201 protein-coding genes, 7 tRNA genes, 1 pseudogene and 2 riboswitches (1 of these 211 running past the window's edge) are annotated in these 228,365 nt (G+C 60.5%); of the genes and pseudogenes, 89 read left to right on the top strand and 120 right to left on the bottom strand.

Annotated features, from left to right (window positions below):
• Positions 1-457, top strand: the 3' end of a protein-coding gene (locus tag BLP10_RS12040; RefSeq protein ID WP_342026113.1) for an alpha/beta hydrolase. Its footprint begins 644 nt before the window's first position; 457 of the gene's 1,101 nt are visible here — the last part of the coding sequence; the start codon falls outside the window, past its left edge; it ends in the stop codon at positions 455-457.
• 51 nt (positions 458-508) lie between these two features.
• Here BLP10_RS12040 and BLP10_RS12035 read toward each other — a convergent pair whose 3' ends face one another.
• A complete protein-coding gene (locus tag BLP10_RS12035; RefSeq protein ID WP_175493895.1) occupies positions 509-2,323 on the bottom strand; it encodes an ABC transporter ATP-binding protein in 1,815 nt (604 codons plus the stop codon).
• Positions 2,324-2,775: 452 nt separating this feature from the next.
• Between BLP10_RS12035 and BLP10_RS23950 the strand changes: the two genes are divergently transcribed.
• On the top strand, positions 2,776-3,789 hold the full coding sequence (locus BLP10_RS23950) for a sensor domain-containing diguanylate cyclase (protein WP_091135074.1): 1,014 nt from the start codon (positions 2,776-2,778) through the stop codon (positions 3,787-3,789).
• 145 nt (positions 3,790-3,934) lie between these two features.
• On the opposite strand, the gene BLP10_RS12025 is transcribed toward BLP10_RS23950, so the two are convergent.
• From BLP10_RS12025 to ytfQ, 12 genes are all read right to left on the bottom strand, one after another.
• Complete coding sequence (locus tag BLP10_RS12025) at positions 3,935-4,783, bottom strand: cytochrome c oxidase assembly protein (protein ID WP_139165487.1); 849 nt, start codon at positions 4,781-4,783, stop codon at positions 3,935-3,937.
• 143 nt (positions 4,784-4,926) lie between these two features.
• A complete protein-coding gene (locus BLP10_RS12020) occupies positions 4,927-5,370 on the bottom strand; it encodes a transglycosylase SLT domain-containing protein (RefSeq protein WP_425286953.1) in 444 nt (147 codons plus the stop codon).
• A 195-nt stretch (positions 5,371-5,565) separates the two neighbouring features.
• Positions 5,566-6,318, bottom strand: coding sequence for an SDR family NAD(P)-dependent oxidoreductase (locus BLP10_RS12015; protein ID WP_091134689.1), 753 nt, complete (start codon positions 6,316-6,318; stop codon positions 5,566-5,568).
• Between the two features lie 71 nt (positions 6,319-6,389).
• Entirely contained in the window at positions 6,390-7,871 is a 1,482-nt protein-coding gene (locus BLP10_RS12010) for an aldehyde dehydrogenase family protein (RefSeq protein WP_425286951.1), read from the bottom strand.
• A 102-nt stretch (positions 7,872-7,973) separates the two neighbouring features.
• Positions 7,974-9,173, bottom strand: a complete 1,200-nt coding sequence (gene mmsB / locus BLP10_RS12005; protein ID WP_091134684.1) for a multiple monosaccharide ABC transporter permease — start codon at positions 9,171-9,173, stop codon at positions 7,974-7,976.
• 1 nt (position 9,174) lies between these two features.
• Complete coding sequence (gene mmsA / locus BLP10_RS12000) at positions 9,175-10,704, bottom strand: multiple monosaccharide ABC transporter ATP-binding protein (RefSeq protein WP_091135072.1); 1,530 nt, start codon at positions 10,702-10,704, stop codon at positions 9,175-9,177.
• A gap of 93 nt (positions 10,705-10,797) precedes the next feature.
• Positions 10,798-11,862: a multiple monosaccharide ABC transporter substrate-binding protein gene (gene chvE / locus BLP10_RS11995; protein ID WP_091134682.1), complete on the bottom strand. Its 1,065-nt coding sequence runs from the start codon at positions 11,860-11,862 to the stop codon at positions 10,798-10,800.
• A gap of 287 nt (positions 11,863-12,149) precedes the next feature.
• On the bottom strand, positions 12,150-12,923 hold the full coding sequence (locus BLP10_RS11990) for a FadR/GntR family transcriptional regulator (protein WP_091134680.1): 774 nt from the start codon (positions 12,921-12,923) through the stop codon (positions 12,150-12,152).
• Positions 12,924-12,941: 18 nt separating this feature from the next.
• Entirely contained in the window at positions 12,942-13,898 is a 957-nt protein-coding gene (gene yjfF / locus BLP10_RS11985) for a galactofuranose ABC transporter, permease protein YjfF (protein WP_091134678.1), read from the bottom strand.
• Entirely contained in the window at positions 13,898-14,905 is a 1,008-nt protein-coding gene (gene ytfT / locus BLP10_RS11980; protein ID WP_091134676.1) for a galactofuranose ABC transporter, ATP-binding protein YtfT, read from the bottom strand. The genes yjfF and ytfT overlap by 1 nt, the downstream gene beginning before the upstream one ends.
• Complete coding sequence (gene ytfR / locus BLP10_RS11975) at positions 14,902-16,413, bottom strand: galactofuranose ABC transporter, ATP-binding protein YtfR (RefSeq protein ID WP_091134674.1); 1,512 nt, start codon at positions 16,411-16,413, stop codon at positions 14,902-14,904. The genes ytfT and ytfR overlap by 4 nt, the downstream gene beginning before the upstream one ends.
• A 92-nt stretch (positions 16,414-16,505) precedes the next feature.
• Positions 16,506-17,468, bottom strand: coding sequence for a galactofuranose ABC transporter, galactofuranose-binding protein YtfQ (gene ytfQ, locus BLP10_RS11970; protein WP_139165486.1), 963 nt, complete (start codon positions 17,466-17,468; stop codon positions 16,506-16,508).
• 155 nt (positions 17,469-17,623) lie between these two features.
• Between ytfQ and BLP10_RS11965 the strand changes: the two genes are divergently transcribed.
• From BLP10_RS11965 to rimO, 3 genes are all read left to right on the top strand, one after another.
• The gene (locus BLP10_RS11965; protein WP_091134672.1) at positions 17,624-19,357 is read left to right on the top strand and encodes an IlvD/Edd family dehydratase; all 1,734 of its coding nucleotides are present in this window, start codon (positions 17,624-17,626) and stop codon (positions 19,355-19,357) included.
• A gap of 37 nt (positions 19,358-19,394) precedes the next feature.
• Entirely contained in the window at positions 19,395-20,333 is a 939-nt protein-coding gene (locus tag BLP10_RS11960; protein ID WP_091134670.1) for a dihydrodipicolinate synthase family protein, read from the top strand.
• Positions 20,334-20,828: 495 nt separating this feature from the next.
• On the top strand, positions 20,829-22,145 hold the full coding sequence (gene rimO / locus BLP10_RS11955) for a 30S ribosomal protein S12 methylthiotransferase RimO (protein ID WP_091134668.1): 1,317 nt from the start codon (positions 20,829-20,831) through the stop codon (positions 22,143-22,145).
• Between the two features lie 534 nt (positions 22,146-22,679).
• Here rimO and BLP10_RS11950 read toward each other — a convergent pair.
• From BLP10_RS11950 to BLP10_RS11930, 5 genes are all read right to left on the bottom strand, one after another.
• Entirely contained in the window at positions 22,680-23,315 is a 636-nt protein-coding gene (locus tag BLP10_RS11950) for a nicotinamidase (RefSeq protein ID WP_244510501.1), read from the bottom strand.
• A 111-nt stretch (positions 23,316-23,426) separates the two neighbouring features.
• A complete protein-coding gene (locus tag BLP10_RS11945) occupies positions 23,427-24,509 on the bottom strand; it encodes a BMP family ABC transporter substrate-binding protein (protein ID WP_091134665.1) in 1,083 nt (360 codons plus the stop codon).
• A gap of 92 nt (positions 24,510-24,601) precedes the next feature.
• The gene (locus tag BLP10_RS11940) at positions 24,602-25,519 is read right to left on the bottom strand and encodes an ABC transporter permease (RefSeq protein ID WP_091134663.1); all 918 of its coding nucleotides are present in this window, start codon (positions 25,517-25,519) and stop codon (positions 24,602-24,604) included.
• Positions 25,516-26,592 carry an ABC transporter permease gene (locus tag BLP10_RS11935; protein ID WP_091134661.1) on the bottom strand — a complete coding sequence of 359 codons (1,077 nt, stop codon included), beginning with the start codon at positions 26,590-26,592 and terminating at the stop codon, positions 25,516-25,518. The genes BLP10_RS11940 and BLP10_RS11935 overlap by 4 nt, the downstream gene beginning before the upstream one ends.
• Positions 26,582-28,126 (bottom strand): ABC transporter ATP-binding protein, encoded by a 1,545-nt coding sequence (locus BLP10_RS11930; protein WP_091134659.1) that lies wholly within the window; start codon positions 28,124-28,126, stop codon positions 26,582-26,584. Before BLP10_RS11930 ends, BLP10_RS11935 begins: the two co-directional genes overlap by 11 nt.
• A 148-nt stretch (positions 28,127-28,274) precedes the next feature.
• Here BLP10_RS11930 and BLP10_RS11925 point away from each other — a divergent pair, with 148 nt between their 5' ends.
• On the top strand, positions 28,275-29,480 hold the full coding sequence (locus BLP10_RS11925) for a UbiH/UbiF family hydroxylase (RefSeq protein ID WP_091134657.1): 1,206 nt from the start codon (positions 28,275-28,277) through the stop codon (positions 29,478-29,480).
• Here BLP10_RS11925 and BLP10_RS11920 read toward each other — a convergent pair.
• Positions 29,477-30,448 (bottom strand): AEC family transporter, encoded by a 972-nt coding sequence (locus BLP10_RS11920; protein ID WP_091134655.1) that lies wholly within the window; start codon positions 30,446-30,448, stop codon positions 29,477-29,479. The genes BLP10_RS11925 and BLP10_RS11920 overlap by 4 nt on opposite strands.
• A gap of 266 nt (positions 30,449-30,714) precedes the next feature.
• On the opposite strand from BLP10_RS11920, the gene hspQ reads away from it, so the two are divergent.
• Complete coding sequence (gene hspQ, locus BLP10_RS11915) at positions 30,715-31,044, top strand: heat shock protein HspQ (RefSeq protein WP_091135065.1); 330 nt, start codon at positions 30,715-30,717, stop codon at positions 31,042-31,044.
• Positions 31,045-31,107: 63 nt separating this feature from the next.
• On the opposite strand, the gene BLP10_RS11910 is transcribed toward hspQ, so the two are convergent.
• Positions 31,108-31,872, bottom strand: a complete 765-nt coding sequence (locus tag BLP10_RS11910) for an invasion associated locus B family protein (RefSeq protein ID WP_091134652.1) — start codon at positions 31,870-31,872, stop codon at positions 31,108-31,110.
• Positions 31,873-32,089: 217 nt separating this feature from the next.
• On the opposite strand from BLP10_RS11910, the gene BLP10_RS11905 reads away from it, so the two are divergent.
• Together BLP10_RS11905 and BLP10_RS11900 are read left to right on the top strand one after the other, a co-directional pair.
• Positions 32,090-33,901 carry an extracellular solute-binding protein gene (locus BLP10_RS11905; protein ID WP_091134650.1) on the top strand — a complete coding sequence of 604 codons (1,812 nt, stop codon included), beginning with the start codon at positions 32,090-32,092 and terminating at the stop codon, positions 33,899-33,901.
• Positions 33,902-34,033: 132 nt separating this feature from the next.
• Positions 34,034-34,378: a hypothetical protein gene (locus BLP10_RS11900; protein WP_091134648.1), complete on the top strand. Its 345-nt coding sequence runs from the start codon at positions 34,034-34,036 to the stop codon at positions 34,376-34,378.
• 12 nt (positions 34,379-34,390) lie between these two features.
• Here the strand turns inward: BLP10_RS11900 and mfd are convergent, their stop codons facing one another.
• Together mfd and BLP10_RS11890 are read right to left on the bottom strand one after the other, a co-directional pair.
• Positions 34,391-37,915 (bottom strand): transcription-repair coupling factor, encoded by a 3,525-nt coding sequence (mfd, locus tag BLP10_RS11895; RefSeq protein ID WP_091134646.1) that lies wholly within the window; start codon positions 37,913-37,915, stop codon positions 34,391-34,393.
• Between the two features lie 76 nt (positions 37,916-37,991).
• Positions 37,992-38,288, bottom strand: a complete 297-nt coding sequence (locus tag BLP10_RS11890) for an FAD assembly factor SdhE (RefSeq protein WP_091134645.1) — start codon at positions 38,286-38,288, stop codon at positions 37,992-37,994.
• Between the two features lie 88 nt (positions 38,289-38,376).
• On the opposite strand from BLP10_RS11890, the gene recG reads away from it, so the two are divergent.
• Both recG and BLP10_RS11880 read left to right on the top strand, forming a co-directional pair.
• Positions 38,377-40,494, top strand: a complete 2,118-nt coding sequence (recG, locus tag BLP10_RS11885) for an ATP-dependent DNA helicase RecG (protein ID WP_091134643.1) — start codon at positions 38,377-38,379, stop codon at positions 40,492-40,494.
• A gap of 65 nt (positions 40,495-40,559) precedes the next feature.
• Positions 40,560-41,192, top strand: coding sequence for a class I SAM-dependent methyltransferase (locus tag BLP10_RS11880; protein ID WP_091134641.1), 633 nt, complete (start codon positions 40,560-40,562; stop codon positions 41,190-41,192).
• A 43-nt stretch (positions 41,193-41,235) separates the two neighbouring features.
• On the opposite strand, the gene glmS is transcribed toward BLP10_RS11880, so the two are convergent.
• Together glmS and glmU are read right to left on the bottom strand one after the other, a co-directional pair.
• The gene (gene glmS / locus BLP10_RS11875; RefSeq protein ID WP_091134639.1) at positions 41,236-43,062 is read right to left on the bottom strand and encodes a glutamine--fructose-6-phosphate transaminase (isomerizing); all 1,827 of its coding nucleotides are present in this window, start codon (positions 43,060-43,062) and stop codon (positions 41,236-41,238) included.
• 104 nt (positions 43,063-43,166) lie between these two features.
• Entirely contained in the window at positions 43,167-44,543 is a 1,377-nt protein-coding gene (gene glmU, locus BLP10_RS11870; RefSeq protein ID WP_175493893.1) for a bifunctional UDP-N-acetylglucosamine diphosphorylase/glucosamine-1-phosphate N-acetyltransferase GlmU, read from the bottom strand.
• Positions 44,544-44,777: 234 nt separating this feature from the next.
• On the opposite strand from glmU, the gene BLP10_RS11865 reads away from it, so the two are divergent.
• Both BLP10_RS11865 and mdoH read left to right on the top strand, forming a co-directional pair.
• Positions 44,778-46,298: an OpgD/OpgG family glucan biosynthesis protein gene (locus tag BLP10_RS11865; protein ID WP_244510500.1), complete on the top strand. Its 1,521-nt coding sequence runs from the start codon at positions 44,778-44,780 to the stop codon at positions 46,296-46,298.
• Entirely contained in the window at positions 46,274-48,466 is a 2,193-nt protein-coding gene (gene mdoH / locus BLP10_RS11860; protein ID WP_091134637.1) for a glucans biosynthesis glucosyltransferase MdoH, read from the top strand. Before BLP10_RS11865 ends, mdoH begins: the two co-directional genes overlap by 25 nt.
• Before the next feature lie 18 nt (positions 48,467-48,484).
• Here the strand turns inward: mdoH and BLP10_RS11855 are convergent, their stop codons facing one another.
• On the bottom strand, positions 48,485-49,423 hold the full coding sequence (locus tag BLP10_RS11855; RefSeq protein WP_091134635.1) for a LysR substrate-binding domain-containing protein: 939 nt from the start codon (positions 49,421-49,423) through the stop codon (positions 48,485-48,487).
• A 1,601-nt stretch (positions 49,424-51,024) separates the two neighbouring features.
• Here BLP10_RS11855 and BLP10_RS23175 point away from each other — a divergent pair.
• Entirely contained in the window at positions 51,025-51,366 is a 342-nt protein-coding gene (locus tag BLP10_RS23175) for a hypothetical protein (protein ID WP_091134628.1), read from the top strand.
• A 157-nt stretch (positions 51,367-51,523) separates the two neighbouring features.
• Here the strand turns inward: BLP10_RS23175 and BLP10_RS11835 are convergent, their stop codons facing one another.
• Genes BLP10_RS11835 through BLP10_RS11825 form a run of 3 tightly spaced genes read right to left on the bottom strand, consistent with a single transcriptional unit; the run spans position 51,524 to position 55,492 of the window.
• A complete protein-coding gene (locus BLP10_RS11835) occupies positions 51,524-52,564 on the bottom strand; it encodes a sensor histidine kinase (RefSeq protein ID WP_091134626.1) in 1,041 nt (346 codons plus the stop codon).
• The gene (locus BLP10_RS11830; RefSeq protein ID WP_091134624.1) at positions 52,561-52,992 is read right to left on the bottom strand and encodes a response regulator; all 432 of its coding nucleotides are present in this window, start codon (positions 52,990-52,992) and stop codon (positions 52,561-52,563) included. The genes BLP10_RS11835 and BLP10_RS11830 overlap by 4 nt, the downstream gene beginning before the upstream one ends.
• 1 nt (position 52,993) lies before the next feature.
• Entirely contained in the window at positions 52,994-55,492 is a 2,499-nt protein-coding gene (locus BLP10_RS11825) for a PAS domain-containing sensor histidine kinase (RefSeq protein ID WP_091134623.1), read from the bottom strand.
• A 220-nt stretch (positions 55,493-55,712) separates the two neighbouring features.
• Between BLP10_RS11825 and BLP10_RS11820 the strand changes: the two genes are divergently transcribed.
• Positions 55,713-57,230, top strand: a complete 1,518-nt coding sequence (locus BLP10_RS11820) for a peptide ligase PGM1-related protein (protein WP_091135059.1) — start codon at positions 55,713-55,715, stop codon at positions 57,228-57,230.
• A 6-nt stretch (positions 57,231-57,236) separates the two neighbouring features.
• On the opposite strand, the gene purT is transcribed toward BLP10_RS11820, so the two are convergent.
• On the bottom strand, positions 57,237-58,415 hold the full coding sequence (gene purT / locus BLP10_RS11815) for a formate-dependent phosphoribosylglycinamide formyltransferase (protein WP_091135057.1): 1,179 nt from the start codon (positions 58,413-58,415) through the stop codon (positions 57,237-57,239).
• Positions 58,416-58,606: 191 nt separating this feature from the next.
• Here purT and BLP10_RS11810 point away from each other — a divergent pair, with 191 nt between their 5' ends.
• Together BLP10_RS11810 and BLP10_RS11805 are read left to right on the top strand one after the other, a co-directional pair.
• Complete coding sequence (locus tag BLP10_RS11810; protein WP_091134621.1) at positions 58,607-58,909, top strand: hypothetical protein; 303 nt, start codon at positions 58,607-58,609, stop codon at positions 58,907-58,909.
• A 72-nt stretch (positions 58,910-58,981) separates the two neighbouring features.
• Positions 58,982-59,905, top strand: coding sequence for a DMT family transporter (locus BLP10_RS11805; RefSeq protein ID WP_091134619.1), 924 nt, complete (start codon positions 58,982-58,984; stop codon positions 59,903-59,905).
• 9 nt (positions 59,906-59,914) lie between these two features.
• Here the strand turns inward: BLP10_RS11805 and BLP10_RS11800 are convergent, their stop codons facing one another.
• The 3 genes from BLP10_RS11800 to BLP10_RS11790 form a co-directional block, all read right to left on the bottom strand.
• Positions 59,915-61,021 (bottom strand): cache domain-containing protein, encoded by a 1,107-nt coding sequence (locus tag BLP10_RS11800; RefSeq protein WP_091134616.1) that lies wholly within the window; start codon positions 61,019-61,021, stop codon positions 59,915-59,917.
• Positions 61,022-61,053: 32 nt separating this feature from the next.
• Positions 61,054-62,880 (bottom strand): glycosyltransferase family 2 protein, encoded by a 1,827-nt coding sequence (locus tag BLP10_RS11795; protein WP_244510499.1) that lies wholly within the window; start codon positions 62,878-62,880, stop codon positions 61,054-61,056.
• Between the two features lie 149 nt (positions 62,881-63,029).
• A complete protein-coding gene (locus tag BLP10_RS11790) occupies positions 63,030-64,235 on the bottom strand; it encodes an HlyD family secretion protein (protein WP_091134612.1) in 1,206 nt (401 codons plus the stop codon).
• 563 nt (positions 64,236-64,798) lie between these two features.
• Between BLP10_RS11790 and BLP10_RS11785 the strand changes: the two genes are divergently transcribed.
• Entirely contained in the window at positions 64,799-65,830 is a 1,032-nt protein-coding gene (locus BLP10_RS11785; protein ID WP_091134611.1) for a 2-hydroxyacid dehydrogenase, read from the top strand.
• 85 nt (positions 65,831-65,915) lie between these two features.
• On the opposite strand, the gene BLP10_RS11780 is transcribed toward BLP10_RS11785, so the two are convergent.
• The gene (locus tag BLP10_RS11780) at positions 65,916-66,848 is read right to left on the bottom strand and encodes a 1-phosphofructokinase family hexose kinase (RefSeq protein ID WP_091134609.1); all 933 of its coding nucleotides are present in this window, start codon (positions 66,846-66,848) and stop codon (positions 65,916-65,918) included.
• Positions 66,849-67,183: 335 nt separating this feature from the next.
• On the opposite strand from BLP10_RS11780, the gene BLP10_RS11775 reads away from it, so the two are divergent.
• Positions 67,184-68,068, top strand: a complete 885-nt coding sequence (locus BLP10_RS11775; RefSeq protein WP_091134606.1) for a universal stress protein — start codon at positions 67,184-67,186, stop codon at positions 68,066-68,068.
• Between the two features lie 98 nt (positions 68,069-68,166).
• On the opposite strand, the gene BLP10_RS11770 is transcribed toward BLP10_RS11775, so the two are convergent.
• The 8 genes and pseudogenes from BLP10_RS11770 to BLP10_RS11740 all read right to left on the bottom strand — a co-directional run bounded on the left by BLP10_RS11770 (position 68,167) and on the right by BLP10_RS11740 (position 76,780).
• Positions 68,167-70,848, bottom strand: a complete 2,682-nt coding sequence (locus BLP10_RS11770) for an HAD-IC family P-type ATPase (protein ID WP_091134605.1) — start codon at positions 70,846-70,848, stop codon at positions 68,167-68,169.
• Between the two features lie 365 nt (positions 70,849-71,213).
• Positions 71,214-71,312: pseudogene (locus tag BLP10_RS23530) on the bottom strand (MBL fold metallo-hydrolase); the annotation flags it as partial.
• Between the two features lie 166 nt (positions 71,313-71,478).
• Positions 71,479-73,716, bottom strand: coding sequence for a xanthine dehydrogenase family protein molybdopterin-binding subunit (locus BLP10_RS11765; RefSeq protein WP_091134603.1), 2,238 nt, complete (start codon positions 73,714-73,716; stop codon positions 71,479-71,481).
• 9 nt (positions 73,717-73,725) lie between these two features.
• Entirely contained in the window at positions 73,726-74,742 is a 1,017-nt protein-coding gene (locus tag BLP10_RS11760) for an FAD binding domain-containing protein (protein WP_091134601.1), read from the bottom strand.
• Positions 74,739-75,251: a (2Fe-2S)-binding protein gene (locus BLP10_RS11755; RefSeq protein ID WP_091134599.1), complete on the bottom strand. Its 513-nt coding sequence runs from the start codon at positions 75,249-75,251 to the stop codon at positions 74,739-74,741. Before BLP10_RS11755 ends, BLP10_RS11760 begins: the two co-directional genes overlap by 4 nt.
• Before the next feature lie 327 nt (positions 75,252-75,578).
• Complete coding sequence (locus BLP10_RS11750; RefSeq protein ID WP_139165485.1) at positions 75,579-75,851, bottom strand: hypothetical protein; 273 nt, start codon at positions 75,849-75,851, stop codon at positions 75,579-75,581.
• Between the two features lie 182 nt (positions 75,852-76,033).
• Positions 76,034-76,110 (bottom strand) — tRNA-Arg (locus BLP10_RS11745).
• A gap of 460 nt (positions 76,111-76,570) precedes the next feature.
• Positions 76,571-76,780, bottom strand: coding sequence for a hypothetical protein (locus tag BLP10_RS11740; protein ID WP_091134595.1), 210 nt, complete (start codon positions 76,778-76,780; stop codon positions 76,571-76,573).
• Positions 76,781-76,855: 75 nt separating this feature from the next.
• On the opposite strand from BLP10_RS11740, the gene BLP10_RS11735 reads away from it, so the two are divergent.
• A complete protein-coding gene (locus tag BLP10_RS11735) occupies positions 76,856-77,950 on the top strand; it encodes a replication protein RepA (RefSeq protein ID WP_091134593.1) in 1,095 nt (364 codons plus the stop codon).
• Positions 77,951-78,196: 246 nt separating this feature from the next.
• Here the strand turns inward: BLP10_RS11735 and BLP10_RS11730 are convergent.
• The 6 genes from BLP10_RS11730 to BLP10_RS11705 form a co-directional block, all read right to left on the bottom strand.
• Positions 78,197-78,273 (bottom strand) — tRNA-Arg (locus tag BLP10_RS11730).
• A gap of 21 nt (positions 78,274-78,294) precedes the next feature.
• Positions 78,295-78,600 carry an ETC complex I subunit gene (locus BLP10_RS11725; protein ID WP_091134591.1) on the bottom strand — a complete coding sequence of 102 codons (306 nt, stop codon included), beginning with the start codon at positions 78,598-78,600 and terminating at the stop codon, positions 78,295-78,297.
• A gap of 40 nt (positions 78,601-78,640) precedes the next feature.
• A tRNA-Pro gene (locus tag BLP10_RS11720) sits at positions 78,641-78,717 on the bottom strand.
• A 64-nt stretch (positions 78,718-78,781) separates the two neighbouring features.
• Positions 78,782-79,237, bottom strand: a complete 456-nt coding sequence (locus BLP10_RS11715; RefSeq protein ID WP_425286950.1) for a DUF192 domain-containing protein — start codon at positions 79,235-79,237, stop codon at positions 78,782-78,784.
• 12 nt (positions 79,238-79,249) lie between these two features.
• The gene (locus tag BLP10_RS11710; RefSeq protein WP_244510497.1) at positions 79,250-79,870 is read right to left on the bottom strand and encodes a cold-shock protein; all 621 of its coding nucleotides are present in this window, start codon (positions 79,868-79,870) and stop codon (positions 79,250-79,252) included.
• A gap of 128 nt (positions 79,871-79,998) precedes the next feature.
• Positions 79,999-80,754: an SIR2 family NAD-dependent protein deacylase gene (locus BLP10_RS11705; protein WP_244510496.1), complete on the bottom strand. Its 756-nt coding sequence runs from the start codon at positions 80,752-80,754 to the stop codon at positions 79,999-80,001.
• Positions 80,755-80,805: 51 nt separating this feature from the next.
• On the opposite strand from BLP10_RS11705, the gene BLP10_RS11700 reads away from it, so the two are divergent.
• The 6 genes from BLP10_RS11700 to BLP10_RS11675 all read left to right on the top strand — a co-directional run bounded on the left by BLP10_RS11700 (position 80,806) and on the right by BLP10_RS11675 (position 86,222).
• Entirely contained in the window at positions 80,806-81,819 is a 1,014-nt protein-coding gene (locus tag BLP10_RS11700; protein WP_139165483.1) for an acetyltransferase domain-containing protein, read from the top strand.
• Between the two features lie 249 nt (positions 81,820-82,068).
• On the top strand, positions 82,069-82,350 hold the full coding sequence (locus BLP10_RS11695; protein WP_091134587.1) for an acyl carrier protein: 282 nt from the start codon (positions 82,069-82,071) through the stop codon (positions 82,348-82,350).
• Between the two features lie 4 nt (positions 82,351-82,354).
• Complete coding sequence (locus BLP10_RS11690) at positions 82,355-83,416, top strand: type III polyketide synthase (RefSeq protein WP_091134585.1); 1,062 nt, start codon at positions 82,355-82,357, stop codon at positions 83,414-83,416.
• Positions 83,417-83,437: 21 nt separating this feature from the next.
• On the top strand, positions 83,438-85,174 hold the full coding sequence (locus tag BLP10_RS11685) for an AMP-binding protein (protein WP_091134583.1): 1,737 nt from the start codon (positions 83,438-83,440) through the stop codon (positions 85,172-85,174).
• A gap of 90 nt (positions 85,175-85,264) precedes the next feature.
• Positions 85,265-85,891, top strand: a complete 627-nt coding sequence (locus BLP10_RS11680) for a 2-dehydro-3-deoxy-6-phosphogalactonate aldolase (RefSeq protein WP_091134581.1) — start codon at positions 85,265-85,267, stop codon at positions 85,889-85,891.
• A 76-nt stretch (positions 85,892-85,967) separates the two neighbouring features.
• Positions 85,968-86,222 (top strand): hypothetical protein, encoded by a 255-nt coding sequence (locus BLP10_RS11675; RefSeq protein WP_091134579.1) that lies wholly within the window; start codon positions 85,968-85,970, stop codon positions 86,220-86,222.
• Between the two features lie 60 nt (positions 86,223-86,282).
• Here the strand turns inward: BLP10_RS11675 and BLP10_RS22835 are convergent, their stop codons facing one another.
• A complete protein-coding gene (locus tag BLP10_RS22835) occupies positions 86,283-86,516 on the bottom strand; it encodes a DUF6894 family protein (RefSeq protein WP_139165482.1) in 234 nt (77 codons plus the stop codon).
• Between the two features lie 218 nt (positions 86,517-86,734).
• Between BLP10_RS22835 and BLP10_RS11665 the strand changes: the two genes are divergently transcribed.
• Entirely contained in the window at positions 86,735-87,037 is a 303-nt protein-coding gene (locus BLP10_RS11665; protein WP_091134575.1) for a hypothetical protein, read from the top strand.
• 54 nt (positions 87,038-87,091) lie between these two features.
• Here BLP10_RS11665 and BLP10_RS11660 read toward each other — a convergent pair.
• From BLP10_RS11660 to BLP10_RS22830, 7 genes are all read right to left on the bottom strand, one after another.
• Positions 87,092-87,166 (bottom strand) — tRNA-Glu (locus BLP10_RS11660).
• 79 nt (positions 87,167-87,245) lie between these two features.
• Positions 87,246-89,057, bottom strand: coding sequence for a single-stranded-DNA-specific exonuclease RecJ (gene recJ, locus BLP10_RS11655; RefSeq protein ID WP_091134573.1), 1,812 nt, complete (start codon positions 89,055-89,057; stop codon positions 87,246-87,248).
• A gap of 27 nt (positions 89,058-89,084) precedes the next feature.
• Positions 89,085-89,525 (bottom strand): GNAT family N-acetyltransferase, encoded by a 441-nt coding sequence (locus BLP10_RS11650; RefSeq protein WP_091134571.1) that lies wholly within the window; start codon positions 89,523-89,525, stop codon positions 89,085-89,087.
• A 105-nt stretch (positions 89,526-89,630) separates the two neighbouring features.
• On the bottom strand, positions 89,631-90,629 hold the full coding sequence (gene glpX / locus BLP10_RS11645) for a class II fructose-bisphosphatase (protein ID WP_091134569.1): 999 nt from the start codon (positions 90,627-90,629) through the stop codon (positions 89,631-89,633).
• Between the two features lie 57 nt (positions 90,630-90,686).
• Positions 90,687-92,009 carry a homoserine dehydrogenase gene (locus tag BLP10_RS11640; protein ID WP_091135048.1) on the bottom strand — a complete coding sequence of 441 codons (1,323 nt, stop codon included), beginning with the start codon at positions 92,007-92,009 and terminating at the stop codon, positions 90,687-90,689.
• Between the two features lie 112 nt (positions 92,010-92,121).
• Entirely contained in the window at positions 92,122-93,342 is a 1,221-nt protein-coding gene (locus BLP10_RS11635) for an LL-diaminopimelate aminotransferase (protein ID WP_091134567.1), read from the bottom strand.
• A gap of 42 nt (positions 93,343-93,384) precedes the next feature.
• Complete coding sequence (locus BLP10_RS22830) at positions 93,385-93,798, bottom strand: hypothetical protein (protein WP_139165481.1); 414 nt, start codon at positions 93,796-93,798, stop codon at positions 93,385-93,387.
• Between the two features lie 103 nt (positions 93,799-93,901).
• On the opposite strand from BLP10_RS22830, the gene BLP10_RS11625 reads away from it, so the two are divergent.
• Entirely contained in the window at positions 93,902-95,707 is a 1,806-nt protein-coding gene (locus tag BLP10_RS11625) for a PHA/PHB synthase family protein (RefSeq protein ID WP_091134563.1), read from the top strand.
• A gap of 72 nt (positions 95,708-95,779) precedes the next feature.
• Here BLP10_RS11625 and BLP10_RS11620 read toward each other — a convergent pair whose 3' ends face one another.
• The gene (locus tag BLP10_RS11620; RefSeq protein ID WP_091134561.1) at positions 95,780-97,120 is read right to left on the bottom strand and encodes an OmpP1/FadL family transporter; all 1,341 of its coding nucleotides are present in this window, start codon (positions 97,118-97,120) and stop codon (positions 95,780-95,782) included.
• A gap of 382 nt (positions 97,121-97,502) precedes the next feature.
• Between BLP10_RS11620 and BLP10_RS11615 the strand changes: the two genes are divergently transcribed.
• Positions 97,503-98,387 carry a fumarylacetoacetate hydrolase family protein gene (locus tag BLP10_RS11615; protein WP_091134559.1) on the top strand — a complete coding sequence of 295 codons (885 nt, stop codon included), beginning with the start codon at positions 97,503-97,505 and terminating at the stop codon, positions 98,385-98,387.
• Between the two features lie 32 nt (positions 98,388-98,419).
• Here the strand turns inward: BLP10_RS11615 and argC are convergent, their stop codons facing one another.
• From argC to BLP10_RS11590, 5 genes are all read right to left on the bottom strand, one after another.
• Positions 98,420-99,388: an N-acetyl-gamma-glutamyl-phosphate reductase gene (argC, locus tag BLP10_RS11610; RefSeq protein WP_425286949.1), complete on the bottom strand. Its 969-nt coding sequence runs from the start codon at positions 99,386-99,388 to the stop codon at positions 98,420-98,422.
• A 158-nt stretch (positions 99,389-99,546) separates the two neighbouring features.
• Positions 99,547-100,023 carry a 30S ribosomal protein S9 gene (rpsI, locus tag BLP10_RS11605; protein WP_091134558.1) on the bottom strand — a complete coding sequence of 159 codons (477 nt, stop codon included), beginning with the start codon at positions 100,021-100,023 and terminating at the stop codon, positions 99,547-99,549.
• A 3-nt stretch (positions 100,024-100,026) separates the two neighbouring features.
• Positions 100,027-100,491 carry a 50S ribosomal protein L13 gene (rplM, locus tag BLP10_RS11600; RefSeq protein WP_091134555.1) on the bottom strand — a complete coding sequence of 155 codons (465 nt, stop codon included), beginning with the start codon at positions 100,489-100,491 and terminating at the stop codon, positions 100,027-100,029.
• Between the two features lie 223 nt (positions 100,492-100,714).
• A complete protein-coding gene (locus BLP10_RS11595; RefSeq protein ID WP_139165480.1) occupies positions 100,715-101,011 on the bottom strand; it encodes a hypothetical protein in 297 nt (98 codons plus the stop codon).
• Positions 101,008-101,439, bottom strand: a complete 432-nt coding sequence (locus BLP10_RS11590) for a PaaI family thioesterase (RefSeq protein WP_091134551.1) — start codon at positions 101,437-101,439, stop codon at positions 101,008-101,010. Before BLP10_RS11590 ends, BLP10_RS11595 begins: the two co-directional genes overlap by 4 nt.
• Positions 101,440-101,488: 49 nt before the next feature.
• Here BLP10_RS11590 and BLP10_RS11585 point away from each other — a divergent pair, with 49 nt between their 5' ends.
• Both BLP10_RS11585 and BLP10_RS11580 read left to right on the top strand, forming a co-directional pair.
• Positions 101,489-102,013: a CoA-binding protein gene (locus BLP10_RS11585; protein ID WP_244510510.1), complete on the top strand. Its 525-nt coding sequence runs from the start codon at positions 101,489-101,491 to the stop codon at positions 102,011-102,013.
• 95 nt (positions 102,014-102,108) lie between these two features.
• Positions 102,109-103,392: an O-acetylhomoserine aminocarboxypropyltransferase gene (locus tag BLP10_RS11580; protein ID WP_091134549.1), complete on the top strand. Its 1,284-nt coding sequence runs from the start codon at positions 102,109-102,111 to the stop codon at positions 103,390-103,392.
• A 247-nt stretch (positions 103,393-103,639) separates the two neighbouring features.
• Here BLP10_RS11580 and BLP10_RS11575 read toward each other — a convergent pair whose 3' ends face one another.
• Entirely contained in the window at positions 103,640-104,317 is a 678-nt protein-coding gene (locus BLP10_RS11575) for a ParA family protein (RefSeq protein ID WP_091134547.1), read from the bottom strand.
• 429 nt (positions 104,318-104,746) lie between these two features.
• Here BLP10_RS11575 and BLP10_RS11570 point away from each other — a divergent pair, with 429 nt between their 5' ends.
• Positions 104,747-105,163 (top strand): DUF1236 domain-containing protein, encoded by a 417-nt coding sequence (locus BLP10_RS11570; RefSeq protein WP_091134545.1) that lies wholly within the window; start codon positions 104,747-104,749, stop codon positions 105,161-105,163.
• Between the two features lie 54 nt (positions 105,164-105,217).
• Here BLP10_RS11570 and BLP10_RS11565 read toward each other — a convergent pair whose 3' ends face one another.
• Entirely contained in the window at positions 105,218-106,291 is a 1,074-nt protein-coding gene (locus BLP10_RS11565; protein ID WP_091134543.1) for a COX15/CtaA family protein, read from the bottom strand.
• 130 nt (positions 106,292-106,421) lie between these two features.
• Between BLP10_RS11565 and BLP10_RS11560 the strand changes: the two genes are divergently transcribed.
• Positions 106,422-106,634 carry a DUF2842 domain-containing protein gene (locus BLP10_RS11560; RefSeq protein ID WP_091134541.1) on the top strand — a complete coding sequence of 71 codons (213 nt, stop codon included), beginning with the start codon at positions 106,422-106,424 and terminating at the stop codon, positions 106,632-106,634.
• Here the strand turns inward: BLP10_RS11560 and BLP10_RS11555 are convergent.
• From BLP10_RS11555 to BLP10_RS11535, 5 genes are all read right to left on the bottom strand, one after another.
• On the bottom strand, positions 106,631-106,825 hold the full coding sequence (locus BLP10_RS11555; protein ID WP_091134539.1) for a hypothetical protein: 195 nt from the start codon (positions 106,823-106,825) through the stop codon (positions 106,631-106,633). The two genes, BLP10_RS11560 and BLP10_RS11555, sit on opposite strands and share 4 nt — an antisense overlap.
• 118 nt (positions 106,826-106,943) lie before the next feature.
• Positions 106,944-107,324 carry a hypothetical protein gene (locus tag BLP10_RS11550; protein ID WP_091134538.1) on the bottom strand — a complete coding sequence of 127 codons (381 nt, stop codon included), beginning with the start codon at positions 107,322-107,324 and terminating at the stop codon, positions 106,944-106,946.
• A gap of 172 nt (positions 107,325-107,496) precedes the next feature.
• Positions 107,497-108,540, bottom strand: coding sequence for a response regulator (locus tag BLP10_RS11545; protein ID WP_175493890.1), 1,044 nt, complete (start codon positions 108,538-108,540; stop codon positions 107,497-107,499).
• A gap of 12 nt (positions 108,541-108,552) precedes the next feature.
• Positions 108,553-110,685 (bottom strand): sensor histidine kinase, encoded by a 2,133-nt coding sequence (locus BLP10_RS11540; protein WP_175493889.1) that lies wholly within the window; start codon positions 110,683-110,685, stop codon positions 108,553-108,555.
• Positions 110,686-110,699: 14 nt separating this feature from the next.
• Positions 110,700-111,206, bottom strand: a complete 507-nt coding sequence (locus BLP10_RS11535; RefSeq protein ID WP_091134532.1) for a putative pterin-binding protein — start codon at positions 111,204-111,206, stop codon at positions 110,700-110,702.
• A gap of 329 nt (positions 111,207-111,535) precedes the next feature.
• Between BLP10_RS11535 and BLP10_RS11530 the strand changes: the two genes are divergently transcribed.
• Both BLP10_RS11530 and BLP10_RS11525 read left to right on the top strand, forming a co-directional pair.
• Positions 111,536-111,955 (top strand): BA14K family protein, encoded by a 420-nt coding sequence (locus tag BLP10_RS11530; RefSeq protein ID WP_091134530.1) that lies wholly within the window; start codon positions 111,536-111,538, stop codon positions 111,953-111,955.
• Positions 111,956-112,106: 151 nt separating this feature from the next.
• Positions 112,107-112,382, top strand: coding sequence for a hypothetical protein (locus BLP10_RS11525; protein ID WP_139165477.1), 276 nt, complete (start codon positions 112,107-112,109; stop codon positions 112,380-112,382).
• 19 nt (positions 112,383-112,401) lie between these two features.
• On the opposite strand, the gene BLP10_RS11520 is transcribed toward BLP10_RS11525, so the two are convergent.
• Together BLP10_RS11520 and BLP10_RS11515 are read right to left on the bottom strand one after the other, a co-directional pair.
• On the bottom strand, positions 112,402-113,382 hold the full coding sequence (locus BLP10_RS11520) for a L,D-transpeptidase family protein (RefSeq protein WP_091134526.1): 981 nt from the start codon (positions 113,380-113,382) through the stop codon (positions 112,402-112,404).
• A gap of 79 nt (positions 113,383-113,461) precedes the next feature.
• Positions 113,462-114,043, bottom strand: a complete 582-nt coding sequence (locus BLP10_RS11515; RefSeq protein WP_244510495.1) for an extensin-like domain-containing protein — start codon at positions 114,041-114,043, stop codon at positions 113,462-113,464.
• 342 nt (positions 114,044-114,385) lie between these two features.
• Between BLP10_RS11515 and BLP10_RS11510 the strand changes: the two genes are divergently transcribed.
• Positions 114,386-114,772, top strand: a complete 387-nt coding sequence (locus BLP10_RS11510) for a hypothetical protein (protein WP_091134523.1) — start codon at positions 114,386-114,388, stop codon at positions 114,770-114,772.
• A 73-nt stretch (positions 114,773-114,845) separates the two neighbouring features.
• Here the strand turns inward: BLP10_RS11510 and BLP10_RS11505 are convergent, their stop codons facing one another.
• The 5 genes from BLP10_RS11505 to BLP10_RS11485 form a co-directional block, all read right to left on the bottom strand.
• Positions 114,846-115,160 carry a hypothetical protein gene (locus BLP10_RS11505; protein ID WP_091134521.1) on the bottom strand — a complete coding sequence of 105 codons (315 nt, stop codon included), beginning with the start codon at positions 115,158-115,160 and terminating at the stop codon, positions 114,846-114,848.
• Positions 115,161-115,274: 114 nt separating this feature from the next.
• The gene (locus tag BLP10_RS11500) at positions 115,275-115,652 is read right to left on the bottom strand and encodes a RidA family protein (protein ID WP_091134519.1); all 378 of its coding nucleotides are present in this window, start codon (positions 115,650-115,652) and stop codon (positions 115,275-115,277) included.
• Between the two features lie 20 nt (positions 115,653-115,672).
• Positions 115,673-116,500 (bottom strand): carbohydrate ABC transporter permease, encoded by an 828-nt coding sequence (locus BLP10_RS11495; protein WP_091134517.1) that lies wholly within the window; start codon positions 116,498-116,500, stop codon positions 115,673-115,675.
• Positions 116,497-117,375, bottom strand: coding sequence for a carbohydrate ABC transporter permease (locus BLP10_RS11490; RefSeq protein ID WP_091134515.1), 879 nt, complete (start codon positions 117,373-117,375; stop codon positions 116,497-116,499). Before BLP10_RS11490 ends, BLP10_RS11495 begins: the two co-directional genes overlap by 4 nt.
• 69 nt (positions 117,376-117,444) lie before the next feature.
• Entirely contained in the window at positions 117,445-118,650 is a 1,206-nt protein-coding gene (locus BLP10_RS11485) for an ABC transporter substrate-binding protein (RefSeq protein ID WP_091134513.1), read from the bottom strand.
• Between the two features lie 234 nt (positions 118,651-118,884).
• Here BLP10_RS11485 and BLP10_RS11480 point away from each other — a divergent pair, with 234 nt between their 5' ends.
• From BLP10_RS11480 to BLP10_RS11450, 7 genes are all read left to right on the top strand, one after another.
• Complete coding sequence (locus BLP10_RS11480; protein WP_091134511.1) at positions 118,885-119,640, top strand: SDR family oxidoreductase; 756 nt, start codon at positions 118,885-118,887, stop codon at positions 119,638-119,640.
• Positions 119,641-119,652: 12 nt separating this feature from the next.
• Complete coding sequence (locus BLP10_RS11475; RefSeq protein WP_091134509.1) at positions 119,653-120,726, top strand: ABC transporter ATP-binding protein; 1,074 nt, start codon at positions 119,653-119,655, stop codon at positions 120,724-120,726.
• Between the two features lie 2 nt (positions 120,727-120,728).
• Entirely contained in the window at positions 120,729-121,610 is an 882-nt protein-coding gene (locus BLP10_RS11470) for a MurR/RpiR family transcriptional regulator (RefSeq protein ID WP_244510493.1), read from the top strand.
• Positions 121,611-121,628: 18 nt separating this feature from the next.
• Complete coding sequence (locus BLP10_RS11465) at positions 121,629-122,690, top strand: D-TA family PLP-dependent enzyme (RefSeq protein ID WP_091134506.1); 1,062 nt, start codon at positions 121,629-121,631, stop codon at positions 122,688-122,690.
• Positions 122,691-122,726: 36 nt separating this feature from the next.
• A complete protein-coding gene (locus tag BLP10_RS11460; protein WP_091135043.1) occupies positions 122,727-123,221 on the top strand; it encodes a hypothetical protein in 495 nt (164 codons plus the stop codon).
• 10 nt (positions 123,222-123,231) lie between these two features.
• A complete protein-coding gene (locus BLP10_RS11455) occupies positions 123,232-124,836 on the top strand; it encodes an N-acyl-D-amino-acid deacylase family protein (protein WP_210183619.1) in 1,605 nt (534 codons plus the stop codon).
• A 130-nt stretch (positions 124,837-124,966) separates the two neighbouring features.
• Positions 124,967-125,230, top strand: coding sequence for a hypothetical protein (locus BLP10_RS11450; RefSeq protein ID WP_091134504.1), 264 nt, complete (start codon positions 124,967-124,969; stop codon positions 125,228-125,230).
• Positions 125,231-125,232: 2 nt separating this feature from the next.
• Here the strand turns inward: BLP10_RS11450 and rnk are convergent, their stop codons facing one another.
• Both rnk and BLP10_RS11435 read right to left on the bottom strand, forming a co-directional pair.
• Positions 125,233-125,652 (bottom strand): nucleoside diphosphate kinase regulator, encoded by a 420-nt coding sequence (gene rnk / locus BLP10_RS11445; RefSeq protein ID WP_091134503.1) that lies wholly within the window; start codon positions 125,650-125,652, stop codon positions 125,233-125,235.
• Between the two features lie 677 nt (positions 125,653-126,329).
• A complete protein-coding gene (locus BLP10_RS11435) occupies positions 126,330-127,703 on the bottom strand; it encodes an aminotransferase-like domain-containing protein (protein ID WP_091134499.1) in 1,374 nt (457 codons plus the stop codon).
• A 207-nt stretch (positions 127,704-127,910) separates the two neighbouring features.
• Here BLP10_RS11435 and BLP10_RS11430 point away from each other — a divergent pair, with 207 nt between their 5' ends.
• The 3 genes from BLP10_RS11430 (at position 127,911) to BLP10_RS11420 (ending at position 129,438) form a co-directional block, all read left to right on the top strand.
• Positions 127,911-128,318 (top strand): DUF983 domain-containing protein, encoded by a 408-nt coding sequence (locus BLP10_RS11430; protein ID WP_091134497.1) that lies wholly within the window; start codon positions 127,911-127,913, stop codon positions 128,316-128,318.
• 80 nt (positions 128,319-128,398) lie between these two features.
• Positions 128,399-128,887 (top strand): YbaK/EbsC family protein, encoded by a 489-nt coding sequence (locus BLP10_RS11425; protein ID WP_091134495.1) that lies wholly within the window; start codon positions 128,399-128,401, stop codon positions 128,885-128,887.
• Between the two features lie 317 nt (positions 128,888-129,204).
• Positions 129,205-129,438, top strand: coding sequence for a hypothetical protein (locus BLP10_RS11420; RefSeq protein WP_091134493.1), 234 nt, complete (start codon positions 129,205-129,207; stop codon positions 129,436-129,438).
• Positions 129,439-129,484: 46 nt separating this feature from the next.
• Here the strand turns inward: BLP10_RS11420 and BLP10_RS23170 are convergent, their stop codons facing one another.
• Positions 129,485-129,622 carry a hypothetical protein gene (locus tag BLP10_RS23170; RefSeq protein ID WP_175493888.1) on the bottom strand — a complete coding sequence of 46 codons (138 nt, stop codon included), beginning with the start codon at positions 129,620-129,622 and terminating at the stop codon, positions 129,485-129,487.
• A 242-nt stretch (positions 129,623-129,864) separates the two neighbouring features.
• Between BLP10_RS23170 and BLP10_RS11415 the strand changes: the two genes are divergently transcribed.
• Positions 129,865-129,942 (top strand) — tRNA-Pro (locus tag BLP10_RS11415).
• 341 nt (positions 129,943-130,283) lie between these two features.
• On the opposite strand, the gene BLP10_RS11410 is transcribed toward BLP10_RS11415, so the two are convergent.
• The 9 genes from BLP10_RS11410 to BLP10_RS11370 all read right to left on the bottom strand — a co-directional run bounded on the left by BLP10_RS11410 (position 130,284) and on the right by BLP10_RS11370 (position 140,059).
• Positions 130,284-131,309 carry a hypothetical protein gene (locus BLP10_RS11410; RefSeq protein ID WP_091134491.1) on the bottom strand — a complete coding sequence of 342 codons (1,026 nt, stop codon included), beginning with the start codon at positions 131,307-131,309 and terminating at the stop codon, positions 130,284-130,286.
• A 12-nt stretch (positions 131,310-131,321) separates the two neighbouring features.
• Entirely contained in the window at positions 131,322-132,695 is a 1,374-nt protein-coding gene (locus tag BLP10_RS11405; protein ID WP_091134489.1) for an MBOAT family O-acyltransferase, read from the bottom strand.
• Between the two features lie 237 nt (positions 132,696-132,932).
• Positions 132,933-133,008 (bottom strand) — tRNA-Val (locus BLP10_RS11400).
• A 157-nt stretch (positions 133,009-133,165) separates the two neighbouring features.
• Positions 133,166-133,444, bottom strand: coding sequence for an HU family DNA-binding protein (locus BLP10_RS11395; RefSeq protein WP_091134487.1), 279 nt, complete (start codon positions 133,442-133,444; stop codon positions 133,166-133,168).
• A gap of 197 nt (positions 133,445-133,641) precedes the next feature.
• Positions 133,642-136,068, bottom strand: a complete 2,427-nt coding sequence (gene lon / locus BLP10_RS11390; protein ID WP_091134485.1) for an endopeptidase La — start codon at positions 136,066-136,068, stop codon at positions 133,642-133,644.
• A 227-nt stretch (positions 136,069-136,295) separates the two neighbouring features.
• Positions 136,296-137,564 carry an ATP-dependent Clp protease ATP-binding subunit ClpX gene (gene clpX / locus BLP10_RS11385; RefSeq protein WP_091134484.1) on the bottom strand — a complete coding sequence of 423 codons (1,269 nt, stop codon included), beginning with the start codon at positions 137,562-137,564 and terminating at the stop codon, positions 136,296-136,298.
• A gap of 226 nt (positions 137,565-137,790) precedes the next feature.
• Positions 137,791-138,423 carry an ATP-dependent Clp protease proteolytic subunit gene (locus tag BLP10_RS11380; RefSeq protein ID WP_091134482.1) on the bottom strand — a complete coding sequence of 211 codons (633 nt, stop codon included), beginning with the start codon at positions 138,421-138,423 and terminating at the stop codon, positions 137,791-137,793.
• A gap of 78 nt (positions 138,424-138,501) precedes the next feature.
• Positions 138,502-139,863 (bottom strand): trigger factor, encoded by a 1,362-nt coding sequence (gene tig, locus BLP10_RS11375; RefSeq protein WP_091134479.1) that lies wholly within the window; start codon positions 139,861-139,863, stop codon positions 138,502-138,504.
• A gap of 111 nt (positions 139,864-139,974) precedes the next feature.
• A tRNA-Leu gene (locus tag BLP10_RS11370) sits at positions 139,975-140,059 on the bottom strand.
• A 241-nt stretch (positions 140,060-140,300) separates the two neighbouring features.
• Between BLP10_RS11370 and BLP10_RS11365 the strand changes: the two genes are divergently transcribed.
• Positions 140,301-140,789, top strand: coding sequence for a DUF421 domain-containing protein (locus BLP10_RS11365; RefSeq protein WP_091135039.1), 489 nt, complete (start codon positions 140,301-140,303; stop codon positions 140,787-140,789).
• 83 nt (positions 140,790-140,872) lie between these two features.
• On the top strand, positions 140,873-142,219 hold the full coding sequence (locus BLP10_RS11360) for a multicopper oxidase family protein (protein ID WP_091134478.1): 1,347 nt from the start codon (positions 140,873-140,875) through the stop codon (positions 142,217-142,219).
• On the opposite strand, the gene BLP10_RS11355 is transcribed toward BLP10_RS11360, so the two are convergent.
• Positions 142,212-143,696 (bottom strand): NAD(P)H-hydrate dehydratase, encoded by a 1,485-nt coding sequence (locus tag BLP10_RS11355; RefSeq protein WP_091134476.1) that lies wholly within the window; start codon positions 143,694-143,696, stop codon positions 142,212-142,214. The two genes, BLP10_RS11360 and BLP10_RS11355, sit on opposite strands and share 8 nt — an antisense overlap.
• A 180-nt stretch (positions 143,697-143,876) precedes the next feature.
• On the opposite strand from BLP10_RS11355, the gene BLP10_RS11350 reads away from it, so the two are divergent.
• Both BLP10_RS11350 and glnA read left to right on the top strand, forming a co-directional pair.
• Positions 143,877-144,215, top strand: a complete 339-nt coding sequence (locus BLP10_RS11350; protein WP_091134474.1) for a P-II family nitrogen regulator — start codon at positions 143,877-143,879, stop codon at positions 144,213-144,215.
• A 66-nt stretch (positions 144,216-144,281) separates the two neighbouring features.
• Positions 144,282-145,691 (top strand): type I glutamate--ammonia ligase, encoded by a 1,410-nt coding sequence (glnA, locus tag BLP10_RS11345; RefSeq protein WP_091134472.1) that lies wholly within the window; start codon positions 144,282-144,284, stop codon positions 145,689-145,691.
• Between the two features lie 517 nt (positions 145,692-146,208).
• On the opposite strand, the gene BLP10_RS11335 is transcribed toward glnA, so the two are convergent.
• Positions 146,209-146,859, bottom strand: coding sequence for an outer membrane protein (locus tag BLP10_RS11335; RefSeq protein WP_091134468.1), 651 nt, complete (start codon positions 146,857-146,859; stop codon positions 146,209-146,211).
• Positions 146,860-147,168: 309 nt separating this feature from the next.
• Positions 147,169-147,867 carry an alpha/beta fold hydrolase gene (locus BLP10_RS11330; RefSeq protein WP_091134467.1) on the bottom strand — a complete coding sequence of 233 codons (699 nt, stop codon included), beginning with the start codon at positions 147,865-147,867 and terminating at the stop codon, positions 147,169-147,171.
• A gap of 176 nt (positions 147,868-148,043) precedes the next feature.
• On the opposite strand from BLP10_RS11330, the gene BLP10_RS11325 reads away from it, so the two are divergent.
• Positions 148,044-149,516, top strand: coding sequence for a DEAD/DEAH box helicase (locus BLP10_RS11325; protein WP_091134465.1), 1,473 nt, complete (start codon positions 148,044-148,046; stop codon positions 149,514-149,516).
• 85 nt (positions 149,517-149,601) lie between these two features.
• Here BLP10_RS11325 and BLP10_RS11320 read toward each other — a convergent pair whose 3' ends face one another.
• Together BLP10_RS11320 and sufA are read right to left on the bottom strand one after the other, a co-directional pair.
• Positions 149,602-149,994: a TfoX/Sxy family protein gene (locus tag BLP10_RS11320; RefSeq protein ID WP_091134464.1), complete on the bottom strand. Its 393-nt coding sequence runs from the start codon at positions 149,992-149,994 to the stop codon at positions 149,602-149,604.
• 5 nt (positions 149,995-149,999) lie between these two features.
• Entirely contained in the window at positions 150,000-150,380 is a 381-nt protein-coding gene (gene sufA, locus BLP10_RS11315; RefSeq protein WP_091134463.1) for a Fe-S cluster assembly scaffold SufA, read from the bottom strand.
• 175 nt (positions 150,381-150,555) lie between these two features.
• Between sufA and ybaL the strand changes: the two genes are divergently transcribed.
• The gene (gene ybaL / locus BLP10_RS11310; RefSeq protein ID WP_091134461.1) at positions 150,556-152,415 is read left to right on the top strand and encodes a YbaL family putative K(+) efflux transporter; all 1,860 of its coding nucleotides are present in this window, start codon (positions 150,556-150,558) and stop codon (positions 152,413-152,415) included.
• A gap of 144 nt (positions 152,416-152,559) precedes the next feature.
• On the opposite strand, the gene BLP10_RS11305 is transcribed toward ybaL, so the two are convergent.
• From BLP10_RS11305 to BLP10_RS11280, 6 genes are all read right to left on the bottom strand, one after another.
• Positions 152,560-152,856 (bottom strand): SUF system Fe-S cluster assembly protein, encoded by a 297-nt coding sequence (locus tag BLP10_RS11305; RefSeq protein WP_091135037.1) that lies wholly within the window; start codon positions 152,854-152,856, stop codon positions 152,560-152,562.
• A 98-nt stretch (positions 152,857-152,954) separates the two neighbouring features.
• Positions 152,955-154,190: a cysteine desulfurase gene (locus BLP10_RS11300; protein ID WP_091134459.1), complete on the bottom strand. Its 1,236-nt coding sequence runs from the start codon at positions 154,188-154,190 to the stop codon at positions 152,955-152,957.
• Between the two features lie 108 nt (positions 154,191-154,298).
• Complete coding sequence (gene sufD / locus BLP10_RS11295; protein ID WP_091134457.1) at positions 154,299-155,612, bottom strand: Fe-S cluster assembly protein SufD; 1,314 nt, start codon at positions 155,610-155,612, stop codon at positions 154,299-154,301.
• 3 nt (positions 155,613-155,615) lie between these two features.
• Positions 155,616-156,368 carry a Fe-S cluster assembly ATPase SufC gene (sufC, locus tag BLP10_RS11290; protein ID WP_091134455.1) on the bottom strand — a complete coding sequence of 251 codons (753 nt, stop codon included), beginning with the start codon at positions 156,366-156,368 and terminating at the stop codon, positions 155,616-155,618.
• 121 nt (positions 156,369-156,489) lie between these two features.
• A complete protein-coding gene (gene sufB / locus BLP10_RS11285; protein WP_091134453.1) occupies positions 156,490-157,962 on the bottom strand; it encodes a Fe-S cluster assembly protein SufB in 1,473 nt (490 codons plus the stop codon).
• A gap of 68 nt (positions 157,963-158,030) precedes the next feature.
• The gene (locus BLP10_RS11280; RefSeq protein WP_091134451.1) at positions 158,031-159,203 is read right to left on the bottom strand and encodes a cysteine desulfurase family protein; all 1,173 of its coding nucleotides are present in this window, start codon (positions 159,201-159,203) and stop codon (positions 158,031-158,033) included.
• 240 nt (positions 159,204-159,443) lie between these two features.
• On the opposite strand from BLP10_RS11280, the gene BLP10_RS11275 reads away from it, so the two are divergent.
• The gene (locus tag BLP10_RS11275; RefSeq protein WP_091134449.1) at positions 159,444-160,100 is read left to right on the top strand and encodes an alpha/beta hydrolase; all 657 of its coding nucleotides are present in this window, start codon (positions 159,444-159,446) and stop codon (positions 160,098-160,100) included.
• A gap of 74 nt (positions 160,101-160,174) precedes the next feature.
• On the opposite strand, the gene BLP10_RS11270 is transcribed toward BLP10_RS11275, so the two are convergent.
• Entirely contained in the window at positions 160,175-162,619 is a 2,445-nt protein-coding gene (locus BLP10_RS11270) for a M10 family metallopeptidase (RefSeq protein WP_091134447.1), read from the bottom strand.
• Between the two features lie 152 nt (positions 162,620-162,771).
• Between BLP10_RS11270 and tyrS the strand changes: the two genes are divergently transcribed.
• Positions 162,772-164,034 (top strand): tyrosine--tRNA ligase, encoded by a 1,263-nt coding sequence (tyrS, locus tag BLP10_RS11265; protein WP_091134445.1) that lies wholly within the window; start codon positions 162,772-162,774, stop codon positions 164,032-164,034.
• Positions 164,035-164,037: 3 nt separating this feature from the next.
• Here the strand turns inward: tyrS and BLP10_RS11260 are convergent, their stop codons facing one another.
• Entirely contained in the window at positions 164,038-167,433 is a 3,396-nt protein-coding gene (locus BLP10_RS11260) for a YhdP family protein (protein ID WP_139165476.1), read from the bottom strand.
• 216 nt (positions 167,434-167,649) lie between these two features.
• On the opposite strand from BLP10_RS11260, the gene BLP10_RS11255 reads away from it, so the two are divergent.
• Both BLP10_RS11255 and BLP10_RS11250 read left to right on the top strand, forming a co-directional pair.
• Positions 167,650-168,117 carry a peroxiredoxin gene (locus BLP10_RS11255; protein WP_091134440.1) on the top strand — a complete coding sequence of 156 codons (468 nt, stop codon included), beginning with the start codon at positions 167,650-167,652 and terminating at the stop codon, positions 168,115-168,117.
• 87 nt (positions 168,118-168,204) lie between these two features.
• On the top strand, positions 168,205-169,680 hold the full coding sequence (locus BLP10_RS11250; RefSeq protein WP_091134438.1) for a matrixin family metalloprotease: 1,476 nt from the start codon (positions 168,205-168,207) through the stop codon (positions 169,678-169,680).
• Between the two features lie 49 nt (positions 169,681-169,729).
• Here BLP10_RS11250 and prfB read toward each other — a convergent pair.
• The 3 genes from prfB to BLP10_RS11235 all read right to left on the bottom strand — a co-directional run bounded on the left by prfB (position 169,730) and on the right by BLP10_RS11235 (position 174,857).
• Positions 169,730-170,858 (bottom strand): peptide chain release factor 2 gene (gene prfB, locus BLP10_RS11245; protein ID WP_139165474.1). Its coding sequence is split into 2 segments (ribosomal slippage): positions 169,730-170,788 and positions 170,790-170,858, totalling 1,128 coding nucleotides; the frame shifts between segments, so codons are not numbered across the junction.
• Positions 170,859-171,029: 171 nt separating this feature from the next.
• Positions 171,030-173,465, bottom strand: coding sequence for a penicillin-binding protein 1A (locus tag BLP10_RS11240; protein ID WP_091135035.1), 2,436 nt, complete (start codon positions 173,463-173,465; stop codon positions 171,030-171,032).
• 147 nt (positions 173,466-173,612) lie between these two features.
• On the bottom strand, positions 173,613-174,857 hold the full coding sequence (locus BLP10_RS11235; RefSeq protein ID WP_091134436.1) for an N-acetylmuramoyl-L-alanine amidase: 1,245 nt from the start codon (positions 174,855-174,857) through the stop codon (positions 173,613-173,615).
• Positions 174,858-175,466: 609 nt separating this feature from the next.
• Between BLP10_RS11235 and BLP10_RS11230 the strand changes: the two genes are divergently transcribed.
• Positions 175,467-178,154 carry an Rne/Rng family ribonuclease gene (locus tag BLP10_RS11230; RefSeq protein WP_091134434.1) on the top strand — a complete coding sequence of 896 codons (2,688 nt, stop codon included), beginning with the start codon at positions 175,467-175,469 and terminating at the stop codon, positions 178,152-178,154.
• Between the two features lie 111 nt (positions 178,155-178,265).
• Here the strand turns inward: BLP10_RS11230 and BLP10_RS11225 are convergent, their stop codons facing one another.
• The gene (locus BLP10_RS11225) at positions 178,266-179,447 is read right to left on the bottom strand and encodes a pyridoxal phosphate-dependent aminotransferase (protein ID WP_175493886.1); all 1,182 of its coding nucleotides are present in this window, start codon (positions 179,445-179,447) and stop codon (positions 178,266-178,268) included.
• A 154-nt stretch (positions 179,448-179,601) separates the two neighbouring features.
• On the opposite strand from BLP10_RS11225, the gene BLP10_RS11220 reads away from it, so the two are divergent.
• The 6 genes from BLP10_RS11220 to aat all read left to right on the top strand — a co-directional run bounded on the left by BLP10_RS11220 (position 179,602) and on the right by aat (position 184,328).
• Entirely contained in the window at positions 179,602-180,381 is a 780-nt protein-coding gene (locus tag BLP10_RS11220; RefSeq protein ID WP_091134432.1) for a DsbA family protein, read from the top strand.
• 217 nt (positions 180,382-180,598) lie between these two features.
• Positions 180,599-181,066: a type II 3-dehydroquinate dehydratase gene (gene aroQ, locus BLP10_RS11215; RefSeq protein WP_091134430.1), complete on the top strand. Its 468-nt coding sequence runs from the start codon at positions 180,599-180,601 to the stop codon at positions 181,064-181,066.
• Positions 181,067-181,091: 25 nt separating this feature from the next.
• Positions 181,092-181,556 carry an acetyl-CoA carboxylase biotin carboxyl carrier protein gene (gene accB, locus BLP10_RS11210; protein ID WP_091134427.1) on the top strand — a complete coding sequence of 155 codons (465 nt, stop codon included), beginning with the start codon at positions 181,092-181,094 and terminating at the stop codon, positions 181,554-181,556.
• 8 nt (positions 181,557-181,564) lie between these two features.
• A complete protein-coding gene (gene accC / locus BLP10_RS11205) occupies positions 181,565-182,923 on the top strand; it encodes an acetyl-CoA carboxylase biotin carboxylase subunit (protein WP_091134425.1) in 1,359 nt (452 codons plus the stop codon).
• An 81-nt stretch (positions 182,924-183,004) separates the two neighbouring features.
• The gene (locus BLP10_RS11200) at positions 183,005-183,607 is read left to right on the top strand and encodes a class I SAM-dependent methyltransferase (RefSeq protein ID WP_091135031.1); all 603 of its coding nucleotides are present in this window, start codon (positions 183,005-183,007) and stop codon (positions 183,605-183,607) included.
• 55 nt (positions 183,608-183,662) lie between these two features.
• On the top strand, positions 183,663-184,328 hold the full coding sequence (gene aat / locus BLP10_RS11195) for a leucyl/phenylalanyl-tRNA--protein transferase (protein WP_091134423.1): 666 nt from the start codon (positions 183,663-183,665) through the stop codon (positions 184,326-184,328).
• Positions 184,329-184,366: 38 nt separating this feature from the next.
• Here the strand turns inward: aat and BLP10_RS11190 are convergent, their stop codons facing one another.
• The 3 genes from BLP10_RS11190 to BLP10_RS11180 form a co-directional block, all read right to left on the bottom strand.
• Positions 184,367-184,984, bottom strand: coding sequence for a DUF2155 domain-containing protein (locus tag BLP10_RS11190; RefSeq protein WP_091134421.1), 618 nt, complete (start codon positions 184,982-184,984; stop codon positions 184,367-184,369).
• Positions 184,985-185,210: 226 nt separating this feature from the next.
• The gene (locus BLP10_RS11185) at positions 185,211-185,432 is read right to left on the bottom strand and encodes a hypothetical protein (protein ID WP_091134418.1); all 222 of its coding nucleotides are present in this window, start codon (positions 185,430-185,432) and stop codon (positions 185,211-185,213) included.
• 30 nt (positions 185,433-185,462) lie between these two features.
• Positions 185,463-185,876, bottom strand: a complete 414-nt coding sequence (locus tag BLP10_RS11180) for an NADH:ubiquinone oxidoreductase subunit NDUFA12 (protein ID WP_091134416.1) — start codon at positions 185,874-185,876, stop codon at positions 185,463-185,465.
• 673 nt (positions 185,877-186,549) lie between these two features.
• On the opposite strand from BLP10_RS11180, the gene BLP10_RS11175 reads away from it, so the two are divergent.
• The 4 genes from BLP10_RS11175 to BLP10_RS11160 all read left to right on the top strand — a co-directional run bounded on the left by BLP10_RS11175 (position 186,550) and on the right by BLP10_RS11160 (position 192,559).
• On the top strand, positions 186,550-190,254 hold the full coding sequence (locus BLP10_RS11175; RefSeq protein ID WP_091134414.1) for a vitamin B12-dependent ribonucleotide reductase: 3,705 nt from the start codon (positions 186,550-186,552) through the stop codon (positions 190,252-190,254).
• A gap of 89 nt (positions 190,255-190,343) precedes the next feature.
• The gene (locus BLP10_RS11170; RefSeq protein ID WP_091134412.1) at positions 190,344-191,483 is read left to right on the top strand and encodes a toll/interleukin-1 receptor domain-containing protein; all 1,140 of its coding nucleotides are present in this window, start codon (positions 190,344-190,346) and stop codon (positions 191,481-191,483) included.
• 136 nt (positions 191,484-191,619) lie between these two features.
• Positions 191,620-192,093: a DUF1801 domain-containing protein gene (locus BLP10_RS11165; protein WP_244510490.1), complete on the top strand. Its 474-nt coding sequence runs from the start codon at positions 191,620-191,622 to the stop codon at positions 192,091-192,093.
• Between the two features lie 118 nt (positions 192,094-192,211).
• A complete protein-coding gene (locus tag BLP10_RS11160) occupies positions 192,212-192,559 on the top strand; it encodes a hypothetical protein (RefSeq protein ID WP_091134410.1) in 348 nt (115 codons plus the stop codon).
• Between the two features lie 71 nt (positions 192,560-192,630).
• Here the strand turns inward: BLP10_RS11160 and BLP10_RS11155 are convergent, their stop codons facing one another.
• Together BLP10_RS11155 and BLP10_RS22825 are read right to left on the bottom strand one after the other, a co-directional pair.
• Positions 192,631-194,313 (bottom strand): methyl-accepting chemotaxis protein, encoded by a 1,683-nt coding sequence (locus BLP10_RS11155; protein ID WP_091134409.1) that lies wholly within the window; start codon positions 194,311-194,313, stop codon positions 192,631-192,633.
• Positions 194,314-194,607: 294 nt separating this feature from the next.
• Positions 194,608-194,695: riboswitch (glycine riboswitch) on the top strand.
• A gap of 247 nt (positions 194,696-194,942) precedes the next feature.
• The gene (locus tag BLP10_RS22825) at positions 194,943-195,170 is read right to left on the bottom strand and encodes a hypothetical protein (RefSeq protein WP_139165472.1); all 228 of its coding nucleotides are present in this window, start codon (positions 195,168-195,170) and stop codon (positions 194,943-194,945) included.
• On the opposite strand from BLP10_RS22825, the gene BLP10_RS11150 reads away from it, so the two are divergent.
• The 8 genes from BLP10_RS11150 to BLP10_RS11115 all read left to right on the top strand — a co-directional run bounded on the left by BLP10_RS11150 (position 195,160) and on the right by BLP10_RS11115 (position 204,774).
• Complete coding sequence (locus tag BLP10_RS11150) at positions 195,160-197,577, top strand: penicillin-binding protein 1A (protein WP_091134407.1); 2,418 nt, start codon at positions 195,160-195,162, stop codon at positions 197,575-197,577. The two genes, BLP10_RS22825 and BLP10_RS11150, sit on opposite strands and share 11 nt — an antisense overlap.
• A 16-nt stretch (positions 197,578-197,593) precedes the next feature.
• Positions 197,594-199,222: a peptidoglycan D,D-transpeptidase FtsI family protein gene (locus tag BLP10_RS11145; protein ID WP_091134405.1), complete on the top strand. Its 1,629-nt coding sequence runs from the start codon at positions 197,594-197,596 to the stop codon at positions 199,220-199,222.
• 30 nt (positions 199,223-199,252) lie between these two features.
• Positions 199,253-199,897 (top strand): trimeric intracellular cation channel family protein, encoded by a 645-nt coding sequence (locus BLP10_RS11140; RefSeq protein ID WP_091134404.1) that lies wholly within the window; start codon positions 199,253-199,255, stop codon positions 199,895-199,897.
• Between the two features lie 126 nt (positions 199,898-200,023).
• A riboswitch (glycine riboswitch) is annotated at positions 200,024-200,112 on the top strand.
• 367 nt (positions 200,113-200,479) lie between these two features.
• Entirely contained in the window at positions 200,480-201,202 is a 723-nt protein-coding gene (locus BLP10_RS11135) for a L,D-transpeptidase (protein WP_091134401.1), read from the top strand.
• A 195-nt stretch (positions 201,203-201,397) separates the two neighbouring features.
• Positions 201,398-201,823 (top strand): DoxX family protein, encoded by a 426-nt coding sequence (locus BLP10_RS11130; protein WP_091134399.1) that lies wholly within the window; start codon positions 201,398-201,400, stop codon positions 201,821-201,823.
• Positions 201,824-201,856: 33 nt separating this feature from the next.
• Positions 201,857-202,771 carry a VOC family protein gene (locus BLP10_RS11125; RefSeq protein WP_091135027.1) on the top strand — a complete coding sequence of 305 codons (915 nt, stop codon included), beginning with the start codon at positions 201,857-201,859 and terminating at the stop codon, positions 202,769-202,771.
• Positions 202,772-202,815: 44 nt separating this feature from the next.
• The gene (locus BLP10_RS11120; protein ID WP_091134397.1) at positions 202,816-203,799 is read left to right on the top strand and encodes a glutathione S-transferase family protein; all 984 of its coding nucleotides are present in this window, start codon (positions 202,816-202,818) and stop codon (positions 203,797-203,799) included.
• Positions 203,800-203,898: 99 nt separating this feature from the next.
• A complete protein-coding gene (locus BLP10_RS11115) occupies positions 203,899-204,774 on the top strand; it encodes a YihY/virulence factor BrkB family protein (protein ID WP_091134395.1) in 876 nt (291 codons plus the stop codon).
• Positions 204,775-204,786: 12 nt separating this feature from the next.
• Here the strand turns inward: BLP10_RS11115 and cls are convergent, their stop codons facing one another.
• Genes cls through BLP10_RS11100 form a run of 3 tightly spaced genes read right to left on the bottom strand, consistent with a single transcriptional unit; the run spans position 204,787 to position 210,656 of the window.
• Positions 204,787-206,268 carry a cardiolipin synthase gene (cls, locus tag BLP10_RS11110; RefSeq protein WP_091134393.1) on the bottom strand — a complete coding sequence of 494 codons (1,482 nt, stop codon included), beginning with the start codon at positions 206,266-206,268 and terminating at the stop codon, positions 204,787-204,789.
• A 37-nt stretch (positions 206,269-206,305) separates the two neighbouring features.
• Complete coding sequence (locus BLP10_RS11105; protein ID WP_091134391.1) at positions 206,306-209,446, bottom strand: efflux RND transporter permease subunit; 3,141 nt, start codon at positions 209,444-209,446, stop codon at positions 206,306-206,308.
• Between the two features lie 25 nt (positions 209,447-209,471).
• Positions 209,472-210,656, bottom strand: coding sequence for an efflux RND transporter periplasmic adaptor subunit (locus BLP10_RS11100; protein WP_244510489.1), 1,185 nt, complete (start codon positions 210,654-210,656; stop codon positions 209,472-209,474).
• A 226-nt stretch (positions 210,657-210,882) separates the two neighbouring features.
• Between BLP10_RS11100 and BLP10_RS11095 the strand changes: the two genes are divergently transcribed.
• The 3 genes from BLP10_RS11095 to BLP10_RS11085 all read left to right on the top strand — a co-directional run bounded on the left by BLP10_RS11095 (position 210,883) and on the right by BLP10_RS11085 (position 212,274).
• Positions 210,883-211,455 carry an NADPH-dependent FMN reductase gene (locus BLP10_RS11095; RefSeq protein ID WP_091134389.1) on the top strand — a complete coding sequence of 191 codons (573 nt, stop codon included), beginning with the start codon at positions 210,883-210,885 and terminating at the stop codon, positions 211,453-211,455.
• Between the two features lie 50 nt (positions 211,456-211,505).
• Positions 211,506-211,946, top strand: a complete 441-nt coding sequence (locus tag BLP10_RS11090; RefSeq protein WP_091134387.1) for a protein tyrosine phosphatase family protein — start codon at positions 211,506-211,508, stop codon at positions 211,944-211,946.
• Positions 211,947-212,010: 64 nt separating this feature from the next.
• Positions 212,011-212,274, top strand: a complete 264-nt coding sequence (locus BLP10_RS11085) for a hypothetical protein (protein ID WP_091134385.1) — start codon at positions 212,011-212,013, stop codon at positions 212,272-212,274.
• A 147-nt stretch (positions 212,275-212,421) separates the two neighbouring features.
• Here the strand turns inward: BLP10_RS11085 and BLP10_RS11080 are convergent, their stop codons facing one another.
• Both BLP10_RS11080 and BLP10_RS11075 read right to left on the bottom strand, forming a co-directional pair.
• A complete protein-coding gene (locus tag BLP10_RS11080; protein ID WP_091134383.1) occupies positions 212,422-213,777 on the bottom strand; it encodes a PQQ-dependent sugar dehydrogenase in 1,356 nt (451 codons plus the stop codon).
• A 502-nt stretch (positions 213,778-214,279) separates the two neighbouring features.
• Positions 214,280-215,176 carry a DMT family transporter gene (locus BLP10_RS11075; RefSeq protein ID WP_091134381.1) on the bottom strand — a complete coding sequence of 299 codons (897 nt, stop codon included), beginning with the start codon at positions 215,174-215,176 and terminating at the stop codon, positions 214,280-214,282.
• A 327-nt stretch (positions 215,177-215,503) separates the two neighbouring features.
• Between BLP10_RS11075 and BLP10_RS23165 the strand changes: the two genes are divergently transcribed.
• Together BLP10_RS23165 and BLP10_RS11065 are read left to right on the top strand one after the other, a co-directional pair.
• Entirely contained in the window at positions 215,504-215,674 is a 171-nt protein-coding gene (locus tag BLP10_RS23165) for a hypothetical protein (RefSeq protein ID WP_175493885.1), read from the top strand.
• A 241-nt stretch (positions 215,675-215,915) separates the two neighbouring features.
• Positions 215,916-216,947, top strand: a complete 1,032-nt coding sequence (locus BLP10_RS11065; RefSeq protein WP_244510488.1) for a DUF2778 domain-containing protein — start codon at positions 215,916-215,918, stop codon at positions 216,945-216,947.
• A 5-nt stretch (positions 216,948-216,952) separates the two neighbouring features.
• Here the strand turns inward: BLP10_RS11065 and BLP10_RS11060 are convergent, their stop codons facing one another.
• Positions 216,953-217,876: an SDR family oxidoreductase gene (locus BLP10_RS11060; RefSeq protein ID WP_425286952.1), complete on the bottom strand. Its 924-nt coding sequence runs from the start codon at positions 217,874-217,876 to the stop codon at positions 216,953-216,955.
• 160 nt (positions 217,877-218,036) lie between these two features.
• Here BLP10_RS11060 and BLP10_RS11055 point away from each other — a divergent pair, with 160 nt between their 5' ends.
• Positions 218,037-218,741: a glutathione S-transferase N-terminal domain-containing protein gene (locus BLP10_RS11055; protein WP_091134373.1), complete on the top strand. Its 705-nt coding sequence runs from the start codon at positions 218,037-218,039 to the stop codon at positions 218,739-218,741.
• A 365-nt stretch (positions 218,742-219,106) separates the two neighbouring features.
• Positions 219,107-220,111, top strand: a complete 1,005-nt coding sequence (locus tag BLP10_RS11050) for a phasin family protein (protein ID WP_091134370.1) — start codon at positions 219,107-219,109, stop codon at positions 220,109-220,111.
• Between the two features lie 65 nt (positions 220,112-220,176).
• Here BLP10_RS11050 and BLP10_RS11045 read toward each other — a convergent pair whose 3' ends face one another.
• Together BLP10_RS11045 and BLP10_RS11040 are read right to left on the bottom strand one after the other, a co-directional pair.
• Entirely contained in the window at positions 220,177-221,325 is a 1,149-nt protein-coding gene (locus BLP10_RS11045; RefSeq protein ID WP_091134369.1) for an amidohydrolase, read from the bottom strand.
• Between the two features lie 49 nt (positions 221,326-221,374).
• Positions 221,375-222,280, bottom strand: coding sequence for an MYG1 family protein (locus tag BLP10_RS11040; RefSeq protein ID WP_091134367.1), 906 nt, complete (start codon positions 222,278-222,280; stop codon positions 221,375-221,377).
• Positions 222,281-222,514: 234 nt separating this feature from the next.
• On the opposite strand from BLP10_RS11040, the gene BLP10_RS11035 reads away from it, so the two are divergent.
• The 4 genes from BLP10_RS11035 to BLP10_RS11020 all read left to right on the top strand — a co-directional run bounded on the left by BLP10_RS11035 (position 222,515) and on the right by BLP10_RS11020 (position 224,731).
• Entirely contained in the window at positions 222,515-222,724 is a 210-nt protein-coding gene (locus BLP10_RS11035) for a heavy-metal-associated domain-containing protein (protein ID WP_091135022.1), read from the top strand.
• A gap of 56 nt (positions 222,725-222,780) precedes the next feature.
• Positions 222,781-223,158, top strand: a complete 378-nt coding sequence (copM, locus tag BLP10_RS11030; RefSeq protein WP_091134365.1) for a CopM family metallochaperone — start codon at positions 222,781-222,783, stop codon at positions 223,156-223,158.
• 150 nt (positions 223,159-223,308) lie between these two features.
• Positions 223,309-223,608, top strand: coding sequence for a hypothetical protein (locus tag BLP10_RS11025; RefSeq protein WP_091134362.1), 300 nt, complete (start codon positions 223,309-223,311; stop codon positions 223,606-223,608).
• A 112-nt stretch (positions 223,609-223,720) separates the two neighbouring features.
• Positions 223,721-224,731 carry an MBL fold metallo-hydrolase gene (locus BLP10_RS11020; RefSeq protein ID WP_091134360.1) on the top strand — a complete coding sequence of 337 codons (1,011 nt, stop codon included), beginning with the start codon at positions 223,721-223,723 and terminating at the stop codon, positions 224,729-224,731.
• 6 nt (positions 224,732-224,737) lie between these two features.
• On the opposite strand, the gene BLP10_RS11015 is transcribed toward BLP10_RS11020, so the two are convergent.
• A complete protein-coding gene (locus BLP10_RS11015; protein WP_175493884.1) occupies positions 224,738-225,187 on the bottom strand; it encodes a DUF2726 domain-containing protein in 450 nt (149 codons plus the stop codon).
• A gap of 147 nt (positions 225,188-225,334) precedes the next feature.
• On the opposite strand from BLP10_RS11015, the gene BLP10_RS11010 reads away from it, so the two are divergent.
• Together BLP10_RS11010 and BLP10_RS23945 are read left to right on the top strand one after the other, a co-directional pair.
• Complete coding sequence (locus BLP10_RS11010) at positions 225,335-226,039, top strand: L,D-transpeptidase (protein ID WP_091134355.1); 705 nt, start codon at positions 225,335-225,337, stop codon at positions 226,037-226,039.
• A gap of 80 nt (positions 226,040-226,119) precedes the next feature.
• Positions 226,120-227,337 (top strand): peptidoglycan L,D-endopeptidase MepK, encoded by a 1,218-nt coding sequence (locus BLP10_RS23945; RefSeq protein ID WP_342026091.1) that lies wholly within the window; start codon positions 226,120-226,122, stop codon positions 227,335-227,337.
• 16 nt (positions 227,338-227,353) lie between these two features.
• On the opposite strand, the gene BLP10_RS11000 is transcribed toward BLP10_RS23945, so the two are convergent.
• Both BLP10_RS11000 and BLP10_RS10995 read right to left on the bottom strand, forming a co-directional pair.
• Positions 227,354-227,779, bottom strand: coding sequence for an RNA polymerase sigma factor region1.1 domain-containing protein (locus tag BLP10_RS11000; RefSeq protein WP_091134352.1), 426 nt, complete (start codon positions 227,777-227,779; stop codon positions 227,354-227,356).
• Positions 227,780-227,888: 109 nt separating this feature from the next.
• The gene (locus tag BLP10_RS10995) at positions 227,889-228,146 is read right to left on the bottom strand and encodes a hypothetical protein (protein ID WP_139165470.1); all 258 of its coding nucleotides are present in this window, start codon (positions 228,144-228,146) and stop codon (positions 227,889-227,891) included.
• Positions 228,147-228,365: the final 219 nt, after the last annotated feature.

The following is a 228,365-nucleotide window of genomic DNA, read 5'->3' as shown; positions in this document are numbered from 1 at the left end:
GGGAAAAAACCGACCTGGCTTCACGCTTTTCGTGTCGCAGGACGATCGGGCGTTGGCGATCTCTCGCCGAATATGGGGGGATTCCATCCGGCTCGGCGCAATCGATCCGGAACAGGAGCCATATCGCAGCCAGATGGAGCAGGCAGGCATCACGGTGCTTAACCTGTCCAAACTTCAATCGGGCGATCCGCTGAACCACAGCAAATACGCCGAAAGCCCCGAAGTTGTGCGCATCATCGGGCGGGAATTGGCAGAGGGCCAGATATTGACCGATTCCCGCGTCGGCGTGGGCGACCGTATCATCCAAGTCACGACAGGAGCCGCCGCAGCGGTCGGGACAGCTGCTGGGCTTGCCGTCTCCGCCCCGGTTGCGGTTGTCGATCCGCAGACTCGAGCGAACTTCAGAGGGCATGTCGATAGTCTGGGACAGTCCGTCTCGGGGGCTGTCTCTCCCTGACTTGATCCTCTCCGGCAATGGCTGCCAGAGACGCAGGCTTATGGCCGAGCTTTACTCCGCCATAAGCCTCATCGGCTTGACACCTGCAAAATCCAGCCCTTGGTGCGCGCAAAGACGGCGATAGAGTCCGCCTCTATGATAGAGGCTGTCGTGGTCGCCCTCTTCCACGATCCGCCCTTTCTCGAATACAAGAATTCTGTCGAGACTACGCACGGTGGAAAGTCGGTGAGCAATGACGATGGAGGTACGTCCCACCATCAGCCGCTCCATTGCCTGCTGGATCTGGACCTCCAGCTCCGAGTCGAGGGCCGAGGTTGCCTCATCCAAGATGAGGACCGGCGCGTCGGCGAGAAACGCCCGCGCGATGGCCACGCGCTGGCGCTCGCCACCGGAGAGCTTCACGCCGCGTTCGCCGACGAGGGTTGCATAGCCCTTCGGCAGATTGCAGATGAAATCATGCGCATTGGCAAGACGAGCGGCTCGCTCGATCTCATCCATGCTCGCACAGGGCTTGGCGTAGGCAATGTTTTCTGCGAGCGAACGGTGAAACAGGATCGGCTCCTGCTGCACAATCGCGATTTGCGAACGCAGGGACGACTGGCGCACATTGGCAATGTTCTGCCCATCGATGCGGATCTCACCGCCATTCACGTCGTAAAGGCGTTGGATCAGCTTGACGAGCGTGGTCTTGCCGGAACCGGATGGCCCGACTAGGCCCACGCGCTCGCCGGCGTGGATGGTAAGCGACAGGTCCTCATAGAGCGGCGTGTCGTGGCCCGCATAATGAAAGGTCACGCGGTCGAACTCCACCTCCCCGCGTTCGATCCGGATCGCACCTGCGCCAGGACGATCGAAAACACCAATCTTCTCACCTGTGATGGCGACCAACTCCTCCATATCGTTCACGGAGCGACGCAGATTGTTGATGTGCATGCCGACGTCACGCAGGTAGCCGTGGATCACGAAGTAAGTGGTGAGTACATACGCCAGATCGCCCGGTGTCGCACGGTTGTTCCACCATAGCCAAATGGCCGTGCCGATAATGGCGACACGGATGCCGAGCAGCGCGATGAACTGGACCGTGCCGCTGTTGGTGCCCCGTTGCCAGACGCGACGGGTACGGCTCTGCCACTTGCCGATGACCCGAGTGAGGCGGGCATCCTCCCGGCTCTCCGCTCCGAAGGCCTTGACCACGGGATTACAGCTCAGCGCATCCGCCAAGGTGCCGCCCATACGGGTATCCCAGTCGTTTGCGAGCCGGGCTGCCGGAGCTACATAACGGGTGGCCAGTAAACCCGTCATCACGATGTAAGCCAGTGAACTCAGCCCAATGACGAGCCCCATGATGGGCCAGCGCAGGCCAAGCACAACCATGGAGCCTGCAAGCACCGTGAGCGAAGGCAACAAAGCAAGAAGGAGCGTATCGTGCATAAGATCGAGCGCCCACATACCGCGCGTGATCTTGCGTACGGTGGAACCCGCGAAACTGTTGGCATGCCAATCCGTGGAGAAACGCTGCACACGTGCGAAAGCATCCTGCGCGACGCGTCCCATGATGCGTAAGGTCAGCTCCACGATGCCGTAGAAGGCGAAATGGCGCATCACGATCGTGACAAAGCCGAGACCTGTCATGATCGCGAAGGCAACGAGAGCTGCGTTCAGGGCATCCTGGCGGCCTCCGCCAGCGGCGATGGCATCCACCAGACGGCCCGCGAAGACAGGCATGAAGACATCCGCAAGTGTGGATGTCATGATCGTGGCGATAACGAGCGTTACATAGCGGGGCTCGTCACGCCAGTGTCGGAAAGTGAATCTCAATACGTCGCGGGTAGCATCACCGCGCTTGGTTTGTTTCATCATAGGCATGAACAGGCTGCGCCTGGGCGCGCCTCTCCTGAAAACGTGTGCAAGCAGCGCAGAGGCCATGCCAAAAGGCCAACAGCTGCTCGATCAACGAAAATGATAAGAAGACTTATGCATGCGGGACCGGGTGTCCCGCGAAACCGGATCTAGCGCCCGGGCGCGGGAGGTATGTTCAGCAAGCGTTTCACAGCCATGCAGCCCTCCCTCTCTCAAACTAAGCCTACCGGAAGATAATTCAGTTGCTTCAACTTGGCAATCGCATGATTGTTTCACCAGGCTCAAAGACTTTTCCAGAACCCGCTTATGCAGGCGGATTAAGGCCAAGGCGCTTTAAAGCAGGATTTTCGGGTTCTGCCCCAGCCCCTGAATAACGATCGAGCAGCCTTTGAAAGCCTGGATAAACTCGCTAAGGATGGCGAGAAACCAGTGTTTTGCTGCCTGACAGGACGCCTAACGTGTTTGCCGTGCCCCAGCCGCCATCCAATGAAAACGAGCGGCTCGATTTCATTTTCTCCTGCGGAATCCTCGACACGCCACGTGACGAGCGGTTTGATCGGATCACACGACTTGCTTCTCATTTTTACGAAGCCGATGCGGCTTTCCTTGGCTTCATCGACGACAGATACCAATGGATGAAATCCATTCATGGCGAAGGTATAGCCCCATGGATAGAGCGCGACCGGTCCATTTGCCAGATCGTGATCTCGTCCGGGGAGCCCCTTGTCGTAAGCGATATGAAGACTGACTCTAGGCTCAGAGGGCACCCTGTCGTACCCCTTCTCCCCTTCCATTTCTACGCCGGCGTCCCGCTTCTGACAGAGAATGGGGCCGCGGTTGCCTCGCTATGCATCCTAAAGCGTGAACCACAACCCTTGGACAGGTTCAATCTGTCTCCCTTGAAGGATCTTGGCGAGATCGCAATGGATGAACTCGAGCTATGGCGCCACAATCGGGATTTAAAGCGCGCAGCCGAGAGAGATGGATTGACCGACTTGGCTAACCGCCGGGCCTTCGATGCTGCCCTCGATGAAGCCTGGCAGAACTTTCAACGTACGCAGCAGCCGCTGTCCCTGCTGATGCTGGACCTCGATCATTTCAAGGCCCTCAACGATCACGCAGGCCACCAAGCCGGCGATGAAGCTCTCCGACAGTTTGCACGCATTCTGTCGGATGCGGCGCATCGGCCCATTGATCTGGCGGCCCGCTATGGTGGCGAAGAATTCGCCCTGATCCTCCCGAATATGGACCACGCAGGCGCCTTGGAGATTGCCTGGAGGATCAAGACGTCTCTTGAAGAGGCAGGCATCCCACACCCCGTTGGCATTGCTGGACGCCTCACGGTGAGCGTTGGGTTGGCCACCCTCCCGCCTGGTAGTACAGACCGCATTGAGATGCTGGTTGCTCGCGCAGACAGCGCTCTCTATCGGGCCAAGCGTCAAGGCCGTGATCGGATTATTGTCGAGAAATAATACGGTTCTTGTGATGAAGGTCTGGTCGAGATGTATATGCCCTATCGCAAAACCCGAGAGCTGATTCCGAACCAGCTCTCAGGCTTTTCGGCATTGATGAAGAGCCAGCACGCGACCGGATTCGGACAGTGTAGTGCTGGATCGGCTATGGTTTATACAGCTTCGTGCCATCTGCTTGCACAGACAATGCCCGAAGCCATGCTCCAAAAGCGACCACGCCTATCACCGTGAACAGCGTCCCTCCGGGCACCCACATGATGAGCCCGCCGAGCTGCTGATCCTCCACAGGTGAAAGCCCCCAGGGCCAAGTCGTCCCAAAATGTGAGCTGAAGAGCGGACGAGGCGCTGACGTCAGAAGGGCACTCAGGAGGCTCATCTGCACCGTAGTCCCGAAACCCACCAGCAGTGCAATGGAGATGCAACCCAAGCGCTCGAACAAGGCATACCATAGAAGCAGCGCCGTTCCGAAGATAGTGAGGTGCATTGCCCAGTAAGCGAGATCGCTCTGAAGCGTGAGATCATATGGTCCGGGCAGATGCCAAACCCAGAGAGAGATTGCGAAACTGACTGTCGCAATGGCCGGAAGAGCACCACTTTGTAGAGAAATGTTGGCCGGCGCGCGATTGGGGAGCAGCCGCAAGAGAACTTCCCCGGGACGCCCAAGAACGACCAATGGAGCTGCAATCAGCGTCAGGACCATATGCTGGGTGACCCGGGCTGAAAACAAGGCAACGCTGAGGTTACACAGGGGCGAGATCAACGCAGCCGCGACAAGGATCCAACCGACATAGAAGCATGACTGCCGGTATCTGTCTGGCCTCTCCTGTTTGCGGCGCCCCAGGGCATATAAGGCGATAACGCCGCTCATGATTGCGATGAGCGCAGGGTCCGTGTTCCAGGTCAGCTGACCGGGAACGGGGGGAGAGCCGCAATAAGGTATGTATGGGGTGGCTGACATGCGGGGCTCGGCGCTGAGAAAGATGGCATCGACCAACGTGCCGCCTAAGACCAATGTTCCCGCGAGTGAGTTATCGAAGCACGGTCTGAGCTAAGAGAAAGAACGGCGACTCCACCAGCCCGACGGTTAGGGCATGGGCGCCTCGTTCCGCAGATCAATCAGCGTCAGTATGCGCAACCTCAACGTGCTGCTTCAGCGGAGGCAGACGAGATTGATCCGGTAGCGATAGGATCGCTCATCGCCGTCCGGAGCTGTCCCAGAAGGCCCTTCCGCTTGGCCACATAATAATAGCCACCCGCATAAAGGGCGACAGCTCGATCATGATTCCCGCCAGCCACCCGGTAAGCGTTGGCAAGATAGGCGACCGCATAGGTGAGATTGGTATTGGCGTCGAGCAAGCCTGATGCGGAGCCCCTATAGCCCATGCCGCGTGCCGTGGCATGGCTGATCTGCATGAGGCCATAATAAATGCGGTTCGTCGCACGGGGATTGTAACCGCTCTCCCGCCTGATGACTCGATGTATCAAAGCCTCGGGCACACCATAGGCCTTGGCGTGCTGGGAAACGAGAGTATCGATGGTGGCGCGGTCTGAAGCGGCTGCGGGCAAGGTAAAGGCGACCATTGCGCAGCCGAGGGCGAGACGAGCGATCATGGCATCCCCTTTGTTTGAAGGGTATTTTCAGATCAAACGTGGCGATAACGCGTCAGCTTGGCTGTAAGGCCGGATGGATTTTCCTGGGTTTCGGCTGAAAGCTCTTGTAGGCAACAAAAAAGCCGGCGTCTGGCACCGGCTTTTTATTTCGCTATAGGTCCGGCATTACACCCAACCACCATCCACCATGTATGTTTGGGCCGACATGGCACTGGAATCGTCCGAGCCCAGGAAAAGCGCCATATTCGCAATGTCCTGGGGCACGAGCTTGCGTTTCACGCATTGACGCTTGAGCAGCTCCTTCTCGCTTTCAGGAGTGAGCCAGAGGTCTATCTGGCGCTGGGTCATAATCCAGCCCGGCACGAGGCAATTCACACGGATGTTCTTGGGGCCGAGTTCGCGAGCGAGTGCGCGTGTGAGCCCAACGACTGCCGATTTTGCCGTCTTGTAGGCAGCGAAGGAATCGTCGCTCACCATGTAACTGGTCGAGCCCATGTTGATGATGGAACCGCCTCCGGCCTTCTCCATATCAGGCAGAACAGCCTGAGCTGCGAAAAATTGGTGATCGAGGTTCGTCGCGAAGCGCTCACGCCAATATTCCGGCGTCACCTGATCGATGGTGTGACGGTCGTCTCGCGCAGCATTGTTGACGAGGATAGTGATGGGGCCAAGCCTCTCGCTCGCTCGACGGATTGCAGCTTGCAGAGCTGGCACATCACGCACGTCGTTGTGCTCAAAATGCACACGCTCACCAAGCTCCTTCACCAGGGCCTCACCGGCCTCGGCATTGTAGTCGAGGATAGCGACCCTGCTTCCTTGCGCATGGAACGACCGTGCGATGCTCTCACCGATGCCGCTCGCACCTCCGGTGATGAGAACCACTTTGTCTTTCAAGGAACCGTAAATCGTCTGAGACATGGAACTCTCGTTTCTGCAGAGACAGTGCTGGCGTTGCAGCGTGCTAACACTGCAACGCCTCTCATAAAGGCTTATTCGCTGCCTTTGGTCTTCGGTACGTAGGGACCATTGCCGTCGAAGACATATGCCGTCTTCACGGTGGTGTAGAACTCCTGAGCGTAGCGGCCTTGCTCACGCGGGCCGTAGGATGATCCCTTCCGCCCGCCAAACGGCACGTGATAATCCACGCCTGCCGTCGGCAGGTTCACCATCACCATGCCAGCCTCCGCATTGCGCTTGAAGTGGCTGGCATATTTAAGGCTCGTCGTGCAGATGCCGGACGACAAGCCGAACGGCGTATCGTTGGCGAGCTCCAGTGCCTCGTCGTAATTCTTCGCGCGGATTACGGTCGCCACAGGCCCGAAGATTTCCTCACGCGCAACGCGCATTTGATTGTCCACTTCCGTGAACAGAGCCGGTGATAGATAGAAGCCCGGGGCATCGCGCTTCAGGAGTTCGCCACCGGCGATCAGCTTGGCGCCCTCTTCCTGACCGATCTTGATGTATTTGAGATCCTGGTCGAGCTGACCTTGATCCACTACGGGACCGATATGGGTTCCGCTTTTCAGCGCATCATCGATCACCAAGCCCTGCATACGCTCCTGCATGGCAGCCACGAAGCGGTCATGGATGCCTTCCGTCACGATCAGGCGAGAAGACGCCGTGCAGCGCTGACCTGTTGAGAAGAAAGCGGAATTGATAGCGCATTCGACAGCCACTTTGAGGTCGGCATCGTCAAGCACCACCATTGGGTTCTTGCCGCCCATCTCGAGCTGAACCTTCTTCATCGGATCGGCGGTGATGCAAGTCTGGGCCACGCGACGCCCCGTCGGCACCGAACCGGTGAAGGAAATTGCGGAAACCTTCGGGCTCTGCAGCATGGCTTCGCCCACCACCGAGCCCTTGCCCATCACAAGGTTGAACACGCCCGCGGGCACACCGGCGCGGATGATGATCTCCGAGAGAGCATGCGCGGAGCCCGGCACGAGTTCGGCTGGCTTGAACACAACTGTGTTGCCATAGGCCAGCGCCGGGGCGATTTTCCAGGCCGGGATGGCAATGGGGAAGTTCCAAGGGGTGATGAGGCCAACGACACCCACCGGCTCGCGGGTAATCTCGACATCGATGGCCGGGCGTACGGACGGCACCTTCTCGCCCGCCATCCGCAAGCATTCGCCCGCGAAGAATTGGAATATCTGGCCTGCGCGGGTGACCTCGCCTATGCCTTCCGGAAGCGTCTTGCCCTCCTCACGGGAGAGCAGGCGTCCCAACTCATCCTTGCGGGCCATGATTTCATCGCCGACCGCTTTGAGAATGTCATGGCGCTGCTGGATGGTGGAGCGGGACCAGGCAGGAAACGCGGCATAGGCCGCGTCGATGGCGGCCTGAGCCTCTGCGGCGGAAGCGCGAGCGAACTCTCCGATCACGTCATTGGTGTTGGACGGGTTGAGGTTCGGCGACGCTTCGGACGCTCCAACCCATTCACCTGCAATATAGTTCTTCGTCATCGGCATTTCTCCATTCCGTGTACAGGCTCGAAAGCACCCTGCCCGCTTGCAAACAAAGCGAGCCGCACTCAGCGCCCCAGTCTCCCGCCATAAAGCGAGGGCTCTGTGTTACTTCTTCCGGTTATAGACGTCGAGGGATACGGCCGCGAGCAGCACGAGACCCTTGATCACTTGTTGATAGTCGATTCCGATGCCAAGGATCGACATACCATTATTCATGACCCCCATGACGAAGGCGCCGATCACCGCCCCGGTCACCTTGCCGACGCCACCGGTGGCCGAGGCCCCGCCGATGAAGACAGCCGCAATCACGTCGAGCTCGAAGCCGAGGCCCGCCTTCGGCGTCGCCGTGTTGAGTCGGGCCGCGAAAATCAGCCCTGCAAGGCCTGCCAGCACGCCCATGTTCACGAAGGTCAGGAAGGTGAGACGTTCCGTCTTGATGCCTGAGAGCTTTGCCGCCTTCTCGTTGCCGCCGAGAGCATAGATCCGGCGACCGATAGTCGTGCGATTGGTCGCGAAGGCATAGAGGATGATCAGGACAGCCATGATGACCAGCACATTCGGCAGGCCACGATATGTGGCCATGAGATAGCAGAAAGTGATCACAAGCAGGGCTAGAAGAACGTTCTTTGCCCAAAAAAGGCCGAACGGGGCCGTCTCCACATCATGCTTGAGCTGATTGGCTCGGCTTCTAACGCTGAAATAGACGATGGCGATGACACTCGCGATGCCGATAAAAAGCGCTGTGTAGTTGAACCCCTGCCCTCCAAAGATGTCGGGAATGAAGCCGGAGCTCAGGCGTTGGAATCCCACGGGGAAGGGCCCGACCGACATGCCGCCAAGGAGCGCAAGCGTAAGTCCTTTGAAGACGAGCATGCCCGCAAGAGTCACGATAAAGGACGGTACCTTGAAGTATGCGACCCAATACCCTTGCGCCGCGCCGATAAGGCCGCCGACAGCCAAGCAGGCGATGGTCGTGGTGACCGGATCAAAGCCCCATTTCACCATCATCATGGCTGCCAGACCACCAACGAAGCCGACAATCGAGCCAACCGACAGATCGATATGCCCAGCTACAATGACCAGCAGCATGCCCAATGCCATGATGACGATGTAGCTGTTTTGCAGAACGAGGTTCGTAAGGTTGAGCGGTCGCAGCAGGGTTCCGTCCGTCGCGACCTGGAAAAACAGCATGATGACCAGGAGTGCGAGCAACATGCCATAGTCCCGGAAATGAGCCTTGATGAACTCCAGCCACGACGTCTTTTGCTGAGGAACGTGAATATCGTCCACGGTTCTCGTATCCATCTCAGCGCCTCCCCGACTTGACGATCGCGTGCATGATTTTTTCCTGTGAGGCCTCGGCAACATCGAGTTCGGCAATCATGGCCCCCTCGTTCATGACGTAGATCCTGTCGCACATGCCTAGAAGCTCAGGCATTTCAGACGAGATCATGAGGACCCCCTTGCCGGCATCCGCCAGCCCGTTGATGATCGTATAGATTTCGTATTTCGCGCCCACATCAATGCCGCGGGTCGGCTCGTCCAGGATCAGGATCTCCGGATTGGAGAAGAGCCACTTGCTCAGAACAACCTTCTGCTGATTGCCGCCAGAGAGGTTCACAGCCTCCTGGAACACGTTGGACGAGCGGATCCGCATCTTGCCGCGATAATCGTTGGCTACGGCCAATTCGCGAATATCGTCGATGACTAGATTTTTCGACACGCCCTCCAGATTGGCCAAGGTAATATTCTTGCGAATGTCTTCTTCGAGAATGAGGCCGTAAGTTTTCCGATCCTCAGTGGCATAGGCGATGCCGTTAGCGACGGCTTTCTCCACCGAACTGACGTCAATCTCCTTACCGTGAAGACGGACCTGCCCTGAAATGTTCTGGCCGTAGCTGCGGCCGAAGAGGCTCATGGCGAATTCGGTCCGCCCTGCTCCCATCAATCCCGCGATGCCGACGATCTCGCCACGTCGGATGTTCAGGTTGACGTTCTTGACGACCTGCACATGTGAATGAAGCGGATGGTGGGCCGACCAGTTCTCAACTTGGAAAATCGTCTCCCCGATGCGCGTCTGTCGCTTTGGATAGCGGTCCTCCATGGTGCGGCCGACCATCCCACGAATGATCCTGTCTTCGCTGATTTCCCCAACATGACAGTCGAGCGTCTCAACAGTGCCGCCATCCCGAAGAACTGTAATGGAGTCGGCAACTTTGGTGATCTCATTGAGCTTATGGGAAATCAGGATCGAAGAGATGCCCTGAGCCTTGAACTGCAGAAGAAGGTTCAGGAGCGCATTGCTGTCCTTCTCATTTAGGCTCGCTGTCGGCTCGTCCAGGATCAGCAGCTTGACCTTCTTGGAAAGTGCTTTGGCGATTTCCACCAATTGCTGCTTGCCGACACCAATATTGGTGACCAGCGTTTCCGGCGACTCGCTCAAGCCCACGATCTTGAGCAACTCCTTCGTGCGGGAAAAAACCGCTGACCAGTCAATAACGCCAAACCTCGCTTGTTCATTGCCGAGGAAGATATTTTCCGCAATCGACAGGAGCGGCACCAAGGCTAGTTCCTGGTGAATGATGATGATACCGAGTTCTTCACTGTCCGAGATGCTCTTGAAGCGTCGCTCCTGCCCCTCATAGATGATCTCCCCGGAATAGGAGCCATGCGGGTATACACCACTCAGAACCTTCATGAGTGTCGACTTTCCTGCGCCGTTTTCGCCCACAAGCGCATGAATCTCACCCGCCTTCACGGTGATATTGACGTTGTCGAGCGCCTTCACGCCCGGAAACGTCTTAGTGATCCCTCGCATCTCAAGGATCGCGTTCATGCTCAAACCCCAAGCAGTTCGAAAAGGACCAAAGGCCCTTCCAAAAAGAAGCGGAGACCCTTTGCTTTTGCGCAGGGTCCCCGTGTTCAGGTCTTATTTGAGCTGGTCTTCCTTGTAATAGCCGCTGCCGACCAGGACTTCCTTCCAATTGGAGGCATCGACGCTTACCGGCTTCAGCAGGTATGCCGGAACAACCTTGACACCGTTCTCGTAGGCTTTCGTATCGTTGACCTCAGGCTGCTTGCCCGACAAAACGGCGTCCACCATATTCGCCGTCACCTTGGCGAGCTCACGAGTGTCCTTGAACACTGTGGAGGTCTGTTCCTTGGCAAGGATCGACTTGATTGAGGGTATCTCGGCATCCTGGCCGGTGATGACGGGCATAGGCTGCTGCTGCGAGCCATAGCCAACACCTTTCAGCGAGGAAATGATGCCGATGCTCAGGCCATCGTAGGGCGAGAGAACCGCATCCACACGTTTGTCTGTGTAGTAGGCGGAGAGCAAGTTATCCATACGGGCCTGAGCAACCGCGCCATCCCAGCGAAGGGTCGAGACCTTGTCCATGCCCATCTGTCCACTCTGCACCTTAAGCTTGCCGCTCTTGATGTAGGGGTCGAGTACCGACATGGCGCCGTTGTAAAAGAAGTAGGCGTTGTTGTCGTCCGGGGAGCCGCCGAAGAGCTCGATGTTGAAGGGGCCCTTGCCCTCTTTCAAGCCAAGCGCTTTCTCGATATAGCCGCCCTGGAGAACGCCCACCTGGAAGTTGTCGAAAGTGGCGTAGTAGTCGACATTCTTAGAATTGCGGATCAGGCGATCATAGGCGATGACCTTGATGCCCTTGTCCGCAGCTTGCTGGAGAGCATCCGACAAGGTTGTGCCGTCGATTGAAGCGATCACGAGCACCTTCGCACCTTTGGTGATCATGTTTTCGATCTGGGCGAGCTGGTTTGGAATGTCGTCTTCAGCATACTGAAGGTCGATATTGTAGCCTTTCTCCTTCAGCACCTTGACCATGTTGTTGCCATCGTCGATCCAACGCGCGGACGACTTGGTGGGCATGGCGACGCCGACGGTGCCCTTATCCTGCGCGAGAGCTGGGTTCAGCAGGCTTGTCGCTCCGAGAGCAAGTGCTGCGAAAGCGGTCGTGAAAGTCCTCAAGGTCGTTCTCCCTTTTCGTTTCTGCGTCCGAGCCGAACCGTGCAGGCTGTTTCGGCTCATATCTAGAGTTCGGATACGACGGGCCTAGGCGGCTGAGGGCTGTTGCTCGAAATGAAGACTGTCGCCCTGGCGCCGGCGTCCTGGGAGGGCCCTTCTGCGGGAGCCCTTGCAGATCGCATATCAGGCGATCTGCCTGCGTATGTCACGCACTCAATCGCCCAATAATACTATAATACTATTTTGAGGCAGAGAACAGCCATGTGGCTCATGCGGAGGTCGTCGAGGGTTCACTCGCTAGAAAAAGCGTGTGTCTGAATGGCAGTCAGAGCGCTTTCGCCGTGCTTGATGCGGATACGTTCGGCCGCCTGCATGATCAGGAACGACATGGCCTCGCTGGCAGCAACGGGATTCTGTTGTTCGATGGCGTCGAACACCGCCTGATGCTGCTTCATGACCGTCTCAAAGCGATCGTCACTCGAAACTGGGGAGCTGATCGTGAAGGACGTCGCGAGCGCAGCGCCGATGACCGAGCCGATGGACTGGAGGAAGGGGTTGCCCGAAGCCTCGAGTATAGCCTGATGAAAGGCCAAGTCGGCCTTGGTGAAGCCTTGCCGGTTAGTGGCGCAACCATACATGGCTTGAAGGGCCACTCTCATGCTTTCGAGCTGTTTCGCACTCCGGCGCAGGGCGGCGGTTGCACAGGCAAAGGGCTCTAGCGTTTGCCTGATCTCGAAAAGCCAGCCCAGGAACTTCGCATCGACCCCCATCTCGAGATGCCATTCGAGGATATCGGCATCGAACATATTCCAGTTATGACGATCGAGAACCTTGGTGCCGACCTTGGTCTTGGACTCGATAAGGCCTTTCGCAGCAAGGGTCTTCAAGGCTTCGCGCAAGGCGGTACGGGAAACGCCGAACAGCTCCATCAGCTCGGCATCGCCGGGAAGGATGCTGCCAACAGGGAACCGGCCCCTCATGATATTCTGGCCGATGCCGTGGGCCACGAGATCGTGGGCAGATCGCGTCCTTGCTGGCTTCTGTAGATCGTTTGCCAAAACCATGGTGATGCTCACGAAACCCTACCGTGTTCGGACCGATGCTGCCGACAGCCCCCTTTGAAGAACGATGAAGGCGAAGAGCAATGCGCCGATCGCGATCTTTGTCCACCAGGAACTCAACGTTCCCTCGAAGGTGATGTATGTCTGGATCAACCCCTGAATAAGCACGCCGACCAGCGTGCCGATGATCGTCCCGGAACCACCTGTCAGAAGAGTACCACCGATGACGACAGCGGCAATCGTGTCCAACTCGACCCCAGTTGCTGCAAGGGAATAACCCGCAGAGGTATAAAAAGAAAAGACGATTCCGGCCAAAGCAGCCAGAAAGCTCGACAGCATGTAGATCCTGATGGTTGTCTTACCTACCGGAACGCCCATCAACTGCGCCGAGGTTCGATTGCCGCCGAGCGCGTAGACATTCGCCCCGAAGCGGGTGAAGTGAGCGAGAACGACGCCCGCTGCGAATACCAGAAGCATGGTAAGCGCAATGAAGGTTAAGCGCCCTCCTCCCGGAAGTGGGAAAGCAATATCGGTAATGTCGCTATAAGCCGACGCGTTGATGGGTATCGAGTCCGTGGTGAGGACGAAGCACATGCCGCGCGCCAGGAACATACCTGCCAAGGTGACGATGAAGGCCGGTATCTGGAAAGCATGGATCAGAAGCCCCATGCCGGCTCCAAAGAGAGCTGCGATCACAAGGATCAGCACAAAGGCAAGATAAGGATTGAGCCCGTATCGCTCGATGGCAAGTGCCAGGAAGACGCCAGTAAAGGCGATGACAGATCCGACCGAGAGATCGATCCCGCCCGAAAGGATGACGAAGGTCATTCCTACGGCAACGATGCCGAGGAAGGCGTTATCGGTGAGAAGATTACCGATAACGCGCGTGGAGGCGAAGCTCGGGAACTGCGCCAGGCAGATCAGGTAGCCGGCGATGAAGACAGCAAGAGTCATCAGGACTGGGAGGTGGCGGCGCATCAGGTTTTGGTCCTCTTCCAGACGGCCACGAGTCCCGACAAGATGGGCGCCTGTGCCAGAAGCACGGCCAACACGACGATGGCCTTCACAATCAGGTTGTACTCGGGTGGATATCCGCTGAGCAGGATACCGGTATTCATGGCTTGGATAATGAGCGCGCCAACGACCGAAAGTCCCAGGCTGAAGCGCCCGCCGAAGAGCGAGGTGCCGCCGATAACCACTGCCAGAATGGCATCGAGCTCAAGCCAAAGGCCCGCATTATTGGCGTCCGCGCCGCGAATATCAGCTGTAACGATAAGGCCCGCGATGGCAGCACACAGGCTGCACCACATGTAGACTGCAATGGTGACCGCTTTCGTGCCGATACCTGCATATGCGCTGGAGCGCACGTTGGCGCCGATTGCTTCGATGAAAAGGCCCAACGCGGTGTAGCGAACCACGATATGGGTGACGACCAGCATTACGAGGGCGATCACAACCGGCATCGGCAACATCAAAAATGAACCGCTACCGATGGCAGCAAAGCCATCGCTGACGAAGGTAATGATCTGCCCTTCCGTTATGAGCTGGGCAAAGCCGCGTCCCGCCACCATGAGAATAAGTGTTGCGACGAAAGGTTGAATCTCAAGAACAGCAACGAGAATGCCATTCCATAAGCCGCAGGCGAGCCCAATTCCCGCCGCCGCAGCCAGAGCGACTGGAAGCGGATAGCCTTGCGCCGTCATGCTGGCGGCCATGGCACCGGCAATGGCCATCACGGCGCCGACGGAAAGATCGATACCGCGAGTGGCGATGACGAGAGTCATTCCAAGCGCCAGGATCGCTACAGGAGCGCCGCGGTTGAGAACATCGATCAGGCTGCCAAAGAGGCGCCCGTCCTGGAGACGAATGGCGAAGAAATCGCGAAATACCAGCCAATTGATGAGAAGGACGACCAGAAGCGCCGCTACCTGTGGAAGGCCCTTGGGAAGCATACGAGGAACATTGGCCTGCACGACACTGCTCATTGATGGCTCGCGATTGTCGTCATGATGGTGTCCGCATTGACTTCGGCTCCGGATAGTTCACGCACATGCTTTCTGTCGCGAAGCACCACGACTCGGTCGCTGTAGGAGGCGATTTCTTCGAGTTCAGAGGAGATGACGAGCAGGGCGAGGCCATCCTCACAGAGGCGCTCGATCAGCCGGATGATCTCCGCATGCGCTCCCACATCGATGCCACGTGTCGGCTCGTCTAGAATAAGGAACCGCGGCTCCGTAGCGAGCCACCGGGCCAGCAGTGCCTTTTGCTGATTGCCGCCGGAGAGAAGGCCAATGGGCTTTTCCGCGTCGGGCGTGCGAATGTCGAGGAGCTTGATGAAGCGATTGGCGATTTCATCCTGCTTGCGCCGGGGGATCTGATGCAGCCATCCGCGCTGCGCCTGCAGGGCAAGAATGATGTTCTCGCGGATCGACAGCTCGGCGACGATCCCTTCTGTCTTGCGGTCCTCCGGCGTGAATCCGAACCGCAACCGGGCGGCATCCCGTGGAGAGGCTATGCGCACAGGTTTGCCATCCACGAAGGCCTGACCGCTCTCAGCTTTCTCAATGCCGAAAATCAGTTTGGCGGTTTCCGTGCGACCAGAGCCGAGAAGCCCGGCAAGCCCGACCACTTCCCCGGGTCGAACGGCCAGATCGAACGGCTCCATGAGGCGGCGCTTGCCGTAATCCTTGAAGGCAACAAGAGGCTCTTCGGTAACGGCTGGACGTTGGTTGCGATGGAGCGCTTCGGCTGCCAATTCACGCCCGAGCATCATCGAGACCAGCTCGATGCGGGGCAGAGAGGATGTCGGGCGAGACCCGACCAGGCGCCCGTTGCGCAGAACCGTGATGCGGTCGCACACAGCGTAAACCTGATCGAGGAAATGCGTAACGAAGATGATGCCGATACCGCGCTCTTTGAGGTCCCGCAGGATGCGGAAGAGAGTCTCTACTTCCTGCGCATCGAGGCTCGCAGTCGGCTCGTCCAGGATCAACACCTTGGCGGAAAGATCGACGGCTCGCGCGATGGCTACGATCTGCTGAATCGCAACGGAAAAGCTGCCTAACGGATCGGTGACATTGATATCGAGACCGTAGGCGGACAGGATTTCTGCGGAACGGCGGCGCATCTCGCCTGTACGGACGATACCGAAACGGTGCGGCTGACGACCAATGAACAGGTTTTCGGCGACAGACAGGTTGGGCAGGAGATTGACCTCCTGATAGACGGTACCGATCCCCAAGGAGAGAGCATCCGCCGGATCGCGCGCCTCAATGTCCAAACCGTCGAGACGAATGGTTCCGCCATCGCGCCTGAATACGCCGGTCAGCACCTTGATCAGCGTGGACTTGCCGGCGCCATTCTCACCAAGGAGACCATGTATCTCACCTGCATAGAGCGTGAAATCCACATGATCCAAGGCCTGAACGCCAGGAAATCCTTTTGTGAGCTCCTTGATCTCCAGAAGATCGGAACGCTCGTTCAGCAGCGGCATGGCTTCCCCAAATCTAATGATGAACCGCCAGCGGCAGCGGCACATGAGAAGCGGCAGGCTTGGTTGCGCCTGCCGCTATCGGGTTGAAGCAATTAGTAGAGTTCCTTGCGCTTCTCGTACTCAGCTGAGGCCGTCTCGGGAGTGAAGACTTTGGATTCAGTTTGAATCCACTTCTTCGGCATCGTGCCGTCCTTCTTGAAGGCCGCGAGCGCATCGAGAGCCGGACCAGCCATATTGGGCGTCAGCTCCACGGTGACGTTCGCCTCACCATCGGCCATCGCCTTGAAGATATCCGGCACACCGTCGATGGATACGATCTTGATGTCCTTACCTGGCTTCAGGCCAGCTTCCTTGATGGCTTGGATGGCGCCGATGGCCATGTCGTCATTATGGGCGTAGACGGCGCAGATGTTCTTGCCGCCGCCTTCCGCCTTGATGAAGCTCTCCATGACCTCTTTGCCCTTGGTGCGGGTGAAGTCGCCGGATTGGGTACGGATGATCTTCATGCCTGGATTGGCTGCTACAACCTGATCGAAACCTTTCTTGCGGTTGATCGCTGGGCTTGATCCGACCGTGCCCTGCAGCTCGACCACATTGCATTTGCCGCCGGTTTCCTTGGCGAGCCACTCACCGGCCACCTTGCCCTCATAGACCGTATCGGAGGTCACTGCGGTGAGATATAAAGACTCGTCCTTTGTCTCGATGGATCGGTCGAGTAGAACGACCGGGATTTTTGCTTCCTTGGCTTCTTTGAGCACCGCATCCCAGCCGGTTGCTACGACCGGAGCAAGAAGGATGGCATCGACCCCTTGTGCAATGAAAGAGCGAACGGCACGGATCTGGTTTTCTTGTTTCTGCTGGGCGTCTGAGATCTTCAGGTCGATGCCGCGCTTGTCCGCTTCGATCTTGGAGACCTTCGTCTCTGCTGCACGCCAGCCGGATTCCGAACCGACCTGCGAGAAGCCCACGGTCATTTTGCTCTGAGCGTAAGCCACGCCGGACGACAGCATCAGCGCAGCCATACCGATTGTCGTCAGAAGATGACGAGCCTTCATGCGTTTTCTCCCTCTGCATTCTTTGATTTTAGACTTTAGCAGCCTTAACAGCCACCTATTTATCATATTATATACAGCGAGAATGACAACCATCCGACGTTAGTCGTAGCCGCAAATTTTCTTTTGAGCCCTGACGCAATTTTAAGGCGATAGGAATGACCGAAGACAAGAAACGCCAACTACGAAGCCAAGCCTGGTTCGGCCGTCAGGATAAGATGGGCTTTTATTATCGCTCCTTCCTGAAGAACAGCGGCTTCCCTCAGGACCAGTTCGAAGGCCGTCCGGTTATCGGCATCTGTAACACTTGGTCGGAGCTGACACCCTGCAACGCCCATTTCAGAACCATCGCGGAGCATGTCAAATACGGCGTTCTCGATGCTGGCGGGTTCCCATTGGAGTTTCCCGTATCCTCGCTCGGCGAGGTCACCATGCGTCCCACTGCCATGCTCTTTCGCAACCTGGCGGCCATGGACGTGGAGGAAGCCATTCGCGCCCATCCGCTCGATGGCGTCGTGCTGCTCATGGGCTGCGATAAGACCACCCCTGCCCTGTTAATGGGTGCAGCCTCAGCCGACTTGCCGACGATCGGTGTCTCCGGGGGGCCGCAGCTACGTGGCGTGTATCGCGGCAAGTATATCGGATCCGGCACGAACATCATTTCCATGAGCGAGCAGTTGCGCGCCGGGGAAGTAACTCTTCAGGAGTTCCATGAAGCCGAGGGCGCTATGAACCGCTCCGCAGGTCACTGCATGACCATGGGTACCGGCTCGACCATGGCTTCAATGGTGGAAGCGCTCGGAGTGGGGCTTCCTGAGAATGCTGCCATTCCCGCAGCTGACGCCCGCCGCAACCACTTGGCCCGAATGGCTGGGCGGCGCATTGTCGAAATGGTCAACGAAGATCTTGTTCTCTCGAAGATCCTGACACGTCAGGCTTTCGAAAACGCGATCCGCACACTCGCAGCCATTGGCGGATCCACGAATGCCGTCGTCCACCTGCTTGCCATGGCAGGCCGGTCCGGCATCGAACTGACCCTGGACGATTTCGACCGGCTCGGCCGCGACGTTCATTGTCTCGTCGACCTCATGCCGTCCGGGCGCTTCCTGATGGAAGACTTCTATTATGCCGGCGGCCTGCCCGTTGTTTTGCGAACGCTTGGGGAGAAGGGTCTTCTGCATAAGGACGCACTCACTGTGAACGGCAGGTCTCTCTGGGAAAACGTGAAGGATGCGCCCTGCTGGAATCGCGAGGTCATCACAACCTTCGAAGATCCTTTCAAGCCTGAAGCCGGAATAGCAATCCTGCGAGGCAACCTTGCGCCTAACGGTGCGGTCATAAAGCCCTCAGCGGCCTCGCCTGAACTCATGAAGCACACTGGCCGTGCGGTGGTGTTCGAGACGATCGAGGATTTGCATCATCGTATCGACGACGCCACGCTCGACATAGACGCGACCTGTATCATGGTGCTGAAAAATTGCGGCCCGAAGGGCTACCCCGGCATGGCTGAGGTCGGCAACATGCCATTGCCGCAGAAGCTTCTTAAGAAGGGCGTGCGCGATATGATCCGCATATCGGATGCGCGCATGTCAGGCACGGCTTACGGCACTGTCGTTCTGCATGTCGCCCCGGAAGCTACAGCAGGCGGCCCACTGGCATTCGTCCAGAACGGAGACCTCATCACGCTGGACGTGGCGGCTCGCAGCCTGCACCTTCATGTGGACGCAGAAGAGCTGGAGCGCCGACGCGCGGCTTGGACGCCTCCGGCACCGCACGCAACACGCGGCTACCTGAAAATGTACCTCGATCACGTGATGCAGGCAGATAAAGGCGCGGATCTCGACTTCCTCGTCGGGAAATCCGGCGCGCCCGTCGCACGGGACAACCACTAACCTCTTTCTTCAACAGGCAAGCTTTCAGGGAGAAATCATGTCTTTGCTCGGCAGGTCTTCGGTCCGCCCTTACCGTGGCGTCTATCCGGTCGCCCCGACCATTTTCAGCGAGGAGGGCCAACTCGATGTCGAAGGCCAGAAGCGTGCCGTCGACTTCATGATCGATGCCGGCTCAGATGGCGTCTGCATCCTTGCAAACTACTCTGAGCAGTTCCTTCTCACCGATGCCGAACGCGACATGGTGATGCACACTGTGCTCGAGCACGTTGCCGGACGGGTTCCGGTGATTGTCACCACAAGCCATTTCTCGACTGGTATCTGCGTCGACCGTTCCAAGCGCGCTGAGGCAGCCGGCGCGGCGATGGTGATGATTATGCCGCCCTTCTTCGGCGCAACGCTTCGCGTATCGGAGCCGGGTATCTACGAGTTCTTCCGCCGCGTGTCCGATGCCATCAGCATCCCGATCATGATCCAGGACGCGCCCATGGCGGGCACCTCCCTGTCTCCATCGTTCCTGGCGCGGATGGCCAAAGAGATCGTCAATGTCTCCTATTTCAAGATCGAGGTGGCAGGCACGGCCAACAAGCTGCGCGAGATTATCGCGCTCGGCGGCGATTCCATTGAAGGTCCATGGGATGGTGAAGAGGCGATCACTCTCATGGCCGATCTCGATGCCGGCGCGACAGGCGCCATGACAGGTGGCGGATATCCGGATGGCATCCGCAAGATCATCGATCCCTATTTCGCAGGAAACCGCGAGGAAGCCGCTACAGCCTATGAGCGGTGGCTACCCCTCATCAACTACGAGAACCGCCAATGCGGACTCTCGGCAGCCAAGGCCCTCATGAAGGAAGGTGGCGTGATCAAATCTGAAGCCGTTCGCCACCCGCTTCAGCCGCTGCATCCAGAAACCCGCAAAGGCCTTATCGAAATCGCCCGACGCCTTGATCCGATGGTACTTCGCTGGGGTCGATAGATCTAAACAGATACGACTGACAGAGCGGTGCGGCGGGTCCCTGCCGGGCCGCTCGGGTTTGGAAGCATCAACGCCCCTGAGAGCAGCATGACCGTGGTCTGAACGAGCCCGAAGAACGGCCTCGGCAAGGCAGGCTTTCATACCGGAGGGGAGCTTGTGCCCGGAATGGCCAAGGCGCAACAACCTAAGCCGTTCAAGAGCTTAGCCGCCTTGAGAGATTAGGCCGCCTGGGCACCCCGGTGTTGTAAAAACGGGTGCTCTGTTGTAAGGCATTCGCGCGTTTCAGTCGCGTGCTCCTTTTGAGCGCCTGCGCGAAGCGTGGCATCGACTTGAGAAGGCAGCCTTGAAAAGGCTGCGAAGTCACGGTTTCGCAGCGCGCATAACAGCTTGCGCAGCGCTTCCGAGCACAGGCTCCCCTGCCCTGATTTCGCACCAAGCCGCACTTAAGTGGGCGCTTTCCGATGTCTGTACGGTCTCTAGATTGGAATTTCGCGGATGAATGCTCCCGCACCCAAAGTCTCGTTCGTATCCCTGGGCTGCCCGAAGGCCCTGGTCGATTCCGAGCGCATCATCACGCAGCTTCGCGCTCAAGGTTACCAGCTGACCAGGGAGCATGATGGGGCTGACGTGGTCATCGTCAACACTTGCGGCTTTCTTGACAGCGCCAAGGCGGAGTCCTTGGAGGCTATCGGCGAGGCCATGGCCGAGAATGGCAAGGTCATCGTCACCGGCTGCATGGGCGCCGAGCCAGAGCAGATCCGTGAGCATTTCCCGAACGTTCTCGCGATTACTGGTCCGCAGGCCTACGAATCCGTCGTGTCTGCCGTTCATCAGGCTGCCCCTCCTGCGCACGATCCCTTCATCGATCTCGTACCGCCCCAGGGCGTAAAGCTGACACCACGCCACTATGCCTATCTGAAGATTTCAGAGGGCTGCAACAATCGCTGCACCTTCTGCATCATCCCGAAGCTCCGCGGCGATCTCGTCAGCCGCCCCATCGGCGATGTGCTGCGCGAAGCCGAGAAGCTCGCCAGAGCGGGCGTGAAGGAAGTCCTGGTGATCTCGCAGGACACCAGCGCTTACGGTCTCGACATCAAGTACCAGCCCAGCATGTGGAAGGACCGCGAGGTCCGCACGCGGTTCTACGAACTCGGCAAGGAACTGGGCGAGCTCGGCATGTGGGTGCGCATGCACTACGTCTACCCCTACCCGCACGTGGACGAGATCATCCCGCTGATGACGGAAGGCAAGATCCTTCCCTATCTCGACATTCCCTTCCAGCATGCCTCGCCTTCCGTTCTCAAATCGATGCGCCGCCCCGGCAACCAGGAGAAGACCCTGGAGCGCATCAAGAAATGGCGCGAGATATGCCCGGACCTCGCCATCCGCTCCACCTTCATCGTCGGCTTCCCTGGCGAGACGGAAGAGGATGTGAATCTCCTGATGCAGTGGCTGGAAGAGGCGAAGATCGACCGCGCCGGATGCTTCCAGTATGAGCCCGTGCAAGGCGCGCCCGCCAACGACATCGCTGGCGCAGTGCCGGATGAGGTGAAGGAAGAGCGCTGGCATCGTTTCATGCAGACGCAGCAAAAGGTCAGCGCCGGACTGCTCAAGGCACGCGTCGGCAAGACCTTGCCCGTCATCATCGACGAACAGGGTGCCACGGTCGCAACGGGCCGCACCAAGTATGATGCCCCAGAGATCGACGGCGTGGTCTATGTGGCTTCGAAGACCCCTCTGAAGCCGGGCGAGATCGTCAACGTGAAGATCGAGCGCTCAGATGAGTACGACCTTCATGGGGCGATCATATAACCTAGCGTAGTACGCGCCCGCTTTCTGATATAAGATATCAGAAAGCGGAGGCACGGCATTTGAAAGTACAACGTATATTCTTGCTTATTCCAAGAACATGGCTTGGGCGAATCTTAGGAACTTTAATTACCCTTGGAATAATTTCGAGCCCAGTTCTAAGCGCATTAGCTCTTAATGAATTTCGCCTTTCGCGATTTGCTTCACAACTCCAGGACCTACCGCTTCCGCAGAATTCTGTGGTTATAGCCAGAGGTTCTCGAGTTGGGACAGGCATAGGACTAAGCAACGGAGATTATTGCAGCTTCGAGGCGGTGGTTGTGGTTGAGGCGTTCATCCCCAACAATCTAGAAGTAGAGTTTCAACAACAGATAGCCTCGGCGCTGTTAAGACCTGCTAGTTCAGCAGTACAGGGGGCGCCTAAGTTTCAAATCTATAAGAACGATTTTCTATACACGATATTGCTGCGAGACGGTCCCTACTCTTCCAACCTCGATCCTCGATGCTGGTAGTCATACAAGCTTCTCATACTTATACCTAACGTCGTCTAATCTGCTCACTGCTGATGAGACGAACTCCAGCAGCCTCCAAATCCTTCTTTGCCTTAGCGAGCGAGCCATTCGTATCGATGGCCCGCGAGGCATCCTCGAACAGATATGTTTCAAAACCAGCCGCCGCGGAATCGAGCGCTGTCCACGCCACACAGAAATCCATCGCCAAGCCGGCGCAGAACACGCGGCGAAAGCCGCGCTCTTTGAGATAGCCGTCCAGCCCCGTAGACGTTTTTCTGTCTGCCTCTTTGAAACCGGAATAGCTGTCGATGCCAGTATTGTACCCTTTGCGGATGACCAGCTGCGCATGAGGAATGTCGAGATCGCGAGAGATTTCCGCACCCTCCGTTCCCTGCACGCAATGGTCAGGCCACAGTACCTGCGAACCATAATGCAGGTCGGCAGTCTCGAAGGCTTGCCTGCTTGGGTGCGACGACGCGAAGGAAGCGTGTCCCTCGGGATGCCAATCCTGCGTCAGAACCACATGCCGAAAGGCTCTTGCGAGCCGGTTGATCGGCGCAATCACCGCATCACCATCGGGCACAGCTAGGGCTCCGCCGGGCAGGAAGTCGTACTGAACATCTACAACGATCAGAACGTCCGTGTCACACGGTTCGATCATAGCCTGCTCACACATTCATGCTCCCCTTCGGCCATACGAAATAATAGCGACTTAAACAAAAAAGGCAGCCGAGCAACCCGGCTGCCTTTCTCATACAATGAATGCCGTCGCTTATTGCGGAATCTTGTCCTCGATGCCCTTCACGTAGAAGTTCATGCCGAGGACCTGCTCGTCCGAGAGTGCGCCGTTGCCTTTGCACTCGATCTCCTTGCCATCCTGGCCGATGACCGGGCACTTGAAGGGGTTCAAGGTGCCGGCCTTGATGGCGGCCTCAGTCTCCTGAGCGAGCTTCTTCACATCATCGGGCATGTTCTTGTAGGGCGACATGACGACCATATGGGAGTCGATGCCGCCCCAAACGTCTTGCGACTTCCAGGTGCCATCGAGAACGGCCTTGGTACGCTCAACGTAGTAGTCATTCCAGTTGTCGACGATGGCGGTCAGCTGGGCCTTGGGAGCGAAGCGCTCCATGTCGGAAGCCTGTCCGAAGCCGAACTTGCCACGGGCCTCGGCTGCCTGGATCGGCGCCGGGCTGTCGGTGTGCTGGGCCAGCATGTCGACACCCTGGTCGAGGAGAGCCTTGGCGGCATCACCTTCCTTGGCAGGATCATACCAGGTGTTGGCGAAAACGATCTTGATCTTGACGTCCGGGTTCACCGACTGTGCGCCGAGATAGAACGCGTTGATGCCAGCGATCACTTCCGGAATCGGGAAGGCGCCCACATAGCCGATGGTATTCGACTTAGTCATCTTGCCCGCGATCTGGCCGATGATGTAGCGGCCCTCGTGGAACTTTGCTGCATAGGTCGCCAGGTTCGGGGCGCGCTTGAAGCCGGTGGCATGCTCGAACTTGATGTTCGGGTACTTCTTGGCGACCTTCAGGGTCGGCTCCATGAAACCGAACGAGGTCGTGAAGATCAGATCGTGACCGGTGCGCGCGAGCTGCTCGATAGCGCGCTCGGAATCGGCCTCCGGCACGCTTTCCACGAAGGTGGTCGTGACCTTGCCAGGGAAGGCCTTCTCGATGGCCTGACGGCCCTGGTCATGCTGATAGCTCCAACCGTGGTCGCCAACCGGGCCGACATAGATGAAGCCGACTTTGATCTTGTCCTTGGCCTGCGCCAAGGCGCCGGTTGCCGACAGGGCAGCAACAGCGACACCTGCCACGGCTCCAAAGAGTTTACATGAAAACATGCTCGTTCCCTCGAGGTTAGATTTCCAAACATCCCTTGCAGGTCTGTTAAGCTCTGGCAAGAATTCCTTTGCTCACAATATCATCACTTTGCCTATCGGTCAGGCACGAACGGCGTCCCCAAGGACCCCGGGGCTCCGATAGCCCTGCCATGACGCAACGACAAGAGAAGAAGCGCGATGATCGTCGCGAGATAAGGTACAGCCGAGAGCACCTGCGAAGGCACCCCGAACTGAGCCGCCTGGGCATGCAGCTGCAGCACCGTCGCTGCCCCGAAGATATAGGCTCCGATCAAGAGCCAACCCGGCCGCCAAGCTGCGAAAACCACAAGTGCGAGAGCGATCCAGCCTCGCCCCGCTGTCATTCCGGGCGACCAAAAGCGGGTATAGACAAGTGCAAGATATGCTCCCGCCAAGCCCGCACAGGCACCGCCGAACAGGATTGCCAGGAAGCGGGTGCGCAGGACAGGAAGGCCAAGGGCATTCGCCGAAGTGTGGTTCTCGCCAATGGAACGCAATGTCAGGCCTGAGCGTGTGCGGGTGAGGTAAACCGCGATCAGGATCGTGAGCGCGAAGGATGCGTAAACGAAAAGATCCTGCTCAAAAAAGAGGCGGCCAATGTAGGGGATATCGCTCAAAATGGGGACATCGACATGCGGAATGGGATCGCGCCGGGCGCCCACGAAAGGAGCGCCGATCAAACCGGACAAGCCTAAGCCGAAGATGGTCAGCGCCAGTCCGGAGCCGACCTGGTTTGCGGCAAAGCCCAAAACCACCAGAGCGAACAATGCCGCCATGAATGCGCCCGCCAGGATGCCCGCCGCGACGCCAAGCAGCGTGGAGTCGAAGCTCACGGCGGCAGCAAAGCTACAAGCCGCGCCCATGGCCATCATGCCTTCGACGCCAAGATTGAGAACGCCCGCTCGTTCCGTGACGAGCTCGCCCAAGGCAGCGATCAGAAGCGGCGTTGAAGCAGTGACGATAGTGAGCAGAATGGCCTCGAAAATGGTCATTTGCCCCCTCCCCGTGCAACAAGACGAATGCGGTTGCTGACCAAGGCGTCGGCGGCCAGAACGCAGAGCAGCAGGATGCCTTGGAAGGCCTGCGTGAGATCAAGCGGCAGTTTCAGCATGATCTGCGCGCTCTCACCGCCGATGAATGTGAGCGCGACAACGAGCGCCGCGACGAGAATGCCGATAGGGTTGAGCCGGCCCAGGAAAGCAACCGTAATGGCCGTGAAGCCATATCCCGGGGAGATCGAAGGCTGGATCTGCCCGATCTGTCCCGATACCTCCGTAATACCGGCCAATCCCGCGAGACCGCCGGAAATCGCGAACACGGCCATGACCGTCGCCTTGGAGCTGAAGCCGGCGAACCGCGCAGCGCGCGGGGCGTCGCCCGTCAGCTTGAGGCGATAACCGAAAAGGGTTCTGCCCAGAACGACCGCTGTAACAGCGACGGCTATCAGCGCGAACACGAAGCCGTAATGAACGCGACCCGCCTCCAGAATGGGGGGTACGGTTGCAGCCGTATCGAAGGTCACCGATTGGGGAAAATTGAAACCTTTGGGATCGCGCCAGGGACCTCGGGCCAGGTAATCGAGAGTCAACTGAGCCACATAAACGAGCATGAGGCTGGTCAGGATCTCGTTCACGCCGAAGCGGGTCTTCAGGAAGGCCGGGATCAGGCCATAAAGCGCACCGCCGATGACGCCGAGGATCAGCATGAGCGGCAGCACCCATGTCCCGGCATCGGTGCCATGAGTTTTCAGCGCCAACCAGCTGCCGAAGATTGCTCCCATAACGTATTGGCCTTCGGCTCCGATGTTCCAGAGGCTGGCGCGAAAGCAATAGGACAAGCCGATAGCGATCAGGGCAAGCGGCGTCGCCTTGACGAGCAGCTCCTGCAGCGACCACGGATCGCTCAGGGGCTGGAGTACATAGACGTCGAAGGCATCGATCGGCGAACGGCCCATGAGCCAGATGACAAAGCCCGCGATGAGAAACGACGTGATGAAGGCCGCAACCGGCGCAAGAGCACGCGCGACGGGAGAAACCGAAGTACGGGGCGTGAGCTCAATCCGCATGAGCGCCCCCTTGAGCTTGAGCCACGCCTAGCATTTCAAGGCCGATCGCCTCCTTGGTCCATTCGCCGATGGGCTTCTGCGGGCTCAGCATTCCCTGATGGATCACCGCCATCTGATCGGCCACCTCAAACAATTCGTCGAGGTCCTGGCTCACAACCAGGACGGCACTGCCGTCACGTGCCAGATCAACAAGCGATTGGCGAATGAGGCGCGCTGCACCTGCGTCCACTCCCCATGTCGGTTGATCGACGATGAGTAGCTTTGGCTTGCGGATGATTTCGCGCCCGATCACGAATTTCTGCAGGTTGCCGCCGGACAATTTGCGCGCCTGCGGGTCCCCTTCGGGGGTACGGACATCGAAACTTTTGATGATCGTGCGGGCCAATCGCTTGGCGGCATTGAGAAGGATGAAGCCGGAACGGACCTCGGTCGATGCATGAGAAATCAGCGTGTTCTCGCTCAGGCGATGCGTTGGAGCCGCCGCATGACCGAGACGCTCCTCGGGAACGAATGCGGCTGAGAGCCGGCGACGGGCCTCGATCCCCATCCCTCCGCTCGGCTTTCCGGCGATGGTGATGGCATCGTTCCGCTCCGCTAAGCGCTCGCCCGAAAGCGCTGCGAACAATTCGCTCTGGCCATTACCCGCAACACCTGCAATCCCGACGACCTCGCCCGCACGCACCACGAGATTGATGTCCTTCAAGGCCTGCCCATGGAGTCCTACGGGCGGCATATCGAGATTGCGAACTCGTAAGACTTCACCCTGAGGTGTATGCGGTGCGTCGGTGCGGATGTCTCCAACTTCGTTGCCGACCATCAGAGCCGCGATTTCCCGCGCGGTACTCGCGCGCGGATCAATTGTTGCTACCACGCGCCCTGCCCTCAGGATCGTGGCACGGCGGCAGAGGCGGCGCACCTCTTCGAGCTTATGAGAAATGTAGAGGATCGAGCACCCTTCCGCCGAGAGCTTGTCCAGGGTGACGAACAGATGCTCTGCCTCCTGCGGCGTCAGAACGGAGGTAGGCTCGTCGAGGATCAGCAGGCGAGGATTCTGAAGCAGGCAGCGAACGATCTCGATGCGCTGGCGCTCACCGGCCGACAGGGTCCAGACGGCCCGGTCGGCATCGAGGGCAAGACCATAGGTGCGGCTTATTTCGCTCAAGCGGTTGCGAACATTGGCAAGGCTCCACTCCCCGGAGAGAGCGACAGCGATGTTCTCGGCAACTGTCATCTCTTCGAAAAGGGAGAAGTGCTGGAACACCATTCCCAGGCCAAGGGTCCGCGCCTCGACGGGGGAGCCAATGGAAACGGGCCTGCCTTCCCACCGGATTTCACCGGCACTGGGTTCGATCACGCCATAGAGAATTTTGACCAGTGTCGACTTACCGGCTCCGTTCTCCCCAAGCAGCGCATGGATTTCGCCTGGCTCGATGGAAAGATCTATGCCGTCATTGGCGAGAAGGTCGCCATAGCGCTTGCTGATCCTTATAAGCTCGACAAGGGGTGGCCCAGATGATGATACGTCTGCCTTCACGCAAGCGACTCTGACTTAAAAATGGAAGACGGTCCGACAAGAACCAAGGATAACGATCATAGGGATGCCCTACATAGGTCGGCAATGGCGAATCCATGGTTTATTGTGAGTCGGCAAGCCACTTGCCATCAGATGCCGGGGAAAGTTCTTGAGCAGGAAAAGCTATAGCATTGCTGTTGTCGGTGCGGGAGCCGTCGGCTTGAGCGCAGCGCTTGCGTTCGCCCGGGACGGTTTCGAGACCGTTCTGATCGGGAGGCTGGACACGCGCCGGGATGGACGGACTGTCGCCCTCCTCAATGGCTCCATCCGTTTTCTGGAAGCCTTAGGCGTATGGCCGTCGCTCATCCCCGAGGCTGCGCCTCTTCAGACCATGCGTATCGTCGACGATACCGGCAGCCTGTTCCGCCCACCCCCGGTTTCCTTCTCCGCCCGCGAGATCGACCTAGACGCCTTTGGCTGGAATATCGAGAACGCCACTCTCGTGGAAGAACTTGCCGAGTCCGCGCGAGCTTATGAGAACCTGACCATCCTGACTGAGCAGGCCACGGATTTCCGGGCTGAAGCAGACCGGGCCGTCATTGTGCTGGCCGACGGCTCGGAGGTCGAAGTGAACCTCGTCGTGGCCGCCGACGGACGCAACTCCAGACTCCGCCAAATCGCCGGGATTGAGACACAGACATGGTCCTACCCGCAGACGGCTCTCGCCGTACTCCTGGCCCATGACCGTGAACACCGGGAGACCTCCACCGAGTTTCACACCCGAAATGGACCCTTCACGCTCGTTCCTCTGCCTGGCAAGCGCTCAAGCCTTGTCTGGGTGACCAGTCAGAAGCGGGCAGAACAGCTTTCCAAGCTCGACGATCAAGCCCTGGCATTGGCTGTCGAGCGGCAGGCTCAGTCGCATCTCGGAGCCATGCGTGTTGATGGCCCGCGTGGCTTGGTGCCGATGAGCGGGTTGTCGGTCAATCGCTATGGTGCCCCTCGTCTGGCGCTTGTTGGAGAGGCTGCGCATGTCTTTCCCCCTATTGGCGCGCAAGGCCTCAACCTCGGATTCCGGGACGTAGCTTCATTGCGGGATGCGGTGGTGGATGCCCTCGATAACGGCCGCGAACCCGGCTCGTCCGAAACCCTTCGCCAGTACCAGCTCAGTCGCGATCTCGACGTCCGCCTGCGGACAGCTGCCATCGATGGCCTTAACCGGACGCTCCTCACCGGCTTACTTCCGGCAGATCTCGCCAGGGGCGCCGGTCTTCTGGCCCTCAGCAGGATCGGCTTTTTGCGCCGCGCTGTCATGCGCGAAGGCGTGCTTCCTCATATGGGAGCCCCTCGCCTGATGCAGGACGCCTCGGCTTAAGGGAAGAGATCGTAAGGAAGAGCGCCGGTCTTGGTGGTGAGGTAGAGCACTGCCGTCAGGGTGAAAATCGACACCAGGGTGCCTATGAGCACGCAGGCCGAGGCGCGTTCGACGCCCACATTGTACTGGGTCGAGATGACGAAGATGTTCAGGGCCGGCGGCAGGGCCGCCATGATCATCGCCGCATAGGTCCAAGTCGGACCGAAATCCCCTAAGGCCGACAGCACCACCCAGACCAGCAGCGGGTGCAGGATGAGCTTGATCAAAACCAGCGCCGGCACCTCGCCCGGAATACGGCCCAGGGGTCGGAGCGCGACGGTAACGCCGAGCAGGAACAAGGCACATGGCGCAGCGGAGCCGGACAACCATGTAATGATCTGGTCGATCGGTCCCGGCACTTGGAGATGGAGATAGCTTGCAGCGATGCCGAACGCCGTGGCCACATTGAAGGGATGCGTCACCACCCGCAAAACGATCCGCCGGATCGTAGCCGACAGGTTCAACCTCTCCACGCCAGCCACCGACATGAGCAACGGCACAATGGAAAACAGGAACAGATTGTCGAACACGAAGATAAGAACGACTGGCGCGCTTGCGGCTGGCCCGATCGCTGCCAGGATCAGCGGCGGTCCCATGTAGCCGATATTGGAATACGAACCCGCCACGCCCTGCATGACCGATTGCGGCAAATCCTTCGTGTGCCGCCAACCGGCCACGAAAGACAGAAGAAACGCACAGGCCGTGGAGAAGGTCGTCGCCGCGATGAACGACCAATTGGCAAGCTGATCCAAGGGCTTGTCAGCGATCAGGCGGAAGAACAGGCACGGTAGAGCGACGTAGATCAGGAAGAACTGCATCCAGGCCAAGCCGCTCTCAGGCTGCTTGACGATTTTTCCGCAGAAGAAGCCTAGCCCGATCAGGCCGAAAAATGGGGCGAGCAGATTGAAAAGCCCGATCAGGTCGGACATCGCGGGCTCCCTATGCGAAGGATGGAAGAGTGGGCCGAGGAGACTATTCTTCTCGCAAGGTTCTAACCCTGCAGCAATCCCATCCCGGGAGGAGCACTAGACCGAAAATGCAATGCTCGCACGCCCTTCCCTAGGGAAACGATCAGCCTCCCAGGCCTGTCTGGAAAGCAAGTGTTTGATAGGGCTCTCTGAAATGTGACGGCCTCCGATTTGGAGATTCGCCGAGGTGTGGCTATATCCAGGTCCAAGGAGTTAGACCAATGCCCATGAAAGCGAGTTTAGCAAAATTCGCAATCGGCCAGGTGGTCAGGCATCGCCTGTTCGACTTCAGGGGCCTCATCTTCGATGTGGACCCGGAATTCGACAACACGGAAGAATGGTGGCTGTCCATCCCCGAGGATGCCCGCCCTCGCAAGGATCAGCCTTTCTATCACCTCTTCGCCGAGAACGCGGAAACCGAGTACATTGCCTACGTGTCCGAGCAGAACTTGATGCTGGACCATTCCGATGAGCCTCTGCGCAATCCCATGATCGAGGAAATGTTCGTGCGCCAGCCGAACGGGGGTTACCGGGCCAAGCCGATGCTCGCCAATTAATTCAAATCAAAACGAAAAACGCCGGGCAAATCGCCCGGCGTTTTTTGTTGCAGGTAGTGTCAATCAGGGCTTCGGAGCAGCCTGGGCACTCGGAGCAGCAGCGCCGCCCTGGCTCTGGAGCATCTTCTGGCGCATCTCTTCGCTCTTCTTCTGGAGCTCTTCCTGCAGCTTCTTCTGCTGCTCTTCGAGCACCTTCGGATCGATCGGAGGACCGTCGAAGGACTTGGCGAAGCCTGCAGCCGGAACGGCGAAGGTGATCTCGCGGCCGACCTGGTTCTGAACGCTCACGTTCAGGTTCGCGCCCTTCTTGAGGGAAGCGATGAAGTCGTCCTTTACCGGAGCCTCAGCGAAGCAGCCGTTGGGCAGGCACATCACGAAGCGGCCGGGGGTCGCCTGACCCTGGTCGACAGCAAAGCGCAGTCCGGGCTGCAGAAGCAGGCCGAGCGGCATCACAAAGCGAACAACCTTCTGAGCCTGCTGGCCCTTCACGTCGTAGACGGCGAGAGCGAGAACCGGCTGGCCCTGATCCGAGACGAAGTCACGGGTGGTGTAGCAGATCTCGGTGTTGGTGTTCTGGTCCTTGCCGCAGACCTTGGTCCACTCAGGCTGGGACGGCTCAGCCTTCACCTGGACGACCGTGGGGCCGGCAGGCTGCTGGGCCTGTGCAGGCTGACCGGCGGCCGGAGCAGCCGGGCGCGCAGGCTGGGCGGCGGGAGCTGCAGGCTTCGGCTGGGCCTGAGCGAAGGCGGGTGCGCTGGCGAGAAGGGCCAGGGCAGTTGCCAGGCCGTAGGTGCCCCCCAAGCTCGCGATGCGTGTCGCGATTGACATATCGTTACTTCCTCTTCAGTCGAAAGGTTCGGCTCTTGAATGGACCGCAGGAGATCGGCGTTCTTAAACCTGTAATGGGACGGTGAATCTTTGCCGATTGCGGCGAAGACATGACCTGTGGCGCTCCTTTAACCTTTCATGTGCTAGGTTTCCAGTCACTTCGGGCAACTTTCTGTACAATATTGCCCGAGAAGCGCCGTCATGCATCTGGAGCCCCATGAAAGCCAGTCTCATAAGGATTTTAGGCTTTTTTGCCGTCGTCATCGTGGCGGGCTTTAGGCCGATGGTCGCAGCTCAGGCGGAGCCCCTGCGGCATGGCATCGCCATGCATGGAGAGCCTGCCCTGCCCGCCGGGTTCTCTCATCTTCCCTATGCCAACCCCGAAGCTCCTAAGGGTGGGCGAATCACGCTGGCGATTCAGGGTACGTTCGACAGTCTCAATCCTTACATTGTTCTCGGCGTCGCTCCGCCTGCCATTCCTACCTATGTCGTCCAGAGCCTCATGATCCGCTCCCAGGACGAGCCATTCACGCTCTATGGACTGGTCGCCGAATCGGTCGAACTTCCGGAAGATCGGAGTTTTGTAACCTTCCACCTCAACCCGAAGGCCCGTTTCTCGGATGGACACGCTCTGACGGCGGAGGATGTCCGCTTTACGTTCGACGTGCTGAGAGAGCGAGGCAAACCTTTCTACAGGACAAGCTTCGGCCAAGTGAAAAAGGTCGAGATTCAGGACCCTTACCGTATCCGGTTCGACCTTTCTGGCAGCAATGACAGGGAACTGCCTTTGCTGATTGCAATGATGCCAATCTTCGCGGCTCATGCCACCGACCCCAATACTTTCGACCGAACCACTCTCACCCCTCCCGTCGGTTCAGGCCCCTACACCATCAGCGAGGTTCGGCCGGGTGAGCGGGTGGTCTTGAAACGCCGCCAGGATTTCTGGGGGAAGGATCTGCCGGTTTTGCGTGGGCTCTATAATTTCGACGAGATCCGCTTCGACCTCTATCGCGATGCCAACACCATGTTTGAGGCGTTCAAGGCAGGCCTTTACGATTACAGGCTCGAGGGAGACCCGACCCGTTGGGCTACCGGCTATGATTTTCCCGCGACCCGCGATGGAAGGATCAAGCGCGAAACCCTGCCTGTTCAGCTTCCCAAGGGCATGAATGGCTTTGTGTTCAATACCCGCCGACCTCTGTTTGCCGATGTGAGGGTTCGGGAGGCCCTCGGCCATCTGTTCGATTTCGACTGGCTGAACCGCAACCTCTTCTATGGTTACCTTAAGCGCTCGGACAGTTTCTTCGCCGGTTCGGATCTCTCCTCAGCTGGGAAGCCTGCCGGCGGGCGCGAACGTGAGCTTCTCGACCAGTTTCCAGGAGCGGTGCGGAGCGACATCCTCGAAGGACGCTGGATGCCTGCTTCGGCAGACGGAACTGGGCGCGACAGGGACATGGCCCGTCAGGCTTTGGCGCTGCTGTCGGAGGCAGGCTGGGGTCTCAGAGACAATGTTCTTCGCAACCGGAAAACCGGAGAGGCTTTTCGTTTCGAGATGCTGGTCAATTCACGTTATCAGGAACGCCTCGCATTGAACTATGCGCAGGCTCTCGAGCGCATCGGGATCAAGGCGAAGGTACGCTTGGTGGATGACGTCCAGTACTGGCGGCGCATTTCCCGATTCGACTACGACATGATCCTGTGGGTCTGGCCGGCCTCAGCCTCTCCCGGAAACGAGCAGCGCAATCGCTGGGGCTCCGAAGCGGCGAAGAAGGATGGCTCCTTCAACTACGCAGGGGCTACCTCCCCTGCCATTGACCGCATGATCGACGCCCTTCTGGAAGCGAAAACGAGGGAGGACTTCGTCTCTTCGGTACGCGCCCTCGACCGCGTACTGCTCTCCGGTTTCTATGTCGTCCCCTTATTTTACGTGGGCGACCAATGGCTTGCCTACGATAGCCGGTTGAAGCACCCACTGAAGACGCCTCTCTTCGGCTCTTCTCCCGATGTATGGTGGAGAGAAGCGGACTGAAGGGCCATGAAACAGTCCTGCATTTATTGTTGAGCTTCCATTCATGTAGCGAATGCAACTAAACCAAGGCTTAGTTCGTTAAGGAGCACGTCTCCCGGCTAACGAACGCGTTACCAACGCAAGGGTGTTGCAATGAATGGCATGCAGAAGGTTCTCGTCGTCGACAACGGCGACCGCGCGCCTGACTGCGCACTTTCGGCCGAACTTGCAGGTATGGGATATGCGAGCGTCACAGCCCCTTTTGAGGCTGCAGACGATGTACTCGCGCTGATCCCGAGCCCTGCCGCCGTAGTTCTGCAGATGCCTCAGCATGCCGATTGGCCAGAACGCCGCCGGTTCCTGGAACTTGCCACCCGACTGCGCAAGACTTTGGCCAAAAGCCACACGCCTGTCATCGTCACAGGCGGCATTAGCGGTGCGGTTACGATGCTGCAGAACGAACTGAGCACGCGTGCTGTGGCTGCGGCAGACCTTTGATCTCAGTCCGTCTTAAGCTGCCTTCTTTTCGGCAATCCTCACCAGATCACGCAGGATGATGGTCGATGTCTTGATGCGCTCATCAGGGGTTTCGACGTCGCGGACGAATACAATCTTCATATCCGGACGCACCTTCGCGAACGAGGCCTGTTCCGTCACGTAGGAAATGAGACCCGTCGGATTTGCGAAGGAGTTGTCGCGGAAGGAGATGATGATGCCCTTCGGACCGCCATCCACCTTCTCCACATTGGCGCGACGGCACAGCACCTTGATTGCCATGATCTTCAGAAGCTGATCGACCTCTGACGGTACAGGACCGAAACGGTCGATGAGCTCCGCGCGGAAGCCGTCGATCTCCGTGTCCGTTTCGAAGGTCGAAAGTCGGCGATACAGGCCAAGACGCAATTGCAGGTCTGCGATGTAGCTCTCCGGGATCATCACCGGCGCGCCGACCGCGATCGTAGGCGACCACTGATCCTCTGCAGGCTCCTCGATACCGGCCTTCAGCTGCGCGACGGCCTCCTCGAGCATCTGCTGATAGAGCTCATAACCCACTTCCTTGATATGGCCTGATTGTTCCTCGCCAAGCAGGTTGCCCGCCCCACGGATATCCAGATCGTGCGAGGCGAGCTGGAAGCCTGCGCCCAATGTATCGAGTGTCTGGAGGACCTTGAGACGCCGCTCGGCCTGCGCCGTGAGATTCTTGTTGGCCGGCACCGAGAAGAGAGCATAGGCGCGGGTCTTCGACCGGCCCACTCGCCCACGCAATTGGTAGAGCTGCGACAGGCCGAACATATCGGCGCGATGCACGATCAGTGTGTTGGCAGTCGGAATATCGAGGCCGGATTCCACAATGGTCGTAGAGAGCAGAATGTCATACTTCCCTTCGTAGAACGCCGTCATGACGTCTTCGAGCTGGCCCGCCGCCATCTGGCCGTGCGCGACCGCCACCTTCGCCTCTGGCACTTCCTTGTCGAGGAAGGCCTTCACCTCGCCGAGATCGTCGAGGCGCGGCACGACATAGAATGCCTGCCCGCCCCTGTAACGCTCGCGCAGCAGCGCCTCGCGGATGAGAAGCGGATCGAATGGCGTGATGAAGGTGCGGACGGCGAGACGATCCACCGGCGGCGTAGTGATGAGCGAAAGTTCGCGAACGCCTGTGAGCGCCAGCTGAAGGGTGCGCGGGATCGGCGTTGCGGAGAGCGTCAGCACATGCACTTCGGCGCGCAGTTCCTTCAGGCGCTCCTTATGGCTCACGCCGAAATGCTGTTCCTCGTCTACGATGATGAGGCCGAGATCCTTGAACTTGATCGACTTGCCCAGCACGGCATGAGTGCCGACGACGATATCGACCGACCCGTCCGCCAATCCCTCCTTCGTCTTCTTCAATTCGGCCGAGGGTACGAAGCGCGAGGCCTGACCGATGTTCAGCGGCAGGCCACGGAATCTGTCGCAGAAGGTCTTGTAGTGCTGACGAGACAACAGAGTGGTCGGCACGACGACGGCCACCTGCTTGCCACTCATGGCAGCAACGAAGGCGGCGCGCAGAGCAACTTCCGTCTTGCCGAAACCCACGTCACCGCAAACGAGGCGATCCATAGGACGGCCCGATGCCATGTCGTCGAGCACCGCTTCGATGGCGTTGAGCTGATCCTCGGTTTCGTCATAGGGGAAACGGGCAGCGAATTCGTCGTAGAGCCCTTCCGGCGGGATCATGCGCGGCGCATCCTTGAGAATGCGCGCTGCGGCGATCTTCATGAGGGCGCCAGCCATCTCGCGGATGCGCTGCTTCATGCGGGCTTTACGAGCCTGCCAAGCACCACCGCCGAGCTTGTCGAGCTGAACTTCCGTCTCTTCCGAGCCGTAACGAGTCAGAAGCTCGATGTTCTCCACCGGGAGGAACAGGCGGTCGCCGCCTGCATAATGCAGTTCCAGGCAGTCATGCGGCGCCCCCGCAGCTTCGATGGTCTTGAGACCTTCGAAACGCCCAATGCCATGATCCACGTGCACCACGAGATCGCCGGGCGTGAGAGCGGCGACCTCCGTGAGAAAGTCCTGTGGACGCTTGGATTTGCGCTTCTGGCGCACGAGGCGGTCGCCGAGGATGTCCTGTTCGCTGATGACGGTCAGGTCGCCTGTCTCGAAGCCATGCTCCAATGGCCAGATGCCAACGGGAATCTCGTTACGCGGATAGGCCATCGCCTCCGAGAAGCGGCCAATCGGCTTCGTCTGCCTCAGGTCGTGGTCCTGCAGGACATGGCACAGGCGCTCGCGCGAGCCGTCCGACCACGCCCCCAGGATCACGCGGCGGCCTTGCTTCTGCTGGTCGCGAATATGGGCGACAACAGCCTCGAACACGTTCGCGCTCTCGTCCGCGCGCTCCGCGATGAAATTGCGACCCTGGCGCGCGGCGCAATCCACCACGATGCGTGGCGCGCCGGATTCGGGCATGGCGAACGGCGTGAGTTTCGCAAGCGGCAGCGAAGCGGTACGCTCTGCCCATTCATCTGGTTTGAAATACAACTGGTCCGGCGGCAGCGGGCGATAAGGCGCGACGCCGGGCTGGTTCTGCCCCATGTTCTCGCGCCGGGCGTCATAATAGTCCTTTACTTGAGACAAGCGCTCGCCGGCCGCATCGTCCACCAACGCATCGAAGACCACCGGAATGCTGGGCACGTAATCGAGTAGCGTGTCGAGACGATCATGGAACAGGGGCAGCCAATGCTCGTGGCCCGGATAGCGCCGCCCCTCGCTGATCGCCTCGTAGAGCCGGTCGTCACGGGTTGGAGCGCCGAAAGCGGCCACATAGGACTGACGGAAGCGCTTGATGCTCTCCGTGGTAAGCTGCACCTCGCTCATGGGCACGAGATCGAGGGACCGGAGCGTTCCGACCGTGCGCTGGTTCTCGGGGTCGAAGGAGCGGATCGATTCCAGCGCATCGCCGAAGAAGTCGAGGCGCACCGGATTAGGCAGCCCCGCCGGGTAGAGGTCGATGATGCCGCCGCGCACCGCATATTCGCCGGTTTCGCGCACCGTGCCCGTCCGCATGAAGCCGTTGGATTCGAGCCAGTTGATAAGAAGCGTCGTGTCGACCACGTTGCCCGGCTCGGCCGAGAAGGTTTCTGCGGCGATGCGGTTTCTCGGCGCGACGCGCTGGACGAGGGCGTTCACAGTGGTGGAGAGAATCCGCGGCTTTTCCTCGGATGTCTTGGAGCGGGTAAGGCGCGCCAGGGTCGTCATGCGCTGAGCGGTGATTGCCGCATTCGGCGACACCCGATCATAGGGTTGGCAATCCCAGGCGGGGAATGTGAGGATCTCGATTTCCGGCGCGATGAAACCGAGGCTGTTGGCGAAATTCTGCTGCCGCTGGCCGTCCCGTGCCACATGAACCAGGACGGCCGGCCCCTCGATAGTTCCCGACAGGCCGCGCGCCAGATCGGCAACAGCGAGCGCGTCGAAGCCGTCCGGAACGCTGGCAAGCGTCAGGCCTTGGCCTTTTTTAAGGGCGTCGAGAGCGCGGGTCAGAGCAGACTTCATGGCAGCGTATCAGGTCACAATGGAGGAGAACGCGGGCTTCTCCGCCCGGTTCGTCAGAATTCGGATAAGGACGACGTCAGTTGTGAATCGGCGAGGTATGGGTGTGAAACGCCTTCAGGCGGCGGAACAGGGGGGTGTTGTAGTTCGTAGGCGTCTCGATCTCTCCCGTGATCCAGCCGAGCAGATCCCGGTCCGTCACCTCGATCAGGCGCTCGAACTCGGCCAAGTCCTCATCGGAGAGGTTGCCGATCTCGGAATCGGCAAAGCGGCCCATGATCAGGTCCATCTCGCGCATACCCCGGTGCCAGGATCTGTAAAGGATCTGCTTGCGGCGGACATCAAGGTCGGCGCTTGTGCGTGTCGTCCCGCTCATGAAAATGCTCCGGTGAGATAAAGATAACGTCGCGTCGAAGCGGCATGGCCGCTATATAACCATCTCCCTTCGACTTGACACCCGTTTGATGCCCTTGCGCCCTTCCATTCTCGATCCCCTGTTCGCCCCGGCAGCCGCTCTGCCCGGCGTTGGACCGAAAATTGCCCCCCTCCTCGACCGCCTCCTGGGTGAGCCGGGAAAGCCTGCGCGCGTGGCAGATCTGCTGTTTCACCTGCCGAGCAGCGGCATTTCCAGGGAAATGAAAGGCTCGATTGCCGATGCACCTGTGGGTGAGCCAGTGACCCTCTCGGTAACGGTCGTGGCCCATCGCCCGCCCCCGCCCGGCCGCCGTGCTCCTTACCGGATTGTCGTAGAGGACGAGACCGGCGACGTATCGCTCGTGTTCTTCAATGGGCAGAAAGCGCGGCTGGAAAAGCTCCTGCCTTTGGGCGAGCGCCGCTATGTGTCGGGCAAGATCGAACTGTGGGACGGCCGCCGCCAGATGGTGCACCCGGACCGTATCCTGGATGAGAAAGGCATTGAAAGCCTGCCGGCCGTCGAGGCTGTATACGGCCTGACCGAGGGCCTTTCCTCGCGCATGGTGGGCAAGTTCATCGGCGCTGCCCTGGAGCGGGTCCCGAACCTCGCCGAATGGCAGGATCCCGCCTGGCTCGACCGGAATGCTCTGCCCGATTTTCGGACAGCCCTCTTTGCGTTGCACAGGCCCGATAACGCCTCGCAATTGTCCGAGGAGGCAATTGCCAAGTCCGCCCCGCGCCGCCGTTTGGCCTATGACGAACTGCTCGCCTCCCAGCTCGCCCTCGCCCTCGTCCGCAGCCGCATGCGCCGTCTGCCGGGACGGGTGAATGCGGGGGACGGACGTCTCGTCGATAAGCTGACGAAAGCCCTGCCCTTTGGCCTTACTGCATCCCAGGCCAAGGCCATCGAGGACATTCGCCAGGACCTTGTGTCCGACAAGAAGATGCTGCGCCTGCTCCAGGGCGATGTTGGGTCAGGCAAAACCGTGGTTGGTCTCCTCACCATGGCAAGCGCAATCGAAGCCGGTCGTCAGGCAGCCATGATGGCGCCAACGGAGATCCTCGCTCGACAGCATTATGAACGCCTCGCTCCCATGGCCGAAGAGGCAGGGCTGACAATCGCGCTTCTTACCGGTCGTGAGAAAGGCGTTGCTCGGCGAACAGTTCTGGAGGGGCTTGCCAATGGCAGCATCCAGATTGCAGTGGGCACCCATGCCCTGTTTCAGGAGGGCGTTGCTTTCCATGATCTCGGTGTCGCCGTCGTCGACGAGCAGCATCGCTTCGGCGTGCACCAGCGCCTGGCGCTTGGCTCGAAGGGCGAGGCCGTCGATATTCTTGTAATGACGGCAACCCCGATCCCGCGAACCCTGGCGCTCACCTATTTCGGCGACATGGATGTTTCGGTGCTGAGTGAAAAACCGGCAGGCCGCAAACCCATCGCCACGAAGCTCATCTCCATCGATCGGCTCGACGAAGTGATCGGGGGCATCGGGCGCGCTGTTGTCAATGGCGACCAGGTTTACTGGGTCTGTCCGCTGGTGGGTGAATCCGAGTCCATCGATCTTGCCGCTGCCGAGGAGCGCTTCGAAACACTCAAGAGCTTCTTCGGCGATCAGGTGGGTCTCGTACATGGCAAGATGGCCGGTAAGGACAAGGACGCCGCCATGGAAAGGTTCTCCAACGGCGAGACCAAGATCCTTGTCTCCACCACCGTGATCGAAGTGGGTGTGGACGTGCCTAATGCCACGATCATGGTGATCGAGCACGCGGAGCGCTTCGGCCTTGCACAACTTCATCAGTTGCGCGGTCGCATCGGGCGTGGCTCCAAGTCCTCGACCTGCCTGCTCATCTATAAAGGCCCGCTCGGTCAGGTCGCGCAGGCTCGCCTGGAGATGATGCGACAGACCGAAGACGGCTTCCGCATTGCCGAGGAGGACCTGCGCCTTCGGGGCGAAGGTGAGGTGCTCGGCACCCGCCAATCCGGCACTCCCGGCTTCAAGCTCGCGCGACTGGAGGTGGATGGCGATCTTCTCGCGGCGGCCCGGGACGATGCGCGGCTGATCGTCGATAAAGATCCGGAACTGATGAGCGAACGCGGGCAGGCCCTGCGGACAATGCTTTATCTGTTCGAGCGGGATTCCGCGATCAAGCTGCTTCGCGCCGGGTGATCGGAGCGCCATTGGCGCCGGCGAGCGACTTTTGATAATCTATCCCATTATCAAAGAGGCTGCCGATGAGCCAACTTGAGTTTACGAACACATGGTTCGAGGACACGGCGAGACCGGTTTGGGATCAGTTGATCCCACAATTCCAGCCGCGAAAGATTCTCGAGATCGGTTCTTATGAAGGCGCCAGCGCCTATTATCTCGTTCAGAAGCTCGCTCCTCTTCATCCGCTTGAGCTGCACTGCATCGACACCTGGGAAGGCGGCATCGAACACCAGGAGGGAGGCGGCGCGGAAACCGATATGAGCGCCGTCGAAGCGCGTTTCCTTAAAAACGCCAGGACGATGGCCGAGTCTGCTCCGAATCCGGTGGAGCTGGTGGTGCACAAGGGCTTCTCTCATGCGCAGCTCGCAAAGATCCTGGCTTCAGGCCATGAGAGCTCTTTCGATATGGTTTACGTCGATGGATCGCATCAGGCTCCGGATGTCTTGTGCGATGCCATATTAAGCTTCCGGCTGCTGAAAACGGGAGGCCTTCTGATATTCGACGATTATCTTTGGTTTGAGGACCTGCCCTCCGGCAAGGATCTGACCCGCAGCCCGAAAATCGCCCTGGACGCCTTCACCAACATCTATTGCCGGAAGCTCAATATCCTCGCCCTTCCACCCCATCAGCTCTACATGCAGAAAACCTCGGACTGATCGTCTCCGAGATGATCTGCAAGCAGAGACATGATGCTTGAGGCTACTCCACGGTCACGGACTTCGCGAGGTTTCGCGGCTGGTCCACATCTTTGCCCATGAAGACGGCAGTGTGATATGCGAGCAGCTGGATCGGGATCGAGTTCACGATTGGTGCGACGACGGGATTCACCGACGGCATCACGATGGTGGCCATGGTATCGAGGCCCGTTTCCAGAGCGCCCTTCTCGTCCGTGATGAGAATGATTCGCCCGCCGCGTGCGGCTACCTCCTGCATATTGGAGACGGTCTTTTCGAAGATGTTGTCATAAGGCGCGATGACGATCACCGGCATGGTCTCGTCAATAAGGGCGATGGGCCCATGCTTCAGCTCGCCAGCCGCATACCCTTCGGCGTGGATATAGGAGATCTCCTTGAGCTTGAGCGCCCCTTCCATGGCAAGCGGATACGACGTTCCGCGTCCGAGATAGAGCACGTCCTTGGCCTTCGAGAGCTCGCGGGCCAGAATTTCGATCTGGTGCTCGCGCTTCATGGCCTCGCTCATCTGGCCAGGGACGGCAATAAGCGCATCCACCAATTCCTTCTCGTCCTCGGCGCTCAACACGCCGCGCGCGCGGCCAGCTGCAATGGCGAGAGAAAGAAGAACGGTAAGCTGGCAGGTGAAGGCTTTGGTTGACGCCACGCCCACTTCGACGCCTGCGAGCGTTTGTGCCACGACGGCACTTTCGCGTGCCATGGTGGACGTCGGAACATTCACGACAGACAGCGTATGCTGCTTCTCGGATGACGCGTAACGCAGGGATGCCAGAGTATCGGCCGTTTCTCCGGATTGAGAGACGAAAAGCGCGAGTTCTCCAGGCTCCAGAGGGGCCTCGCGATAGCGGAATTCGGAGGCCACATCGATCTCGACCGGAATGCGCGCCAGACGCTCGAACCAATATTTCGAGATCAGGCCCGCAAGATAGGCAGTGCCGCAGGCGGAAATCGAAATCCGCTTCAAATTCTTGAAATCGAAGGGAAGCTCAAACGGAAGCGCGACTTGGCCAGCCGTAAAGTTCACGTAATGCGCAAGCGTGCGGCCCACCACTTCCGGCTGCTCGTGAATCTCCTTGGCCATGAAGTGCCGGTGGTTGCCCTTGTCGGCCATGAAGGAGCTGGCGAGAATCTTGTGGCGCGGACGCTGCACCAGCTCTCCCGACGCATTGCGAATATCGGCGCCCTTGCGGCGCAGAAGCGCCCAATCGCCGTCCTCGAGATAGGTGATGTCGTCGGTGAAAGGCGCGAGCGCCAGTGCGTCGGAGCCTAGATACATCTCACCCTCGCCATAGCCGATGGCGAGAGGCGCGCCATGGCGCGCTCCGATCAGCAGATCGTCCTCGCCATTGAACAGGAAAGCGAGTGCGAAAGCCCCGCGCAGACGCGGAAGTGTCACGGCGACAGCCTCGACAGGCCCCCGGCCCTGGCGCATTTCATAAGTGACGAGCTGCGCCACAACCTCGGTGTCGGTTTCCGTCTCGAACTGCACGCCTTTGGCTTGGAGGCCTTCCTTCAGCTCGCGGAAGTTCTCGATGATGCCGTTATGAACGACCGCCAGCTTGTCGGTTGCGTGAGGATGAGCGTTGGTTTCGTTCGGTTTGCCATGGGTGGCCCAGCGGGTGTGGCCGATGCCGATGACGCCCGAGAGCGGAGATTGAGAAAGCTTAGTTTCAAGGTTGCGCAGCTTGCCTTCCGCGCGGCGGCGGTCGAGACGGCCATATTCCAGCGTTGCGACCCCAGCGGAATCATAGCCCCTGTATTCGAGCCGCTTCAGCGCCTCGACGATTTGCGGTGCGACAGAGGTGTTGCCGACGATTCCAACAATTCCGCACATATCTTAGGCTCTCTCTTGAGACGTTAGGCCAAGCTCTTCGTTTCCATATAGAGCGAGCGGCTTTCGCTGGAATCAACTTGCATGACAAATTGTGACAGCGCTCCCTATTTTCCTTTTGCCGCCTTGGCCTTAGCTCGAAACTCGACGGCCCATCCCTCTTTCGTGACTTGACGTCCACGCCCGAGGGCAAGGGCATCGGCCGGGACGCTGTCGGTAATCACCGAGCCTGAACCGACGAAGGCTCCCTCACCGATGGTGACAGGGGCAACAAGGGAGGAATTGGAGCCGATGAAAGCGCCTTCGCCGATCTGGGTCAGGTGCTTGTTGTAGCCATCATAATTGCAGGTGATCGTTCCGGCTCCGATATTCGCGCCGGCTCCGATCTTGGCGTCACCGAGATAGGTCAGGTGGCTGACCTTGGCTCCAGCCCCGAGATCCGTGTTCTTGATCTCCACGAAATTCCCGACCTTCGCCTTAGGCCCGATGGCGGCTCCCGGGCGCAGGCGGGCAAAAGGTCCAACCCCCGCACCGGTAGAGATGCTCGTCCCCTCCAGATGGCTGAAGCTATGGATGACCACTCCTGGCTCGACCGTGACGCCCGGTCCGAACACCACATGCGGCTCCACGATCACATCAGCCCCGAGCTTCGTGTCGTAGCTGAGGAAAACCGTCTCCGGCGCAACGAGGGTCGTGCCGCCCGCCATCGCAGCCTCACGCAACCGATCCTGGATCATACGCTCGGCTGCCGCGAGTTGCGCGCGGTCATTGATCCCATGGACCTCTTCCTCGGGAACCACCATGACCGCCGCTCGAAGACCGGCCTTGTGGGCGATTTCGACGATATCGGTCATGTAATACTCGCCCTTGGCGTTGTCGTTGCCGACCTTGTCCAGGAGCATCAGGGCCACATCGCCCCGGATCGCCATCAATCCCCCATTACAGAGGGTGATCGCCCTCTCCGCTTCCGTGGCATCCTTGTGCTCCCGGATCGCAAGCACCTGATCGCCGGATGTGATGAGACGCCCATAACCTGCCGGGTTCTTCGCCTCGAAGGCCATCACCACCACAGCTGCTCCCTCGGCCAAAGGCGCGCGCAGCTTCGCGAAGGTCTCCGTTTGGACGAGGGGCGTATCTGCATATGCAACGATCACGTCGTCATGGTTGCCGGCCAAGGCCTCCCGGGCGCTCAGGACGGCATGACCGGTGCCGAGCCGCTCCCTCTGCACGAAGATTTTCGCGTTCGGGAGGCTTCGGCGCACCTCTGCCTCGACATCCTCCCGGTCGGGACCGACCACTACGGCGGTTTGCGTGGCGCCGGCATCCGCCAGGGTAGCCAGGACATGACCGAGCAGAGAGCGGTTCGCAATATGATGCAGAACCTTCGGCCGCGCGGATTTCATCCGGGTGCCCTCCCCTGCGGCCAGCACGACAGCCAGGCAGCTCCGGGCAGAGGAGGTCGTTGGGGAAATGTTCAGTGTCATCAGGCTTCTATCCGGTGGCGTTGAGGTGTGCAGCTAGACCAGAAGGGGTAATTCGGCAATCTTTTCATCGACGAAGGTCGGGAAAGCGAACTGCCTCGTTTACTTCATACTCATGTTCGATGATAAATCATGAGACTTCCTGATTGTCTGGCCCAAGAGCCAAGTTCACACAAGAGTATCACTGTGTCGGTTTCGCTGGGGGCCTCGCGCCCTTCTCATCCTCGGCGACGCGATGTGCTGGGCTATCTCAGCGCTTCGGTTGCCGCGCTTTCCGTTGCGCCTGCTGCCTGGGCCCAGACGCCTCAGGAGACGATTGCCACCCGCATGGGAGATGGCCAGCGCTTTGACCCTGCCGCAGTCACGGATATCGCCCGGCAGCTTTCCAAGAAACCGTTCGTGCCGTTGCCGAATGATCTGCCGGACGCGCTCTCGAACCTCACCTATGACCAATATGTCTCCATCAAGTCGACTCAGCCGCCGATTTGGAGCACGGAAGGGCGTGGCATAGCCCTGGAGCCCCTGCATCGCGGCTTCGTCTTCAACAATGCTGTCGATCTCTTCATCGTGGAGGACGGCGCCATCCGGCGGCTCGGTTATGATCGCACGCAATTCAATTTCAATGGAATCAACGTTCCAGGCGACCTGAAGGACATCGGCTATTCAGGTTTCCGCCTCATCGCGCATCCGGCTGAAGGGCGACCATACGATTTCGCCATCGTTCAGGGAGCGACGTTCTTCCGCGCGCTCGCACGCGGACAGAATTACGGCGTCATTGCCCGCGCGCTGACCCTCAGGCCGGCGGAGGCAAAAGGCGAAGAGTTTCCAATCTTCCGGTCCTTCTGGATCGAGCGCCCCAGTACCGGCAGCAATACCATTACGATTCACGGCGTCCTCGATTCGGAGTCGACCACAGGCTCGGTGCGCATGACGTTCCGCCCGGGCGATATGACCATCGTCGACGTGGAAACGACCCTCTTCCCGCGGGTGAACCTCGAACACGTGGGATTGGGCGGCATGGCCTCAACCTACTTCTATGGCCCGAACGACCGCCGGACTGCCGACGACATCCGCCCCGCAGTCTACGAATCCTCCGGCCTTCAAATGTTGAATGGCCAAGGCGAATGGCTCTGGCGGCCACTGCACAACCCCGAGACCCTGCAGATTTCAGCCTTCGTCGACAACTCTCCGCGGGGATTCGGGCTCCTGCAGAGGGAACGGGCCTACGAGGCATTTCATGACGATGACCAGCGCTTCGAGCGGCGTCCGAGCCTGTGGATCGAGCCCCTGGGCGATTGGAGCCAAGGGAGCGTGCAGCTCCTTGAGATTCCCACGGATGCCGAGATCAACGACAATATCCTGACCTATTGGCGTCCCCGCGCGCCGATGGCCGCTGGATCGGAAGTGCCCTTTGCCTACCGCCAATACTGGGGCTGGAATTCGCCGGAGCGTCCGCCGCTTGCGACGGTGGTTGCGACACGTTCCGGCCGCGGCAGCACCGGACGGCGCAGACGGTTCACAGTGGACTTTTCTGGAGACATGTTGGGTGACAATTGGCCCAAGGACCTTAAATCGGTACTGACGGTTGGTCCGGGAACGTTCCAGAACCTCAAACTTTTGCCCTATCCGGAGAGAAAGACGGTACGTGTTGCATTCGAGCTTGACCCGGGCAACGAAAACGCGTGTGAGATGCGTCTTATCCTCGAAGCAGGCGGGAAACCGATAAGCGAGACATGGCTGTATCGTTGGACACCCTAAGTTCCGACCCTAACAAGAATATTGCTGCCAACGAGCGGCCCGAATCCGTCATGCCTCCGGAAAAACACCTGGACATGCCGACCCAGCATCTGAGGCGCTGGTCGGCGGACCAGGAGCGCAAGCATGTCAGACGGAATCCCAAGCTGGGAACCTGGCTGGCTCGCCTGTTCGTCTTCGGCGGGGGCCTCCTGCTGACGGCCTATGGCACTTATGAAATGTATCAGGTGGTGTCGGTGAGCCGGACCACGGCGCTCCAGTGGGTGCTCGTGGCGCTGTTCACCGTCAATTTCTCCTGGATCGCGGTCGCCTTCACCAGCGCGCTGCTCGGGTTCTTCGCCCTTCTCCGCCAGCCCCGTCCTGTCCCGCTGCCTTCGTCCCTACAAGCGCGCACGGCCGTCGTCATGCCGGTATACAACGAGCAGACGGACCGGACCTTCGCAGCCCTGGAGGCGATCTACGAATCCGTCGAAGCGACGGGCCTCGGCGACAGTTTCGACTACTTCATTCTCTCGGACACGACGAATCCCGATGCATGGATCGCCGAGGAGCGGGCATTCCTTGCCTTGCGCCAGCGCTTGGGGCCGAAGGCTCGGTTCTATTATCGCCACCGGGCGAAAAACCATCACCGCAAGGCGGGCAATATCGCGGATTTCGTGAGCCGTTGGGGCGGACATTACGAGCACATGCTGGTGCTCGATGCCGACAGCCTCATGACCGGCGAATGCATCGTGCGCCTCGCCGCAGCGATGGAAGCGGATCCGGATGCCGGCATCATCCAGTCCCTGCCGCTCATCATCAACCGAAACACCCTTTTCGCGCGGCTTCAGCAATATGCCGCCCGCGTCACAGGCCCGGTCATCGCCATGGGCCTTTCCGTATGGATGGGCCGCGACGGCAATTACTGGGGCCACAACGCGATCATCCGCACCAAGGCGTTCGCGGCTCATGGCGGCCTACCGGACCTGAAGGGCAAGCCGCCTTTCGGCGGACATATCCTGAGCCACGACTTCGTGGAGGCAGCCCTCCTGCGCCGTGCCGGTTGGGATGTGTACATGCTGCCGGATCTCGGCGGCTCATACGAGGAAAGCCCCCCATCCCTCATCGACCTCTCGGCCCGTGACCGCCGCTGGTGCCAAGGTAATCTCCAGCATATGCGCGTGATCACCGCGAAGGGCTTGAAGCTGCCAACCCGCCAGCACTTCGCCACTGGCATCATGTCCTATCTTGCATCGCCCTTCTGGCTCTTCCAGCTGATCGTCGGTATCGCTCTCGTTCTGCAGACGACCTATATCCGCCCCGAGTATTTCTCACGCGATTTCCGCCTTTATCCGATCTGGCCCCGGTTCGATCCTGAACGAGCGCTGGCGCTGTTTGCTCTGACCATGGGCATCCTTCTTGCTCCGAAACTCTTCGGCCTGATCCTGATGCTGATCCGCGGCAAGGATCGCCGGGCGTCCGGCGGCGGCATCCGCCTTATCATCTCGTCGCTCCTGGAAATCATCCTCTCCGCCCTCGTCGCGCCCATCCTGATGCTGATCCAATCCGGTTCGGTGTTCCAGATTCTCCTGGGCCGCGATACCGGCTGGCAGCCCCAGCGCCGGGATGACGGATCGATCCCATTCAAGGACATCGTGCGTCGCCACCGTGCGCATACGGTTCTGGGGGCGCTTGCGGGTATCTCCGCCTTCATGATCGCGACTTCCCTGTTCCTATGGATGTCGCCTACGATCATCGGCCTGTTGCTCGCCATCCCCCTCTCCTGGCTCAGCGGCCAGTTGGGTGCGGGCCTTGCGCTGAAAAGACTAGGCCTTCTCATGACACCCGAGGAGCACCAGCCGCCCGCTATCGCTACCCGCGCGAATGAGCTGCAGATGCGCAACGCCACCTTTGGTTTCGACGACGAAGACGGCCTGCGGGCCATCTATGCGGATGCGGCCTTGCGAGAGCGTCATATTGAGATGCTGCCGCCTGCCACGGCGCGCAAGCGTGGCATCATCGAGACCGAGCGCGCCCTTGCGGAAGCCAAACTGGTCGACGCGGAGACGATCGAGGATGCGATCAATTGGCTGCATCCGAAGGAGCGCATGGTAGTGCTGCACGATCGTGCACTACTCAATATGCTTGTGCATTTGAAAGACAAGCCGGCGGACGCTCAGGCTGCGGAATAAGAGCTTTTGGAACCGGGATCAGGTCCCGGTTCTCAACGAAGCCTCGCTCGATCCCCTTTCCGCATCGCCTGCCACTTCACTGAGAACCCAATCCCGGAATGCCTCGATCTTAGCCGAGCGCCTGCGATTCTTCGGGTAGACCAGCCAATAGCCCCGGCTGGAAGTTGTTCCCATCACGTCGAATGGCTTTACCAGGCGGCCCGCTGCCAGATCCGCGCGAAAGAAGAAGGGATTGATCAGGGCAAAGCCCTGCCCGGCCATGGCCGCCATTCCCTCGAACTGCTGGATTCCGAGCGAATTGTCAGGGTAGCGGGACAAGTCGACATTCGGCATGCCTGCGGCTGCGAACCAATCCTTCCACCAGAGATCACTCGGCGAGATGATCGGGAACTTCAGGATATCTGAGGGGTCCTTGAGTTCTATATCCCGGATGAGATCAGGGCTGCAGACTGCAGTAAAATGATTGGGGAAGATGAAGTGCGCTTCCAGTCCCGGCCAGTCCCCATTGCCGCTGCGGATGCCCACATCGAACTCGCTTTGACCCAATTCCAACAATTGCTGCGCAACCGATAGCTGGACGGCGATGTTGGGAAAAAGTTGCTGGAAGCGGCCCAAGCGTGGAATGAGCCAGTTCGATGCGAAGGTGCTGAGCGTGGTGATGGAGAGCACTGATTGCACCATCTCCTCCACTCCCGCGAAAGCCGCCCTCAGAGCCTCGAAGGCCTCGGTCACGGCAGGTGCGAGCTGCTGTCCTCTCGCTGTCAGCATCACTTGCCTGGGCATGCGCACGAACAGCGGCGCACCAACACGGTCCTCCAGCATCTTGATCTGATAGCTCACGGCAGCCTGAGTCATGCCGAGCTCCTCCGCGGCGCGGGTGAAGCTCTGATGGCGGGCGGCCGCTTCGAAGACGCGCACCGCGCTCATAGGAGGAAGTTTCGAGGGTGATTTCGGCATAAGCGATCCATAAGGCTGCCTTATGCCAGCCCCTTGGCTTTCGTTTTGTCAAGAGGGCCGAGGAGGAGCATCTTCAACCGCATAGGCAGCGCCCAAGGCGTTCCAACACACATCAATGGTGATCGTCATGAGGTACGAAGATGCCCGCCGTCTGCGCGGCGTTGAGAGCGCTTGGCTGCGCCTGAAGCTCTGGCTCGGTTCAGTCCATCTGCAGAGGCATGCCCCCACATGCGAGGTGAGCCACCTGTCAGATTATCAGAAGCGAGACATCGGCTTGCACGAATCCGCTCGATACTTGGATGGAGAACATGTTCGCTGTCTATCATGGGGCAGGCTCAAGGATGGTGGCCAATTCTGATGCAAATTGCGAGGCGGCTGAATTTGTGGTGGTGGCAGCATGAGCCTTGATGCGGCCTGAGCGGCATCGTTCCAACTGCATCTGAGTACTTGTGCGTTATCGGTCATGAAGAGTTCTTACCCGGCAGCTTACTGTGCATCTGGTAATGCTGTCGGGGCGCTTTGTCTGATAGCGAAACCGAGAACTCCGAAGGGCCATCCTGCTTCGATTCCGTGGATAGTTTCATGGCTTCTGAGTCCGAGGCAGCTGCGGATAGCCCGACAAGAACGATCATCTCCAAATGAGCATATATACTCTCAGACCGCTGCATCGAGCGTCCAGCCAGGAGATCAGAACGGAAAGATACATCGGCGTGATCCGGCATACTTTTCGTTCTCACAGCATGTCCACCGCTTACGCATATCCTGCCACTACTAAGCAACTTAAGACGCGTTCCATATGCTCTCTCGAATCCCAGGCAATGAGATGATGCATAAGAGCTTGCTTATAATCTTATACAGGGGCTTCGCTTATCTTGTGTGCAGTGCAGCAGCGATCCCTGGCACGAAGCCGACAATTCGCCCGCAATCGATTGAAAGGTGATCGTCTCTAACATGGGTAGATTCGCTCCCATACATGCCGATCGCTGCGCATAGCGGGTAGCTATAGGATATTCCTGATTGCTTCGCCCACCGTGCTTCACCCCTCATCTTCATCGTGAGACCAGTCCCGAAAGATGAAGCTCGCTCCCACGCACAGATTTTATCTACTCACATCGGAGATGATGAACACGATATGGACACAATCGAGCCCTTTTCGATGCGCGCGGATCGCCACTTTGCGGACGCATAGAAGCCATTATCCTTACTGTATTTCTGCGCGCTATTACTGCTCGCCACACTTCGTCTTATGAGACCTCCAGCATGCGAGGAGTCGCAGGCAACCCTTATAAAACAGCTATTTTTCGCTTTCTGCTCGGCCAGAAGCCTTACCGCATGGCCTCTGCTTGAGTGACCTATAGCTTATTCAATGTGACTACTTGAGGCCGAGGTTATGCACATCGAAGGCCTAGTATTTGGCTCTTTGCCATATGCTTGCCACACGAGCCTATTTGGCTACTCCTAACGCATGCCTTGTATCGACTTAAGGAACTCTGCTCTTTTCCAGAAGCAACAGATACGCATGAGAACCTATAATGCCAAGTTCAGGAATGAATACAGTGCTAGTAGGCAGTACATCACCTCTTGGGATGCGAGGAAGCGAGATGGGTTGGGACGATCCATTTCCGATCGAGAAGTGCTCGGGACGAGTACGAGGCGCGGTTCTCGCAGAATTTCAGGGGCGATGTCCTACGATCCGGGAGGTTGCCAGCATCTCGGATGCACAATGGCTGACGGTCCCTAATATCGGCCCAACCACGCTGGAGGAGATCCGTCGCTTCATCAGTGAAGCTCCAGCGGAACAGCGACTTCAGAGCCTTGCGAATATGGAGGATGGGGAGCTGCTCTCTCGTCTCAATCGGGTCCAGCGGGAACTCAACCAGATCGCTAGTGCTATTCGAACGAGGATTTCATCCGCATCCTATAAAAAGGAACGGGAAGAGTAACCAGTAACGTCTGCCAGTCCCCCATGCGCGCATCCTGAAGCAGCGCATCATAGTAACTTTGTTTCTAAAAATAAGCCTTCCAAAATCCTGCAGACCAGTTGTTCCATCCGGATAGGATTGTGAACGAGAGCGCATCGCTCGGTCTACCGCCTGGCATCTATATCGAGAACGACAGAAGCGCCCTCGTCCCAGCGTATTGAGGATCAAACTCGATAGCCGATTGAAGGTTCGACGCCATGGCGCGCACGATCTTCGTCCCAAGACCGCTGCCCTGCACCTGGCCTGTCCCCTTCCAGCCGATGCCATCGTCCTCGACAGAGAGATGCACTCTTTCTCCCGAGCAGGCCAAGATCACTCGGATATCCCCACTGGCACCCTCGGGATAGGCATATTTGAAGGCGTTGGTAACCAGCTCCGTCACGATGACCCCAACAGAGACAGCCTTATCCGTCGGGATTGGGACGGGTTCCGCACGCAGGGAGATCGTATGCTCTCGGCCTGCGGCACGCATGGCACCTTCCAGCTCCTCCACGAGACCTTCCAGATAGGTATCCATCTCGACGAAGCGGACGTCGTTGGAGGTGTAAAGGCGCCGGTGGATCTGGGCGATGGCCGTGATGCGGCTCTGGGTTTCTGCGAGCGTGTCACGGGCCGTTGTGTCTCCTGCAACGGCTCGCTGCTGCATGGCGACGAGGGAAGCTACAAGCTGCAGGGAATTGGCCACGCGGTGGTTCACCTCGCGCAGAAGCATCTCGGCCCGTTCACGGGCTTCGCGCATCTCACGTTCCGCAGCAGCCTTCTCGCGGCGCAGCCTCGCAGCCTCAAGAGCCTGCTCTGCAGCGGAACGGAGCAGATCGAGGAAGACGCCGCCTACATCTTTGATCACATAGTCGGAGGCACCGGCTTTGAGCGCCGCAACAGCAATGCGCCCCTCGTCAGTCCCGGTGACATAGACCACAGGCGGGGGATCGGTACGGGCCTGGATTTCGCACAGGACATCGAGACCCTGCTTGCCCGGCATGAAGTGATCGAGGGCGATCACGTCGAAGGAGCTGGCAGAGAGGTGCTGCAACCCCTCGTCGCCGCTCAAAGCATGGGTGACCTGGAAACCGTGGCGCGCCAGCGAGCGCTCGACCAGGCGTCCGAGAGCCGGGTCGTCATCGATATAGAGAAGGCGGATAGGCCGAGCTTCGCTCACAGTGTTTCAGGAACCTGAATGACGGAAAGGAAAAGACCGAGTTGGCGGATGGCCTGGGAGAACGACTCGTACTCGACCGGCTTGGTGATATAGACGTTGGCCCCCAGGTCGTAGCACCGTTGGACCTCGCGTTGATCGTCCGTAGTGGTCAGAACCACCACTGGAGCGCGCTTGAGGTTCTCGTCGCTTTTCAGCTTCGCGAGAATGTCGACACCATTCATATCAGGCAGGTTGAGGTCGAGAAGCACAAGGAACGGCCCCTCGTTGCGCACGCCATCGCTGAAGAGGTGCGAAAGCGCAGCCGTCCCGTTCGAGAAGGTTCTGATCTCGTTACAGACCCCGGCGCGCCTGATGTTCTTCTCGATCAGACGAGCGTGCCCCTCGTCGTCTTCAATCATGATGATGGTGACAGGATGCTGATGGGGCATGTTACGCGGCCTCTGAACTCATGCTGATATATTTGGGCAAAGTGACGGTGAACGTCGTGCCCTCACCCAATCTCGATTTGACCGAGATGGCGCCTCCAAGCCTTCGCACGAGTGCCCGCACATGTGCAAGTCCAATTCCCTCGCCCTGCTGATCTTGGGTTCCCGAGCGGCGGAAGAGATCGAAAATCCGCTCATAATCCTTTTCGTCGATCCCGCGGCCATTGTCCTCAATCTCGTAACGGACGCTCAGGCCATTGTCGTGCCCTCGCACGACGATCCGGCCAGGCCTGCCCGGCTCCAAGTACTTTACGGCATTGTCCATGAGGTTTCCGAAGATCTGCTCGATGGCGAGGCGGTCGCTGACGAGGTCAGGAACCTTCTCGATGACCAGTTCCGCCCCACGCTCATGCAGCTGGTGTGTAAGGCTATGATGCTGTGCCTCAAGCAACTGGCTCATGTGAACCGGCTCCGGGGTCAAAACCCTGCGCCCTTCTCGGGACAGCCTGAGAATAGCGTTAATCAGCTTGTCCATCTTGACGGTAGACGACCTGATGAAGCCGATAGCTTCTGGAAGATCGCTCTCGATGGCCTCGCCCGCGCTCTTCACCACGAGCTCCGGTTTCGTTTCAGAGACAGTCTTGTAGAAACTTTCGATCTCGCCCTGAGCATTCTCAAGTTCGCTCGTGAAGCCCATGATGTTGACGAGCGGTGCGCGCAGGTCGTGGCTCACGATATAGGCGAAGCGCTGAATTTCCTCGTTGGCCGCGTCGAGTTCAGACACCCGTTCCGCAAGCATGGCTGCGAGACGCCGCGTCTCTTCTTCGGACTGAATGGCCTTCTCACGGCTTGCCCGGAGTTCCTCTTGTGCCTGCTTGAAGTCGTGAATATCCGTGCAGGTCCCATACCAGCGCGTGATCTGCCCTTCCTCGTTGAAGACTGGCTGTGCCCGCCCCAGAACCCAACGATACTGGCCGGAGCGATGCCGCAGCCGGTATTCGATATGATAAGGCTCGCCGGTTTCGAGGGAATGGCGCCAGACTTTCCAGGCGTGTTCCTGATCTTCCGGATGGAACATGCCGTTCCACGACGCTCCATCCGTGGAACCCTCCGGTACACCTGTATATTCGTACCAACGCTGGTTGTAGTAATCGTGAAAACCATCCGGGCGTGTCGCCCAGATGAGCTGGTCGATCGAATTGGCAATAGCGCGGAAGCGCTCCTCGCTATCGCGCAAGGCATTCTCAGCCCGCCGTGTCTCCGTGATATCCACATTGACACCAATCATGCCGAGGAATGCGCCGCTTGAATCGAAACGAGGCTGGGCGTTGGTTTGGACAATGCGGTACTCACCGTCCGCGCGCTTGAACCGTGCCTCCGTCGTGAAGGGCGCATGGTCCCTCATGCCTTGGGAGAAGGGAGCAAAGAGCGCCGTCTGGTCATCAGGGTGAAGCATGTCACCCCATTCGAAACCAGCGACCGCCGCCTCATCAAGACCCCAGAATTCACGTTGGGCACGATTGAGATAGACACATTTTCCTTGGAGGTCGCCCATCCAGAGCATCACAGGGGCACTCTCCGCAACCAGGCGGAAACGCTGCTCGCTTTCACGCACCGCCTCCTCCGCCCGACGGTGATCGGTGACATCGTGTCCCTGAACGAAGATACCGGAGACGGCCCCCTCACGATTGAAAATAGGCTGGTAAACGAAGTCGAGGAAATGTTCTTCCGCAGCCTCGCCCGAGCTTTGGTTGAGAAAGATCCGTACCCCTCGTCCGACGAATGGCTCTCCTGATCGATAGACCCGGTCCAGGAGGTCGACGAACCCCTGCCCCACAATCTCGGGCAGGGCTTCGATAACAGGCTTGCCGAGCAGATCCGTACGGTCGACCAAGTTGCGGTAGGCTGCATTGGCCATAGTGAACACATGATCCGGCCCACTCACCGCGGCGATGAAGCCCGGCGCCTGCTCGAACAAATCCTGCAGATGCTGGCGTTCCTTCGTGAGAGCTTGGTTAACCTCCTGCACGGCCTGGGCCCGGCGGAACATGTCCGTCTCGATCAGGGCCGAGGGGCCGGAGAGCATCGCCGAAGTTTTCGCAAAATTCCGGAGCTGATGGAGTTCCGTCACGTCGACAGTATGCTGGAGGATGGCGATCACTTCTCCGGATTCGTCGAACATAGGGGTATGCGTCGCGCTCCAGAAGCGCGTCTCGAAGCCCTGGTTGTCGGGCAAGGCGATTGCGTATTCGATCAATGGCAGATGGTCCGTCGCCTTCTCGCGAATGACCCGCTCGAAGGAGGCGCTCAACTGCTTGTGGCTGTCGGATTCCGGGTCGCTCGGGAAAGCCTCGAACATGGGCCTTCCGATAAGATCGTCCCTCTTTCGCATCGTGACCCGCAGGTACGCCTCGTTCATTCCCTTGATGGCAAGGGAGGGGCTGAGCAACACGTAAGGATTCGGAGACGCGTTGAATAGCGCTTCAAAGTTGATTGATTTCAATGCTTTACGCTGGACGGCAACCCAGCTCCCCTTTGCTTATGCCGTTTATAGCTCTGCCATATTTAGGACGTCTCCTGACAGATGCCAGTTCTGAGGAAGTCTTCTTTCCCAAACAGCAACCAAACTTGGCCAGAAGCGTTCGGGTTCAGAACAGGCTCTCGGGACTAGGTCCGAGCCATCAGGGATGAAGAGGGTTTGGGTGGAAACAGAATACGCCTCCTTGACGAAACTCAGTACCGCCGGCACCTCCCCTGCGAAGGATTTCCAGGAACTTCAGACGCGACTTGCGAAGGTCTTCGAGTCCTTCTCGACTCTCGACGCGTCACGGACCGTTCTGATCGTTCCCAGTCTGAGCATGGACCAGGAGGTGCTGTCGGGGATCTCAGGTGCACACCATTATGAGGAGCGGATGCTCTGCTACCTCATGCTGCTTCGGATGCCACGCACCCGCGTGATCTACGTCTCCAGCTATCCTATCCCGGAATCCATCATCGACTATTACCTGCATCTCCTTCCCGGCATCCCGGCTCAGCATGCCCGAAGCCGCCTGACGCTTTTCTCTTGTCATGACGGCTCTCCTATCTCTCTGACCGAAAAGGTCCTGGCTCGGCCTCGCCTGATCGAGCGCATCCGAGCCTCGATTGCAGACCAAGATTTCGCGTACATGATCTGCTTCAACGTCACCGCGCAGGAACGCTCACTCGCGATGCGCCTGAACCTGCCGATCTATGGCTGCGACCCCGATCTGCTGCATTGGGGCTCGAAGAGCGGGTCCCGCAAGATCTTCCGCGAGGCCGGGATCGACATGCCGGAAGGCTTCGAGGATGTGCGCAGCGCTGGCGAAATCGTCGATGCTCTTGCGGAACTCAAGGCCCGCCGTCCCAACATCAAGCGAGCGGTGGTGAAACTCGACGAAGGATTTTCCGGCGAAGGCAACGCGGTCTTCTCCTATGAAAGCGCACCGGAGGGTCCGGCCCTGACCGCTTGGATCGAAAGCCGCCTGCCCGACCTCGCGTTCGAGGCCAAGGACATGACCTGGGAGCTGTTCTCCGAGAAGCTCTCGAGCATGGGCGGGATCGTCGAGGAGTTCATCGAGGGGGATGTGAAGCGCTCGCCATCCGCGCAGTTCCGTGTCGATCCGCTCGGTCGCCTGGAACCGATCTCGACCCATGACCAGGTTCTCGGTGGTGAGAGCGGGCAGGTTTTCCTCGGGTGCGTCTTTCCTGCCGACGAAACCTATCGCCTGCAGATCCAGGAGAGCGGTCGAAAAGCTGCCCACGCCCTTGCGGCAAAAGGGGTTCTCGGACGCTTTGCCATCGACTTCCTGTCCGTGAAGGAGGGCAGCGAATGGCGTCACTACGCCATTGAGATCAACCTGCGTCGCGGCGGCACCACGCATCCGTTCATCATGCTCGAATTCCTGACCGAGGGGCAGTACGATTCCGCAACCGGAACCTTCGTCACGCCCTCAGGACAATCGCGCTGTTACTATGCCTCCGACAATGTGGAGTCGGAGGCATATCGTGGACTTCTGCCTGCCGACCTCATCGATATCGCAGCCCTCAACTGCCTCCATTTCGACGGCGCGAGCCAGCAGGGCGTCATGTTCCACCTGATCGGTGCGTTGTCGGAGTTCGGCAAGCTCGGCGTGCTCTGCATTGCCCCGACCCATGAAAAGGCGGAAGCCTATTATCGCCTCACGACGGAAGTCCTCGACCGGGAATGCCGCACAGTGTGAAGGCCGTCATTCCTGATATTGGATCTTGATCGCTGCAGCAGCCATACGTGCTCGCTCGCGCGCCTCTTCGACATTGGAGCCTGAGGCCAGGGCCACTGCCATGCGGCGGTAGGGGCGTGTCGTCGGCTTTCCAAAGATGCGGACCTCGACATCATTTTTCTCGGAGGCCATGGCCAGTGCATCCTTCAATCCCTCGATCGAGAAGCGCTCGGCATCCCGGTCGGCAAGGATCACGGCGGAGGCCGTCGGCCCGTTCAGCCGGACCTGTGGCACTGGCAATCCGAGCACGGCGCGGGCATGCAGATCGAACTCGGACAGGTTTTGAGACAGAAGAGTCACCAGCCCGGTATCGTGCGGCCTGGGCGAAAGCTCCGAAAAGATCACCTCGTCCTTAGTGACGAAGAACTCGACTCCGAAAATGCCATATCCGCCCAGATTATCGACTACCTTGCGCGCCATCTCTTGCGCATCGGCCAAGAGTTTGTCCGTCATCGGCGTCGGCTGCCAGGATTCCTGATAGTCTCCGCGCTCCTGCCTGTGGCCGATGGGCTCGCAGTAGGATACTCCCTCACGCGAGCGGATCGTGAGCAGGGTGATCTCGTATTCGAAAGAGATGAACTCCTCGACGATAACCTTCTTGCGATCGCCGCGCATATTCGCAACGGCATAATTCCAGGCCTGCTCGAGCTCCTCCAATGTACGGATCGTGCTCTGCCCCTTGCCGGAGGAGGACATGACCGGCTTGATCACACAGGGCAGGCCCGTGTGCTCCACACCTGCCCTCACCTCCTCCAGGCTCTCCGCATAACGGTACTTGGAAGTCCGCAGACCCAGGTCGTTGGCGGCGACGTCCCTGATCCGATCCCGATTCATGGTGAGCGACGCCGCCCGGGCGGAAGGCACCACAGTGAAGCCTCTGGCCTCGAACTCCTGAAGAACCTCGGTTCGGATCGCCTCCACCTCCGGCACGATGAAGTCGGGCTTGTGCTTCTCGATGGCCTGCCGGAGCGCATCCGCATCGAGCATCGAGAATACCTCGAATGCGTCCGCTACCTGCATGGCAGGCGCATTAGAGTAGGAATCGCAGGCGATAACCTGACAGCCGTAGCGTTTGGCCGAGATCACGAATTCCTTGCCGAGCTCGCCCGATCCGAGAAGGAGAATTTTGGCTGTAAACACCGTCATGACCTTTCGTCTGGTTTTGAGCGAAACACTGGCCGCCCGCGTGCGTTCTGTGGAAGCACGATTCAGGATCTCTTTCCAGCCTGGCGCTTTCTCCAGGCAGGAAGTCTGCGCCTGATGCATCCCTGCTGCCACGCATGCGCATTGCGCAAACTCAAGGTCCATACGTTAAGGGGGAGCACAGGAGAAGCGGAATGCTTGGAACGAAGAAATCATCTAACCGCTATGGTCAGCGGGTCACCCGGATCGAGCCCCCATCCCTGGAGGAAGCTATCGCTGCCGCGCAGGGACTGACTGACAATATCGAGGGTCAGGTCGAGATTGCCTCACAGCTTATGGGCATGCCCGAGGAAGAGGTGCGCCCCGTAGTGCTTAAAATCTCAGCCGAAACCCGCCAGCCGCAACGCACGGTCGTGGCTGACCGAGTTCTGGATCGCGGCGAAGGCGCCAAGGTCGTCGTTGTAGAACGCCGCCGTCCCCGCTTGGCAATTCGATAATTTTTTCATATCGATAGCCGCGAGCCGACAAAGGCTCGCGCGAATGCATTCCTAATTTAAAGCTGATTCCCCATGGTCAAAGGCATTGTCCTTGCATTCCTTGCCTTTGCCGTCTTCGCTTGGGGCGATGCAATAGTGAAGGCGATCGGTCATGACCTTGATCCCTTCGAGGTCACCTTCTTCGGCTATCTCGCTCCTCTGCTGCTCTCGCCGACCTTCATGAAGCCCGGCGAAAGGCTGTCCGATATCGTCCGCTGGAAAAGCCCTTGGCTCATGGCGCTCAGGGTCTTCTTCATATCCGTGACGACGCCCTTGAGCGTGATGGCCTTCACCAGCCTTCCCTTTGCAGAAGCCTTCGCCCTCCTCTTCCTCATGCCGAGCCTTGTGACGGTACTGTCCGTTCTCGTGTTGAAGGAAAAGGTCCGCTGGCGGCGCGGCCTTGCCGTGTGCGCGGCTTTCATCGGCGTGCTCATCATCGTGCGCCCCGGCTTCCGGGAAATTCTGCCTGGACATCTGGTTGCCATTGCAGGCGCTCTCTGCGCGGCAGGCGGCGTCATCATGGGGCGCATGATCGGCACGACCGAGACGCGCTACACGCTCATCGGGAGCGTATTCTTAGGAACCACGGTCATTGCCGGAGTGCTGATGATCCCCGGCTTCACGTGGCCGACATCCACGCAATGGTGGCTGCTGCTTGCTTTCGCTGCGACTGCTTTCGTGGCGCAGGCCTTCTTCGTTATCGCGACGACCTATGCGCCCGCTGACCGGCTTGGGGCTACGCAATACAGCCAAATTCTCTGGGCCCTGCTGATCGGCGCGCTGTTCTTCGATGAATGGCCGGATGCGATTGCGCTCTTTGGAATTGCAATCGTCGTCGGCGCCGGATTGTTCATCTTCGCACGCGAGCGTACGCTGAACAAAACCCCATCCCCGGCGACACCATCAGCACCGCCGGAGCAGCTCGGAGCGCTGAACTCCTCGTCTCAGAACCCATGAATACGCGCCTCAGGGCGCTTTTTTCACCGAAGTGCCGGCTGGCTGATAAGGCCTGACCGACTGGGACTGGAGCCGCACAAGAGCGGCGCTCAGGCGCGAGGCCTCCTCGTAACGTGTCTCATCATAAGGCGGGGTGTCGTATCGGCCGCTGGCGAGTTGCTCGGCCGTACCCGCCAGACGGCGAAGAGGCGTCGCAGCCCACATTGCCAACAGGAACAAAAGCGCGAGAGCGGCAAACATCCCAGCCCCGAGGACGATCCAGAAGGTCCGGGTGATGGCCCGCGTCGGATCGAGCACCGAGTTCGTATCGGCACGCACGATGACGCTCCATCCGAAGCTCGGCATATCGGCATGTTTGACGGATGGGATCACGACTGTGATGTAGTCCTTTCCATCAGGCCAGCGTTCACGGAGGGACACCGATGCTGCCTGACCGGCTGCAATCGCCGACCCTACGGACAAGGTTATTCCCCGCAAGCCTTCCGGACCGGAGAGGACTGTCCGTTCGCGGGAGATGAGCATCACTTCCACGCCCGGACCCTTCATGGCCTGCAGACTGTCCTGCACGAAGTTCCAGTCAAAGTGGGCTCCGATCACGCCGCTGACCGCCCCTTGCTCATCCTTCACGGGGGCAGAGAAGTCGACAAAGCGCCGAGGCTCCTGAGTAGGCGGAAGCAGCTTTTCGAGGAGCACGGCAGCATGCACGTCGGTCGCAGCAGGGCCATTGAGGCCACGGCGGAACCATGGACGCTCGGCAACGCTCTGCCCCTCGAGCATTCCCTTCGAGGCCGTGATGACTTTACCCTCCACATCGGCGACGCCGATCCAGGTATAGCGGCGATCGACCTGCGCCAGCAAGTCGAGCTGGCGGCGTGCTTCCTGCGGATCGTCGAGGCTGACGATCCGCCCCATGCCCTCCACGCTTTGCCAGAGCTGATGCATGCTGCGTCCGAGTTGCTCGGCTGCGATTTCCCCGAGAACCCGCAGGCGCGCGCCGTTCGCGACCTCCGCCCTCTTCTGCATGGCATTCGCGAAGACCGTGCCCGCCACAATCGCCGGAGCAAGCAACAACAGGCCACCGCCCACGAAGATGATCGTTTTCAGTCCAATGCGCATTGCCACGCCCTCTTTACATCAATCGCCATCGCTCATCGCGCTGCAAGATTGCGCATCCACCCCCGGAGCATCCCCGGAAGATCACCTTTGCCCGCGCCTGGCCGAAGATCGGCCGTATGGAGCTTTCGAAGAATGGCATCACGCTGCTCGGAGGTCGGGCGCAGGGTAAGGTGATAACCATCGTTCGTTTCTGCCGCGACGCGAACGGCTACATCGCCGACATCATTGAGGTTGATCGTTCCGAGCGCTCCAGCCGTGAGGCCCGACAGACCGCGAACACGGGCATGATCCACACCGAGTTCAAGAACCCAGGAGTGGAATCTCTGCATCCCTACCGAGATCATCGCCATTTCGACGCTTTCTCGTTGAGGCCTGTTGGCGCGAGGGCGCTCGACACATACCAGCATGGTGATGGCGAGAACGAGGAGGTTGTAGATCGTCCAGAACAGGATGATCCGAATGCCGTCGCCTGCCCTCGATACATTCGTGAAGGCCGTCTCGCTCATGAGCGGCAGGAGAAGTCCGAGAACGGTGAGGCCGAAGAAGATCGCGAAAGGCTTCATCATCGGCCATTGCACGACGGTCTTCGTCCGGTCACCGCCCTTCGCCGTTACGCGGAATTTGTGCGGTCCCTTGACGAAAAGCCCCATCGCGGCAGCCCGAGTGATCGGCCACGCAGCAATGAGCTGGGACACATCGTTGAGCACGGGCCAGATCAGCCCGCCTGAGATCCAGTTCAGGGTGATCAGAACGGCTGCGTAATACGGCAGATAATAGGAGGTAATGTCCGTGAGCGATGCCTCGACAACGATAATGCCGAAATACCAGTAAAGCAGCGGGCAGACGAGGCTGATAAGCCGGAACGGGAATGTTGTGGTCCAGAACAGAGCCGAGTCCAACAGGCTGACGCGCTGCATGAACCGGAGCTGAGTTGATGTGAGTGGATTATAGACGTTGCGCACGATCTCCATCATGCCCAGGCACCACCGCCCGCGCTGGACCACGTATTCGTGCAGCCCCTCAGGGGCGAGGCCTTCGGTGAGTGCCTCGTTGAGATAGATCGTGCGGTAGCCGTGGCTGTCCAGACGGATGGTGAGCAGGAAGTCTTCCGTGACGCTCTCCGTGGGCAGGCCGCCGATTTCCTTGAGAGCGGAAACACGGACCATCGAAGACGTGCCGCAGCAGACGGCAATGCCCCAGGCATCGCGGGCAGGCTCCAGATGCTCGAAGAAGAAGCGCTGCTCATCGGGATAGGCTGAAGCGATATACAGATTGTGCTGGATCGGGTCTGGGTTGAAGAAGTGCTGCGGGGTCTGAACAAGTCCCACGCTGGGATCATGAAACAGCGCGACCGCACGGCGTACAAAATTGCGGTGGGGAACGAAATCGGCATCGAGAACCGCAACGAAATCCGGGGCGTCCTCGTCCTTCAGGCGTTGAAGCAGGGTGTAGTTGATGTTGCCTGCCTTCGCATGATTGTTGTGCGGCCGGGTTCGATGCTCGGCCCCATAGCGCTTGCAGACCTCGGCAAGCCATTCTCGCCGCCCGTCATCGAGCACGAATACGCGCACGTTCGGGTAATCGAGCGCCTGGGCGCCTGCGAGGGTTCTCTCGAGAACCTCTAGCTCTTCATTATAGGTGGCGATGTAAAGATCGATCCGTGGCGGGTTGCTTCCCCACCATCCCAGATTCCTGTCCGCCTCTTCGTGGCGGTCCTTGCGGCGTGTGAGGAACATATACGCCAGTGTCGAGGATACGAGGCAAAGGGCCTCGATCCCGACGAAGGTCCATCCGAACACCACATCGACAATGCCTGCTGTCTCGGAGGATGGAACCGTCTCGGTGATGCGCCATAGCATATACCGCCACCCCAAAAAGGCGGTCAGGCCTAGCAGCAGGATGCGAACCCATGCATTTTTCGGGGAGGCAAGCGGCAGCAACAGCAGCGCGAGGCCGATCACAACGGCCAAACCAGCGAGGCTGGACGTATCTTGATCGAGAACGAGCATTACAAACCGAAGTCGGCAAGTGCTTCACGGACGCTCGACAGCGGACCGCCCGTGAAGACCACTCGGCCTGTCCGCCCAACGGAGCAAGCCAGTTCGGGATCGCTTGCCAGTTCGGGCACGCTCAGCGCCACATCGAAGCGCGTGAGATGTTCGCGGCTCGGGCCGATAGCGAGGGTCTCATAGAGACCGGCCGCACCGGAACCGCCAAGACGGGTGATCGTGGCGCTGAAGACGCGGCTGTCTCCGTTGAGCCTGAACCGTGCCGGCATGCCAACCCTTAGGTCGGAATAGACCCGCTCGCTGACACTTGCTGTCACCATCACGGCGGAGCAATCGACGAGCCTGACGAGATCCTGCCCGCGATTGACGTGCTCGCCGCCGCTCGCCAGGAAGTTCCAGACGATCCCGGGGCTCTCCACCGACAGGTCCGCCGAGGTTAGACGGTTCACGCGCACTCGTTCAGCCGCTATCTGGTCGGCAGTCAGCTTCAGCCGGCGCTCGGCATTCACCGTCTCGGCCTTGAGTTCGGCCAGTCTGAGATCGAACTCGCGGATGCGCTGAATGGAGAAAGGCGCATCATTATAGGAATCGCCGATAAACACCCCGTTCTGGGCCGAAGAAAGCTCCGTTGAGAGCGAACTGACGCGCTCGCGCGCGCTCGCGATATCCTGCTGCGCGACATCGTACTGGGCTTGAGCGCGGTCAAGAGTAATCGCTGTCTGCGTGCCCCGGGAGCTCAATTCCTTGGTGCGTTCGAGGGCGCTCTGCGCCTCGCGGAACCTCGCCTCAGCGGAATTCAGCGCGGCCTGCGCCTCGGCGATGCGGGACCACAACTGACGCACACGCCCCTCCTGATAGGACTGCGCCTGTGCCTGAAGGACCTTGCGAGCCTCCTCGACAGCTGCGGATTGAGCTTTGAGGCGGGTCAGATCTGCCTCCAAGGTCGATCGGCTGCGTTCGAGATCGATCAGGCGCGCATCGTCGAAGCGGCTGTCAATAATTCGTGCGACCGTCTCCTCGGGCGAAACCTTCGCTCCGATATTCCGGACAGAAAACTCGGCCATCCCTTCGATGGGAGCCCGCAGAACCGACGTGCGCGCATTGATGGTCGCGTCGGCGCTGGTCCCTGAGACATACTCTCCGACAATGATGTAGAGTCCCCCAAGGAGCAGGATCGCCCCCAGAACGATGCGGATTGTTTTCATGATACGGGAGCTTGCCTGACCAAAAAGAAATGTGACTACATCGCCCGCGCTGAAGGCTTGTACCTTGATTACGCTTTCAGGCTCGAACCGATCCGGCAGGCTGTTTAAAAATACCTATAAAGGAGTACCGCCGCAACCGTAGCTGTGTTCTACTGTAGCAATAGTCTCTGTGAGGCTGAGCTTCTTTGCTTTTGCGTTTTGGCAGTCTTCCAAAGCATGCTTGGTTTAGCGCCAATTCCGGTCGCGGATGCTTTCAAAGACAAGCCTTCTTATGATCCTAGAAAACAACCATGACTTGCTAGATAGCTAAAGATAGTAACGAGCAGGCAATAGAAGAACGACAGGATTCAGGTCAAGCAGTGGGTCGATGATACCATCCTTTCGCCAGGTCTGAAGCAACCCGATACTTCAGGATCAGCTCATATAAAGCGCCGAAAGGTGGCAGCAGCACGGATTACGGCTGATCTTTGTGATGCATCATTCATCCTGACACGCCATACTTTGGGATGAAGCCTCTTGGATTGATAAATCGCTTACCTGCCAGGGGAGAAGGGAATTTCGGCATGAACGTGACAATTTTTAGCACGAAACCCTATGATCGCCGTTTCCTCGATGCCGCGAATACGGAAGGCACACACCGGCTGACTTACCTCGAATCTCGGCTTTCAGCTGAGACCAGCCGTCTGGCGGCAGGCGCAGAAGCCGTCTGTGTCTTCGTCAACGACGAGGTGGATGCGGCGGCGCTATCTATCTTTCGGAATATGGGTATTCGGCTCGTTGCCTTGCGGGCAGCCGGGTTCAACAATGTCGATCTGGAAGCCGCGCGGCGTGAAGGAATTACGGTAGCAAGGGTACCCTCCTACTCGCCCCATGCGGTTGCCGAGCATACGATTGCCCTCATCCTCACCCTCAACCGCAAGACCCACCGGGCCTATAACCGCGTGCGGGAAGGGAATTTCGCCCTTGAAGGACTGCTTGGCTTCGATCTTGCCGGCAAGACGGCGGGAGTGGTTGGAACCGGGCAGATCGGAGAGATCGTCTGCCGGATCCTGATCGGCTTCGGCTGTACAGTACTGGCCTATGACCCTGAACCAAACCCAGTCTGCCAGACCATGGGAGTCCGCTATGTCCCGCTGGAGGAGCTGCTCGGCTCATCCGACATCATCACCCTTCACTGCCCGCTTACCCCTGCCACTCATCACCTCATCGGAAGCCAATCTTTAGGCCAGATGAAGCCTGGTGCGATGCTGATCAACACGAGCCGCGGAGCCGTGATCGACACAAGGGCAGTGTTGAGAGGTCTCAAGAGCGGCGCCATCGGCAGTCTCGGCCTCGATGTCTACGAAGAGGAGGCGGACCTCTTCTTCGAAGACTTCTCGAACCGCGCTATCGGCGATGACGTGTTCGCACGGCTCCTCACCTTTCCGAATGTGCTGATCACCGGCCATCAGGCGTTCTTTACGGTCGAGGCCCTTACAAACATTGCTGAGACGACAATTGCCAACATCACGTCGTTTGAACGTACAGGTCGAGCGGTACATGAAGTCTCCGTTGACAGGATCGCGCGACCTGAGGAATTCGCCGCCGCCACCTGACCTCAACCGGACGGACATCAAGGGTTGGCCTTGGACGTTCCTGCCCGACTGAGATCATGTATGCTTCCAGCGACCCGAGTTTCTGTCACAGCGCTGAACGCGAGATATCCTCGTAGAGCCGCTCCACGTCGGCACGCCTGCAGAGCTCCGTTCCCTCCGTCAGAACCGTCGCGGTCCCTGCCGCCATTCCCAAGGCGAAGGCCTCTTCCACCGAATGCCCTTGGGCCAGTCCGTATGTCATCGCGCCAAGAAAACTGTCGCCGGCGCCGACGGCGCTTTTCGGCGTGACCTTCAGCCCCTCGATCCGCAGGAGCCTGTCGCGGGTGCCCAGCAGAGCCCCGTCCCTTCCTAGAGTCAGAGCGACGATCTCCGCAGCGCCAGAGGCGATGAGTTCCTGCACCGCTGCGTCCTGCTCCCTCGGAGTGGAAAGTGTTCGGCCGACCAGATCCTCGAGTTCGCCTAAACTTGGTTTGATGAGGTAGAGCCCATGGCCCACGGCTTGCCGGAGCGCGTCACCCGATGTGTCGAGCACGAACCGGATACCCTTGCGGGCGGCAACCTTCGCGACCTGTACATAGAAGTCAGCAGGCACACCGCGCGGAAGGCTACCGCTTGCAAGCAGGTAGCTCCCCTCGATGCTTTCGAGAATCGAGAGACAGGCCTGCCACTCTTCCTGTGCCACGCTAGGCCCTTCAGGAACGAAGCGAAACTCAAGCCCTGTCGATCTCTCATGCACGGTATGGCTGATGCGGGTATGACCTACGATAGGAATGCGACGACTCTCGATGCCGGAGGCCTTCACCAGATCATCGAGGATCGGCCCCGTCGCTCCTCCTGAAAGGTAGATGGCGAGCGCTGCCCCTCCCAGTTCTTTGATGACCCGAGCCGCGTTGATGCCACCTCCGCCAGGATCGTAGCGCTCAGCCCAAGTCCTGATCTTGCGAATGGGCCGGACCTGTTCGGCCTCGGCCGCTCCATCAATGGCAGGATTGAGGGTCAGCGTCACAATTCGTTCCATCGTCTCTCCTCAAAGTCGCAGTGATGATTAAGCCATCCCCGCCTACTGCTTGATGGGATATAGACTATTACCTCTCTCAACAAAAATCGGAGGGATATCACAGCTCAGTTTCAGGCCGCGCAAGCGGTTCCTGAAGAACTGCTATGGATGAATTCGGTTGAGGGCATACCTCTGAATACATAAGCCTTTTCGGAGCCAACCAGCGTTCGCAGGTCTTAAAATTTGCTCACAAGGTCACGGCGCATGAACCTCACAGTGGCCTTTCCAGCCGGATTCATGCAACAATATCTGAGACGGCCCAAGCCATGATTGATCTACTGGCGGAGGAATAACGTATGACGCAACGAATTGTAGTCGCGACTGATTTCTCGACACGATCGGATCGCGCGTTACGTCGCGCCACCCTCCTCGCCCGAAGCACATCCGCTCAGCTCATTCTGGTTCATGTGATCGATGACGATCAACCCGCGCGATTAGTGGAGGCAAGTCAGCGTGAGGCCACAATTGTTCTCACGGAACTGGCCAGCACTGTTCATGATGTCGACGGCTTGGCCTGTGATGCCAAGGTCATTCTGGGCGAACCATTTGAGGGCCTCTCCAATTCAGCCGAGGAGTCCAATGCTGATCTCATGGTCATGGGAGCGTATCGGCGCCAAGTCCTCCGAGAGATGTTCATGGGCACAACTGTCGAGCGTACGATCCGGCGTAGCCGGCGCCCTGTTCTCATGGCCAATGCCGTTCCTTCCAGGCACTATAAGCGCATTCTGATTGCGACTGACTTTTCCGAAAGTTCAGCCCAGGCCGTGCGCGCGGCACGGGAACTTGGTCTTTTGGACGGCACGGATGTTTTCCTGCTGCACGTCTACGATGCGCCTGCCAAGGGGCTCATGTACCGGTCCGCGATAACGGCCAGGGAGATAAAGGATTACACGGACGAAGAAGAACAGCGTGCTGCCACCAAGCTGCTCGCGTTCATTGGCGAGGTCGGGCTCAAGTCGAAACGGCAGATCCTCAAACTCGCTGAAGAGCCCGCCAGCACGATCATCAAGGATTGCGCCCGGAACGAGCGCGCCGATCTCATCGTCGTAGGAACGCGTGGCCAGTCTGGCCTCGGCACCCTGCTTCTTGGCAGCGTCGCGCAGGATGTGCTGCAAGGCTCTGAGATTGACGTCCTTGCGGTTCCTCTCCCTGCGCCCTCGGAAGAGAAAGGGCAGTTTTAGAGCTGATGAGCTGGACAAGCGATTCAGCAGCACACTCTATTGCTTGGATCGTAAAGATCGTCGGCGTGATGAGTGTCCGCCTCCCCGCCTCTCGTGGCCTAATCCTTCAGTTCTTCAAACCAGCCCAGCCGTCGCATCAGAAGCTTCTCAAGCTCAAGCAGAAACATGAGGCCGGCGCCGATTGCGATGATCAGAACACCGTCCGTAATGGTAAGCGGCCGCGTCTCGAACAGGGCTTGCATGAACGGCGCGTAGGTGAACAGCAACTGGGCGATGACGAGTACGGCTATAGCAGCGAGCACGACCGGTGTGCCGAGGACTCCCTGCCAGGAGAAGGACGTCAGGTGAAGATAGCGCACGTTGAAGAGATAGAAGATTTCGCCGACGATGAACATGTTGACCACCATCGTGCGTGCTGTCTCGACATCGCGTCCACTATTCAGGGCATAGAAGAAAACGCCAAGGGCTGCGGCTGCAAGCAGCACCGAGACGACAACGACACGCCACAGTAGGAAGGGCGAAAGCAGCGGCGCCTTGGCTGATCTAGGGCGACGGCGCATGACGCCGGGCTCCGGCGGTTCGAAGGCGAGCACGAGACCCAACGTCGAAGCCAGGATCAGATTGACCCACAGGATCTGCGTCGCCGACATGGGCAGGCTGAAGCCCACCAGGATAGCGAGCACCACCGCCAGCGTCTCGGCCCCGTTGGTGGGGATCTCCCAGGAGATCACCTTGCGAATGTTGTCGTAAACGGTGCGCCCCTCGCTGACTGCATTGACGATCGACGCGAAGTTGTCGTCGAGCAATACCATCTCGGCAGCTTCCTTCGAGGCTTCCGTTCCTTTGATGCCCATGGCGGTTCCCACGTCGGCCTGCCGCAGCGACGGGGCATCGTTCACGCCGTCGCCGGTCATCGCGACGATGAGGCCGTTCGCCTGAAGACCACGAACGATACGAAGCTTGTGTTCGGGGCTTGTGCGCGCGAAGACAGAAACCCGCCCAACGATTTTCCGGAGTTCCGCGTCAGATAAGGCCTCAATCTCCGCACCTGTCACCGCCTGCGGGTCCTCGGCCAAGTCGAGTTGCCGGGCGATCGCAAGCGCAGTTGCAGCATGATCGCCCGTGATCATCTTTACGGCGATCCCGGCCGTGCGGCACTGCGCGATGGCCTCAGCTACTTCAGGCCGTGGCGGATCGATGAATCCGACGATGCCAAGGAACTCGACTCCATCCGCGACGTCTGCGAAGTCCAGCCTTTCCTTCTTATCGACAAGACGTTTCATTCCGAAGGCGAGCACGCGCTCCCCCTCCGACCCCGCCGCTGCAATGCGGGCATTCCAGAAATCGGCATCGATCGAGCCAGGCGCCATGGCAAAAAGCGCCTCGGCCGCTCCCTTCACGAAAACGACTGTTTCGCCATCGGGTCCGGCGTGCAGGGTCGCCATGAATCGGTGAGCTGCGTCGAAGGGGATTTCGTCCAGGCGCGGCCACTCGGCACGTGCATGGGCAGGGTTCAGCCCCGCCTTCATGGCCAGCGCGATCAGCGCGCCTTCCATCGGATCGCCGTTGACGATCCAGCGCCCATCTTTCAGTTCCAGTTCCGCATCGTTGCACAGTAGGCCGCAGCGGAGCACGTCGCCCGATGCCCCCAAGGCGGCAAGATCGTCACTGCTCTCAGCTGCCGTGAGCTTTCCTTCGGGCGCATAGCCCGACCCGCCTGCCAGAACTTCGTGGCGCTGCGTAACGATGCGGCGGGCCGTCATCTCATTGCGTGTCAAGGTTCCTGTCTTGTCGGTGCAAATCACGGAGGTGGCGCCGAGTGTCTCAACGGCGGGGAGCTTGCGGATGACGGCGTTGCGAATAGCCATGCGCCGGACGCCGATGGCGAGCGTAATCGTAATGACGGCGGGCAGACCCTCAGGCACGATACCGACCGCGAGCGCCACCACGGCGATGAGGGCCTCCACCCATTCGAAGCCGCGGACAAGGACCGCGAAGGCGAACAAGAGCGCGCCACCAATCAGGACCACCCAGGTAAAGCGCCGTGCGAACTGGTCGATCTGGCGCAGCAGCGGCGTGCTCAATGGTTCCACCGCCTGGAGCAATCGGCTGATATGGCCGATTTGCGTATTCATCCCGGTCTCAACCACTACGCCCGTGGCTTGGCCCGCAGCTACCAACGTGCCTGAAAATGCCATGCCGCGCCGATCCCCTAGGCTGGCCTCGGCAGGAACGATGGCCTCATCTTTCTCCGCAGCCACGGATTCGCCGGTTAGAAGCGCCTCGTCGATGAGCAGGCGTCGTGCGCGAACGAGACGCAGATCGGCGGGAACCTTGTCGCCAGCCTCAAGAAACACGATGTCGCCCGGCACGAGGTCTCGCACTGCGACCTTCGTGCGCAATCCGTCCCGCAGAATAAGGGCATGAGGCGCGATCATGCTGCGGATGGCGTTGAGCGCCTTCTCCGCCTTGCCCTCCTGGATAAAGCCGACGATGGCATTGACGAGCACGACGGCGGCGATCACGGCTGCATCGACGGCATGTCCGAGCACGAAGGCTGCGACGGCGGCTGTGATCAGAAAATAGATCAGGACATTGTTGAACTGGGCAAGGAAGCGCAGAAGCGCAGGACGGCCAGCGGTGGCAGGAAGCTCATTCGGACCATGAGAGGAAAGGCGTCTCGCTGCGTCGCTAACGGAGAGGCCATTGCTCGAACTTCTGAGATCGTCCAGAACCTTTTGTACCGTCCAGCTATGCCAGGGCTTCTCAGACTGCTCCATTCCGTCCGTCCTTTGTAAGCCAACGTGTTTTCACGCCGCAGACAATCACTTTGCTCATGAGACAGCACACTGTTTCATTCGGCGTACCAGGACCTCCGTAAGATCACTAAGGTGTGAACAGCCTCTGGTACGCTGCGCTGATTGGGAAAGCTTAGGGACAGACAGCCTAACCACCATTGATCCTCATCAACCGGGAACACGGCGAGTGGCGACAATCGATTTTAAGCCGCCTGGAACATGAGCCACTCCCTGACGGCCATCTCCGTGAATGATCGCCGCCCACATCCGGCTTGTACGATGCGCCGGCCTGCTCGTCTCATCACCGATGCCCAACTATATTGTCATAAGCGTCTGCCTCACGCACCTCATGGATCACCCGGAAGCGCGTCGAGCGGGATCCTCAGGTACCGCCGGCCGATGCTCTCCGGCTTCGGCAAATGAGTGCCGCAGATGTTGACCTGCAATGGCGACCTTGTCTTACCCTGCACTATAGCTTCTACAATGATATGAGGATGCCAGCCCTCTTCATTGGCAAACCTATGCCGCAGCCTTGCCGATCCTGGAATCGAACATGGCGGCTTTGACCGAGACGTGCCGAAGCCAACTTTCAATGCCGGACTTCGTTTCAGCTTATCCCAGGAGCTTATCGATAGTGATCGGATACTCGCGGATGCGCTTGCCTGTGGCGTGAAAGATGGCGTTTCCGATAGCCGCCGCAGTTCCGACGACACCAATTTCACCCAGTCCCTTGATGCCGAGAGGGTTCAGCATCTCCTCGTGTTCGGACACGAAGATCACGTCGATGTCGTAGACGTCCGCATTCACCGGCACATGATACTCGGCCAGATTGTGATTCATGAAACGCCCGAGATTGTGGTCAAGCATGGATTCCTCTTCCAGCGCCATGCCGAGACCGAACACGACGCCACCCAGAATCTGGCTGCGCGCGGTTTTGGGGTTCAAGATGGTTCCAGCTGCGACCGCGGTGACGATGCGCGTCACCCGGATGACACCGAGTTCCTCATCCACCTTCACCTCGGCGAACACGGCAGAATGCGAATAACCGGAATAGCGCATGCTGGTCAGCATACCGGGGCTGGCCTTTTCCTCCGCCTCGATCCTTTCGACGCCGCCAGCCTGCATGGCTTCTGCAAAGGTGACGGAGGCACTTGGGTCATTGGTCAGATGGATCCGTCCCTCGGCGAAAGTCACCTGCTCGATGCTGGCATTCGCGAGAGGCGAACTCTCCATCTGCCGGGCATATTTGAAAATCTGTTCCCGAACTGAAAGACAGGCATTCTGCACCGCTGAGCCAGCGGAGGCCGCCGTCCACGACCCACCCTGGACAGGAGATTTCGGCAGGCTCGAGTCACCGATCTTCGTCGCCACGGACGTCATCGGAAGGCCAAGGGTTTCTGCAGCGATCTGCGTCAGAATTGTGTAGGTGCCTGTGCCGATATCCATGGTGGCGGAAGCAACCTCGAGGTTGCCGTCCTGTGTCAGAACTGCTCGGGCGGCGGTCTTCTGCATGATCGCCTCCCATACCCCGCTCGCCATGCCCCAGCCAACGAGCTCGCGTCCATCGCGCATGGAGCGGGGCTCAGGGTTGCGCTTCTCCCAGCCGAAGCGCTCCGCTCCCAGTTGGTAGCACGCTCTGAGTTCCTTGCTGGTGAAGCTCTTCTTGTCCGCCTCATCCATCTCGGCATAGTTCCGCAGGCGAAGTTCGACCGGATCGATCCCCGTCGCATAGGCAAGCTCATCCATGGCCGTCTCGATGGCAGCGACCCCAAGGGCGGCCCCAGGCGCGCGCATATCCGTAGGCGTGTAGGTGTCCACCTGGGCCAGCTTGTAGGTCAGCTTGACGTTGTCACAATGGTAAAGAAGGTTCGACCAGTTCACGACGACTTCCTGGTAATCCTCGAAGGTAGAGGTCGTCTGGGTGGCGTCGTGCATGATGGAGAGAAGCTTGCCGTCCGGGTTCGCCCCCAGTGAAATTGTCTGGATCGTCAGCGGCCTGAAGCCGAAGGTGAACATCTGATCGCGGGTTAACACCACGCGAACGGAGCGCTTGAGTTCAAGCGCCGCCATGACAGCGAGGAAAAGCTGATATTGCGGACGCAATCCCGATCCGAAAGCTCCGCCGATATAGGGCGATACGACCCGCACCTGACTGCTCGACAGGCCAAAGACGCTCGCCACATAGCTCTGGCTGTTCTGCGCGCCTTGGGTCTTGTCGTGAATGGTGAGCGTGCCGTCATCCTCGTAGACCACCGTCGAGGCATGGGTCTCCATCGGATTGTGGTGTTCGATGGCAACCCGGTACTCCGCGTGAACCTTGACCGGAGCCTGCGCAAAGACGCCTTCTGCATCACCCCTTGGGCTCGGCGGCGGCTTGACACCCGAGCGCTTTTTCGGCGGCACATAGGCCTCGCTGCGCTTGAGGTCGAGATCAGTCATGTGAGGTTCGGTTTCGTACTCGACCCTCACAAGAGAGGCTGCATGCGCGGCCAGTTCGAATTCCTCGGCAACAACGAGGGCGACGGGCTGCCCGCTGTAGATCACCTTGTCATCGTAGAGTGGCCGGAATGGCGAGCCTGGAGGCGCCGTCTCATCACGGAAGTTGCGGTCGAGCCAAGCCGTGCGAGGCCGGTTCTCATGCGTGAAGACCTGCAGCACTCCCGGCACAGCAAGTGCCGCAGAAGTATCGATGGATTTGATCCGTCCTTTCGCGATAGCGCTGGAAACCACAATGCCGAAGGCAAGATCCGGGGCTTCGAACTCCGCCGCGTATTTCGCTCCGCCCGTGACCTTGGCGCGCCCATCCACCCGGTTCTGAGGAGTACCGATGTAAGCGTTTGGCTGCTGCATATCCTGCCCTCACTGGATCCGTTTGTCGGTCTGCGACTGCGGCGTTCCGGAAGCAGCCTGGAACAGCGCTCGAATAATGGCCCGTTTCGCCAAGTCGATCTTGAAGGCGTTGTCCTCGTAACCCTTCGCGTCCTTCAGAATGCAGGCTGCAACAGAGGCGAAAAGCCCTTCCGCAGCTGATTGGCCACGAAGCATGGCTTCCGCTTCTGGGTCTCGCCACGGCTTATGTGCGACTCCGCCGAGGGCGAGCCTTGCCTCCGCGATGGTTTCTCCTTCCATCCGCAGCGCAACAGCTACCGACACGAGCGCGAAGGCGTATGAGAGACGATCGCGCAGCTTGAGATAGGTGTAATTCCGGCTGAAATCCGTCGACGGAAGCTCAACTGCCGTGATGATCTCGCCATGCTGCAAGATCGTGTCGATCTCAGGATGATCGCCCGGCAACCGGTGAAAGTCGGACAATGCAATAGTCCGCTCGCCATCGGGGCCTGCTATGTGAACGACGGCCTCCAGGGCAGCGAGAGCGACGGCCATGTCCGAGGGATGCGTGGCGATGCAATGCTCACTCGTGCCAAGAATGGCATGAATTCGGTTCCGTCCAGTGGTCGCGGGGCATCCGGTGCCCGGCTCGCGCTTGTTGCACGGAGTTCCCGGATCGTAAAAATAATAGCAGCGGGTGCGCTGAAGGAGATTGCCGCCGGTAGTCGCTGAATTACGCAATTGCGGCGAAGCGCCGGCTAGGATGGCACTCGAAAGGAGCGGATATCGATCATGGATACGGGGGTCGTATGCTGCTTCATCGTTCGTCACCAGGGCGCCGATGCGCAGGCCGCCGCCATCACTTTCCTCGATCCGGTCGAGGGGCAAGCGGGTAATGTCGATGAGCCGCGTCGGGCGCTCCACATTGTACTTCATCAGGTCGATGAGGTTGGTCCCACCTGCAATGAAACGGGCCGTTGGGTCAGCTGCGGCCTCCCGAACCGCCTCGTCAATGCTTGTGGCGCGCAAATACGAAAAGCGGTTCATTGCCCGGCCTCCGCGTTCGATCCGAGCACCTGCTCAATGGCATCGACGATGTTGGTGTAGGCCCCGCAGCGACAGAGATTGCCGCTCATGAATTCGCGGATCTCATCTCGCGTGTGCGCCCTGCCCTCCTTGATGAGGGCGACACCGGAGCATAGCTGCCCAGGCGTGCAGTAACCGCATTGAAATGCATCGTGATCAATGAATGCTTGCTGTAGAGGATGCAGAGCTCCATCCTTGGCCAATCCTTCGACGGTCGTAATTTCCGCGCCATCTTTCATCACGGCGAAGACCATGCATGAATTGATCCGCCGCCCGTCGAGGATCACCGTGCATGCGCCGCATTGACCATGGTCGCATCCCTTCTTGGTCCCGGTCAGGCCGAGATGATCCCGCAGGAGGTCGAGCAGAACGGTCCAAGGCAGCACGTCCAGATGCCGCGTCTCACCGTTGACCGTGAGGGAGATAGAAATCCTTTCGGGCAGAGCCGTGCTCGTCTGACTTGAACTCACTCGGAACCTCCTTCGAAATGAAGTCTGTCGTTCACGCGGGTTTCGATCAGACGCGTGTTATGGCAAGCGAAGGCTTAGTGGCAGAAAACGTTTTTTAACGGCCCAAATCTGCCCAGGTTCCTGGCAGTGGATCCGATAGGAGGGTGGCGCGCTTAATTGCTTTGACGAGATTGGCGCCGCCCTCACGCGGCAACGCTCAACGTCGGCGGTCAACTACCCCCGAACGTAATATAAAATCTCGACCGAGATTTACCTTTAACCAACCCTTTGCTAACCAACCCTTTGCGATGCCCATGCGTGAGCGCTTCCGGGCCCTTAGAACAAATTCTAAGATAGGCTTATCTCTTGATTGGCCTGCCCAAGCGCCTGCTTTCGCGGTGCCTTACGCGGTATCCTCAGCCCTTTGTGTTTCTCTGTTCTGCAGAAATCGATTGCAGCCTCGACAAAGGATTGCCGGGCCTCTGAATGCTGGCTCACGGCCTTGATCCAGGACTTGTCGGCAACCATCGTCACAAGACGCTCGGGCAGCAGGCGGTGCTTCTCTTCCTCTGCGGCCATCAACCGCTCGTACGCTATCAGCAGTTTTGATGCGTTGGACATGAGCACTCCGCGCAAAGACGATAATAGGACAGGAATCGTTTCCGGTCCGGATTTCGTCTTTTATCAAGGAAGGGTCTAACGATCGTTAAGCCGTGACGGCATTCTCGAATTGCAATCGATGACACGGCAATCCAGAAGTGGCGCGAGGCTCTCCTGCATCTCTGAAATAAGATTTGCGAGAATGGCGCGCCCGAAAGGATTCGAACCTCTGACCCCCAGATTCGTAGTCTGGTGCTCTATCCAGCTGAGCTACGGGCGCGTGCTGTGGATCGTCAACTAACTCGATTCTGATTGGATGGAAACGGGTTTCTGTCGAACCGCATGCGGCTGTACCCGACAAAAAAATTCTCCAAATTCACAACCGTTTTCTGGCCATAAGGAAGTATCTGAATCGATTCAGATTCAGCAAATTATGAGTCTGGTATATGCAATAGCCGAAACGGCTTTTATCCCATTGGTTTAGATCCAAGCACCGTATTGAATTCTGCGCTGTCGTGCATTGAGCTCTGCGCAGCCGCGTATTGGAGTCAGCGGGTAAAACGCCACCAATATATAGAAGTCTGCGAACGAACGTATTCGATTCAACGCCCTGGCTTAGGTAAGCTACTGTAGTAAATACCATAATTCTCGTCTGGATCGCATTGGACTCTGCGCGGCCTTCTCTTGGCGCTGAAGAGACACCCCCTTCGCGATTATCGATACATCAGTGCGCATTGGATTCAGCGCATGTCGGGCCGGTAGGGATCAACCCCATCAGCGCTCGACACCGTCACCTGCGTATTGAAGTCTGCGCAACCCATCTCCTGCATCATCTTCATCGCGCTTATGCGCAACACGCGATTTGTCTGGCACTTGGCATGGGCCGCTCCAGCCTCGATGAGCAGCTCATCATCGAAAGCTCTGGATAACTCCGAAATCACCGGAGGCATGGTGGATCCAGGCCAAGTTTGGAGACGTTGCGAGTCCGCGAGCCCAATTCTGCGCTATCGAATTCAAGGACGATTATGAGCGTCGAAGACCAGATTGCGATGATACGTGACGATGACCTCCTGGTGGAGGTTGAGCAGGCACGTGGTCACTTCATGTTCAAGACCATCATAGAACATATTGCTCATAAGCAGGCATTACGCGACAGCGAAGCAGCGAAACGAACAGAGATCGATGCACGACGCGCTGTCATGAGCCGCGACCAGCGCCGACGAGACGCCGTGCGCGAAGTCATTGAAAACACCCCGAGTTGTCCGGAGAACATTCAACACATTCACAGCGTCCTCGCTCTCTGCGGTCTGCCCTATCGTGAACCTAAAGGCGAGCGTGAGTTCTTCCGCGAATATGGACGAAACACACTCAGCATCATGGCAGGACGTCTTAAAAATCCGAGAACCGGCCAGATGGAGGTTCAAGGTCTTCCGTATGGACCTAAGGCTCGATTGGTCCTGCTTCATCTATGCACCGAGGCGGTGCGTCAGCGCAGCGCCCGCATCGAGGTTGCCGACAGCCTGTCTGGTTTCATCAAGCAGATGGGATTTCCCGTAACGGGAGGCGAACGCGGCACGCTGCGCCAATTCAAGGAGCAGTTAAACCGCCTTGCTGCCTGCACGATGCAGCTCGGCTTATGGGATGGCGCAGCAAGATCCAGTACGTTGAATGTTCCACCTTTTCGCCAGCTCGATATCTGGCTAACCGGAAACACGGACCAGGGGCTTCTTTGGTCCAATACTGTTCAATTCCATGCCGACTTTTACGAGAACCTTATCCGCCATGCACTTCCGGTCGACATCCGGGCAGCGCGTGCATTCGCAGGTTCGGCCCGCAAACTGGATATGCTGTTCTGGATGGGATACCGGCTGCGCAGCGTACAGCGGCCTTTGCGATTGTCGTGGGACAACCTGCATCAGCAGTTTGGCTCGGACAACGCCAGCATCAGGAGCTTCAAGCAGGCCTTCAAGGGAGATCTTTCCCACATAAAGGAGGTGTTCCCTCGATTACGGGTGTCGCTTGACGACAGCGGTATGCTTCTCCTGCCCACCGATCCGAGCGAGCTGCTTGTACGTCCCAAGCGCCCGAAACTTGAAAAGCAAGCTGCATCAGCGGCTTAAGTGCGCAGAAGTCGATTCGCCGTTGTTATTGGATGTGACGAGGTTTGCCAGAACTCGCGCCTGAATTGACGATAGAAGAGTTAATTCCGATCGTGGAGTCCTTGGGACGCCAGCGCCACAGTTCCTTAAAACCACCGTGGGGCCCTCAAAGGACCGCGAGCTTTCGTCTAAAGAGTGTCTTCGAGGCAGAGCCTTCGCATCGAGGCAGCCCACATCCAAGACAGGTTCCCATGTCTTGCAATTTGTTGGCGACCCCTGCAGGGCTCGAACCTGCGACCTACTGCTTAGAAGGCAGTTGCTCTATCCAGCTGAGCTAAGGGGCCGTCGAGCCGCGGCTTGGGACGTCAATGAGTCCAGGGGCCGACGCGGTTGAACTTGAAGTTGTCGGAGTAGGAAATCGTCCGCCGCTTGACCTCATGCGGCTCCTCGACCCGATAAGCGATGCCCTCGCGCTCGGCATAGGCGATAGCCTCTTCCTTGGTGTCAAACCACAGGCGGAGCTGCTGGCGGGTATCGCCCGAGCTGGTCCAGCCCATGAGAGGCTCGATCTCGCGGGGTTTGTCCTGCTCGAAAACGAGAAGCCACTGCTTGGTCCGGGCCATGCCGGACTGCATTGCGGATTTGGCGGGCTTATAAATCCGGGCGGGCATCGGTCTTTCGCACTCTCTCCAAGACTTTAACCGGTGAAGATGGTCGGGGCGGCAGGATTTGAACCCGCGACCCTCTGCTCCCAAAGCAGATGCGCTACCAGACTGCGCTACACCCCGCCTGTCGGCACCGGTTGAGCTGTTCGCTATCACGATCAGCCTCGACTCAGCAAGCGTCTGAACGCTACCGCTTGAAAATTGGATGTTCGATCCGGTCGCCAGGCTTGATCCCGAGCTTGGCGGCAGTGCCGGCATTCAGTTCCAGAACGGCAAGAACAGGCTCACCGGAAGGAATGGTGCGGGTCGACAAAGGTTCCGTATTCGCGGCAATGCGGGCGATTGTCCCGTCAGGGCGGACAAAAAGCATATCCAGGGACAGATACGTGTTCTGCATCCACATGGAGACGGGTTCGACCCGGCCGAAGTCGAATAGCATGCCCCGGTCGGGGGCCATGGAACGGCGGTACATGAGGCCCTGAGCCCGGTCGGCATCGTTGCGAGCGACTTCAACCTGAAAGCTCTGGCGTTGTCCGCTCTGAGTCACGATGGAGAGGGCTTCGAGAGCCTGGGCATAAGCCGCGCCGGCCAAAACGAGGACAAGACCAAGGGCCGGAAGAACCGGGCGGAGACGCTGGAACACGAACACAACCTGTCAGTGGGAGTGCGGCAGGGCCATGTCGGCGAGGCGAACCTCGGCGGCCATGAGGCCCTTCGACCCGTCGCCGAAGCGCACGTAGACGCGCTCTCCAGGTTTCAGCTCGGCAATACCGTAGCGGCGTAACGTCTCCATGTGGACGAAGATGTCCGGCTTGCCTTCCCCTTGCGTCAGGAAGCCGAAGCCACGAAGACGGTTGAACCACTTCACGATGGCAGGTTCCAATCCGCTGGTGGGCACTACCTGGACATGGGTGCGAGGCAGAGGCAGCTCGGAGGGGTGGAGAGCAGTCGATTCATCCAAGGAGACAATGCGGAACGCCTGCAGGCCGCGGGGGCGTTGAACCGCCTCGACCACGATGCGAGCCCCCTCGTTGGCGGCCTGGTACCCGTCCCGGCGCAGGCAGGTCACATGTAGCAGAACGTCAGGCATGCCGTTATCGGGCACGATGAATCCAAAGCCTTTGGCAACGTCGAACCACTTGATCCGGCCGCTTACCTGGATGAGTTCGAGGGAGTTTTCCTCTGCAGGCGCCGGGGCGACCTCGCGGCGGCCTTGATCGAAAGAGGAGTTTTCCTCTCGAAGATTGAAGGAGTTAGAGCCGAAATCGCTAGTCATGAATATACCCGAACTCGAATCAAAAACCCGATTCTTAAAAAGAGGATAACATCGTCCTGAATCAGGGGAAGCCAGTAAGAACCCTTAAAATGCGATGAAATTTTCGGCATCCGGCGAGAGCATTGAAATCACGAGACAAATGCCGTCAGCACATTTCCGATTTCTGCACGGATGACCAGATCTGCCATTTCATCGAGCGGCGTCGGCTCCCTGTTGATGATGACGAGCTGTGCTCCGTTCTCCTTGGCGAAGGCCGGAAAGGCAGCCGCCGGGTAGACCACCAGGGATGACCCCACCACCAGACAGAGGTCGCAGCTCGAGATCAGCTTCTGGGCCTGCCGCATGGGCCCCTCTGGCATCGGCTGGCCGAAGGAGATGGTCGCGGATTTCAGGATGCCGCCACAATTGGTGCATTCGGGCGGCTCGCCGACGGCTTCGAAGTGACATCTGATCCAGAAAAGCTCGTGCCGGCGTTCGCAGGAGAGACATTTGGCATAAGTTCCATTGCCGTGGAGTTCGATGACCTGCTCATCGGAGAGACCGGACGCCTGGTGAAGCCCGTCGATATTTTGGGTGATCACGGCGGGCATGCGCCCAGCGGAAATGAGGGAGGCGATGCCGAGATGCCCTTGGCTCGGCTTCGCATGGCGATAAAGATCGTCCATCACAAACTTGCGCCGCCATGCCTCCCGTCGAGCCTCGGCGCTATGGATGAAATGTTCAAAGGGGATGGGCTTGTTGCGCATCCAGGGGCTGTCGGGAGAGCGGAAATCGGGAACGCCGCTCTCCGTCGATATGCCCGCGCCCGTGAAACCGGCGACGATCCGGGCGTCTTGAATCATTTCCTGCAAAGCAGCGATTGACGCGGCAAGGTTCTCGGTCATGTCATCCATATAGATCGCGCGAACGCGATAGAAACAGCAGGACCAGCATCCGTGAGCGACGATGCCGCCCAAGCCAGGGCAGATCTTTACCGCCTCCAAACCGCTGAACGACCCCGAGCCGTCGCATCCCAGCGATGGGACGTCATTGACGTCGCACGCGGTCTCGCGATCGCAGCTATGATCATCTACCACTTCAGCTGGGACCTGAGCTTCCTGAAGCTGATCGAAACGAATATCCTCCAGGTTCCCGCATGGCGTTGGTTCGCTCGCGGCATTGCAGGATCGTTTTTGTTTCTGGTCGGAATCGGATTAGCCCTCGCCCATGCGCAGGGATTTCGCAGGATCCCATTTTTGAAGCGCCTCATGAAAGTAGGCGGAGCGGCACTCGCCGTGACCCTTGTCACGTTCTTCGCCTTTCCCGAGAGCTATATCTTCTTCGGCATTCTTCACTGCATTGCAGTGTCGAGCGTGCTCGCATTGCCTTTTCTCCGCGTACCCCCTGCCCTGAGTTTTGCTGCAGCGCTCTTCTTCCTGATCGCACCCTCGCTCTTCACGAGCCCTGCCCTCGACGCGCCCTACCTTGACTGGCTCGGACTTGGCGCGGCGGACCCGGTGACGAATGATTACGTTCCCCTGTTCCCGTGGTTCGGTGTCGTCCTGGGCGGAGTTGCGGCGGGCAAGCTGCTGCTTCCTCGCGTCGGCGCCACGGATTTGGCACGATGGCAGGCTCGTGACGCCTTATCTCGACTTCTTGTCTGGGCCGGGAGAAAAAGCCTTCCGATCTATCTCATCCATCAGATCGTGCTGCTTGGAATCCTCTATGGCGTTCTGCAGGTCACGGGTCCCAATCCGCGAGCCGAGGCGAAGCCTTTCATGAATGAATGCGTATCGACCTGCCTGATGAATGCGCAGCCCGAGACCTGCAACGCAATTTGCTCCTGCACGGTCGACACCCTTCGTCAAAGCGATCTGTGGCAGAAGGTGCTGCACGGAACGATAACTGCGGACGAGAGGACCCAAATATCGCGAACGGCACAGCAATGCTTGCGCCGCACTCCATCTTAGCTTTTCAAATATTAGACAGGCCCAAGGGTCTATGAGGCTTCGAAGATTTACAGCTCCATTACCTAAAGTTGAGAAATCTCCACCAAACAGATAAACGTTGCGATGACTGAATCTCTTTATAGAGAGTGCCTTTCCTTGCATTTTCCCAAGGGAAGATTGCGATTATTCAATATAAAATATATATCGTAACGTAACTATACAAAGTAGCCTCTCTCGGTGACTCAACGTAAGTCACCTTAGGGGCAAATCATGAAATCTATTTTTGAGGCGAACATTGCTCGCCAGGTCGCTGACCTGTGCAAGTGGATCAGCGAAGACAGTATCACCCAAATCGACGCGAATATGTCGCTCACCCGCGACCTCGGCTTCGATTCCATGAAGCTCATGCAGTTCTTTGCCGGAATAGAAGAGCTTTACGCAGGCATCGCTCTTGAGGAGTGGTTCATTGCGCACAGTTCCGGCGGACGCGACACAATTGGCAGTGTCGTGCGCTTTGTCGCCGGGGCCTTGCCTCGCGCCGCAGCGGAGTAGTCTCATGGCGCTGCGCAACGAAACTACCCTCCCCACCTTCGTCAACCTTGCCTCTGCCGCGCCCAAGCAGGTTATTGATCAGGAAACCCTTTGGGACGAGATCTTCGATCGATGGTACGCGGAGCTTCCCGATGCTCATGAACTCGGCACTGTCACGCGCGTGAGCCGACGCCACCTGGCATGGAATCCCGCGACGGATATCGGCCGGGAAACTCGTGGCATCGGTGACCGCATGAAGGCTTACGTGGAGATTGTCGACGAAGTCGCCGGAGAGGCCTTCGAGGATCTGCTCCGCCCTGTTGATCGCGCCGATGTCGGGAGCATCGTGATGGCGAGCAGCACCGGCTATTACGGCCCTACGCCTGACTACTTCCTGGCCAAGCGCTTCGGTCTCAAGCCCAGCATCCGCCGCACGCATATCGGCCATATGGGCTGCTTCGCAGCCCTCAACGTCATCAAGACAGCGATGGATTCAGTGATCGCGCGTCCGGACGAATACACAATCGGCCTTTGCGCCGAATTCAGCAGCCTGCACTTTCGTCCCGAAGCCACCCGTGAGCAGGCCATTGTCCACAACCTCTTCGGCGATGCCGTTGGGGCCTTTACCATGGCGATGCGTAAGCCTGGTCATGGACCGCAGATCCTGGCGACACATACGCTGCAATCCTTTGAGACGTCCGACATGATGACGCTTTCCATCATGGATGACGGAGTGCGCATGACGCTCTCACCCTATGTCCCGTTTGTGATTGCGAGCCTCATCGAGCAGTTCTTGTCGGATCTCTGCTCGTCGGCCGATGTGGAAGTGAGCGAGATCAAGCATTGGGCGATCCATCCCGGTGGCCCCAAGATCGTCGACCTCATTGCCGAGAAAATGAAAATCACCGAACGCCAGCTGGAATCCACGTGGCATATTCTTCGTGAATACGGCAATTGCGCATCTGCGACCGTGCTGCTCGTTCTCGAGCATCTGGTGAAGAGCGATCATCCCAAGCCCGGTGAGATCGGCGTCATGCTGGCCTTCGGCCCAGGCTTGACCCTCGAAGGCGCCCTCCTGCGGTTCTGACGGCATCAGCGGAGATCATCCATGTATAAGGCTCACACCTTCCCACTCGGGCAGGCGGAGCGGGCTTTTGACCTTTCAAACAAAGCCTGCCTGCCTTTGCCCCAGGGTATCGCAACAATCCCGGAAATTCTGAAATACCGCGCCGCGATTGCTCCAGAGCAAGCCGCCTTCTACGTTATCGGAGCACAGAGCGCGGTGACGGAGATTTCGAATGCTGCGTTGCTGCAAGAGGCAACGCTCCTTGCGCAGCGTCTCTCTGCGCATGGAGTGAAAGCTGGCGACATCGTGCTTCTCGCCTTCGAGACTTCCCCCTGTCTCGTTACGGCCTTCTTCGCCTGCCAGGTCGGCGGCTTCCTGCCCTGCATCGTCGAAGCTCCCAGCCCCGGCATTCATGGCGCGAACTGGGCGGAGCGGCTCGCTGTTCGCGCACAATATGCTGGAGCCCGATTGATCCTGGCCCCGCGGGATTGCTGCGATCTGCTGAGAGAAGCGGGATGCAGAGCGACAACCGTTGAAGACTTGCCGATGCCTCATGAGGCGCGCTTCCCTGCACCAACCAGAGACGCGTCAGCCTTTCTGCAATTCACATCCGGCACAACCTCGCAACCCAAGGCCCTGCTGATCGACAACAAGACGCTTCTGAGCAACGTGCGCGGCCTCGCATTGGCGGCAGGATGGTCGCACCAAGACACGGTCGTGAGTTGGCTCCCGCTCTACCACGATATGGGGCTTGTCGCGCTCACCATGTGCGGCTTCGCGGCCGGCATGTCGGTGGTACTGATGCCGTCGACCATGTTCACGATGAATCCAGCCCGATGGCTATGGGCCATTCACAGCTTCAAGGGCACAGTCACTTCCGCGCCGAACTTCGCCTACCAGTTCGTTGCAACCCATGCGCCCGAACACCGGACGCGAGGTCTCGATCTGTCGTCCTTGCGGTGTGCCTTCAACGCTGCGGAGTTCATCCAGAAAAAGACGGTCGAGCACTTCTTCAACCGCTTCGCTCCGCACGGATTGAAGCGTGAAGCCCTGTTTGCGGCCTATGGTCTGGCAGAATGCACTGTCGCCGTTACGTTCTCGCGGCCGTCAGAATCCGTTCGCTTCCAAACAATCTCGCGCCAGCAATTCATGACTCAGGGAGTGGCTAATCCCGTCGATGCTGCCGCGTCCGATGCCTGGCCGGTTGCCTCTGTGGGACCGGTGCTGAAGGGTCATGAGGTCATGATCGTCGACAATGACGGCTCTCCCCTGCCCGAACGCAGGCAGGGACAGATCTACCTGCGCGGTCCCAGTGTGGTGCATGGCTATTACAAGGAAACAGCACCGAGCAACATCCACAACGGATGGCTAGCAACGGGCGACCTTGGCTACCTCGATAACGGCGAGCTCTACATCACCGGCCGCATTAAGGATCTGATCATTCGCGCGGGCGCCAACATTTCTCCCTACGAAATCGAGCAAGTCGTGGGCGAGATCGAAGGCGTGCGCTCGGGAGCCGTGGGAGCCATCGGCCTCTCAGATCCGGTCAAGGGCACGGAAAACCTCGTGGTGTTCTTTGAAACCACGCAGAAAGCCTCCGAGAAGGTCGAGGCGATGCGCCATGCCATCCGGGACCGGCTGAGCCAGAAGTTGAGCATCGCGGTCGATCACGTTCTCAATCTGCCACCCCATACGCTGCAGAAAACCACCAGCGGCAAGCTGCAGCGTGTGAAGCTCGTGCAGCTCGCCCAGGAGAAGCTCTCGGCCTCTATGCACTGAGCGGGACAGGGCAAAAAAGTCGCTGGAGAATTCCGGCGACTTTCGCGTTAAGTTCCGGGCATCGATGCAACCATTTGAAGAGGTGCTGTCTTGCTGTCGGATTTTCTGACCGAACTTCCCCTGGTCGCGATCCTGCGCGGGTTGCGACCCGAGGCAGCCGAAGCCGTCGGCTTTGCTCTCGTCGAGGCCGGCTTTCGCATCATCGAAGTTCCGCTGAATTCACCGGAGCCGTTCCGCAGCATCGAGACCTTGGCCAGAACCATGCCCAGCGACGTTCTTGTCGGCGCCGGCACCGTGCTCGATGTCGAACAGGTGGATGGCATCAAGGATGTCGGCGGCAAGCTCGTCGTCATGCCCCATGCCGACCTCGACGTGATCCGCCGCGCCAAGGAGCATCGCATGGTCTGCACACCGGGCGTGGCAACGCCGACGGAGGCCTTTGCAGCCCTGAAAGCAGGCGCGGACGGCATCAAGATCTTTCCTGCCGAAGGCATTCCGCCCAATGTCGTGAAGGCTTGGCGTGCCGTTCTGCCGAAGGACAGCATCGTGCTCCCTGTCGGCGGCATCAAGCCTGACAATATGAAGCCTTATGTGGATGCAGGCGCTAACGGCTTTGGCCTCGGCTCCGCTCTCTTTACGCCCGCCATGTCGGTCGAGGAGGTCGCCCGCAACGCGCGCGCCTTCGCAAGCGCATGGAGAGACCTTCGCTCAAGCTGATGCTCCTCGCCATGTCAGGAACCGCTCGGCGCGATCGGCGTTCTTACGGCAAAGGCGTAACACGAGGAGTTTGGATATGAAGAAAGTTGCTTTCGTCCTGGCCGCTTCGCTCTTGAGCACGGCGGCTTTCGCTCAGGACACGACGACCACGATCAAGAAGGAAGAGGGTATCCTCGGCAGTTCGACGACCATCGAGCAGAAGCGCGAGCCGAGCACGACATCCTCCACCACCGTCACGACCGGCTCATCGACGCTTGGCTGCACCACGGAAACCAAGCAGAAGACCGACGAGTTCGGCGACACCACGACCAAGAAAACGACGGAATGCTAAGGCACTCCCGTCCATGAAAGAAAAGCCCGGCTTCACGCCGGGTTTTTTCTTGCAATGATGTCAGCGCCGCTTGCCGCCTCGCCCTCCGCGGAAGAACGGAACTGTCATGAGACGGCGTCCGGCTTCGTCAACGATTTCGAGTTCGATGTTTCCGGCATCGGCAAGCTCTTCTCGCAACTCCTCGACGGTTGCGAGGGCTTCTGCCTTGGCGGCTTCCAGATCCGGAAGCTCGACACCCTCATCGTCTTCGTCGACGTCGTAACCGTCCCGGATGTTGAAGAAAAAGCGAGGCATGATTGAACGCTCGACAAGAGGGAGTTCGCGAGAAAACGCCTTTGAGCTCGGCAAGTTCACTCTAGCCCCAGCGAAGCCTGTTGCACATCCGAATCTCCATGCGCCTGCCCAGTTATGCAGCACAAGTTGATGACGTTGACAGCGTGGAGCTTTTTTGAAGCCTTGCGCGTTGATGGAAACGCCAAGGGTCATGCGGGCAAACCGCTCTAGGATGTGCCATGATTCACCGCCCTCTTGCCCTGCTGTCGGTCCTTGGCAGCGCCCTTCTCGTTGGATCACCCGAAGCCGGAGCCCAAGCCTCATGCGGCCCGCGGGAACAGCTCGTGAAGCTCCTGGCCGATCAATATAAGGAAGACCCTGTCGGAATCGGCCTCGCGCAGCCGGGACAGGTGCTCGAGGTTTTCGCCTCGCAAGGCGGATCCTGGTCGATGGTCATGACCATGCCGGACGGCAAGGCCTGCCTGATCGCAGCCGGTGACAACTGGGAAATGGTGACGAAGATCAAAGGCAGCCCGATCTGAGAGTGAACGCTGTCACTCATTCTGCAGTAGCGGTTTGCCGGGAAGAAAAAGAAGTGGCGCGCCCTAGGGGAATCGAACCCCTCTTTCCTGCGTGAAAGGCAGATGTCCTAACCGATAGACGAAGGGCGCGCTGGACTTCGAGGCGTTGCCGTCGAAGTGGGCGGACGTATAGACGGGATCGTGACGCACCGCAAGCGTCAGTTTTCAATTATTCAGGTCTCGCTGCATCCATTATGCGAAGCTCGGCCTTTTCATGGCCACCCCACCGGTCGATGGAAAGCGTTCCAGCCACGTGAAGAGGGCTTCCGATGGCATCGAACAGAGCATTTCCGAGGGGTTGGCCCGCTGCGCGGAAAGCGATTCCTCCAATCGTGCTGCCATCGCCGCCGCGTAGCTTCACACGCATATGCCCACCGCTGCCGACCTCCCGGGCCTCGATGACACGGTGCTGTGGAAAAACGAAGACCGGCTCCGGCTGACCTGAGCCAAAGGGCCCTGCCCGCTCCAGCGCGGTAACAAGGCCCGGCTGCGCGCCTGCTGCGGTCAGCGTGGCGTCGATGGCGAACTGATCGTTCAAACGCATGGTGCTGACAGGCTCATTGAGCTTGTCCGTCACGAAAGAGAGAAAACGGTCAAGCTCAGTCGCCATGATCGTGACGCCGGCCGCCATGGTATGGCCGCCGCCCTTGATGGCTATTCCGGCGTCTACCGCCGCGCGGACGGCAGAACCGAGATCGACACCCGGCACGGACCGGCCCGAGCCTGTCGCCGTGCCGTCAGGGTTGAGGGTGAACGCAAAAGCCGGACGGCGGAATCGCTCTTTCGTGCGGGCGGAGATCAGTCCTACGACACCCGGGTGCCATTCGGCCGATGCCGTCACCAGCACCGCCTGATCGGGCATCCGCTCCAGGGCCATCAGGGCCTGGGCCTCGGCTTCCTGGACAGCAACGACCTCAATGGCCTGCCGCTCCCGGTTCAGACGGTCGAGTTCGGCGGCGATCTGGCCAGCTTGGATGGCATCGTCCGTCAGAAGAAGGCGAGAACCGAGTGCCGCATCGCCGATCCGGCCGCCCGCATTGATGCGTGGGCCGACCAGGTAGCCGAGATGCCAGCATTCCGGCGCCCCGGCTAAGCCTGCCGTATCGAGCAATGCCGCCAAGCCGAGCCGTCGGCGGCTGCGCATGATCGCGAGGCCCTGGCGCACGAAGGCGCGGTTGAGGCCGACCAACGGGACCACATCGGCGACCGTCGCGAGCGCAACGATGTCGAGGCTTCCCATCAGGTCCGGCTCGGTGCGATTCCCGAAGAAGCCACGGGCCCGCAGGGTCCGGTTGAGGGCGACAAGGAAAAGAAACACCACGCCTGCCGCACAGAGGTGACCGAGGCCCGAAAGGTCATCCTGCCGATTCGGGTTCACGATCGCCAGCGCTTCCGGCAGCTGCTCAGGCGCTTGGTGGTGGTCGAGAACGACCGGATCCAAACCCAGGCGCTTCGCCTCGGCCAACGGCTCGATACTGGCCGTGCCGCAATCGACCGTGACCAGAATATCGCCCCCCTGCTCTTTCAGCGCGCGAATAGCATCGACGTTCGGGCCATAACCTTCCGTGATCCGGTCGGGAATATGAATGGCGTAAGAGATACCGCAGGCGCGCAGGTATTCAGCCAGCAGTGCGGCGCTGCAGGCTCCGTCCACATCGTAATCGCCGAAGATCGCCACTTTCTCGGAGCGCATCACTGCGTCCGCGAGCCGATTGGCTGCAGCTTCCATGTCTGTGAGAATATGCGGATCGGGCATCAGATCCCGCAAGCGCGGGTTGAGGAAACCTTCCGTCTCGTGAATGCCGACCCCGCGCCCTGCGAGCACACGGGCCAGGATATCGGGCACTCCATGGGTCTGGGCGATGGCGAGGGCGATCGTGCTCTGGGCGGCGCTGCAGCGCTCGACCCAAGTACGGCCCAGGGCTGACTGGGTTACGCCCAGAAACGGTTTCGGCAGGGAGATTGGCGATGATTCGGTCACGGAAACAATGTTATCTGCAAAATGTGGTCAAAACACCTTGCGGTATTGGATGAAGCCGGTGCGGGAGGCAACCTTCTCGTAGAGAGCCTGGGCATCCTTGTTGGTCTCGTGTGTGAGCCAATAGACGCGGGCAGCTCCATCGGCCTGCGCCCGTTCATAGACAGCCTCAATCAGAGCCCGACCGACGCCGCGCCCCCGCGCCTGGTCCGCCGTGAAGAGATCCTGCAAATAGCAGTAATCGGCAGTCGTCCAGGTGGAGCGGTGATAGAGGTAATGCACGATACCTACGATCTTGCCGCCGAGAACCGCCGCAAGGCCGTGCATGGGCTCTGCGGGATTGTTGAGGCGCTTCCAGGTCGCGTTCGTGACCTCGGCAGGAAGCGAGGCCTTGTAGAAGGTCAGGTAGCCCTGCCACAACGGCTCCCAAGACTCGCGGTCTCCAGGAATAAATGGACGAATTTCGATCATGACGCAGGTACCTAACAATAGAGTGTCTCATCCTGACAGGAGAGTGATCCAAAACGCAAATGGCCGGGACGAACCCGGCCATAAGAGATTCTATTATAACAGCGATCAGTCGAGGTGGAACTTCGACAGCTCGCGGTGCTCGCCGTAGATACGGCGTACGGTGCCGGTGGCGGAGCGGTAAACTACCGTCTCGGTGGTGATTACGTCCTTGCCGAAATGAACGCCCTTCAGGAGCCCGCCGTCGGTCACGCCAGTGGCGGCAACGATCACGTCGCCACGGGCGAGGTCCGTCACGTCGTACTTCTTGTTGGGGTCGGTCACCCCCATCTGGAGCGCGCGGGAGCGCTTCTCTTCCGTGTCGAGGATGAGACGGCCCTGCATCTGGCCGCCGATGCAACGCAGCGCGCCAGCAGCAAGCACGCCCTCAGGGGCAGCGCCGATGCCGAGATAAAGATCGATGCCGGTGTCAGCAGGCTTCGTCGTGAAGATCACACCGGCCACGTCACCGTCGGTGATGAGGCGAACGCCCGCACCCGTCTTGCGGATCGCAGCAATGAGTTCCGCATGGCGCGGACGGTCGAGGACAAGGCAGTTGATCTCGTTCGGCTTCACGCCCTTCGCCTTGGCGAGGGCATGAATGTTGTCCTCGGGCGAGGCATCAAGATCGACGACACCGGTGGGATAGCCGGGGCCGACGGCGATCTTGTGCATGTAGACGTCGGGAGCAGCCAGCAGCGTGCCGGACTCGGCCATGGCCATCACAGCGATGGAGCCCGGCATGTCCTTGGCGCAGAGCGTGGTGCCTTCCAGCGGGTCGACGGCGATGTCGACCTTCGGCCCCTGCTTGTTGCCAACCTTCTCGCCGATGAAGAGCATGGGCGCCTCGTCGCGTTCGCCCTCGCCGATCACCACCGTGCCGTCGATCGGGAGCTTGTTGAGCTCGCGGCGCATGGCGTCCACGGCTGCCTGGTCTGCAGCCTTCTCGTTGCCGCGCCCGCGCAGTCTGGCGGAAGCCACAGCCGCGCGCTCAGTGACGCGGACGAGCTCCAAGGTCAGGATGCGCTCGATGATTTGCCCCGGTTGGACGGTAATGCCTTGCGACATGGACGTGTCGTCTCCCTCTTGAAGGTGGTCGGCGGGTATTTCGTGCCCGCCAGATGATTAATCGCGTTCGATGCGGATGACTTGGGGCGGCTCGGCGATAAGACCATCCCTCGAGATCTTTTCCACCGCCGAACGGATGGATGCCTCCGTCGCCGCGTAGGTGATGAGAACCAGGGACACCGGCGCACCCGAACGGCCGTGAGGATCCTGCGTCGCTGCGATTTCCGAGCGCTTCTGCAGGATGCTTTCCAGGGAGATGTCCTCTTCTGCCATGCGGGTCGCAACACCGGCTGCGACGCCCGGACGGTCGTGGACTGTCAGGCGAATGTAATAGCCGCCCTCATGGCGCTGCATGGGCGCGCGAGGGGCTTTCTCCAGCTGGTCGACAGGCTTGCCGAAGAGCGGCTGCGCGACGCCTGCTGCCAGATCGGCAATGTCTGCCACCACGGCGGAAGCGGTGGCGTCGCCCCCTGCTCCGGGACCGATGAGTGTCAGCTCACGCACGGCATCCGCGTCGATGGTCACAGCATTCGTCACGCCCATGACCTGAGCGATGGACGAGGTGCGCGGCACCATGGTGGGATGCACCCGCTGCTCGATACCGGTATCCGTGCGCTCAGCGACACCGAGCAGCTTGATCCGGAAGCCCAGTTCCTTCGCCATCGCGAGGTCGAGCGGGGTAATGGAGGAAATTCCCTCCACATAGATCGCTTCGGCATCGATCTCGGTGCCGAAGGCAAGGCTCGTGAGAATCGCGAGCTTATGGGCGGTGTCGAAGCCTTCCACGTCGAAAGTGGGGTCGGCCTCCGCATAGCCGAGGCGTTGAGCGTCCTTCAGGCATTCCTGGAAGGTGAGCCCTTCAAGCTCCATGCGGGAAAGGATGTAGTTACAGGTTCCGTTGAGGATCCCGTACAGGCGTGAGACTTCGTTGCCCGGCAGGGCCTCGCGCAAGGTCTTGATGATCGGGATGCCGCCGGCGACCGATGCCTCGAAGGAAATGGACACGCCCTTGCTCTCGGCGAGCTTCGCCAGCGCCAAACCGTGCTTGGCGAGCAGAGCCTTGTTGGCGGTAACCACATGCCTGCCATGGGACAGAGCCGTCTGAACCACTTCGAAAGCGGCTCCGTCCGCACCGCCCACCAATTCGACCACGCAGTCCACATCCGCCGAGCGGGCAAGATCCACTGGATCGTCAAACCAGGTGAAGGGTGAGAGGTCGATGCCGCGGTCCTTGGCCTTGTCGCGGGCAGAAACGGCCATGACCTCGACAGAACGCCCGCCCCTCTGCGTCACAGTCTCGTTCCGGCGCTCGAGAATCCGAATAACCGAAGCGCCAACAGTACCGAGGCCGGCGATGCCCACCTTGAGAGGACGTGTCACGGACAAAAGCTCCCTGTAAAACCGGGTTGCTCTTTACGACTGCCAAGCTCCCATGTCCATGCGGACGCGGAAACTTGGGCTGAGATACGGGCTCCGCCGCGCTTTAGGGGCCTTAGCCCCGGCGTGCCAACGGCACGACGTTGTGTAGGGTATGGTCAGCGCTGTCGAAGAATTTGCGGATATTGCGCGCCGCCTGGCGGATGCGCTGCTCGTTCTCCACAAGGGCGATACGAACATAATCGTCGCCGTGCTCGCCGAAGCCGATACCGGGAGCGACCGCGACATCAGCCTTTTCCACCAGGAGCTTGGAGAATTCCAGGCTCCCCATGCTCCGGAACTTCTCCGGGATCTGGACCCAGGCGAACATGGAAGCGCTAGGGGCCGGAATGGACCAGCCCGCCTTCTCGAAGGCGTCCACCATCACATCGCGGCGCTTCTTGTAGGTGGCGCGCATCTCGCGGATGCAGTCGTCTGGACCATTGAGGGCCGCGGTCGCCGCCACCTGAACAGGGGTGAAGGCACCGTAATCGAGATAGGACTTTACGCGGGCGAGCGCAGCGAGCAGCCGCTCGTTGCCGACGGCGAAGCCGATGCGCCAACCGGCCATGGAGAAGGTCTTCGACATGGAGGTGAACTCCACGGCGACGTCGATGGCGCCAGGTACCTGAAGGATCGACGGCGGCGGATTATTTTCATCGAAGTAGACTTCCGAATAGGCGAGATCCGACAGCAGGATCAGCTCATGCTTTTTCGCGAAAGCCACAAGGTCCCGGTAGAAATCGAGGGAAGCCACGTAGGCCGTGGGGTTCGACGGGTAGCAGACCACAAGCGCTACGGGCTTGGGGATCGAGTGCATCACGGCGCGCTCGGCAGCCACGAAGAAATCCGGGGTCGGCTCGGCGGGAACCGAACGGATCACGCCACCGGCCATGAGGAAGCCGAAGGCATGAATCGGGTAGCTGGGGTTGGGGACGAGGATCACGTCCCCGGGCTCCGTGATGGCCTGCGCCATGTTGGCGAAGCCTTCCTTGGAGCCGAGGGTGGCCACCACCTGCGTCTCGGGGTTGAGCTTCACGCCGAAGCGGCGCTCATAATAGCCGGCCTGGGCGCGGCGCAGACCGCCGATGCCCTTGGACGCCGAGTAGCGGTCCGTACGCGGCTTGCCCACCGTCTCCACCAGCTTGTCGATCACATGCTGCGGAGCCTGCAGGTCCGGGTTGCCCATGCCGAGATCGATAATGTCCGCTCCATTCGCACGGGCGGCTGCCTTAATGCGGTTGACCTGCTCGAAGACATAAGGCGGAAGGCGCTTGATGCGGTAGAAATTAGACATTGTTCTGTCCTCGAGCGGATTTGGATGAATCCGGTATAGATTCTAGCGATTGGTATTGGAATTCGTCTTCTGGCGTGGCCTCTGCGGCGTGTTGACCGGCATCTTGATCGGCTCCGGCGGCGGCGTTCCACCTAAACGGGCCGCAGCCGCTCCGGCGGATTCGTTGCGGGCGCGCAGGGCATCGAGCTCGGATTCGGCTGCCTTGATCTCGTCAGGGCTCCTTGCCGGCGTGGGCCGCCCTTCGACAGGCGTTCCAATCGGCATGTAATCCAGGCTCTGCGGGCGCGACTGGGCTACGAAGTCTGGTGTCGGAGCAGTCTTGGGACCTGCCCCCACCGCAGTCGCAATATCGCGGACCGGATTGGAACCACCTGCGCAGGCTGTGACGTTAGCAGCAACCAGCACGGCCATGATCAAAGCCGGTGCGCGGGATGCCGTCGGAAACTGAATACGCATTGTCGCTAACCTAAGAGAATAACTGCACAGATCGTGGATCGAGCGCTAAGATGCTCGAAATGCTCACCCTGGGCAATGCCGCGAGATAGAGGGAGATCGCCTTATGGACAAGCCATACGGTGAAGAGAAGACCCAGTCTTCAGCTCCAGACTTCGAGGAGCTCTCGCGCAATATGGCCCGTTTTTTCGAGGGGGCGACCAAGGCAACGGCCGCCTATCTCAAGCCGCTGGAAGAGCGGGGCTCCCCTCCGGAGATGGCAAACGACGCCTCGGAGGCGATCAGGACTCTGGGGCGCGTGGCCGAAACCTGGATGAGCGACCCTCAGAAGTCTCTCGAAGCGCAAACGCGCCTCGGCTCTCAATTCCTCGACCTCTGGGCATCGACCCTCAAGAAAGCCCAGGGCGAGCCTGTCGAGCCCGTTGCGGAGCCCGAGGCCAAGGATACCCGCTTCAAAGACCCGGAATGGTCAGAGAATCCCGTCTTCGACTTTCTCAAGCAGGCCTACCTGATTTCCTCCCGCTGGGCGGAGGACATGGTGGAGGAGGCCGACGGCCTCGACGAACGGACGAGGCATAAGGCGCAATTCTACATCAAGCAGATTTCCAGCGCCCTATCGCCCTCGAACTTCCTGCTGACCAACCCCGAACTGATCCGCGAGACGATCAAGGAGAACGGTGCGAACCTCGCACGCGGTATGGCGATGCTGGCTGAGGACATTCAGGCCGGACGAGGCGAGCTCAAGATCCGTCAGACCGATCCCAGCAATTTCAAGGTCGGGGTGAACATTGCCACGACCCCTGGCAAGGTCATCTTCCGCAACGACCTGATTGAGCTGATCCAATACGCGCCCACGACCGAGAAGGTGCTCAAGCGCCCGTTGCTGATCGTGCCGCCCTGGATCAACAAGTACTACATTCTCGATCTGAACCCGGAAAAGAGCTTCATCCGCTGGGCCGTTGCGCAGGGGCTCACCGTCTTCTGCATCTCTTGGGTCAACCCTGCAGAGCAGCATGCCGAGAAGGGTTTCGAGCACTATATGACCGATGGCATCTTCGCGGCGCTCGATGCCATCGAGCAGTCAACGGGCGAGAAAAAGGTGACGGCCATCGGCTATTGCGTCGGCGGCACGCTGCTTGCGGTCACCATGGCGTACATGGCGGCAAAGCGCGACAAGCGCATCGACAGCGCCACCTTCTTCACCGCGCAGGTGGACTTCACCCATGCGGGCGACCTGAAGGTGTTCGCTGACGAAGAGCAGATCCGCACCGTCGAAGCCGAGATGAAGAAGCGCGGGTATCTCGACGGCTCAAAGATGGCCAACGCCTTCAACATGCTGCGGCCCACGGACCTGATCTGGTCGAATGTGGTGAATGTCTACATGAAGGGTCGGGCGCCCACGGCTTTCGATCTGCTCTACTGGAACTCCGACTCCACGCGCATGCCTGCAGCTAACCATGCGTTCTATCTGCGCAACTGCTACCTTGAGAACAAGCTCGCCAAGGGCGAGATGGAGCTTGCCGGCATGAAGCTCGATCTGAAGAAGATCAAAGCTCCTATCTTCAATCTTGCCACCAAGGAAGACCATATCGCCCCTGCCCGCTCGGTATTCGTCGGCTCGCAGATGTTTGGAGGTCCGGTCGATTTCGTGCTTGCAGGCTCAGGCCATATCGCAGGCGTCGTGAACTCGACCACCAAGCCGAAATATCAGTTCTGGACGGGCGGTCCCGCTGAGGGCGAGCTGGAAGAGTGGATGTCCAAGGCCAAGGAGACGACGGGTTCCTGGTGGCCCTATTGGTTTTCATGGATCGAGAACCAGGCGCCGAAGAAAGTGCCTGCGAGGGAGCCTGGCGGCGGGAAACTCGAACCTCTCTGCGATGCGCCGGGGACTTACGTGCTTGCACGGGCTTAGAAGCGGACCTCGCAAGCCCCAACGAAAAAGGCCGGCGTTTCCGCCGGCCTTTTTGCTGTGAACCTTCCGGTCTCAGTACTTGCGAACGATCGGAGCGGCCGGGATGGCGACCTTCGGGTCGTCCCAACGATAGCGCAGGCCCACCGACACGATGTCGACGCTGGCGTCGACATCAGCCACGAAGGGCAACCCTGCGAAATCCTGATGACCCTGCACGATGCGGATGTCGGTTTCCTTGGCGAAGATGTGGGTATAGGAGAGGTCGAACGACAGCTTGTCGCTCCACTGATAGCCAACACCGAGCGAAGCCCAGATGCGGTCATTGTCCGGCAGGCGGGTGGAACGGATTTCCGTGTCGATCGGCGACTGCTCATAGGCCAAGCCGGCGCGCACGGTCCACTGATTGTTCAGCTTGTAGTCCATACCCAGCGAATAGAAGAAACCATCTTCGTAGTTGAGCGGAAGGTCCTGAACGACGGCTCCCGTATTCGCATTCGTGACGAGCGGGGTCTTAAGCACGCTCCAGTTCGTCCACTCGAAGCCGAGATGAACGGTCATGGCTGGCGAGATCACCTGCGACAGACCGACAGTAACTTGGTCGGGGGTCCGGAGGGATGCCTCGATCGGAGTGCGGATCGCGATCGGAGCAACAGCGCCAGCGGGAAGCGTGAAGTCGCCTTCGAGGCTATGCGAAATCGCCGAACGGTAACCGATACCGATGGTCGTTCCGGCGACCGGCGTCAGGGTCAAACCTGCCGTAAAGCCGAAGCCGACATCGTCACCATCGAGAATGCCGCTCGGCTGACCGGGGCGCACGACGGTGCCAGGCACAGACAGAGGCGTCGGGACAGCGCTCTTGAGGCGAATGTCGAAATACTGCAGCGACGGACCGGCAGCGACCGACAGCCAATTGTTCACCTTGAAGCCGATGACCGGGTTGATGTTCAGCGAGAAGATCTTCGAGGAGCGGGAGTAGGCCTGACCGGCCCAGTTCTCGCGAGGATCGGTCACGAGACCGTAGGGTGAGGAGCTGGACAGACCGATCCAGAGCCGGTCGTTGATCTGGTAGGAGCCGTAGCCGGCGGGCACGAGGGCGTCCTGACCGATATCGCCGGAAGCGCCGAAAATGGCGGTTGGCGTCAGGAACGGGTTCGGATCGATCTCAACGCGCGGAATGATCAGCGAAAGATGCGACTCGCTCATCCAACCCGGCATCATCGTGATGACCGCGGGGTTCCAGAACATCGAGGAGAGATAGCCCGAGCCGGATGCGGCACCCGCGAACGAGTAGCCCTGAGCGGTGGCGCTCTGCTCACGGATCGCAAAACCGCCAGCCTGCGCGCCACTTTGGGCGGCGATGAGAGCGGCGAAAGAGACCGCAGCGAGGGACAAAGAACGATGGAGACGGCTCATGTGAAGCTTCCTGCCCTTATTTTGATTTGTTGCGGGGACCCCGCATTAAGGACACTGTGCCAATGCTTTATTTTTGCTGCAATGACCTTATGAAAGTTCCATCACCCCGCGAGCAAAACTGGATACTTACCTAAGTTGCTCACTTTTACTTTGGGTATTGAAAGTCAAATTAAGCAACTTGCATCCAATACATATGGTTCACATGTAAACCAATGTATAAGCCGCACCAAAATGCAATTATGCTGCATCTGCTCTCCCGCGATAAATGACGCTCTTTCTCCACTCTCGTGGCATAACGGCAACATATCTGGACTCAGAAAGTGCATTGTAGGCAGGCGTGAATGTGGCAAATAGAAGCCTGCCGTAACGAGAGGATCGCTTGATGAAGTTGGTGAGATTTGGAGAGGCTGGTCAGGAAAAGCCGGGAATCATCGACAACCAGGGAGAGGTTCGCGACCTCTCGGGGGTCGTCGCTGATATTACAGGCGCCACCCTGTCTCCGGACAGCTTGGCCCGCCTCCGGGATATCGATCCCAGCACGCTTCCGTCAGTTCCTTCAGGCCAGCGCCTTGGTTCCTGTGTAGGCCAGGTCCGCAACTTCATCGCGATCGGCCTTAACTATGCCGATCATGCCGCCGAAACCGGCGCGCCGATCCCGGCGGAGCCCATTGTCTTCAACAAGGCGCCCTCGTGCATTGTGGGCCCGAACGACGATGTTGTTATTCCGCGCGGTTCCCAGAAGACCGATTGGGAGGTCGAGCTTGCCATCGTGATCGGCTCGAAGGCCTCCTATGTTGGAGCCAATGAGGCCCTTGAATTCGTCGCGGGCTACTGCGTCTGCAACGACGTCTCGGAGCGTGAATTCCAGCTCGAGCGCGGCGGCACCTGGAGCAAGGGCAAGGGCTGCCCGACCTTCGGCCCTCTCGGCCCTTGGCTCGTGACCAAGGACGAGATCCCGGACGCCCAGAATCTCTCCATGTGGCTCGATGTGAATGGCGAGCGCATGCAGAACGGCTCCACCAAGACCATGATCTTCAACGTGGCGCAGATCGTTTCCTACGTCTCGCACTTCATGATCCTCGAGCCGGGCGACGTGATCACCACTGGCACGCCTCCCGGCGTCGGCATGGCCCTCAAGCCGCCGCGCTATCTCAAGCCCGGCGACGTGGTGAGCCTCGGCATCGAGGGCCTTGGCGAGCAGCACCAGCGTTTCGTGGCTTTCGAAGAGAAAGCGCTGGACACGAGCAAGGGCCGTCAAGGCCATTAACAAAAAGGCCTCCTGAGTGGAGGCCTTTTTATTTACGCCAATCCAAGCATGAGCTGGATGTTCTGCACGGCCGCGCCCGAAGCGCCCTTCCCGAGATTGTCGAGGCGCGCCACCAGCACGGCGTGATTGTAGCTGTCGTGCTGGAAGACGAAGAGTTCCAAGCGATCGGTATCGTTGAGCGCCTCGGGCTCGATGCGCTCTATCTTCTTGCCCTCCGAAACTGTCGGGACGACATTGACCAAGCCTCCGCCCCGGTAGCGCTCCATCAACGCCTTCTCCAGATCGGCGGCTTTCGGCTTGCCCGGAAGCATATCGAGGTGAAGCGGGATGCTTACCAGCATGCCCTGCCGGAAATTGCCCACGGACGGAATGAAGATCGGCCGACGGGTCAGGCCGGTGTATTTCTGCAGCTCAGGCACGTGCTTGTGTTCGAAGCCGAGGCCGTAGAGTTCGAAGGCGGGAGCCGTGCCTGCCTCGTAGGCCTCGATCATGGAGCGACCGCCACCGCTATAGCCGCTCACGGCGTTCACGCTGATCGGATAATCGGTTGGGATGAGGCCCGCATCGACCAGCGGCCGCAACAGCGCAATGGCGCCTGTGGGATAGCAGCCCGGATTGGCAACCCGGTCAGCCGTCGAGACAGCCTGCTTCTGCTCAGGAGCCAGTTCCGCGAAGCCGTAAGCCCATCCGGAAGCGACTCGGTGCGCCGTGCTGGCATCGAGGATCTTCGGCTTCTTGCCATTGAGGCCGTCGACCAGAGACACCGTCTCGCGCGCAGCGTCATCGTGCAGACAGAGCACGACAAGATCGACATCGGCGAGAATTTCGCGCTTGGCCTCCGGGTCCTTGCGGCGAGCCGGATCGATACTGCGGATCGCGACGCCATTCACATCCGTGAGGCGCTCGCGGATGCCGAGGCCCGTCGTGCCTGCCTCGCCGTCGATGAAGACGGTTTTCGTGGCCTGCGAGAGGTCTGCAGAATTCTGGGTCATGGTTGTCATGGTCGATACGCTCCACCTTTGGCCGCCGATGGGTTCAGTCACATATAACCGATTTAGCTCTGAGCAAAGGACGACCGCATCAACCGCGTTCCCCTCTGTCGCAAACAAAAAGGGCGGCCCGAGAGCCGCCCTTTTCGAAAACCATAGCCTGGAAGCGATTAGCGCTTCGAGAACTGGAAGCTGCGGCGGGCCTTGGCCTTGCCGTACTTCTTACGCTCGACGACGCGCGGATCGCGGGTCAGGAAGCCTTCCTTCTTGAGCGGGCCGCGAAGCTCCGGCTCGTAGTAGGTCAGCGCCTTGGCGAGGCCGTGACGGACCGCGCCGGCTTGGCCGGAGAGGCCACCGCCGTTGACGTTCACGACGATGTCGTACTGGCCTTCGCGCTGAGCGATCTGCAGCGGCTGCGACAGGATCAGGCGGAGGACCGGACGAGCGAAGTAAACTTCGACAGCGCGGTCGTTGATGACGATCTTGCCGGAACCGGGCTTGATCCACACGCGGGCGACAGCGTCCTTACGCTTGCCGGTGGCGTAAGCGCGACCCAGGGAGTCGAGCTTCTGGACGTGCTTCGGAGCTTCCGGAGCGGCGTTCTGGGTGTTGGTGCCCAGATCGGCGAGAGACTGAAGGGTCGCCATGGATTAGGCCCTCACGTTCTTGGCATTGAGGGAACCGACGTCCAGGACTTCCGGCTGCTGAGCGGTATGAGGATGCTCAGCGCCGCCGTAGACGCGCAGGTTGCCCATGATCTGGCGGAAAAGCGGGCCGCGGGGGAGCATGCGCTCCACAGCCTTCTCGACGACGCGCTCAGGGAAGCGGCCCTCAAGAATGAAGCGCGCGGTGCGCTCCTTGATACCGCCCGGATAGCCGGTGTGGTGATAGTACACCTTCTGCTCGCGCTTGCGGCCGGTGAACACCACCTTATCGGCGTTGATGACGATGACGTTGTCGCCGCAGTCGACGTGGGGCGTGTAGCTTGCCTTGTGCTTACCGCGCAGGCGCATCGCAACGACCGAAGCAAGGCGGCCTACCACGAGGCCCGTTGCGTCGATCACAACCCACTTCTTCTCGACCTCGGCGGGCTTCAGCGAAGTCGTAGTCTTCATTGCGCTGGTTCCCGTTGAGAGCCCTATCGGGCTCAGGTTCTGAAAAACGACAAACCGCCGCGAGATGCGGCGGCGAGTGAGAGGGTGTTTAGTGAGTTTAACGCCCCAAGTCAACAGACTTTGACACACAAGGAATTCAATAAAACACGAATAATATCAGTTACTTGAACCATATAGGTACCTGTATACCACATAAACTGTATTCAGATACCACATTTGCATTTCAGAGTTCAGCGCACTCCGGCAGCTTCCGCATTGCCGATAGCAACGAGACGCTTTGCCGAGGATTCAAGGTCGCCTCGTTGGCACACATGGTCATGGCACGGCATGCGGCTTTGGGCTCGGACGGCCAAGGCAGAGACCCGGCAATCGCCTCAATGCATTTCGCATGTGCGTTCTTAGCTTCCCAAGGCATTCTCTCAGGAATCAAAAGCGGGCCAAGCCACGCATAGCCTGCAAAGGCGAGCAGAGAACCAACAATAATGCTCCAGCCAACGAGGTATTTGAGCGGCATCTTCATGAGGGAATCGAATACGTGCCTGTGGCATGACAAACCACGTCGGCGCGGCCTTCCGAGTAGATCGACACCTCCCCTACTGCGAGGCGCTTGCCCAGCTTCAGCAGCCTGCACTCACCGATGAGGTCGCGTGCCTCCGGCTTACGCAAGAAGTTGAAGCTGAGACTGGTCGTAACGGCGAGCGCTACCGGACCGATATGGGCGAGGATTGCGGCATAGAGCGCGACATCGGCTAGCGCCATCATGGATGGTCCCGAGATGGTGCCGCCCGGCCGCAGGTGCCGCTCGTGATAAGTCATCCGCATGCGAGCCGAGAGCGGCCCGACCTCCTCGATGAAGTAAGTCTGTCCGCCAATGTGCAGCTGAGGAAACTCCCGATCCAGGAACGCAGCCAGATCGTCCTTGGTCATGATCGGGTGATGGAATGCCATGCGTCAAATGCCCGTTGAACTGCCCTGCCCTATCCCATACGTTCTCGCCATGGATCACAGCAATTACCCGAACGATTATATCCGCGGCATTCTCAACAGCGTGAAGACCATCGCGCTCGTAGGTGCTTCAGCGAATTCCGCCCGCCCGAGCTGGATCGTCACCAAGTACCTCTTGGAACGGGGCTATGACGTGATTCCAGTCAATCCGGGCCTCGCAGGCGGGGAACTGCTGGGCAAAACGGTGTATGGATCGCTGGCCGAGGTGCCGGGCCCTATCGATATGGTCGAGATCTTCCGCAACTCGGAAGCCGCCGGGCCTATCACGGACGAGGCGCTCGCCCTTGCTCCCCTCCCAAAGGTAATCTGGATGCAGCTCTCCGTGCGCAACGAAGAAGCTGCCGCCAAAGCCGAGGCCAAGGGAATCAAGGTCGTGATGGATCGTTGTCCCAAAATCGAATTCGGTCGCCTCTCAGGCGAGATTTCTTGGCAGGGCGTGAACTCGCGGATGCTCAGCTCGAAGAAACCGGTCCTTTCCGGCAAGGGCTTCCAGAAGCTGGGCCTTAATCGCCCATAAGTCTTAAGCGGGGCCCTCAACACCTCCTTGACCCGACGAACGTTTCGTTCTTTAAAGAGAACACAACGTTACTGTTAAGGAAAAGGGCTCCCGCCATGTCTGATCGTTTGCCAGGCTTCAACACGCTTGCCATCCATGCGGGGGCAGCCCCCGATGCTGCGACGGGCGCTCGGGCGACGCCGATCTATCAAACGACCTCGTTCGTGTTCGACGACGTCGATCATGCCGCTTCCCTGTTCGGCCTGCAGGCCTTCGGCAACATCTATTCGCGCATCGGCAACCCGACCTGCTCCGTCCTGGAAGAGCGCGTGGCCGCCCTCGAAGGCGGGACGGCAGCATTGGCAGTCGCATCGGGGCACGCAGCGGAATTCCTGACGTTTCACACGCTGCTTCAGCCGGGCGATGAATTCATCGCGGCCCGCAAGCTCTATGGCGGTTCGATCAACCAGTTCAATCACGCCTATAAGAACTTCGGCTGGAACGTGGTCTGGGCCGATTCCGACGATCCTTCGTCCTTCGAGGCTGCCATTACCCCGCGTACCAAGGCGATTTTTGTCGAGTCCATCGCGAATCCAGGCGGCGTGATCGTCGACCTTCAGGCGATCGCCGCCATCGCCAAGAAGCATCGCATTCCGTTCATCGTCGATAACACGATGGCTTCGCCTTACCTGATCCGTCCGTTCGAGCACGGTGCCGACATCATCGTGCACTCGGCCACCAAGTTCCTGGGCGGTCACGGCAACTCGGTCGGCGGCTTGATCGTGGATGGCGGCTCGTTCAATTTCGCAGGAGACGACCGTTATCCCATGCTGTCCAAGCCGCGTCCGGAATACGGCGGGATGGTGCTGGGCGAAACCTTCGGCAATTTCGGCTTCGCCATTGCCTGCCGCGTACTCGGCCTGCGCGACCTCGGCCCCGCCCTATCCCCGTTCAACGCCTTCCTGATCCTCAACGGCATCGAAACCCTGCCGCTTCGCATGCAGCGCCATTCGGATAATGCCTTGGCTGTTGCCGAACATCTCGCCAACCACAGCAAGGTATCCTGGGTCAGCTATCCCGGCCTGCGCTCCGACCGCTATCATAACCTTGCCAAGCAATACTGCCCGAAAGGCGCTGGAGCCGTCTTCACCTTCGGCCTGAAGGACGGCTACGAGGCGGGAGTGAAGCTGGTTTCGAACCTCAAGCTGTTCTCGCACCTCGCCAATATCGGCGATACGCGCTCTCTGGTGATCCACCCCGCCTCCACCACTCATCGCCAGCTTACGGACGAGCAGAAGACCCAGGCCGGTGCAGGCCCCGAGGTGGTGCGCCTCTCCATCGGCCTTGAGGACACGGACGACCTGATCGAAGATCTCAACCAAGCCCTGGATGCGGCGTAAGCCCTCCTCCAACAGGAACACGTCATGCCCGGCCTAGCGCCGGGCATTTATTTCAGTCACTGCCAGCCGAAATCAAACTGCCGCCGTCTGAAATGCTTCCACGCAATCTTGCCTATACAGGGGTGGCTTCCCGGAGTTTCCAAAGCCATTCCCACAAGGAGCGAGTTCGGCACGTGCCAAGCCAGCACAGGCAATAAAAAAGGCGGCCTGAAGCCGCCTTTTTCTCATTCGGAAAACTGTCGGCTCGTTACGCAGCGCGCGAGGAGCCGCCGGCCTTCTTGTAGGTGTTGTGAATGGCATTGAGAGAACGCTCAAGAGCCGTCCAAAGACGTCCGATTTCCTCGGCGCCTTGAGAATTGGGCTTGTACTCCCGTGCGCCTTCGCCGGTTGCGAGGGACAACGTGAGTTCAGGGCGGTGGGTGATCTGACCGGCCCATACAGGCACCTGCAAGGCATTGAGCGCACCGCGGGCATCGGCCACGACTGGATCTTCCTTGTCGCCGTGCTTAGCCGGGGCCGCGTTGATCACCGCAGCATAGGGCTTACGCATCTCACGCGCGAACTGGACCGTATCCTGCAAAGCCGCGATGTCGAACAGGCTCGCGCGAGCTGGGATGATGACGAGGGTCGCGTGCTTGATGGCTTCGGCAACGATTGGCGACTTGTTGGGAGGAGTGTCGATGAGAACCCACTCGTAACCGTCACGCTTGGCGTCCCGCAGCGCATCGCCGAGATTGCGCACATTGTGCTTCAGGCCAAGATACTCCTGATCGCGAATCTTGTGCCAGAGAGAAAGGGACCCTTGCGGATCGTTGTCGATCAGCAGCGTCTTGCGGGACGGATTGGCAATATAGCTCGCGAGATGTGCAGCGAGCGTGCTCTTACCCGAGCCGCCTTTCCGCGAAGCAAAGACCAGCACATTCATGCCTGACTCCTCATAAGCCGTTTCCTGAAGCCCGCCGCCCTCTGCTTAACGCGAGCTTAATATTGTTCATCTGTAGCAGAACAAGACCTGATTTCCTAACTCGACCTTCGATCACTCTGTGCATATCCCCAAGCAGTGAGTGCGTTTTTGCTCAGAAAATGCTTCCGCAAGGGCAGGAAGATAGACCCTTCAACTGCATCATTCCGCTGGTCCAGCAATGGAGACGACAGCTCGAAAGCAATTCAAGCGGCCAGGAAAATAAGAACCCGCAACATAATAGATGAAAGTAGGTTTTAGATCCCGCGATCAAGCAAATTGGCAGGACTATTTCCTTTGGATTACGCGCTTTTGCAACCCCATATCAATACCGGAACCACCCTCGAAGCTAGTCGTTAAGCTCCCGACTTCACCAGTTATGGAGAGCTGACAATGTCCAAGAAGATTCTGTTTGCAGGTGCCGTTCTCATGGCCCTTACCCCCGCCGCTGCCTTTGCTCAGGACCCGGCTGCAGGCGGCGCTGCTGCCGGTGCTGCGACGGGTGCCGTTGGCGGCGCCATCGTTGGCGGCCCGATCGGCGCAGCCGTGGGTGGCGTGACGGGCGCGATTGTCGGCGGCCTTGCCGGCGAGTCTCAGCCCCGCTTCCGTCAGTACGTTGTGACCCAGGGCGTGCCGTCCTACCGCTACACGGAAGAAGTTCGCGTGGGTGCCACACTCCCCGCTTCCGGCGTGCAGTATTATGAAGTTCCGGCCGAGTACGGCGTGACCAACTACCGCTACACCGTGGTCAACGACACCCCGGTTCTGGTCGAGCCCGGCACCCGCCGCATCGTTCAGGTCATCCGCTAATCTTTAAGCCGGATGGACAGAGTTAGGGCGGCCTCAGGGCCGTCCTTCTTCTATTCAGGCTGCGCTTACGCGGGCATGGGCAGTCGCCATGGCGAGCACGGCCATAGCAAGTACCTGATGCGCCAACCCTGCCCAGAGCGGCACGACGAGCAGAAGCGTTACGATGCCGAGAACCATCTGCGCAAAGACAAGGCCCGCTATACCCGTGGCACGCCGGGCCGCCGCCGATCCCAGAGCCTTGCGGCGCAAGCTCCAAGCATGCCAGAGGGCAAAAGCAATGAGCACATAGGCCAGCATGCGGTGGTTGAACTGGACCAGAACAACATTGTCGACGAAGTTCTCGATCCAAGGCTTTACAACGAACAGAGCTTCCGACGGTGGGACCAAGGCGCCATCCATGAGCGGCCAAGTATTGTAGGTATAGCCGGCTTTCGAGCCTGCAACGAGGCCGCCTAGGGCGATCTGCGCTAGGACAAGGCCAACCAAAACACGCGGCGCAACGCCTGCACTCTGCTCAGCTGGAGAAGCGCTGCGGTCTTTCAGGCCCGCTGCGACCCACACCAGACAGGCCAGAATCACGCTCGCGACCGTCAGATGCAGGGTGAGCTTGATCGGGGCGACAGCCGTCATGCCAGGCTCAAGGCCTGAGGCCACCATGATCCAGCCGATCGCGCCCTGCAGCCCTCCAAGGGCGCCGATACCGAGAAGAGTAAGAGCAAGCCTGCCCTTGATGATGCCTCGCGCCCAGAACCAGACCAATGGCAGGAAAAACACCAAACCGATGAGGCGGCCAAGCTGGCGGTGGCCCCATTCCCAGCCATAGATGAACTTGAATTCGGACAGGGTCATGCCCTTGTTCACGAGCTCGTATTGCGAAATCTGCCGGTACTTTTCGAACTCGGCCTGCCAAGCCTGCTCCGTAAGTGGAGGGATGGCCCCGGTAACCGGCTTCCATTCTGTAATCGAGAGGCCCGATCCCGTCAGGCGAGTGGCTCCGCCGACCGCGATCATCAGCACCACGAGCGCCGCAAGGATATAGAGCCAGGTTCTCACGAGAGTCGTGGAGCGCGATTGGGCTTTGGGCAGACGCGCCAGCGGCACGCCCTGACTTGAGGCTGCGACAGCCATGCTCTTCTCACCGATGATTTAAGACTTGAACCCAGGATACGGCCTGTCACATAGAGGCTGAGCCTCTCAGAGGCAATCAATGCCAGTGACGCACCGCCATGCATGCGGTGGGGATGAGAAGGGTTTGATCATGGGCATGCGAGTGCGCAAGCTGATCGGAACGGTGGTGATGCTGGTATTCATCACGACCTATGCGCTGTTTGCCATGGCCGTGGCGGAGGGGCGGATCACCGAGGCCCCCAAGCTCGTCCAAACCCTGGCCTATATCGTGCTCGGCCTGATCTGGATCGTGCCTCTCATGCCGCTCATCCGGTGGATGGCGAAGCCCGACAAGCAGCCTTAAGCCCCGCCGATTCCCTCGATGATCTTGCCTGTCCCGCCGCAATTCGGGCAGGACGTCACGCCGATCTGCCCGCTGCCCTTGCATTCGGGGCAGATATTCTCGCCAGCGCCCGGCGCTCCGGGTTCGGCCTGATCACCAGGATTGAGTTTCGGCTGATCGGCAGCAGGTTGGTTGCGCGGTGTGTCGCTCATGGCAGGCCTCGCGTTATGGCTCACCCGTCAACGCGGCACCGGAATCGAGGTTTCTCAACTCGACCAAAAGAAAAGGCCCGCTCGAAAACGGGCCTTCTCCGATACAATAAGAATTCAATCAGTGGCACACTTGGCGGGAGCGGTATTCCCAGCCCCAGCCCGGCACCCATTCGCGATAGCGCTCAGTGGAGCAACGCTCCACATAAACGCGGCGCGGACGCTCGCGGTACACGACCGGAGCCGGCTCCTCCACATAGACGCGAGCTGGCGGCGGCGGCGGAGGCGCAACATAGACAGGCGCCGGAGCTGCGTAAGCCGGCTGCTGGGCCACTGTCGCGCCGACGATGGTGCCGACCGCAAGACCGCCGAGAACACCGACAGCAGCCGCTGCGCCGGGAGACATTCCGCGGTCGCGAGCGGCGGCAGGCTCGGCGACGGCGAGACCGGAGACCAGCGCCAGAGCGGCAGCCGTGCCGGAGAAGAATTTGAACAGCTTCATGGATCGTCACCTACAAGCAGGAGGGAGATTCCGCTCTCCCTTTCTTGTCACCGACGATAGCTCCACAAACCTCACTGGAAGCTGAACAGATTATGGCAAAGCAGCGGCGGAACCTTGTTTCAAGTCAGATGGTGAGCGAAGTCTTAACGAAAGCACCCGCCCACCATTCTGATCAATCGTTCGTGGTACGCAGAGGCACCGAAAGGAGTACACGCACCAGATCCGCCTGTCGGTTGGTTTCCGTTTTCCTGAAGAGATTCTTCAGGTGGAAAACCACAGTGGTCTGGGCGACTTCAAGCTCCTCGGCGATCTGATCGAGACGCTTGCCATCGATGAGCATAAGCGCCACGCGGGTTTCGGATGGCGTCAGATTATAGAGCCGTACAAGGGTATCGCCGGAAACCTTTGTGCGCTGCTCGGTGTCGATCACCAGCAGCACCACCGCATCGGGACGCTCGTCCACCGAGAAGCGCTGCCCCGGCACGAGCACCAGATAGGGACGTCCGCCCGAATTGCGCGGGAACGATACAATCTCGTCGAGAGCCTCTTCCTCGAAGGCCCTTTCTATCGACTGATGCAGCTTCGTGTTCTGTTTCGAGATCGCACCCTTCAGAACGCCTCCCGATACGCTGAGGCCGTCGTTCTCGCCGACGATACGCTCAGCTTCCTTGTTCATCAGCCGGACGCCCCCCTTCTCATCGACGATCACGACGCCGACGAGGAAACGGTCGAAGGCGAAGGTTGCCTTGTAAAGCGCCTCGACGGTGCGTCCGCGCGACGACTTGAGGATTTCCTGCCAAGCCTCTTCAGCGCGGCTCACGGCGCTGGACTGCACGCGCGCGACCTGATTAAGGCGAGCCTCGATGGTGGCGAGCAGAATCTCGTAATCGATCGGTTTGACGAGGTAATCGTCCGCGCCGGCCTGTTTGCCGACGAGCACGTCGTTCCGCTCGGCTAGGGCAGTCAGAAAGATGAAGGGAACATCCGCCTTGTCCCCCTGATCGCGGATCGCCTTGAGCACGTCGTAACCGCCGAGGCCGGGCATGGTGATGTCGCAGAGAACGAGATCGGGACGCTCGCTTTCGAGCAGGCTGAGGGCTTCGCCACCGTTCGAGGCCTGAAGCACGCGGTAATTGGCGGCTTCCAGTTCCTCGGCGAGGTCTGTCCTCAAGTCATCTTCGTCTTCAACGCAGAGAATCGTTTTCTGAGCATTCATGGGTCTGGTCATTTATGCAGCCTGCTGCGCCTGATCGGCATTCGATAGCGGCAAGTCGAACGTAAACAACGATCCTCCGGCCTCGTAGCTTTCCACTTGGATGTCCCCCCCGTGCAAGTGCATGATTCTTTGTGCAAAATTTAACCCAATGCCAGTCCCAGCGATACCAGAGGCTGTGCGGGCACGATAGAACCGATCGAAGATCTTAGGCAACTCGTCCGCCGGAATGCCGATTCCCCAGTCGCGGACCGAGCAGAAGGCTCGCGCTCCTTCTGTCCAGACCTTGATCTCTACGACCGGGTTTTCACCGGAATACTTGACCGCGTTCGTCAGGAGATTGAGGACGACCTGCTCGATAAGCATGCTGTCGCAATAGACCTTCACGGGCAGTTCAGGCACATCGAACCGGATGTCCGCGTGAGAATTCAGCTCGCTCTGGCGTTCGCAAATATCCATGATGAGATAGACGAGCTCGCAGGGCTCCGGATTCAGCTCGATCCGGCCCGCATCGAGCTTCGCCGCGTTCAGCACGCTTTCCACCAGGCGGGTCAGGCGAGTGCCTGCGTTCCGGATCTTCTGGATCCGGTTCGAGAGTTCGTCGGGTGTCAGGTTGGGGCCGCGCCTGAGAATGCGCTGAGCGCTTGAGTCGAGGATCGCCAGCGGCGTGCGGAACTGATGGGAGACCATCGAGACGAAGTTGCGGTAGGCATCCGTCGTTTCGCGCTCACGGTCCAGGGCTGATTGCAGGGCGTTGGCCACCTGCTTGTAGCCCGAGATGTCAGTAAGACGCACGAAAATCGTCGCTCCATCCGCCTTCGTGATGGATAAGCGCGCCCACACATCCTTCTTGATAAGGAGGTCGATCTCGATCTCGTCGAAAGGCGGTTGAGCCACCAGGAGACGTTGGTCAGCGCCTTCGCACATGGCAAAGCAGCGCAGGAAAACAGGAAGGCTCATCTCCTCCCGACACCAGAAGGCGACGGGAGCGGCGGCCCAGATCTGCTCGTTCGCGAAGAGGAGTTTGCCTGTCCAATCGAAGGCTGCAAACCCTTCCGATGCGGATTCGATCGCCGCGATCAGACGGCGCTCGGCCTGCCGCAGAGCGGCGGTGCGTTGCAGGATCTTAATCTCAAGGTCGAAATTCTGGCGCTCGGCCTGCTTGCGGGCGAGCCACTGCTCGGTGACGTCGCGCATGAAGGCGATGCCGAGCTTTCGGTGAGCCATGGAAACTGGAAAGCAATTGATCTCCAAGCAGCGCTGCTGCCCATCCGCGTCGGTTGCCTCGTCTTCGAATACGGAGCTCGTTCCCTCGATCGCGAGCCTGAAGGACCGCACGACATCCTCTTTCGCGAAAAGAGGGTCGAGCTCCTGCATCAGCCGCCCGACGGCCATATCCGGCTTGACGTTCAAAACGCCTTCCATGCCCGGATTCCAGAGCAGGCATTCCTGGTTCTCGTCAAACATGACGATACCCTGGTTGCTCACGTTATTGATGACGAGGTTGGAGAGTTCCTGCTCCTGCTGCAGGAGTTCTTTGGCCCTGTTTGCTTCCTGAATGCCACGGAACAGGCGAAGGAGCAGGAAAGCCGCGCTTATGACTATGCCGGTCAGGAAAGCAAAGCTCTCCAGCACGACCTGCATATACATCTCTCTCTTGGCTGAGGCCTCCGTACGGTTCAGCAGCATGACCTCATTGGCCGCAGCCTGAAGTGTATAGCCCAATTCACGAACCTGGCCCCTCAGCCGACGGGCCTCTTCGGCGCTCATGTTGCTGTCGACCATCTTCTCAGCGAGCGTAAGCTGGAGATATGCCGTCTTGAGATCACCAAGCAGGTCCACCTTGTTGATCACTTCGGCCTGAGGCCCCTCCAGCAACACGCTGATGCGGCTTATGAGGATCGCCAACCGGAACTCGGGAGTCTGCTCCAGCTGGGTGCCGGTTTCGCCTCCTGCATAGCGGGCCAGGCTTTCGGCCATGAGCACCGCCTCGAACTGGGATTGGGAAATCATCCAGAGGTTGGTATGCGTGTCTTCGCTTCGGAGATCGCGCTCAATATTGAACAATCGCGCGACGGCGAAGCTCAAGCAGATGGCGAGAACCGCCATCGCCAGAAGCGTCACCAATCCCGCTTTGTGGTTCTTCACATTGAGCTTCATGGTCACTCGACATGCAGCTTGTTCAACTGCCAGATCCAGCGCGAGTCATAGATCTGCGCCTGCAACTCCGGATAAGCGTCCCGCGGATATACGATCCACAAAGGTCCCTTATCGCGCAACTTCAGCACCTGGCCGTCGACGCGCATGGCGATAATGGGCTCGTATTTCATATCGTCCAAGGGGATCTGGATCTTGTAGTTGTTCAGGGCGGAAGCCTGCATGGATGAGCCTTTGGCCCCCGCCCGCTCCAAAACCGCGCGCAGCGAAACGCCTTCGAAAAGCTGCTTCTTGTCTGTCAGCGCTGACCCGGTGGTGAACGAGGCCTTTCCCAAAGCCTCAAGCATCTGGCGATCGAAGTGCGCTTCGCCATCGACATTGGTTTGCTCGATCTTGCCGGAAACCTTCAGAAGGACGGGCCCTTGGGGGCGAGGCAAAGTCTCGGCAGCCTGGGCCGCACTGGACCCGGCCAGCAAAGTCGCCAGCATTCCCAGCAGCATGACGTAACGCATTTAAACCCGCCCCCGAGAGTACGTTAGAACATATGCTTATTGGATGATTTCCGGACAAAAATCCAGAGCTTTTCAGGGAAAACCGGCAACCGCGATTCAGAAGCCAGGGCTCTCAAGAGAGTATCTGGCTCTACGTTCTTTCTACGCCTCTGGGGTAGACAGTTACTTTGTTGCAAATATTCTGAAAGCATTTCGCTCATCTCGATGGTCGATTGACCTCACATCACGGCACTCGCTCTGGAAATATTTGCAAGCTTGACGGAAGAGAGTGTAACTTTGCCCTCTGAACCAAAGCATGACGCTGCATGATTGCAATTCGGGAGTCCTCAATGCGCAAACTCACAGTAACCCTGGCAGGTGCAGGCGTGGTCGCGGCCACGCTCCTCGGCGCCGGCCTTCCGGCCCAGGCAGAGCCGGCCCGCAAGCCAGCTCTCTCCAAGCTTGAGCGGGCCTATCCGAACGAGAGCTATGCTCAGTACTACCGGCGCGGCTATCGCCCCTATTATCGTCACCGCCACTACCGTGGTTATGACGGCGGGTCCGCATTGGCAGCCGGCGCCGTCGGCTTGGCGGCCGGAGCGCTGATCGGCAGCGCGATTGCCAGCCAGGCTCAGGCGGCTCCTCCCCCGCCCCCCGGTACGGTGGACCCTCAGCTTGCCGCCTATTGCGCCCGCAAGTACCGCTCCTACGATCCGGTAACGGGCACTTTCCTCTCGACCAACGGCATGCGCTACGTCTGCACATACTAAGCAGAAACGCCACGAAAGCACCGACCCACCGCTCGACGCGGTGGGTTTTTTGTCTCTGGCGTTGCACCTTGCATTCCGCCCAAAGGCTTTACGTTCAGAGCCTGCGCGTTAGAACAGGCTGCAAGTTTTAACTCCAACAAAGGATATGCCCATGGCTCTTCCTCCCGACAGCGGCGGCACAGTCATTCCTCCCATGGAGGCAGCCATCGTGACCGCTAGCAACATGACGGAGCTAGAGCTCGTGCTGCCTGACATGGGCGATGAAGACCTGCCCGAGATCGCGATCTTTCTTGTAGCCTGCGCCATGCGCTTCCACAGCGACCCGAGCTTCGTGCAGGAGCAGCTTGAATGGCTCGTCAGGATGCACGACACCGAAGTTGACGAGGGCATGAAGCCCGATCAGCTGAACTCCGCCAACGACGATTGAGAGCCGGTCCTTCCGGCTCTTACTCGAGAAAGACGACCGGGGTGCCCTTCTTGACCATCCCCGCCAACTCTTCCACGTCCCAGTTCGTCAACCGCACGCAGCCGTTGGAATAGGCCTTGCCGACCTTCTCTGGCTCAGGCGTTCCGTGGATTCCGAAAGTCTCGACGGAAAGATCGATCCAGACGGAGCCGACAGGATTATTAGGCCCCGGCTTGATCTCGAACTTTTCCTTCGCCTTCACTCCCTTGAAAGCGTAGTCCGGATTGTAGGTGTAATTGGGATTGCGCGCGACTGCCCGCACCTCGTGCTTGCCTGTCGGCGCAGGTTTTTCCTCGCTACCGATGGAGGCGGGATAGACCGCAATCACTGCGCCGTCCTTACCGAGCACCCGGACGACGTGTTCGCTCTTGACCACTTCAATCTTCTCGATGTCGGCTGAATTCTTCTCCGCAGGCTGGGCTGCGACATTTGCTACGACAATGGTCGTGCCGGCCTTATCGAAGGACGTCTCGGGATTGAGTTCCTTCAAAAGGTCCACATCCATGTGGAATTTTTCGGCGAGGAGCTCCTCCGGACTTGAGTAGGACAGGCGTTCGAGATCCGCCTGCTCCTCCATCTTGTCGGGGATGGGGGTGAATGGCCCTTTCACATCATCTTCGGTGATCGTGTACTCGACGAGCGCGGGATCGCTGGAGGTCTCGCTCAACTTGGCCCAGAGCTCGTCGTCGAGCACGCCATCGGCTTTCAGGCCCTTTGCCTTCTCAAAAGCCTTCACTGCGTTCTTCATGTTCTCGCCATTGCGCCCGTCGACGACGCCGGGAGAAAACCGTGCGCGGTCGAGCAGAACCTGCGCCTTGATCATGACCGGGCTGACTTCCTTCTCAGGCTTGGCGGAGAGATCCGAGGCGTTCACCGCCTCCATGCTTAGTTGCTCAGGGGCAGCGGCCAGAACTCCCGTGGCGATCATCGTGCCTATAGCAGCAAACATCAGCGTTTTCATACTTCAACTCCACCATACCAGCCTCCCGATGAGGCTGGAGACATGACAAAGGCGAAAGCCTTCGCGGTGTTCCCTTCACTCATTGGCAGATGCGGTAATCGCCCTTGCGCGCGCGCATATCGAGATGAAGGTGATCGCCATGATCGGCATCCGCACCCGGTCCGAGCACGGTCGAGAAGATCGCGCAGGCCTCTTTCTGAATAGCGGATTGGAAGGCAGCCTCCGGGGAACCCTCAGCCTGGAATTTGATCGTCAGGGGCCCGCTCTTGTCGAACTCAAAGCCCATCACGTCGACCCCGTTGCCGAACGCGTGCTCGCTGAGCTTCGCTCCAGAGCGCTGGTCTCTGCATTGATATGACGTGCCGATCAGGATCTTTTTCGGCGCAGCCTTCAAATGCTCACCGGCCCTAGGCACGACGACCTCACCGACCCATCGAGCCAACCCTTCCGCGTATCGGCATTCCATGAGGGAGACAGGAGAAATCTCCACGCCGTTCGGCAGCCCGGAGACCGACACGGGGTTGGCGATCTTGCAGGCGTTCTCCTGCACCGGCGGACGCTTTTCGAAACGCAGACCGAGTTTTTCGAGATTGTCGATGCAGGCCTTGTCCGCCTCGCTGACCTCGGAAACCTTTTGCTGGTCTTCCCCAGCGGGTGGCACCTGTGGCTCCTGTGTCGCTGGTTCGGGCCGATCGGGCCTTGGCGGCGGCAGAGGGGCCGACGACGGCAGAGCAAAGCCATAGCCTGGGAGGCTGAGTGCCGCTCCAATGAGCATAGGGAGAATGCATCGCATCGAACGACGCCGGACGCGTCGCCTGCGCCAGTTTGGAGGTATGACCGCGAGCCTTGCCATGCCTAATCAACCGAGCTTGGCATTCGCGCGTTCCATTCATCCTTTTGGATGGCTTGCAGCCTCGTCAGCCCGCACCACTTTTTTACCATAATCCCCGCGAGCTGCGTTGCCGCGGCTGCATGGTCTATTCTTGAGGCGAAAGGACGTGTGATGAGTCTGATTTCGTTACCGTCAATCGAGTATGGCGAGGCACCGGCGTCAGGCCCGACACTGCACGGGTTCCAGGAAAGCCACTGCACGAAGCGGGCAGCTGAACTGCAGGCGAAAGTAGAACGGCTGCGGGCCCTGCTTCAGGAAGCCGAAGAGAGGTTGCGTTATGAACAGAGCCGGTGGCCCGAAATCGGCGAATTCGTCCGCTGCCCACTCACCGGGTTCTTCGGGCAGGTGACGAATATCAGGCCCCGCCCTCATGGCCGTCCCTGGGTCGAAGTGCTGCTTTATTTGGGCAAGGATATGCCGGGGCACACCACCATCGACCTCTATGAGAACTGGGAACTGATGGACGCGCCTGAGCAGGATACGCAGTTCGACGACTGAAGCCTTCAAACCATGCGAATGCCCGAGACCGCGCATCCGCGGTCTCGGCACAAACCAGTGACTGGATGCAAACTCAGTGCGTCGCCACGGAACGCACATCCTCGGAAATGGAGGGGCTGGGAAGAGACGACTCGACCAATGACGGCGCGGGCCTGACGATCTGGGTCGGCTCGAAAGCCTGAGCCATGAAACGCGGACGGTTGCGCAGATCCATCAATGCGCGCAACTCGGTTGCCGGCAGATCCATCGGCTTGGCATCGCGCCAGCGCCTGCGGAGTTTCGGCTGCCGCGCGAAGAGCCCCCATGCGCTCTTCACCTCTTCCTCGACCTGCAAAATGATACGACCGGAAAACGATTTCCGGAGATTGAAACGCCCCGTCAAAGCCATTGTCTTATTCCTGATTTTGGGAATTATTCGTCCCGCTTTCGAACTAGCGGAACGAAGTCGCCAAAGGCTTAAGACATAAGGTAAACGACAGGAAATAACGATCCAAAATCGAGATCAGGACGCCGGGTTCATGGGCTTGTAGGCAATCGCCTCGATCTCGACCTTGATGTCCACCATCAGCCGTCCTTCAGCTGTTGTGCGTGCTGGTGGGTTCGTGGGGAAATAGGTTGCATAAACCTTGTTGAACCCGCTGAAGTCCCTCGCATCCTCAAGCCAGACCGTCGTCTTGACCACATCGGACATCTCAGCGCCGGCCAGAGCCAAGGCGGCCTTCACATTCTCGAGAACCTGACGGGTCTGAGCTTCGATGGTGCCGCCGACATACTCTCCGTTCGATCCGACCGGCACCTGCCCTGAAATAAAGATGAAGTCCCCAGCCCTCACCGCAGGCGACAGGGGAACATGGGACGACCCGAAAGTCTGTTTCATCATTGTTTCCTTCTTCTGAAATCCTACTTCACAGCGCCGAGTGCCAGGCCGCGCACGAGGTAGCGCTGGAGCCAGGCGAAAGCGATGGCGACGGGGACGGTCGCGGCGAATGTCGCCGCCATCACATGATGCCATTCGACGGTATAGCGGCCGGATACGAGCGAGAAAATCTGGATGGGCAGCGTGTAGCTGTCCTGCGAGCGCAGCAAGGTCAGCGCGATCACGAACTCGTTCCAGGCATTGATGAAGGTGAATATCGCCGTCACGACGATGGCCGGTACGGCCAGCGGCAGAAACACCTTCACGAGGGTTCTCGCCCGCCCCGCTCCTTCCATCCAGGCCGCCTCTTCCAGATCGAGGGGGATGGTGGCGAAGTAGCTCTGCAGCATCCAGACCGAGAAGGCGATGTTGAAGGCTGCATAAACCACCGTCACCGCATTGATGTTGTCGATCACCCCCAGCGCCACCATGAGGCGGAACAGGCCCACCACCAGAACGATGGGCGAGAGCATCTGCGTGACCAGAAGGAACTGACGGTAGAATTCACGTCCCTTGAAGTCGAACCGGGTCAAGGCATAGGCAGCCGGGATGGACACGATCAGGGAGCCCAGCGTCGCCAGCACGGATACGTAAAGCGAATTCCTGAGAGCATTCCCGAAATTCGTCGCCGTCCACATGGTCTGGAAGTTTTCCCACGCAACACGGGAGGGCCACCAGGTCGGCGTGAGCACCTCGGTATTGGGCTTGAGCGCGGTGATCAGCATAACCGCGAAGGGAAAGAGGGCTGTCACGACAATCGGCGACAGGACGAGCCAGCAGACGAGAGAGCGTCGGAGCTTGGAGGAGTTCATATCTTCGCTCCCTTCGCCGTGGTGAGGCGCACATAGATCAGCGTGAACACCAGCAGGATGCCGAACATTACCAGAGAGACAGCGGAGGCCTCGCCCAACTTTCCGAGGCGGAAGCCGACCTTGTAGAGATAGGTCACGAGAATGTCGGTGGAGTTCGCTGGCCCACCCTGAGTCATCGCCCAGATGATCGGGAACGAGTTGAACACGTAGATCGTGTTCAAAACGAGCGCGATGTTCAGGAATGGCGCGATGAGAGGCAGGGTGATGTGCCGGAACTGCTCCCACCGCCCTGCCCCCTCCAGGGCTGCCGCCTCGTAGAGATCGTCGGGAATGGATGAAAGCCCGCCGAGAATGATGGTGACCGTGAACGGGATGGTGACGAGAATGCCGATCAGGATTTGCATTGGGAAGGCAGTGCTCGCCTCGGCAAGCCATTGGATATTCTGATCGATGACGCCGAGTTCCAGCAGCGCCGAGTTCAGCATTCCGCTCTCGCCGGACAAAGCCCAGCGCCAGACGATGGCAGTCATGGTGAGCGAAACCGCCCAGGGCAGCATGACGATCACCCGCGCCAGGTCGCGGCCATAAAAGTCCTCGTTCAGCACAAGGGCGACAGGCACGGAGCAGATAATGGCTCCGCCGACCACACCGATTGTCCAGATGCCGGTGCGCCAGAGTGAGGCGATGAAGTTCGGATCGTCGAGCAGCGCCGCAAAATTCGCCATGCCGACGAAGTCGCGGATCTGCCCGAAGCGGTTCACGCTGTGGCTTGCGAGCTGCGCCAGTTCGTTGACGGGCCAGATGACGATGAGAGCTGCCAGCACGAAGCTGGGAAGAACGAGAACGTAGGGCGCGATCACCCGCGTCGAGGCCATAAGCGCTCCGCTGACTGAGCAAACAGAATGAGAGTCCGCGCCGGACAGGCGCGGCCTCTGTATCGTGACTTACTTCTTCAGGATCGCATTGGCCTTCTCTGCGGCCTCCTTGAGCGTCGGCTCAATCTGGCCCTGGCCGAGATAGATCCGCTGAAGCGCCGAGGATGTAGTGTCGGCGATCTCCTCCCAGCCTGCAATCACCGGCGCGAAGCGGGCGGTCGGCAGGAGGCTCGTGAACACCTTGAGATTGGCATTCTCTGTGAAGTACTTATCCTCGGCCTCGGCCTTGGTCACCGGCAGGAAGCCCTCGTCCACCGTGAACTTGATGCGCTGCTTCGGCTGGAACAGGAAGTCGAGGAATTTGAACGCCTCGGCCTTGTTCTTGGAGTTCTGGAACATGATGACGGAATCCGTCACGCCGTAAGTGCCCTGATCGCCACCCGGCCCTTTCGGAATCGGGGCCACGCCGTACTGAAGGTTCGGCGCCTCGTCACGGATCTGGTTGGCGAGGAACGGCGCAGTGATCATCATGCCGATCTTGCCCTGCTTGAACAGGTTCTGCACGTCTTCGCGAGCATAGGACGTCACGCCCGGCTGCGTTGCGCCCTGATCGATAAGCCGCTTGTAGAGGGATGCGGCATCGATGGCTGCCTTCGAGTCGAGACCGGACTTGCCGTCCTTCACGATGTCTCCGCCGAAGGACCACATGCCGTAATAGAAATAGACGTCGGTTTCGACTTCCTTGCCTTGCAGACCGAAGCCGTACACACCGTTGCCCTGCGCGGAAATCTTCTTGGCGTAATCCTCGAGCTCGGCCCAGGTCTTGGGCGGCTCGGAAAGGCCCGCCTTCGCGAGCAAGTCCTTGTTGTAGTACATCGCGCGCGCGGATGCGGCGATGGGTAAGCCATAGGTCTTTCCATTCATCACCGAAGGGGTGAGGAAGGTCTCGATGAAGCGCCCCTTGATCTCCGGGGTCAGGTAGCTGTCGAGCGGCTCGGCGATGCCCTGCTCAACGAAGTCCACCAGCCAACGGGTGCCGATGATCGACAGGTCCGCATTGGCGTTCGCCGAAATGTCGGTGGTGAGCTTCTGAAGGAGGTTGTCCCACGGAACCACTTCGAACTGAATGTCGATGCCCGGATTAGCCGCTTCGAAATCCTTTGCCACTTGCTCGAAGTAAGGACCGGTCTTGGCCGAGTATTCCGCGACGGTGACACGGACGGTGCCCGCATTGGCGCTTGCGGACAGGGCGACGGCCCCGACACCGGCAAGCATGAGTCGTTTAAGGCTGAAGAAGGTGTTCTTATGGAGTGTTTTCACTTGCATATTCCCTCTGGCTTAGGGCCGCACACCTTAGAAAAGCAGCCCGGCGAATAGCATTGTTGTGAAAGAAAATTACTTACGCAAGGGAATTTTTGCGTATATTCCTGGCATTTATGTTGCTAAATTTCACGAAACGCTCCAGCCTTGGCAAAATCGAAAGTTGGAGCAGTTCGGAGCAGGCCGTTGATGAACAGCTTGGAAGGCCAGCTGGCCGTAATCACCGGCGCAGGCGGTGGCATTGGCGTCACCATGGTTCAGCGTTTTCAGGATGCGGGCGCAAGGGTCGTTGCCTGCGACGTCTCGGAAGAAGCGCTTGAACATCTCGACGTCGCCCATAAGGAAATCTTCGATCTCGGCGATCCTGACGCGTGCAGGCAGGCCTGCGCGCGCATTCAATCGGCAGTCGGGCTGCCCGACATCCTTGTCAGCAATGCGGGCTACACGCGCGCGGAAACGTTCGAACAAGTGGATGACCGCGCGTGGACCTTCGAGCTCGACATCAACCTCAACGGGGTGCGCAACTTCACGGCTCCGTTCCTCGAGCCCATGAAGGCCAGAGGCTCCGGCGTCTTTGTGTTCGTCTCCTCCGTGAACGCCCTCGCCCATTTCGGCAACCCAGCCTATGCGGTCGCCAAAGCCGGCCTCGTAGCCTATGCCCGCGCCATCGCGACCGAGTGGGGCGTCCATGGCATCCGCTCGAATACAATCTGCCCCGGCTCCGTACGCACGCATGCGTGGGATCACCGGATCGAAAAGGACCCGCAGATCCTCGACAAGGTCTCTCGTCTCTACCCTATCGGCCATATGGTCTCTCCGGTCGATGTAGCGAATGCCGCCGTCTTCCTCGCCTCCCCTCTGTCTGCTGGAATCACGGGCGTCACGCTTCCCGTCGATGGCGGCCTGATGGCCGGCAACCTGCCCTTCATCGAAGCAATCAGGTGAACGGAGTTTTCGATGGCTGACCTCCGGCTCGACAATGTCAAGAAGCGCTATGGCGCACTCGAGATACTCCACGGCATTGATCTCGCGGTCGAGGATGGCGAGTTCGTCGTGCTCGTCGGCCCCTCGGGCTGCGGAAAGTCCACCCTGCTCCGTATGATCGCCGGACTGGAAACCGTTTCAGACGGTGAAATCCGTATCGGCGGCCAACGTGCCAACGAGGTGCCGCCTCAGAAGCGCAACATCTCGATGGTGTTTCAATCCTATGCGCTTTTTCCTCACATGAGCGTGAGAGACAACATCACCTTCGGGCCTCGCATCCGCCGGGAAAAGGCACAGGGAACGGAAGAGAAGCTGACGCGCGCCGCTTCGATCCTGAATCTCGGCGCCTATCTCGACCGGCGCCCTGGACAACTCTCCGGTGGCCAGCGCCAGCGCGTGGCCATGGGACGCTCCATCGTCCGCAACCCCGACCTGTTCCTGTTCGACGAGCCTCTCTCGAACCTCGATGCGAAGCTCAGGGTGCAGATGCGAACGGAGATCAAGGCGCTGCACCACAAGTTCGAAAGCACGATCGTCTATGTAACACACGATCAGATCGAGGCCATGACCATGGCCGACCGCATCGTCGTCATGAATGGCGGGCGCATCGAGCAGGTCGGCACGCCTCTCGAACTCTACGATCGCCCGGCCAACCTCTTCGTCGCCGGCTTCCTCGGCTCGCCGTCTATGAGCTTTATCGATGGAGCGATGCTCAGGTCCGCGCAAGCCTCCTTCGTCCGTCTCTCCGACGGCACCATGATTGAGGTCGCGGAGACCTCCGCGCCCAACGGAGCCACCGTAACCCTCGGCATTCGACCGGAGCATTACCGGCTTGATCCCGAAGGGCCGATCCGGCTTGTGGTGGATGTCATCGAGCCGACCGGTTCCGAGAGTCACATCTACGGGCGCGTCGACGACTCCGAAGTGCGTGCTGTTTTCCGCGAGCGGATTTCGGCCGCGCCGGGCGAGGCGCTTCAGCTCTCCGTCGACCCGGACAAGGTCCACCTCTTCGACGCCTCCACCGGCATGCGCCTTTCGGGAGAATGAGTGTGAAGGCGACCCAGGACATCATCACGCGGGTTCGCAGATGGGCCGAGGACGGCTCCAAGGCGGAGCGCAGGCTTGCGTCTCTCGTCTTGAGCGATCTTGCGTATGTGTCCAAAGCTCCGATTGCAGACATTGCCACCCGTGCGGGCGTCAGCGAGCCCACGGTGACGCGCTTCGCACGGGCGCTCGGCTGCGAAGGCATTCGCGACTTCAAGTATCATCTCGCGCAGGCCCTGGCGGTCGGCGGAAGTTATCTCAACCCGTCGCCCCTGCAGCGCGAGGAGCGGGAGGAGCGCATCCTGGCCGCCATATGCGGCAATGCCGTGACAGCCATCGAGCGCCTGCGTTCCAGCATCGACATGGATACCATCGCCCTGATCGCCGACCAGATCGCAACGGCGCGTTCAGTGCTGTCCTACGGATCCGGCGGCAATTCCTCCATCATGGCGATGGAGCTTCATAATCGGCTCTTCCGCCTCGGCCTGTCTGTGATCTCTCACAGCGACGGGCAGATGCAGAGAATGACGGCCTCCGTCGCCACACCCGAGACCATGGTGATTGCCTTCTCGATTTCCGGCTACTCGCCCTCGGTGGTCGATTCCGTTCGAATTTCCCGGCACTATGGAGCCAAGACCGTTGCGATCACCGCACCGGGATCGGCTCTGGCTCGCGAGGCCGAAATCCTCCTGCCCTTCTCTGTGCCGGAGGACAGCAACCTCTACAAACCCAACTCCGCCCGCTATGCGATGATGGCCATCGTGGACCTGATAGCCATGACCACGGCGGAGGCCATCGGGCCTGCCGTGCTCGAAGGCCTTCGCCGCATCAAGCACAGCTTGGCGGCAGTGAATGTCAACGATCCCAGATTGCCCCTCGGCGACTAGAAGAAGTCAGTTTTCGCGATGACCAAAATTCATGAACTCGATACCCCCATTGTGCTGGTCGATCTGGACCGCGTAGAAGCCAATCTCAAGCGTGCGCAAGATTACGCGAATGCGCACGGGGTGAAGCTGCGTCCCCACATCAAGACGCATAAGCTGCCTCAATTCGCCAAGCGGCAGATGGAGCTCGGCGCCATCGGCATCACCTGCCAGAAGATCGGCGAAGCTGAGGTCATGGCGGATGCCGGCATCACCGACATCTTTCTTCCCTACAACATTCTGGGAGCTCCCAAGCTGAAGCGTCTACTGGCGCTCGCTAGGCGCGCATCCATCAAGGTCATCGCCGACAGCGTCACCACGATCGACGGCTACTCGAAGACCTTTGCCGCCTCCGGCGTCATCCTTCCTGTGCTCGTGGAATGCGATACGGGCGGCGGACGTGTCGGTGTCCAGACGCCCGAGCAAGCGCTTGCGCTCGCCAAGCACATCGCTGGATCCGAAGGCCTGCGCTTTGCCGGCTTGATGACCTATCCGGCCAAAGGCATGGCCGCGCAGGCGAATGCCTGGCTGGAGCGCGCGACCGCCCTGCTGAAAGACGCAGGCCTCCCGCCTGAGACCGTCTCGACGGGAGGAACGCCGGACCTGTGGCGCAGCGGCGAGAACCGCGCAGCCACGGAGTACCGCCCCGGCACGTACATCTACCTCGACCGTTTCCAGGTGCAGGAAGGGGTTGGCAGCTTCGAGGATTGCGCCCTTACGGTTCTCGCGACCGTCGTCTCACGCCCCACGGACAACAGGGCGGTACTCGACACTGGCTCGAAGTCGCTCACCAGCGACACCCTCGGTCTTCAGGGTTTTGGCCGTATCGTGGAATATCCTGACGCGGTCATCGCTTCGCTGAGCGAGGAACATGGCGTTGTCGATCTCACGAATTCAAAGGCGAAGCCGGAGGTCAGCGAGATGGTCCGCATCATTCCCAACCATGTCTGCCCGGTCACGAACCTGTTCGACGAGGTGACATTCGTGAGGGGCGACGAGGTCGTCGGCACCGCTGCGGTCGCCGCTCGCGGCAAGGTTGCCTGAAGCGGTTCATTTTCATTTTCTGGAGACCCCATCGTGATATCCCACACCCAAAACCCCTTCTCCGAGACCGATCCGGATCGCCGCGAAATCTGGACCATGCTGGTCGAGCGCGACATCGACGCTTTCCTCGCCGCGGATTGGTCCATGGTGGATTCCGATTTCCGCCGCGAAGGCTTCATCGGGCTTCACGCGCACAAGTCGGAGCTGCCCGATAGCTGGCGTCTCGATTTCCCGAATCTGGAAACCTACCGCGACGAGTGGCTGCGGCAGGCGAAGGCTTCGCGGGCGGTTGAATACGACGAGCCAGTCCGCGACGCCCTGTTTCGCGCCACGAACATGCGCGACATCGATCTGAGGGACGATACCGCCGTCTGCCACAAGAAATTCGACGGGACCATCGCTTTGAAGGGCGGCGGTGTCGAGGTTCTCAGCTGGCAGACCCTCTATTTCTGCGCCCGCATCGACGGACGCTGGAAGATCACCGGCTTTGTCGGCTACATGCCGTTCCCGATGGGCAAGCCCCGGGTCTGATCAGGGAAAGATGATGACGCGAAGCTGGATCATCCGAAATGCTCGGATCATCGATGGCACCGGAGCCCCCTGGTTCCGGGGCGATGTGCATGTAGTCAATGGCAGAATTGCCGGCGTCGGCGCTAATCTGAAAGCGGACGCAAGCGCGACCGTCGTCGATGCCCAGGACCACTATCTTGCGCCCGGCTTCATCGATGCCCATTGCCACGACGACCTGATCTGCCTGCGTGATCCTGACAGACCTGAAAAGGCACTGCAGGGTGTCACGACCGTCGTTGTCGGAAATTGCAGCTTCTCGCTCTACCCTGCACGCGGGCAGTCGCGAGAGGATCTGCGCAAGCACTTCTCGGGCCTGCTCGGCCAGACGGCTCCGGAAGAGATCTTCGACGATTTTGGCGATTACCGTGAGCGGCTTCACCAAGGCGTTGCAATCAACGTCGTCTCGCTGGTGGGCCACGCGGCCCTGCGCCTAGCTGTCATGGGCTATGAACGCCGTGCCGCGACGCCTGACGAGATCGCCTCCATGGAGGCGCTGCTCGACAAGCAACTCGCACAGGGCGCCATCGGATTGTCTCTTGGCCTGGTTTACCCGCCAAGCGCCTTCGCCGCTCTCGACGAGATGGTGGTGCTCGCGAAAGTGGTGAAAGCCCATGGACGGCTGATGACGGCGCATGTGCGCAGCTACGAGGATGGGCTTGTTGCCTCCATTGAGGAGTTTATCGAAATCCTCCGGCAATCCGGCGCGGCCGGTCTCCTGTCGCATCTGCAATCGGCGGGACGTCCGAATTGGGGCCAGATTCCACGCGCCTTGGAAACCCTGGAGACGGCGCGGCAGGAAGGCGTCGACATAAGCTTCGACATGTACCCCTATCCTGCCGGCAGCACGTATCTTCTGCAGCTGCTGCCGCCTGCCTCTCTCGAAGGCGGTCTCGATCAGCTCAAGAAGCGGCTGCGCGATCCCGAGGTCGGCCCCGTATTGCGCCGCTGGGTGGAAAACGGAGGCCCGGCTTTTCACGGTCAGAGCAAGCTGTCCCTGATCGGTTGGGAGAATGTGCGCATTTCCGGTGTCAACAATCCGTCGCTGAAAGCGCTGGAGGGATTGGACATGCGTCAGGCTGCCGAGCGCGAGAAGATAGAACCCTACGATCTTCTCATCCGCTTGGTGGAGGAGGACGAAGGACAGACCGGTATCATTCTCTTTCAGCTCGACGAGAACGATCTCCATGCCGCCTGCTGCCACCGGCTGCACATGGTGGGATCGGACGGACTGCCCCGGCCCGGAACCAAGCCGCATCCACGCGCATTCGGAACCTTCCCGCGTATCGTAGGCCCCTTGCGCCGGGACAAGGGCTGGTTCTCCATCGAGGACGCCGTGCGGCGCATGACGTCCATTGCAGCGCAGCGTTTCTCCTTGCAGGATCGAGGCATCGTGCGGCCCGACATGACAGCCGACCTTGTGCTCTTCGAGGAAGGCGTGACCGATAGGGCCACTTTCGACGAATCCACTCTTCTTCCCTCTGGCATCACCCATGTCTGGGTGAATGGAGAGGCTATCGTAAGCGATGGCGCGCCTACGGGAGCGCGTCCGGGGCGCATGCTGCCGCTTTTCAAGTGAAATAGAGTTCGGCTCAGCCTGCAGGGATCACGGACAATTGCACGCCGGCGGTTTTGACCCTCGGTGCAGTCCACCCTACATTTGAAGACTTCACAAGAATCATTGCTGGCTTCGAACATAGGGGACGCCGATGCAGCGCGTCATTGCATATTTTTCAATCGTTTTGATGGGCGCCGCCGTTTCCGGAGGCGCATTCGCAGCAGACGGAACGCGTTCGCAGCACCAGAACTGGATGCAGAAGCTGGAGACGCCGGGCGGCACCCTTCCGGGATCGTTCGAGGTGCTGATGCAACCTGACGGTTCTCAGCTTGCCCCCGCAGGAACGACGGTTCAACATCGTTCCTGGATCAAGAAGCGGGAAATACTGGACAGCAGCCCGGCCCTTCCGCTGTAGCGCTACTCTTCAACGGCGGCTGGCTCGCGCACCTGGATGACGGTCAGCCGCTTCGTGTCGCCATTGCGCGTCGTCCAATCGATCGACTTTCCGACCGGCAAGCCGATCAAGGCAGTCCCGATGGGGGTCAGCACAGAGATTCTGCCTTTGGCGATATCGGCCTCATTTGGATAAACGAGCGTCACCGTCTGCACCCGCCCGCTCACATCGTCGCGAAACTCAACTTCGCGCCCCATGCAAACCGTATCGACCGAATGCTTTCCCTTAGGCAGAACATGCGCGCGGTCGAGCTCATCGGCGAGCTCTGCAGCAATCTCCGGCATGGTGTGCGAGGCTGCATCAGCAAGCGCTGACAGCTTCTCATGGTCCATGGCTGTCAGAGTGATGCGAGGCTTGAGCCTGCTTGTGGTTTTCTTGGTCATTTCAAATCTCGCCGTTGTTGAGGACGTGGAGGCAGATCACGCTGCGCTCGGTCCCGGATCATCGTCCTTGGGTTGAGGTGGCTCTTGCGGCTTCTGTCGTGGAACGAACCGGATGATTTTGGCATCGGGCTGCTCTGCATCCTGTGGCAGAGGCTCCTGTGGACGCTCATCCGAGGAACGGTGGATGACACCATATCCCGGTTCCTGAGCGCGCTTCTGAATGAGCGCCGATCTCAGGATCTGCGCCAGGAAGGCTGATGAGGGTTGTGATCCTTCCGAACGCGCATGGTCGCGCAGCGGATCACATGACGCATTTGCTGGATAAAAGGGCTTAGGCTCCGCCCTGCGGAGCACGAAGTCGATGAATTGTTGAAGCATGTCGCCGCTCGGATGCCATGCACCCGGCCTCAAGATTCCGATGGTTTACGTATCTTGAACCGCCCCGAGCTCGGGGCGCGATATGCGCGTTGAGCTCGGGGCTAATTGCCCGCGATGAGATTACCGGAGCGGTGAAGACCGCGAGGGAATGAAACGAAGCTCAACATGATACTTCGATGCTTGTCCAGAACGCCGCGTTTGTCAAATCACCGGCTCGTGACGCGCTGGGAATAAGGGAAAACCTACCTGACGAATGCGCCGTCAAGCTCGAAGGCGACCGCTTTTCAGAAATGCAATGGTTACACAATCGAGGATAGGGTGCTGGGACCATGGGAAAGGACGGTTGCCAGCACCTTGAGGCCGCGCTCCAGAACGGCATGGCTCTGAGCAGCCCCAAGAGAGAGGCGGATCGCATCCGGCGCTGGCCCTACGGCAAAAGCCTCGCTCGGCACCAAGGCAAGGCCCGATTGCCGCGCATGTATATTGAGATCGGCCCTCCGCCAGCGCTCAGGCAGGGTAAGCCAGATATGATGTCCCTCTGGATTGGCCTGAAACTCAAGGCCTTGGAGAATCCGGCGCGCGATGGACTGACGGACGGCGCTCTCCCGCCGAATGGCCGTTGTGATGGCGTCCAGCGTGCCGTCGATGATCCATTTCGAAGCCAGGGCCGACATGAGGGGCGGCATCATGAGAGCCATCGCTCGGATCTCCGCCGCAAGGCGCAGCGTATCGGACAAACCCGGCGTGACCACATAGGCCGTGCGCAAAGCGGGGGTGACGCACTTGGACAGGGTGGCGATGTGCCACGTGATCTCGGGGGCGAGCGCAGCAATAGGCATTGGGGCTTGGGCAGGAAGAACGCCATAGGCGTCGTCCTCGACGATCGCAATTCCATTGCGAAGCGCGACCTCCGCCACCATTTCACGCCGCTTGTGAGACATTGTGAAAGTGGTGGGGTTGTGAATGGTCGGAACGCAATAAACTGCCCTCAGCGCCTCGCGCTGGCAGAGTTCCTCCAGGGCAGCGGGAACTAGCCCCTCCTCGTCCATCGCCACCGGGACCAGCCTCACTTTGAGCTGCTCGGCAATGGCTCGAAGCCCCGGATAGGTGAGACCGGGAACGCAGATCGCTTCGCCGGGCTGGGCCAAGATACGCACGATGGCATAGAGCGCCGTCTGAGCCCCGCCGGTCACCACGATGCGATCGATTGCAGTCTCCCCTAACCTTGGCAGAAGCCATTGGGCAGCGGCAATCCGATCCGGCCTTGCGCCGACGCTCTCCTGGTAATGCAGGTGAAGAAGTCCCTGCGGCGATGAGAGAACACTTGCGATTCCATCCTGGATTCGCTCTTGCAGCTTCGCTTCCTCAGGCTGAGGAGGCATGTTCATGCTCAAGTCGACAATGGGCGCTTCGGAGGATGCGATGATCTCCGGCCTTCGCATCTTTCCGCTGACGAAGCTTCCCCGCCCCGTGTTGGCCTCGATCAATCCCATTCGCCGCGCTTCGTTGAAGGCACGGGTCACTGTCGTGAGATCCACCCCCAATTCTTTCGCCAGCAGGCGCTGCGGCGGGAGACGATAACCTGGTGCAAGACGGCCGGACCTGATGTCGGCCGACAAAGCCTCGGCGATAGCCAAATATTTGGGGCCGCTCCCCGCCTCGATCCGAGGCATCCAGGACAACACGCTTCCTTGACCTTCTTGTCTTGCAAATGTATGGCTCATTGACGACATACATCATAAGCGGCGGGGCTGTGCCAAACGTACTTTGACACAAATTTGCTGAGCCCTATGGAAAGAAAGCTATCGTCGTTTGTATGGACTGTCAATCCATACAAGTCTGAGCGCCCTGGGAGAATAGGGCTACCGGAAGGATCCGAGATGACCGAGAAAGCCACCGCGAAGGAAACCATCCTCAAGAACGGCCTCCTGTGCCGTTGCCCGCGCTGTGGCAAGGGGCGTCTGTTCAACGGCTTTCTGAAGCTGGCTCCGCGCTGTGACGTCTGCGGCCTCGACTACTCCTTCGCCGACCCGGCTGACGGCCCCGCTTTCTTCGTCATGATCATCATGGGCATCCCCGCCGCGGGGTTTGGCGTTTGGATCGAGGTTACATGGGAACCCTCTTTCTGGATCCATGTGCTCACCTCTCTGCCGTTCCTCTTGCTGACCTGCATCCCGCCAATCCGACCGGCCAAGGGCATGCTGGTCGCGAGCCAGTATTTCCATAAGGCAGAGGAAGGCCGCTTCGCGGTTCCGAAGAAAGAGCTCGTGAGCCGGGCAGAGCCATAAGTCATTGTCCCGCCTTCCCTTCACTGCCGCACCTTGTGTATTCCTGCATGCGATTCCGCCCATCGAGGAGTTCGTGACCAATGAGCCTTGAATCCGTTCGCGCCTTTTTCTCCAAGAACGCACCGGACATCGAGATCATCGAGATGAAGACGAGCACCGCGACGGTCACACAGGCTGCGGAAGCTCATGGCGTCGAGCCGGGCCGCATCGCCAAGACTCTGTCCCTGCGTGTGGGCGAGCGCAGCTTCCTCGTCGTCACCAGAGGCGATGCCCGCCTCGACAACCGCAAAGTGAAGGCAGCCTTCGGCGGGAAAGCATCGATGCTGGACGCTGAGCAGGTCCATTCCCTGACCGGACACCCGGTTGGAGGCGTTTGCCCTTTCGGCCTCGCAACGCCCCTGCCCGTCTATTGCGACATCTCCCTGAAAGCGTTCGATGAGGTTGTGCCTGCGGCCGGCTCCATCCATACGGCTGTCCGCATCGGCCCCGAGCGGATGGCGGCGCTCGTAGGAGCGGATTGGGTCGACGTCTGCCAGGAAGCCTCGGCAAAATCCGAGCCGGCGGGTTAAGCTTAAGCACTATTGCTTAACGTTTCGGAAACTGGTTAATGCGACGTTATGACCGGACCCGAAAGACATCCAGGAAATGATGCCCTCGCGAAGATCTGCGATCTTCTCGTGCTGATTATCGGCATCGGCCTGTTGAGCCTGGCCTTCAACGTCGTTCACATCTGAACACAGGCGGCTCGGCGGGCATTTCCCCTGAAATCCACTGTTTTTTAACGGCTGAAAGCTAGAAAAACGGCAATTAACGGGTTGCTTGCAGTCCCAGCGGCAATTAGCAAAGCCCATACGATTTCGACCACAACCACTTCGGAGGAGCCTGAATGCCCCACGAAGCGTATTGCGTTGCGTATCGCGACAAGCGCTGGTCCGTACTTCATCGGGGCCGGGATCTCGGTGCATTCTACTTTCGCACCAACGCCCTGAAATTCGCCGTCACCTCCGCCTATCGGAGCGGCGCTGACGCGGATCATGCGGTCTATGTCCTGGACCGCAATGGCGCCCTCTACACGGCCTGGAATTGGGATCGAGACTATATCAGCGTCGACGCCGACTAATCCGCTCGCAATCTGAACGGATCAAGGCCCAGAATCGACTGCAATTTCATTCCGGCGCGAAGGCGGCCTTGAAGGATTTCAATTCCATCCGCTGCTCACGGCCAAGGCTCAGGATCTTCAGAACGGGCGGCGCAATCAGGCCGGCTAGCGAAACGACGACTGCGCAGGTCAAGAACGTTGCCATAGAAATCCCCCTCTTCAATCGAGCAGACGAATCCCCCTGCCCGCGAAGGAGATTGCGGCGGCAGGCTTGCGGGAAGCTTGCAGCGCCAAATGATCGGAGAGGAACTCCCGTCCATAAGCTCGACATCAGAGATGGCTTATCCCCCCGGATGTGTATTTCAGCGCCGTTTCGCCGCGAAAGTGCATTTCAGGGGTTGCGAACCGGCCCTTCCGAAGCTAATTGACACAAGCCGTTCAAGGCGTCGGAGCGTAGCGCAGCCCGGTTAGCGCACTAGTCTGGGGGACTAGGGGTCGGAGGTTCAAATCCTCTCGCTCCGACCATTCTTTCTCTTGGTTGACCAAGAGCTTAAGCGGAGCCGCCTTTCGGGCGGCTTTTTCTTTTGCGGCTCCCTGGCAGGCATTTCCTGCAATCCAGACTATTTCCCTTATCCGCATCCACATTCTCACGCTCATCGAAGAGCATCGAAGCGTGGATCCTACAGCTCAAAAAAATTCCCGCCCCACGGATCGTGGAGCGGGTCAGTCACAGAGGAGTCTCGGGAGGAACCTGTTCTCAACTCTAGACTTGCTCGCTTGTTGCAGACATGCGGCATTCCAACACAACTTTTTTGAAAACCTGAGCCCCATACGCTCATAGCGCATAGCTCAAGAAAGGCGCGGGCTCACAGACGTCGCACCGGCAGATCGCTCCCGCTAGTCTGCACGCGCCGCAGCGCCACGATGAGAGCTTCCTCAAACCGGTCGGCGAGTGCGCGGCGGATATGAATCTGGTCGATGAAGAGATTGGTATCCTTGAACTCTGGGCGGTCATCCCACCAATCGACAAGCATCGTTCCCGGACGCCGCGCAGCAATATCGTGGAACCGCTTTCGGCATGCCTGAATGGATGCGTACCGAGGCGTTCCGGGAGCAGGCTGCAAAGCCGAGAAAACCGGCGGCATGGCCAGAATGACCGTCGTGTCGGCTGGAAGCGTTTTCAACTGCGCTTCCAAAGCATCGGCTCCGGGAAACGGGTCCACGACGTTCCCACTCCGGTCATCGGCCTTGGCGAACAGCAATTCCCGCCTCCGGGCCGGGTTTCTCATGAGCGGTTCGTACATGGGCTCGTAATCCCAGAAGCCGTCATCGCTGGTAACCTTGGTGCTCCGACTCGTCGTGAAGCTCCGGGCTGCCTGCTCAAGGCTGCTGAGGCGAACAAGACCCTGCAGATACTCCATCGTTGACCGGCTATAGAGCCAAACCTGGAAAGGCTTCTCGGTCGGCAGATTAGGATCGCGGGTGCACCAGGTGCCCCGATCGATGGTCATGATAACGGCTTCGGTTCTGCCCTGATGATGCCGGGCGAACCAATCGAGCATCGTCAGCTGGCCGCGAACCGGGGCGGCGGGCATGGAAAGCTGCGCGAACGGGATGCCCGTCTGCTCGGTCAGCCGAGCGGGCCGGATCAGGGCAATGGTGGAATTGCCGATGATGGCTCCGGTGAATTTCGGGTTTCGCCCGACGCTGGCCGTCGCATCGCCGGTCCTCTGCCCCTTGAGCCACGGCTCTCGCGCCAGGGGGGATCGGCCGGTGTCGTAGGGATCGATGAGGTAGAGCGCAGCAACGACGAATACGAAGAAGGCAATCGTCGAACAGACGCCCCAGACCGCAACCCGACGCCACGCGTGCTCTGAATGTTCAGTCGCCATGATCGGCCCGTCCTAGAATTGGAAATAGATGAATTCGTAATTGACCGCGTCCCCGATCTGCAGGAGCACGGCGGTGCCGATGGCGGCAAACCCTACCGCTATCCAGCGCCGGGGCGGCAGGCGCTGAACTGCGAGCCAGGTGGTTGGGCCGAGACATGCGACAGCGGCTGCGATGGCAATGCTCCGCCATTTGAAGGTCTCGCCCAGCGTGGTGACGCCGATGAGGCCCTCAAAAATGTTCCCGGCGGCTTCGAAGCTGGTCGCTCGGAACAACACCCATGTCAGCGCCACGAACAGGAAGGTCAGGGCCCAGCCTGCCGGCTTCGGCATGCTCAATCCACCCTTGCGCCAGAGGACGCCGATGCAGAGCGCCAGACCGTGCGCAAGGCCCCAGGCGATGAACGTCAGCCCTGCCCCATGCCAGAGGCCTCCCAGCGTCATGGTCGCGACGAGGGCCGCGAATTGAACGCTTATTCCATTCCGGCTGCCGCCGAGCGGAATGTACAGGTAATCGCGCAAAAAGCGGGAGAGCGTCATGTGCCAGCGCCGCCAGAAATCCTGGAGCGAGGTCGAAGCATAAGGCCTGTCGAAATTCGGCGGCAGGACGATACCGAACATCAGCGCCATGCCGAGCGCCATGTCGGTGTAGCCGGAAAAGTCGAAGTAGATCTGGAATGTGAAGCCGAGCGTCGCCTGCCATGCCTCGAAGAACGAGATCGCCTTGCCAGCGGCAGCGCTGGCGAAAACCGGGTCTACATAGGCGGCCAGGGGATCGCTGATGAAAACCTTCTTCACGAGACCCAAGGTGAGAAGCATGAGACCACGCGCAAAGCGCTGCGCCGCATCCGGCCGCAGATAGGGGCGCTCTTCGAGCTGATGCATGATCTCGCTCCACCGGACGAGCGGACCTGCGAGAACCTGCGGGAAGAAAGCGATGTAGAGGCCGTATCGGACGAGATCGTAGCGAGGCGCCCGCCCTGCCCTCAGGTCCGTGAGATACATGATGTGGTGAAAGGTGAAGAACGAAATGCCGAGCGGCAGCGCCAGATCCCACCTCGCGATTGCGGTGCCCGGGATGAGGTTGATGATATCCGCGAAGAAATTGAAATACTTGAAGAACCCGAGCAGCGCGAGGTTCGCGACAATGGCAGCAGGGATCAGAAAATTGCGGCGGCTTTGCAGAAAGGCTTGGGCAACGAGCCAGTTGACGACGATGGAGCCCGCCAGCAGCGGCACGAAGCGCACATCCCAGTATCCGTAAAAGACAATGGACATGGCGAGAAGCAACGGGAGACGGACGGATGGCCAGAATCGCTCTGCAAGCCAATGCAGGATTAATGCGGCTGGAAGAAACCCCAGGAGAAACGCGAACGAATTAAATAGCATTGCGCAACTTTGTTATTATTGCACTGTCGCTGTACTTCAACATGACAGAACGATACTTCACCCTTTTCAGGCTTCTTTACCCTGACGCAAAGCTCGTCAAGTAAGCGGAAGTACCGTGCTAGTAATTCACTTCAGCTGAGGGAATTTTGCCACGGAGGCATCACCCAGGCGCGAAGGGAGAGCCCCTGGGTTGGCTTTTGCCAGGGATCCGAGAAAGATCGCGCTCAAGAGAGAAAATGGTGGGCGGTGAGGGGATCGAACCCCCGACCTGCGGTGTGTAAAACCGATGCTCTACCAGCTGAGCTAACCGCCCTACTCGCGTGCCCTTCGGAATCGTTCGCCGAAGGGAGCGTGCGTCATATCAGATGCTGCAGATGTTTCCAGCCCTAATACGCTTCACATAAAAAGAGAGGGCCAACAACGCAAGCGGTGTTGGCCCTCTATTCAAAGCGAATGCTGCTGAAAAGCGCTTACTTCGCGTTGACGGCTTCCTTCAGGCCCGCGCCGGCGCGGAACTTCGGGGTCTTCGAGGCCGGAACCTTCACCTTCTCGCCAGTGCGCGGGTTACGGGCTTCACCGGCAGCGCGGTTGGTCACCACGAACGTGCCGAAGCCGACGATCTTCACTTCGTCGCCATTCTTCAGAGCGCCGGTGATCGCCTCGATGGCGGCGTCGATCGCCTCACCAGCCTGGCCACGAGAAAGACCGACCTTGTCGGCGACGGCCGCAACGAGCTCGCCTTTATTCATATTCATATCCTCCAGTGATCGCGGTGACAGCAAGTTATGTAGTATCACCGCTTCAGGGAGAATTCGTGTGACCTAAAGCTGGACCGTAAGCAAGCCCTAAAACGCCGGACTTTGGCCACTTTCCGCCATTTCGCACCAAAAAAGCCCCCGGATTTGCCATCCGGGGGCCTGATTCTCGCTAACGTAGCGTCAGCTTGTTAGTGCGCGACCACTCCAGCTGCATCGTCCTCAACGGCAGGCTTGGGGCCCTTGAGTACCGAGGCCTCATCCCATTCGATGGGCTCGGGCATGCGCACGAGAGCGTGCTGAAGCACCTGGTCCATGGTGGAGACCGGCACGATCTCAAGGCCGTTCTTCACGCTTGCCGGGATGTCGACCAGATCCTTGGCGTTCTCCTCGGGGATCAAGACCTTCTTGATGCCACCGCGAAGGGCCGCCAGGAGCTTTTCCTTCAGCCCGCCGATGGGTAGCACCCTGCCCCGCAGCGTGACCTCGCCCGTCATGGCGATATCGCGGCGAACCGGGATACCCGTGATGACGGAGACGATGGCGGTCGCCATGGCGATACCGGCGGACGGACCATCCTTGGGCGTTGCGCCTTCCGGCACGTGCACGTGGATGTCACGACGGTCGAACAGCGGAGGCTCGACGCCGAAGGCAACCGCACGGGAGCGAACGTAGGACGCCGCAGCCGAAATCGATTCCTTCATCACGTCACGCAGGTTGCCGGTGACGGTCATCTTGCCCTTGCCCGGCATGCCGATGCCTTCGATGGTGAGCAGCTCGCCGCCCACCTCGGTCCAGGCAAGACCGGTGACCGTGCCGACCGAATCCTCCGTCTCGGCTTCGCCGTAGCGGAAGCGCGGGGGACCGAGGAAGTCCGGCAGATTGGCCGTGGTGACCTCGACCGACGGCACCTTGGAGATGAGAATCTCCTTTACCGCCTTGCGAACGAGATTGTTGATCTCGCGCTCGAGGTTACGCACGCCCGCCTCGCGGGTGTAGCGGCGGACCAGCATGAGGAGGGCCTCATCGTCGATCTTCCACTCCTTCTCCGCCAGACCATGCTTCTGCATGGACGACGGAATGAGGTGCGTACGGGCGATCTCGGCCTTCTCTTCCTCGGTGTAACCCGCGATGCGGATCACTTCCATACGGTCGAGAAGCGGGCCGGGAATGTTGAGCGTGTTGGCCGTCGTCACGAACATCACGTTGGAGAGATCGTAGTCGACCTCCAGGTAATGATCGTTGAACGTGTTGTTCTGCTCAGGGTCGAGAACCTCAAGCAACGCCGCTGAAGGATCGCCGCGGAAGTCCATGCCCATCTTGTCGATCTCGTCGAGCAGGATGAGAGGGTTGGACGTCTTGGCCTTGCGCATCGACTGGATGATCTTGCCGGGCATCGAGCCGATATAGGTGCGACGGTGACCGCGGATCTCGGACTCGTCACGGACGCCGCCGAGCGACATGCGCACGAACTCGCGACCGGTCGCCTTGGCGATCGACTTGCCGAGCGAGGTCTTACCCACGCCAGGAGGGCCGACGAGGCAGAGGATCGGGCCTGTGAGCTTGTTGGCGCGCTGCTGCACGGCCAAGTACTCGACGATGCGCTCCTTGACCTTGTCCAGACCGTAGTGATCCGAATCCAGGACATCCTGGGCGGCCTTCAGGTCCTTCTTCATCTTCGAGCGGCGGCCCCACGGAATTCCGAGCAGCCAGTCGAGATAATTGCGGACGACGGTCGCTTCCGCGGACATGGGCGACATCTGACGCAGCTTCTTCAGCTCGCCGAGGGCCTTTTCGCGGGCTTCCTTCGTGAACTTGGTCTTTTCGATCTTCTCTTCGAGCTCGGCCAACTCGTCGCGACCTTCGTCGTCGCCGAGCTCCTTCTGGATCGCCTTCATCTGCTCGTTGAGATAATACTCGCGCTGCGTTTTCTCCATCTGACGCTTCACGCGGGTGCGGATGCGCTTCTCGACCTGCAGGACGGAGATCTCGCTCTCCATCATGCCGAGCACCTTCTCCAGGCGCTGCGCGACGGTCGGCGTTTCAAGGATTGCCTGCTTGTCGGCAATCTTGATGGCGAGGTGCGAAGCAATCGTGTCGGCGAGCTTTGCGGGCTCGTCGATCTGCGCCACGGCGGAGACAACCTCCGGCGAAACCTTCTTGTTGAGCTTCACGTAGTTTTCGAACTCAGCCACCACCGAGCGGGCAAGCGCCTCCGCCTCGATCTGGTCGCCAAGGGAATCCGGCAGCACTTCGGCTTCGGCTTCGTAATATTCGTCTGTGCGGGTGTAGTTCTTGACCTCCGCGCGGCTTGCGCCCTCGACAAGCACCTTCACGGTGCCGTCGGGCAGCTTCAGGAGCTGCAGCACGTTGGCGAGCGTACCAACCTTGTAAATCGCGTCAGCGGCCGGATCATCGTCCGTCGCATCGATCTGCGTTGCCAGCAGGATGTGACGGTCGTTCTTCACCACCTCCTCAAGCGCCCGGATCGACTTTTCGCGGCCGACGAAGAGCGGCACGATCATGTGCGGGAAGACGACGATGTCGCGCAGAGGCAGAACCGCATAGGTTCCGGTCGAGCCTGGGATGACAGGCTGACGAGGCTTCGACTGTGTCATGAGACAACATCCTTATTTATGCGTCCGGGAGGCCCCTTGAATAAGCTGGTTCTCGGACGGGATACCGGAATGCTCAGGCTGTTTTTATGGGCTGCATCCGGTACGCGGCGCCATCCCTCGGGGAATGAGCGGAAAGCCACCGCGCAAGAAATTATGTGGCGTTGCGGAGCCCCTGTTTCAAGAACCGACCCCGCAACGCTGCCAATCATGGGTATCCCCAAATCGTCTTAGGCGCTGGCGCTCGCAGTCTGCTCGCTGCGGTCGCCATGGATGAAGAGAGGCTTGGCCTTGCCCTCCACCACTTCGGGGCCGATCACCACCTGCTCGACGGAATCGAGGCCCGGCAGATCGTACATGGTCTCCAGGAGAATGCCCTCCATGATGGAGCGCAGGCCGCGGGCGCCGGTCTTCCGCTCGATCGCCTTCTTGGCAATGAGCGTCAGAGCCTCGTCCTGGAACGTCAGGGAGACGTTCTCCATCTCGAAGAGACGCTGGTACTGCTTGACCAGGGCGTTCTTCGGCTCCTGCAGAATGGTCTTCAGGGCATCGACGTCGAGATCCTCGAGCGTGGCCAGAACCGGCAGGCGGCCGACGAATTCGGGGATGAGGCCGAATTTCAGCAGGTCCTCAGGCTCCACCTCGCGGAAGATTTCTCCCGTACGGCGGTCGTCCGGGGAGCTCACGCTCGCCCCGAAGCCGATGGATGTGCCCTTGCCGCGACCGGCGATGATGCGCTCGAGGCCCGCGAAGGCGCCGCCGCAGATGAACAGGATGTTGGTCGTGTCCACCTGCAGGAACTCCTGCTGCGGGTGTTTGCGGCCACCCTGCGGAGGCACGGAGGCAACGGTGCCTTCCATGATCTTCAGGAGAGCCTGCTGAACGCCCTCACCCGATACATCGCGGGTGATCGAAGGGTTGTCGGACTTGCGGGAGATCTTGTCGATCTCGTCGATGTAAACGATGCCGCGCTGCGCACGCTCGACGTTGTAGTCGGAAGCCTGAAGCAGCTTGAGAATGATGTTCTCGACATCCTCGCCCACATAGCCTGCCTCGGTCAGCGTCGTGGCATCGGCCATGGTGAAGGGCACGTCCAGGATGCGGGCAAGCGTCTGCGCGAGCAGGGTCTTACCCGAGCCGGTCGGACCGATCAGCAGGATGTTGGACTTCGCCAGCTCCACGTCGTTGTGCTTCGTCGCGTGGGCCAGGCGCTTGTAATGGTTGTGGACCGCCACCGAGAGCACCTTCTTGGCGTGCTCCTGGCCGATCACGTAATCATCCAGAACGCGGCTGATTTCCTTCGGGGTGGGCACGCCATCCCGGGACTTCACGAGGGAGGATTTCGACTCCTCGCGGATGATGTCCATGCAGAGCTCGACGCATTCATCGCAGATGAAAACCGTCGGGCCAGCGATCAGCTTGCGAACCTCGTGCTGGCTCTTGCCGCAGAATGAGCAGTACAGCGTGCTCTTGGAGTCGTTGCCGCCAGCCTTGGTCATTATCACATCTCCAATCCGTGCCGGGGCGGCCCCTTTGCCGGCCCTGCACCCTTTAACTTATGAGCGCCGGGCCTAATGAAAGGTTCCGACACCAACAATTTACTTAGCCAAATCGCCTCGTCTCCCGAATCCATATGCAATCACGGTGAAGGCGCGTGATCAATAGAAACGGGGTTACTGGTTAAAAAGACGCACCTGGGGAGAATTTTTCCCCAGGTTTTAAGGATTAGGCCGGGGTAGCAACCGGTTCTGGGCGCTTCTCGATCACCTGGTCGATGAGGCCGAATTCACGGGCGGCTTCCGCCGTCATGAAGTTGTCGCGCTCAAGGGCCCGCTCGATCTCTTCGTAGTTGCGGCCGGTATGGCCCACATAGATCTCGTTGAGACGGCGCTTGAGGGCTTCGCTCTCGCGGGCGTGGATCATGATGTCCGTGACCTGACCCTGGTAACCGCCGGAGGGCTGGTGAACCATGATTCGGGCGTTCGGGAGCGCGAAGCGCATGCCCTTCTCGCCGGCGGTCAGGAGAAGCGATCCCATCGATGCGGCCTGACCGACGCAAAGCGTCGAAACCGGGCAGCGGATGAACTGCATGGTATCGTAGATCGACAGGCCGGACGTCACGACGCCGCCGGGCGAGTTGATGTAGAAGGAGATTTCCTTCTTCGGGTTCTCGGCCTCAAGGAAGAGAAGCTGCGCCACGATGAGCGAAGCCGAATAATCTTCGACCGGACCCGTCAGGAAGATAATCCGCTCGCGCAGAAGGCGCGAGTAGATGTCGAAGGCGCGCTCGCCGCGGTTCGACTGCTCGACCACCATGGGAACGAGCGTGTTGTTATAGAGCGCTACCGGATCTCTCATTGTCTCACTGCTCCAAAGCGGCCGCGCGAAATGCGCGGCCGTCTGATTAATGCAAGGCAGCGAGTGCTTGAGAAAGCGTTACTCGCCCTTGCTGGCGTTGTTATCGTCCTCGTCGCTGAAGAGTGCTTCCTTGGAAACCGTCTCTTCAGTCACCTTCACCTGGGAGAGGATCTGGTCGACGACTTTCTCCTCGAACAGAGGAGCCCGGATTTCAGCTAGAGCCTGCGGGTTCTTTTGGTAGAACTCCCAAACCTGCCGCTCCTGGCCGGGGTACTGGCGGACCCGCTCGATGAGGGCCTGAGTCACCTCGTCGTCGGAGATCTTGATATCGGACTTCTCGCCGATCTGCGCAAGGACCAAGCCGAGACGAACGCGGCGCTCGGCGATCTTGCGATAATCCGCCTTGGCCTGCTCTTCGGTGGTGTCCTCGTCAGCGAAGGTGCGGCCGTTCGACTTCATGTCGGCCTCGACCTGCGACCACACGGCATTGAACTCCTGCTCGACCAGGGTCGGCGGCAGCTCGAAGCTGTACTTGGCGTCGAGAGCGTCCAGGAGATCCTTCTTCACCTTGCGGCGGGACTGGGTGTCGAAGTCGCGCTTGATGGCGTCGCGGATGGCTTCCTTGAGCTTGTCCAGGGTTTCCATTCCGAAGCCCTTGGCCATCTCGTCGTCGATCTTCAGCTCGCCGGGAGCTTCGACTTCCTTCACGGTCACGTCGAACTCGGCGGCCTTGCCGGCGAGATGAGCAGCCATGTAGTTCTCAGGGAAGGAGACCTTCACGAGCTTGGTGTCGCCAGCCTTCAGGCCGACAAGCTGCTCCTCGAAGCCGGGGATGAAGGTGTTGGAGCCGAGCTCCACGCGGATGTCCTGGCCCGCGCCGCCTTCGAACTCGGTGCCGTCGATGCGGCCCACGAAGTCAACGACCACGCGGTCGCCATCGGCGGAAGCGCCTTCCTTCTTGTCGAAGGAGCGATTCTGCTTGGCCATGCGCTCGAGCGACTCGTTGACTTCCGTCTCGGAGACTTCAACGACCGGCTTCTTCACGCTCACGTCGGACAGGTCGGCCAGCTCGAATTCCGGCAGGACTTCGAGAGCGACGGTGAAAGCCAGATCGCCCTTGGCGTCCATGGCCTTCTCGATGGTGTCCTTGTCCTCGGGGAACTGGACCTGCGGCTCATGGGCGAGCTTCAGGCCGTTGTCCTCGACGATCTTGCGGTTGGCCTCGTTCACGGCGTTCTGGAGAACGTCGGACATGACGGAGCGGCCATAGACCTTGCGCAGGTGCGCGGCAGGCACCTTGCCGGGGCGGAAGCCATTGAGGCGCACGCGACCCTTGATATTGTCCAGCTCTGTGTTCAGGCGCTGCTCCAACTCGGTGGCCGGGAGCACGACCTTGAACTCTCGCTTCAAGCCTTGGGACAGTGTTTCCGTCACCTGCATTGTTCTATTCGCCTTCGTTCACTTAAGAAAAATCGATGTTAGGCTCCGGCCGATGCGGCGAAAGTGCCGTCAACCAGTTTGCCAGGAGCCTCCGGACCCAATCCTGACGATTGGTGCGGGCGGAGGGAGTCGAACCCCCACGACTTGCGTCGCTGGAACCTAAATCCAGTGCGTCTACCAGTTCCGCCACGCCCGCCTGGGAGCAGCACGATATACGCGCCCCTCTTCCGGGACGCGGCTCTATAGCATGCTTGGCGCAGCATGCATCAAAAAAGTTCGTGTGGAGCACTCCGGCAACCAAACTTGGCCGTTGGTCGTTAAACCCTTAGGCCGCCAGCCGCATTGGCATCGCCGGGAGCGGCCTCCGGCTCCATCCCCGCCGGGGTCCCTGCCCCGGGAACCTTCGAAGCGGCTACCGGCATCGAATGGAGACAAGCTTGACCGACACGTTCGGGCTTACGAAACCGCTCTGGGAGATCGTTCTCAGGGGAAGCGTGGCTTATGTGGCGCTCATCATCCTCGTGCGTGTCATTCCAAAGCGCAATGCAGGGCATATCTCACCCAACGACATGCTCACCCTGATCGTTGTCGGCAGCCTGGCGACCAATGCCATCGTGGGCGGCTCGACCTCCGTGAGCGATATCCTGCTGATGATCGGATTGGTCCTGGGCTGGGCTTATGTGTTCGACGTGATTGAATATCGTGTACCTTTCCTCCGCAATTTGTTGCGGGATCGCCAGACGATTCTCATCGATCGCGGCCGCATGGTCCGGCGAAACATGAGGCGGGAGCTGGTGACGGAAGAGGAACTCATGGCCGTTCTGCGAAAGCAAGGCATCACCGAACTTTCACTGGTCCGGTCCGCCTGCCTGGAGGCGGACGGCGAGATCAGCGTGATCACAGAGCCGGAAGAGAGAGAAAAGTAGCCGCCTCTGCAAAGACCAATAGACCACCTGGAACGGCGGCTTCGGACGATCCAGATTCCCCAATACATCAGGACCAAGACCTTATGATCACCCGCCGCGCAGCCACCGCAGGCATTGCAACCACCCTGATCGGCTTGGCTGGACGGGCCGCGGCCCAGAGCACGCAAGCCTCTCCGGAATCCCCGACGGGCTCCGGCAAAGGGCATCTTGCGGCTCGCCCCACTCCTCAACGTCTCCAGCCCGACGCGGCGAGGGATGCCGAGGTTTGGGCTTTCAATGGGGCGCTTGACGAGGCCACGCGCATTAAGCATGGGCAGGAGCTTGCCTTCATCCTGAAGAACGAAACCTCCCTTCCGCTTTCCCTGCATTGTCATGGCGTTCGCGCCCCCAATGCCATGGACGGCGCCGGTGGTTTGACACAGGAGCCGGTCCTTCCCGGAAAGGATCACGAATACCGGTTCACCCCACCCGACCCCGGCACCTTCCTGATCCGCCCCTGCGTCCTGGGCGGAAGTGCCGAGCCAACGGAACGTGGGTTGACGCGCATGCTAATCGTCGAGGAGGCCAGCCCGCCTCAGGTCGATCAGGACATCGCTCTCCTCATCGACGATTGGGCGCTCGCCGATGACGGCAGCCTCGTTCTTTCCCAGCCTACCCCCGCCGGGCGTCTGGGCAGTTTTCTGACCATCAACGGAAAGGCCACGCCGCAGCCGATCAAAGCCCGCCCGGGCGGCCGCCTCCGCCTGCGTCTCGCTAATGCCTGCAATGCCCGGATCATGCGCCTGCGCTTCGATGGGTTGAAGGCTTATGTGATCACTGTCGACGGGCAGCCTTCCGCTACTTTCGAGCCGTTGAAGGCCACCCTGCCCTTCGCGCCCGGCAACCGCTATGATCTATTGGTCGACTTACCTCCGGAGGGTGGCCAGACGGGCACGGTGATGGCCATGATCGGCAACGGCTTTCCTCTCGTAGAGATCATGACGGAGGGCGACAGGCGAGAACCTCTGCCTGACATCACTCCGCTGCCACCCAACCCTAAACTGCCCGAAATCATCCGGCTTCAAAACGCCACCCGCAAGGATGTGACGATCAAGGGCGATCCGGGAACGAAATCTCCCTGGGGAATCAACGGCGCTGCAGGCGATGTCTCGACGCCGCTCGTCAAGGTCAAGCGCGGAACGCCTGTTGTGCTGACGTTGAAGAACGAGACCACCTTCGTCCAGCCCATGCATCTGCACGGCCACTCCTTCCGCCTGCTCCATGCCCTCGACGACGGCTGGGAGCCCTATTGGCTCGACACGTTACAGGTAGCCGAGAACAAGACGGTCCGGATTGCCTTCGTCGCCGACAACCCGGGCAAATGGCTTCTCGCCTCGACGGTTGCGGAGAGGTTCGATGCGGACCTCTGGAGCTGGATCGAGGTTACGTGAGGAGCTTGCGCAGGACACCCGGGATCAACTCGGCCAGATCCTCCGCGATCAATCCCGGGCCGAAACTGGCGCCAGCCTCCCCATGGATCCACACCCCGGCGCAGGCTGCCTCAAAGGCGGGCAGGCCTTGAGCCATAAGGCCCGCAATGATGCCGCACAGCGTATCGCCGGATCCGGCAGTGCCGAGATAAGGCGTTCCGTTCGCATTGATGGCGGCCCGTCCGTCCGGTGCCGCAATCACCGTATCCGGCCCCTTCAGCACCAGCACCGCACCGGTATAGGCAGCGGCGCGATGCGCGCGTTCAATTTTCGATTCAGGATCAATGATATCCGGGTGCCCCTTGAACAATCGCATGAACTCGCCATCGTGGGGCGTCAACACAGTCGGCGCATGCCGGAAGGCTTGATGGACCTCCGTGGCCAGCCCCTCGAAAGATGTCAGCGCATCCGCATCGAGCACGAGGCTGCGGCGGGCATGAGCCGCTACGGCCACCATGGCCCGGGTGCCTGAGTGAACACCGAGAGCGGGCCCCAGCACGAGAGAGTTCAGCCGCTCATCCTGCAGAATATGATGGAGCCCCTCCGGCCCGTCGCAGCCGCGCAGCATGATGGCGGTCAGATGAGCCGCATTCACGCCGAGAGCCTCCGGCGGAGACGCCACGGTGACGAGCCCAGACCCGGTCCGTAAGGCAGCCCGCGCCGCAAGCCGGGCAGCGCCGGTCCGGGTCGCGCCGCCTGAAAGCACAAGGGTGTGGCCACGATCGTATTTGTGGGACGAGAGCTCCGGCCTAGGCAACTTGTCGAGCCATAAGGAAGGCGTGTTGGCAAACAGCCTCCCGCTAGTTGCCTCAAGCGTTTCCCGGGCGATGCCGATATCCGCGATCTCGACATCCCCGCAATAGGCTCGTCCCGGCATGAGCAGGTGGCAAGGCTTGCGCGCGGCGAAAGTGATTGTGCGGTTGGCCTTCACCGCAACACCTCTGACCTGCCCTGTATCGCCGTCGATTCCCGACGACAGATCCACGGCGAGAATCGGCTTGCCAGAGGCGTTCATCCGCTCGACGGCGATGCGGGCGACGCCCTCCAGATCCCTTGCGAGGCCGGTGCCGAACAGGGCATCGACGATCAGGTCCGCCTCATCGAAGGCAAGGCTGTCGATGGGCACGACCGGCCCCTTCCAATCCCTGGCGGCCAGAACCGCATCGCCCGAGAGCTGCTCGACGCGGCCCAGCAAGCCAAGAGAAATCCGATAGCCCTGCCCGGCGAGAAGCGCCGCCACGACGAACCCATCGCCGCCGTTCTGCCCCGGCCCGGCGGCGATGACCACATGCGCCTCTTTCATGAGCATTTTCGCGGCAGCTTCAGCAACCGCTCGCCCTGCACGGCGCATGAGCTCGATGCCAGGAATCCCTGAAGCGACGGTCAAACCATCGGCTTGCTTCATTTGTTGGGGTCGAAGGATGAGTTCAGGGTGCATCCAAGGCCTCAAAATGATCCCTCAGAGCACCTTTGCCGCGCAAATCCGCACATGCACAAACTTTGAGCAGCAAGTGCTCTCCAGAGGTGCAATTCTGCCCGGTTTGAATCGTAGAGGCCATGGAAGGCACCCCTGAGCTGGTGCTAAAAGCGGCAAGTCTCGAACGGAAACGGTTATTCGATGAAGAAGATTGAAGCCATCATCAAGCCTTTCAAGCTCGATGAAGTCAAAGAAGCTCTCCAGGAGGTCGGCCTCCAGGGGATCACCGTCATTGAGGCCAAGGGCTTCGGCCGTCAGAAGGGCCATACCGAGCTGTACCGCGGCGCAGAATACGTCGTCGACTTTCTGCCCAAGGTGAAACTCGAGATCGTCCTGAACGACGACCTCGTCGAGAGCGCCATCGAAGCCATCCGCAAGGCGGCCCAGACAGGCCGCATCGGCGACGGAAAGATTTTCGTGTCGACGGTCGAAGAGGCCGTCCGCATCCGTACAGGCGAGACCGGATCCGACGCGATCTAACCTCGTCATCACAAGCCAAGGCCGACAGGGCCGAGGACAATCAAGGGCAGAAGAGGACTAAGCACCATGCAGACCGCCAAGGATGTGCTCAAGGCGATCAAAGATAACGACGTGAAATACGTCGACTTCCGTTTCACGGATCCGCGCGGCAAGTGGCAGCACGTGACCTTCGACGTGTCGATGGTCGATGAGGACCTCCTCGCCGACGGCATCATGTTCGACGGTTCGTCCATCGCCGGCTGGAAGGCCATCAACGAGTCCGACATGACCCTCATGCCTGACCCGACGACGGCCCAGATGGATCCGTTCTTCTCTGCCTCCACCCTGTCGATCAACTGCGACATCCTCGAGCCCGCCACCGGCGAGCCCTACAACCGCGATCCGCGCAGCATCGCCAAGAAGGCCGAGGCCTACCTGAAGTCCACCGGCATCGCCGACACAGTCTATGTGGGCCCCGAGGCCGAGTTCTTCGTGTTCGACGACGTCCGCTTCTCGGCTGACCCGTACAACACGGGCTTCAAGCTCGACTCCGCGGAGCTGCCGATCAACGGCGATACGGCTTACGAGGGCGGCAATCTCGGCCACCGCATCCCGATGAAGGGCGGCTACTTCCCGGTTCCCCCGCTGGATGCCGCTCAGGACATGCGCAGCGAAATGCTCGCCGCCATGAAGGCCATGGGCGTGACGGTTGAAAAGCACCATCACGAGGTCGCTTCCGCTCAGCACGAACTCGGCACGAAGTTCAACACGCTGGTGCGCACCGCCGACGAGATGCAGATCTACAAGTACTGCATCCACAATGTCGCCCAGTCCTATGGCAAGACGGCCACCTTCATGCCGAAGCCGGTTTATGGCGACAACGGCTCGGGCATGCACGTGCACCAGTCCCTCTGGAAGGACGGCAAGCCTCTCTTCGCCGGCAACAAGTATGCCGACCTGTCCCAGGAATGCCTGTGGTACATCGGCGGCATCATCAAGCATGCCAAGGCTCTGAACGCCTTCACCAACCCTTCGACGAACTCCTACAAGCGTCTTGTCCCGGGCTACGAGGCTCCGGTTCTGCTGGCCTACTCGGCCCGTAACCGCTCGGCTTCCTGCCGCATTCCGTGGACGACGTCGCCGAAGGCCAAGCGCGTCGAGATCCGCTTCCCCGATCCGACCGCCAACCCCTATCTCGCTTTCACGGCGATCATGATGGCGGGCCTCGACGGCATCCTCAACAAGGTCGACCCTGGCCAGGCGATGGACAAGGACCTCTACGATCTTCCGCCGCGCGAGCTGAAGAAGATCCCGACGGTCTGCGGCTCGCTCCGCGAGGCTCTTGCCAGCCTCGACAAGGACCGCGCGTTCCTCAAGGCCGGCGGCGTCTTCAGCGACGACTTCATCGACAGCTATATCGAGCTGAAGATGACAGAGGTCGCCCGCTTCGAGATGACCCCGCATCCAGTCGAGTTCCAGATGTACTACTCCGTCTAATCGGACGAAGTTTCCTCCCGGCTGCAAATGTTGCAGCCTCCCTTAGCCGGGGCTCGAAAGAGCCCCGGTTTTTTATTGCCTTATAGGGACATCATGAAGTCGCGCTTTTCATTTCAGCGTCGTCTTCCTGATAGGCGGATGTTTATGCACCGAGCCTTGGGTATGGCCTCATGCCTGTTGGCTTGCGCCAGATCCCTGCCCCGGCATCCACCGTAGAAAACGATCTTCAGATTCGCGATCCGGACGCGAGCAAGCTCGCGGTAGGAATCGGGTTCGGCAATGGAGACGTTGCTCTGCTTACCCGTGTTGCCGTCTCTCGCTCCAAACGGATCATACCTGCTGCCTTCCTCGATGCTGTTTTTCAGGGCTTCGCCAGGGCGCAGCATGTGAACAACAAGGATTGCACCGGAACCGACGAAGCACAGGCAGCTTTTGCGAGGAACCGAATGTCCGCTCGCTCAAACGAAAAAAGGCCCGGGAGAACCCGGGCCTTCTTCTATCGCCGAAGCGATGGATCTTAGTAGGTGCCGAAGCGGAAGTTCAGACCAGCGCGGATCACACCGAAGTCGGTCTCGCCGGTGCTGTAGGTCGTGCCGGCAACCGAGAAGTCTTCGTCTTCGAGGTTCACGTACAGACCTTCGATCTTAGCCGAGAGGTTGTTGGTGAAAGCGTACTCGAGACCACCGCCGACGACCCAGCCGTTGCGGTTGTCGGTGAAGGCGAAGCCGCCGGTTGCGTAGATGAGAGCGCGGTCGAAGGCCACACCGGCGCGAACGCGAGCCGTGCCGAACCAATCCTCGGAATCGACGGTGTAGAGGCCGTCAGCGCCGAGGTCGTAGGTGGTGCTGCCGAAATCGGCCCACTGCAGATCGCCTTCAACGCCGACCACGAACGAACCCATCTGGTAGTTGAAGCCAGCCTGGGCGCCGCCGATGAAGCTGGCGTCGTCGTCGCTGTCGCCGGTGATGGTGCCGCCGTCGAACACGATGTCGTCATCGCCAGCGCTGAAGGCGCCACCAGCGTTCACACCGACGTAGAAGCCCGTCCAGGTGAAGACCGGAACAGCGGCAACGATCGGAGCGGGAGCGCGGCGCGACGGAAGGTCAGCAGCCGAAGCAGCAGCGGTGAGGCCCAGAAGAGCGACCGAAGCGAGGAGAACTTTTTTCATTTGTTTATCCATTCAAAAAGAAGGCTATGCCCGGCTTGTAGCGAAGCCCTCTCGGAACGTCTGTCACTTTCGCGCAACACTTAACAAGCGAAGCTGGTCTGGGCCGGCTGACAACCAGGACGGGGGCGACAGAAAGTAGGTCGACGATAGACGCCACGGAAAACGCAAAGCACCCGCCCAACAATTAGTTTATTGATTTTACTGATTTTTTCTTGATCACACACCGTCAGCCGAACCTGGGATCGGCTGGCTGGAGCCGGTAACAATTCATTGACCATGCCGAAAGGGAATGTCTCTCCGGTAGCTGGATCAGCCCTCTTCGAGCCACAGCTTGAGGGCATGGGCTACCCGTTCTGGCTGCTCCAGAGTGGATGTGTGCCCAGACTCGGGAATCACCACCAGGGAGGCCCACTCGATCATCTCCGCCATTTCCCGAGCGATCTCCGGAGGCGTGATGACATCGCCCTCGCCAACGAGAACCAAAGTCGGAATTTCGATGCCAGGGAGCAGCGGCCGGGAATCGGCGCGCCCCATGATGGCACGCTGCTGCCGGGCGTAAGCCTCTGGCCCGGTTTCCCGCATCATGCCGAAAACCACCTCCTGCAGCGCCTTGTCGGACTGGCGATCAGGATGCACGAGGCGGGCCCAGGCCATCGGGAAGACGTCCTCGAAGCGGCCTGCCTGCGCAATAGCGATCAGGCGCTCTCGATCCTGGCTTGCCTCCGACGTGTCGGGGCGGGCGCTCGTATCGAGAAGAGCCAGCCGCTGAACGCGCTCGGGAGCCTGGCGCATGACTTCAAGGGCCACGTATCCGCCCATGGAGAGCCCGGCGAGGGAAAACCGCTCCGGCGCATTCTTCAGGAGGCGGGCCGCGATTCCGGAGATCGAATCATCCTTGGTGTGGTCGGCAACGACAATGTTCCTGCTGCTGGACAAGGCATCGATCTGCGCCTCGAACAGACGCGCCGTGCAGGCAAGACCCGGAACCAGAACCAGCGTTTCGGCCATAATCCTCTTTCCCTCACAAGTTTGCTTGTATTGACAAGCTGATAGCTTGTCCTATGGTCCCGCCACACCTTAACTTGAGCAAGAGCCTCAGGTGAAACCAGTCTCGCGCCTGTTAGTTGCCGTAGAGCGCGGCCAACACTTTAAAGCGCACCCTGCCCTAACGGTTATAGAGATTCATGTCCTTCGCCGAACTCGGACTTAGCGATAAAGTACAGCAGGCCGTCGCCGCTTCCGGTTATACGGAGCCGACACCGATCCAGGCCCAAGCCATTCCCCATGTGCTTGCCCGCAAGGACGTTCTCGGCATTGCCCAGACCGGCACCGGCAAGACGGCCGCCTTCACGCTACCCATGCTTACCCTGCTTGAGCATGGCCGTGCCCGGGCACGCATGCCTCGCACGCTGATCCTCGAACCGACCCGCGAACTGGCGGCCCAGGTCCAGGACAACTTCGACAAGTACGGCATCAACCACAAGCTCTCCGTGGCCCTCCTGATCGGTGGCGTGTCCTTCGGCGACCAGGATGCCAAGATCACCCGCGGGGTGGACGTGCTGATTGCCACCCCCGGCCGCCTGCTCGATCACTTCGAGCGCGGCAAGCTGCTCCTTACCGGCGTGGAACTCCTCGTGATCGACGAGGCAGACCGCATGCTCGACATGGGGTTCATCCCGGACATCGAGCGCATCGTGAAACTGGTGCCGTTCACGCGCCAGACGCTGTTCTTCTCCGCCACCATGCCGCCGGAGATCCAACGTCTCGCCGATGCTTTCCTTCACAATCCAGTGAAAGTGGAAGTCGCCCGCGCCGCCTCGACAGCGGCTACGATCACCCAGCGCCTCGTGGCGACGGGCCGCCAGGATTATGAGAAGCGCGAGACGCTGCGCGGCTTGATCCGCAACGCTACAGACCTGAAGAACGCGGTCGTATTCTGCAACCGGAAGCGCGACGTGGCGGTGCTGCATCGCTCCCTGCAGAAGCATGGCTTTGCAGCCGTTGCCCTTCATGGCGACATGGATCAGCACGCGCGCATGGCAGCTCTCGACAGCTTCCGCAGCGGCGAGATGCCCATCCTGGTGGCGAGCGATGTCGCAGCCCGCGGGCTCGACATCCCGTCGGTCAGCCACGTGTTCAATTACGACATACCGCACCATGCGGAGGATTACGTCCACCGCATCGGCCGCACGGGCCGCGCAGGCCGCATCGGTCACTCCTTCACGCTCGTGGGCCCTGGTGACGAGAAGTCGCTGGCCGCCATCGAGAAGCTGATCGAAACCCCGGTCGAGTGGGAAGGCCCTACCCTCGCCGAGCTTCCGCCCTCGGAAGGCTCATCCTCTCGCGGACGCAGCGGACGCGGCGGGCGGGGCGAGGAACGGTCCTCCCGCAGCCGCAAGGTCAAGGTACGTTCGGGTGACCGACAGCGCTCAAAGAGCGAAGAGGCACGCGAGGAAGTGGCACCTGTCCAGGCAGCCCCGGCGCCTCAGCCGGAGCAGGAGGCCCGCAAGCCCCGTTCCGCGCAACGCGAGCGCTCGCCCTCCAAGGGGAACCAGAACCGTCCTTCGCGCCGCGACGATGACGATACTCCCGTCAAAGGGCTCGGCGACCACGTGCCGGCCTTCCTGATGCGGCCGGTCCCGGTCAAGAAGTCCTAAAGGCCCCGCCGTCAAGCCGTGTGAGCCCTACCAGAAGAGCGATTTCGCTCGCTTTCCGAAGGGTCAGAGTATTTTCTTCAGATGATCAAAGCGCAGGCTCGGAAACGGATTTCCGAGCCTTACGGGCAGGTGAAGGCTTTTTCGTCTTCTGGAGCTTGGCGGCTTTTGCCCGCAGCGCCGCATGAAATGCCATGCGGGCCAGTTCAGCGGCTTCATCAGGATCGTCCAGCGCCGACTCTGGCATCAGCCAATAGCTCATGACCGTGGTTCTGCCATCCTTCGCCGCATAGGCGAAGGGCCGTGAGCCGAGCTCGCGAAACCTGCCCTCACTCTCCCGATCGGCCTTGAGATAGAGCTCCCCAGAAGCTTCGAGGGCGAACATCAGGCCATCCCGATAGATCCCCTGCCCGCCGAACATGCGCCGGATCTGAACCGGACCGAACGTCGAAAGGATTTCGCGTATGGCCTCGGCATCCATCGGCGTCAGCCAGCGGTGTGGAGCGCAGGAGGCGTGGCGGGCGTAATCGCGACGGATTCGCCGCAGCCGCAGGCCGAGGTCTGGTTCGGATTGTTGAACACGAACTGGGACGACATCTTCGTCGTCTGGAAGTCCATTTCCGTGCCGAGCAGGAACAGCACGGCCTTCGGATCGATGAGCACGGTCACGCCCTTATCCTCCACGACCTCGTCGAGGGGATTGACGTTTTCCGCGTATTCCATGGTGTAGGACATGCCGGCGCAGCCGCCGTTCTTCACGCCCACGCGGACGCCGACGATGGGCTTGTCGGCCTTTGCGATGATGTCCTTGACGCGGTTTGCCGCCGCGTCGGTCAAGGTCACGACCTTGAAACCGGGTAGAGCCATTGGCCTTCTCTCCTGGCAGCCGGGTTCAAGGCCCGGGCAGAACGAGTGTGATCAAGTCATAGATAAGAGATGAAAACGCAAACGTCGAGGCCATCTCGGGGTTGTGCCTATGGCTCAGCTGCCTCATATCGGGAGAACCTTCCAGAGGACAGCTTACCCATCTTAAGGAGAACAGATGCCGCATCACATGCCGCTGATCTCGACCATTGTCGTCGGCCTGGTTCTGGCATTTGTTTTCGGTGCGGCTGCACAACGCCTCCGCGTCTCGCCCCTCGTCGGCTATCTCCTTGCAGGCGTTCTCGTCGGCCCATTCACTCCTGGCTATGTGGCCGATCAGGGCATAGCCAACCAGCTCGCGGAAATCGGCGTAATCCTGCTGATGTTCGGGGTGGGCCTTCACTTTTCCCTGAAGGATCTTCTGTCGGTCAAAGCCATCGCCGTTCCTGGCGCCGTGGTGCAGATCGCCAGCGCCACACTGCTCGGTTTAGGCCTCGCCTGGCTGATGGGCTGGACGCTCGCAGCTGGCATCGTGTTCGGCCTTGCGCTTTCGGTGGCGAGTACGGTCGTGCTTCTGCGCGCCCTTCAGGAGCGCAGGCTTGTCGAGACGGAGCGCGGCCATATCGCCGTCGGCTGGCTGATCGTCGAAGACCTCGCCATGGTGCTGACCCTGGTGCTTCTGCCGGCCTTCGCCAATGCGACCGCAAGCGCCACGGCGGATATGGAAAGCATCGTGCTCTCGCTGGGCCTCACCCTCGGCAAGGTCGTTGCCTTCCTGGCGATCATGCTGGTCGTCGGCCGTCGCGTCATTCCGTGGATTCTGCATTACGTCGCCCATACAGGCTCGCGAGAGCTGTTCCGCCTCTCGGTCCTTGCCATTTCGCTGGGCACGGCCTTTGCCGCGGCCGAACTGTTCGGCGTGTCCTTTGCGCTTGGCGCCTTCTTCGCGGGCATGGTGCTCAGCGAATCCGAGCTGAGCCATCAGGCGGCGTCAGAAACACTTCCCTTGCGTGATGCCTTCGCGGTCCTGTTCTTCGTCTCGGTCGGCATGCTGTTCGATCCGATGATCCTGGTGAACGATTTCGGGCCGGTGCTCGCCACCTTCCTGATCATCGTCGTCGGCAAGTCCGTGGCGGCCTACGGGATCGTCCGCCTCTTCCGTCATCCTGACACGACTGCGCTGACCATCGCCGCCAGCCTGGCGCAGATCGGCGAGTTCTCCTTCATCCTGGCCGGCCTCGGCGTCGCGTTGAAGATCCTTCCGGACGAGGGTCGCGACCTGATCCTCGCAGGCGCCATTCTCTCCATCATGGTCAACCCGTTTCTGTTCACCCTGCTCGACCGCTGGTTCGCAAAGCGCGAGGCAGCCAAGATGGAGAAATTGCCGGAGGCCGAGGCTGCTGTTGTCGAGATGCCCGAGCCGCCCCCTTCCATTGTGCGGGAGCCTCTGCCGGTGACGACGCTGAAGGACCATGTCGTACTCGTGGGGCATGGCCGCGTGGGTAAGTTCATTACCCAGAAACTCGCCTCCACCGGCACGCCCTTCCTGGTGATCGAGGCCAACAAGACTCAGGTTGCCGACCTCTCGAGCGAGGACGCCGCCGTTCTGATCGGCAACGCCGCCGATCCGGAGATTGCGACGGCAGCGAATCTCAAGGAGGCGCGCTGCCTTCTTGTGGCCATTCCAGATGCCTTCGAGAGCGGCCAGATCGTCGAGCAGGGGCGCAAACAGAACCCGGACCTGCCGATCATCGTGCGAGTTCACTCCGCCGCCCAGGAAGAGCACGTGGAAAAGTTCGGCGCCACCAAGGTGGTGATGGCCGAGCAGGAAATTGCCAGAGCCATGATTGCTGACGTACCGGAGGCCGTGCGCGGACCCGTAATTGAATCGGTAGAACCAGCAGCTGAGATGGGCGAGGTGCTTGCGGCCGGAGAGACGACAGGCGTGCTAGAGCCGAATGCCGAAGCTGATCGCTCAGGCGATGGGCTTAAGATTGAGCGGCCATTGAGTCAGCCGGCGAGCGATACAGCGCAATGAGGTCAATCCGCAGCGAAGCATGTCCGGGGAGCCTGCGCCGACTTGGTGCGGAATGATTTCTGCCGCGCATCCGCCATGCTTCAGAAATGCCAATGGCCGGAACAAGCCCGGCCATTGAGAGATCTTTTCGATAAGATGGGAGCCTTACCACATGTCGAGCGCGACACGCGCTTCGTCGGACATGCGGCTCTGGTCCCATGGCGGATCGAACACGATGCTTGCCTTGACGCTCTGGACGCCGGGCACGGCGCCGACTGCATCCTCGACCCAACCCGGCATCTCACCGGCGACAGGGCAGCCCGGAGCGGTCAGGGTCATGTCGATGGCCACATTGCGGTTGTCATCGATATCGACGCGGTAGATCAGGCCAAGCTCATAGATGTCGACCGGGATTTCCGGGTCGTAGACGGTCTTGAGGGCCCCGATGATATCGTCGGTCATACGGTCCAGCTCTTCCGGCGGGATCCCTGAGCCGGGCGATACCTGCGGCGCATTGGGCGCGTCTTGGATGGGAGATTGATCGTTCACAGGTCTATCCTTCAGGCAAACAGGGCTTCCGCCTTCTGCAAGGCGTCCGCCAGCTTATCGACTTCTTCCATCGTGTTGTAGAGGCCGAATGATGCACGGCAGGTGGAGGTTGCTCCGAAGCGGTTCAAGAGGGGCATGGCGCAATGGGTGCCTGCCCGGACTGCCACGCCCTGACGGTCGATGATGGTGGCCACGTCATGGGCATGGGCGTTCTTCATCTCGAAGGCGATGATCGCGCCCTTGCCCCTAGCCTGGCCAATGATGCGGATGGAGTTCATGGCCCGCAGGCGCTCATGGGCATAAGCCGACAGGGTCTCCTCATGAGCGCGGATGTTCTCGCGGCCGATACTCATCATGAAGCGCAACGCCGCATCAAGGCCGATGGCTTCCAGGATCGCGGGCGTGCCGGCCTCGAAACGATGCGGCGGATCGTTGTAGGTGATGGCGTCCTCGCGGACCTCGTGGATCATCTCGCCGCCGCCCTGGTAAGGCGGCATTTTCTCGAGAAGCTCGCGCTTGCCGTAGAGAACCCCGATACCGGTCGGCCCATAGACCTTGTGTCCGGTGAACACGTAGAAATCCGCATCGAGATCGCGCACGTCCACATCGAGGTGCACCGCACCCTGCGCTCCGTCCACCAGCACTGGCACGCCGTGAGCATGGGCGATGCGGATGATCTCCTTCATCGGCGTCACGGTGCCGAGCACATTGGACATGTGCGTCATGGCGACGATCTTCGTACGCGGCGAGAAGAGCTTCTCGAACTCCTCCACGAGGAAGTTGCCCTCGTCGTCCACCGGCGCCCACTTGATCACCGCGCCTTTCCGCTCGCGCAGGAAGTGCCAGGGCACGATGTTGGAATGGTGCTCCATGATGGAGAGGATGATCTCGTCCCCCTCCCCGATATTCATGCGCCCGAAGGAATCCGCTACGAGGTTGTAGGCTTCCGTGGCCGATTTCGTGAAGACGATCTCTTCGATGGAGCCTGCATTGATGAACTCGCGAGCCGTCTCACGCGCCCGCTCGAAGCCTTCGGTCGCCACATTGGCCATGTAGTGCAGGCCGCGATGCACGTTCGCGTAGCCCGTCTCCATGGCGTTCACCATGGCGTCGATCACCGCCTTCGGCTTCTGGGCCGACGCGGCGTTGTCGAGATAGACCAGCGGCTTGCCGTAGACCTGCTGGCTCAGGATCGGGAACTGCGCCCGGATCGCTTCGACGTCGTAGGGCCTTACAGGAGCATTCATTGCCTTACCTGCTTCTGTCCTCGCCATTGAGAAGAAGGCTTCTCAGCATGAGAGCAGTGAATTTGAAACGTCACGGCCGGGACGAGCCCGGCCATGACAGTTTGAACGTTACGAACGGGCCTTCAGCCAGCCCTCGACCGTGGCAACGAGAGCCTCGCGGGCATCCTCGTTCTCCACGAACTCGATGGACTCCCCGAGGAAGGCCTGGACCAGCAGGCTCTCGGCTTCCTTCTTCGGAAGGCCGCGGGCCATGAGGTAGAACAGGAGATCCTCGTCGAGCTGACCGCAGGTGGCGCCGTGGGCGCACTGCACGTCGTCAGCGAAGATTTCAAGTTCCGGCTTGTTGTTCATCGAGCCGCCCTCCTCCAGGAGGAGCGCCGCCGACATCATGCGGCCGTCGGTCTTCTGGGCATGATGAGGAACGATGATCTTGCCCTGGAAGACGCCGGTGGCCTCGTTGTCGATGACCGTCTTGAACAGCTCGCGGCTCTCGCAGTGGAGAGCATTGTGCTCGACCACCAGCGTGGAATCGCTGTGCTGCGTGCCCTTCAGCATCGTCGCGCCGTTGACCCGCAGGTTCGTGTTCTCGCCATTGAGAATGGCATAGACCTGATGGCGCGAGGTGGCGGAGCCCGCCACGACGTTGATGCTGTTGAAGTTTGCTTCCGCACCGATCTTCGCAGCCAGCGTCGACAGGGCAAGAGCCTTGTCCCCTTCGGCGTTCAAACGAACATGCTGCACGTTCGTGCGGTCGCCAGCGATCATCTCCACGACGTCGTTCGGCTGGTGGTTCGCGCCATCGCCACTCTCGTGGGACTCGAGGAGCGTTACGGAAGCGTCATTCTCCACCACCACAAGAACGCGGGTGGCCGTGGCGACCGCCGAGCCGGCAGCGGTGACGAAACGCAGGTGAACCGGCGTCTCGACGGAGCCCGCAACGCGGATCATCACCCCATCGGCCATGAAGGACGTGTTGAGCTGATAGACCGGGTTGTCGCTTGCCCACGGAACCGGGCTGAGCTTCGCAAGCCACTCATGGCCACTGGCTAGAGCCTCGCGCAGCGGCACGATCTCGATGCCTTCCGGCAGATTGGCGAAGTCCACGGCTTCGCGCACGAAGTGGCCGTTTACGAACGGCACCTGGAGCGCGGCGACATTGGCGAACGCCTTGGAGCCGCCGAGCGCGGCCTTTGCTTCCTCTGCCGTCGGCACGCCCGCGAAAGGCGCAACCTCACGCAGGAGAGCGCGAAGATCCGTGTACTTGAACTCTTCCACACGACGGTGCGGAAGGCCGCGCGCATTGAACTGCTCGAAGGCCTGCGCACGCGATTCCGCGTTGCCCGGAAGCATCGTCCTGGCGTTCTCGAACGCCTGCACCAGCGCGGTTTCCGCCGGTGTCTTCATGAGAGTCACATCGGCCATGGCTTAAGCGGCCTCGCTTTCACGGTAATCGGCATAACCATTGGCTTCGAGCTCGAGAGCCAGCTCCTTGCCACCCGAACGCACGATGCGGCCGCCATGCATCACGTGCACGGTGTCGGGCACGATGTGGTTCAGCAGGCGCTGATAGTGCGTGATCACGAGGAAGGCGCGATCCGGCGAACGGAGCGCGTTCACGCCCTCGGAGACGATGCGCAGCGCGTCGATGTCGAGGCCGGAATCCGTCTCGTCCAGGATGCAGAAGGACGGCTGGAGCAGCGCCATTTGCAGGATCTCCATGCGCTTCTTCTCACCGCCGGAGAAGCCGACGTTCAGCGCGCGCTTGAGCATGTCCTTCGGGATTTCGAGCTGCGCAGCAGCCGCATTGACCTGCTTGATGAACTCAGGGGTCGTCAGCTCGTCCTCGCCGCGCGCCTTGCGCTGGGCGTTCATGGCGGCCTTCAGGAAGGTCATCGAGCCGACGCCGGGAATTTCCAGCGGATACTGGAAGGCGAGAAACACGCCCGCAGCCGCGCGCTGATCGGCTTCCATCTCCAGCAGGTTCTGGCCGTCGAGCAGGATCTCGCCGTCGAGAACTTCATAGTCTTCCTTGCCGGCGATCACATAGGAGAGCGTCGACTTGCCCGAGCCGTTCGGGCCCATGATGGCGGCGACCTCGCCCTTGTTCACGGTGAGGTTGAGGCCATTGAGAATGCGCTTGTCCTCGATCTGGACAACAAGGTTCTTGATTTCGAGCATTGCAGAATTCCATCCACGTCATCCCGGACGGCTCAAAAGCCGATCCGGGATCGTTATCCGAATTGAACTGGTTTTCGCGATCCCGGCTCGCGCTTCGCTTGGCCGGGATGACGCTTTTTCCTTAACCGACCGAGCCTTCCAGCGAGATCGAGATGAGCTTCTGGGCTTCCACGGCGAACTCCATGGGGAGCTGCTGCAGAACGTCCTTCACGAAGCCGTTCACGATGAGCGCCGTCGCCTCTTCTTCCGAAAGGCCGCGCTGCTGGCAGTAGAACATCTGATCTTCGGAGATCTTCGATGTCGTCGCCTCGTGCTCGAACACGGCGGTGGCGTTCTTCGACTCGATGTAAGGCACCGTATGCGCGCCGCACTGGTTGCCGATCAGCAGCGAGTCGCAGTTCGTGAAGTTGCGCGCGCCGGTCGCCTTGCGGTGAGCCGAGACAAGACCGCGATAGGTGTTCTCGGACTTGCCCGCTGCGATGCCCTTCGAGATGATCCGGCTCGTGGTGTTCTTGCCCAGATGGATCATCTTGGTGCCGGAATCGACCTGCTGCATACCGTTCGACACCGCGATCGAGTAGAACTCGCCCCGCGAGTTGTCGCCGCGCAGGATGCAGGACGGGTACTTCCACGTGATGGCCGAACCGGTCTCGACCTGGGTCCAGGTGATGACCGAGTTCTTGCCACGGCAATCGCCGCGCTTCGTCACGAAGTTGTAGATGCCGCCCCGGCCCTCGGCGTCGCCCGGATACCAGTTCTGCACCGTCGAATACTTGATCTCGGCATCGTCGAGGGCGATGAGCTCGACCACGGCGGCGTGAAGCTGGTTCTCGTCGCGCTTGGGGGCCGTGCAGCCCTCGAGATACGAGACGTAGGAGCCTTTGTCCGCGATGATGAGCGTGCGCTCGAACTGGCCGGTGTTCTTCTCGTTGATGCGGAAGTAGGTCGAAAGCTCCATCGGGCAGCGGACGCCCGGCGGAATGTAGACGAACGAACCGTCGGTGAAGACAGCGGAATTCAGCGTCGCGAAGAAGTTGTCCGTCACCGGCACGACCGAGCCGAGATACTGCTTCACGAGATCCGGATATTCCCGGATCGCCTCCGAGATCGGCATGAAGATCACGCCGGCCTTCTTCAGCTCTTCCTTGAAGGTGGTGGCCACCGACACGGAATCGAACACAGCATCCACGGCAACCCGGTTCTGCGGCTCGACGCCAGCCAGGATTTCCTGCTCGCGCAGCGGAATGCCGAGCTTCTCGTAGGTCTTGAGAATCTCAGGATCCACCTCGTCGAGGGACTTCGGCGCCGGGTTCATCTTCGGAGCGGCGTAATAGTAAATGTCGTTGTAGTCGATCTTGTCGTACGACACGCGCGCCCAGTTGGGCTCCTTCATGGTGAGCCAACGCTTGTAGGCGTCGAGGCGCCATTGGAGCATCCACTCGGGCTCGCCCTTCTTGGCCGAGATGAAGCGGATCACATCCTCGGAGAGGCCTTTCGGCGACTTCTCCATTTCGACTTCGGTTTCGAAGCCGTACTTGTACTGATCGACGTCAATCGACCGAACCTGATCGATCGTCTCCTGCACTGCAGGCATCTGTCTCTCCCACCACTCACGGCGTCAAGGACCGCGGGTTGATATGACATGGAAAACTGGCGGGGCTTTTAAGCCGCGCTCGCCTTCCGCTTATATAAGGTGCCCACCACCCTTTCGCACGCCTCCGCAAAGCGGATCACGCACTCTTTCGTGGTCGACCACCCCAAACTCACACGCAAAACGCCCTCGGCGAGGGCTGGCTCGACGCCCATGGCATCGAGCACATGCGAACGCTTGACCTTCCCGGACGAGCAAGCCGAACCGGAGGACAGGGCAATGCCCGCAAGATCGAACGCGATCAATGCCGTCTCGGCCTTGAGGCCGGGTATGGCAAAGGCCAAGGTATTAGGCAACCGCTCAGCGCCAGCACCCACAACAAGAGCGTCCGGCGCGATCCGGCGCACATGCGCCTCGGCTTCGTCGCGTAAAAGCTGCACTCGGGCGGCCTCCTGCTCCAGCCCCTCCAGGGCGAGCTCGGCAGCCGTGCCGAAACCTGCAATGGCCGCCACGTTCTCTGTGCCGGCCCGGTAATTCTTTTCCTGCCCGCCGCCCCGGATCAACTTATCGCCGATCTCGTACTGGTCGGAGGCGAGCACCAGAGCCCCTGCCCCTTTCGGGCCGCCGAGCTTGTGAGCAGACAGTGTCAGCGCATCGACCCCGAGGGTGACGATATCGACCGGAACCCGGCCCGCCGCCTGCACCGCATCGGTGTGGACGAGGCCGCCATGCTCGTGAACCAGACTGGCGATCTCTGCCAAGGGCTGGATCACACCGGTCTCATTGTTGGCAAGCTGGACGGAGACCAGAACCCGCGTATCGCCCGTCTGCTTCAGGTGGGCCTTGAGCCAGGCGAGATCAAGGATCCCCCGCTCATCGGCCGGGATGATCTCGACTGCCTCCGGCGAAAAGCGATGACCGTTGAGAATGCAGGGATGCTCGGTGGCGCCGATGAAGAGCTTTGCCGGCCCTGCCTGTCCCAACCGCTTGAAAGATGGCGTGAGAACGAGATTTGCTGCTTCCGTGCCGCCGCTTGTGAAGATCACGTTCTTGGGCCGAGCGCCGACCAGCTTGGCGACGGACAGGCGCGCGGCCTCCATCTCGCCCCGTGCTGCCCTGCCCTCACTATGGACGGAGGAAGCGTTGCCAGGCATCTGAAGCACGCGCAGGACCGTCTCCGCCACTTGGGGCCGCACAGGCGACGTGGCGTTGTGGTCAAGATATGTGCGCTGGCCGATTGCCATGGCTCTCCGTCTCAAGCCTCACGAAATTCTTGCAAGTCACCCCTGTTGCCGTGCTAAAGCACCGCAACCACGTGTGCCCATGTTTCCTCCGAAGGTCCTAGCCCTCGGAATTTATCGAAACATTGTAACACTTTAGAAGAGTTCTAATGGTTTCCTTCTTAAGGGAACCCACGACCGAGAGTCAAGGTCGCACAGGGGTTTCCCTCTCTTCACAGAGAGGCGAGCAAGAGGTTCGCGTATATGCCTGAAGTCATCTTCACGGGGCCTGCCGGCCGCATCGAAGGCCGTTATCAGCCTGCCAAGGAGAAGGGTGCTCCCATCGCCATCATCCTTCATCCGCACCCGCAATTCGGCGGGACGATGAACAACCAGATCGTCTATAACCTGTATTATGATTTCGTGAAGCGTGGCTTCTCGGTGCTCCGCTTCAACTTCCGTGGCGTCGGCCGCAGCCAGGGCGCATTCGATCACGGTCAGGGCGAATTGTCGGATGCCGCGGCGGCCCTCGACTGGGCCCAGGCCATGAACCCGGATGCCCGCGCCTGCTGGATCGCCGGCGTGTCCTTCGGCGCCTGGATCGGCATGCAGCTCCTCATGCGCCGCCCGGAGATCGAAGGTTTCATCTCGATTGCCGCCATGGCGAACCGCTACGACTTCTCGTTCCTCGCCCCCTGCCCGTCCTCGGGCCTGTTCGTCCACGGCTCCGAGGATCGCGTAGCTCCTGTGAAGGACGTGGTCAGCGTCATCGAGAAGGTGAAGACGCAAAAGGGCGTGAAGCTCGAGCACGCCGTCGTCGAGGGCGCCAACCATTTCTTCGACGGCCGTGTCGACGAGCTGATGGTGGCCGTAGACGAGTACCTCGACAAGCGCCTGGGCGCGACTGAGCAAGAGGCCTGAGCAAGCCTCGATATGAGCACGAAAAAGGCCGGTCAAATGACCGGCCTTTTGTTTGACCTTCCGCCTGTGCGGGCTCAGATGAAGAGGAAGTCGTTCTCCGCCAGAACCTCTTTCCTGAGGTTGCTCAGCGTGAGACTGAAGTCCCCCTTGGCGATCACGACATCGTTGCCTGCCTGGTAAGCCCAGGCATATAGCGACGTGAAGTTCGTGAAGACGCTCTTATAGAGGATGATCTGCTCATACAGGTCCGGACCGGCGGCAAAGTCGGTGATAGTGGTCTTGGCCCAAGGGCGGATGTGGTAGGTATCCCGGCCCCAGCCGCCGGTCAGCTTGCTGCCGATCCCGTCTCCGATCAGGATATCGTCGCCGTCTTCTCCGAAAAGCCAGTCTGCGCCAGCGCCCGGTCCCTCATTCATATCGAGGTAGTCATTTCCGGCGCCGCCATACAGGTAATCCACACCAGAGCCGCCGATGAGCGTATCGTTACCCATGCCACCGAACAGGTAATCGTTTCCTTCGTCACCGAAGAGACGATCATTTTCGCCCTCACCGTATAGCCAATCCTGTTCGGCTCCACCGATAAGCAGGTCGTCTCCTTGGCCGCCGATTAGGTTATCAATGCCGTTGCCTCCATACAGCGTGTCGTTGCCCCAGACACCGTAGAGAATGTCGTCACCATTGTTACCAAAGAGCACGTCGTCGCCGACATCCCCGTCCAGGTAGTCATTGCCTAAGCCGCCATCCAGCACATCGTTGCCAGCGCGGCCATAGAGCTTGTCGTCGCCATCTTCACCGTGAAGGCGGTCATTACCCTCACCACCATCAAGGATATCGTTCCCGTGTCCTCCGCTGAGCGTATCGTTGCCCCAGACTCCATAGAGCGTGTCATTGCCCTCCCGGCCTTGAAGCACGTCGTCGCCAACGTCTCCGTCCAAGTAATCATTGCCTGCGCCGCCATCCAGCACGTCGTTGCCGATGCGGCCATAGAGCTTATCGTCGCCTTCATTACCATAGACGTAGTCATGACCTTCGCCACCATCGGCGATATCGTCCCCTGCGCCGCCATAGATGGTATCGTTTCCGTCATGGCCATAAAGATAGTCATTACCGGCATCACCATTCAGGCGATCGTTGCCGCCCTCGCCGTAGAGCCAGTCCTGATCGTTGCCGCCCGAGAGCACATCGTCGCCGTTGCCCCCGGTCAGGTCATCGACCCCGGAGCCGCCAGAAAGCGTATCGTTGCCGTTGTGGCCGACCAGTCTGTTATTGGCAGAGTTGCCCGTTATTCGGTCATTTCCGGCGCCGCCGATGGCATTCTCAATCAGAGAACGGGAGTCGCCTCTGAACTGCAGCGCGTTGTAAACATTACCCTTCGCACCCGTAGCCCTCTGGGCTTCCGAGAAGAGCGAATAAGCGCCCGGACTCAGATCTATGGTCATGTGCGAGCCATAGTTTGAGAAGTCGTAGGTGTCGTTACCGCCACCATCCCAAATCGTCAGGAAGATCCTATTCGCGCCGGGACGACCTTGGCCAATGCCGTTGAGATAGGTCTGACCAGTGTGCGGATCCCATGTGTAGACGGTATTCCCGCTATTGGTTCTGAAATTAGCGCCGTACATCTCCTGCAGAGCAGCGATGTCGTACATCATGAATGTCTGAGGATAGGCGTGAACATTATATGACATGACCGTGTATTCGGTCCTGTCATATGTAGAGCTCATTTTCGGCAGATTGCCTCCACGGTCATGAGGATGCTTGAGCCCAAGGCCGTGCCCCATTTCATGCAGGAGAAGGTAGTGCTGATAGCTGCCGACGACCGGTGCCTTGTCCCCGTTCTCGATCCAGACATCACCACCGTAAACCGGAACGCCAGGATAGAAGCCGTGACTACGGTTGATCGTGCTATTTGGATTAAATGCGCTTAGCTTGATATTTGCCTCACCCCGGCCTGCATAGACGAACGAAGCATTCGTGAACGAGTTCAGGGAAGTGATGTTGATCCCATTTCCAGCCCCGCGGAAAATGGAGTGGTAGGCCTGCTCCGTTTCAGAGGAAAGCGGCTTGTATCCTTCCGCGCTCGGATTGATCCATTCATAGTCCCAGCGGGAATCCGGAAAGCCATAGGTAATCGTACTCGAAGCCCACTGAGATCCCGAGAAAAGTGCCAGCACATTCCAATCGATGTGGGTCGGAGCATAATATTTCGTGCCAAAAATCGGCACATTGGGGAGCCCGGCAGCTGCAGCCGAGAAGACGCCTATCGGCACCCCTGAGATATTATCGTTGAGCCAATCGTAAGCGGAAGAAAAGATAGAACCGAAATCAAGGAAGCCGGAGCCTTGCGCCAAGGTCGCCCATTTTTCATCCCCTTTGAGCGAAGGGCTTTCTCCGGAGAATTGGGGTTTCAACGCGTACGCTTCGCGTTCCTCGGAGAGACGGCCACGTCCGCCCTTATCCATGCCATGAGGGAAAGAAGCCCAAGACGATCCCTCTTGGCTGGCAAGGCAAGAATAGCACATGAGAGAACTCCTATCTTAGAATTTCGGTAACGTTATAATGCATAATGTTCAAAGCTTAACAATAGGCTGAATGGCCTAGTTGGGATGGAATCCTGCCTACAACCTGCTAGAAGAGCGCCCTAAAATCCCTTTCCAGCCAGACGAGAGCCGCGATGAACGCGCCACGATCCGAATTCCTGAAGGTGCTCACCGAGCGGGGCTTCATTCACCAGACCTCCGATTTCGAGGGCGTGGATGCGGCTGCCCTTGAGAATCGGCTGACGACCTATGTCGGCTATGACTGCACGGGCCCGTCGCTCCATGTGGGCCACCTGCTTTCGATCATGATGCTGCACTGGCTCCAGAAGACCGGAGCCGGCAAGCCGATCACGCTCATGGGCGGCGGCACGACCCGGGTCGGCGACCCTTCGGGCAAGGACGAGAGCCGCAAGCTCCTCACGGTCGAGCAGATCGAGGCCAACAAGGAGAGCATCAGGACGGTGTTCTCGCGCTTCATCAGCTTCGGCGAGGGCAAGGCTGATGCCATGATGGTGGACAACGCCGAGTGGCTGACCAAGCTCAACTACATCGAGTTCCTGCGCGATGTGGGCCGCCACTTCTCGGTCAACCGCATGCTGTCCTTCGACAGCGTGAAGCTGCGCCTCGAGCGCGAGCACGAGCTGTCGTTCCTGGAATTCAACTACATGATTCTCCAGGCCTACGACTTCGTGGAGCTCAACAAGCGCTATGGCTGCGTGCTGCAGATGGGCGGCTCGGATCAGTGGGGCAACATCGTCAACGGCATCGATCTCGGCCGCCGCCTCGGCACGCCGCAGCTTTATGCCGTCACCTGCCCGCTTCTGACCACCGCTTCGGGTGCGAAGATGGGCAAGACCGCCTCCGGCGCCGTGTGGCTCAACGCCGACATGCTGAGCCCCTACGATTACTGGCAGTTCTGGCGCAACACCGAGGATGCGGACGTTCCGCGTTTCCTCAAGCTGTTCACGATCCTGCCCATGGACGAGATCGCCAAGCTGGCAGCGCTCCAGGGGGCCGAGATCAACGAGGCGAAGAAGGTGCTGGCGACCGAGGCCACCGCCCTGCTCCATGGCCGTGAGGCAGCGGAGCTCGCGGCAGAGACGGCACAGAAGACCTTCGAGCAAGGCACGCTGGCCGAAAGCCTTCCGACCATCGAGATTGCATCGAGCATCCTGAAGGAAGGCCTCGGCGTTCTGACGGCCTTTGGCCCTGACTACGCGAAGCTCGTTCCCTCATCGAGCGAGGCGCGGCGCCAGGTGAAAAGCGGCGGCCTGAAGGTGAACGATCAGACTGTCTCCGACGAGCGCGCATCCCTCACCATGTCGGACCTGACGAGCGAAGGCGTGATCAAGCTGTCCTTCGGCAAGAAGAAGCACGTGCTTCTGCGAGCGGTTTAACCGCTATCGCTCCGGAGCCACAGGCACCGTGTCGGTCTGTGTCTCCACCCCCACGCCAAAGAGCTTGCGCAGGAAGCCCGGGGCGACGGCAGAGAGCGGATTGACCGTCAGGGTCGGCGCGCTCATCTGTCCCGCGGCGCGGAAATTGACGGCGAAAAGCCCTTCATACTGACCGCCCCCGAGGAGAGGCCCGAACAAGGGCACCTTGGCGAAGGCGTTGTTCAGCCCATAGGCGGGGACGAAAGTGCCCGAAATATCCATCCGGTCGCGGGCGTAGTCGATGGTGCCGCCGAGGGTGAAGCCGATCTGGTTGCCGTAGATTGCCGCATCCTTGAAATCGAGACGGCCCGACGTGCGCGTGAACTCCATACGGGCCCGGGCAAACGAGATCTCGTTCACATCCACCCGCATCATCTGCGGATTACCGGCGCTGTCCTGGCCTGCTACCACTTGAGTCTGTGTCGGGATGATGCGGCGCAAGGCCGGCTCGTTCACCAGGGTGAAGGAGCGCAGCAGCATCATGCCCGGCTGCCCCCCGTCTCCGGTCGCCATGTTGATGATGAGGTCGCCGCCCACCATGCGCCTGTACACATCGGTGAACCGCAGAAGCGCCCCCGCATCCTCCGCCTGAACGATGATCATGGAGCCGTTCCGGCCCTGGGCATCGGTGCGGGCGGCAACGTTCGTCGCGCCAAGACGCCCCTTCATCTCGAGCTGGCGCAAGACCTCCTTGCGCATGGATGCCTTGATGACAGCGTTCGTGATCGCCTCGTTGTTGTAGCCGGTGAGAATGTTGAGGTTCAGATCGAGATCGAAATCCTTCGTTTCCCTGGCCGATCCGTTCCGTGAGGATCCTTGCGAGTTGAGACTTTTCAGGAAGGGACGCGCATCGCCCACATTGCCGCGGATGGTGACCTTGTAGGTGCCGCCGGATTGTTCGAGCTGCGCGCGCATGTCGTCGCCCGGCGAGAGCTTAAAGGTCGAAAGCTCAGCCTTCGCGAGATCGCCATCCTTGGATAGAAGGGCCGTTCCGCGCAGTTGCACGGCGCTGCTGTCGAGTTGTAGGTCCCGGATTTCGGTCTCGGAGCCTTCGATCATGGTGAAGGTGAGCTTGCCTGCCCTGCCCGCCGGCTTGGACCAGCCGGGAATGAGTTGGTCGATGCTTGCCTTCGCCAAGTCGGCCTCGATGGCGATGCCCGTAGCATCCGGCTTGCCCAAGGGCACGCTGGCCTTGAGCGCGATGCTGCCCGTCAGCTGCGAGCCGAAGGACAGCCCTCGCTTGCTGCGCGCTGCCTCGTCGAGGACAAAGGCGACATTCGCCTGCCCGCCCTCGCGGTTCTTCTGCACGTCGATGGAGGCGGGCCCGCCGCTGATCTTGCCATCGCCTTTGATCGACAGATCGCCGCGATCATATGCGATCGTGAGATTGCCCCCTTCGAGCTTCTCCTTGCCGAAAACCTTGTCGACGATCAGTTCGTTCAGCGTACCGCTGACCTTGAGCGGCAGATCGGCGAAGGCCGGAATGTCGTTGACCGCAAGCCCGATCCCGACCCGCAGGTCAGCCTTGCCCTTCATCGTTGCCGGATCGACGTCGAAACCGGCAATCTGCTTGACCAGAGGTTGCTGCAGCATGGCCCCGACGCCATCGGCTCCGCCAAAGAGGCGGAAGTCGATGCGCGCCAGGGCGTTGTCGTCCCAGTAATCGTCGAGGGCGAACGTGCCTTCGGACGCGTTGAGGCTGTAATTGCCGGCCATGTCCACATGGCCGGTCGGCGCGCGCAGTGTCACTCTCTTGCCGGTCACCTGGCCGGTCACATCCATCCTGGAGATGGGAGGCAGACCTTCGGCGGCTTGAAGAACGCCTTGCGAAATCACGAAGTCGATCTTGACGGATTCATCGGGAATGGGCCCGCCGGAGATGGCCTTCTCCACATCGGATCCCGCCATGGCGACCTTGAGCCTGAAGTCATCGAGGATGCCGCTCTTCAGGTTTGCCACGAGGAAGCGGCGAACCGGCGGCGCGACGCCTTCGGGCCAGACCCGGAGCGCGGAGCGGACATTGCTCTTCGAGGCTGTCACATCGAACTTCAGCCCCTTTGGATCGGCGGGAGCCGCTAGAGCTCCCTTGATTTCCGCGTTCAGGTCGGGGCCGACCAGCCTGATGCTGTTGATGGAAACGCCCTCGGGACCGGAGAGGTCTGCCTCCATGTGCGAAACCTGAAGCGGCGCGTCCCCAGGGGCGGCTCCCGCCCACACGATATCCCGGCCGCTCAACAAGAGACGCCAGGGCTCCTGCCCTACCGGCACGGCTAGGGTGCCGTGAAGCCTGACCTGCGTCTCGCCTCCCTTCAGCTCAAGGGTCGGCAGGTTGAGGGTTTTCTCCGCCTCGTCCCATTCGGCCACGATCGTGGCGCGATCCACCGGCAAGGGGGAGGTATCCTTGTCCTCGATCTGGATGAAGCCCGTATTGCTGTCGAGGCGCGTCTTCAGCTCGGTTACGCGGCCCTCCGCATAGGCCACATCGAAGCGGCCAGAGAATTCGAGATCGGTGGCGGCAGGAAGATCCGACATGCCGCCGAGCAGCATGATGTCCTGGATCGGCGCGGCATCGGCTACGACAGCCGCGCGGTAAGCGCCGTTGCCGTTGGCTCGCACATCGCCGCTGAGCTGCCATGGGCCTTGCGGGCCTTCCACGGTGGCGGAGAAATGCCGGCCGCCATCGTCCCAATCGAAGGTGGCGTCGAGCCGGTCGAAGCGGGCTCGCTCGCGATGATCGGCGTCGATGAAGACGAGCTTGGCATTGGTAAGCTGGGCCCGCCCCAGAGAATTGAGGACACTGCGCGGACCGACGATCAGCTCGAAGAGGGAGCCGACGGCTCCGGACACGCGAGAGGGGCCATCGGTGCTGACCGCGAGCGAGGCAGCCGCTTCCTTGGACGGAGCAGGCTCCGGAGCAGGAGCATCGCCGCTCTGCCCCTCCTCCACGGCCGGCACCGGCGAGAATGTGAGCGAGCCGTCGCGATTGACGAGGACCCGCATCTGCAGGTCCCTCACCCGAATGGCTTTCGGCTGGAGATTGGCCGTGAGCAGCGACAGGAAATCCACGCTGACGAGGGCGTAAGGAGCGCGAACGACGAGCTCGCCGCCCGGCCCGCGAATGTCGAGCCCGTTGGCCCTCAGGGCCGGTATGCCCTCATGCAGCTCGATGGCCGTATTACGAAGCGCCACGTTCCAGCCAGGGCCGATCCGGGAAGCCAGGGCCTCCGCCACCCGCTCCGGCAGACGGCCGAAGCTCATGGGGCCCGCGGACAGGCGCAAGTAGAAAAGACCAGCAACGACAACAATGAAGACGACGAGCCCGAGCTTCACATAGAGCGTACCACGGATAATCCGGCTCAAAAGGCTTCGCTTAGCCGGTTCTTGCCGGGACAACGTGGTACGGAGCGTCAGCTTCATTCTTGTGATGTTGTGCAACCAGGTTCTTGTGCTTTTGCTGCAGCGAGGGAATCAGTGAGGGACCATAACCGCCCTGGCAGCCTCCCGCGACCGCCTTCTTATCCGTCGTGCACACAAGAGGTTTCCAAACAGGATAATCCGCCAAAAGGAAGGCGAATAATGTCTCTATTGCCCGGAATGCCAGCTCCCGACTTCTCCCTCCCCGTCACGGGCGGGAAGAACCTCTCCCTGGAGAGCCTTAGGGGCAGAAAGGTCGTGCTCTATTTCTACCCCAAGGACGACACGAGCGGCTGCACCTTGGAGGCCAAGAATTTCCAGGAATCCCGCAAGGATTTCGAAGCTGCCGATACGGAGATCATCGGCGTCTCCCCAGATCCGATGAAGAGCCACGACAAGTTCCGCGCCAAGTACGGCCTCGAATTCCCCCTCGCCTCCGACGAAGCTAAAAGCATGCTGGAGGCTTATGGAGTCTGGGTCGAGAAAAGCATGTATGGCCGCAAATACATGGGCGTCGAACGCACCACGGTTCTCATCGACCGTGAAGGCAGGATCGCCAGGATCTGGAACAAGGTGAAGGTGCCGGGCCACATCGAGGAAGTGTTGGAGGCCGTACAGGCTCTGCGCTGACGATGAACCAGTTCGCGCGCTGGTTGCATAAAACGATATAACAATATAGAGCTTGGCTCACATTCATCCTTCAGAGCCAAGCCGCACATGCCGGATTATAAAGCCATCATTTCAGGCCAGAGCTGGAACTCGCTTCCGACTCTCAAGGTCAATAAGAAGCCGGTATTCCTCACCTATACCTTCAACACCCTGAACTGGGGCTCTATGAAGTTCGGCAATGCCGACAAAGGTATGGCGCGCAAAGCCCTAAAGATGTGGGGTGACGCCTGCGGCATCCGGTTCATCGAGGTCAAAGGGCGAGAGGCCGAGCTGAAGTTTCAGTGGAGCTGGGAATGGGGAGACCACAGCGCCCGGGCGGAATTCCCGAAGCTCAGCCGCGACACGTCCGGCGAGGGCGTCGTCCGAGACTTCGATGGTGGCAATATCTACTTGAACGCCCGGTATCGCACCGAGTTTTCACAGCATCACTCGTTCAAGCTCTACGTACTCCTCCATGAGATCGGCCATGCGCTCGGCCTCAAGCATCCCTTTCACAAGATGCCTTACAACAAGAAATTGTTGAGGTCGGATCTGGATCACGTGAACCAGACCGTGATGAGCTACACGGGTGGCGAGATCGATATGCAGCCGGTCGGCCTCGGCGCGTTGGACGTCCAGGCAATCCGAGCCCTCTACGGCAACCCGTCGCAAGATGGAAAACAGGTCGCGAAGTGGAGCTGGAGCAAGGCCACGCAAACCCTGACCCAGATCGGCAAGAGCAAGGCGGATGTGATCCACGGCGTCGCCGTCAAGGATCTCATCAAAGGCGGCCATGGCAACGACACCATCTACGGCTTCGACGGCGACGACGTTCTCTATGGAGAGACTGGCGACGACTTCCTGAGCGGCAGCGACGGCTCCGACATTCTTTATGGTGACGTCGGCAATGATGTCCTTAGGGGCGGCTTCGATGAGGATACGCTTTACGGAGGCGCAGGCAACGACGCCCTCAGCGGCGGCTACGACGATGACATCCTGTATGGGGATTTCGGCAATGATGTCCTCGACGGCGGACGCGGCGACGACATCCTGTACGGAGAGTTCGACAACGATATCCTGCAAGGCGGTGACGGCAACGACACTCTGCAGGGCGGAGCCGGAAACGACAGCTTAGTCGGCGACGACGGCAGCGTCATCGGATACCGCTTCTACGACAACGACGATGTGCTGAACGGAGGCGCAGGAAGCGACACCCTGAAGGGAGGCGAAGGCAAGGATCGGTTCGTTTTCGATACCTGGTTCAATGGCGTCGACGACATTGACCTGATCATGGACTTCGATGATTCCGATGACCTGATCATCCTGTCCGCAACCATCTTCAGCACTCTCGCGAAAGGCAGCTTGAGCAACGATGCTTTCGTGGAAGGGACCGGCGCGGCGGATGCCAACGACCGGATCATCTTCAACGGTGATGACCGCTCTCTCGCTTACGACCCCGACGGCACTGGCCCCTTGGCAGCCGTACGCTTCGTGAAATTCGCGGGAGCTATGACGATTTACGCCAACGACATTCTCGTCGTCTGAGTTCGGCGCTCCAATAAAAAGGCCCACTCAATCGAGTGGGCCTTTTCACTTAATCGATATCCTCGACATCCCCGCCGCCGCCGTAGACGCGCTGGGCGAGGGAGGCTTCCATGAACGGGTCGAGATCTCCGTCGAGTACATCCTGCGGGCTCTGGGATTGGGTGCCCGTGCGCAGGTCCTTCACAAGCTGGTAGGGCTGCAGCACGTAGGAGCGGATCTGGTGGCCCCAGCCGATATCGGTTTTGGCAGCGGCCTCGGCGTTCGCCTTCTCCTCGCGCTTCTTCAGCTCGGCCTCATAGAGGCGGGCGCGCAGCATGTTCCAGGCGGTCGCGCGGTTCTTGTGCTGCGAACGCTCCTGCTGACAGGCCACGACGATGCCGCTCGGAATATGCGTGATACGCACCGCCGAGTCCGTGGTGTTCACGTGCTGGCCGCCCGCGCCCGAGGAGCGGAACGTGTCGATGCGGCAGTCCGATTCCTTGATCTCGATGTTGATGCGGTCATCCACCACCGGATAGACCCACACCGAGGCGAAGCTCGTGTGGCGGCGCGCGTTCGAGTCGTAGGGCGAGATGCGCACGAGGCGATGCACGCCGGACTCGGTCTTGAGCCAGCCATAGGCGTTGTGGCCCTTGATCAGGAGCGTGGCGCTCTTGATGCCGGCCTCTTCGCCGTCGGTCATTTCGAGAAGCTCGACCTTGTACTTCCGGCGCTCGGCCCAGCGGGCGTACATGCGCTGGAGCATGGAGGCCCAATCCTGGCTTTCCGTGCCGCCGGCGCCCGAATGCACTTCGATATAGGTGTCGTTGGCGTCGGCTTCGCCGGAGAGGAGCGTCTCGACCTGACGGCGGGCAGCCTCTTCCTGAAGGGCGCGGATCGCCTCCTCACCTTCCTTGATGGTGCTCTCGTCCTCCTCCATCTCGCCGAGTTCGATCAGCGTGATGGCGTCATCGAGTTCCTGCTCCATGCGCTTGATGGAGGTAATCTGCTCTTCGAGAGTCGTGCGCTCGCGCATGATCTTCTGCGCGGCATCCGCATCGTTCCAGAGGTTCGGATCTTCCGCGTTGGCGTTCAGTTCGGCGAGGCGGCGCTGGGCATTATCCCAGTCAAAGATGCCTCCTCAGCAGCCCGACTGACTGCTTGGTCTCTTCTACGAGGTGTTCGATTTCGGCGCGCATGTTGTCTTGCTGTCCGTGCCTTGGGTTTGTGGCGTCTTAAGCGTCGTGCTCCATCGTGTAAAGGAGCCTTCCCGCGAAACCGATCATCGCGGCAGACCGAGAGCGGCTGCAGCGATGATCATTGTGTTCGCGCTTTTCAGGAAGCGCTTATCATATGGGGTGTGGAGAGGATCAGTACAATCCGCCTGGGCTTGCCCCCACGGCCCTGCGCGGCATCATCTCCGGAGGAGCCGGCGAGTATTCTGCCTGCGGGACCTCTTCCTCCTGGGGAGCGTAATATTCCGGAGGCGACTGGCCGGGCTTGAAGGCTTCCAGGATCGTGCCGCCGCCCTCGCCTGCCACGCGGGTGCCGGTGGAGGCATTGACGCGGATCAGCTTGATGCCGGCGGGCACGCGGAACGGTGTGGCGGGCTTGTCCTTCAGCGCCATCTGCATGAAGTCGCGGAACACGGGCGCGGCGTACTGACCGGCGGTCGCCGCGTTGCCGAGGGACTTCGGCTGGTCGTAGCCGAGGAAGACGCCCACCGCGAGATCGGGTGAGAAGCCCACGAACCACACGTCCTTCGCGTCGTTGGTGGTGCCGGTCTTGCCGGCGAGCGGCTTGCCGACGGCCTTCACCGACTGAGCCGTGCCGCGCTGGACCACGCCTTCGAGGATCGAGGTGATCTGGTAGGCGGTGAGCGGATCGAGCACCTGCTCGCGGCTGTCCGTGAGCTTGGGCGCGGCGCCGCCGTCCCATGCCTGTGCATCGCAGGCATCGCATTTGCGGTCGTCGTGACGGTAGATCGTGCGGCCCGTGCGGTCCTGAATCTGGTCGATCAGCGTCGGCTTGATGCGGCGGCCGCCATTCGCGAACATGGAATAGGCCGCCGTCATGCGCATCACCGTCGTCTCGCCTGCGCCGAGCGACATGGAGAGCAGCGGGAGCATGTCGTCGTAGACGCCGAAACGGCGGGCATACTCGGCAACCACCGGCATGCCGATCTCGTTCGAGAGACGCACCGTCATGAGGTTCTTCGAGTGCTCGATGCCGTAGCGAAGAGTGCGCAGGCCCGCGGCCTTGCCGTCATAGTTCGAGGGGGCCCATGCGGCCTGGCCCGGACCCATGTCGAGAACGAAGGCCGAGTCCATGATCTGCGACGAGGGCGTGTAGCCGTTGTCGAGAGCCGTCGCGTACACGAGAGGCTTGAACGAGGAGCCCGGCTGACGCATCGCCTGCGTCGCGCGGTTGAACTCGCTCTGGTCGAAGGAGAAGCCGCCGACCATCGCATGAACGCGGCCCGTCTGGGGATCCATGGCGACGATGGCGCCGGAAATCTCGGGCACCTGGCGGATACGGTACTGGCCCTCCTTGCCATCGATGGGCTCCACATAGATCACATCGCCGACCGACACGGCCTTCTCGACCGAGCGACGGGTCCATTTCACGCCGTCGGCGCCGATGGTGCCCGTCTCACGATCCCGCGAGAGTTGGCCGGAGGATTCCTTTTTCGGCTGAAGGCCGATGCGGGCGCGCCCGCCGGCGACCTCGAGCACGACGGCCAGACGCCAGGGCTGGACATCGCCCATGGAGGGGACCTCGGCGAGGGCCAGACCCCATTCGCGACCGGCCAGATCGAGCTTGGCCTGAGCGCCGCGCCAGCCGCGGGCTTCGTCGAAGCGCACCAAGCCATCGACCAACGACTTGCGGGCCATGGCCTGCATCTTGGGATCGAGGGTGGAGCGGATCAGAAGGCCGCCCTCGTAGAGCTTCTCCTCGCCGTAGCGCTCGGCGATGTCGCGGCGCACGCCTTCGGCGAAATAGCCGGATGCGATGCTGTTGGGCGACACGACGCGCGGCGTGACGTTGAGCGGCTGCTTTTTGGCCGCCTCGGCCTGCTCCGCCGTGATGTAGCCATTCTCGACCATGCGGCCGATGACCCAGTTGCGGCGATCGATGGCAGCCTGGGGCTGACGGAACGGGTGATAGTTGTTCGGGGCCTTCGGGAGGGCCGCGAGATAGGCCACTTCCGCGACATCGAGTTCGTGCAGAGATTTGCCGAAATAGTTCAAGGCCGAGGCGGCGACGCCGTAATTGCCGAGGCCGAGATAGATCTCGTTGAGATAGAGTTCGAGGATCTTGTCCTTCGAGAAGGTCGATTCCATGCGCAGCGCAATCAGCGCCTCGCGGATCTTGCGCTCATAGCTGCGCTCGTTGCCGACCAGGAAGTTCTTGGCGACCTGCTGCGTGATGGTGGACGCGCCCTGCTCACGCTTGCCGCCCGATTTGACGTTGACGACGATCGCGCGAATGACACCCTCGGGATCGATGCCGGGATGCTTGTAGAAATTCTTGTCCTCGGCGGAGAGGAAAGCGGCCTTCACAAGCTTGGGGATGGCCTGGATCGGCACGTAAAGGCGCCGCTCGCGGGCATATTCCGCGATCAGGCTGCCGTCGGAGGCGTGAACACGGGTCATGACCGGCGGCTCGTAATTGGCGAGCTGCGCGTGATCCGGCAGATCCTTGGAGAAGAACCAGAATCCATAGGCCAGCCCGACGGCGCCGATCAGAAAGAAGATCGCCCCCACGCTGAACAGGAAGCCGAAGAATCGTAGGACAAAACGCATCCGAAGATATTCCATTGTCAGTGCCTTGCAGGCACCTGTTTGTGCAAACCCCGAACGCCCCCTCCTGCCGGAACAGAAACCGGGCTCAAGCCACCCCGCTCTGTTAACCGAGGAATCGCGCCCCCGCTACGGCTATCCACACTCTATCTATGGTAAAACTGCGGCAGCCCCCTGGCGGGCGAAGCGTGTCGCGAAGAATCGGTCCACGGCCACGCTCATGGCGTCCACCATCTTGGCCCGCCATTCCTCGGACATCAGCAGGTCGAGATCCCGCTTGCTCGAAAGGTAGCCCAGCTCCAGCAGGACGGAGGGCACGTCATGAGCCCGCAACACCTGGAAACGAGCCTGCCGATGCGGGTTCTTGTTCAGCCGGGCGATGGCGTCGAACTGGTCCACGAGACGGGTCGCGAAACTGTGAGAGAAACTGCGGGTCTCCCGCAAGGTGAGATCGACGAGGATGTCGGACACGTCATCCGGCATGTCGGCGCTCTCGACGCCGGCCACGGCATCCGCCTTGTTCTCGCGCTCTGCGAGCCGAGCCGAGTCGGCGTCGGAGGCCCTCTCCGCTCCCGTATAAACGGTCAGTCCCCGAACCTCCTGCCCACCTGAAATCGAATCCGCATGGATGGAGATGAACAGGTCCGCTTGCGCGTTCCGGGCAGTACGGACCCGGTCCCCCAGGGAGATGAACACGTCCTTGTCCCGGGTCATGAGAACCTTGTAGCGCCCGCTCGCCTCCAGAGCCTTCTGCAGCTTCTGGGCAAAGGACAGGACAAGATCCTTCTCGAACACGCCGTTCGTCGAATTGGCGCCCGGGTCGATGCCGCCATGCCCGGGATCGATCACGATGACCGGACGGGCGTCCTTGACGGACGGGGCTGGCTCAACGGCTGCGGTTTTGGCCGCTTTTGCGGCGCTGTCAGCCGCGGCCCGGCGGAACTCGTCGCGCTCGGTGCGGGTAAGCTCGATGGTCAGGAGAGCCGTTCCGCCTGCGGCATTGGCATCGACCGTCATCCCGGAAACGGTCGCCGGCTGGGCCAGGTCCATCACCACGCGGGAGCGGCCGGGAGCGAACAGGCCATAGCGATAAGAAGAGATCAGGCCCGCCTTCTGCCGCCCCGATTCCGGCGGCAGGTGGAAGGCGACCTCGGGCAGGTCGATGATCAGCCGGTCGGGCCGCTCCATGAGCGAGGCCTGAGCCGTGACGGGCTTGGAGAGCGCAATCCTGAATCGTGTCCTGGGCCCGTCGACCTCGACGGAGACGTCGGCCGCAATGATGGCGGCACCGGCCTTACCCACATCCCCGTTCGCCCACGCCGAACCTCCTCCCAGGGCGACGAGTATCGCCAGGAGTCCTGCGCAGATCAGGCATAGGAACGGGTTGATTCTCATGGTGAAGCTGGGAGTTTCGGGGCTCCTTCCTATCTCAATAAGCGGCCTTTGGTTAACGAAGCTTCACCCCAAAAAGCTCAATATCGAGACTCTGTTGCATTAACGACACAGAGTTCAGCATCTTGCCAAATGCCCCTTTCGCTCTGTAATGATCAATGACCCCGCCCGGCATGGCCGAATCTGACGGTGGACCTGAGGAGATGGTTGTGTTGACCGGTCCTCACGGATCCCGTCACCCTCGACAGGCGCCTGGGAGGGTCAGTGGGCGATACAGATCGCCGCTTTTTTGCCGATGGCCGGATTTCATCCGCACCATCGATTCCTAGAAAGGGCCGTCTTGAATGGTTGCACACACGAAGTCAGCACTGACTCTCGTCGCGGCACCGTTCGAAGCGCGCGTTTCTTCTCGCGCACGCCCTTCCCTCACCTCATCCGGCTCAAAGCCGTTTCGTTTCAACCCAGAATGCGCCCCTCTGAGGCGCACGATGGCGATCGACAGCAATCCGAACGCAATTCCAGCCCGCCGCCCTCTCTGGCGGCGCGGTCACCCGCCTTCAATGCGGCTTCTGCCTCAGGTCCTGCCCTCGATCGCCATGTCGAGAGTTCAACATGGCAAACAAGATGCTCATCGATGCCTCCCACCCGGAAGAAACCCGGGTTGTGGTGGTACGTGGTCAGAAGGTCGAAGAATTCGACTTCGAATCCGCTAACCGGAAGCAGTTGCGCGGGAACATCTATCTCGCGAAAGTCACCCGCGTAGAGCCGTCGCTTCAAGCGGCCTTCGTTGAGTACGGCGGAAACCGCCACGGCTTCCTCGCCTTCAGCGAAATCCATCCCGATTACTACCAGATCCCGGTCGCCGACCGTCAGGCCCTGCTCGAAGCCGAAGCCGAGGCACAGGCCGAGGAAGAGCGCGAGGAAGAGCGCCGCCGCAGCCGTCGCCGCCGCTCCTCCCAGCGCCGCGGGCCGAAGGACGAAACCGTCGTCTCCACCGAGGCGGAAGCAGGCGTTGAAGCCGTCGCCGAGGAAGGCGCCGACGCTCCGGCTCCGGCAGAAGGTACGGAAGAGACCATCGACCTGATCGCCGCTGGCGGCGATTTCGAGGCTGCCTCCGGCGAAGCTGTCGAGGCATCCGAGAGCTCCGAGCCTGTGGAGGCTGCCGCCGCCCCCGCCGAGGAAGCCACCGAGCAGACCGTCGAGACCACGGACGCCGCCGAAGGCGACGAGTCCGAGAGCGATGAGGACGAAGACGGCGACGACGAGGAAGGCGACGACGAGGATTCCGAGAGCGAAGACGAGGACCACGTCGAGCAGCTCGGCGGCGGCGACGCTCTAGAGGACCTTCCCCAGCGCCGCACCCCGCGCAAGCAGTACAAGATTCAGGAAGTCATCAAGCGCCGCCAGATCCTGCTGGTTCAGGTCGTCAAGGAAGAGCGCGGCAACAAGGGCGCTGCTCTCACCACCTACCTGTCGCTGGCCGGACGTTATTCGGTGCTCATGCCCAATACGGGCCGTGGCGGCGGCATCTCGCGCAAGATCACGAATGCTGCCGACCGCAAGCGCCTGAAGGAAATCGCTCAGGAGCTGGAGGTGCCCGAGGGAATGGGCATCATCCTGCGCACGGCGGGCGCCTCGCGCACCAAGCCGGAAATCAAGCGCGACTACGAATACCTGATGCGCCTCTGGGAGAGCGTGCGCGAGCTCACCCTCAACTCGGCCGCTCCCGCGCTCGTCTATGAGGAAGGCTCACTCATCAAGCGCGCCATCCGCGATCTCTACAACAAGGAGATCGACGACATCATGGTGTCGGGCGAGGAAGGCTACCGCGAGGCCAAGGACTTTATGCGCATGCTCATGCCGAGCCATGCCAAGATCGTCCAGCCCTACCGCGAGCCGCAGCCGCTCTTTGCGAAATACGGCGTCGAAGCCCAGCTCGACGCCATGTTCTCCAACGTCGTGACGCTGAAATCCGGCGGCTATCTCGTGATCAATCCGACGGAAGCGCTGGTTTCCATCGACGTGAACTCGGGACGTTCGACCCGCGAGCACAACATCGAGGACACGGCACTTCGCACGAACCTCGAAGCGGCCGAGGAAGTCGCGCGCCAGCTTCGCCTGCGCGACCTTGCCGGCCTCGTGGTGATCGACTTCATCGACATGGAAGAGAAGCGCAACAACCGCGCCGTCGAGAAGAAGCTGAACGAGTGCCTGAAGAACGACCGCGCTCGCATCCAGGTCGGCCGCATCTCGCCCTTCGGGCTTCTCGAAATGTCGCGCCAGCGCATCCGCACGGGCGTGCTCGAATCCTCCTCCGTCCCCTGCCCGCATTGCGCCGGCACGGGCGTCGTCCGCTCGACGCCGTCCGTTGCGCTGCACGTGCTGCGTTCGATCGAGGAAACCCTCATCAAGAATGCCGGCTACAATCTCATCGTCCGCACGCGGATGGAGGCGGCCTTCTACATTCTCAACCAGAAGCGCATCCACCTTCGCGAGCTGGAGACCCGCTTCGGCGTGATGATCTCCATCGTGGCGGACGATACGCTCACCGGCACCACCAACTACGCCATCGACCGGGGCGAGCCTGCCCTTCGCCTCGAGCACAAGTCCGCTGCCACCGGTATCCAGATCGACGCCATCGCGCCTGTGGATGTGGTGGAAGAGGACGAGCCGGAAATCGAGATCGAAGCCGAGGACGAGACCGAAGAGGAAGTACGTGCCTCCGAGGAAGGCGAAGCGGAAGGTGAAGGCAATGGCCGTCGCCGTCGCCGCCGCCGTCGCCGCCGTGGACGCGATCGCGACGCTATCGCGGGCGCTGCCCAGGGCGAGGAAGGTTCCGAGGACGAGGCCTCCGAGGGCGACGAGCCCGAAGGCGCCGAAGCTGAGGCTGCCGGTGAAGACAGCGAAGCCGCCGAGGGCTCGGAATCCGCGGAAGAGCGCAACCGCCGCCGCCGCCGTCGTGGCCGCCGGGGCGGCCGTGGCCGTGGCCGCGACGAGGCCGTTGAGACCTTCGCGACCGAGGAAGGCTTCGTGGCTGCCACCGAGGCCGTCGCGGAAGCCGTCAGCACCCTGGACGAGCCTGTGAGCGAGCCCGCTCCTGCACCGGAGCCGATGGCCGCATCGAACGACCGCATCGAGACGAAGCCCGCTTCTCAGCCTGCCGAAGAGCCGGTAGCGGAAGCGCCCCGCCCCGTGATCCCCGAGCCGGAGCCGGTCGCCGTGGTGCTCACCCCACCCGACCCGGCGCGCCCGAAGCGCGCCGGCTGGTGGTCCAAGGCCAAGTCTGTCCTGGGCGGCTAACAAAACCAAAAGCAAAAAGCCCGGCGAAAGCCGGGCTTTTTCTTTGACCCATTCTTGTCGTGGACAATGACGTGCTGCGCGTTGTTTCCAGTCGACCGTGAATGAAACGAATTACCTCAACCACCCCTTCAGCCGCTCCACCGTCTCGCGGCAATCGTTTTCCGAACCGGCGAAGGACAGGCGCATGTAATGCGAACCTTCGATGGGATCGAAGTCGAGACCGGGCGTTGCGGCCACACCGGTCTCTTGCAGCATGCGCTTGCAGAAACCGATGGATTCGTTCGTGTAACGGGCGATGTCGGCATAGATGTAGAAAGCGCCGTCGACCGGATGCATGTCGGTGATGCCGGCCTTGGGCAATTCTTCCAGCAGATAGGCGCGGTTGCGCGCATAGCCCGCCTTCACTGCCTCCAGTTCCTCCGTCGCGTCGAACGCCGCGAGCGCCGCGACCTGAGAGAGATAGGGCGGCGAGATGTAGAGATTCTGCGCCAGCCGCTCGATGGGCCGCACGAGGCGCTCGGGCACCACGATCCAGCCGATGCGCCAGCCGGTCATGCAGTAATATTTGGAGAAAGAATTGATGACGACGGCATCGTCGTCCGACTCGAGCGCCGTGGAGGCCGCCTCGCCGTAGGTGAGCCCGTGATAGATTTCATCCGAGACGAACCACAACCCCAACCGGCGACAGGTTTCGCCGAGTTCCGCCAGGGCCTTGCGGCCGATCATCGTGCCGGAGGGGTTTGCCGGGCTCATGGCGAGGATGCCGTGGAGCGGCTTTTCAGCATGTGCCTTCTCGATGGCTTTGGCCGTCATGATCCAGCCATCCGCCTTGGCAAGCGGGATCGTCACGGGTTCGACGCCGAGCGCTTCGAGAATGTTGCGGTAGGCCGGATAGCCCGGCGCAGTGATCGCCACGCGCTGGCCCGTATCGAAGAGACTCAAGAACGCAAGCACGAAGCCTGCCGAGGAGCCCGTCGTCACCACGACGCGCTCAGGTGCGATGGAGACGCCGTAGGCATCGCGGTAATGCCTGGCGATGCGCTCGCGCAGGGCCGACATGCCGAGCGCCTCCGTATAGCCGATTCGACCGAGATCCAGGGCGGCCTTGGCGGCTTCGCGGGCTATGCGGGGAGCCGGCGCGGAGGGCTGGCCCACCTCCATATGGATCACGTTGTCCCCTCGCCTTTCTTTCGCCGCAGCGGCGCTCAAAACATCCATGGCCAGGAAGGACGAGACCCGGTCCATGCGGCGGGCGATGGCGGGCAGGTTCTGATTGGCGATTGATTTTGTCATGGATAAGCTCGTAGCCCGCCGGGAAGTCAGCCTCAAGACGCTTCATGCCCAAGACGCCCCACGCCCTTGCAACGAAGCCGTGATTTGACGCCGCACTCCTCAAACAGCTAACTCACGCCAGATATCATGCCGAAAGCTCCGCAAAGGATCGGATATGCGCTTCCCGCTTCTTAAAACCCTCCAGGCCGTGACCCTGTTCGGCGTGCTCGCCGCCGCGCCTGTGGCTCACGCCCAGAATGCCGTCTTCAACGAGCAGCAGAAGCAGGCCATCGGCGAGGTCGTGAAGGAATACCTCCTGAAGAACCCCGAGGTTCTGACCGAGGTCATCAGCGAACTCGAGAAGCGCCAAGCGGAAGCTCAGCAGGTCGCGCAAGCCAGCGCCGTGCAGGAGACCAAGCAGACGCTTCTCAACGCGCCGCATTCCTACGTGGCGGGCAACGCCTCCGGCGACATCACCCTGGTCGAGTTCTTCGACTATAATTGCGGCTACTGCAAAAAGGCCCTGGCCGACGTCCAGACCCTCGTGAAGAGCGACCCCAAGCTGCGCGTCGTGCTGAAGGACTTCCCCGTGCTCGGCCCCGATTCCGTGGAGGCGAGCCGCGTCGCTCTGGCGGTGAAGAACCAGCTGCAGGGCCAGAAGCTCTTCGATTACCACGTGAAGGTCATGGAAACCCGTGGCCGGGTGAACGGCGAGCGCGCCACGGCGGTGGCCAAGGAGATGGGCCTCGACATGGCCAAGCTCCAGAAAGACATCGAGAGCGCCGAGATCCGCAACGCCTTGCAGGAAAACATGGCGCTGGGCGACAAGCTGAACCTCACCGGCACGCCCGCTTTCGTCATCGGCGAGGCGATCATCCCCGGAGCCGTCGGCATCGAACCCCTGAAGCAGCTGATCGGCAACGTCCGCTCCTGCGGCAAGGCGAATTGCAGCTAAGGCTGGTGGTTTCGTCCCCATGCGATCACCGGCCTTGCGCCGGTGATTTTCCTTCAAGCACCGCCGTCTTCGAGGCGCTTTTTGCGCCCATTCCCTTACGCAATCATAGCCAAAGCCTTGGGAAAGTCCCGCTTTTCCCCTTCCCCCATGCTCGCCTTTTGGCTAAGAGGGCGTCTTGGCTCCGCCTGACGGGGCTTTCCGGAACGCTCCTTTCGTGATGATCAACGTCCACATCCTCAACGGACCCAACCTCAACCTGCTCGGCCGCAGAGAGCCTCAGATTTACGGCAGCACCACGCTGGCGGATGTCGAGAAGCTCGTGCGCGAGAAGGCCGAGGCCCTGGGAGTGGCCATCACATTCCGCCAGTCCAACCATGAAGGACATCTGGTCGACTGGATTCAGGAAGCGGGAGCGCAAGGCGCGGGCATCGTCATCAATGCCGGCGCTTACACCCACACCTCGATTGCTCTGCGCGATGCCATTTCCGGCAGCGGCGCCCCGACGGTCGAGATTCATCTTTCCAATGTTCATGCTCGCGAAGGCTTTCGCCATCGCTCGCTTATTGCACCCGTGTCAGTCGGCGTGATCTGCGGTTTCGGCCCCATGAGCTATCTGCTCGGGCTTGAGGCGGTTCACCGTGTCATGGTCGAGCGGGCCAGGGTCGCGAAACCTTCCCAGCACTAGTTCCTCACAACAAGAGGTGAGCCCCATGGCCAAGGACAACCCTTTCGATCCCGATCTCGTCCGGGAGCTGGCGAACCTGATCGCCGATACGAATCTCAGCGAGATCGAAGTGGAGAAGGGCGACCTTCGCATCCGCGTGGCGCGCACGATCCAGGCTGCAGCCGTGACGGTAGCCGCTCCGGCGCCTCTCGCTCCGGCTCCGGTCGTGGCACCGCCCCCGGCTGCCGCCGAGGCCGCGAAGTCCGCGTCTCCCAACCCGGGCGCCGTGCTGTCGCCCATGGTCGGCACTGCCTACCGCAAGCCCTCGCCGGACGCGAAGTCCTTCGTGGAGATCGGCTCCAAGGTTCAGGCCGGCGACAAGCTGCTGCTCGTCGAGGCCATGAAGACCTTCAACGAGATCGTCGCCCCGCGCGCCGGCACCGTGACCGCCATCTATGTCGAAGACGGAACTCCTGTTGAATACGGCGAACCCCTCCTCGTCATCGAGTAAGGCGCGACATGTTCGATAAGATCCTCATTGCAAACCGAGGCGAGATCGCCCTGCGTATTCTTCGCGCAGCGAAAGAGCTCGGGATTGCCACCGTCGCGGTGCATTCCACCGCCGACGCGGACGCCATGCATGTGCGCCTTGCGGACGAGAGCGTCTGCATCGGTCCGCCTGCGGCCCGCGACTCCTATCTCAACATCCCCGCCCTGATCGCCGCCTGCGAGATCACCGGCGCGGACGCCATCCATCCCGGCTACGGCTTTCTCTCGGAGAACGCCCGCTTCGCCGAGGTGCTGGAGCATCACCGCATCGCCTTCATCGGCCCCAAGGCGGAACACATCCGCATCATGGGCGACAAGATCGAGGCGAAGCGCACCGCCAAGCGGCTCGGCATTCCCTGCGTGCCCGGCTCCGAGGGCGGCATTTCCGATGAGGACGAGGCCAAGAAGGTCGCGAAAAGCATCGGCTACCCCGTCATCATCAAGGCGGCCGCCGGCGGCGGCGGACGCGGCATGAAGGTTGCGCGCAACGAGGAGGATCTCGTCCACGCGCTGCACACGGCCAAGACCGAAGCGAAGGCCGCCTTCGGCGACGACGCGGTCTATATCGAGAAATTCCTCGAGAAGCCGCGCCACATTGAGATCCAGGTTCTCGGCGACGGCAAGGGCGGCGCGATCCATCTCGGCGAGCGCGACTGCTCCCTCCAGCGCCGTCACCAGAAGGTGTGGGAAGAAGGCCCCTCGCCCGCCCTCAACGTCGAGATGCGCGAGCGCATCGGCGGCGTCGTGGCCAAGGCGATGCAGGAACTGCAATATGCGGGCGCCGGCACCATCGAGTTCCTCTACGAGGACGGCGAGTTCTACTTCATCGAGATGAACACCCGCATCCAGGTGGAGCACCCGGTCACGGAGATGATCACCGGCATCGATCTGGTGAACGAGCAGATCCGCGTGGCCGCCGGGCATCCGCTCTCGGTGAAGCAGGAAGACATCAAGATCGAAGGCCATGCCATCGAGTGCCGCGTGAATGCCGAGCATCCCTCGACCTTCCGCCCCTCGCCCGGCACGATCAGCTACTTCCACCCGCCGGGCGGCCTCGGCGTGCGCGTCGACTCGGCAGCCTATCAGGGCTACCGCATCCCGCCTCACTACGATTCCCTCGTCGGCAAGCTCATCGTCCATGGCCGCACCCGCAACGAGTGCCTCATGCGCCTGCGACGCGCCCTCGACGAGTTCGTGGTGGACGGCGTGGATACGACGCTCCCGCTCTTCCGCACCCTCGTGCGCAACCCCGATATTCAGAATGGCCAGTACGACATTCACTGGCTGGAAAACTTCCTGAAGACGGGCGGCCTCGGGGACGCGGAATAATATTGTTATATTGTCCGCAGAGCTTTACCTTGCACCGCAAGGGAGGCCCTGCGGATGAACCACGGAGCGGGGCAGGTCAGCATGCCTCGTTTTCTTCATGTCGGGTCCGGCCGATACCGCAAGCACCAGACCATTCGCGCCTTTCAGGGCCCTGAATGGGAGGAGATCTCGCTCGACATCGACAAGAGCGTGAAGCCGGACATCGTCGACAAGCTGCCCGAACTGGCAAAAGTCGAGTCGGACAGTTTCGATGCCGTCTATTCCAGCCACAGCATCGAGCATCTGTATCCGCATGAGGTGCCTGTCGCTCTGAGCGCCTTCCACCGGGTTCTCAAGAGCAACGGCGTCGCGATCATCCGCTGCCCCGACCTGCAGACCATCGGCCAAGCCCTCGCCAGAGGCGAGATCGACACCCCCCTCTATGTCAGCGGCATGGGGCCGGTTTCGGCTCTCGATATGCTCTACGGCTTCCGCCCATCGATGGCGAACGGGAACCTGTACATGGCCCATCATACGGGGTTTACCGCCAAGACGCTCGGAGATGCCTGCGCGGCCTCGAAGTTCCGCAGCGTCTATTGCCTGCGGATGAAGGAAACCCGCGAGCTGTGGTGTATCGCGACAAAAGCCGCCCTCGCCCAGGAAAAGCTCGAACAACTCGCAAAATTCTGCATTAGGCCGGTCTGACTTCCGGCGCAGTTGTGTCTATTTATGGGGTGATCCCGGTCGGATCTGCGAGTCTATGGCCCTGTCTCCCGACGATACCATCACCATCACGCCTGAGATCCTGCTCAAGGCTTATGCCGCGGGCATCTTCCCCATGGCGGAGGATGCCGACGACCCTTCCCTTTTCTGGGTCGAGCCGCGCGAAAGAGGCATCATACCCCTCGACGGCTTTCACATCCCCAAGCGGCTTGCTCGCACCATCCGCTCGGACGAGTTCGAAGTTCGGATCGACCACGACTTCGATGCGGTGATCGCCGGCTGCGCGGCACCGGCAGCGGACAGGGAGAAAACCTGGATCAACCGGCGCATCCGGGATCTCTACGGCCAATTGTTCGATGCAGGTTTCTGCCACACGGTCGAGGTCTATAGAGACGAAAACCTGGTTGGCGGCCTTTATGGAGTCCGTTTGAAGGGTGCGTTCTTCGGTGAGAGCATGTTCCATAAGGAACGCGATGCCTCGAAGGTGGCCCTCGTTCATCTGGTCGCCCGCCTCAAGCGCGGCGGCTTTACCCTTCTCGACACGCAGTTCGTGACCCCTCACCTCGCCCAGTTCGGCGCCATCGAGGTGCCGCGGCGCAGCTACAAGCAGATGCTGCGCGAGGCCCTGGATCAGGACGGCGACTGGAGCGTCTGGCCCCGAAACCTGAAGGTGAGCGGCGAGGAGATTCTCGCCGCGCTCTAAGGCACCTTCGAGCCTCGTCCCGACGCCATCAGACGCTCTTAGCGATCCGTGTTGATGAGCGGCGCGTTGCGGTTGAAATCCCGGCTCGGGCGCTGAACCGGCTGACGCTGCTGAAGCGGCGCGGTGTTGAGCGGAGGCGCGGGCGGCAGAGGCTGGGCGGAACCCGAAGGCGCCATGATGCCGCCGGGGCGGCCGGCGTCGGAAGGCGTGCGCTGCGCGGTCGGCTCGATGGGAGGCAGTTCTTCCGGCGCTTCCTTGGGTTCGGCGATCACTTCCGTTCCGCCTTTGCAGTCCACGAGCCAGATATCGTAGACCGGATGCTCGATGCCGTGCAGGCCGGGGCTTGCCGCGAACATCCATCCGGAAAACACCTTGCGGGTGGCGCCGTCAGTCCCGGTCTCTTCGACCTCGACGAACGTGGTGGTGTTCGGGGTCTCTGTCGGCGGCTTGGTGAAGCAGACGCGCGCCGTCATTTGGAGGGCGCCGAACTGCACCGTCTCATCGACCTTCACCTCGAACGAGACGATGCGCCCGGTGATCTTGTCGAGACCGGAGAACACCGCCGTCGGATTCTTGATTCGATCAGCCTGGGCTGCTCCCGCCGTTCCGACGATCGATGCAAGCACGAGAGCGGCCCGCGTCCATCCAAACTTCATGATACCTGGTCCACGCCTTCAGGACTCGGCCAGCAGCGGCCGGTCACATGTTCTGGTCACGCGTTAACACGGCAACCGTGTTGGAAAAAGGGCGATGAGTGGGAAAGCTTGGCCGACAGGGGCAGAACCGGATAAAATTGCATTCCCGCGAGATCAGCTCGTCATCCCGTTCCGTCTGCCACCTTTAGAATGGCCTTGTTCCAGGCGTCTTATCCGATGGAAAGGCTCAATCCCGCTCGAACGGATCGGGCGCAGGCTCTTTCATGGCATCGCCTGCCCTCTCCCGTTTTTCGAAGTGCACCGTCGAGCAGGCAACCGAGCACAGAAGCCCGCGATCCGACCAATAGGACGGGCCGTTCTCGATCTTGCCTGCGTGATAGGCAAAATTCGCGTGGCCGAATGACAGGCCGCACTCGATGCAGGTTCGGGAGTTGGGGCGGGTCAGCATGATGATGACGGAAGCAAAGCCGGGGAGGCTTTACTCACCCGGCGTCCACGGAACGTAATCGCCGGTCGCGGCGGGGCGCTGGCCCGTCGAAAGCTGCGAGCCCTGCGGACGGTAAGCATGCGGCGTGCCGGTCATGTTGGGCACGTAGGGCTTCTCCCACGGGTGGGGCTGGTAGTTTTCCTCGCTCGGGGGAATATCGCCGTTATGGCAGAGCCAGGCGCGCCAGCCGGGCGGAACCCGGGACGCATCCATGTCGCCGTTGTAGATCACCCAGCGGCGCTCGGCGCCCACATTGGAATCGATCGGCTGGGCCTGGGTGTAGCGGTAGTACTTGTTGCCGAACTCGTCCTGGCCCACGAACTGGCCTTTGCGCCAGGTGAAGAATCGTGTGCCGAGGGTCTGTCCGTTCCACCAGGTAAAGAACTGAGCCAAAAAGGTTTTCATCGCTACCGCCGAGGGGGTTCTCAAAGTTGCGCGGAATATGGCGTCAGCGCGTCGCGAAGTCCAGCATTTCCGGGATGAACCCCGCAACTGATTCCCCCCTGATTCCACTAAGGCGATTCTGAGGCGATTTTCCCGGATTCACGGCATTTTCGCCTCGGAGGGGTATTTTTTGGTCCATATGGTTTCCGCATGGGAAATTGATGCGCCGGCACAACATCAGGTGCCCCTTGTGGGGTGCAAAATCGCAAATTCGGGCCCGCCGGGTTTGGCCTTTTGGCAAGGCCGATTTGGATTCTCGGAGGAGTCTCTGAGGCTTAGCCAGTTTTCCACATTCTTAACACTTGCCCACTATATATAGTTGGAACAGAAACGTTCGGCACAAGTTCTTGACGTAAGGCTCGCATCACGACTAGCTTGCCCGGGTTCCGATCCGAGACCGGCGACCGGCCCGAAAGGGAGGTCGAAATCTCCCCCGAGTGAGCGTTCCAGAGCCCGCGGCGAGTTGCTTGCCGCGTGACCTGTGGCGTCTGGAGAGAGGCCGTAACTCGGGCGTGGTGCGTGTGGCGATCCGCAAAACGGGTCGTTGGGGTATCGAAAAAGTTTTGGGGCTGAAAGCCACAGGCACGGCTTGTGGCGACGGGGACGTTTGTCCCCAACAATGAGGATGTACAAGATGCGGATCGAGCGGCGTTATACCAAGTCAGGCCAGTCGCCTTATTCCTCCCTCGCCTTCCGGCTCGCCACGAGCGAGATCCGCAATCCGGACGGTTCGGTCGTCTTTAAGCTTGAGAACATCGAAGTGCCGGAGACCTGGAGCCAGGTCGCGTCCGACGTTCTCGCTCAGAAGTATTTCCGCAAGGCCGGCGTTCCGGCTCACCTGAAGAAGGTCGAGGAGAACGACGTACCGAGCTGGCTGTGGCGCTCCGTGCCCGACGAGGCCAAGCTCGCCGAGCTGCCGGAAGACAAGCGCTTCGGCTCAGAGATTTCCTCCAAGCAGGTCTTCGACCGCCTCGCCGGCTGCTGGACCTATTGGGGCTGGAAAGGCGGCTACTTCTCCTCCGAGGAAGACGCCCAGGCCTTCTATGACGAGCTGCGCTTCATGCTCGCCAACCAGATGGTCGCGCCGAACTCTCCGCAATGGTTCAACACCGGCCTGCACTGGGCCTACGGCATCGACGGTCCCGGCCAGGGCCACTATTACGTGGACTACAAGACCGGCAAGCTGACCAAGTCCAAGTCCTCCTACGAGCACCCGCAACCGCATGCCTGCTTCATCCAGGGCGTCGAGGACGATCTGGTGAACGAGGGCGGCATCATGGACCTGTGGGTCCGCGAGGCGCGTCTGTTCAAGTACGGCTCGGGCACGGGCTCGAACTTCTCGAACCTTCGTGGCGAGGGCGAGAAGCTCTCCGGCGGCGGCCGCTCCTCGGGCCTCATGTCCTTCCTCAAGATCGGCGACCGCGCTGCGGGCGCGATCAAGTCGGGCGGCACCACCCGCCGCGCGGCGAAGATGGTCGTGGTCGACGTCGATCACCCGGATATCGAGAGCTACATCGACTGGAAGGTGAAGGAAGAGCAGAAGGTGGCCGCGCTGGTGGCCGGCTCCAAACTCGCCTCCAAGCACCTCAAGGCCATCATGAAGGCCTGCGTGAACTGCGAGGCCGACGGCGATGCCTGCTTCGATCCGGAGAAGAACCCGGCTCTGAAGAAGGAGATCAAGATGGCGCGCCGGGTCATGATCCCGGACAACTACATCAAGCGCGTCATCCAGTTCGCACGCCAAGGCTACACCGACATCGACTTCCCCGTCTACGACACCGACTGGGATTCGGAAGCCTACCTCACGGTCTCCGGCCAGAACTCCAACAACTCCGTCTCGATCACGGACGACTTCCTGCGCGCTGTCGAGAACGACGGCGAGTGGAAGCTCACCGCCCGCAAGGACGGCAAGGTCATCAAGACCCTGAAGGCCCGCGACCTGTGGGAGCAGATCGGCCACGCCGCCTGGGCCTCCGCCGATCCCGGCCTGCACTTCAACACCACCATGAACGACTGGCACACCAGCCCCGCCGGTGGCCGCATCCGGGCGTCGAACCCCTGCTCGGAATACATGTTCCTGGACGACACGGCGTGCAATCTCGCCTCCGCGAACCTGCTCCAGTTCTTCGACCGCGCCGCGCACAAGTTCGACACGGAATCGTTCGAGCATGCCTGCCGCCTGTGGACCGTGGTGCTCGAAATCTCGGTGATGATGGCGCAGTTCCCGTCGAAGGAAATCGCGCAGCTCTCCTATGAGTACCGCACGCTCGGCCTCGGCTACGCCAATATCGGCGGCCTGCTCATGACCATGGGCCTGCCCTACGACAGCGATGAAGGCCGTGCCCTCGGCGGCGCGCTCACCGCGATCATGACCGGCGTGTCCTATGCCACCTCCGCCGAGATGGCTGGCGAGTTGGGCCCGTTCCCGAACTACAAGGCCAACGCCAAGTCCATGCTGCGCGTGATCCGCAATCACCGCCGCGCGGCCCATGGCCTGTCGGAAGGCTACGAGGCTCTCTCGGTCAACCCGGTTCCGCTCGATCACGCCTCCTGCCCGGATGCGGACCTTGTCGCTCATGCCAAGTCCGCCTGGGACAAGGCCCTCGAGCTCGGCGAGAAGAACGGCTACCGCAACGCGCAGGCCACCGTGATCGCGCCCACCGGCACGATCGGCCTCGTGATGGATTGCGACACCACCGGCATCGAGCCTGACTTCGCTCTCGTGAAGTTCAAGAAGCTCGCCGGCGGCGGCTACTTCAAGATCATCAACCGCGCCGTGCCGGATGCGCTGCGCGCCCTCGGCTACCGTGAATCCGAGATCGCCGAGATCGAGGCCTATGCGGTCGGCCATGGCTCCATGAAGCAGGCTCCCGCCATCAATCCGGGCTCGCTGGCAGCCAAGGGCTTCACGCAGGAGAAGATCGACGCGGTCGAGAAGGGCCTCAAGTCCGCCTTCGACATCAAGTTCGTGTTCAACCGCTGGACGCTCGGCGAGGACTTCCTTACCGGCACGCTGAAAGTGCCTGCCGAGAAGCTCAACGATCCGTCCTTCGACCTGCTCTCGTTCCTCGGCTACTCGAAGGCCGACATCGAGGCCGCGAACATCCACATCTGCGGCGCGATGACTCTTGAGGGCGCTCCGCACCTCAAGACCGAGCATTACGCGGTGTTCGATTGCGCCAATCCCTGCGGCAAGATCGGCAAGCGTTATCTCTCGGTGGAAAGCCACATCCGCATGATGGCGGCGGCGCAGCCCTTCATCTCGGGCGCGATTTCCAAGACCATCAACATGCCCAACGACGCCACCGTCGAGGATTGCAAGAACGCCTACATGCTCTCCTGGAAGCTGGCGCTGAAGGCGAACGCCCTCTACCGCGACGGCTCCAAGCTGTCGCAGCCGCTGAACTCCGCCCTCATCGCCGATGAGGAGGAGGACGCGGAGGACGCCGCCGAGGCTCTCGCCGCCATGCCCGCCGCCGCCAAGGCCGCGCATGTGTCGGAGAAGGTGGTGGAGAAGATCGTCGAGCGTGTCGTCGCCATGCGCGACCGCGAGAAGATGCCCGACCGCCGCAAAGGCTACACCCAGAAGGCCGTCGTCGGTGGCCATAAAGTGTATCTGCGTACCGGCGAATACGACGACGGCCGCCTCGGCGAGATCTTCATCGACATGCACAAGGAAGGCGCCGCCTTCCGTGCGATGATGAATAACTTCGCCATCGCGATCTCGCTCGGCCTGCAATACGGCGTGCCGCTGGAAGAATACGTGGAGGCCTTCACCTTCACGCGCTTCGAGCCCGCGGGCTTCGTGCAGGGCAACGAGCGCATCAAGAGCGCCACGTCGATCCTCGACTACGTGTTCCGCGAGCTGGCTGTGTCCTATCTCAGCCGCAACGACCTCGCTCACGTGGACCCGTCGGAACTTGGCCCCACCACCATCGGCTCGGGCGAAGCCCAGTCGAAGGCCCCGGAAGCCGCGCCCGCCACGGCCATCGTCTCCCGCGGCTTCACCCGCGGTAACGTGGACCGCCTCATGCTGATCCCCGGCGGAGCCGCAGGCGGCGCAGGCGTGGTCCAGCGTCCGAACACGGTTGGCGCGAACGCTCTCAAGAGCGAGCTCGCCCAGCCCGCCACGCAGGAAGTGACGGTGGGCGAAGCCGAAATGTCCAAGCTCCCCTTCACCGCCCCCGCCGCGTCACCGTCCATCGCCGACAAGCGCGCCGAGGCCAAGATGAAGGGCTATGTGGGCGAATCCTGCCCTGAATGCGCGAACTTCACGCTGGTGCGGAACGGGACCTGCTTGAAGTGCGATACGTGCGGCAGCACGACTGGGTGCTCGTAAGCAGACCCTACTAGGGCAAGTCTCCAAATAGATTGCTCATCTTCCGGCGGCCTTATTAGCCGCCGGAAGACTTCAAGAACATATCATGAATGAACAAGGCTTACCCTAGCGAGAAAAGCGTGAGCACGAGCTACTACCTGCCATCCAAAATCGGCAGCTACTTGAAACGCCTTGATTTAGAATACAGTCGCGACAAGCAATCGCTCAAAGGCGAGATTATAAAATCAGCTAGAGCAATTGTTATTGAGAATACAGAGTATGATAACTGGAATGGCGGCACTACAGGTCATGATGTACGCCTTTTCTTACCAGAGGGCATCCTCAGTAAAATTGGCCTTAGTAGCCAAGTAGAAATTGGCGAAAGTCTCCGCGTTGACCTCAACACCTGCTGCACCCATGTTGAGAATGAGTTCTTTCGCGCGGTTCAGTTAGAACTGAACGACGAACACGACCCTGAGTATCAGAGGGCGATACCTCTATCACAACGCCCGCAAATCAATCCCGATAATCTTTCTATCTGGAAGCCAGGCTTAGTCCGTCTCTTCATTAGTCACCGAGATGAATACAAGCGAGTGGCAACTGATCTTGCAGATGCGCTCGAAATTTACGGAATTGGCTCCTTTGTAGCGCACGATACAATTGAGCCGACAAGAGAATGGCGGCGAGAAATTATGAATGGCCTCGAGACTATGGAGGTCATGCTAGTTTTCTTAACAGATAACTTTTCAGAGAGCATTTGGACGAACCAAGAGGTTGGGTTTGCTCTCGGGAAAGGGGTACCTATCATATCCCTCAAGCTCGAGAAAAAAGATCCTCCGGGGTTTATTAGCCATGAGCAAGCATTACGCAGCAGTCTAAGCGATCCTGCATCATCCGCTAAACAGATACAAAAACTGGTTGCTGAAAAACTTGGCAGACGAGACCGTATCCAGTCAGGGCTAATAGCTGCATTTCTTACATCACCAGACTGGAATGAAGCACGGGATCGCTTTGAAGCTATGGCCAGCACAGTAGAAACCCTGAGTGATAGAGAGTTCGACGAAATCGTCCAGGGTTTCTATAAAAACAACCAACTCTATGGCGCTACCTATCTCGTCAACGCCCGAGAGCGCCTCAAAACATTCCTCGAGAAAACCAGCGGCAAGAAAATTGAGATCAAAGGTCGAGAGATTAAGGAGATAAAAACCACCCCGCGTTCTATGTATTTAGATGATGATATCCCTTTTTGAGATGGGAATGTGGAGCAACGCCTCATCTACGCTCGAGGAGACATAGTGGCCGTAAGATCCAAAGCGATCCTCACCTTAAGGGTTTAGCGAAACAAGCATGGGAAAGCGCCACTAGCGATGTATCCGGATAAGAACATTGCAGAGAAAATTCAAATATCCTCCCCCTCCCAACTCATCGACCCCCTCCCAACTCATCGACGCGAAAATCGCGGAGCTGAAGGATTGGCGGGGCGCGATGCTGGCGCGGGTGCGGGCGCTCATCATTGAGGTCGATCCTGATGTGGTCGAGGAAGTGAAGTGGCGCGGCGTTCCCGTGTGGGAACATGCGGGGATCATCTGCACCGGCGAGACGTATAAGAGCGCCGTGAAGCTGACCTTCGCCAAGGGTGCTGCGCTGAAGGATCCAATGCGTCTCTTCAATGGCAGCCTCGAGGGCAACACGCAGCGCGCCATCGATCTTCATGAAGGCGCAGTGATCGACGAGGAGGCGTTCAAGGCGCTCATCCGCGCGGCTGTTGCGCTGAACATGTCGAAGATCGCTTCTCCTAAGAAAGCCGCATCGGCGGGAAAGGCGCTTGAGGCTGCGCGATACCGGAATTTCCCCTTTTAAGACAATGTGCCGGGGGCAGGCTTTGCCTCCTTGCGATGGATTAAATTCATGGCCAAGCTGGAACGGTGCGGATCGGGAGCACGTTGGGACCGCAACTGAACGCTGAAGGAGTTCTCAGATGCGTCTTGTCAAAACGGGTCTTCTCGCCGCTGTTCTTGCCGTCGGCTTTGGCGCCGCAGCCTTCGCTCAATCCGTGGAAATCCGCACACGGACCACGTCGGGCCATTCGCTGCACGATGATGGCGTGAGAACCACCCGCGTCGTTCGTGAGCGCCGCGTTGTGCGTGAGCCTTCCACCACGTCCAGCGTCAAGGTCCGTCGCGGCGCGTCCTACTACGCTCCCGGCCAGGTGAAGAAGCGCGTCTCCGTCCGTTCGGCGCGCGATTACGCCCCAGGCCATCGCATGCATGACGACGACAGGTCGACCACGACGGTCGTGCGTCGCCGCGTGCGCACCATCGACTGATCTTCGAAGGCTCCGAACGTGAAAAGGCAGGGCGCAGGCCCTGCCTTTTTTCGTCATGAATGCCTGAAAAATCAGGCCGCTTTCACGCCCTGGAGGAAAGTGGAAACCTCGCCGTTCAGGTTGTTGGAGTGGCGGGCGAGATCCTGCGCCGCGCTGAGAACCTGGGAGGCTGCGGCTCCCGTTTCCTCTGCCCCATGACGCACGTCCTCGATGTTGCCGGTGACGGCTTCGGTGCCTCGGGCGGCCTCCTGCACGTTGCGGGCGATCTCGGCGGTGGCCGCGCCCTGCTCCTCCATCGCAGCCGCGATGGACACGGAGATCTGGGACATGTCCGCAATGGTGCGAGCGATCTGCCCGATGGCGCTCACCGCGTGCTGCGTCGCCTGCTGCACGGAGCTGATCTGGGAGGAGATTTCCTCGGTCGCTTTGGAGGTCTGGTTCGCCAACTCCTTCACCTCGCTCGCCACCACCGCGAAGCCCTTGCCTGCCTCGCCGGCGCGCGCCGCCTCGATGGTCGCGTTGAGCGCGAGAAGGTTCGTTTGCGAGGCGATGTTGTTGATGAGCTGAACCACGTCGCCGATGCGTTCCGCGCTCGACGCCAGCGCCTGCACGGTCTCGTTGGTGCGCTGGGCGTCGGCAACGGCCCGCTCCGCGATGTGCGACGACTGGCTCGCCTGGTTCGCAATCTCACGAATGGAGATCGACAGTTCCTCGGTGGCGGCGGCCACCGTCTGCACGTTGGCGGACGTCTGCTGCGCAGCGGAAGCGACGGTGACCGTCTGGCCGTTGGTCTGATCGGCAATGGCCGTCATCGACTGGGCGGTAGCCTCCATCTCGGTCGCGGCGCTCGACAATCCCTGCGTGAGAGCCGACACGTTCGCCTCGAAGCGTTTGGTGAGTTCGTCGAGCAGCTGCGCCCGGCGCATCTTGGCATCCGCTTCGATTGCCGCGGCCTCGTCCGCTTCCTTCTTGGCGATCAGCGCATCCTTGAACACCTGCACCGCATCGGCAATCGTGCCGAGCTCGGTCTTCTGGCCGCGGAACGGGATCTGCGCGCCGAGCTCGCCCTGCGCGAGCATGCCCATGGGGCGCGTGACCGAAGCGATGCCGCTGGTGATCGACCGGATGATGACAAACGCGAGTCCGGCTGCAAGAAGCGCACCGGCGACGATGAGGCCGATCAGAATCCGCTGCGTCGAAGCATAGGTCGCGGTTGCGGCATCCTCGGCGGCGTGAGCGCCCTCGCTGTTGAAATCCACCAACTGCGTCAGAGCCTGCCCGGTCTTCTGCGCGAGAGGGATCACGGTCTGGTTGTTGTAATCCTTCGCCGCGGCTGCCTCGCCCTCATTGGACATGGCAACGACCCGTTTCACACCCTTCACATAGGTGTCCCACAGCTGGAGGAACTCGCCGAACAGCCTGCGGTCCTCATCGAGATTGATCGTCTCCTCGTAGGCCTTGATCTTCTCCGCGATGTCCTTCTCGCGCTCGGCCATCTCCGCTTCGATGCGTTTGGCTTCCGCCTCCCCGGCCAGGATGTGGCGCAGGACTGCGGTGCGATACACGGCAACCTCGCCGTTCAGATCTCCGATCGAACGCACGCCGTTGAGCCAGTTGTCGGCGATATCGACCGTTTGAAGGTTGATCTGCTGCATGCCTCGCAGGCCGAGCACACCGAGGCCGACGAGCAGCAGAACAAGAAGAGAGAACACGCCAATGAGCTTGGCGCGGATGGATAACGCTTGGAAAGACATGTTTCGCTTTAATTGAAACCTGCCCGCAGAGCCGCGAGAGGCTCGCATCCCAATGATGCGATTCACCAGGTTTTGTTGGGGGCTATCCCTCGAAGCTTGCGTGGCGCTTGCTAAATCCAGGCGTAGTTTCCTCTTTCCTGAGAAGCGCTCGCGCGGACTCGTGATGGTGGGAGCCGGAGCAGCCCGCGCAGGAAGCGACGCATCCCCTGTGGCAGCAAAGCCTCGCATAGCGCCAAGCTGCCCTGTGAGCCTCCCGGAAACACAATTCCGCCGCAAACGGGGCTAGATTGACTCCGGCAACGAGCGGGAGAGAGCCAGCGTGCTGGCCGCCGAAGGAGCAACCGCCCCGGAAACTCTCAGGCACCCGGACCGTTCCTTGCACAACACTCTGAAAAGCGGAGCATCCTGCTCCCGCCCATGGTGAAAGTCGCGGCGGCCACAGGCAACCGGGACGAAACTCTCAGGCCAATGACAGAGGGGGCTCCACCGCAGCATCGCCTGCGGGACCATGATGGAGCCTGACTCATGCCCTTCCCTCACATGCCTGCAAGCCATGCCGCGCCTCGATTGCCGGCGGTGAACCCGAGAGACCGGTTGGGGCTCCATCCGAGCCGCTGACGCGCCCCGTCTCATCCCCAGACATCCATCGGCCTCTCCCGCGACACGCCTCGCGCCTTGGCCGATGACCTGACGCCTCGTGCGGCGAGAGCCGCGCGAATGGCGGCGAGCGCCCGTTCATACGGGCCATCGCTGGCCGATGGGCGCTGGGGATTTCCTTGCCCTTCACCGCCATGAGCGGGTGCCATCGCGCGAGCGCACGCACCCGCCAGAATCCAGGTGCCCGCGATGCGCTTCATCCTCCGCTTCTTCGGCTTTGCCGCGGCCTTTGCCTCGCTTCTCCTGGTCAGCGGCTCGCTGGCCGTCGGTGTCCTGCTGTGGCACCTCTCCGCCGGCCTGCCCGATCACGCCGAGCTCGCCCGCTATGAGCCCGCGATGACGACGCGCCTGCACGCCGCCGATGGCCGGATCATCGCTGAATATGCCCGGGAGAACCGGCTCTACCTTCCGCTCGAGGCTGTGCCGCAGCGGATCGTCGCTGCCTTCCTGTCGGCGGAGGACCGCCACTTCTACGAGCATAACGGCATCGACCCCAAGGGCATCGGCCGCGCCCTGCTCGCCAACTTCGCCAGCGATGCGGGCCGTCCCCAGGGTGCCTCCACGATCACCCAGCAGGTCGCCAAGAACCTGCTTCTGTCGCGGGAGCAGACATACACCCGCAAGCTCAAGGAGATCCTCCTCGCCTTCCGGATCGAGGAATCCTTCAGCAAGGACCGCATCCTGGAACTGTACCTCAACGAGATCTACTTCGGCATGGGCCATTACGGCATCGCCGCAGCCGCCCTGGGCTATTTCGACAAGTCCGTGCACGAGCTGAGCCTGGCTGAGACCGCCTATCTCGCCGCCCTGCCCAAGGGGCCGAATAACTACCATCCCTTCCGGCAGCCCGAGGCGGCAATCGCCCGTCGCAACTGGGTGCTGGAGCGGATGGCCGCCAACGGCTATATCGCCCAGGACGAGGCCGACGCAGCGATGGAGGACGCGCTCGACGTCAATCCGCGCTCGGTGTCGCCGCACGAGATCCAGGCAGGCTATTTCGCCGAGGAAGTCCGGCGCGAGCTCGCCAACCGGTTCGGTGAGACGACGCTTTATGAGGGCGGCCTCTCGGTGCGTACGACCCTTGACCCGAAGATGCAGGCTGCGGCCCGCAGGAGTCTCGTCGATGGCCTGGTTCGCTTCGACGAGTCCCGGGGCTGGCGTGGAGCCGAGACGCGGCTCGACTCCGTCGCAGGCGATTGGGGCGCAAGGCTCGCCAGCCTGCCGACGCTCGAGGACATCCGTCCGTGGCGGCAAGCCGTGGTGCTCGCGGTCGACGCCAAGGGCGCCCGCATCGGCCTGCGTCCGGACAGGGATGCGACCGGCGCCGTCGAGACCGCCCGCCTCACGGGGCGGATTGCCGCCCAGGGCATCCGGTGGACGGGCAAGCGCCGTATCGGCGACGTCCTGCGGGTCGGTGACGTCATCCATGTCGAGCCGCTGAAGAAGGCGTCCAACGAGTATCGGCTGCGGCAGATCCCCGAAATCTCCGGAGCCCTCGTCGCCCTGGAGCCGGATACCGGACGCATAAGGGCCATGGTCGGCGGCTTTTCGTTCAGCCAGAACGAGTTCAACCGCGTCACCCAGGCCTGGCGTCAACCGGGCTCGACCTTCAAGGCCCTCGTCTACGCGGCGGCGCTCGACAGCGGTTACACCCCGTCCAGCCTCGTGCTCGATGCGCCCCTGTCCATCGCTCAGGGTCCGGGGCAGGCGCCATGGTCCCCGAGCAACCACAATGGTCGCTACGACGGCCCGTCCACGCTCCGCGCCGGACTGGAGCGCTCCAAGAACGTGATGACCGTGAGGCTGGCGCGTGATGTGGGAATGCCGCGCGTTGCGGATTTTGCCCGCCGCCTCGGCGTTCAGGACGACCTGCCGCCGCTGCTCGCCATGGCGCTCGGGTCCGGCGAGACGACGGTGCTGCGAATGACGACGGCCTACGCGATGTTCGTGAATGGCGGTCGGCACATTCGCCCCACGCTGATCGACCGAATCCAGGATCGCCATGGGCGGACCATCTTCCGTCACGACCGGCGGGCCTGCACCGGATGCGCGGCCCCCGTCTGGCGCAACCAGAACGCCCCCGAGCTGGCGGATAACGCGGAGCAGGTGATCGATCCGCTGACCGCCTATCAGGTGACCTCCCTGCTGGAGGGCGTCGTCGACCGTACGCTGTCGCGGGTGTTCTCGGGCTTTGACCGACCGCTCGCCGGCAAGACCGGCACGACGAACGACGCCAAGGACCTGTGGTTCGTCGGATCGACGCCCGAACTCGCGGTCGGAGTGTTCCTCGGCTACGACCGCCCGCGCTCCCTCGGCAGGTCGGCTTACGGCTCCGGGCACGCCGCGCCCATCGTCCGTGCTTTCCTGGAGCAAGCGCTCGCGGGCAAGCCGCGAGCCGCCTTTCGGGTGCCCGCAGGGATCAAACTGATCCCGGTCGATCCATACACCGGAGAGCGCACGGCATCCGGATCCGGCGCGATCCTGGAAGCCTTCAAGCCGGGCACCGAGCCGCCGGTCAGGGAGCTTCCCCCCATGGCTGAAGACGTGCCGGCCGACGTCTTTTCCCAGGAGGCCTATGCCCCTCCCGGCTTCACCTACTACCGTTGAAGCGACGGGTGGCGCGATGGCACGATCCCTGTTCACGCTCGCTACCAAGCTCGGTCCCGCGCGAATCCGGCTGGCGACCTTCGGGTTCGTCGGTTTGTTCGCCGCGATTGCCGTACGGCTCGTCATGTTCGGCCTCGATCCGGTCGAGCCGCGCGCAGCCACACAGGACCAGATCCAGCGCAAGCGGCCCGACATCGTCGACCGCAACGGCGTCCTGCTTGCCAAGGATCTGAAGGCTTTTTCCGTTTATGCTGAGCCGCGCCGGATCATCGACGTGGACGAAGCGATTGAAGGGTTGGCGGAGGTCTTCGACGATCTCGATCCGCATGACCTGCGCCGCAAGCTCACATCGGGATCGGGCTTCGCCTGGATCAAGCGCTCGATTCCGCCTTCGGCTGCCGACCGCGTCTGGTCGCTCGGTCTCGCGGGCATTCACCTGCAGCCCGAACCGACGCGCGTCTATCCCAACGGGACTGCGGCGGCGCATGTGCTGGGCGCGGTCGACATCGACAACCGGGGCCTGTCGGGAATCGAGAAATGGATCGACGCCACGATGGCAGACACAAAGCCGTCATCCGGCGCTGAGCAGACCGACACGACTATCCGCCTCAGCATAGATCTCAGGGTCCAGCATCTCTATGCCGAGCACCTGCGCAACGCCGTCGAAACCTACAAGGCTGTCGCAGCCGCCGGTCTGGTTCTCGACGTGACCAACGGCGAGGTCCTCGCCCTCGTGTCGCTGCCCGACTTCGATCCGAACGAACCGGGTCTTGCGCTGCAACCGGACCGGATCAACCGGATGCAGGTGGGCCGCTATGAGATGGGGTCGATCTATAAAGCCCTGACCACCGCGCTCGCTCTGGACACCGGCCTGTTCACGCTCGGATCTACCTTCGACGTAAGCCGCCCGCTCACCATCGGCCGTGCCAGCATCGACGATTTCCGCGGCAAGAAACGGGTGCTGACGCTGCCTGAAAGCTTCATCTACTCATCGAACATCGCCATGGGCAGGATGGCGCTGGCCATCGGCGCGGGGAAGCTCCAGGCCTTTTTGAAGGCGCTGGGTCAGTTCGACCGTGTACGAACGGAGCTCGCCGAAAGCTCCACGCCCATCCTGCCGTCCCGCTGGAGCGACGTAACGACCGCGACGATCGCCTTCGGGCACGGCATCGCGGTCACGCCGCTTCAGGGAGCCATGGCAGTGGCGGCGCTGGTCAATGGCGGCGACCTGATCACGCCGACCTTTCTTGCCGATCGCGATCTCGGTGACCGCCTTCGGGCCGAGGATGTGATCAAGCCCGCAACTGCTGAGGCCATACGCGATCTCATGCGCCTCAACGTCGAGGCGGGCTCGGCCCGCCGCGCCGCCATCCCCCCGATCAGCATCGGCGGCAAGACGGGGACCTCTGAGAAAGTCGTCGACGGCTCCTATTCCAAGGAGAAGGTCATGACCTTCTTCGTCGGGGTCGCTCCCATCGACGCGCCGCGCTATCTGTTCCTCACCATCCTTGACGAGCCGCGCGGCCTGCCGGAAACGTTTGGCTTCCGCACTTCGGGGTGGAACGCCGTGCCGGTGACACGCCGCGTCATGGGCGAAGCCCTGCCCCTGCTCGGTGTCCACCCCTGGACGGCCTCCGCGCACTGATCCCATAGCCTCATGATGGAACCCTGACCGATGTTCGACACCTTTGCCGCCCTGCTCGACTGGTTCGGGATCGTCGTGTTCACGACCACCGGGGCGCTGGTCGCCTCGCGCAAGCAGATGGACCTGGTCGGTTTCGTGCTGCTCGGTACGGTGACCGGAATCGGCGGCGGAACGATCCGCGACACGCTCATCAACGCGCTTCCGGTTTTTTGGGTGCGGGAGCCCGCCTATCTGGTCACCTGCGTGCTGGTCTCCTGCGCGGCGTTCTTCCTCGCCCATATTCCGCAATCCCGACTCAAGCTCCTCCTGTGGTGCGACGCGGTCGGCATGGCCCTGTTCGCGGTGAGTGGGGCCGAGAAGGCGCTTCTGGCCGAGGCGAGCCCCATCGTCGCCATCGCGATGGGCGTGATCACCGCCACATTCGGCGGCATTGTCCGGGATATCCTGGGAGGCGAAAGCCCGGTTATCCTCAGCCGCGAGATCTATGTGTCGGCGGCGCTGGGCGGAGCGGCGATCTTCGTCGCCCTGGCCTTGGCGGGAATCGCACGCGAGTACGCGCTGGCCGGCGGCTTCCTCGCCGCGCTCGCGATCCGGGCCGCCGCGCTGCAATGGGACTGGTCCCTGCCGCGCTACCGGCCACGGCCCGGGCGCACCCGGGAGGAAATCGATCGCTGACGAAGGCGCAGAGGCAGAATGTGTCCTTCCAGCAACAGGGCGGCACCCTTTGCACAAGATGGGCGATAAAAGGCACGGCCTCGTCCAAGCTTCACAATTCTGCCCCAAACCGGCGTATTTTCCCAACCACTGCAAGCGGGAGAGAGCCAGCATGCTGGCCGCCGAAGGAGCAACCGCCCCGGAAACTCTCAGGCACCGAGGACCGCTTGCAGGTGAAACACTCTGAAAAGCGGAGCATCCAGCTCCCGCCCAAGGTGTAAGTCGCGGCCGATCGGGTCGGCTGCGGTGAAGCTCTCAGGCCAATGACAGAGGGGGCTCGCGCGCATTCCGCGTGCGGAGCCCTTTCGGAGCCTGATCATGTCTTCCCTTTTCGATCCCCATGCGCAGCGGCGCCGGACCAATCTGGTCTGCGCATCCACGCCCTTTGGCCAGCAGCACGCTCTGTAAGCCGGCGCACCCGATCACCGACTGAATCCCAATTCCATCTGGCACGCGCCTCACCGGCTGCACGCATTCGCATGCGTGAGCCGCCACGGGCTGATGTCATCTCTCAACTTCCCGTCAAAAGGCAAAGCACACCTTATGTCTCCTTTCCGTTTCCCCCACCGTCAAAACTCGTCCACGCCTCTTGCAGTAATCGGCATCACGCTGCTGGCTCTGACACTGGCGGGCTGCGTCTCGACACAGTCGGCTCAGGACGCCGCCCTCAAGGCACCGCACCCGACCTACGTCGCCATGTATGGACCGCAGCCGAACGAGAAGTTTCCCATTCCAGCGACCGACATCTCGAACGTCGATACGCAGTTTCTCAGGCAGGAAGTCGCTTACGAGACTCGGGAACGCCCCGGCACCATCGTGGTCGACACGGCCAATCGCTACCTGTACCTCGTGCGCGAGAACGGACGCGCGCTTCGCTACGGTATCGGCGTGGGCGCCGACGGCATGAAATGGGCGGGACGGGCGCAGGTGGGCCGCAAGGCGGAATGGCCACGCTGGACGCCTACCGCCGCAATGATCAAGCGCGATCCCGAGCGCAACCGCCCCTGGGCGAACGGCATGCCTCCGGGCCCCGAAAACCCCCTTGGCCCGCGGGCGCTCTATCTCTTCCAGGATGGCCGGGACACCCTGTACCGGATCCACGGCACCACTGAGCCTCACACCATCGGCGAGGCAGTATCGAGCGGCTGCATCCGCATGCTCAATCAGGATATTCTCGACCTCTACAGCCGCGTTCCGGTGGGAAGCCCAGTGGTCGTTCTCCCCGACACGCGCACGGCCGACGCCAGCGCGCAGCCGTCCGCTTAACGGTTAGTCTCGGGTGTGACCGGCTCCGGCCCAGCTTGCGGCAGGCGCAAGACAAGATGAAATTGCGCCTGCCGATCCGCGGACACATGCGTTATCTCACTCTGCTGGTATGAGGTATTAGTAAAGGGAACGGGATTATCATTATCAGGGAGGCAGGTCATATCTGGATGGTCAACACCATCCGGAGACTTCACCATGATCGACAACCGCACCGCTCCTTACGCCGCCACTGTGCTTCGCATCGCGCTCGGCATCCTCTTTCTCGCCCATGCCGGCCTGAAGCTGTTTGTGTTCACGCCCGCCGGCACCGTCCAGTTCTTCGGCAGCCTCGGCCTGCCTGGTCCCCTCGCCTATCTCGTGATCCTTGTGGAGATCGTCGGCGGCATCGCCCTGATTGCCGGCGTATACAGCCGCATCGTGGCCCTGGCGCTCACACCGATCCTGCTCGGCGCGATCCTGACCGTACATGGTCCCGCCGGCTTCTTCTTCACCAACCCGAACGGCGGCTGGGAATTCCTGGCTCTGTGGATCGTCGGCCTCATCGCCGTCGCTCTGCTCGGCGACGGCGCCTATGCGCTCAAGCCCACCCCGGCTGCCACCCGCCCCGCGCTCGCGCGTTGAACCTGAAACCCCATGCTCACGAGGCGCACGCTCATGACAACAACCGGTTCCCTCCTGGCAGGCAGCCTTGCCGGCCGCTCAGCCAAAGCTCGCGGCACCACCCCCGGCGTGACATCCGCCGGGGCGCCGATGCGGATCGGCACGGTGGCCCTGACCGTACGCGACCTCGATACGGTCAGCCGCTTTTATCAGCAGGTGATCGGTCTCACCCCCATCGAGACCGGCACCAGCCTCGTCCGCTTGGGCGTGGGTGACACGGTGCTGCTCGAGCTGCGCCACGACCCGGACGCACCGCTCGCCAGCCGCCGCGCTGCGGGCCTGTTCCACACGGCCTTCCTGTTGCCGAACCGGACCGATCTGGCGCAATGGTTGCTCAACGCCGCCGAGCGAGGCGTTGCTCTCCAAGGCGCCTCGGACCACCTCGTCAGCGAGGCGATCTATCTGGCCGACCCCGAGGGCAACGGCATCGAGGTTTATTGGGATCGGCCGAGTGAAACCTGGGCCTGGCAGGACGGCATGGTCGCCATGGATACCTTGGCGCTCGACCTCAACGGCCTCGTGGCGACCGTCAAGTCCCGCGAATGGACGGGCCTGCCGCTGGGTTCGCTGATCGGTCACGTCCATCTTCAGGTCGGCGCTCTAGATGCATCTGAGCGCTTCTATGCCGGTCTTCTCGGCTTCGAGGTGATGACCCGTTACCCCGGGGCGACCTTCCTCGGGTCAGGCGGCTATCACCATCACCTCGGGACTAACATCTGGAACAGCCGCGGCGCGCCGGTGCGCTCGGAGCCGACAACCGGGCTGGCCGATGTCGAGATCGTCACCGACGCGGGCACGCTCGAAGCCATACGCTCCCGCCTGTCGCCGGAGCAGGCTGTCGAGGCCAGTCCGACGCGGTTGCCGCTGCACGACCCATGGGGCACGGCCATCACCGTCGTGACGCGCTGAACATTGAGAATCTGCCTGTTCGACAGGCTTGAGGAGAAAACGCGATGCTCGTGAACGGCAAATGGACAGCCGACTGGCAGCCGGTGCAGGCGAAGGACGCCAAGGGTGGGTTCGTTCGCCAGACATCGAGCTTCCGCCACTGGATCACCCCTGACGGCAATCCGGGCCCCACCGGCGAAGGCGGCTTCAAGGCCGAAACCGGACGCTACCATCTCTACGTGGCTCTCATTTGCCCCTGGGCCTCGCGCACCCTGATCGCGCGCAGGCTCAAGGGGCTTGAGGATGCGATTTCGATTTCGGTCGTCGAGCCGACCCTGACAGACCAAGGCTGGCGCTTCGGCGATTATCCCGGATCGAACCGGGACCCGCTCAACGGCGCGACCTATCTGCATGAGATCTACACCAAGGCTGACCCGGTCATCAGTGGACGCGCCACGGTGCCCGTGCTCTGGGACAAGCAGCGGCAGACCATCGTCAACAACGAATCCGCCGACATCGTGCGCATGCTCAACGCAGGCTTCGGCGCGCTCGCGAACGATGAGTTCGATCTCTATCCGGAGGCTTTACGCACCGAGATCGATGCGCTCAACGACAGGATCTATCCACGCCTCAACAACGGCGTCTACCGCGCAGGTTTCGCCACCACGCAGGAGGCCTACGAGGAGGCGTTCCGCGACGTGTTCGGCATGCTCGACGAGCTGGAAGAGCGGCTCGACGGCAAGGCATTCCTGTTCGGCGATCGCCTCACCGAGACAGACATCCGCCTGTTCGTCACGCTGGTCCGTTTCGATGCGACCTATCACGGCCTGTTCAAGTGCAACCTGCGTCGCATTGCCGACTACCCGAACCTGAGCGCTCATCTGGAGCGGATGCTCGCCATCCCCGGCATTGCCGGTACCGTCAATATCGATCACATCAAGCGCGGCTACTACTCGATCAAGAGTCTGAACCCGACCGGAATCGTGCCGGTCGGACCAATCGTCGGATTTGAGCGTCTTCTTGGAGGCAGCGAGAGGAAAACGGCATGACGCCTGCAAGGTGCTCCCAATTCACGAAGGGGCACCAACCGCAACACCGAACCAGGGAACAGCCTATGACGAGCTTCAGGGCCGACCATCTTGTCGGCAATGGACCCACAATCCGGTGAGGCGCCCATTCATCATCTGTCTCGTATTCTCAAACGCACCGCCTATCGCGCCTATGATGACGATATCACCACGATTGCATCGGGCGTGGCGTTCTTTGTCGCCTTGGCGGTCTTTCCGGGAATTGCCGCCATCGTCGGGCTCTACAGCCTGTTTGCCGGCCCAAGGCTCGGAGATGTGCTTCAAGGAGCGCTGCCGAGCGTTCTTCCTGAATACGCAGTCCAGGTGATCGTTCGACAGATCAGATACATGGTGACCAATGGCACCTCTGACGCCGAGCAACTCGGCGTCGCCTCCCTCGTCGGTGCGGCCACGCTCCTGGCGAGCATCAACCGGGGCACGACCGCGCTGCTTCGTGGCTTGAATGTTGTCTATGGCCGCAAGGACAGGCGTGGTCTCCTGAAGCTCAGCCTGACAGCAATCGCATTCACCATCGGCGGCATTGCGTTCCTGTTTTTCGCCATCGCGGCGGTGGTGCTGTTTCCCGGCCTTCTGCGGGTGCTCGGCCTCGAGGCCGCCACGACACAGATTCTCGATCTGCTGCGCTGGCCCTCCATCCTCATCGTGGTCGGGCTGGCCCTTGCCGTCGTTTATCGGTTCGGGCCGAGCCGCGATGCCGTGGACTGGCGATGGATCGCGTTCGGAAGTACCGCCGCGTCCCTGCTCTGGGTCTGCGCCTCGCTGTTATTCTCGTGGGCCATGTCGTGGCTCGGCACACTGGATGAGCTCTACGGGTCGGTCGGCGCCATGATCGGCTTCATGCTGTGGATCTGGTTATCGGTGACGGTCGTGCTGATTGGAGCGGAACTCGATGCATGCGGCACGGAGGTCGCACAGGATTGCGACTTCGCCCGCTGATAAGGGTGACTTCTAAAGCAAGGGCGACAGCAGCCGCGCCGTGGAGTCGCGCAACCGGATCAAGCCGGAGCGCCGCCGGTATGCGTTCGCGTCGAACGGGTAGCAATCTCTGAGATCCCGCTCGAACGCCTCCTCCAATTCCTGCGTGAGCCCCGCGTCGTAGATCACGGCATTGAGCTCGTAGTTGATGCTGAAGCTGCGGATGTCGAGATTGGCGGAACCGATGGAACACGCTTCGCCGTCGATGCTGAGCGTCTTGGCGTGCAGGTAGCCCTTCCCGTACATATGGACTTGCGCACCGGCAGCCGCGACCTCGGCCAGATAGGTATTCGCCGCCCAGTACGGCGTCTGGTTCAATCCCTCGCCGCGGTCGCTCACCATCACCTCGACCGCGATGCCGGCCAGAGCCGCCGCTCTGAGCGCCTCAGCGATGGTGGCGTCGAGGACGAAGAAAGGCGATTGCAGGCGCACGCGCTGCTGGGCCGACATGATCATGGCGAAGTAGAGCTGACGGATGGCACGCCATTCCGAGTCCGGCCCCGAGGTCAGGATCTGTACCGGCACATAACCGTCACTGACCTCTGGGTTCTCCGTTGGAGTGAACGACAGCCCGTTCGCAAGCGAAGGGAAGCGATCCGCTGCGAAGAGATCCTCGCCTGTGGCATTGTACCAGTCCACCATGAACACAGCTTGCAGAACGGCCGCCGCTTCTCCTTCGAGGCGCACCTGCGTGTCGCGCCAGGAGTCGAAGCCTTCTCCTCCATCGATGTGTTCCTGGCCAATATTCATGCCGCCCGTATAGCCGACCTTTCCGTCGATCACGGCGATCTTGCGGTGATTGCGGTATGAGATGGTGTGCAGCCAGTAGAGCGCCGATACCGGCGCCCAACGCACACCGCCCCGGCTGAGTTCGCGTCTGTAGCGGCGGGTCAGGCGGAACAGGGATCCGAACGGATCGTAGAGCAGATGCACCTCAACCCCATGGGCTGCCCGCTCCAGCAGAATTGCCTGCAACTCCCGCGTGAACGCATCGTCGGCCCAAGTGTAGAACTGCAGATAGATCGTGCGCTGGGCCTTCCTCATATCCTCCATCAGGCTTGGATAAAATGCGGATGCGTTCTGCTGGATTGCCACGTGGTTGCGGGTGGTCAGAGCGGAATGGGAATTGCGCCGCACCAGCGACATGAGCCGCCGCCGCGCAGGGCTCTGCGTCTCCAGTCTGCCGATCTCGGCATCCTGGCGGGCCAGCATCTGCTCCACAATGGGCGCTGCCGTTCCCTGCAGGTTCTGGCGCGCGAGCTTGCGTTGGCGGCCGAAGGCTTTTCGGTCGCGCCCGAACAGCGCATAGACGGCAAGGCCGATCCCCGGCAGCGTCAGGAACAGCAGCATCCAGGCGAGCGTCGCCTGCGGACGCCGGTTCTCCAGAAGGAGAAAGATGCCGGTGAGCAGCGCATAGGCCGCGAAGAACCAGCCAAGGGCTGCGGTCCAGGTCATCCAGTCTCTCGTCTCCGATCAGAAGGCGACCACCGCGCTATTCCCCGGCAGGCGTACGGGCAGACGCCGGAGCGACCGTTTCCGGTTTCTTTTTCGTGCGCGTCACCAGCCGGAAGAACAGCGGCACGAACAGGACCGCCACGAATGTCGCCGCCAGCATGCCGCCGATCACGCCGGTGCCGATAGAATGGCGGCTGGCCGAACTTGCGCCGGTGGCAAGCGCCAGCGGCACGACACCGAGGATGAACGCCAGCGACGTCATGACGATGGGGCGGAAGCGCAACCGCGCCGCCTCCAAGGCCGCGTCGAAGACGGGCATGCCCGCCCGGTGGCGCTCGGCCGCCACCTCGACGATCAGGATCGCGTTCTTGGCGGACAGCCCGATAAGGGTGACGAGGCCGACCTGGAAGTAGATGTCGTTCTCGATCCCACGCAGCCAGATCGCCAGGATGGCTCCGAACACCGCGAACGGCACCGCCGTGATGACGGCAAGCGGCAGCGACCAGCGTTCGTACTGCGCGGCCAGGATCAGAAACACCATCACGAGGCCGAACAGGAAACCTTGCGCCCCCGTTCCAGCCGATTGCAATTCCTGATAGGCCGATCCCGTCCAGCCGATTGAGTAATCCGACGACAGGGTCTGCGCCACCACCTGCTCCATGGCCGCGATGGCCTGCCCCGACGAGAAGCCCGGAGCTGGATTGCCCTGGATTTTCGCCGCAGGAAAAACATTGAACCGGTCCACCACGTCGGGGCCTACCGTGCGGGTGGCCGAGACGAGGACGCTGAGGGGCACCATCACGTTGTTGGCCGAGCGCACGAACACGTGCTGCAGATCGTCGGGCGAGCGCCGGAACTCGGGTTCGGACGACATGCTCACCCGATAGGTACGCCCGAACAGGGTGAAATCGTTGACATACATGCTGCCGAACGTGCTCTGCATCGCATCGAAGATGCTCGTGATCGGCACGCCGATTGCCTTCGCCTTCTCCCGGTTGACGTCGAGGCTGTATTGCGGCGTGCCCGTATTGAACGTGGTGGAGACGCCGGTCAGTTCAGGCCTCTGGCCCGCGGCCTGAACCACTTGCTGAGCCGCCTGCGCCAAACTCTCCAGGCTGCCGCCGGAGCGGTCCTGCAGATAGAACTCGAAGCCGCCGGTGGTGCTCAGTCCGATGATCGGCGGCGGGTTGAAGCCGATGACGATACCATCGCGGAAGCTGGCGTTGAGCGCTGCGAAGGCAGGCGCGAGATTGCGCGCGTCGAGCCGTGGGTCGGTGCGTTCCGACCAGTCCGTGAGAGAGACGAAGGACACGCCCGCATTGGTCTTCTGCGCGCCGGAGAGGAGGTCGAAGCCGGCGATCGTGACCACGCCCTCGACCGCCGGATGCTGCATCGCGCCGTCCGTGACCTGCGCCGTGATCCTGGTGGTGCGGTCCAGGGAAGCGGCGGGCGGCAGCATCGTCACGAGGAAGACGGAGCCCTGATCTTCCGCCGGGACCAGCCCGCCCGGCACCCGCTGGAACAGCCACCAGGTCGCGCCGAGCATCAGCGCGATCACGGCCATAGCCACCACCGCACGACGCAGGAAGAAGGCGGTGCCACCGATGAAGCGCTGCGTAAGCCAGTCGAAGCCGCGGTTGAACACGCGGAACGGCAGCCATGGCTCGCCATGTCCCTGCTTGAGCATCAGGGCGCAAAGGGCGGGCGTGAGCGTCAGCGCCACGATGCCGGAAACCACCACCGAGACGGCGATGGTGATCGCGAATTGCCGGTACAGCTCGCCCGCAAGGCCGCCGAGGAACGACACCGGGACGAACACCGCGCAGAGCACCAGCACGATGGCCACCACGGGCCCGCTGATCTCCTCCATGGCCTGGATCGCCGCTTCCCGGGGCGGTTTGCCCTCGGTCGTCATGATGCGCTCGACGTTCTCCAGCACGATGATGGCGTCGTCCACCACGATGCCGATGGCGAGGATCAGGCCGAACAAGGTCAGCAGATTGATCGAGAAGCCGAGCAGGTACATGCCGGCGAATGTGCCGATGATCGAGATCGGCACCGCAAGGACGGGAATGACGGTCGCGCGCCAGTTCTGCAGGAACACGAAGACCACGATCACCACGAGAATGATGGCCTCGATGAAGGTCGATACCACCGCCTCAATCGAGGCTTCGATGAAGCGGGTGGTGGTGAACGGCACGTCATGGCGGATCCCATCGGGGAAGCGCTGCGCCAGCCGCTGCATGGTGGCGTTGACGGCTGCCGAGACATCCAGCGCATTGGCGTCCGGCTGGAGATAGATGCCGATCGGCACCGTCGGTGCGCCGTTGAGCGTCGCGACGGTCGAGTAATTCAGGGAGCCGAGCTCGACGCGGGCGACGTCCCTGAGCCGGAGGGAGGCGCCGTTCTCATCCGAGCGCAGGATGATCTGCTCGAACTCGCGCGGATCGGCCAGGCGGCCCTGGGTGGTCGCCGAGTAGGTAAAGGCCTGCTGGCCCGGCATCGGCTCCTCGGCGAACCGCCCGGCCGCGAACTGGGCGTTCTGCTCGCGGATGGCAGCGGCGATGTCGCCGGGAGTCAAGCCGACCTGCCCTACCTTGTCGGGCTTGAGCCAGATGCGCATCGAGTAATCCGAGGCGCCAAAGAGCGAAGCATCGCCGACGCCGGGAACGCGCCGCAACTCGTCGATCACGTTCACCAGCGCATAGTTGGAAATGTAGATCGTGTCGTAGCGCCGATCGGGCGATGAGAGCGCCACGATCTGGAGGATCGAGGACGACCGCTTCGCCACCGTGACGCCCTGCCGTCGGACCTCCTCGGGCAACACGGCCAACGCGCGCTGGACGCGGTTGTTGACGTTGATGTTGGCCTGGTCGGCATCGGTGCCGGTCTGGAAGTACACCGACAGGTTCAAGGTCCCGGAAGCAGTCGAGGTCGACTGCATGTAGATCATGTCCTCGACCCCGTTGATCTGCTGCTCGAGAGGAGCGGCCACGGTCTCGGCGATGGTCTGGGCGCTTGCTCCCGGATAGGTGGCCGAGACCACGACTTGGGGCGGGACGATCTCGGGATACTGCGCGACAGGCAGGATCCGCATGGCGACCAGCCCTGCGAGCACGATCACGATCGACAGGACCGAAGCGAAGATCGGGCGGTCGATGAAGAACCTTGAGAACATGGCCGAGCCCCTCTCCCGCCGGCGCTCAGCCGGGTGTTTGCGACGCCTGTGCGGGTTTGGATCCGGCGGAGAACGGCACCGGCCTGACGGGTTGCCCCGGACGGACACGGATCACGCCGTCCACAACGACCCGTTCGCCACGGCTCAATCCCTCCCGCACCACCCATCCCGCCGCGACCTCGGGGCCGAGGCGGATGAGCCGGATTTCGGCGACGTCTTTCTCGCTGAGGACGTAGACCGAGGGGCCCTGCGGCCCTTGGCTCACCGCCTGACGCGGAATGACGATGGCGTTCGGAAGCGTGATGCCGAGGATCCGGACCCGGACGAACTGGCCCGGCAACAGGACACCATCCGGGTTCGGAAAGATCGCTCGCGCCTGAACCGTGCCGGTCTGCGGATCAACCCGCTGGGCGGCCGTGTCGATCCTGCCGCGCTGGGGATAGGCTGCCTGCTGCCCGTAGAACAATTCGAGTGTCAGATCTTTCTCGGCGATCGGCTTCTCGCGACGCTCGTTGAGCGCACGGAAGGCTTGGCCCTGCTCATCGGTGAAGGAGAAGTTCACGTAGGCCGGATCGAGCTGGCTGATGGTGGTGAGAAGCGTCTGCTGCGCCTGGATGAGGGTGCCGACCGCAGGTGATTGAAGCGCCGTGACACCGGTGGCGGGCGCCGTCACCGTGGTATACCCCAGATTGAGTTTGGCTGCATCGATCTCGGCTTCCGCAAGGCTGACGCTGGCGCGGGCCTGGTCGCGCTGGGAACGGGCTTCGTCGCGCAGCACGTCGGTGGAGACGCCCCGGCGATAAAGCTCCTCCGTCCGGGTGAAGTTCTCCTCGGCCTGGCGCAGCGTGGCCTGCGCCTGCTGCAGCTGCGCCTGTGCTCGGTCGAGGGCAACCTGGTAGGTGGCCGGGTCGATGCGAAACAGAACCTGGCCCTGGGTGACGCGTGCGCCCTCATCGTACTCGCGCTTGAGCAGCAAGCCGCCGACGAGCGGTCGCACCTCGACATCCCGGAAGCCGGCGACGCGGCCGGCAAATTCCTGCGGGTACGGCACCTCGGCGGGCTGGGCCACCACGATGCCGACCTCAGGCGGAGGCTGGGCAGAGCCTGCAGCGGATTGGGGCGCGGTCGGCTCCTCCGACGAACGGAACATGAGATAGATGCCAGCGGCAAGCGCCAGGCCGATTACAGCGATGAGGATGCGCCTGGCCACCTTGCCCTCCAGGACGGAACGAGCAACCTGTCCGGAACAGACGCTCTCCAATCTAAGTCATGAACAACCCGGCCACAGGGTGGGTTCCGCGCCGGCCGGGACCCTCATCGCAATTGCCAGAGCATCACGATCTAAAGGGGGCGACAACCGCCTCTCCCTTACGAGCGTTGTCATGGAGGCAAACCAAGACGGACTCGACAGGAGCCGTTGCACCAGGGAGCATGCCATGACCACCTTCAACGTCGGCTATCTGATCGGCAGCCTCTCCAAGGACTCGATCAACCGCAAGCTCGCCACGGCGCTCACCCGTCTTGCTCCGGAGCACCTCACCTTCACCGAGATCCCGATCCGGGACCTGCCGCTCTACAACTACGACTACGATGGCGATTTCCCGCCGGTCGCCAAGGCGTTCAAGGAGGCCATTGCCGCAGTTGATGCGGTGCTGTTCGTCACGCCCGAGTACAACCGCTCGATTCCGGGCGCTCTGAAGAACGCCATCGACTGGGCGAGCCGCCCCTATGGAAAGAACTCCTTCACGCGCAAGCCCTCGGCGGTGATCGGCACCTCGCCGGGCGCCATCGGAACGGCAGTCGGGCAGCAGCATCTGCGCAGCGTCCTCGGATTCTGCAATTCGCCCCAGATGAATGCGCCCGAGGCCTATATCCAGTTCAAGCCCGGACTGATCACCGACGAAGGCGAGGTGACGAACGAGTCCACGGCGGAGTTCCTGAAGACCTACATGTCCGAGTTTCACCAGTTCATCGTCAGGGTCTACACCGCCCTGCCGAAAGATGCCTAAGATGATACGGCCCGTCGCTTCGGTTGGGCGCTCATGAAGGAAGACATCGCATGAAGATCACCAAGCTGACGCCCAACATCTCGGTCGGAGGCCAGATGACGGAGCCGAATCTCGCCGAAGCTGCGGCGGCAGGCTTCCGGTCCATCATCAACAACCGCCCCGACGGCGAGGCCGCGGATCAGCCCCGCAGTCAGGAGCTGGCGGCCGCTGCGGAGCGCCTGGGTCTCAGGTATTGGCACATCCCGATCGTTTCAGGCCAGCTGTCGGAAGAGCAGGTCGAGGCGTTCAGAGAGGCTATGTCCGGAGCCGAGAAACCGGCCCTCGCCTTCTGCCGTTCGGGGACACGCTCGGCGACCCTTTGGGCGTTGGCGGCCAGCGACCGCCTGTCCCCCAACGAGATCCTGCAAACGGTGGCGGAGGCTGGCTACGACTTGGAATCGTTGCGGCCGCAATTGGAGGCCAAATCCGGAAAGCATTCGTCTGAAACCTGATGACCAACCGTAGCGAGGCAAGCCTGTCACGTGCCGGATGTACGGGACAACTGGAGGAATCATCATGCAAAGCAACGACCCTAAGCCCGACGACCTGGACCTCGTGGATGAAGCCAGCCTGGAGTCATTCCCGGCCAGTGACCCTCCGGCATGGATCGGAACGCGTCCCGGCCCCATCGACGTCTCGGCCCTTCTGGAGCGCGCCAGTCGAGCCAGAACGGTCTGGAATCACGCACTGGAGGAGGCCGCGCGATTGGCCGACGAATCCGGTGCGGCAGAGCTCTCCTCCCGGATCCGCGCCCTGAAACGTTCCGAGCCTGACGCCTGACATGCGAACCCCGCCAAAGGTCAGGGGAAGTCATTCCCCTGCTTCCTTTGAAACCAGCTGGATCGCCTAGCAGATTTCAGGCGCCGGGCTGCGCTGAGGTGTTCGTTACCATTCCGACGGTTGTTGCCGATTGAAATAGAGCATCGGCTACCTGGATCCTCCATGCGTCACCCGGAAGATCGTGCCGTTGGCGTCATCGCTGACCAGCAAGGCACCGTCCTGCGCCACCGCGATCCCTGTCGGCCGCCCCCATACCGTGTCCTTGTCCAGCACGAACCCAGTCATGAAGTCCTCGTACAAGCCGGTCGGCTTGCCGTCCTTCATGCGCGCGCGAACGACCTTGTAGCCAGTCCTGTCTTCCCGGTTCCAGGACCCGCGCATGGTCGCGAAGGCGTCGCCTCTATACTCGGCCGGAAATGCGCTCGCGTCGTAGAACACGATTTGCATCGTGGAGGAGTGAGGTTGGAGCAGGACATCGGGAACGAGCACCTTGTCCTTCAAGTCGGGACGCTCGCCGGCATGGGCCGGATCCTCGTTGGCGCCCGTGTAGTACCACGGCCAGCCGTAGAATCCGCCTTCGCGCACGCTGGTCAGGAAATCGGGCACAAGGTTGGGGCCGAGATGATCACGCTCGTTGCCCGTGCACCATAGGGTGTCTGTGCCGGGCTGAATGGTCATGCCGGAGCAGTTGCGCAGGCCGGTCGCAAAATTGCGGACGGTTCCGCCTTCCGGATCCATCACGCGCACTACGGCCCGGTTCTCCTCCTCGCCCCACGTGGTGCCGAGACCGTGTGTCTTCTCGAAGGCCTTGATCTCATCTGACGATCTCTCCGGCATCCCGGCTGCGACATTCGACGCTGAGCCGATGGAGACGAACAGCCGTTGGCCGTCGCGGGAGACCGCCAGGTCCCGGGTCCAGTGCCGTTTGGTCGGAATGTCCGCAAGAATTACCTCGGCCGAGCCCCGGGCCTTGCGGTCGCCGGTGCGGTACGGGTAGCGCACAACCTGATTGGCCGCCGCCACATAGACATAGCGCGGCTCGACCAACGGATAGAATGCGATGCCGAATGGCCGGTCCAGGTTCTCGGCGAAGGCCTGGGGTGTCGCCGATCCCTCCTTGGCCCCCTCGGCGGGAAAGACCAGGACACGACCGCTTCCGCTCTCCGCCACGAAGACGTCGCCGTTCGGAGCAATCCGAATGACGCGGGGCTTGTTTAGATCCTTGGCAACCACCTGCACCGTGAAGCCCTGCGGCACGTTCGGCATCTTGCCTTGCGGCGCATCTACAACCTTCGGCAGTCGCTCGAAATCCGGCGCTTCGGGATCATTTTCGGTGAGGCTCGGCGGCGGCAGGTCGGCGGGCGTGATGTGCCGGCTGACACCGGGGGCGTCATCCTGCCAGGTGCCGAAGGCCTTGGCTCCGGTACGCACCTCCTGAGCATGCAGGGGTGTCAACAGGATGAAGGCCAAAGGAAGACTCGTCAGGGTGGTCGGAGCGCGCATCGGTACCTCCCGAAAAGCTCCCCAGCTCGATGCTGACAAACGGACGCCGTCAATTCTTGGTTCCGAATGCGCGGCGCAGCGGAACCGGGGTTCGCGTGACAAGACAGGCTCGCTTCCCTTCCGCATGAGGGAACATGTGGCAGCCTTATATGCCTCCCCGGCTCTGGCTGGGCCAGATGCAATGTTCTTACTTTGTTCTTGACTTTGGTCCTAAGCTGGGCTATAACCTTGCCTGTCCCGACCCAACGAGGGGCGCGCTCGCGAGGCGTCGCATGTGTGGGGTTGGGGGCGGTCCTGTGCAGGCGCTGACGCAGCGCCTGGATGGGAGGCCCATCGCTGCAAGATGCGGTGTACGCCTAAACAAACCGTGCGCGAGGAGCCGTCAGGTTCTTCACACACTAGACACACGAGCCGGACGCCTCCTCGCGCCCTCCCTCGTCCCAAACCTCGGAGCCACATGCTCGCGAGGCCATTCCCGCATGTTCTTTGATAGCCTGCCCGTTTAGCGGAAGCGGCCCCACAGCACGGTGGCGAGCGGCATGACATGGTTGCGCCTGAGCGCGATGATCAGCACGCCGCACAGAGCCAAACCTGTCCCGAGGGCCATCCGCGCGTCGAAGCGGTCGCCCGTTACGATGATGCCCATGATCACCGTCAACAGCGGGTTCATGATCAGCAGCGGGGCGATGAGGTTGGCGGGGTACTTGCCGATCAGGCCGTAATAGATCGTATGGGCGACTAGGGACACGATGAGAGCGGAAAACAGCAGCGCCGCCACGAAGGGCCACCCGGCTTCGATGGAGCGCGTAAGCTGCCCGGACTCGAGGCCCGCCGTCAGGAAAGCGAGAGGCACCACGGACGAGAGCCCGATCCAAGCCTGGAACTGCATCGGCCGGACCCCTTTGATCTGCTTCATCATGACGGCGGCCACCGACCCGGCCGCGGCCCCCAGCAGAACAAGGAGAAGCCCGCCCGACAACGGAAACCCGCTGGACGGATCCCACATGACGAGCACGCCTCCGAGGAAGGTGAGCGCGATGCCGATGCCCCGCCTCCAGTAGATTTTCTCGCCGAGCATGACGACGGAGAGCAGCGTCGTGATCGGAAGCCCGAGCTGCCCCACGATGGAAGCGCTCGACGGACTCGCCGTTTTGATGCCGAGGAAGAACAGGGCAAAGCCGCCGCCGCCCATGAGGAATCCGACGAGCAGCATGCGCCATGTGGGCTTCGGCACTGGCAGCAGCCACGGCAAGGTGACGAACCCCACGATGCCGAAGCGGATCGCCGCGTAGAACAACGGCGGGATTTCCATGCCCGACACGACGAGCTTGCTGACGACCGTATGCGCTGCCCACACGAAGCAGACCAGGAACATCAGAAGGAAATCGCGTAGAGCCATGATGTGAGGTAACCCGGCCTGTCGCCGCGCTGCAAATGCCGAGAACGTGGGGCAGCTATGCCGCCCCTATCTGGAACAATGTACTAGCGGGATTGGTTCAGGTTCGGAAGTAGGCTCTTCGCTCTAGTACGCATGAACGGCGACCGGCCCCGAAGCCGATAAAGGCGTATCCCTCGCCATTATCCGCGGGGACAATTCGACGAGGGTATCGAGCTCGCTCCTTGGAGCATGCCTCAGGAATATCGGAGCAACCTCTTTCCAGGCGAGGAACCCGCGTCACTCACATGTGTTCTGCCCCCTGACATTCTTCTCCCACAGGAGTCCATCATGGGTACTCGCAGTTGGGTGGCGCTGGCGTCCATCGCCGCCGCCGTCATCGTTATCTTTTTCGCTCTCAGGGAAACTCACACGGATCCTGAAGGCGCCCCTGGCCGGGCGGCAAGCCAGGAAACGATCAAGCAGATCCCCTCGAACCCGGATACCGTCCCGCAGCGCTGACTGAAGCAAGTCGAGGCTCAAAGTTCGTCAGAGCTCTCGATTATCCATGTTTTAACCAAACCGTCGTTCAATGGAGGTGAGTGAAAGTGTTCTTTCGCGCACGGTAAATCCCGTCGTCCGGGACTGGTCGCTTTAAGCTGGGACACGCCGTGCGCAGCTGAGTTGTTGCGTAGAGTTCGCCATGGTGCATTACCGCTACCCGTCACGCCCCGTTCGGCGGAAAAATCTGCGCAGTTCTTTCGTGACAGCTGCCCTCGTGGTCATTTCGATGTGCCCTGTCGCGTTCTACGCAAAGCTGCAAGTCCAGGACGCACCTCCGAAAATCGAGATCGCTGCCGACATCGCAAATCCGGCGCCTGCTCCGGCTCCTATCGAAATCGCTGCGCCCGTAGCCGACGAATGGTCTCCGGTTGATCCGAAACTCACCATGAAGGCAGAGGCGCTTGCCTTTGCACATAACGCACCGCTTGCAACGACCTTCCGGCCATTCAATGCTCCGCGTGTCGCTATCGCAGCTACGCCGGTCGCTCCAGCTATCCCGGCGAACATTGATCCTGCGCCTGTGCAGGAGTTCGCGCGAGCTCCCGTGCCGCTGCCCGTGCCACGCCCTGCAGAGTTTCGGATCGCGGCTGCGCCAAAGCCCGAGACGCCGAGGGCGACGCGCGTAGCGACCTCCGCGCCCATTACGGTTGCCGCTGCACCGAGCGCCCCGGACAAGACCCCGACCTTCTTCGAGAAGCTCTTCGGCATCAAGCCTGCGACGCCTCCGGATTCCGCTCTCGGCTATGCTGCGATCAGCACCGGAAGCATTGCGCCGACCGCTCGGCTCAACCCTTCCATCACAGCAGGCAACAAGACGGCGATCTACGATATCAGCGCCAAGGTGGTCATCATGCCCAACGGCGAGCGGCTGGAGGCCCATTCCGGTCTTGGCGACAAGATGGACGATCCACGCTTCGTCAATGTGCGCATGAAAGGCGCGACACCGCCCGGCACATATATTCTCACCGAACGCGAGGCCCTCTTCCACGGCGTTCGCGCCATCCGCATGAACCCGGTCGGCGGCAGCGCAGCCATCTATGGCCGCGATGGAATTCTCGCTCACAGTTACCTGCTGGGGCCGAATGGAGATTCGAACGGCTGCGTATCGTTCAAGGACTACAACCGGTTCCTGCAGGCATTCCTCCGAGGCGAGGTCAATCGCATGGTCGTCACGGCAGGCAGCCAACAGGATCTCCTACCGCGCATCGTCAGACGCGGACGCTCCTCCTGACCGATTTAAGGCTGTCCGCTGCCACCGGCAGCGCCATAGACCTGACCCGTCGCATAGCTTGCATCGGATGCGGCCAGCTGCACGTAAATCGACGCCAGCTCCACCGGCTGACCAGGACGGCCCATCGGCGTATCGCCGCCGAATTGCTGCAACTTCTCCTGCGTCGCTCCGCCGCTGACCTGAAGCGGCGTCCAGATCGGCCCCGGAGCAACGCCGTTCACGCGGATGCCTTTGGGACCGAGTTGCTTCGCCAGCGACTTCGTGAAGCTCATCATCGCCGCCTTGGTCATCGCGTAATCGACGAGATTTTCAGACGGATCGTAGGCTTGTTCCGAAGTGGTCTGGATGATCGCCGCCCCCGGCTTCAGATGAGGCAACACCGCCTTGGTGATCCAGAACATGGCATAGATATTCGTCTTCATCGTCGCATCGAAATCTTCGTTCGTGATATCTTGAAGCGACTGCCGCTGCTGCTGGCGTGCGGCGTTGTTGACGAGGATATCGAGACCACCGAGTTCGCGCACGGCATCCGCAACGATGCGCCGGCAAAGAGCTTCATCCTGAATGTCACCTGGAAGAGCCACGGCCTTGCGACCCTCCTTCTCGATGAGTGCGATCACTTCGCGAACATCCGGCTCTTCGCTGGGATAATAGCTGATCGCCACGTCGGCACCCTCGCGGGCATAGGCGATCGCGGCTGCGCGTCCCATGCCTGAATCGCCGCCCGTGATCAGGGCCTTACGCCCCTGCAACCGCCCTGAGCCTTTATAGCTCGTCTCACCATGATCGGGACGCGGGTCCATCTGCCCCGCTAGCCCTGGCCAAGGCTGGGACTGAGAGGAAAAGGGCGGCTTCGGATATTTCGTAGTCGGATCTTCCATGGCGACACTCCTTGTACCTGCGCCTTGCGCAGCGGCTGGGCCGGACATTGCCGAAGCCAGGCCGACGGCCGCACCGCCAACCATCTCTCGCCGTGAAACCGAACCGTCATCGTTCCGTGCCATCCCGCGCTCTTTCCTTGAATCGGACCAGCCGTTAACAATTCACAGAGGCTTGAGTTCAATCGCAGGCACGCCTCAGGAGCATTTCATGGCAGACCTCTCCGCTTTCCCGATCACCCGCCGCTGGCCCGCAGCCCATCCCGACCGGCTGCAGCTTTACTCGCTGCCCACGCCCAACGGCGTCAAAGTTTCCATCATGCTGGAAGAGATCGGCCTGCCTTACGAGCCGCATGCGATCAATATCGGCGCGAACGAGACTTGGACCGAGGAATTCCTGTCGCTCAATCCCAACGGCAAAATCCCGGCCATCATCGATCCCGATGGACCAGGAGGAAAGCCGTTCGCTCTCTTCGAATCCGGAGCAATTCTGTTGTACCTCGCGGAAAAGAGCGGCCAGTTCCTGCCGAAGGATGCAGGCCAGCGCTATGAGACCATCCAATGGGTATTCTTCCAGATGGCTGCAGTCGGCCCGATGTTCGGCCAGCTCGGCTTCTTTCATAAGTTCGCTGGACGCGAGATCGAGGATAAGCGGCCTCTGGAGCGTTATCGCGCGGAGTCGAAACGCCTGCTCGGCGTTCTGGAGACGCGCCTCATGGGCCGCCAGTGGATCATGGGTGACGAATACACCATCGCCGATATTTCGCTGCTCGGCTGGGTACGCAATCTCGTCGGCTTCTACGGTGCTGGAGAACTCGTGGAATACGACAAGCTCAAGAACGTACCCGCCTGGTTGGAACGTGGCCTCGCCCGCCCTGCCGTGCAGCGCGGGCTGGAGATTCCGAAGCGCCCATAATTTAGCCCTGGAACGCTTTCTCCAGACACAAAGCTCTGAATCATTTCACGCGTGGGGACATGGTTCCTCACGCGCTGGCGTATCCATCAATTTTGGCCGGCGCCCCAAAATTAACACACATTAATCAAAACAATAGCGACGTGCTCGCGTCCTAGATACTCCGAAGAGGAAAACACAGACATTCCGCTGTGTCGTCAGGCGCCAGAGAAGCAGCCTACCTGTGAGCATGATCGTGATGGCTTCCCCCTCAAACCTTCGGTCAGGGGTGAAGCCTTGCGGCTTGTATGCCTGCGTTCAGTTCAGTTGCCAGTTTGCATTCGAGTTAAGTGATCCAAAAACACACTTTGTCACAACAGCGAGACACTATGCCCAATCATAGACGGTTCAGCCAGACGCCGCCGGACAAGGCGAACGAGCTTTTTGAGAGGCTTCTTGCCACAACCGACACGGCGCTAAAGACGCGCGAACGCCTCTTCGCTGATTTGAAGGAGGAACTGGAACTCCTGGCAACCCTCCAGGAGCAGCACCTCTTCCCAGTCCTGAGGCGGCACGGGATGCAGGATCTCGTGCAGTCGGCAGTCAACGACAATCAGGAAACCATCGCTCTTCTGGAAGAATTGGAGCGAATGCCGAAGAACAGCAGTGAGTTTCTCGGTCGCATCGCCCGGCTGAGAAGCGTCTTCCAGCAACACATTCGCGATGACAGAAAAGAGCTCATTCCTGCCGTTCTGGAAGTTCTCAGCGAGGAGGAGGCGGAGGCGGTCATCGAACAGGTGGAGGATACTATGGCGAGCATCGGTGAAACGAAACGAGCCGAAGCACAGAATATCCGGGAGCGGACTGGAGCATCTCAACATGCTGCGGATGAGTGGGTCGATACCATGCGCGCCAGTGCGGAAAGCGCTCAAGCGCTTGCCCGAACCATGCAGCAGGCGTTCGAGAACAGCTTTACCGTATTCTCCGAACTCACTCGCCGCTCGACCGGACAGGCTCTGCAGATGCTCGGGCGCCAGGATGGAGGCTCCCAATCGATGGCTGTGGAGGCCACGCAGAACCTTCGGGCTGCAGCACAGTCGGGATCGGCTTTAACGCATGGGCTTCAGGACGTCTCACGCGAATGCCTCGAGCTCAGCCAGAAGCGCCTAAACAGGAACATCGATAATCTAGCAGCTCTTGCGCAATGTCGGTCCATGGCTGATCTGATTGCGGCTCAAGCCTTCCTGATCCGCGATAACATGGAACTGACCATCGACAACAGCCGGCGCATTGCCGAACTCGCTATCCAGATTGCGGAAGAAGCGTCTCAGAACGTGACGACGCAGGTGGAGAAAGTCGAGAAGACGGTGCATCGGGTCGGCCGCGCAGCCTGAAAATCCATATCGCGGTAAAGAGCGCTTCCGGCTGAACAGCCGGGAGCGTCTTCATTCATAGCGGCCTATCCCAGGAGATCGCGAAGCGTGCGCATGAAAACCCGCGCCCCGATGCCAATCAAGTCATCCGGAAAGTCGTAATCCGGGTTGTGGAGCGCTGCATGCTGCTCGCCTGCTCCAAGAAAGAACATCGCGGCGGGAGCATTGGCGCCCAGATGTCCAAAATCTTCCGAGGGGCGCATGGGCAGATTGCCCCGATCATGCGGCACGCCCTCGGCATCGAGCGCGCGGCGTAAGTGCGACACTGCCTCTGGTGCGTTCTCGCAGTGGGGGAAAATGTCGTTGTACGAAATCTCGACGGTAAGGCTGTTTGCCTCCGCAGCGTCGTTCACCAGATGCTCGGCTTTGGCGACAAGGTCATCCATGCCCGCATCGGTGAGCGTCCGCAGGGTCGCCCAAATTTCTCCATGAGCAGGAGCAATGCCGAAGGCGGGTTCACCGATCCTCGCATGGGTGACGGTGACCATCGCGAAGCTCTCATCCATGACGCTGCCGCTTCCGAGCCCTGTAAGCATCGGCATGAGGTGGGCCACGGCGTTCACCGGCGAGAGCCCGGTCTCCGGCATTGAGGCGTGTGCAGTCTTGCCTGTTAACACGATACGCATGCCGCGTGAGGCGCAACTCACCGGGCCTTCGATCAAAGCAACCTTGCCGAATTTCATGCCGGGCAGATTATGGAGTGCGAACACGAAGTCCGGCGTGATCTCGCGGAATTTCGGATCGGCGACTACGGCGGCGGCCCCTGCCCCTGTTTCCTCTGCAGGCTGGAAGAGCAGGATGGCGCGGCCTCGCTGCGGTCGCTGCCGCCCCAATCCACGTGCCAAGGCAGCAAGGATCGCCATGTGACCGTCATGGCCGCATAGATGCGCTTTGCCCGGTATGCTTGAACGGTGGGGCGCTTCGGAAATCTCTTCGATGGGAAGAGCATCGAGTTCGGCCCTGAACATTACGGTCGGCCCAGGCTGATGCCCTTCAAAGATGCCAGCAACCCCATGGCCACCAAGGCCTGCGACGATCCGGTCGGCTCCGGCCGAGGCAAGCAGCGTCTGAACGGTTTCGGCGGTCGACGCCTCTTCTCCCGAAATCTCGGGATTGCGGTGCAGTCCGCGCCGCCATTCAGTCAGCTCCACCACGTCCTGATTGGTCAAAAACATGGAAAGACATCCATCCCGGTTTTTAGTGGGCACAGAGTGGCGAATGCGGTCAGACTGCATCGGCTTGCGAGCCAGCGGCAATCGCCCGTTCCGCCAATTCGATGACGGAAGCTTGGGAGCGCGCTCCACAAATGAAGCCGCCTGGATGACAGAAGACCCCATCTGGAATGCCAGCAGCCTTGGAAAACGCCTCCTCCTGCAGGCCGCGCCAGGCTTCCGGCAGGGTCAGCCTCTGCCCGAAGGAATTAGGCTCGGGCGGGATCGTGCGGCAGTACCAAGCGGTGGAATCTTCATTCGGATAGATGACGAACAGCGCGTCCGTCAGCCCGCCCTCGAAGACAGCCTTTTCCCAAGGCAGCTTACGGTCGAGCACAATGACCTGCGGGCTCTTGCCTCCTCTGGCCGCCCCGAGCACGAAGGCCATAGCTTTTGCCTCGGCATAGGCTTGGCGGCCGGCTCGTTGCAGAATCCCGCTCGCCAGTTCGGAAGCCTCTGTGAAGGCCTCATCATACGTCTGCTTGCTGTCCCAAGTCGGGTTGAAGGTCTCGATCAACAGCGCGAGATGGCCTGGGCTCGCGGACGAAATGCCGTTATCCGCCAGATCGATGGACAGAATGATGCCTGTATCGATGTCTTGCCATACGGCATCCAGGGCTCCTTCCTCGATGCCGGGCACAAAGCGTTCCAGAGCGTTCCGGCCGTAATCGCGCCAAACCAAGCCGACAGAGCTATAGGGCGTTCCGTCCTCCCTGCGCGGCAGGTCGCGCATATGGTGGTCGTATCGTCCAGTCGATGGGTCATAGACCCCGCCTACGTCAAAGACGATATCGGCGGACGCAATGGTCTCCTGGTCGCGGGTACGAATGAAATCGAATTCCCCAAGGGCGGCACGCAGAATGGCAGATGCGAATACGTCATCCGCATGAAATGTCCCGCTGTGGGTTACGACCCTCATTCTTTCCTTCCTATCAATGACTCAAAAATAGCCTGTCCAGCAGCCAAGCTGCGCGGCCCATATAACCTTATCACGTCGGCATGGAATAGCGCCGATGGCTTTGAATACCGTTTTCTTGGTTATGGTCGAAACATTCTTTTGAGCTGCGCGGCACGCCCCGGCAGCCCATGCTTGACCTTCCCACGGTAGGAAGCTCTACGAACCATGGGATCCTAGCCCATGAAGGATTCTGCCATGCACCGTTTTCATGTTCCCGGAATGGCCTGCAGCGGCTGCTTTGCCGCTGTCACGAAAGCGATCCGGACTCTCGACCCGCAGGTACAGATTGAAGCCGACCTCGAGAATCGCAGGATTTTCGTGAAGTCCGACAAGCCCGAGGCTTCCCTGCTGACTGCTCTTGAGAACGCTGGGTATCCAGCTCTTCCCGCCCCTGCTGAAGGGTAGGATCCGCGCCCTTCCGGGGCCAATTCCAATAATTATGAATTTCAGGAGATTGAGAAATGTTCCTACGCACTCTGATTGTCATGGCTGGCGTTGCCGCCCTGCCAGCCCTCGCCTTTGCCCAAGGAGGCCATCATAGCGGCCACTCGATGCCGATGCAGACGCAGAAATCCACGGACAGCGCGGCAACCAAGGCCTACCGCGAAGCCAATGCCAAAATGCACCGCGACATGGATATCCCTTATACGGGTGATTCCGATGTGGATTTCGTCCGCGGTATGATTCCCCACCATCAGGGCGCAATCGACATGGCCAAGGTCGCCCTTCAGAACACCAAGGATGAGCAGATCCGCCAATGGGCCACCGCTGTCATCCGCGAGCAGGAGCGCGAGATCGCGGAGATGCAGGCTTGGCTCAAGAAGAAGGGTGTCCAATAAGGTCAGGCTTGCCCACCTTGGCATTGTCCACCCGTCCTTCGAGCGTGTACAGAAGCGGGGCTGCGCACTTGTGAGGAGCTTGCCTGCTTCGAACGAGAGGGCTCGTGCGTTAACGGGTATCCCTTGCGGGCGACAGGAAAGGAAAAATCCATGTTCACGCTTACAATCAGCGACAAGCCGATTGCCATTACCAATGCCGATGAGGAGGAAGCCCGCGAACTCCTCATGAGCGAGGACTTCAAGGAAGACCTCAAGTACCTGGAGAGCGAAGGCGCTCCAATCTGGGACGGCATTGCCACTTTGAACGTCCGCCCTGCGACCGACGAGGAAAAGACCGAGTTCGAGGGTGCGGATTTCGATGACGAGGAAGACGACGAGGATGAGGAGGAAGGCCCCTACATCATGTTCCTCGTCGATGTGACGGACCCGGACGAGGCGGACGAGGACTAAGTCCTCTTCGCCTGATCCCTTTAAGCAAGCCGAGCCCGGGGCGACCGGGCTCGGCTTTTTCAATGGAAGCGGGGCTTCCGGAACACTTAAGCAAGGGGCCCGTTGGCCCCTTATGTCCTGGCTTGTCCAATCTCGCCTCGTGAACGAACCCTTCAGCGATCCAGGCGTCTACCTCGACTTTCGGTTCGGCCGCCGAGCAATTCTCTTCGATCTTGGCGATGTGAGCCCACTTTCCTCGCGGGAGCTGCTCCGGGTCAGCCATGTTTTCGTCTCGCACATGCATGTGGATCACATTGCCGGTTTCGACCGGTTGTTCAGGTTATGCCTGCACCGTCCCTGGCCCCTCGTTCTGATCGGGCCGCCCGGATTTACGGATCAAATCGAGCATCGCATCCGCAGTTTCACCTGGAACCTTCTGGATGAGAATTCGGTCGATTTCTGCCTGCGTGCCATGGATTATGACGGCCATCGCCATGTGAAGGCGGCAGAATTCCGTGCTCGGGAAGCCTTCTCCCGGAGAGATGCGGATCCACCGGGCTTTTCCTCAGGCATCGCCTGGGCCGAAGCGGATTTCACGGTCGAGGCCGTCACCCTCGATCATGGTATTCCCTCCCTTGCTTTCGCCTTGAAAGAGGTGATGCAGGTCAATGTCTGGCGGGGCGCGCTGGAGGAGATGGGCCTCATGCCTGGGCCTTGGCTCAACGAAGCTAAACGCGCCGCCCGGCTCAGCCTGCCCGACAATCATGTGATTTCAATTTCAGAGAACGAGGGCATCAGCCTCGGAGAGCTGAAGCATCGAGCGCTGCGCTTGGCTCCAGGCCAGATCGTTGCCTATGTTACCGATGCTGCCCCTCATGCCCGGAATCGCGACAGGATTCTCAGGCTTGCAGACAAGGCGGATCAGCTTTTCATAGAAGCCGTGTTCCTGGAGCGCGATCGGAAGCTCGCCGACGCCTCGCGCCATCTGACGGCCTGGGAAGCGGGCTTTCTCGCCCGCAAGGCCGGTGTGAGGCATGCGACCCCATTCCACCACTCTGCCCGGTATCTCGATGAGCCCGATGTCCTTCGGAAGGAATTCTTCGCAAGCCTGAGGGCCGAAGAGGCGGAAACCCTGATTGCCTGAACCGCGTCACCGCGCGTCGAACACAGCCTCGTAAATCTGCTCATGGTTGGGCCGCTTGTTCGACTGGAACCGCAGCACGCGATACCCGCAGGACTTGAGGATCTGATCGCGTTTGGCATCGCGCTTCGCATCGTGAGATCGGTCATCGAGTTCGATGACCGCGATCACCTCCATGTTGCGGGCGATCACCCAATCGACGCGGGCATTCGAGATCTGCTTGAACGCAACCCAGAAAGTACGGCTGCCCTCCCGCGCATCGGGCCGCACGAGAGCAAGGAGCGGCACCTGGGGCCAGATCTCGCAATCAGGGAGCGCTATGAGCAGACGCTGGTAGAACTCCCTCTCATTGGCCGTCATCACCGATGCGCGGCGGTAGCGGATGCGGCGCGCCCAGACCAGCACGGCGATGAACGCCACGACGAGCAGCGTAATGCCGCCGATCCACGCCCATGACATGTTCTCCAACATCGATGCCACCCGCCCTTGCCAGTTCGTCTCTCAAAAAGCCCAACCATTCCCTCAAGGTAATCCAGGGTTCATGAAACCGAGCAGTATGGTCCAGCGTCTTCTTATTGCCAGGTTAAAGTCTTGGGGAGAGTGAAGATGGATCTCAATCGTCGCGCCTTCGTGCTTGGTCTTCCGGCCGCTGCAATCTGCTCCAGCCTTCCAGTTGGACCGAGCCTTGCTCAGCAAGCTGTCTCCCGCTCCACCTATCAGGCAATGTATGCGCCTATCGAGGACGATCTTTACCCGATCCCAGGCGTCGACCTCTCGCGGATAGACCCGAACTATCTGCGCAAGGTCGTTCCCTATCAGACCAGCGAAGAGCCAGGCACCATCGTTGTCGATCCCCGAAACCGCTATCTCTACCTTGTCTTGAGAGACGGCATGGCCGTCCGCTACGGCGTCGGCGTGGGTCGTTCAGGCTTCAGCTGGTCCGGCAGCGCTGTCATCAAGGACAAACAGGAATGGCCGGATTGGTACCCGCCCAAGGAGATGTTCGAGCGCCAGCCCGAGTTGATGGAGCAGATGGGCGAATTGCCCGGCGGGCCCGGCATGGCCGGCGGCCCAGGCAATCCGCTTGGCGCCCGCGCCATGTATCTCTGGCAGGGCAATAAAGATACGCTCTATCGCATCCATGGCACTTTCGAGCCTTGGACTATCGGCACCAATGTCTCGTCAGGCTGCATCCGGATGATCAACCAGGATGCCATAGACCTGTACAATCACACCTCTCTCGGAGCGAAAGTGGTCGTGCTCGGCTCCTCAGGCACCAAGAAAGGCCAGCATTCCGCTCGGGCTTCATGATCCTGAGAACGAAGTATTAAGCCTATTTTTGCCATGGTTGACCGTCAGAGATCTCGTAAGGGTAGCGGGACAAAATCAAAATGCGGGACACCATGGCCCGGCCGAAATGGTCGCTCGGCAAGCAGCAAGCGGTGCGTGTGCTCGCTAAAGATCGCTCACGCGCCAGAAACATTATTCCAAAGACCGCGGGGTTATTTGCTGCGGCAATCGGGCTTCTTGCTCTTTACCCGTCCACTACGGTGGTGCGCGCAGATGGCGAGACGCGCACCCTGAGCTTTGTCCACACCCACCGATCCGATACCATCACGATCACCTTCCGCCGCAACGGGCGCTATGACGAGCAGGCCCTGAGCCAACTCAACTGGTTTCTGCGCGACTGGCGCAATGACAAGCCAGCCCGCATGGACCCGCGCCTGTTCGACGTTCTCTGGGAAGTTTATCGCGAGTCAGGCTCGAAGCAGCCCATCCACATCATCTCGTCCTACCGCTCACCGGAAACCAACTCCGCCCTGCGCCGCCGCTCGAGCGGCGTGGCCGAGAACAGCCAGCATACGCTCGGCAAGGCCATGGACATCCGCCTGCCGGACGTTCCCACGTCACGTCTGCGCGAGATCGCCATGCGCCTGCAATATGGCGGTGTCGGTTATTACGCGTCATCCGATTTCGTGCATGTGGATACCGGCGGCGTTCGCGCCTGGCCACGCATGTCCGAGCAGCAGCTCGCGCGCCTCTTTCCGGATGGAAAGACCGTTCACCTGCCTTCGAATGGCAAACCCCTTCCGGGTTATGAGCAGGCGAGAATGGAAATCGCAGCGCGCAACTCAGGCCTTGCTACCCAGGCATCAGCCGGTGGAGGCTCCATCGGCAATCTGCTGGCGAATGTTTTCGGTCGCAAGCCGCAGGCACCGGCCCCGCAGCCCACAACGGTCGTTGCTTCGGCGGAGCCTCTCGCTGTGGCGCTCGAGCCCGAGAAGATCGCACCGCCAGTCCCTCTCCCTCCCATGCGCCCACAGGATCTCTTGCGTCAGGCGGATATGACTCCTCCGCCTTTGCCTCCCACACGGCTTGCCCAGGCCGCCAGCAAGCCAACGGCATCGTTCGAACCTATTCTGGGCTACAATGTGAAGGCTGCCGTGCGGTCGCTCTTCGAGCCCAAGACCGCGATGCTCGACACGGGCTTCTCATCACAGATGCCGGGGGACTTGAGCGTCACGCGCTTCACTGGCCCAGCGACCAAGCCTCTCCCGCGGCTTGAGCAGCCTCAGGCTCCAAGCAATCTCTTGGCGAAAGCCGGGTAATCGCCGGCCCGATGGCTTATCCTGCCGTCGCGAAGATAACGAGCAGGAACACTGCAAGCGCAAAGATACCGGCAGCGGCGACGATCCAGTGTGCGGGGCGCACGCTTGCGTCCTTCGCTTGGCCGGGCTCAGGAGGCGCGGGCTTTGAAGTCTGCAGCGGTCGTACCTTTCCGGGGGGCACGTTTTTGACGCTGGGGCCTGGAAAGAGAATAATTTCCGCACTCGGTCGCGGCACAGGTTTTGCATTAGGTGCCAGTAGAGCTTCCTCGAGCTCGACCGCCACCCCCATCTCTTCAAGATGAACCACGATCAGCGCGATCTCCTCCGCACTCATGCCTGCGATAGGAAGGCTCGCCTGAAGATCTTCCGTCGTGAGATGCCCCCTCTGTCGTCCGAGAGCGATCAAACGGTCCAAGGTCGTGCTGTCGAGTGCTGGCTGCATGAGAGACATCACCTCAGATTGAGAAAGGCTTGTGAGCCTAACGCTGCAATCGGGCGAGGTGTTGCAGGAGCCGACGAACGAACCCAAACTTTTCGAGGCTCGTAGCGCCTCAGTTCTTCGTCGCGCTGGAGGCCTCCTGAAGAGCCTCCTTCTGCTGCCGGACCTGCTCGGAGAGTTGTTCGGCTATTGCCGCGAGCCGTGCTGCGGCAACGTCCTTGCCGAGCACCTCGACCTGCCCTGCAAGTCCTACGGTGAGCAAGGACTCGAAGATGATGTCTGCTGGAAGGCCCTTCTTGATCAGCTCGATAGCGAGCTTTTGCCATTGGTCGGCCAGCTGGAGGCGGAGAGCGGAGGTATCGTCGGTCATGCCTTGATCCATACACGATCCGGCGCGGCCTGTCTCGGCCATCCACTTCGGATTTCCAGACTCCCCTGAGGCGTTGGTCAATTGGAAGAGGATCACCAGTTTAGGGCTGACGACGCGAGAATGGCGAAATCCGCACAAAAAAGAAGAGAATTGTCACTAGAGGCTGTTATGGACCTGGATTGAGGTTGTCTCGTTGAGGCCTGATGACCTCACCTCGCA

Source organism: Microvirga guangxiensis, from assembly GCF_900102135.1.
Taxonomy (GTDB): Bacteria; Pseudomonadota; Alphaproteobacteria; order Rhizobiales; family Beijerinckiaceae; genus Microvirga; species Microvirga guangxiensis.
This window is presented reverse-complemented; position numbering and strand designations above follow the sequence as displayed.

Bases quoted from the DNA above. Each gene is read 5' to 3' on its own strand.
- BLP10_RS11320 (WP_091134464.1), bottom strand. From the start codon at position 149,994: ATGGATGCCGAGGCCATACGCGAAATCCTTTCGACGTTCGGTCCGGTT.
- BLP10_RS11535 (WP_091134532.1), bottom strand. From the start codon at position 111,206: ATGCGTTACGTCATGCTGCTGGGAATGCTGGCGACTTTGCTGGCCGGG.
- BLP10_RS11075 (WP_091134381.1), bottom strand. From the start codon at position 215,176: ATGGCTCTACGCGATTTCCTTCTGATGTTCCTGGTCTGCTTCGTGTGG.
- BLP10_RS11150 (WP_091134407.1), top strand. From the start codon at position 195,160: ATGCGCTTCATCCTCCGCTTCTTCGGCTTTGCCGCGGCCTTTGCCTCG.
- glmU (WP_175493893.1), bottom strand. From the start codon at position 44,543: ATGACACTGAACATTTCCCCAACGACCTCCTCTGCCCGGAGCTGCCTG.
- mfd (WP_091134646.1), bottom strand. From the start codon at position 37,915: ATGAAGTCTGCTCTGACCCGCGCTCTCGACGCCCTTAAAAAAGGCCAA.
- sufD (WP_091134457.1), bottom strand. From the start codon at position 155,612: ATGGCCGATGTGACTCTCATGAAGACACCGGCGGAAACCGCGCTGGTG.
- BLP10_RS11240 (WP_091135035.1), bottom strand. From the start codon at position 173,465: ATGCGTTTTGTCCTACGATTCTTCGGCTTCCTGTTCAGCGTGGGGGCG.
- BLP10_RS11125 (WP_091135027.1), top strand. From the start codon at position 201,857: ATGACAACAACCGGTTCCCTCCTGGCAGGCAGCCTTGCCGGCCGCTCA.
- BLP10_RS11920 (WP_091134655.1), bottom strand. From the start codon at position 30,448: ATGTCCGACCTGATCGGGCTTTTCAATCTGCTCGCCCCATTTTTCGGC.
- BLP10_RS11130 (WP_091134399.1), top strand. From the start codon at position 201,398: ATGATCGACAACCGCACCGCTCCTTACGCCGCCACTGTGCTTCGCATC.
- BLP10_RS11270 (WP_091134447.1), bottom strand. From the start codon at position 162,619: ATGTGCTATTCTTGCCTTGCCAGCCAAGAGGGATCGTCTTGGGCTTCT.
- BLP10_RS11900 (WP_091134648.1), top strand. From the start codon at position 34,034: ATGAATGGCATGCAGAAGGTTCTCGTCGTCGACAACGGCGACCGCGCG.
- cls (WP_091134393.1), bottom strand. From the start codon at position 206,268: ATGACCTGGACCGCAGCCCTTGGCTGGTTCTTCGCGGCCTATGCGCTG.
- BLP10_RS11350 (WP_091134474.1), top strand. From the start codon at position 143,877: ATGAAGAAGATTGAAGCCATCATCAAGCCTTTCAAGCTCGATGAAGTC.
- BLP10_RS11425 (WP_091134495.1), top strand. From the start codon at position 128,399: ATGAGCCTTGAATCCGTTCGCGCCTTTTTCTCCAAGAACGCACCGGAC.
- BLP10_RS11880 (WP_091134641.1), top strand. From the start codon at position 40,560: ATGAGCCAACTTGAGTTTACGAACACATGGTTCGAGGACACGGCGAGA.
- BLP10_RS23945 (WP_342026091.1), top strand. From the start codon at position 226,120: ATGCGGGACACCATGGCCCGGCCGAAATGGTCGCTCGGCAAGCAGCAA.
- BLP10_RS11025 (WP_091134362.1), top strand. From the start codon at position 223,309: ATGTTCACGCTTACAATCAGCGACAAGCCGATTGCCATTACCAATGCC.
- BLP10_RS11625 (WP_091134563.1), top strand. From the start codon at position 93,902: ATGGACAAGCCATACGGTGAAGAGAAGACCCAGTCTTCAGCTCCAGAC.
- BLP10_RS11175 (WP_091134414.1), top strand. From the start codon at position 186,550: ATGCGGATCGAGCGGCGTTATACCAAGTCAGGCCAGTCGCCTTATTCC.
- BLP10_RS11770 (WP_091134605.1), bottom strand. From the start codon at position 70,848: ATGGAGCAGTCTGAGAAGCCCTGGCATAGCTGGACGGTACAAAAGGTT.
- BLP10_RS11225 (WP_175493886.1), bottom strand. From the start codon at position 179,447: ATGACAAAATCAATCGCCAATCAGAACCTGCCCGCCATCGCCCGCCGC.
- BLP10_RS11170 (WP_091134412.1), top strand. From the start codon at position 190,344: ATGAACAAGGCTTACCCTAGCGAGAAAAGCGTGAGCACGAGCTACTAC.
- BLP10_RS11905 (WP_091134650.1), top strand. From the start codon at position 32,090: ATGAAAGCCAGTCTCATAAGGATTTTAGGCTTTTTTGCCGTCGTCATC.
- glnA (WP_091134472.1), top strand. From the start codon at position 144,282: ATGCAGACCGCCAAGGATGTGCTCAAGGCGATCAAAGATAACGACGTG.
- BLP10_RS11750 (WP_139165485.1), bottom strand. From the start codon at position 75,851: ATGTCCAACGCATCAAAACTGCTGATAGCGTACGAGCGGTTGATGGCC.
- BLP10_RS11355 (WP_091134476.1), bottom strand. From the start codon at position 143,696: ATGCACCCTGAACTCATCCTTCGACCCCAACAAATGAAGCAAGCCGAT.
- tyrS (WP_091134445.1), top strand. From the start codon at position 162,772: ATGAACGCGCCACGATCCGAATTCCTGAAGGTGCTCACCGAGCGGGGC.
- BLP10_RS11430 (WP_091134497.1), top strand. From the start codon at position 127,911: ATGACCGAGAAAGCCACCGCGAAGGAAACCATCCTCAAGAACGGCCTC.
- BLP10_RS11410 (WP_091134491.1), bottom strand. From the start codon at position 131,309: ATGGCGACTGAACATTCAGAGCACGCGTGGCGTCGGGTTGCGGTCTGG.
- BLP10_RS11300 (WP_091134459.1), bottom strand. From the start codon at position 154,190: ATGAATGCTCCTGTAAGGCCCTACGACGTCGAAGCGATCCGGGCGCAG.
- BLP10_RS11105 (WP_091134391.1), bottom strand. From the start codon at position 209,446: ATGTTCTCAAGGTTCTTCATCGACCGCCCGATCTTCGCTTCGGTCCTG.
- BLP10_RS11035 (WP_091135022.1), top strand. From the start codon at position 222,515: ATGCACCGTTTTCATGTTCCCGGAATGGCCTGCAGCGGCTGCTTTGCC.
- BLP10_RS11465 (WP_091134506.1), top strand. From the start codon at position 121,629: ATGACCAAAATTCATGAACTCGATACCCCCATTGTGCTGGTCGATCTG.
- BLP10_RS11275 (WP_091134449.1), top strand. From the start codon at position 159,444: ATGCCTGAAGTCATCTTCACGGGGCCTGCCGGCCGCATCGAAGGCCGT.
- BLP10_RS11550 (WP_091134538.1), bottom strand. From the start codon at position 107,324: ATGAAGCTGTTCAAATTCTTCTCCGGCACGGCTGCCGCTCTGGCGCTG.
- BLP10_RS12035 (WP_175493895.1), bottom strand. From the start codon at position 2,323: ATGCCTATGATGAAACAAACCAAGCGCGGTGATGCTACCCGCGACGTA.
- BLP10_RS11000 (WP_091134352.1), bottom strand. From the start codon at position 227,779: ATGCAGCCAGCACTCGACAGCACGACCTTGGACCGTTTGATCGCTCTC.
- yjfF (WP_091134678.1), bottom strand. From the start codon at position 13,898: ATGCGCCGCCACCTCCCAGTCCTGATGACTCTTGCTGTCTTCATCGCC.
- BLP10_RS11790 (WP_091134612.1), bottom strand. From the start codon at position 64,235: ATGAAAACAATCCGCATCGTTCTGGGGGCGATCCTGCTCCTTGGGGGA.
- BLP10_RS11520 (WP_091134526.1), bottom strand. From the start codon at position 113,382: ATGAAAACGCTGATGTTTGCTGCTATAGGCACGATGATCGCCACGGGA.
- BLP10_RS11545 (WP_175493890.1), bottom strand. From the start codon at position 108,540: ATGAATGCTCAGAAAACGATTCTCTGCGTTGAAGACGAAGATGACTTG.
- BLP10_RS11830 (WP_091134624.1), bottom strand. From the start codon at position 52,992: ATGCCCCATCAGCATCCTGTCACCATCATCATGATTGAAGACGACGAG.
- BLP10_RS11490 (WP_091134515.1), bottom strand. From the start codon at position 117,375: ATGGCCTCGACGCGGGTGATCGCGCCCTACGTTCTCGTTCTTCCCAGC.
- mdoH (WP_091134637.1), top strand. From the start codon at position 46,274: ATGGCTGTATCGTTGGACACCCTAAGTTCCGACCCTAACAAGAATATT.
- recG (WP_091134643.1), top strand. From the start codon at position 38,377: ATGCCCTTGCGCCCTTCCATTCTCGATCCCCTGTTCGCCCCGGCAGCC.
- glpX (WP_091134569.1), bottom strand. From the start codon at position 90,629: ATGTCGCAAGGCATTACCGTCCAACCGGGGCAAATCATCGAGCGCATC.
- BLP10_RS11555 (WP_091134539.1), bottom strand. From the start codon at position 106,825: ATGAGCGACACACCGCGCAACCAACCTGCTGCCGATCAGCCGAAACTC.
- BLP10_RS11570 (WP_091134545.1), top strand. From the start codon at position 104,747: ATGTCCAAGAAGATTCTGTTTGCAGGTGCCGTTCTCATGGCCCTTACC.
- sufC (WP_091134455.1), bottom strand. From the start codon at position 156,368: ATGCTCGAAATCAAGAACCTTGTTGTCCAGATCGAGGACAAGCGCATT.
- BLP10_RS22830 (WP_139165481.1), bottom strand. From the start codon at position 93,798: ATGCGTATTCAGTTTCCGACGGCATCCCGCGCACCGGCTTTGATCATG.
- BLP10_RS11255 (WP_091134440.1), top strand. From the start codon at position 167,650: ATGTCTCTATTGCCCGGAATGCCAGCTCCCGACTTCTCCCTCCCCGTC.
- BLP10_RS11780 (WP_091134609.1), bottom strand. From the start codon at position 66,848: ATGGAACGAATTGTGACGCTGACCCTCAATCCTGCCATTGATGGAGCG.
- BLP10_RS11945 (WP_091134665.1), bottom strand. From the start codon at position 24,509: ATGTTTTCATGTAAACTCTTTGGAGCCGTGGCAGGTGTCGCTGTTGCT.
- purT (WP_091135057.1), bottom strand. From the start codon at position 58,415: ATGACGGTGTTTACAGCCAAAATTCTCCTTCTCGGATCGGGCGAGCTC.
- BLP10_RS11120 (WP_091134397.1), top strand. From the start codon at position 202,816: ATGCTCGTGAACGGCAAATGGACAGCCGACTGGCAGCCGGTGCAGGCG.
- BLP10_RS11575 (WP_091134547.1), bottom strand. From the start codon at position 104,317: ATGAATGTGCTGGTCTTTGCTTCGCGGAAAGGCGGCTCGGGTAAGAGC.
- BLP10_RS23165 (WP_175493885.1), top strand. From the start codon at position 215,504: ATGGGTACTCGCAGTTGGGTGGCGCTGGCGTCCATCGCCGCCGCCGTC.
- BLP10_RS11040 (WP_091134367.1), bottom strand. From the start codon at position 222,280: ATGAGGGTCGTAACCCACAGCGGGACATTTCATGCGGATGACGTATTC.
- BLP10_RS11615 (WP_091134559.1), top strand. From the start codon at position 97,503: ATGAAGTTGGTGAGATTTGGAGAGGCTGGTCAGGAAAAGCCGGGAATC.
- BLP10_RS11530 (WP_091134530.1), top strand. From the start codon at position 111,536: ATGCGCAAACTCACAGTAACCCTGGCAGGTGCAGGCGTGGTCGCGGCC.
- mmsB (WP_091134684.1), bottom strand. From the start codon at position 9,173: ATGGATACGAGAACCGTGGACGATATTCACGTTCCTCAGCAAAAGACG.
- rimO (WP_091134668.1), top strand. From the start codon at position 20,829: ATGAATGCTCCCGCACCCAAAGTCTCGTTCGTATCCCTGGGCTGCCCG.
- BLP10_RS11690 (WP_091134585.1), top strand. From the start codon at position 82,355: ATGGCGCTGCGCAACGAAACTACCCTCCCCACCTTCGTCAACCTTGCC.
- BLP10_RS11485 (WP_091134513.1), bottom strand. From the start codon at position 118,650: ATGCTTGCCGGTGTCGGGGCCGTCGCCCTGTCCGCAAGCGCCAATGCG.
- BLP10_RS11080 (WP_091134383.1), bottom strand. From the start codon at position 213,777: ATGCGCGCTCCGACCACCCTGACGAGTCTTCCTTTGGCCTTCATCCTG.
- BLP10_RS11650 (WP_091134571.1), bottom strand. From the start codon at position 89,525: ATGATCGAAATTCGTCCATTTATTCCTGGAGACCGCGAGTCTTGGGAG.
- BLP10_RS11990 (WP_091134680.1), bottom strand. From the start codon at position 12,923: ATGGTTTTGGCAAACGATCTACAGAAGCCAGCAAGGACGCGATCTGCC.
- BLP10_RS11335 (WP_091134468.1), bottom strand. From the start codon at position 146,859: ATGAAAAAAGTTCTCCTCGCTTCGGTCGCTCTTCTGGGCCTCACCGCT.
- aroQ (WP_091134430.1), top strand. From the start codon at position 180,599: ATGATCAACGTCCACATCCTCAACGGACCCAACCTCAACCTGCTCGGC.
- BLP10_RS11050 (WP_091134370.1), top strand. From the start codon at position 219,107: ATGCCCAATCATAGACGGTTCAGCCAGACGCCGCCGGACAAGGCGAAC.
- BLP10_RS11180 (WP_091134416.1), bottom strand. From the start codon at position 185,876: ATGAAAACCTTTTTGGCTCAGTTCTTTACCTGGTGGAACGGACAGACC.
- BLP10_RS11695 (WP_091134587.1), top strand. From the start codon at position 82,069: ATGAAATCTATTTTTGAGGCGAACATTGCTCGCCAGGTCGCTGACCTG.
- ytfR (WP_091134674.1), bottom strand. From the start codon at position 16,413: ATGCCGCTGCTGAACGAGCGTTCCGATCTTCTGGAGATCAAGGAGCTC.
- BLP10_RS11585 (WP_244510510.1), top strand. From the start codon at position 101,489: ATGGATCACAGCAATTACCCGAACGATTATATCCGCGGCATTCTCAAC.
- BLP10_RS11185 (WP_091134418.1), bottom strand. From the start codon at position 185,432: ATGCTGACCCGCCCCAACTCCCGAACCTGCATCGAGTGCGGCCTGTCA.
- sufB (WP_091134453.1), bottom strand. From the start codon at position 157,962: ATGCCTGCAGTGCAGGAGACGATCGATCAGGTTCGGTCGATTGACGTC.
- BLP10_RS11950 (WP_244510501.1), bottom strand. From the start codon at position 23,315: ATGATCGAACCGTGTGACACGGACGTTCTGATCGTTGTAGATGTTCAG.
- BLP10_RS11435 (WP_091134499.1), bottom strand. From the start codon at position 127,703: ATGCCTCGGATCGAGGCGGGGAGCGGCCCCAAATATTTGGCTATCGCC.
- BLP10_RS11360 (WP_091134478.1), top strand. From the start codon at position 140,873: ATGATCACCCGCCGCGCAGCCACCGCAGGCATTGCAACCACCCTGATC.
- BLP10_RS11230 (WP_091134434.1), top strand. From the start codon at position 175,467: ATGGCAAACAAGATGCTCATCGATGCCTCCCACCCGGAAGAAACCCGG.
- glmS (WP_091134639.1), bottom strand. From the start codon at position 43,062: ATGTGCGGAATTGTTGGAATCGTCGGCAACACCTCTGTCGCACCGCAA.
- BLP10_RS22825 (WP_139165472.1), bottom strand. From the start codon at position 195,170: ATGAAGCGCATCGCGGGCACCTGGATTCTGGCGGGTGCGTGCGCTCGC.
- BLP10_RS11960 (WP_091134670.1), top strand. From the start codon at position 19,395: ATGTCTTTGCTCGGCAGGTCTTCGGTCCGCCCTTACCGTGGCGTCTAT.
- BLP10_RS11190 (WP_091134421.1), bottom strand. From the start codon at position 184,984: ATGAAGTTTGGATGGACGCGGGCCGCTCTCGTGCTTGCATCGATCGTC.
- accC (WP_091134425.1), top strand. From the start codon at position 181,565: ATGTTCGATAAGATCCTCATTGCAAACCGAGGCGAGATCGCCCTGCGT.
- BLP10_RS11010 (WP_091134355.1), top strand. From the start codon at position 225,335: ATGGATCTCAATCGTCGCGCCTTCGTGCTTGGTCTTCCGGCCGCTGCA.
- rnk (WP_091134503.1), bottom strand. From the start codon at position 125,652: ATGACCAAGAAAACCACAAGCAGGCTCAAGCCTCGCATCACTCTGACA.
- ybaL (WP_091134461.1), top strand. From the start codon at position 150,556: ATGCCGCATCACATGCCGCTGATCTCGACCATTGTCGTCGGCCTGGTT.
- BLP10_RS11565 (WP_091134543.1), bottom strand. From the start codon at position 106,291: ATGGCTGTCGCAGCCTCAAGTCAGGGCGTGCCGCTGGCGCGTCTGCCC.
- hspQ (WP_091135065.1), top strand. From the start codon at position 30,715: ATGAAAGCGAGTTTAGCAAAATTCGCAATCGGCCAGGTGGTCAGGCAT.
- BLP10_RS11475 (WP_091134509.1), top strand. From the start codon at position 119,653: ATGGCTGACCTCCGGCTCGACAATGTCAAGAAGCGCTATGGCGCACTC.
- BLP10_RS12010 (WP_425286951.1), bottom strand. From the start codon at position 7,871: ATGCCGATGACGAAGAACTATATTGCAGGTGAATGGGTTGGAGCGTCC.
- clpX (WP_091134484.1), bottom strand. From the start codon at position 137,564: ATGACCAAGGCTGGCGGCAACGACTCCAAGAGCACGCTGTACTGCTCA.
- BLP10_RS11160 (WP_091134410.1), top strand. From the start codon at position 192,212: ATGCGTCTTGTCAAAACGGGTCTTCTCGCCGCTGTTCTTGCCGTCGGC.
- BLP10_RS11500 (WP_091134519.1), bottom strand. From the start codon at position 115,652: ATGATGAAACAGACTTTCGGGTCGTCCCATGTTCCCCTGTCGCCTGCG.
- BLP10_RS11560 (WP_091134541.1), top strand. From the start codon at position 106,422: ATGGGCATGCGAGTGCGCAAGCTGATCGGAACGGTGGTGATGCTGGTA.
- BLP10_RS10995 (WP_139165470.1), bottom strand. From the start codon at position 228,146: ATGACCGACGATACCTCCGCTCTCCGCCTCCAGCTGGCCGACCAATGG.
- BLP10_RS11775 (WP_091134606.1), top strand. From the start codon at position 67,184: ATGACGCAACGAATTGTAGTCGCGACTGATTTCTCGACACGATCGGAT.
- BLP10_RS11420 (WP_091134493.1), top strand. From the start codon at position 129,205: ATGCCCCACGAAGCGTATTGCGTTGCGTATCGCGACAAGCGCTGGTCC.
- BLP10_RS11910 (WP_091134652.1), bottom strand. From the start codon at position 31,872: ATGTCAATCGCGACACGCATCGCGAGCTTGGGGGGCACCTACGGCCTG.
- BLP10_RS11155 (WP_091134409.1), bottom strand. From the start codon at position 194,313: ATGTCTTTCCAAGCGTTATCCATCCGCGCCAAGCTCATTGGCGTGTTC.
- BLP10_RS11395 (WP_091134487.1), bottom strand. From the start codon at position 133,444: ATGAATAAAGGCGAGCTCGTTGCGGCCGTCGCCGACAAGGTCGGTCTT.
- rpsI (WP_091134558.1), bottom strand. From the start codon at position 100,023: ATGGCGACCCTTCAGTCTCTCGCCGATCTGGGCACCAACACCCAGAAC.
- BLP10_RS11325 (WP_091134465.1), top strand. From the start codon at position 148,044: ATGTCCTTCGCCGAACTCGGACTTAGCGATAAAGTACAGCAGGCCGTC.
- BLP10_RS11505 (WP_091134521.1), bottom strand. From the start codon at position 115,160: ATGGCTTTGACGGGGCGTTTCAATCTCCGGAAATCGTTTTCCGGTCGT.
- mmsA (WP_091135072.1), bottom strand. From the start codon at position 10,704: ATGAACGCGATCCTTGAGATGCGAGGGATCACTAAGACGTTTCCGGGC.
- BLP10_RS23175 (WP_091134628.1), top strand. From the start codon at position 51,025: ATGGGTTGGGACGATCCATTTCCGATCGAGAAGTGCTCGGGACGAGTA.
- BLP10_RS11140 (WP_091134404.1), top strand. From the start codon at position 199,253: ATGTTCGACACCTTTGCCGCCCTGCTCGACTGGTTCGGGATCGTCGTG.
- BLP10_RS11145 (WP_091134405.1), top strand. From the start codon at position 197,594: ATGGCACGATCCCTGTTCACGCTCGCTACCAAGCTCGGTCCCGCGCGA.
- BLP10_RS11510 (WP_091134523.1), top strand. From the start codon at position 114,386: ATGAGTCTGATTTCGTTACCGTCAATCGAGTATGGCGAGGCACCGGCG.
- BLP10_RS11405 (WP_091134489.1), bottom strand. From the start codon at position 132,695: ATGCTATTTAATTCGTTCGCGTTTCTCCTGGGGTTTCTTCCAGCCGCA.
- BLP10_RS11735 (WP_091134593.1), top strand. From the start codon at position 76,856: ATGAGCGTCGAAGACCAGATTGCGATGATACGTGACGATGACCTCCTG.
- BLP10_RS11795 (WP_244510499.1), bottom strand. From the start codon at position 62,880: ATGCTATGGCGCATCACCGAGACGGTTCCATCCTCCGAGACAGCAGGC.
- BLP10_RS11935 (WP_091134661.1), bottom strand. From the start codon at position 26,592: ATGCGGATTGAGCTCACGCCCCGTACTTCGGTTTCTCCCGTCGCGCGT.
- BLP10_RS22835 (WP_139165482.1), bottom strand. From the start codon at position 86,516: ATGCCTCGCTTTTTCTTCAACATCCGGGACGGTTACGACGTCGACGAA.
- BLP10_RS11725 (WP_091134591.1), bottom strand. From the start codon at position 78,600: ATGCCCGCCCGGATTTATAAGCCCGCCAAATCCGCAATGCAGTCCGGC.
- BLP10_RS11855 (WP_091134635.1), bottom strand. From the start codon at position 49,423: ATGCCGAAATCACCCTCGAAACTTCCTCCTATGAGCGCGGTGCGCGTC.
- BLP10_RS11380 (WP_091134482.1), bottom strand. From the start codon at position 138,423: ATGAGAGATCCGGTAGCGCTCTATAACAACACGCTCGTTCCCATGGTG.
- BLP10_RS11685 (WP_091134583.1), top strand. From the start codon at position 83,438: ATGTATAAGGCTCACACCTTCCCACTCGGGCAGGCGGAGCGGGCTTTT.
- BLP10_RS11710 (WP_244510497.1), bottom strand. From the start codon at position 79,870: ATGACTAGCGATTTCGGCTCTAACTCCTTCAATCTTCGAGAGGAAAAC.
- BLP10_RS12015 (WP_091134689.1), bottom strand. From the start codon at position 6,318: ATGTCTCAGACGATTTACGGTTCCTTGAAAGACAAAGTGGTTCTCATC.
- BLP10_RS11675 (WP_091134579.1), top strand. From the start codon at position 85,968: ATGAAGAAAGTTGCTTTCGTCCTGGCCGCTTCGCTCTTGAGCACGGCG.
- sufA (WP_091134463.1), bottom strand. From the start codon at position 150,380: ATGGCTCTACCCGGTTTCAAGGTCGTGACCTTGACCGACGCGGCGGCA.
- BLP10_RS11740 (WP_091134595.1), bottom strand. From the start codon at position 76,780: ATGCCTCCGGTGATTTCGGAGTTATCCAGAGCTTTCGATGATGAGCTG.
- BLP10_RS11250 (WP_091134438.1), top strand. From the start codon at position 168,205: ATGCCGGATTATAAAGCCATCATTTCAGGCCAGAGCTGGAACTCGCTT.
- BLP10_RS23170 (WP_175493888.1), bottom strand. From the start codon at position 129,622: ATGGCAACGTTCTTGACCTGCGCAGTCGTCGTTTCGCTAGCCGGCCTG.
- BLP10_RS11020 (WP_091134360.1), top strand. From the start codon at position 223,721: ATGTCCTGGCTTGTCCAATCTCGCCTCGTGAACGAACCCTTCAGCGAT.
- BLP10_RS11305 (WP_091135037.1), bottom strand. From the start codon at position 152,856: ATGACCGACGATATCATCGGGGCCCTCAAGACCGTCTACGACCCGGAA.
- BLP10_RS11045 (WP_091134369.1), bottom strand. From the start codon at position 221,325: ATGTTTTTGACCAATCAGGACGTGGTGGAGCTGACTGAATGGCGGCGC.
- BLP10_RS11330 (WP_091134467.1), bottom strand. From the start codon at position 147,867: ATGGCCGAAACGCTGGTTCTGGTTCCGGGTCTTGCCTGCACGGCGCGT.
- BLP10_RS11940 (WP_091134663.1), bottom strand. From the start codon at position 25,519: ATGACCATTTTCGAGGCCATTCTGCTCACTATCGTCACTGCTTCAACG.
- BLP10_RS11580 (WP_091134549.1), top strand. From the start codon at position 102,109: ATGTCTGATCGTTTGCCAGGCTTCAACACGCTTGCCATCCATGCGGGG.
- BLP10_RS11060 (WP_425286952.1), bottom strand. From the start codon at position 217,876: ATGTCCGGCCCAGCCGCTGCGCAAGGCGCAGGTACAAGGAGTGTCGCC.
- BLP10_RS11965 (WP_091134672.1), top strand. From the start codon at position 17,624: ATGACCGAAGACAAGAAACGCCAACTACGAAGCCAAGCCTGGTTCGGC.
- rplM (WP_091134555.1), bottom strand. From the start codon at position 100,491: ATGAAGACTACGACTTCGCTGAAGCCCGCCGAGGTCGAGAAGAAGTGG.
- BLP10_RS11590 (WP_091134551.1), bottom strand. From the start codon at position 101,439: ATGGCATTCCATCACCCGATCATGACCAAGGACGATCTGGCTGCGTTC.
- ytfQ (WP_139165486.1), bottom strand. From the start codon at position 17,468: ATGAAGGCTCGTCATCTTCTGACGACAATCGGTATGGCTGCGCTGATG.
- aat (WP_091134423.1), top strand. From the start codon at position 183,663: ATGGCCCTGTCTCCCGACGATACCATCACCATCACGCCTGAGATCCTG.
- BLP10_RS11115 (WP_091134395.1), top strand. From the start codon at position 203,899: ATGGACCCACAATCCGGTGAGGCGCCCATTCATCATCTGTCTCGTATT.
- BLP10_RS11280 (WP_091134451.1), bottom strand. From the start codon at position 159,203: ATGGCAATCGGCCAGCGCACATATCTTGACCACAACGCCACGTCGCCT.
- BLP10_RS11135 (WP_091134401.1), top strand. From the start codon at position 200,480: ATGTCTCCTTTCCGTTTCCCCCACCGTCAAAACTCGTCCACGCCTCTT.
- argC (WP_425286949.1), bottom strand. From the start codon at position 99,388: ATGACAACCATGACCCAGAATTCTGCAGACCTCTCGCAGGCCACGAAA.
- BLP10_RS11450 (WP_091134504.1), top strand. From the start codon at position 124,967: ATGCAGCGCGTCATTGCATATTTTTCAATCGTTTTGATGGGCGCCGCC.
- BLP10_RS11235 (WP_091134436.1), bottom strand. From the start codon at position 174,857: ATGAGAATCAACCCGTTCCTATGCCTGATCTGCGCAGGACTCCTGGCG.
- tig (WP_091134479.1), bottom strand. From the start codon at position 139,863: ATGCAGGTGACGGAAACACTGTCCCAAGGCTTGAAGCGAGAGTTCAAG.
- BLP10_RS12020 (WP_425286953.1), bottom strand. From the start codon at position 5,370: ATGGTCGCCTTTACCTTGCCCGCAGCCGCTTCAGACCGCGCCACCATC.
- BLP10_RS11800 (WP_091134616.1), bottom strand. From the start codon at position 61,021: ATGCGCATTGGACTGAAAACGATCATCTTCGTGGGCGGTGGCCTGTTG.
- lon (WP_091134485.1), bottom strand. From the start codon at position 136,068: ATGACACAGTCGAAGCCTCGTCAGCCTGTCATCCCAGGCTCGACCGGA.
- BLP10_RS11525 (WP_139165477.1), top strand. From the start codon at position 112,107: ATGGCTCTTCCTCCCGACAGCGGCGGCACAGTCATTCCTCCCATGGAG.
- BLP10_RS11890 (WP_091134645.1), bottom strand. From the start codon at position 38,288: ATGAGCGGGACGACACGCACAAGCGCCGACCTTGATGTCCGCCGCAAG.
- copM (WP_091134365.1), top strand. From the start codon at position 222,781: ATGTTCCTACGCACTCTGATTGTCATGGCTGGCGTTGCCGCCCTGCCA.
- BLP10_RS11810 (WP_091134621.1), top strand. From the start codon at position 58,607: ATGCTTGGAACGAAGAAATCATCTAACCGCTATGGTCAGCGGGTCACC.
- BLP10_RS11480 (WP_091134511.1), top strand. From the start codon at position 118,885: ATGAACAGCTTGGAAGGCCAGCTGGCCGTAATCACCGGCGCAGGCGGT.
- BLP10_RS11705 (WP_244510496.1), bottom strand. From the start codon at position 80,754: ATGACCGAGAACCTTGCCGCGTCAATCGCTGCTTTGCAGGAAATGATT.
- BLP10_RS11095 (WP_091134389.1), top strand. From the start codon at position 210,883: ATGACCACCTTCAACGTCGGCTATCTGATCGGCAGCCTCTCCAAGGAC.
- BLP10_RS11200 (WP_091135031.1), top strand. From the start codon at position 183,005: ATGCCTCGTTTTCTTCATGTCGGGTCCGGCCGATACCGCAAGCACCAG.
- BLP10_RS11085 (WP_091134385.1), top strand. From the start codon at position 212,011: ATGCAAAGCAACGACCCTAAGCCCGACGACCTGGACCTCGTGGATGAA.
- BLP10_RS11760 (WP_091134601.1), bottom strand. From the start codon at position 74,742: ATGAACCGCTTTTCGTATTTGCGCGCCACAAGCATTGACGAGGCGGTT.
- BLP10_RS11765 (WP_091134603.1), bottom strand. From the start codon at position 73,716: ATGCAGCAGCCAAACGCTTACATCGGTACTCCTCAGAACCGGGTGGAT.
- BLP10_RS11635 (WP_091134567.1), bottom strand. From the start codon at position 93,342: ATGTCTAATTTCTACCGCATCAAGCGCCTTCCGCCTTATGTCTTCGAG.
- BLP10_RS11620 (WP_091134561.1), bottom strand. From the start codon at position 97,120: ATGAGCCGTCTCCATCGTTCTTTGTCCCTCGCTGCGGTCTCTTTCGCC.
- ytfT (WP_091134676.1), bottom strand. From the start codon at position 14,905: ATGAGCAGTGTCGTGCAGGCCAATGTTCCTCGTATGCTTCCCAAGGGC.
- accB (WP_091134427.1), top strand. From the start codon at position 181,092: ATGGCCAAGGACAACCCTTTCGATCCCGATCTCGTCCGGGAGCTGGCG.
- BLP10_RS11090 (WP_091134387.1), top strand. From the start codon at position 211,506: ATGAAGATCACCAAGCTGACGCCCAACATCTCGGTCGGAGGCCAGATG.
- BLP10_RS11785 (WP_091134611.1), top strand. From the start codon at position 64,799: ATGAACGTGACAATTTTTAGCACGAAACCCTATGATCGCCGTTTCCTC.
- BLP10_RS11455 (WP_210183619.1), top strand. From the start codon at position 123,232: ATGATGACGCGAAGCTGGATCATCCGAAATGCTCGGATCATCGATGGC.
- BLP10_RS11055 (WP_091134373.1), top strand. From the start codon at position 218,037: ATGGCAGACCTCTCCGCTTTCCCGATCACCCGCCGCTGGCCCGCAGCC.
- BLP10_RS11220 (WP_091134432.1), top strand. From the start codon at position 179,602: ATGCGCTTCCCGCTTCTTAAAACCCTCCAGGCCGTGACCCTGTTCGGC.
- BLP10_RS11665 (WP_091134575.1), top strand. From the start codon at position 86,735: ATGATTCACCGCCCTCTTGCCCTGCTGTCGGTCCTTGGCAGCGCCCTT.
- BLP10_RS11495 (WP_091134517.1), bottom strand. From the start codon at position 116,500: ATGAACTCCTCCAAGCTCCGACGCTCTCTCGTCTGCTGGCTCGTCCTG.
- BLP10_RS11805 (WP_091134619.1), top strand. From the start codon at position 58,982: ATGGTCAAAGGCATTGTCCTTGCATTCCTTGCCTTTGCCGTCTTCGCT.
- BLP10_RS11015 (WP_175493884.1), bottom strand. From the start codon at position 225,187: ATGTCATGGGCGTGGATCGGCGGCATTACGCTGCTCGTCGTGGCGTTC.
- BLP10_RS11595 (WP_139165480.1), bottom strand. From the start codon at position 101,011: ATGAAGATGCCGCTCAAATACCTCGTTGGCTGGAGCATTATTGTTGGT.